Origin of the sequence: Paenibacillus pedocola, assembly GCF_031599675.1 — a bacterium.
GTDB classification, from domain to species: Bacteria; Bacillota; Bacilli; order Paenibacillales; family Paenibacillaceae; genus Paenibacillus_AQ; species Paenibacillus_AQ pedocola.
The window spans coordinates 4,493,471-4,724,156 of record NZ_CP134223.1; the positions used below are offsets into that span (position 1 = coordinate 4,493,471).

Sequence of the window (230,686 nt, forward strand, 5' to 3'; positions counted from 1 at the left end):
GAGGACTTCCGTGTGGCCGGCGCTTATCCCGGCGGAGCCGATTACAACACCCGCCGGGCCACACCTGCCGATCACGCAGCGGCGCTCCCGGAAATCGCCAGGGTGCCGCTGCCGGAAAACGACCCCGTCTACGGCAAGGCGGGACCGCTGCTGAAGGCCTGGGGAGCGGACTGATTAGGCGTGGATATACCAAAAGCGCTTTGCCCGATTTCAGCAAAGCGCTTGCCCTCGCAGACGGCCTTAATGTCTGCTGTACATATTCTGATCCCGCAGCCGGATTAGTACCTTGCCGAAGCGTCCGCCCTGCTGCACTACTACTGTCCCCTCCGGATACGCGGCGTGCACATAGTCAGTGACGATTTGCCGGGTGCCGCTGCCGGCAGCCAGTCTATGATGATTCAGCAGCTCCAGCACCTCTTCGATGGCCGCGTCTGCCGTTAGCTCGGTGCTCTTCATTTCTTTTGTCACAATCGACTCATAAGCATAATCGTTTAAATAGAGCAGATGAAGCAGATAAGCCATATCTGAGGATTCCACCTTAGTCTCCTTGCCGGTCAGCAGCGGCAGCACCTCATTAAGCAGACTATGCTGCCTGGCCCCTGCCGCAAAACTAATATAGCAATATTGGCTGGCACAGCTGAGCACCCGCTGCACACTCTCCCAGTCATAAACCGCCGGACACATCGAGACAAAGACGAGATCGAAGGCCTGCTCCCAGCCTTTATCCGCAAGATCAATATTTTCGAAGGCTTCGCGCACTAGCTTAATTTCCGCTTTTCCCGGGCTGACCCTTGATTTGTTGGCTTCCAATAAACCGGCCAGTAGAGCATTCGGCTCAACAGCTGTAACCTCCGCTCCACGCTCGGCAAACGGCACACTGAATCCGCCGGAAGCTGCGCCGACATCCAGCACAGACAAGCCATCAAAATCGACACCCTGCCCTTCAAGCCAGCCGATAATCCGCTCGGCCCTTTGCCTTCCGCCTTCACTGAATACCTCTGCATTAAAACTCTCTGCCTTGTTATCAAAAGAATGCGTAGGATCAATGCCTGCCCGTTTCATCAGATTGCCGTGGGCTCTCGCGTCCTCCTTCCATGCTTGCTCCCATATTTGAACATTAAATAAATCCTGACTCATGGTTATCATTCCTTTCGCGTGATATACTCCTGTAACTACGGAGACTTAAAAGACTTATAATATCTGTAATAAAGCCATAAAAATAACGGCGATGATCAATCTACCGTTATTTGTGCAGCAAGCTCGGCAATTTTTTTATTCCGTAAATAATCTTCCATCCGGTTCTCGGCTTCCACCATCACCTGCTGGATCAGACATTCGCTGGGATGGTTAAGTGTGCAGTCAAACAGCGAGGCCGTTCCTTCAATCGCATGGATAATATCGAGAAAAGAAATATCGTCCTTCTTCCGCTTGAGCAGATAACCGCCATTCGCCCCGGAGGCCGACTGAATCAGTCCGGCCTTCACCAGCTTGGTCAGAATCTTGGACAGATAAGTAGGTGAAACATCCTGCCGTTCGGCCAGCTGCTGAACCCCCACCGGCTTATCAGGAGAAGCAGCGACCAGAAAAAGCATCGTATGCAGCGCATAATTCGTGGCTTTGGAGTACTTCATCTTCCACCTCAATTAAAGACTTTATTAGTCTATAATAGCCTTTATTCAGATGAAAGGCAAGCTCTTTAATCATACAGGAGCAACCATATGATTAAAGAGCGCCAACCGCAGGTAACTAGGCTTCCATCACACAAACAACTTAACGGGGAAATCTCCATCTAATTTGTCCACTTTCCCCTTGAACATCGAATCAGGTGGAAAAACTCCATCTAATTCCCCTGAAAACGCGGCACCCAGCCCGTATCTGGGAAATTAGATGGAGAAAATCCCTCTAACGTCCGCCCCCAGCACCTCCAGAGAAAATTAGATGGAGAAAATCCAACTTGTATCTGTCTCCGTTTGGGTACCAAGAAACCTGCATGAGCGCACATGCTTCTGCCGGCAAGGCCGCGGTATCGCAGGTTCCGTAGTTTTCAGTAGTTCCAGCAGTTCCAGTAGTTCCCGTAGTTCCCGTAGTTCCCGTAGTTCCCGTAGTTCCCGTAGTTCCTTAGTTCCCGTAGTTTCCGTAGATCTCCATACTTCCCCTAGTTCACGTTGTTCAAGTATTCCCCCGTGCCCCACCCTTACTCTATAGTTGCCGTTAAGATTTCACACAACGCGCCAAATAGCGAATGCTCAAGCTTAAGCGCTGCCAGGGAAGCCAGCGCAGCCGCAGGCGATGCTGACGACTTAACCAAGCCGAAGATCTGCTCCTTGAGCTGAAACTCAATTTGTGCCCGGTTCAGCAGGGTGAAAATGTCCTCTTTCACCCTGTTCCCGGCGAGCACAGCGCCGGCGAATTCAACCTCAATGGCGGTATCCGTCGCCACCTCTGTAATCTCAACCGTTAAGATATGCGATGCATCGTCATACCCGGTTACCGTCCCGGCTTCCTCGCCTCCAACAAGCACCCGCACCTGCGAATCGGACACACCCGTGAAGCAGAGCTTCCAGCTCCGCCACCCCGGAATGGCAGCTGTATTTCCGCGGGCAGCGCCGATCGTAAAGCGGGCTGCTTCTTCCCAGCTCAGCGTCATTTCCGTGCAGCACCAGTTCTCTTCCCGGTCTTCTGCCGTTTCCTCCGTGTCTTCCCACAGCTGAAAGCTGCCGCTACTACCGGCAAATACTCTAACCTCTAGCTGCTGCGGATTCGCCACCGAGGAGGTATACTCGGTCAGGTCGGCCAGCGGAATAATTGCTCCCGCCTTGGCCAGCACCGGAATGCTCTCCAGATTCCGGTAGAGCGCCAAGCTGCGTCCGCCATCGTATACTCTGCCGCTGAAGAAATCAATCCAGCGGCCTTCCGGCAGCCACGCTTTGAATTCAGCAACGCCCGTTCTGCGGTCTACCGGCCGGGTCACCGGACAGGCGATCAGCTCCGTGCCGAAGTAGTACTGGTTCGGCACATCATAAGCCTCGGGCTGCTCCGCATGATGGTAATACATTGGCCGGACCAGCGGAAGCCCGTCCCGGCTGGCATAACGGTTCATCGTATATAAGTACGGAATCAGCCGGTGCCGCAGCCTCAGCGAAGCCTTCATCAACGACTCTGCAACCGGGTTGAACCGCCACGGTTCCTTGCTGTTGAACGGGCTGGCTGAGCTGTGCAGACGCAAGATAGGGGAGAATACGCCAAACTGCACCCAGCGCATCCCCAGCTCATCATCCAAATACCCCTGCATATGTCCGCCGATGTCGTGGCTCCACCAGCCGTACCCTGCATTTGCAGCATTGGCTGTAAAATACGGCTGGAAATCGAGCGATTCCCAGGTGACAATCGTGTCGCCGGAGAAGCCTACCGGATAACGGTGGCTGCCGAGTCCGGCATAGCGTGAGAAGGTTAACGGCCTGCTTCCCCGCCGTCCGCTGTCCAGATAGTGATAGTGGTTCAGCATCCACAGCGGATCGAGGCCCGGAACCCTGGTCACTCCGCCCTGCTGCCAGTCAATCCACCAGAAGTCCACGCCTTCTTCTTCCAGCGGGTGGTGCAGAACCTTGAAATAAGCCTGCAGGAATTTCGGGTCGGTAATATCAAATTCCACTGCATCGCCCCGCTCCGGATCCATGCCCAGCTCCGCGGCAATCGCCAGATAAGGGTCTTCGAAAGCCCGCACTCCATCCGCCGGATGAACGTTAAGCGTGACGTGCAGTCCCCGCTCATGCAGCCAGGAGAGGAATTCTCCCGGGTCCGGGAACAGCTCGCGGTTCCAGGTATAACCCGTCCAGCCGCTGCCGTACTGGGGATCAACATCGACAAGATGCCAGTCCATGTCCATTACGGCAACAGAGAAGGGAATCTGCTCCGACTCGAACCGCTCCATCAGCGCTTTGTATTCATCCGCCGTGTATCGGTAATACCGGCTCCACCAGTTGCCAAGTGCATAGCGCGGCAAGAGCGGCGTAGGCCCGCACAGCTGATAGAAGTCCTTCAGGCAGGCCAGATAATCATGGCCGTAGCCGAAGAAATACAGGTCCTGCCCTTCTGCGGTACGAGGCGTGACCTGACCATCCCCCTCCAGCAGGAGTGAACGGCTGTCGTCAACAAGCGTATACCCGCTGCGGGACAAGAGCCCGGACTCCAGCGGAATCGCCCCGTCCGCATTATCTAGCGTACGCGCCGTACCGCCGAGGTCCTGTGGCATGTCGCCATAATTCCAGACACTCATCAGGTGGCCCGAACCGTTCCGGACGCGCACACTGAGGCCGTGGCGGGAAAACGGCTGCTTGTCATAGCTCACATGCAGGTGCAGCGTAATCACCTCAAGCTTGTTCCCGTGGTCGATCACGCGGAATTCGGGGACAGCAAAATCCCGGTTCACCACAGTCTGTGTAGCCCGGTCCTCAAAGCTTCCCCTGGCGCTGTATTCCAGGCGGATCAGCTGCGGAGTCAGGACCGTAAAGCGATAACCATCTCCCTGAATGATTGCGTCCGTATTAGCGCAGGGCTGCACCCGCAGCTTCATATGTCCCGGCAGGGGACGCTGCTCTTGAATGGCATTATTAGTTTTGTTCATTCTGTCTGCAAACCTCTTTTCCGGCCAGCCGGGTTCGATGAAGACTACTCCTTCACCGCGCCGATCATGACCCCCTGGTTAAAGTATTTTTGGATAAACGGATAGACGCACATGATCGGAACGGTAGCCACGATGATGACCGAATAGCGCATCATATTCGCCAGCCGCAGCGCGAGCTGCGCAGCCTCACCGGACCCTATGCCTGACTGCATTTGGTTCGTAATCAGAATGTTGCGGAGAATCAGCTGCAGCGGGTGCAGATTAGGATTTTTGAGATAGATCAGGGCATTGAAATAAGAATTCCAGTGGCCGACGGCGATCCATAAGCCCAGCACGGCAATAATCGCTTTGGATAACGGCAGAACGACCTGTGTAAAAAAGCGGAGATTTCCGCAGCCGTCAATTTGCGCCGCCTCCCATAAATCTCCGGGGATACTCGTCTGGAAGAAGGTACGTGCGACAATAATGTTATATACGCCTACAGAAAACGGCAGCACCATCACCAGAAAGGTGTCATAAAGATGAAAATCACGGATGGTCAGAAAGGTCGGAATCAGCCCGCCATTAAAGAACATCGTAAAAATAAAGAACAGCGACAGAAACTTGCGCCCCCGAAGATCCTTGCGCGAGAGTGCATAGGCCGCTGAAATGTTCACTACAAGTCCGATGGCTGTCCCGGCAATTGTGTACAGAATCGTATTCCGGTAGCCGATCCAGATATTTTTATGGCGCAGCAGCTCCTGATAGCCGTCCAGGGTGAACCCTTTCGGAAACAGCCAGACCTGCCCGCCGGACACCGCCGAAGGATCACTGAAGGAAGCGATAATTATAAAATACAGCGGGTAGATCAGGAGGATCAGAAAGATCACCGCAACAGCATACATTACAATTTCCATAACCGTGTCCGAGGACCGGTTGTTTTTGATTTTCCCCTTGTTCTCTTTAACTACAGGCGTTAGTACTCCCATCGCTCTGCTCCTCCCTTCTACCACAAGCTGTTTTCGCTGATTTTTTTGGAAATCTGATTGACGATGATAAGCAGAATAAAGTTAATGACGGTGTTGAACAGATTGACCGCCGAAGAAAAGCTGTACTGGCTGCTGAGCAGACCGATTTTGTACACATAAGTAGACAGAATTTCACTGGAGGTGGCATTGAGATCATTCTGCATCAGATAAACCTTCTCAAACCCAACTCCAAGCAGACCCCCGACACGTAAAATCAGCAGGGTAACCGCTGTTGGCATCAGCATTGGAATATCGATAAACCGCACTTTATGCCAGCGGCTTGCGCCGTCAACGGTTGCGGCCTCATACAGACTGGGGTCAACCGCTGATAAAGCGGCAATGAAGATGATGCTGTCCCAGCCGACATGCTGCCACACATCCGACCAGACATACACGCTGCTGAACAGCGCGGAGGAGCCCATCAGGTCAGGAGCTTCTTTTCCGAACAAGCTGTACAGATTCCCAACCAGCCCTGTGCTCGGAGACAGCAGAATGACCATCAGCCCGACCATGACCACTGTGGAGATGAAATGCGGCATGTACGATACGGTCTGAAAAAAACGCCGGAACCGGTTCGGCCGCATCTGATTGACCATCAGCGCCAGGATAATCGGAATCGGAAAGGTAACGAGACTGTACAGGCTAATAATCAGCGTGTTCTTAATCGTGGCCGAAAATTGATAGGAATTAAAAAACTTCTCGAAATATTTGAACCCTGCCCACGGACTTTCGGCAATCCCCATCGCCGGGCTGTAATCCTTAAAGGCAATAAGTATGCCGTACATCGGCTTGTAAGCGAATAACAGTGAAAGCACCACAGCGGGGAGCAGCAGCAAATACAGTCCCCAATTTCTTTTCACAGCTCCGAACGTCCCCCCGGGACTGGCTTGACCGGATCTCATGAAATCCCCTCCTGAATCATTAGTTGTCTGGACTCTATAATGACAGGCCGGGCGGCACAGAACAGCCTGCCTCCGGCTACAGTAACTTCACTGCCGTCAATCAAATTACGGTAGACTCCATCCGGGATTCCTGTCTCCACTTCTGCGGACTTACCTCTCAGACTAAACACGCCTACCAGTTTCTGTTCGCCCCAGGTATAGGTTCCGGTGATAATGTCTTCTTCCTCAAGTGCGTGCAGCTTACAGATGCCCTGGGCCATAATCTCCTTCTGCTTGATGGGATAGAGCGCAGCGAACAGCCAGGACAGGTCGGTGCCAGTATTCCAGCTGACCGTATTCTTGTCGAAAAGGTCAGGGCAGACCCCGTTCGCAGTTTCCTGCCCGCCGTAAATCAGCGGCATCCCCTTCTGGAAATACAGGAAGGCCGTCCAGTTGATCAGGTCCTGTTCATCCGGAATCACCGCCTTGGCCCGGGCCCGGTCATGATTCTCCAGAAACCGCAGCTTGACATAGTTGTCCGGATACAGATATTCCTGGGCGTTGATCTTCTCCACATAGCAGCCCAGTGTATTCTCTCCGGCCAGATAGCCGCTGAAATACGGATAAATATCATAGTCATAGCAGGCATCGAATGCCTGCAGAATTTCCGCATCGCTGAGTCCGGTCAAGCCAAGCGAACGGAGATGCATAATAAAGCCCGGCTCGATGGATTCGGCTAACCACAGGCAGTCCGGATTGACCGCAGCAACCTCCTCACGGGCCCGCTGCCAGAACGCAAGCGGCAGCAGCGGCGCAACGTCGCAGCGGAAGCCGTCCACGAGTCCGGCCCACATCCGCAGCGTCTCAATCTGATACTCCCATAGTTCTGCGCTCGTATAATCCAAATCTACAATATCAGCCCAATCACCCGCTCGGTTTCCAAACTGCCCTTCCGGCGTTTTGTAGAAAAATTCCGGATGCTGCGTCACCAGCACCGAATCCGGCGAGGTGTGATTGTACACCACATCAATGATACATTTCATTCCGTGGTCATGGATCGCGCCGACCAGACGTGTGAAATCCTCCAGCGTTCCAAGCTCCGGGTTAATCTCCCGGTAGTCCTGATTGGCATACGGACTGCCGAGTCCGCCTTTGCGGGCAGTGCGGCCGATCGGATGAACCGGCAGCAGCCAGATGATATCCACACCCAGCCTGCGGATACGCCCGAGATCCCGCTCCACCGCCTGGAAGGTTCCCTCTTTACTGTGATTGCGGACATAAACCGAATATACAACACTGCTACGCAGCGATTTCGCAGTTAACTTCGCCATTACCGTTACACTCCTATAGTTGAAATAGATATACGCCTGTTGTGTTGATTAGCTATACGCTCAGCAGACAAAGTGGAATATCTCCACTTAATTCTTCATCAAACAACGGTATTAGAACGATAGTGGGAAAAACTCCACTTCATCCTTCCGAATTTGTCCCTCAGAGGGCTGAATGGCCGAAATAAATGGAGTTTTTCCATTTAGATATCGTAATTCGTGAAAAGTAATAGACTTAGGTGGAGAAAATCCAACTAAACTCTGGAGCAAATGGAGTATCATTTCAGGATTGATATCGCAGGACGAATTGGGCCGCCTTGATGAAGCGTCCCTCCGGGAGCGGCGTTTTGTCCGCTCTTTGGATGCTTTCAATCAGCATTTGCGAGGCCATGGAGCCCATCCGCGAGATGCTCTCGTCCATCAGCCCGTCAAATAATGGCGCTCCCGGTGAGTTGCCTGTAAAGCCTGCACTTGCCGGATCAACCACCCGAGACATGAATTTGACCTGCTGTGCTTGACTCTGGTTCCTGCCAACACCATCCGCTTGTGCTTGACTCTGGTTCCTGCCAACGCCATCCGCTTGTGCTTGACTCTGGTTCCTGCCAACGCCATCCGCTTGTGCTTGGCTATGTCTTCCGCCACTGCTCCCTGCAGACCGGTCATCCTCGACCAGCACGAACGGATAACCACCCTGCTTCAAGAAGTCGACCACTGCGCTGTTTTTGCGGCCGGACAGCAGGATTGCACCATCGGCGCGTCCGCCCTTCATGAGACGGGAAACGGCTTCCAGCTCTTCCTGTTCCCCTGCGCCTGACCCGATCTGAATGTCATAGCTGAGACGCCCGGCCCCCAGCACAATTCCGCGGATCAATTCCATAAAAAACAGATTGGAGGACCATTTCTCCGCCGTACCCGGCAGCAGCACGCAGATGCAGCGGGTTGACCGCGTGACAAGGTTCTGCGCGATAATATTCGGCGTATACCCCAATTCCTCCATCGTTTGGCGGACTTTGCGGGAAGTCTCCTCCCTGACATTCGAATGGCCCGTCAATACCCGGGAGACCGTGGAAATGGAGACTCCCGCCCGGCGGGCTACTTTTTTCATCGTAACTGTCATCATATCCTCCTCCAGCAGGTCACTCGCCTCTTATTAACATGGGCTTGGCCAGTCATTCCTCATCCCCGGCCGCCGCCAGCTGTCCCGGAGACAATACCGCCCCGCGCAATGGGCTGCGCAGGGCGGATGAACAGAGAGGGAAACGAATTATTTTACACTTACATATCGGCTGTAAGCTTCCGTACGGATCTTCAGCAGCTTTTCCAGACCCATGTCGTTCAGCTTCTTCACATAGTCATCCCAGCCTTCATCAATACCGCCTTTGCTGATAAACTGGGCACGCATGGTGTTCACATAGGTGTCAATGTCCGTAGTCAAGGTAGGCAGCTCCTGGAATTCCTCGGCAGTGTACATAACGTTAGGGAATGGCTCTGTCACATATTCACTGCCCAGCTTATCGAGCTGCAGCTTCAGGCCGTCTCCGCTTTCCGTGCTCAGCACAATGTTCTTCTCAAACGCAGGGCTTACATATTTCGGACCGAAATCGCGGAGCGACTGATCCCAGTACCAGGCATCTGCGCTGGTTCCGGCTGGCGGGTCCATAAGGGTATAAGTGCCGTCATCGTTCTTCTGGATAACGGTTCCGATCGCGCCCCAGAAGTTTTGGATACTTGCTTCATTGGTGTAGAACTGATCAGCCCAGCGGGCAGCGATTTCCGGTGTTTTGCAGGAAGAGGTGATCAGCAGCTCATTGCGTGCCAGGTTCATCCCAATCGGATTACCGATGGTGTAGCGCTTGCCGTCCGGTCCGGCGATCGGCGGAATAGTTTCATACTGGTCGCCCCATTTGCCGAATACGGCATCCGGTGTCCACTGGTAGGAGAAGCCGACAACCGGAGCATCCGGATTCTGGAACTTCGCGGATCTCATCGTATCGTCCTGTGTGAACAGCTCTTTGTCGAGCAGACCTTCGTTATACAATTTATTTTCCCATTTGAGGCCTTCCTTGTATTCTTCTGATGTCGGGTAATAGATCGCTTTACCATCCTTCACCAGCATGTTGTTATTGTTCAGGTCGGCAATTCCGAAGGGGCTGATCAGGTCATTGCTCACTTCGATGTAAGGAATCTCATCCTGCTTGCCGTTGCCGTTCGGGTCCTGCTCTTTGAAGGCTTTCATCACGTTGTAGAGATCGTCGATAGTATCCGGAACCTTCAGGCCCAGCTTGTCGAGCCAGGTTTTGTTGATGACCGGCTGGCGGGAGCTCATCGGACGCGAAGGCAGTCTGGCCGGCATTGAGTAGATTTTTCCGTCAGGGAAGGTGCTGATCTTCTTCATATCCGGCGTTTCTTCCATCGCTGCCTTGAGGTTAGGCATATACTGGTCGATATAATCATCCAGCGGGCGGAAATAGCTCAGGTTGTTCACGATATCGGAGTCGGAGAAGGTCTGGTCACCCAGCACCACATCCGGCAGGGTTCCGCTGGCCAGCATGATCGATTTCTGTTCGGCCCAGTCATTGGAGGACATGACCTGCCAGTCTATTTTCACATTTGTATTGGTTTCGAGATCCTTCAGCCATTGGTTCTGGGTAAACGTATCGCCCATGCTGCCCCAGCGTACGGTCAATACCTTCAGCGTCACCGGCTCGCTTACAATCGGCAGCCCTTCTTTGTTGAAGCCGCCCGTATCGCTGGCAGCGGAGTTATTCTCCTTATTATTGCCGCTGCAGCCGGCGAGTCCCGCTACCATCACTGCTGCCAGAAGGCCGGTAGCCAGCTTCTTGGCCGTAAAATTCCTGCTCTGCTTAACCATTGTGTACATCCCCCGTTTCTGTTGTGTACGTCCTCTTTACATGTCTAATCATAACCGCTCGCATCTCCGTATTCCGGACGCTTTGCCCCCGTTATTCGGACCTCTGCCTCCGTTTATACACTCTTGAGTGACTTAGCACTGCCCGCTTCAAAACCCATATAACAGTTTCCAGACTTTTGTTAGCGCTTTCCGGACTTTGCGGGGGATCGGCTGTCTATTCTTATGTTTTTTTTGCTTAAAGGTTTTATAATGATTTTGTTACCACCGTAAAACGCATTCATAGATGATATTACATAGAAAGGATCCGGTGCCACAGAGCCTATGGCCAAAACAACAGCAGGAGCCCGGCCGCTCCCAATCCGTCATTATGTGAAAGTTATGATTCTGATAGCATTCACTGTCCTTCTTGTAGATCTTGTAATCAGCATCGCTTCCATAATGATCGTTAAGCAGCAGTCCACCCGGTATCTGAAGGATACGGCTGCGCTTTACATTAACCGGATCAATCATGATTTCGCTTACATGAATCACTATATGGGCTGGACGCTGGCGAATGATGAAACACTGAACACCATGAACGCCTACCGCATCAACAGCATCGAGTTCCTCAAGTCCAACGAGAATCTGCACAAACGGTTCACCGAGCTCCAAAGGAACTACGGGCAGGAATATAATTTCTTCTACTATTTAAAGAACCAGTCCTACTTCCTGAACTGTTCGCCGATCAGCATTAGCTATTCGGATTATCAGGAGCTGAAAAAGCAGATCATTTCTTTTATCGACGACAAAGAGGTGTACGAAAAGTATTATTCCAAATGGACCCCTGTGCTCGTAAACGGCAAATATTATGTGATCAACATCGTCCCTTACTACAACCGCTATTTAATCGGACTGATCTCCGCCGACAATCTGATCCGCCCGCTACGGGATATCAATTTGGGAGCTAACGGTTATGCTTCACTCGTCGATGATCAGGGTACAGCCCTTTCCAGTCCCCTTTCGAACAGCGGCAAACCGCTGCAGGAACATAAGGGCCTTGCTTCCCTGATCCAGCCGCGCACTACGATCATCAGTGATTTCCTGGGGACAACGTTCAGCGCGAAGATGGTCATCAAATTCGGGGCTTTTGAAAAAATTATGATTGCCCAGCTCCTGATCGTCCTGCTGTTCTTCATGGTCACCTCATCGCTGTTTGTAATCATGCTCTTCTTCAATAAAAGAGTGCTCGGCCCGATTCAGAGCTTCTCTGAAAATTTGGCGCGTATTAATGAAGAAAGCCAGCCGGCGGATTACAAAGGCAGTAAAATTATCGAGCTGGAGCAGGCGAATGAGCAATTCAAGGATCTGGTGGGCCAGATCAAAACCTTCAAAATCACCATGTACGAGCAGGAACTGGAGAAGCAGCGCATCCAGCTCGATTATATGAAACAGCAGATCAAGCCGCATTTCTTCCTGAACTGCCTGACCAGCATTTATAGCATGGCGCAAATTCAAATGTATCAGGAAATTGAGGATATGGCGATGACTACCTCCAAGTATTTCCGCTACCTGTTCCAGAACGGTGAGAATTTTGTGCCGCTGGCGAATGAAATCGAGCATGTGCAGATGTATCTGGAGATTCAGAAGCAGCGTTACCGGGATGCCTTCAGCTACCACGTGGAGCTGGCCGAGGATGCCCGGGACGTAAGCATTCCGCCGCTCGTGCTGCAGACGTTCATTGAGAACTCCGTCAAATACGCAATCTCCCGCGAAAATGAAGTGCAGATCCGGCTGAGCGTGAAGCGCCACATGCTGGAGTATGACATCGAAGGTACACAAATTATACTCTCGGACACCGGGCCGGGCTTCCCGCAGGATGTGCTGGAGAAGCTTCATTCCGGACTGCCGCTGGATCAGACAAAGGGCACGCATATCGGCATTATGAACACGCTGAAGCGGCTGGAATATCTGTACTATAATCTGGCTACCGTCAGCTTCTCCAATCTTGAAGACGGCGGTGCCTGTGTCACCCTGTTACTGCCGGATCTTCCCGACACCTCACTAGAAATGGAGAGCCGCCTATGAACATCTTGCTTGTAGATGATGACTACTATGTAATCGCTGCATTGCAGAAAAAAATCGATTGGAAGCTGCTGAATATCGAAACGGTCTATACGGCCAACAATGTCGCGCAAGCCCGTGAGATTCTGGAGAAGCATTCCGTTCAGATCCTGATTTCGGATATTGAAATGCCGCAGGGCAGCGGCCTGGAGCTGCTGGCTTGGATCCGAGAGCAGAATTACAGCATCCAGGCGATCCTCCTGACCAACTACGCGGATTTCAATTATGCCCAGAAGGCGATTGAGCTGCAGAGCTTTGAATATTTCCTGAAGCCGATTGAATTCGACAAGCTGATGCTGATCATCCAAAAAGCGGTGGTCCGGGCCAAGGAGCAGCAGAGCAACGAGCAGGCGATCCTGGGGGGCTACTTCTGGCAAAAAAACCAGTCCAAAAACTTAGAACACTTCTGGCGGAGGCTGGTTAGCGGCAGCACCTCATTCCCGCTTAAACAAGCGGACATTACCCATGCAATCAATGAACAAAATCTGTCCTATCAGATGAATGATCTTATCCAGCCTCTATTATTCAATGTATTTCCCCATAACGGCAGCATGGGCAAGGAAGAGAAGGATCTGTTTGATTTTGCGCTGCTGAATGTGCTCTATGAGCTGCTGCAAAACCCCGGCTACACGATTGAAAGTATTCTGGAGGTAAAAGAGTACAACTGGATCGCCATCCTGAAATGGAACGGGCACCCGGAGGATGCCGGAGAGCTGCAGGCATTCGGGGTTACTTTTATCCAAAAGGCCGTCCCTTATCTGAAATGCGATGCCTGCTGCAATATCGGCATATCCGGCGAGCTGCACAATATCGGGAATATTCTAAAGCAGCTGCTGACTATGGATGAAGAGCTGACCAAATGCCGGAACCGGACCTATCTCGTGGCCAATTACCTGCATCAGCCCAAAATAACCTATACCCCGCCGGATCTGGCACAGCTGGAGGAGCTCCTGAACCAGAACAAGCTGGCTGTTTTTCTGGAGGAGGCCATCCGTTATCTAAAAAGCATGCTGAGCCATCATTGCCTGGACACCGCCGTACTCGGCCTGTTCCGGCTGGATATTGTGCAGCTGGTCTATTCTTTTCTCAAGCTCAAAGGCATTCAGGCGCATAAATTGTATGCCGGCCGGGTCAATGATCAGATGCTGCTGCACTCCCTGCATTCGATCGAGGATATGGAGGATTATCTAAGGTATCTTGTCAATACCGCCATGGAATACCGCGACTTCGCCGCCCAGCCCAAATCGATCGCGGAGGAAATTAAGCAGTACATTCATGCGCACTATGGCGATGATCTGACCCGCAACGATCTGGCGGAAATCGTCTACCTTAACCCGGATTATCTGGCCAGACTGTTCAAGCGGGAAACCGGCATTTCCCTCGGCAGCTATGTGATCCAGGTCCGTATCGCCGCCGCTAAACATCTGCTGGAAACGACCAACCTGTCGGTGTACACTATCGCGAGCAAAACTGGATATACGAACTATTCCTATTTCTCGAAGCTGTTCAAGCAGGAGGTCGGCCTGTCGCCGAATGAGTATAAGAAGGAGCAGCATTCGCATGGGGTGGGATAGTTAGAGGGGAAATAAAAGAGCGGCAGTCAGGGATAGGGGTCCTGGGCTGCCGATCTTTTTGGGTTTTCGTTTTCATGAAGGTTATGCTTCAAATTACTGTTTCATTAACAGTGAAAGAAGGAACTTCTAAATCCCGTAAATGTCATCACGAGTGAGTATCATTTATCGATTAATTTTGATTTCTTTAAGATGAAAAGTAGTAAGCACCATAATTATATATATTATTAAATAGGTAGTGAATTCTCTTCTACTAATTCGACTAATTCCGCTCCAGCCTGAAGGAGGTTAGTATACAGTACTGAAATATTATTAGATGACTGAGGCCTATTAACAATTTTCTCATAGTGTTTGATTATTCTTTCATTGCTATAGGTGAATAATACCCTTTGTTTGGCTCGTGAAAAAGCTACGAAAAATGCTCTCTTATCTTCTTCAGAATTATTTACAAAGTTCCAGAACGCCGCATCCTCTAGACCGACAAATATTACTGTATGATACTCAAGACCTTTACTTTTGTGGATTGTCATAATGGGTATGCTGTTGTATCCAAGAACATCATTAAGTGCGAGTTCCCAGTTATTCAGGTTTCTATATGATTTGGCTAGTTTGTTTGAGAACTCTTTAACTTTTTTGTATAGATACTTGCCTCCTTTATACTTGGGAAACATCGCACAATATTTGTCTTCACCAATAAATTCAAAAATACTCTTTAGATAACCCCCCAATTCCCCTCCATTTTTCAAGTTAGGAAGATCCCTCTTCAGTTTAGAAATAAATTTAGTCAGTTCAAAATCATACTTGTAAAAAGCTTCCTGATTATCGGCTATATTAGAGTTCAAGAGTATCAGGATATCAAAAACCACTTGCCACGAATCCGGGGCACGATTCTTTAAAACTAATCTTAGAACATGAATCAGTAATGTAATACATTCCTCTGCGAGCAAATCTTGAAACTCTTTTTCTACTCGTGCAACTATACCTTGTGTTTTCAAAACTGCAATGATCTGCTCGGCATATATGTCCTCTTGTTGTTTTACAATTATGCAGATGTCTCTGGGGGTTAAATCCTTATCATCTAACCATTCTTTTATTTTTACTGATAGATAGTCTGCCTCTTGTAAATGAGTTTTGAATTTCCAGATTTGACATACTCCAAGAGGCTTTTCTTCATTTGTAATCTTACTAGGATATTCAACTATTGATGAAGAAGGATCCAAATCCCTTGCAAGGTAATTTTGAATATCTATCAGTAGTGGAACAGAGCGATGATTTTTTATTAAGTGCTCTTCTTTTGAAGAGAAGTCATTTTTAAAATCTTCAAACGCATTAGTCAAAGCACCAGCCCATCCCATTATTCTTTGCTTATCATCACCAACCGCCGTTATGATTGTCTTTGAATGTTGGAATATCTGTTTTAACATATCATATTGTACATTTGTCGTATCCTGAAATTCATCTAAAAACAAGTGGCTATACGTAACTTTCAGGGCATTTTTAATCATTATATTAGTACGAATCAAATATTCTACTAATCTAGTAATCATAGAAAATGTGAGAGTAGCGGGAAATGCTTCTGAACCTTTTGCCATCAGGCTCCACAAATCATGAGCTAACAAACTGTAGACATCATTCACTTTATAAGTAGACTGCATCGGTATTTGTTCTTTTCCTAGGTACTCCATCAGAGTATCATATTTTAACTTGTGAACTGGGTATTGATCATTATAATGAGACACTACTAACTTCTTTAATTCATTTTTCTCAGTAATAATTTCATAATCCTGAACTGGTCGATACACTTCTGCAATGCTATTTCTAAAGTGATCGAGTAAATGTTTCGCAAAAGAATCATATGTGCGCGATTCGAATCGCTGACATAGTTCATTGCCACATCTTTTTCTCACTCGCTCTGCTAGATTTGCAGCTGCATCAACTTTAAAGCTTATTGCAAGTATTTTCTGTGGGGGCTTGCAAATTCCTGTTTGAAGTAAATAACTTGCACGTTGAGCAAGCAATTCTGTTTTTCCTGCACCCGGACCAGCTGCCACCATCATGTTTTCTATACTTTTTACAACTCTATCTGCGGCGTACTCTAAACAAATATCATCAGCTGGCACCCAATCTCTTGGATTAACAAATATCATATTAGCTCCTCGAGTTGAATCTGTTCCGCTGTACCTCTACCAAGGATATCTTTAGCCGCATTCAATGTGTTCAAAAGTGAAGTTGGACATCTATCTAAAAAATCCTTCGGTTCAATCATTGCTAAAGCCTCTATATGTGTACTAGGTTTACTTCTACCTAAGAATAAACTATTGTACCAAACCATTAATTCTTTCTGTTCAATAGTATAAGTACTCCCGAAACTAGGTTCATTCTTTTTTTTCTTCAATGTTGCTTTCACTCCATTAAATATTGCTGCATCATATCCGTTTGGATCTATATCTTTATTGGGAATCTCCGGACCAGTTTCAGGGATAGATTTATACACATCAGTAAACGACTCCAACATGAGCAAATCAATATCTAATGGAGCTGAAAAGAAAAAATTATAAGATTCTAGCTTTTTTATCCACTTATTCATTTCTTCCACGGAGTTTGGTCCACTTGCATCATCTAGAGTACGTTTATGCATTTCATCTAAAATATTTTCTGGGTATGTCGTGCCGTCAATCGTTAATAATTTAGTTTTATCTACATTTATTTCTATTAATTGTTTAAACGCGTATTTAACTCTACTCCATCCACCTGTACCACGTTCCGTATCAAGATCAAGTAAAGTGACAAAAGGGACATCTAATTGATTTAACAACCTCCAAAAGTGATTCACAAATCTCCCACCTAAAGGAACTATTGAGACTGTCTCATCATCAAGAGCTAAGTTACCGACCTCCATTAATTTGGATATTATCAACTCTTCGCTATCTCCTTCACCAAGTATGACAAGTTGAGCAAAATAAAGTTCAGGATATGCTCTTACTGCTTCTTTCACATATTTAAGAGCTAAATCGCTATCAGTAGGCAAAGTGATTTCACTTACAGTAGTGCTTCCTTTGTATTCACCAGTAGTAGATATTTTTACATGACGAAGCTCTTCTGGATTAATTCTTTTTACAATTGATGGACTATGAGATGTTAGGAGAACTTGGGCATTACTAATCTCTGAAATCTCTCTAAGGTTTTTAATCACTCTACCCAGGAGATGAGGTGAAATATGATTTTCCGGTTCTTCAACTGCTAAAATAGTCAAAGCTGCGGGGATTTTTTTTTGAAGAAATCTGCCTTTATCATCTTCAATTATTTTTTGCTCAATTCCCAATAAAGTAGAAACCAAGGATAAGTAAAAGAGGGAACGAAGACCGTCACCTAGTTTATCAATTGAGTAATTCGTAATATCCTCTGTAGGGGAGAATTGTACATTTATATTTTTAAGCATAGATTCTAATGACGTCTCATTAAATAGTATTTCTGCGTTAGTATATCGTGAATCGCGATGAAACTTACTCCAGGCAGACTTAACTTCATTCCTTATTTCTTGCAATCCACCCACACTACCTAAATACTGCTCTAATGGTAAAAGAGTCTTTTGAATTTCCTTATTGGTGTCATCAGGCCAAGCTATACTTTTTAGCAACCTCCACAAGATTGTTCCAGATGCTAATTTTAATTGATTAGCCGGTTCTCGTATAGCAGGGACATATATCATCTGAATTAATGCTCTCTCATTAGCTGGTAAGGGTTTATAGGAATCATCTTTTTCCTGATCTCCATAAGGCACCACAATATAATAAAGCTTTGGGTCAATCTCTCCATCCGGTGTTACACTTTGGGTCCACTTAGCTTCCAGACGTATTCTTAAGTAGAGTACTTCCTGAGGATTCCCAGTCATCATTTGCTTAAAGAATGACGGTACAACATGTCCTCCTTCACCCTCTGTTTGCAGTTCAGGAAACTCTAATTTCGCTTCTATTCTAAGTAACCGATCTTCAGTGATTTCATCAGGTTTTATATTAGAAGGTACGTGAAAATCACTTTTATGTATTGTTCTTTCCTTAGAAGTTACTCCAAATAATTTTAGTAAAGCCTGAATTAATGCAGTTTTCCCACTACTATTCGAACCAATCATTGTTGTTAAACGATCAAAATTCACAGTTGTTTCTTCAGGTCCAAAACATCTGAAATTTTTAATCCTCAATTCAGTTATATTCATGAGAATTCCCTCCAATTATTGGGATTATTACCTGAGGTTACTTTAATTTATTACATTAAGCAACAAGTTCTATCACATAAAATTAATAAATAGCAAATATTTTGTAGATTCTCATCGAAATAATCATCATCTAATACCAAAACTTTTCGACCTACAAAATCAACAATAACTAGCCAACAGCACGGCAAAGATTTAGGTAAGATCCACGCAATTCCACTGAGCTAGATGGATAATTCCGGTATGTTATACATTAATCATTGTCGATCAGCTTATGAAAACACTCTCAAGATTTATCCATTGTTCGCTTCTGACAAGGTATACGAACTATTCCTATTTCTCGAAGCTGTTCAAGCAGGAGGTCGGCCTGTCACCGAATGAGTATAAGAAGGAGCAGCATTCGCATGGGGTCGGGTAGTTAGAGGGGCATAAAAAGAGCGGCAGTCAGGGATATGGGTCCTGGGCTGCCGCTCTTGTATTGCTGTTATTTATGTTGCAGTATTTTCTAAGGCTTAATGCTTGCTTTAACCGCATACCACTTCCCGGATTTTAAATGTAGCGTTAAATTGACGGGTTCTCTAAATGCCAGATTATCCGTCACATATTCTTGAGTTACATACACTTTTGACACGAAGAAGAAATGCAAAGGAACTACAAACCCGATATCATGCGAGCTTCTTTCATATTTAAAATCATCTACGGTCATGCCGCGTTCGTCCGGATTAATACATTTATAAGCGGAGCTATTCATATATTCAGTATCTGCATTTCCCTGCATTGCTTCTTCCAGAATAATCTTAGTATCATGTGCGATCCATACACCAAACGAGACATAGGCGATGACAAATACAAGAACAAATGAAAGGACTAACTTTCCGGAGATTTTCATTCGTGATATCACCTCATGCTAGCTTCATGCTATATAGATTGAACTTATGATTATTTTATTTAGGGATGATCCGTGACTCCAGAGAATGTTTGGACTTCCAGCCGCTGTTGTCTGCAGATTTCTTGATTTGTAGCGCTATTAGCGGTTGAAATCCGCAGACAAAGGCGGACGCTACCGCTCCTCCAGTTCCAAAATCCCTTCCGCCACTTTTCCCTTAATGTATATTTTCAAGTTCAATCTATATATTTGTCTAAATATTCCGTTCCTTGGCCTCAAAGGGTTCTTCACACGAATAAATCTCATGGAAAAATCCGAAATACAGGATATCATCTTCCATGCATTTTATACGATACGACAGCTCCTCATCACACCTCGGCTCTTCACCGTTGTTTCGCATTACCTCGAACGCATCTATAATATTCTCCAAAAAGTTTGCTTGAATAAACAAGGGCAATGTATTCAACATTGAATGATCTATTCTGGTTTCAGATCTGTATCCCGCGAGGACGGTTTCAAAATAATCCTCCATAAACTTTTTACGTTTACCGGCGTCGGGTTCAAATTGTATCCAGCCCATTCCGTTTCCCCAGAGACTGGCCAAGTCAAACATATACCAGCAGTAACAAGAATTATCGAAATCATAAACGGTTATTTGCCCGTTATCAAAATCTATCGAAAAATTCCCATCGTTGTAATCAAAATGGTTCATGCCAAAAGTCTCCTGATCCCTATCCAACCCTTGTAAGGTGTCAAGGAGCCCTACCATCTTCTCCTTAAGCAGAGATAAGGAATCCGGTATCAGTTGATCGATATATTCAGCTTTGTATTTGTCAAAAAAACTATGCCGGGGATGAACAGGCACATACCCTTTTGCGATTTGATGCATTTTTCCCAGGACTTTACCGCAATTATAATAATATTCGGTAATTGGAGCTCCTTCACGGTACCGGTAATGATTCTCCACAAGCATTTTCCCCTTAGCCTTTTCAAACAGGCAGACCCTAAAGGTGTGATTGTTGTGAGTGATCTCCTCCAGTAGATTCCCCTTCAGCGAGCAGATCACATTGGCGACATTGCCCCCGTGCTCATATAGATACCGGATATATTCCACCTCGCCCAGGATATCTTCCCGGCTCCTGTCAGGTAAGAAGGCAATTCTAAGTATTTTGGAAGGACTCCCCTCTTTCTCACAGGTATATACGACATTCCGCCCTCCGTCATGTGCCGGAATCAGCTGGATAGCATAACCTTCTAATCCGAATAACTCCGATACTACTGTAAGTAAACAAGTATCTCCAATTGAAACAACCTCATTATAATTTATACCTTTCCCCTCACTCTCGGTTTACTGAAATGTTTAACAGCCGGGTTTTTGTAATCATACCTGCACTTTCCAGCGTTGATTTTGACGCCCCGTTATAATACCAGCATCCGCAAACCGGCTTTAATTCGTGATCATAGCACCATTGTTTTAATTTTAGAATAATGTTTCTCCCAATCCCTTGCTTGCGGTAGGCCTCATTCGTAAACATGCCTATACTTGCCAGTCCATTAAGCATTTTACTCTTTTCAAGAACTCCAATTCCAAGCAGGACAGAGCCCCGGTAGTATGAGAACAGCTCTCCGTTCGCAATCCTTCTCTCATAATGATCAACAAAATCCCCGCACATCTGTCGCATAGGTTCAAGATCATCTAATGTTGCTGGAACGAAACAATCGTCTTGTAGTGAAGCATTCTCCGAACTGTTGAAATGACTGTCTTGAAAGAAATAGGCTTGCTTGGTGATTGGATAGTCTTTATCTATGGCTAAGCTTACAAACAGCTCATCACAGGTCGGTACGAATAGAGACTCCACGGCATGATTCTCTATCACTTGACTAAAAAGCTCTTGAGCATGCTTGAGATACAAGGGCTGGATGTAAAATTGAGTTAGCAGCTGATCCTGATGAATCGCATAATAGCCCGCTTCAGTTAATTCGTCGAGGATTACATAGAACGTTGAGTTTAGAATATGTTCCTCCAGGAAGGAATCAAATGGTGAAGACAAGGTATGGATATAATCCTGAATGAGATGCTGCACCTCGTTAATTAGGCATTGTTTAAAAAGCAATCGTATCATCCTTCCGTAATAAGATGAACATTCATTAATCATAGCATCAAAATGGAAGCCTATCCCAGTAGAGTATTATTAAAATTATTCTTTGCTTCCGTTAATCCTTACAGAATCCTTAGAATCTCCCCTTACACTGTGGGGGTAGAAAGGATGATATAATATGCAGGACATTATTTTAGAAACGAAGGATTTATGCAAAAGCTTCAAACATCAGCCAGCTGTCAACAAAGTATCGTTAGCCATACCCCATAATTCGATTTACGGGCTGCTGGGTCCGAACGGCGCAGGCAAATCCACAACACTCAAAATGATCGCCGGCATGCTGCGCCCCGATTCCGGGAGTATCCGCATTCATGGACATGAATGGACCCGTAAGGCTCTAAGCGGGATTGGCGTACTGATTGAATCACCTCCGCTGTATGAGAATCTGACGGCCAGAGAGAATCTCAAGGTGCGTACGCTTTCCCTCGGACTGCCGCACTCCCGGATTGAGGAGGTACTCGCCGTTGTGGATTTGACGCATACCGGCAAGAAACGTGCCGGGCAATTCTCTATGGGCATGAAGCAGCGGCTGGGCATCGCGATTGCGCTGTTAAATCAGCCGGAGCTGCTGATTCTGGACGAACCGATGAACGGGCTGGACCCTATCGGGATTCAGGAGCTGCGCGAGCTGATCCGTTCATTTCCACAGCAAGGGATTACGGTTATTTTGTCGAGTCATATTCTCTCCGAAGTCGAGCAGGTTGCCGATCAGATCGGAATTATCGCCGGCGGAGTTCTCGGGTATCAGGGAGCCGTTCCTCACGGGCAAGAGCTGGAAGCCTTGTTCATGCAGGTGGCAGCAGCAGGCCGGAGAGAAGGTGCGGTACATGCTTAGTCATCTTCGGGCTGAACGCTTAAAATGGCGGGGTACCTTCATTCCCAAGCTTGCCTGGATCGCCCCTGTGTTCACGATTCTCCTCTGCGCTATTTTAATGGGCGGACGTTATTTTCAGAGCGGGGCTTACAACTGGTGGTATACCATACTCTTACCGGGAACGCTGACCCTTGCCTGTTCACTTGCTCTGCAGAAAGATGCGAAGATGAAATACCGCGGCCTGCTGGCTCTGCCCGTTGACCTGAGGACCCTTTGGGCCGGGAAAATAATCGCCTGTGCAGGATGGCTTCTGGCCGCTCTCCTCCTATTCCTGATTGGCATTAAGTCAGGGGGATTGCTGCTTGGCCAAACCATTCCGCTCCTGAACAGCATGGCCGGCAGCTTCCTGATCTTCGTCACATTTTTGTGGCAGATTCCACTGTGTCTGTTCCTGGCTGCACGGTTCGGATTATTCGCCGCTGTACTGCTTAATATGTTCGGTAATGTCATTGGTGTTGTTGCCTTCGATTCCGGAGGTCTGTGGCATTTCCTCCCTTATACGATTACTTTCAGACTCATGTGCCCGGTATTATCTATCCTGCCGAACGGTCTTCCCGTACCGGCGGACAGCCCGCTGAGCAGCACGGACATGATCCTTCCGGATGCCCTGATCTCCCTGGCCTGGTTCGGAGTGCTCTCCCTCCTTACGGCGCTATGGTTCCGTAAACAGGAGGCGAAGTAGCATGGCTTCACTACTGGGCTTGCTGAGGGCGGATCTGCTCAAAACGCGGCACACGCCGTTCATATTCATTCATCTGCTGGCTCCGCTTGCCGGAGCAGGGGTGTTCTTGGCGTACTATTCGTACTCCCCTTGGAGTGCAGCCGATAAAGCTTTGGCCTTCATGCAGTCTGTAGGGTGTGCATTTCCTACTCTGATCGGGCTGGTCTGCTCCATGTCAGCGGAACAAGAGGCGAATGCAGGACAGTTCCAGGGCATGCTTGCCATTCCCGCTACTAAAATCACAGCCTTTACAAGCAAGCTGCTAGTTTTGCTGTTGTTTGGCCTTGGAGCTGTCCTGTTTGCTTACGTGCTTTTTGGACTGGGGTTCGGCAGGGTTCTGCAGCAGGACCGGCTGGGCATCCCCTTTTATATCACCGGGGCAGTTATTCTGTTCGGGAGTAATGTGTTTCTCTACCTGCTTCACCTGACGGTCAGCCTGCGCTTTGGAAGGGGGGCTTCCATTGGGGCGGGGATTGTGGGGAGTCTGATCGCTGCCTTAATGCTCACCGGGCTGGGTGATGCCACCTGGGCGTATATTCCCTTTGCATGGGGCGTCCGCTTTATCTCGATCTGGACAATCCACGCTTCCGGTACCCCGTTATCCCCCGCTCTACCCGAGCTGAACACCGGAATAACCGTCTGTATGCTGGCAACGGTAACCGCGGTTCTCCTAAGCTGCTTATGGTTCCGGCGGTGGGAAGGACGCTCAACTGATCATTAGACCTACAACTTACAATCGAGGGAACGAATATGGCAAAAATACTCGTAGTAGACGATGAACCCGCCATCTTGTCGCTGATCCGTAATGCACTGATCACAGATCAGCATCTGGTGACGGCGATCTCTGATTCTGCACAGGTGCGCCGGGCCGACCTTGGCGCATATGATCTTATATTACTGGATGTGATGATGCCGGGGGTGGACGGGTTTACCCTTTGCCGGGAGATCCGCGGGGCTGTGGATTGCCCGATTCTATTTTTAACGGCCAAAACACTGGAAAGCGATCTGATGTACGGCCTGGGACTGGGCGCAGATGATTATATTGTGAAGCCCTTCGGCATAGGTGCACTGCGGGCACGGATTGGCGCTCACCTCAGACGGGAAACCAGGGAGCGGCGGAATGTTCTGTATCTGGAGAATGTTCACTTTAACCTCTCCGGTAAAGAGCTGTTTATCCAAGAGGACAAGGTGCCTCTAACCAAAAGCGAATATGAAATTTGCGAATTTCTGGCCCGCAGCCGCGGACAGGTCTTCTCTAAAGAGCATATCTATGAAACGATATTCGGGTTGGACGGGGTAAGCGATAGCAGCGCTATTACGGAGCATATCAAGAACATCCGCGCCAAGCTGAGCAAATACGGAATCGACGCCATTGAGACCATCTGGGGGATCGGATATAAATGGAAGCTGTAAAACGAATCAAAACTGTGCGCCTGCGCACCTTTTTTCTGCAATACCTTCTGTTCTTAAGCACGGGAACGATCCTGCTCTTGGTAGTGCTGCTTGGCTTGTTCACGCTGGCTTTTGCCTCAAACACCATCCTGCCTGCCAACTATGCCGAGAAGGAGATTGCGGCCTTCAAGGAACGTCTTGCCTCAAGCGAAGCGGTAACACCCGAAACCGTCCCGGAACTGCTGGATTATACGGTTTTCACCAACCAAGGAGAGCTCGTCGCGGGCAATCTGAGCCGGAGCGAAGCAACAGATGCCTGGGAGATTACACAACAAGGTGATCATCAGGACTCTCATTTCTATGCAACCGCCCGGCGCGGCCAGGAAATCTGGATATTCCGGTATAGCTTAACGCCGCAGTACGCCTCCCCCTTGCTGCGCAGCTATCTGCCGAATCCGCAGCTGCTGGGAATCCTGCTCTTCATCTTCGGCGTTCTGCTCCAGGCAGCCTTGCTCGCCGCCCTGTTCGGCAGAAGACTCTCAGAGAAAATGGCCGGGTTACAGGAAGCGACAGAGAATATCCAGCGTGAGAATCTCGAGTTCACCGTCAAGCCCAGCGGGATCCGTGAAATCGACGATGTGCTGGCCTCACTCGATCAGATGAAGGAAGCCCTGCACAATTCCCTTAAGCAGCAATGGGAGCTGGAGCGTTCCCGCAGAGAGCAAATTTCCGCGCTGGCCCACGATATCAAGACGCCGCTTACCGTAATCCGGGGAAATGCCGAGCTGCTGAAGGAGACCACTCAGAATGAGTCCCAGCAGGAATATAACGGATACATTCTCCGCAGCGCCGGGGATATTGAAGCCTTCGTACAGGAGGTTATTGACCTCTCCAGCCTTCAGGCCAGCCCAGCTCCCCAGCAGTCACTTGTATCTACAGCAGAGTTTATTGAAGAATTAGAGCTGCAGATGAAGGCTCTGTCCTCCGGCAAGAATCTGCATCCTTCTGTCCTGAAGGAGAGCATTCCGGAGTTCCTCTTCATCCATAAGGAGCTGTTTCAGCGGGGAATTGCCAACGTGTTATCCAATGCGGCGGAGCATACTCCCCAGCAGGGAAGCATCACTTTGCAGGTCCGGGGGGATGACGATGCCGTCCATTTCACAGTTACGGACACAGGTAGCGGCTTCTCACCTGCCGACCTCAAAGAAGGCGCCACCCAGTTCTACAGAGGCGACCAGAGCCGGAGCCCGGGCAAGCATCACGGAATGGGACTGTACATTGCCAAGTCTGCCGCCCAGCTGCACGGAGGCAGCTTAACCCTAGACAATGTGTCCCCGTCCGGCGGAGGCAAAGTAACGATTAGTATTGCTGTTCCGAAGGGGCAATTGCTGTGAAGTAGATGAGTCTTCACAATCCACCACTTCCAGCGGTTTGCCCCCTGTTTCTTTTCCTAATTGTGCAGCTCTCCAAAATAGTTGCTATAAGGCTCAAACTCCGCTAACACCTCGTCTACCTTACGCATACGCTCCTCCAGCGTTCCCCTCAGCGTAATAAAGGGAATCCGCCGCTCTTTTAAATCCGCTAGTATCTGCTTGTGAAAAACATGCCGCTTCTGATCCCCGCTGCGGTCCCAAGTATCGTCGTAAGGAATATCGTCGTCGCACAAGAAAAACAAATCATACCGCTGCGCGTTCTCCAGGGCGAGCCGGGTTAGCAGCTCCGGAGCCCGTCCGTGATAATCCAAGGCATACATATATGTGGTAATCGCATTGGTATCGACAAAAAGATACCAGTCTGCCTCCAGGAGTGCCTGCTCTTCCCGCTTCATATGACCCACAGCAATTTCATCAAAAGACTCAAGACTGATCCGCCGGTCCACCTGATGCTCAGTCCAATAATCGCGCCCATACTCACTAGCAAACGTTGTCCGGTACCGCTGGGCCAATGCTTCGGTGATGGTTGACTTCCCTGTTGACATTGCTCCTACAAAAACCACTTTCGTGATCAAATCCCGGTACACAAGCTCACTGACATATTTCCGGTACTTATAAGGATCGGAACGAACAATTGTGGCGGATACAGGTACTTTTATACGCGCTTCATCCACCCGCCGGTCAGCCGCACCTAAAGCAGTACTCATATGCCCGCCATAGAACTCACTCGAATAAAAATGGGTCACCTGCTCACCCTGAAGCAACCCCAGAATATACTGTTCTTCCCGGATCTCATGCTCCCTGTCATCAGAGTACCCGTCCGGGCCATCCCAGGCTTCCATTACCCTAACCTGCGGATAGAGCCTGCGGATCCAGTTCGCCCGGATATGCAGGGGAATACTAGTAACCGTGGTCTCGTAAATCACTACGATTAATTCATCCACCTCCTGCAGCGCCGTTTCGATCATATACTGATGCCCTTTATGCAGCGGGGCGAATTTTCCAAGGGTTAATCCAAGGGTTTTCATAGAAGTGCCTCCTTAGCGGCTTTATTCCAGTTATAGTAGCCGTATGCCGCGTTCATCAGATAGGCGCTCCACATGACGATCATCAGCAGGCCCTCACCGCTGCCTTCCAGTGTCCGGATCACCCATAGCAGCACCGTGAACATATTCAGCACAATATAGACCAGCCATTGCTCCTTGAATCTTCTCACCATCAAAATCGTGGCCACGACAGATAACACGGTAGTTATAGCATCGATGTAAGGCGAGTTCTGTCCAGGAATGAACGACAGGCCAAACCCAAGCAGCAGCGAACCCGCAATACAGACCGTGAATGTGAGGAACATACCTTTATGCTCCATCTGGCGCATGGCCAGCTTGCCGCTCTGATAATTGTTCTTCCACATGTAGAAGCCGGCGACATTCATCGGGACAAAGAACAACAAATTCAGCATGACTTCTCCAAATAACCCGTTGACATTAGCCAAGTAGGCGTAGCCGAAGGTATTATACATGCCAAAAGCATAACTCGTCAGCTTCCCCTTCGCCGTGAGTACTACGCATAGCACCCCGGTGATAAAAACCGTGAACCCGAACAATGAATCCTTGGATAAAAATGTAAAAATGACACCCACCAAAGTAAACAAAACCAGCCAGACGACTTCGAACATTTTCCACCCGCTCAGAACCTTCTTCACCTTGCATCCCCTCCGCTATCTGCATTTTTATTCTTGGTGCAAAACACTTAATAACATATTGATAATTACATATTGTTAATATCAAGTTAGCAGATGAACCGGCAAGATGCAAGTAAAATTTTCCTCTGTCAAAACAAAACGGCCTCAGTCCCGTAGAATTCTGGGACCGAGGCCGCGTATAGATTTCGTCAATGGATGAAATAGAATTAGAACTTGTAAGCAACGCTTGGATTATCCTTCGGAAAATCCGTCGAGAAGGCCAACTCTTTCTGTAACTCCAGATCCTGAAGACGGCCGGAAAGCGCCCGATGAATAGCCTGATAGGAGTCGCTGCCAAGTACAATTCTTTTGGGTGCCGGATGCTGGTCGACACTGTCGATCATGATTTTGACCATTTTTGCCGGGTCACCCAAGGAAACAGCCTTGCTGTCTTCTAGTATACGTCTTGCGGCAGAGGCCGGAGAGTTCTCATATGCGTCCAGCTTGGGTCCGATTTTTGAACCGTGATGTCTGAAATTCGTGCGTGCTCCGCCGGGCTCTACAATGGTAACTCCAATGTTGAACGGGGCCACTTCCTGCATCACCGCTTCGGTGAATCCCTCAATTCCCCATTTTGTCGCATGATACAGCGATCCTCCAGGGAATGCAGCTTGGCCGCCTACTGTGGAGAGCTGTATGATTCGTCCACCTCCCTGAGTGCGTAAATGCGGCAAGGACGCGCGCACCACATGAATGGAACCGGAAAGGTTAGTATTAAGCTGATGGGTAATTTGTTCAATCGTTAATTCCTCTGCCGCACCAAAAAGTCCATAGCCTGCATTACTGACAACGACGTCAATTGTCCCTAGTTCCGTAAAGGCCCGGTCGATGACCGTATAAATTGCCGGAATATCGGTAACATCAAGCTGATCAGTCCATAGAAGATCCCCATATTTCGCCTTCAGATCGTCAACTGAATTCACATTGCGGACAGTTCCTGCTACGCGATCCCCCCGTTCAAGAAGCTGCTCCGTCATATGCCGGCCAAAACCGCTGTTAATGCCTGTGATAAGCCAAGTCCGTTGTGCCATTGTTCAATCCTTCTTTCCTGGAAGTTCCGGTCCAGCTATTTGACTAACCGGTTAGTTAAATATAAGACTTTCTAACCGGTTAGTCAAGTGATATACTATTCAATAATATTGAGCCGCCGTATATCTAACAAAAGGATGATTGAACATGCGAAATGCCGAAGCGACACGTGAACTGATTTTGAACGCCGCGATGGACGAATTCTCCGCATTCGGCATTGCCGGAGCACGGGTTGAACGTATTGCCAAAAATGCCGGCTGCAACAAAAACCTGATCTACGTTTATTTTGAAAATAAAGAGACGCTCTTTAATACAGTTCTCCAGAAACACCGTGACCGCGCGTTTGAAGACATCCCCTTTACCCCCAATGACCTCCCGGGTTACGCGGTCAGCGTATTTAATTTCGCTATGACACATCCACAGCTTATGCGGCTGATGATGTGGTCTAATCTGGAACATCAGGCAGTCAACTCTTCCCAGCGGGAAACACTCCATGAGCAGAAGGTACAAGCAATCAGTAATGCCCAAAGCTCCGGACACGTGGGCTCTACAATGCTTCCAGGCATTCTTTTAACTTACGTTATGACGCTTGCCACCGCCTGGACGGCAACAAATCCGTTCGGCCCTTCGCTTGAGCCGGAAGCGCTTAAGAACGTGGAAGTACTTAAAGAATCTATCATCAGAGCAGTCACCTTAATGACCGAGACGAAACGCGCTAAGGATTGAACAAGACAAAACACTTAAGGACATCCAAGACGGATGTCCTTAAGTGTGCTTGCTCAACCATTCTTTTTTCTAATGATATTGACCCGAGACATGCTCATTCGTATCCTGCAGCATTTTGGCAAGCACTACGATCTGTCCGGCATGATATCCGTAGTGAGCTGATACCTGAACAATCAGACGGCCAATTACTCTTGTATCATAGGTTTCGCCCTCACGGGCAGCCTCCCGGTACATGCGGTTCCAGTCTTCAAGGCCGAAATGAATGACGACCTCCCGGGACAAATCGTCGTTCGACAGAGCCGACAGCACTTCCTCCGCTTGTGACCGCGTGTCCCGGAGAAGGCCGATCAGTTCTTCTTTAGATATGCCTCCGTCCGTTGTGAACTCGCGGGTACGCTCCCGGATGAACGGCCTGTTTCCGATGGCGCTGACAAAATTCTGATATTCATTACCGGCTAAATGCAGACACAGATTGCCGATGCTGTTCATAGATTCCTTCGTTTTTGTCCAAACCAGCTCATTGTTCAATGGATTCATGCTCTTCTCAATCCGGTCAAGCTGCTTGTTCATATCTTCCAGAACGTACTGGATCAGTGCAATCAAACCAATCCCTCCCCTTAAGTGATTAATTACAACATAATGAAATTCGTATAAATTGTTGTTACTCCATCGCTGCTAACCGCTTTAATGCAATGCAAAATCAACGGCAGCCTCGGCATGAAGCCGCGTTGTATCATAAACCGGGATAGCACAGTCCTCCTGAGAGATGAGCATTGTGATTTCCGTACATCCGAGAATAACGGCTTCAGCCCCCTTTCGGATAAGGCTGTCAATGATGTCCAGATATTTCTTCTTTGAATGCTCATTTATAATGCCAAGACAAAGCTCATGATAAATAATATCGTGAACAACCGCTCTGTCTGCTTCATCCGGCACAACAACCTCAAGTCCAAACTGCCCTGTCAGCCGATCCTTATAAAAGGGTTGCTCCATCGTAAAGGCGGTTCCTAACAAGGCTACCTTCTTTATTTTATCGGAAACAATTTTTTCTGCCGTCGGATCAGCGATATGAAGTAAAGGAACCGATACCGCGTTCATCACTTCGGGTGCCATCTTATGCATCGTATTCGTGCATATGACTATGATATCTGCTCCGCCTGCTTCAAGTTTTTGTGCCGCTTCAATCATAACCCTCGTAGCCTCCATCCAGTTCCCCTGATGCTGGAGATCCTTGATCTCTTGAAAATCCACTGAATACAGCAGACTTTTTGCGGAGTGGTGTCCACCCTTCCTTACTTTCACCGTCTCATTGATGATTTGGTAATAAAGCATAGAGGATTCCCAGCTCATACCACCTATAAGTCCTATTGTCTTCATGGTCTTATTCACACTCCATTCTTTTTCATCCTAAATACTACTTCCCTCCGGAACCACATGACACGGCTCTGTAAAGGCAAGCCGCCAATCAATCAACCGGAGCACTTATGATCCTGCGCAGTTGCTTAACATCGCTCATTGGGGGACGTCCAAACATCCGGCTGTACTCCCTGCTGAACTGCGACGGACTCTCATAACCAACCAGAAAGCCCGCATCGGCGGCTTCCAGGCCTTCTGAGAGCAGCATGCGGCGTGCGGTCTGCAGCCGGATCGCCTTCTGATACTGCAGCGGGCTGACCGCCGTTACTTTTCTAAAATGCTTGTGCAAAGAGGAGGGACTCATATTGGCTTCCTTCGCCAGCTCTTCAATGACAAGCGGCTTTGCATAATCACGGTTAATCAAATGGATCACTTTGGAAATGCTGTGCGCATAGCTGCCGGCTACGGCAAATTGTCTGATTAAAGCCCCCTGCTCATCTTTCAGCACACGATAAAGAATCTCACGGATAATAAGTGGCGCAAGAACCTCAATATCCTCAGGGGTATCTAGCAGCCGGACAAGCCGAAGCAGCCCGTCAAGCAGCGGGGGAGCTGATTGGCTGACCAATATCCCCCGCCCCGTTTTTCCTTTCCATTCACTACTGTTCCTATGGATTACGTCCAGAATAACATCTGGACTAATCAATAATTGAAGACTCAGATAAGGAAGCTCAGGTGAGGCCTCTGTTATTTGCCCGACTACAGGCAGATGCACGGAGGAGACCATATAGGTGCTGGGATCATATTTGTAATCTTCTCCAGCCAGCGTTGCTGTCTTTGAACCTTGTGCCACTACATATAGTGAAGGCAGATTTACGGTATGCATCGGCTCCGATACTTGGCTCGCGCGTCTGAAACAAAGCTCTGGCACTGCGGAAGTATGGGTTCCATCCGAAGGTGCATGACGCGCAATAAGCAGAGTAAGTTCTTCCAGCCTGGAAGAGATCTTAAGCGGGGAGATGAGTTCCACCATGCTTCATTCTCCTTTCCAATTATCGTGATGGTTAATTATATCCACCCGGATAGGATTAGGCAAGAATCGGATGCGATCGGTCTACCTGGTGCAACGGATTTTTACTTAGAATGTACTAGCAAGGGAATAGATATAAGAAATGAGGTTTGGGCTATGAACATGGAAGGAAGATTGAAGAACAAGGTTGTTATTATCACGGGTGCAAGCAGCGGAATTGGAGAAGCAACAGCACTCTGGCTAGCGGAGCACGGAGCCAGGGTTGTGCTTGGCGCACGCGGAACGAACCGCCTTGAAGCTCTGGCTGCACGCATTACAGACAGCGGCGGCGAAGCCGTTTATGCAAGCACGGATGTAAGAAAGCGCGAAGATCTGGACAGACTTGTTGCACTGGCTTGTGAACGCTACGGACAGCTCGATGTTCTTGTCAGCAATGCAGGTGTAATGCCTATTTCCCCGCTTGATGATTTGCGCGTAGCGGACTGGGAGGACATGATAGATGTCAACATCAAAGGCGTTCTATATGGTATTGCAGCAGCATTGCCTGTTTTTCGGAAACAGGGCTTCGGGCACTTTGTGAACACGGCTTCTACAGCCGGACATAAGACCGTACCGAACCAGTCTGTGTACTCCGGAACGAAATTCGCTGTGCGCGCCATCTCCGAGGGACTGCGCCAGGAGGCTGGCGATAAACTGCGCGTAACCGTGATTTCACCCGGCATTGTACAGACGAATTTCACGGAGGGCGTGACAGACCCGGGATTGAAAGAACAGCTTACTGTAATCCGGGATAGATTAGCAATGGCACCGGACGCTGTAGCCCGCGCGATTGCTTATGCCATTGAACAGCCGGATGAGATCGATGTGAACGAGATTGTGATCCGTCCTACTGCCCAAGTGTAAGGCAACCATGGAGTTTTGCCGTTGTTGTGGGCAAAACTCCATTTGCTGTAGAAATCTATCCGTTAATCTGATTAGCCAGCCGCCGGATCTCGTCGCTTAGCCTTGGATTAACCGGATACACGCCTTCGATGAAATTTAAAATACGGAGTGCCGATTCGGGAACACGATCGTACCCCTGAATCATGTCTCCGATGATTTCTGCAAAACGGGGATATCTCTTCTCTAACCGCCGCTCATTCCCGAACGGGTCGGGATAGTAATCCACCTCTTGCTCCAATAGATGGAGCACAGACAGGATCCTGTCTATAGCATATACCTCAATAAACCTCATAGCGGATAAGCGTTCTCCCCTTGCATAACGGCCCAGCCCCACGTACAGATTGGTTAAGGCTTCGTTCAAAGGAAAGTCCAGGGAATCACTTTTTTGAGAGGGCAGCGGACTTACAGGCTTGGCGATTTCCGTATTTCCATACATCGGATCCTTCCATATGACCCGTCCTTCTGTATAGGAGATTTCCGCCAGCTCCCGTTCCTCAAATATAGCATATTCCCCGTAAATTCCGTCCTCGAACAGGATCTTGCATCCTGCATCTGAATTCTTAAAGGAATAGGCAAGAGGATGTGCTTCTTCGAGCCAATCCAGCCGGTCAATATATCTATCCTTCTCCCCCGGTCTCACAATCACAAAAAAATCCAAATCCGAATATTCATCCAGCCGTTCTGTCTCGACCCCAACAGAACCCACCCCTAATAATAAAAGAGCTCCCCCTTTACGTTCGAGCGACTTGCCGATCTCGTGAAGCCGCTGAAGAAGCAATTCTGTTCTTAACATGCCCAATCCTCCTCTGTAGTTGAATGCAAAAAGGGTCCAACCCGCACTTCTCAGCGAGGTTGAACCCGAAGGTTACATTGCCTTTATTCTAGTGATAAATTATCATGTCTAAATTGTGGTTGTCAAGCCTATTAACTCGCTTCCCGAAGTAGGCTTAACCATTCCTCTAAAGTGAACCGGCCTACGACCTCAAAGCCTTTTCCTTGCCCGTTTGGTTTTATAATTATGGTACCCAAATTTGCGATTTCCCCGAGTCCAACTCCTTGAGGGAAACTGTGAGCAATGATAACTTTGTTAGTCCCAGGGGAGGGCGAACCTTCTAACGCAGAAGTTAAGTCATTTACAAGCCCTTGCTGCTCGGCAGGAGACAAGGAATTACTTAAATTATATATTCTAGCCCAGAACGCATCTGTTTGGACCATGCCCTCACCAAAAGCTAATTCTGCGGTCTCCTTTGCCCGGCAAAAGGGACTAGCCAGAACCGGAGTCTGGACTGGAATTTGCAATCTGCGCAGCGCCTCGCCAAATTGCACAGCCTGTCTTCTCCCCGCCTCTGAAAGATTTCTTTGGGTAGAACAATCATTGAAATCCATTCCCGGAATGTCCTCTCCTACAGTAGCCTCTCCGTGCCTGACATAGAGAATATATCCACCCTGACGAAGCGAATTTAGCAATGAGGGTTCAACCGGCCTTGATTTCAAAATACCTCCTGACGCTTCAACCGGCTGCGTGTGAAACATGAGGATTATGCAAAGGATACCGGTGATAATATGTCCTTTTATCATTGTTGTAGCTCCCTTCGGGTTCGTAAGCACCATGACATAGTGTCCCTCAAACCCCCAGCAACATTCCACCTGCTGCACCAGCTACCACAACCACCCAAGGCGGCAGCTTCCAGAAGAACAGCATTACAAATAAAATGACGGCTAACGCGAAATCTGATGGCTCCAAAATAGCTGTAGTCCAAAGGGGATCATACCATGCAGCAAGCAGTATACCGACTACAGCAGCGTTGATTCCAACCAATGCCCCTTGGATTTTCGGGCTGTTTCGTAATCCGTTCCAAAAAGGAAGCGCACCGATCACTAGAAGAAAGGCTGGCAGGAAAATGCCGAAAATGGCAACCACTGCCCCAAAAATCCCACCCGCCATAGTCCCAAGGTACCCTGCAAAAGTGAACAACGGGCCTGGAACTGCCTGCGTAGCCCCGTAGCCCGCCAAAAATTCCTCTTGGCTAACCCAACCCGCAGGAACTACTTCGCGTTCCAAGAGGGGGAGGACGACATGTCCCCCGCCGAACACCAGAGAACCGGAACGGTAAAAGCTGTCAAACATGGCTAACCACCCGGCTTCTCCTGCCCCCCTGAGAAGAGGCAGTCCTGCCAGCAGCACAAAAAATAAAACTAAACAGACGGCTCCGAGGGTTCTGCTGATTGGTATTTGCAGGTCTGGTGTTCCCTCCGCAGCTTTTTTACGATAAAGCCATAAACCTGCTATTCCGGCAGCAACGATAATAAGGACCTGACTGAATGCCGTTTGCCAAGACAAGGTAATAGCCGCTCCAATGACAGCGATTGTTACTCTGTTCCTGTCCGGTGTAAGCTTTTGTCCCATCCCAAGAATAGCGTGGGCAACGATAGCTACCGCTACGATCTTTAGTCCATGAATCCACCCCGCACTGCCTATATCATAGCCTTGAAGCAGGAAGGCAAAGGCAACTAACGCAATGACTGACGGCAAAGTGAAGCCTAGCCATGCCACAAGACCCCCAAGCAGACCTGCTCTTACAACACCTATTCCAATTCCAACCTGACTACTCGCTGGACCGGGAAGGAACTGACAAAGAGCTACCAGGTCAGCATAACTACGTTCATCCATCCATTTTCGGCGGCGTATGTATTCATCATGAAAGTAACCCAGGTGGGCAACCGGCCCCCCAAAAGAGGTAAGTCCCAATTTGGCAGACACCCTCAGCACTTCTAAAAGAGCACCCAACCTTCCCATCCGAGCCTCTTTCTGTGCTTCTTGCTGACCCGTTTGCATATCGTCACCGCTCCTTTGCTGCAATAACCACGTTCTCCATCTATAGGGAACAACGTATGGGGACCCAAGTGTTCAAACTATTATGACACTTGTATATGTGGTGTACACATGGATTTGGTTAAACTACGGTTAAGTTATTGTACACAATCCTCACAATCCTCGAAACAGCCTCTCCCCGTTCCGCTTCATATACCTATACAGCCCCATACTCAACACAATCATAATTGCGGCGGCTCCAAGCATGATAATCTTCCCGTCCACACCCGTCAGCAGAATCGTCAGCCCTGCCGGAACAAGCAAACTAATCATCCCGATAAGCATGCCCACCAGTACCGCCGCACTCTGCTTAACCACCTGAACCTCACTTGTCCACTCCAGCTTAGGCAGTTTCAGATTAACCATAACGCCTATCAGTGCAGAGTAGCAGGCATAGATCACAGGGATTACGAGCAGTAAGAGACTATCCATCCATCCTGTCCGCAGCGATAGTATCAGTATTACACAGCTCACAATCGTGATAGGTACTGTAATGGTGAGATTTACAGCAACCTTGGAGAGCAGGATGATGTGCTTAGGTACGGGAGCGCTTTTGAGTATCCAAAGATTATTGCCTTCCAGAGAAATGGAGCTTGACGTTGTGCAGCTTAAAGCTATGAACATGGAGACGAAGACAGGCGCCAGTGTATTCAAGTAATGCTGCAGCTCTGGAATTTCGGCCCGCTCCCCCAGCTGCTCCGGGCTGATGAACAACAGGGAAATTGACGACATCAATAACAGAACCATGCCAATGCTTGTATTCAAAATATAATTGGAAGAACTGAAATAGCGGCGCAGCTCCTTCTGATACAGAGCGTAAAATACCGTGGATGCTTTTAACGGCTTCATTGTATATTTGCCGCCTGCATGGCTGGTCATTAGACCTGTATGAATCGCTTTATAACGCGACCCTAGTACGGCAGCAAAGATTACAAAGGACAGCACCGATAACAGAATAAATAAAACAAATGAATCTATCCGGTAGGAGCAGACAGCATCGACATACATAGCCGCCAGCGGATACAGCTTATAGATCATATCTGCCAGTCCGGTGCCCAGATCAGCAAGTTCCTCCTGCCCGTTACCTTTCAAAGTAAATGAACCTGCCATGAGCGCAATCACGACGGCAAAGGTCAGGACAAGACTGATCATCCGGCTGGCCCGGAACCGGGAAGAAAACCAGCTGATGAACGCGCCAATCACGGTTGCTGCAATAATCGGGACTAATGGAATACACAGCATCGCCGGCAGAAACAGCAGATAATAATAGGCCTCCGGATGTGCTTTTAGCGCATATACCAAACCCGCCGGCAGCATCACCATCAACGTAAAAAACAGATTCAGCACATAGAGCTGGAGAATACGGCTTGCCACCACATGACTCGTCTTTACCGGCAGCGACATCACCAGATCGTAATCCTTATAGCTGAACAGGACACCGCTTGCCTTATAAACCGTCGTGAAGAACCCTACCATCGAAGTAACAGCCATCATAATGGCCAGCAGCAGCTCCACCCGGCCTATCTGTTCAAAAGCCAGTGCCATCGCATAGCTATATCCAAATGAAAAAACCGCGATCATAAGCACACCAAGGACGATAGCGATACTTAACAGCAGCAATTTGCGTCTTTCCTTCACCTCTCGGGTATGCAGGGCTTTATTCAAGCCGAAGGCAGAGAGCAGCTGGATCTTCGTTAATCTCCAGATATTAATCATTATCGATCAGCTCCATGAATACATCCTCCAGGCTGTTCTCGCCCTTAACTTCTTCCGTCTTGCCGTGGGCGATCAGCTGCCCCGCCTTGATGATTGCGATTTTATTGCAGAGCTTCTCTGCGGTATCCAGCACATGTGTGGAGAAAAAAATCGCACTGCCCTCACTACACAGCTCAGCCATGATTGTTTTTAGCATATGGGCAGCCTTGGGATCAAGTCCCACAAAGGGTTCGTCTAATACCAGCAGCTTCGGTTTATGAATGAGCGCCGAGATGATCGCCAGCTTCTGCTTCATCCCATGGGAATACGATGAGATCATATCGCCGAGATGGGCAGTCATCTGAAAAGCATCGCTGTATTTTTGAATGAGCCGCTCACGGTCCGCTTTGGATACACTAAAGAGATCGCCGATAAAATTGAGGTACTGGATCCCGGTAAGATGTTCGTACAGGTCCGGATTGTCAGGAATATACGCGAGACGTGACTTGCAGGCTAACGGGTCTTTTTTCATCGAAATCCCGTCAATTTCAATCTCTCCCTCTTCAAAATCAAGCACACCCACTACCGCCCGGATAGTCGTCGTCTTGCCTGCACCGTTATGTCCAATGAAGCCGTAAATGTCTCCCCGCTCGACCACTAAGTTCAGGTCATTTACTGCTTTTTTCCCGCCTTTATAGCTCTTGGTAAAATGTCTGATGGTAAGCATGTCCCTTCACCTCTTCCTAACTGTTAGCAAATAATCATTATACGTACAGCATAGGGTAAACGTTCATTGATGAATAAATAATCATTCGCGGAAACCTTTTTGTCCGATTGCACGTCTAAGAGCTCAAATAACACACAAACTACATCAGAGGTGAAAGAAAATGAAAAAAACATTCAAGCTTGTTACACTATCCGCCGCCGCCGCTCTGGCGTTAAGTTTTGCCGGACAACAATTCGCTTCCGCCGCAGCCTTCACAGATTTAAATAACGTCCCCGGTAAAGAGAAGATCATCGCCCTGCAAAATAGCGGCCTGATCAAAGGGATCAGCGCCTCCCAGTTCGGTCCGAATATTGCCATCTCGGAAGCTGAAGGGGTTCAAATGATCGTTAATAGCTTAGGACTGAATCTTGATCTGATCCGATTCGCTAAGGAGCCCAAGGCTTCGGACTATTTTGCCAATGCCAATGATTCCGCCTGGTACTCGCAGGCCCTCATTATAGCTGCTGTCCACGGACTGGACTTACCAGCGGATTTGAAGCCTGGCCAAAAGTTAACACGCGAGGAATTCACGCATCAGCTTATTGATGCGATCGAAATCAGCGGCCGTCTGCCGATGATCAAGCCAGTCGTTGTGGAATTCAAAGACCAGGACCAAGTGAAGGCGGACTATTCCGGTTCGATCCAGCGCGCCCTGAACTACGGTGTTGTGCAGCTGGATGCAAACGGGAAGTTTAACCCGCAGCAGAAAATCACCCGGGCTGAAGCAGCCGTAGCCATCAGCAATGCGCTGGCATACCTGAAGGCTCACCCGGCTCCTGAAGCTGCAAGCGAGATCCTTACGGCTGAACAGGCTGTTCAATTGATCAAAGAAGCCGTAGGACCTGAAGCCGGCCTGCAGATCAAAATCGCTCCCGCTTCCAGCATGAGCCGTGAATCATTCACTTACCTGCTGATTCATACGCTTCAAACAAGCGGTCAGCTGCCGATGATCAAGCTGAACCCAGTGGAGATCAAAGACAATAATGAGATCGACATCTTAAACTCCGGGGCCATTCAGACGGCGATTGCCCTCAAGATCGTGAACCTGGACGCAGACGGCAATTTCCATCCAAAAGACGCAATCACCCGTGCAGACGCTGCCGCCATGGTCAGCCAAGTCCATGAAATCCTGAAACCATCCTCAAGCAAATAGGAAGTCCTCAACGACATTAAACCTGACCCTCTTGGTTCCGCCAAAAAAAGCCAGACCGTTATTTCCTGACGGTCTGGCCTTTTTTTGCTATTATCCACTGTAGGCAAACATGATCTCATGCTCTTTTCCCCGATGGATCTAGCATAACGTGGATGGAACCCCTCTCGGCATTCTAGCGGGAAAAGCTCCCACTAATTCAATCATTTTATACCAAAAATGAATATTAGGTGGAAAAAGTCCCTCTAAAATCCTCGAATTAGCTAACTTTGAGCCATGTTGGAGATATTAGCGGGAGAAATTCCCACTAGTAACCTTCACTATCCTTCCCAGAGGAATTTAGTTGGAGAAAATCCCACTACCGCGCCTCCCTCTTGCTATCTTTCCAATAGTTTCATTTATTCAATCATATTCCTGTCATTATATGGTAAAGTAAGTCGTAAATAATTCGTTGAACAGAAAGGTGGAAAAAGATGAACTGGATTCAGGCCGCGGTAATTACCGCATCCATCCTGGCATTTCAGACAATCTGCGGACAAATTCACTTGAACGATACCAGCACCTTAGCGATTTCATCTGTTAGTGCAACCGGAACTGCCGTAAATGACAAAATGAATGAACTCCAATCGAAATTAAAATTGGGACTGACTAAAGAGGAAGTACAGGCACTATTTACTGAGCAATTTGAGATCGCATATAACAGTGATTCAGAAAATGGAAGTGACTCTTATTGGAAATATGAATATTTCAAAGTACCCGGTTATGACCGTACGGATGATCTTCCAGCTCATGCTGATCATGTTATTGATTACGACGCTCTAGTTAACAAACAGATTGGGGCTTATTTATATATGGAGTGGAAAAACAACAAATTAATTCTGTATTCCATAGCGTATGTTAATCCTAAGGATCATGAAGTTCAACTATATGTTATGGGCCATGACGGAACAGCTTCAGATAGACCCGTTAGTCCATGATAAGTTAATCATTCCGTAATACACCAGATCCTCATACCGCTCTTCTTTGCGCACATGCTCTCTTAGTACCCCTTCTTGCTCCATACCTATTTTGCGCATCACACTTCCAGAAGCCGGATTGGAGCCAAAGTAACGCGCGAATACTTTATGGTACTTTTTTTCATCAAAAGCAAATTGCAGTACTGCCCGCGCTGCCTCTGTAGCATAGCCGTTTCCCCAGAATTTCTCACCGATCCAATAAGCCAGTTCACCGTTATGGAAATTCTGGTTACTAGACAGTGCTATCGCACCGTACAATTCACCGCTTACCTTGTCTGTGATTGCAAACTCATAAGATGTGCCGGCATTAAAGTTGGCTGAATGATGCTCAATCCATGATAATGCGTCTTTAAGGGCATATGGATAAGGCAGGTACAAAGTATTCTTATAAATGTTGTAGTTGTTGCAAAGTGCAGTAACTGCTGCCGCATCAGACGGGATGAACAATCTTAGCAGCAGCCGCTCAGTATGAATAGTTCGGTTGACGTTGTTATATGACATTTACATCCTCCCCAATGAGAACTTCCCGCTATACTTCAGCCACTTTCCCGTAAGCCTCGTTCCCGCTCACCTTTTTGAGCTTCCTATTAAACATAACAAACAATATAACACCCGTCACACTCGTAATCACTTCCGTTACGGTCATAGACCAGATAACACCATTCAGTCCAAAGAAATAATGAAGCACGATAATCACCGGAATATAGAGGATGCCTTGAGTAATGGCCATAATTGCTGTAGGTGCGCCTTGTCCGGTAGCCTGAAAAATACTCATGAAAAGTCCCGTGAATCCATTAAACAAAGCCGAGATCAGCATCGCTGCCAGGATCGTTACGCCGCTGCTGATCACAGACGGGTCGTTGGAGAACCAGTGCAGGACCGTGTCTCTAAAAATAAACACCAAACCCACGAACACTACAGAGATGCTCCCGATATATGCAAAAGCATATTTAATACCCGATTTCAAACGGACGATATTGCGGCCGGCATAGGTAAATGCAAACAGCGGGATCAGACCGAGGAATAACCCCATCGACAGAAACTCCGGAACCTGAACGATTCTTAGCGCCACACCAAAGCCGGCGACCACATGGTCTCCATATTGAATGGCATAGTTATTCAGCAGGAGCGTTGTCACAATCAGAAAAGCGGATTGCAGCAGCTCAGAGATTCCGATTTTATAGATTTCCAGTTTATCCTGAACCGAAATTCTAAAATGCTTCAAGAACCCTTTTAAATGTTCACTCTTTGTCTCCAGGAAATAGATGTAATAAACTACGGAGCCCACGTTCGCTAGTATCATTGCCAGCGCCGCGCCCGCCACATGCCAGTTCAGCACCAGAATAAACAGCGGATCAAAAATCAGGCTAAGCGCCGTGCTGATAAACACTCCGTACATCGATTCCTTCGACGCCCCCTCCGAGCGTACCAGCTGCTCCAGCGCAAAATTGAGCACAATCACGAACCCGCCGGCGAACAGGGTCAAGGCATAGGTTTTGGTAAAACCAAACGTAGCATTATCCGCACCAAGCAGCCGTGTAATCGGGTTAATCGCCAAAAAAGCAAGCAGTGCGATTACGATACCGGCGATAATACTCGCGTAGAAAGAATAACCGGCGATTCTCCGGCCCTTCTCCGGATTCTTCTCACCAGCCAGCCGGGTTACAAACGTCCCGCCGCCTACTCCCAGCACATTACCAAAGGCCATTAATACAGTAAAAATAGGCAGGCCCAGCGTAATCGCTGTCAGCATATGCGTATTGTGCAGCAGCCCGATGAAATAGGCGTTGATAACATTGTAAATGGTCCCGACCGACATTCCAATCATCATGGGTATCGACAGATGGGCAATCGCCTTCTTCAGCGGAGCTGATTCCAGATAATATTGATTAGATGTTTCCTGGCTCATATTCATTCCTCCAAGCTTTCACTTCATATTGTTTAGTTAGAATTCTAAGTAACAAGGATATCATAATAGTTAGAGTTCTAACTGTCAATACTCTAACTAAATCAGCATTAAAAAAACCTCTATACCTGCCAGTGCAATAGAACTCTGGCGGGTATAGAGGTTTTTCATTACAATTCAACATATTCACAATCTATTATTCCTCAACAGGAAAGCTAACCGCAAATACTGAGCCTTCCCCCGGCGTGCTCTCAACCGAAATTTCTCCTCCGCACATCTCCACAATACGCCGCACCAGCGGCAGCCCGAGGCCATTGCCTTCTGCCGACCGCGATTTATCTCCCTGATAGAATTTCTCGAAGATATGCTTTATTACTTCCTCTGTCATCCCGATACCGGAATCTGTGATTGTCACAGTAACGGCATGGCCTGTTGTGGAGAGATGGACGGCAATTTCTCCTCCGCTGTCCGTAAATTTAATGGCATTCCCAAGTAAATTCAGCCAGACCTGCATCAGCAGATCTTCGTTGCCATAGAACACGACAGGTTCAAGGTCGAGGTCCAGATTGATATCTTTGTCATTCCACTGGGCTTCCAGCAGCAGCAGAGCCTGGCGGATTTGCTCATCAAGGCCGAACTGGCTTTTGTCCACGATGTATTCCTGATTCTCCAGCTTGGACAGCTTCAGGATGTTACTGGACAGTGAGGACAGCTGCCTCGTGCTCTCAATGATCAGCCGGCTGTATTCCTGGCGTTCCTTAGGTGAAAGATCATGATCCTGCATTAAGGTGGCATAACCTTCAATCGCCGCGATCGGGGTCTTGAATTCATGCGAGACATTAACGATAAAATCATTGCGCAGCGTCTCAATACCGCCCAGCTCCTGCACCATGCGGTTAAAATTGACGGCCATCTCCCCCAGCACATCGACTCTATGCTCCTCATGCGCAACTCTGATGCTGAAATCGCCTTTGGCAACCTGCTTGGCGGCTTCACTGAGATCGATGATCGGGGTCAGAATTTTGCGTCCCGAAATCGCAGTTATAACCGTTCCGATCAGGATACTGGTAATCATTACAACGGAGATCGGCCAAAAGATATTGAACCGGCCCACATCGATAATTCCCGAATGCACGATCAAAAAGCTCAGCAGTGCCATTAACAGCGCCGCGCTCAGCATAATCAAGAACACCATAAGAACCAGCGTTCCCCACAGATTGCGTATTTTCCTCGGCCTGATCAACAGCGCTTCACCGCCTTATACCCCAATCCCCGCACGGTAACAATCTCGAATTCAGGACAGTCCTTGAAGCGATCACGCAGCCTGTTGATATGCACATCCACGGTTCGCGCATCCGTCTCCGAGTCCATCCCCCAGATTTCGTCCATCAGCTGCTGGCGGGTAAAGATTTTGTTCGGGTAGGACAGCAGCTTGTACAGAAGGTAGAACTCCTTTTGGGGCAGCAGCAGGCTTTTATCCCCGCGATAGACCGTAATGGAATCCGAATCCAGTATGACCTCCCCGATAACCAGCCTGCGTTCATTCGCAATCTGTGCCCGCCGCAGCAGTGCCCCCACCCGCAGGATCATCTCGTTCACATCAATCGGCTTCACCATATAATCATCCGTACCGGCCAGATACCCGCGCTGCTTGTCCTTGAAGCTCTCTTTTGCCGTAACCATCAGCACCGGAGTATTATAGCCTGCCTCTCTCAGCCTTTGGATCAGTTCATATCCGTCCACGTTTGGCATCATAATATCCGAGATAATCAAATCAATATAATGTGTATCCAGCAGCTCCAGCGCATGTTGTCCATCCACTGCCGTCACCGGGTTATACCCGTGTTTGGTAAGCACAGTGCCGATCAGCTGCCGCAGCTTGTCGTTGTCCTCTACTACAAGAATGTTGATCATTTCTACACCTGCGTTCCCTCAAGGTTCAGTAATCCTTTTAACATTGTACAACAACTTTATGAACCCATTATTAACGGAGAGCGTAACACTTACTATACATAGGCAGCTCCCCGGCTGCCAGGCTGTACGAGTTGATGTTCAGTTCATAATCGTATGTTACGCTTTGCACACAAGAGAGATGGATGGATTAAGAGAGGATGAGATTACGGTATGCTGCAATTGAAAAACATTTCTAAAAGTTATACCACGGGCAGTTTCACGCAAATTGCCTTAAATGATGTCAGTTTGGATTTCAGAAAAAACGAGTTTGTGGCGATTCTCGGACCCAGCGGTTCAGGCAAAACAACCTGTCTGAATTTGATCGGCGGGCTCGACCAATATGACAGCGGGGACTTGATCATTAACGGAACCTCGACCAAACATTTCAAGGACAGTGACTGGGATGCTTACCGCAATAACAGTGTGGGCTTTATTTTTCAAAGCTATAATCTGATCTCCCACCTGAGCATTACAGACAATGTGGAAATGGGCATGACCTTAAGCGGCGTGAGTGCCGAGGTTAAACACCGCAAGGCTGTAGAAGCGCTGGAGAAGGTCGGACTGAAGGAGCATATCCACAAAAAGCCCGGCCAGCTATCCGGAGGCCAGATGCAGCGTGTTGCCATCGCCAGAGCACTGGCTAATGATCCCGACATTATTCTTGCCGATGAGCCGACCGGTGCACTGGATACGGTAACCAGCGAACAGATTATGGAGCTGATCAAAGAGATTGCCAAGGATAAACTGGTTGTCATGGTCACCCACAATCCGGAGCTGGCCGAAGCTTATGCCGACCGGACCGTACAGTTTAGGGACGGAAAGGTCATTTCGGACAGCAATCCCCCAAGCGACATTCAGGAGAATACCAATTATCAGCTGAAAAAGACGGCAATGAGCTATTTCACCGCCCTCAAACTATCCGGCAAAAATATCTCCACCAAGAAGTGGAGAACGGCGCTCACCGCCTTCGCCTCCAGCATTGGCATTATCGGTATTGCGCTTATCCTGTCGCTCTCAAACGGGTTCGACAAGCAGATCAGCAGCTATGAATCCGGGGCGTTATCCAATTTCCCGGTGACCATCAATGAATCGGCTGCCAGTATTGATCTGTCCAGCAGGCCCTCGGAAGATGCCGGGAAGGCAAACAAAGAGTGGACAGAATTCACCAGTGCGGGTGAAATCTACCCTTATGATCCATCCGCCAACACAGTTATGCATACTAATGTGCTAAGTGAAGAGTATCTGAATTATCTGGACGGTATCGATTCTGCCCTGCTGGACGGTGTGTCTTACAGCCGCAAGGTGAGCATGAATATACTCAGATCCGACGGAGCTACCGCTGTTCCCGTCGATACAGCAAGTCTGAACTTCACCTCGTATCCCGATAAGCCCGCCGGTGCTGAAGGCAGCTATCTTGCAGATTATTATGATCTGCTCGCCGGTAGCCTGCCCGAGAAGTCCACGGATCTCGTTATGGTCGTCGATGAATATAACCGGATGAGCCAAAGCATTCTAGAAGCCCTCGGCCTCGATTATAAAGCAGCTAACATCAGCTTCGATGATATTGTCGGCCGGGAGTTCAAGCTGATCTATAACGATGATTACTATATTGAATCTGACGGCATGTTTAAGCTAAACGGCAATGCTGCCAATCTGAGTACAATGTATAACAACGGCAATGCCGTCACGTTGAAAATTTCCGGAATCATCCGTAAGCAGCAGGATTCCCCAATGTCCACCATGTCGGCGGGAATTGCTTACTCTGACAGTCTGGCGGAACAGTTTATAACCAATGCGAAGAACTCGGCCATTGTCAAAGCTCAGGAACAGCAGGATCAGGTCAACGTCCTTACAGGGAAGGTATTCTCACAGGTCAATGGCATGGGCAGCGGCATGGGTATGGGCATGGGCTTCGGTATGAGCAGCTCCGGCGCAAGTACTGATCCGGGCAGCTCCATGTCCAAGGAAGATACGCTTGCCGCCTTGGGTGCAGTAGCTACGCCATCCTCAATCTCTTTATATCCTAAAGATTTTGAAGCTAAAGAAGGTATTGTGAAGTATCTGGATCAATGGAACGAAGGCCGCAGTGATAAAGAAATGATTGTCTACACCGATTTGGCTGAGATGGTCACCAGTCTCTCCAGCGGCATTATGGACGGAATCACCATGGTGCTGATCGCTTTTGCCTCCATCTCGCTGGTCGTATCCCTGATTATGATCGGGATTATCACCTACATCTCCGTGCTTGAACGGACCAAAGAAATCGGTGTACTCCGCGCCTTGGGTGCACGCAAAAAGGATATTACGCGTGTCTTCAATGCAGAGACCTGCATTATCGGTTCGCTCTCGGGACTGCTGGGCATCGGGATCGCTTATCTGCTGACCATTCCCGTCAACATCATTCTCAAGTCGATTACCGACCTGTCGAATGTCGCTCAATTAAATCCGCTGCATGCCTTCGGACTCGTCGTACTCAGCGTCGGACTGACCATGCTGGGCGGATTCATCCCTGCCAAATTCGCAGCGAAAAAAGATCCGGTAGTTGCACTGCGCAGCGAATAATTTATCTTGTGAACAGCGGAATATGGTTAGAAATGAAGGAGCCGGTCTTGGACCGGCCCCTTTTTTTCATTATAATAAGACATAAAAACTATATTACCTGAACAAAAGGGTTACCCAAGAGCGAAAGTGGCGGAGGGGAATTTTGGAACTGTAGGAGCGGTAGCGTCCGCCTTTAGGTTTGGATTTCTACCGCGAAAAGCTGTTCAAATCAAGAAATCCAAACCTAACAGCGGCCGTAAGTCCAAATATTCACCGTAGACACAGCCTATGCCGAGCCGGTACGTTGAGAGTTCAGTAAATATACATTGGAGCACATAAATGAGAAATTTCCCGGCCGAGACAGCCAAGAAAATATTAGCAAATGAAATCAGCGTCGAAACATTATTGCAGCAGTACCCGGAATACAAAGAAGAAGTGCTGCGGGAACTGGGAACAATGAAGAGCAGTGCCGGATCTAATGTGGTCCAAGCCATCATTGACCGCTATACCGCCAGCGCCAAGATTGCCAACAACAAGATCAGCAAAAGCGGGTTGAACGAAACCACCGTAAATGCCTTTTTGCCCAATATCATCAAAGCCCGGTTTGCCATTCATCTGCTGGAGCAGTTGAACATAGCGGTTTCTTCCAAAACTCCTGCCGCCAATGTACGGTTTAACCTGTGGGACGGGACGATCTTACAGAAGCTTTTATTCAAAAAAGCGTTCGAGCGGAAGCCTGTATCCCTCGGTTTATTTAAGTTTTTCTGGAGATTGATCATCAACAAGAAGATTTTGATGCCGCTGGTCAATAAAAAGGGGATCTACTGCTTCTACTCCAAAGCATTAATCAAGGAACTCGGGGTGTTAATCGGGGACAAAAAATGTCTGGAGATCGCTGCCGGAGACGGCACGTTAACCCGGTTTTTGAACGAAAATCATATTCCGTGCATCGCTACCGATGATTACAGCTGGAAGCACTATATTCAGTACCCTGTTTTTGTGGAGCAGGCGGATGCCAAAACAGCTTTGCAAAAATACAGCCCCGAAGTAGTGCTATGCTCTTGGCCTGTCCCCAAAAATCCGTATGAAAAACATGTGTTCAAAACGGATTCCGTGAATCTATATATCGTCATCGGAACAAGAAGCTCTGCCTATACCGGAGATTTCGAAGCCTACCATAATGCTGACCTGTTTACGATGGAACTCAACGAAAGGTTGTCCGCGCTTATGCTTCCCCCCTCAAATGAGAATGCGGTTTACCTTTTCAGACGGAAAAACCCGGTTATCCTGCGAACCTACTAATCGCCGGTAACCGGGTGATTGTTCCCTAATCCCAATTTCTGAGGTCATTAATCCCTTTCTTCTCGCTAAACGCTTTCTCCAGATCAATGTCCAGCTTATTGGCCAGATCAAAAATATTCCATACGACATCGTACATCTCGTAACCCAGGTTCGCCTTTCGTTCCGCATCGGGATGAAAGGACACGGACAGCACTTCTTTGGCTAATTCGCCGACCTCGGTCATCAAGTATAACATCCGCTGCTCAATGGTACTCGTATCAAAGCCCTTCACTTCACTAAATGCTCTAACATACTGCTGAAATTCTGATGCGTTCATTCCTTCCGCTCCTCATGATCTTATTACCATATCGGTTTATATTTTAAGGAATGGCCGTGACTACAGAGAATATTTGGACTTCCGGCCGCTGTTGTCTGCAGATTTCTCGAATTTGTACCGCTGATCGCGGTGGAAATCCGCAGACAAAGGCGGACGCTACCGCTCCTACAGTTCCAAAATTCCCCTCCGCCACATTTCCTTAAATTTAAATCATTTAATTCAATCTACATTGATATCTCATTATACATCATAGAGTCGCTCTAACGGACAAACCAGACAAGATCAGAATAGCAAAAAAACGCAGAGCCCGGAACTCCAGGCTCTGCGCTAAATAGGAATAACGGAATCAGGCCATCAGCCTAATTCAAAATAGCGGTCAGCATTATGATAACAGATATCCTGCACGATGCGGCCCAGGAAAGGCAGATCCCTTGGCGCTTCGCCGTTTACGACCCAGCCTCCGATCAGGTTGCACAGAATACGGCGGAAATACTCGTGGCGCGTGTAGGACAGGAACGATCTGGAATCCGTCAGCATGCCGACAAAGCAGCTGAGCAGACCAAGATTCGACAGGGATGTCAGCTGCTTGATCATGCCGTCCTTCTGGTCGTTGTACCACCAGCCGGAGCCGAACTGGATTTTGCCCTTGATGCCGTCGCCCTGAAAAGAACCGGTCATCGCTGCCAGCACATCATTCTGTGCCGCATTCAGATTGTAAATGATCGTCTTGGGCAGCTCTCCGGTCCGGTCAAGCCCGTCGAGCAGCTTATATAACCGGTCGGCATAGCTGTTGTCGCCAATGGTATCGAAGCCAGTATCTGGTCCCAGCTCGCGGAATCTGCGCGTATTCGGATTACGGATTGCCCCGATATGCAGCTGCATGGCCCAGCCGTGCGCAGCGTATTGCCGGCCCATGGCCAGCAGCAGCGCAGTCGCGTATTGGTCACACTCCAGCCTGCTGAGGTTGTCACCGCCCAGACGTCTGCTGAAGATGTCTTCGAGGACTGAGGCCGGAGCTTCCTCATACGGCAGATGCGAGAACCCGTGGTCGGAGATCATGCAGCCCTGACGGTGGAAATATTCAATCCGCTCCAGCAGGGCACGTTCCATCAGCGCGAAGCTGGTAATCGGGTACCCTGCCGCCTGCTCCAGGCTGGTCAGATATGCCGGGAAGCTGTCGGCTTCAATCAGCAGTGCTTTATCCGGCCGGAAGGTCGGCGTCACTACGGTTTTGAAGGTGTTTTGACTTTGCCCGGCTATCCGGGCATGGTACTTCAGATCCTCCACAGGATCATCTGTAGTGCAGATCCATTTCACATTGGAGCGTGTGATGAGTCCCTGAGCAGAGAAGCCCTTACCTGCAATCAGCGTATTGCAATGCTCATAGATTTCCCGCCAGTTCTGCGGATTCAGCTGCTCCTCTATGCCAAAATAACTTTTCAATTCTAGGGCCGACCAGTGAAACAGCGGATTGCCGATTGTAAAGGGCAGAACCTCACTCCACTTGGAAAACTTCTCCTCATCGGAAGCATTGCCTGTAATATATTTCTCGTCAATGCCAAAGGTTCTCAGCGCACGCCATTTATAATGGTCCCCGCCCAGCCAGACCTCAGTGATGCTGTTAAACCGTTTATCTTCAGCGATGGCCTGCGGATCAAGATGGCAGTGGTAGTCTATAATCGGCAAGTCCTTGGCATACTCATGGTAGAGTATCCGGGCTTCCTCAGACTGCAGCAGAAAATCCTCATGAATCAGTGCCTTCATTGCGCATGCTCCCTTACCTCTTATTTCAGATATTTCTCCAGTGTGCTTCTTACCGCTCCCGGTCCGGCCAGCAGCTCATAGAACATGCCTTCAATCTTATCGCCCAGGCCGATGTTATACAGCTTCACGCCGAACAGCTGCTCATCTTGCAGAATTGCCCGCACATTCGACGCGGCGTCCCCCAGCTTCACGCCCTGCAGATGCCCCTGCAGTGTTTCGAGCAGCGGGTCAGAACTGAGGGTGAAGGCGTTCCCTTCATCATCCACGCCCAGCAGATAGCGGCACCAGACGGCAATCGCCAGCGGAATCGCTGTCAGCCCAGCCGGATCAAGATCCTCTCTGCGGATATACGATTTAATCGTTTCCCCAAAGCGGATGCCGACCTTCTGCGAGGTATCGGTTGCAATCCGCTGCGGCGTGTCGGGAATAAATGGATTGGCGAAGCGCTCCTTCAGCACCTCATCCAGGAACTGCTTCGGACTAAGGATGCCCGGATCAACAACAACCGGCAGCCCTTCCGTGTAGCCGATGATTTCCACGAATTTGCGCAGCGTATCGTCCTTCATCTCATCGGCAATCAGGGTATAGCCGAGCAGACAGCCCGATACGGCGAGTGCGGTATGCAGCGGATTAAGGCAGGTGGTCACCTTCATCGTCTCCACCTTGTTGACGGTATCCCGGTCGGTGAAAATAATGCCCGCCTGCTCAAGCGGAGGACGGCCGTTCGTGAACTTGTCTTCAATGACCAGATATTCACTGATCTCAGCGTTTACAAACGGGGCAGTATAGGTATTCTTGGAGGTAACAATCACATCCATCTCACCGATGCCCTGCTCAAGCAGTGCTGCCTGCACCGTTTCCGACGGGCGCGGCGTGATTTTGTCGATCATCGACAGCGGGAAGGTGATCAGCTGCTCATTCTCCAGGTAAACCACGAAGCCTGCTTCCACCAACCCCTTGGCGGCCCATTCTCTGGCAATGGTTACGACCCCATTCTTCAGCTTATCGCCGTTATGGGAGCAGTTGTCCATGCTGACGAAGGTCATCGGGTAGGCACCCTTCTGATACCGCTTGTATGCAAGCGAAGCGACAATACTCATGGCATGAACGGGCTGCTCCGGACCGCCCGCAATGTCCTTCTCGACGATGCCGAGATATTGGCCGTTCGGGCCGGTCAGGGAATACCCCTTCTCCGTGATCGTGAAGCTGGCCATCTGCAGGCTCGGGTTCTCGAACACCTCCGTCAGCCTGTTGTAATCATCTTCACGGTTCTTATCGGCGGCGAGGCCTTCTACGATGCTGCTGACGATTTTCTTCTGGAAATCGCCGCGCGCATTCATCAGTACCAGCAGGGTCAGATTATCATACGGCTTGTAGACTTTATCGATCATCTCGAAGTCAAACGTCTCCGCCGCGATGATGCCCGTGTCCGCTGTGCCGCTGTCCAGCAGCTTCTGATGGGCATTCGCCACGAATCCGCGGAAAATATTGCCCGCACCGAAATGAATCCATTCCGGCTTCGCCAGCGTGTTCTCCGCTATTGTGTCATAGTCGAATTTGGGAAGTTCGACTCCAGCAGCCTCCCATGAGGCTGCCTCATCCAGGATACTGGTTCGGCTCAGGCGCAGCATTTATTTCGCCCCCTTCACATTATCCAGGCTGTCCCATACGCCGAGCAGGTACATGATACCCATCGCCCGGTCGTACAAGCCATACCCCGGACGGCAGTTTTTCTCTTCCCCCCACAGATGACGGCCGTGGTCCGGACGCACATAACCCGTGTATCCGTTCTCGTGGTAGGCCTTAACGACTTCCGCCACATCTACGCTGCCATCCCGGCCGCGGTGGGATACTTCGATGAAGTCTCCGTTGTCAAATACCTTCACATTGCGGATATGGGCAAAATAAATCCGGTCATGGAACTCGCGAATCATCGCCGGGAGGTCGTTCTCCGGATTCGTACCAAGCGACCCAGTACAGAAAGTCAGGCCATTGTAAGGGCTGTCTACTAAATCCAGAAAACGGCGGATCGTATCGCGGCTGCGGATAATGCGCGGCAGGCCAAAGATCGGCCAGGCCGGATCATCCGGGTGAATTGCCATTTTGATATCCACTTCTTCACATACCGGAATAATACGCTCCAGGAAATATTGCAGGTTGTCGAACAGTTTGTCTTCCGTCACATCTGCATAAGCTGCAAACAGCTCATCCAGCTTCGCCAGCCGTTCCGGCTCCCAGCCCGGCATGGTGAATTGTCCTGCGCCTTGGAGAATCCGGTCCACCATCTCACGCGGATTATCGGTAATGGCAGCCTTTTCATAAAAGAGGGCATTCGAACCGTCCGGCAGCTCCTTGTACAGCTCTGTGCGCGTCCAGTCGAACACCGGCATGAAGTTATAGCAGATGACTTTAACGCCGACTGTTGCGAGCTTACGGATTGTATCGATATAGATGTCGATATATTTGTCACGGGTCGGCAGGCCGATCTTGATATCATCATGAACGTTGACACTTTCCACCACGGCGGTGCTGAAGCCCTTGGCCGTAATCTGATCCGCCACTTCCTGTATCCGCCCCATCTCCCAGACCTCACCGGCTACCTTATCGTGCAGCGACCAGACGATACCCATTACCCCCGGAATCTGCCGTACATGGTCAAGCGTGATGTTATCGTTCCCTTCGCCATACCATCTCCACGTCATGTTCATTAATAAGCCCTCCTTAGGATGTATAAACGATGATTTCAAATGCCTTGAATCTTGTATACAAGTTTGTGTAGATCATAAAATAAGCAACACAATTTTGTCAATACTTCTTTTGAAAACGTATACTATTATCGATAAATAGCGAAAAAATTGACTTGTTTCGTGAAAGTTTTCTTTTATCACAGCGGACATTGATGTATACTAGAACTTAAAATACGGATGATGGAGCCGAAACACAATGTCGATCAAAGAACAAATCATGAAGACGCTCAAGCATGAAATTCTGACCCTGACGCTGAAGCCCGGCACTATTCTCAGTGAGACTGTTCTATCCGAACGGTTCCAGATTTCGCGGACCCCGCTGCGTGATGTGCTGAAACAGCTCAGTCTGGAATCCTATATTGATATCTATCCGAAGAAGGGCAACCTGGTTTCGTTCATAGATCTGGAGTCGGTTGAACAGATTATTTATTTGCGCAGCGTCCTGGAAAAAGAGATCATGAAATATCTCTCGTCTCATCTGGTGCTGAAGGGTGTTCATGAGCTGAAGGAGATTCTGGACAGGCAGAAGGCTGCGATCCATGAAGAGGATGCCACGGAGCATTTTCTCAACCTGGACGATTCGTTCCACGCTGCCCTTTTCCGGCTGGCCGGAAGGGAATTCCTGTGGAATCTGATCCAGCAGTCCAATGTGCATTATGTCAGATACCGGCGGCTGCACATGCTCCGTCAGGAGAAGCTGGAGGAGATCTGGACGGAGCACCAGCGTATCCTTGAATACATGACCTCTCAGGAAACGGACAAGCTAGACGCGCTGATCCATCACCATTTGCGCGAAGACATTAACTCGCTCTATTTGCAGGAGAACTTCGCAGACTACATCAAAGCTTAGTCATTCGTTAAGCTTCGGTCGCCTACAATTGTACAAGACCACCCTGAAGGGTGAATCTACTCCTCCCTTGACCAGGGGCTGTCGGACAGCCCATTATTGTCCGCTGGGGCGAGCCGTGTTTCTGCGGAATCAGAGGGATTTATACCTCTGATTTCGTGCCACGGCCGTTCCTCAGCAGGAGCTCCACTCCAACTTTAGGCGCTTCCTCGTCACAATAGACGAGACTCACGATATATTTAGCTGCAGCACAAACAGCCCGTCTCCGGAATGCCGGAGACGGGCTGTTCTTATAGTTATATTGTAATGCTATTCTGCTGTACTGCTATTTTTGAACTCCTCCAGCTTCATCCTTTGCAGGCAGAAACTGAAACCACTGAAAGTCGAACCTGCTGCCCGGCAGAAACAGGAAGGTTACGGTCTGTTTGCCGCATACCGGCTCCAGTGTGAATTCCCGCTCCGTGTAAGATTCTGCGCCGGCAAACTCGACAAGCTGTTTGGATTCGCCGCCTTGGCCGCTGAACAGCAGATGCACTGTGTTGTTACGAAGCGCAGAACGCCCGCAGATAACAAGACGTGAGGTCCCCTGCTCCCCGAAATCCATGTCCTCAAAAATCAGCGACACATTGTTGCCGATGCCCTCAACCGCTGTCTCTGTTACAGAGAAAGTATCCCCGTAAATCCGGCTGTTCGCAAGGGCATCCAGGCGGGCGTAAGCTTTGCTCTCCCGGATAAACTGGAAGCCCTTCAAGTGAATCTTCTTCCGCAGGACAAATGACAGAGTCGTGATGCCGCTCAACCGTTTAGGCAGCTTGTAAGTTACTTCCTGGTATACATTCCATTGGGACGGTTTCTGGTAGAGTACCGTGTCCAGCAGCTCTGCGTCATCCTGCCCCGGGATACCTTCCCAAATGTCGATCGGATATTCGTCACTGTCCAGCGCAAAGATCGGCAGAGTGAGCTCATCCGCACCATAGCTGCCAAAGTCGACACGCTCGAAACAGATCAGGCTCTCACCTTCCCGCGCCGTAGCTACACCGCGCTCATTGCCGTTGGTCAGATTATAACTGGCTTTGCTGTGATAAGCGGCGGAGACGAATTCATACGGGTTAAGGTATGCCTGCCCGAAGCCGGTCAACTTGAGCCCCATCTGTGAATAGAGGCGTATACCGTCCGCACCGTTCCCTGTTCCGCAGCGGATAAACACATCGCCATCCCCCAGAGCCGTAATAAGCGCCTCATGCCCGTTCACCGCCAGGGAAGCGAGATTGGAGTCCACACCGGCTGCATTAGTAATGCGCCACTCCACATCCCGGAAGGTCGCATTCTCCGGATGCAGCTTCACGCGGATCGGCAGACCCGCCTTATCCGGCGTAAGAACAAGACCCTCTGGACAGATGATTTCCAATTTCCGTACCGGAATCTCCGCCAGTGAAGGGCCGCTGATGTCCTTAGACTGCCCGTTTGCTTCCAGCGGGTTATCTGCATAGAGAATCAGCTCCTGCTCAGCACCCTTACGCATTGCAGGAAGAATCGAATTCAGCTCAATCTCAGCATCCGCAATACCCGGTGAGGCTGCACGCAGCGTGATCGGACCGGCTTCCAGTGTACCTGCAATAATTGCCAGCAGCTTGCCGCTGAACATCCGGCGGCTTACGCCTTTGTAGGCATCGTAATCGGTGCTGTCCCCGTTATCGAGACCGACTAGCCGTCCTGGTCCTTCAACGCTCAAGTGCACCCGGTTGTTGGCATTCTCCACCGGCAGACCCTGTGAATCGGCAGCAGCAATGGTCACGAAGATCAGATCCTGGCCGTCAGCCGTAAGTTCCAGCTTATCTCCTGAAAGGACCAGTGAAGCGGCATCCCCGAAGGATGAGCGCTGCTCTTCAGCAATCACGTTACCATACTCGTCGTAGGCAACTGCCCGCAGAGTACCCTTCGTATACGGCAGCTGCCAGTTCCCGAGCAGCTGCAGGCCGCGGGCATGGTCGATGTCATAGGTTCCCTGCGAAATGTCATTTAGGAACAATTCAATCCGCGGCGCATTGGAGCACACCCGCACATCAATCAGCTGCCCCCCGGAGAAGTCCCAGTAAGGGAAAATATGAATCATCGGGCGGGTTCTGTAATCTGTCCATTCCGCCTGATAGATATAATAGGCATCCTTCGGAAACCCTGCGGTGTCCAGTTGCCCGAAGTAAGAGTTCTTTGTGAAGTAAGGCGTCGGCTCACCGATATAATCGAAGCCTGTCCACAGGAACTGCCCGAGGGAATATGCGGCATCCCGGTCCCCGGTGATGCAGGCTTCCGTGCTTTTGGCGCCCCAGCTGGTAGAGCTGTTGCCGAGCGAGGAGCACTGCTGATCATCATCGGCAAGAACCGGCTGGTCCAGCGGGAAATGATAGATTCCCCGGCTTTGTACGGTGGAGCAGGTCTCACTGCCGTAGATAATCCAGTCCGGATGCGCTTCATGGTGCCGGTCATAATATTTCTCACCGTAGTTGTACCCCGCGAGCTTGACGATGTCGGCGCATTTCTGGGCATTCTCCCAAGGCATGTAGTTCGATCCGATCGTCACAAAGCCGTTGCCACGCGGATCATGAATCAGCACTTCATCCTGCAGCATCCGGGTGACCTCCTGGCCGCGGGCATCGGCATGGGTATCATAAATCTCGTTGCCGATGCTCCACATGATCAGACTTGGCCGGTTCCGGTCCCGCCGAACCCAGCTGGCGATATCCTTCTTATACCATTCCGGAAAGAAACGGGCATAGTCGTAAGGCGTCTTGCTGCGTTCCCACATGTCAAAGGCTTCCGAGACAATCAGCACGCCCAGCTCATCCGCCAGCTCCATCAGCTCGGCCGCGGGCATATTATGAGCAGTGCGGATGGCGTTCACACCCATCTCCTGCAGCAGCACGAACTGCCGCCGCAGGGCGGCTTTGTTGACGGCTGCCCCCAGCGCGCCCAGATCATGATGCTGGCACACCCCGTTAAGCTTAAGGTGGCGGCCATTCAGGAAAAAGCCCTTTTGCCTATCCAGCTCCACCGTGCGGAGCCCGAAGCTCTGGGTCTGTTCTTGAGTAACTGCGTCTCCACCCAGCAGCTCTGTCTTAAGCGTATACAATCTGGGACTATCAATATCCCAGAGCTGCGGCTGCTCCACTGCCAGCCGGCTATGTGCATGCATAGTCTGCTCTGCGCTCTGCGCATGCACGGCAGCTTCTGCTTGGGCAACCACTACCCCGCCGGGATCCAGGACCGTGTGGCGGAGCTTCAATTCCGCAGAGCTTCCACCTGCTGCGATATGCAGCTCGGAATCTACATCCACTGTCCAGGTTCCACCGTCCGCCGGTCTGGCTGCTATATAGATACCATCAGACACAATATGCGTTTTCGGATACGTATGAAGCCATACGGAGCGGTAGATTCCCGCGCCGGAATACCAGCGGGAATTAGGCGATTCATGAATAACCCGCATCACAATCGTATTGTCTCCGGCTTTGAGGAAGGGGGTAATCTCGAACTCAAAGGTTGAGTACCCATACTTCCATTCACCTGCAGCCTGTCCGTTAACATATAGTGTGGAATTCATGTATACGCCTTCAAAACGCAGAGAAAGACAACTATCCGCCGGCACCTCATCCAGGCTGAGGATTTTACGGTACCAGCCCTCACTGTTCTCATACAGGTCATGAGTGTTGTAGATCAGCCAGTCGTGAGGCAGCGTCACCGGCATCCACTCTCCCTCAGCAGCTACGTACACCAGCTCCGATCCAAGAGGCTGCTTGCTGAATTCCCAGTCGCCGTTCCATATCCTTTTCATGCTCATCGCCATAAATCCCTCCCATTAGTGGTTGCTATGCAATCCATCTTCTTTTTAACGGTTCAAATAACGCTCATATGCAGCCTGCTGAATATCCAGCGCGCGTTCAATGCCCAGGTCCTTCATTTGCTGCACGTACTTGTCGTAGTTATCAGCGGATTCGATACCCAAAATGATTTTCAGCTCGGTTTCTTTTACAAAAGTGTTGATGTCGTTCATTATACTGCTCATTTCATCGGCTTCTTCGGCGGTTGGAGTGACTGGAGGAAGCAGATGCTGCTCATGATTGGTTTTCTTCCAGATGGCAATGGACTCGGCCGTTGCCGGATATTTGGCCGGCAGGTTGTTATCCTGCTGAATCATTGGAAAGTTGGTACTATGGGCGTATTTGGACATGACCTGATCGCTCCCCAGACCTTCCGGGTTGTTGACCACAAGATCGGTGTAGACCGGTTTGCCGTTCACCAGGTTATACGTGACTCCTTCAACGCCGTAAGTGTTCAGCAGGCTGCCCTCCTCCGTGTAGGCATAGTCCAGCCAGCGCATGGCTGCTTCCGCATTTTTGGTACGGGCTGAAATCGCTGCCGAACTTGTACCGGCATAAGCGTTGTCAAGCTGGCCGAATTCCGGGAGCTGTCCCTTCACGGCAGACGGATAAGGAGTTGCAACAAAAGAGGCCTCCTTGCCGGTCCCCTGTACGGCTGAATTGTATTTTTCGATATAGAACTGCCAGCCGATCGTCGCCCCGCTCTCACCCGAGGTCATCTTTTTATCTACCGTTGCAGCATCTATCGAAGCAAAATCCTTATCGATCAGCCCCTCCTTATACCACCGGGCCATCGTTTTCAGGTATTCCTTATAGCCCGGCTCCAGGTAACCGTAGACAACCTTTCCGTCATCAACATAGAAGTTGCCCATCACTCCGAAGGCCCCGGCGAATCCGCCGGTCCGCTCCCCCAGAAATAACGTGCGGAAGGTTACGGGTGCGCTGGCATGTTTCTTTTCTTTAAAAGCGGTCAATACCGTATGCCATTCATCAATGGTCTCCGGAACACTGAGGTTCAGCTCGTCCAGCCAGTCCTGCCGGATAATCGGCCCGCCATATACCCGCCCGATTTCAGAGCGGATGAACGGGAAGGCATAATAGGTACCGTCATCGGTTTTGATCATTTTGTCGATTTCCGGATGCTCCTTCAACGTCTTCTTGAGGTTCGGGGCATACTGGTCGATCAGATCATTGAGCTTCAGAATGTAGCCTTGTTCCACTGCTTTATCAGGCCCGCCCGGATACTGCAGCCAGGTGTTGAGAAAAATATCCGGCAGCTCGCCCGAGGCCAGCAGCAGGCTGAATTTCTGGTCGGTCATCGGCGCTCCGCCCAGCTGCCTGATTCGGATGCCGGTCCGCCCCTCGTACTCCTCATCAATCGGCAGGCGTTCCGGCGTGCCACCCAGCGTTTCATTCATATAGGTCAGTTCGACACCGCCCGGCATCGGGTAGGAGAAGTTTTCTGCATCTGCTGCAATATCATTTCCCGTTGTATTAGAAGCGCTTTCAATTCTTCCATTATTCGAACCGCTGCATCCGGCGGACAGCAGGGTAAGACCCAGCAGAACAGCTGCCAAGGGCTGAAACCTTCTCTTTCGCATAGAAATCATCCAATAACGACCTCCGTTTCTGTTTATCGGGAAACTTGATGCTCCTTCAATGTAAGCTGTATCGGGGGTATACGGCAATGTTCAATATGCAAAATGAATCGCTAAAAACGCAAGTGCACGCTCTAAAACTCAAAACCTCCTTGCCGGCAGGGGGAACCGCAGGGAACCTGGAGGTCCCTCGCCCGCCTGAAGGCAAAGAGGTATGGATTAACTATAGGATTTGAAATACCGGCCTGTCCTGCACAAAGCGGACGGGCAGGCCAGGAAACTGCTGCGACAGCCGCTCGGCCAGCAGCTTCATGCCGGGTGCTTCACTCTCAGCGTGGCCCAGCATGATTAGCGCCCGGTGGCGCCCCTGTGCGGCGGCATCTTTTATATACTCCGGAGTTTCCCATTCCGGCCCTTCTCCGGCAATCATCAGATCCAGGCTGTCCTGTTCGAACAGGGGAATTGTCACTGGACCTCCGCCTCTATAACCAACCAGAATGCCCACCCGGGTGCAGGAAGCAGTTAAATTTCCCGCCACACGCACGTAAGAGATTTCCAGCTGCCGCTTCACCATCTCTGCAGCGTCTTTGACAGACATGGCCGGAATGGTTAATATCGACACTGCGGCCCGATGCTCAGTTACATAATCCTGCCAGCCGAGTGCACGGATCAGCCCTTCTGTTATTCCGTCCGGCGTGTAACGGTGCACATAATCATGAAACCGGTAAATCCCAATGCCCGAAGATGCGATCAGGGCAGATTTCTGCAAAAATACCGGATCCCCGCCCAGCCATTCCCGCTGATCCTGGTGGCTGTAATAAACCCCTTCATGAGTCACGATCAGGTTCGCCCCAAACAAAGCCGCCTGTTCAATTACATATTGTGAGGCTGCAAAGGCCGTAACGATCCCCCGCACCTCTGTCTCCAGGCTCCCCGGGTCCAGCTTGTCCACGGTAGGATCAAGCCAGCCGACGCCGGCCGTCAAGCGATCAATGATATGTCCGAAAGTAATTGTCATGGCCATTCACCTCTCAGTAGATGGTTCGCCGGCTTGCATCCATAATGCCGCTCTTTCTGAAGAAATACGTATTGATCTGGTCGCGCCATTCCTTGGCATGAGCAGCCTGCCCTTTAAGTCGTTCCTCTACCTGCACAAACAGATCTTCTCTGAGGTTCCCCTGCAAGCTGCTCCATAAGGTGACCAGCTCTTCCGCACGGTCCGCACCAGCAAAATGAGTATCATAAATATGCTGGATCACCGTTTTGCCGGAATGGAGCACATGGGTATACGGAACATGATGGAAGAACAGCAGCAATTCATCCGGGCATTCCTCGAGCGAATCATAACGTGCAGCATTGCTGCCGATATACTGGGAACTGTAACCCGTACCACTCTTCACGGTCCGGTCGACTCCAATCCCGCGGTTGTCGGCATAATGGTACGTTCCCCACTGGGAATATTCATAGCCGTCCACATTCGGCCCGTAATGATGCTCCGGATTGATCATCCAGCCCACGCCGAGCGGAGCTGTGTAGGATTCATAAATCTCCCACGAATCCAGCAGAATCCGGCTGATCACAGCTGCCGTTGCCGGATCCTGGCCAAAGGTAAGAGCGATCCATTCCCCGGCAATCTCTTCCGCGCCCAGCTCCGGATTCCAGGCTAAACGGCCGTATCCGTACAGATTAGCCTGGGCCAGCAGATGGCCGGTCCAGTTCCGGTCATTGCCTACATTGGACACCGCCGCGATCCCGCTGTACCGGTTGCCCCATAGCGAGCCGTCTACAATATGCTTGACCGGAGAAGCTTCCCCCTTGGCATTCGTATTGAATTCCAGTACCTCTTTCCACTGGGGGACAAGGTAACAGACATGGCGCTGCTGGCCGGTATATTCCTGGGCAATCTGGAATTCGATCACTTGATTGGTCCGCTCAAGCGCCCCGAACAGCGGGGATACAGGTTCGCGGACCTGGAAATCCATCGGCCCGTTCTTGATCTGCAGAATGACATTGTCTTTGAATTTGCCATCTAGCGGTTTGAAGTGATCATATGCCGCTCTCGCCCGGTCTGTCTTGCGGTCGCGCCAGTCCTGCTTGCAGTTGTACACGAAGCAGCGCCAGATGACGATTCCGCCATGGGGCTCAAGGGCTTCAGCCAGCATATTCGCACCATCGGCATGGTCGCGCCCGTAAGTGAAAGGTCCCGGACGGTTCTCCGAATCCGCCTTGACCACGAAGCCGCCGAAATCAGGGATCGCCTGATAGATATCGGCCGCTTTGCGCTGCCACCAGCTGCGTACGCCCGGATCGAGCGGATCGGCTGTACCTACTTCCCCTTCATGCATCGGTCCGGCAAAATTAACGCTCAGGAACAGCCGGATGCCATACAGCCTGAATATATCAGCAATGCTTGCCACCTCAGGCAAATATTCCGAAATAAACAGCGTCTCCAGGGCATGGACATTCACATTATTGATCGCGATGGCATTGATGCCGGTCGAGGACATCAGCCGCGCGTAGTCGCGGATCCGTCCCATATCCTCTGTAAACCGGTTATTTTCATAGAAAAAGGATCTCCCTGCATACCCCCGCTCCACACTGCCGTCAAAGTTATCCCAATGATTGATCATCCGCAGCCCGTTTACCGGATTCACGGTTACATCGAGTTGCTCAATCTCCTGCAATGTGCCAAGCAGGCGCAGCAGGTGAAACACTCCATAGAGAACGCCTGCCGGCGAAGCGGCTCCTACAGCAATGCAGTTATGATCTGCACTCGTGCGGATGGCAAACCCTTCACGTTCCACCTTGCGGATGTCAGCCTCACTAAACACATTGCGGATCAGCGTATTTCCGCCGCCGAAGGTGCCGATGGCAACCCTTGAAGCACCGGGGCTTAACTCATGATCGGCCTGGACCTGGATAGCAAGCATGCCTTCGATGCCCCTGCCCCATTCGGCCAGCGCAGCCTGAACCGTATCGTCAGCTTCCGTAACGCTCACCGCTCCGCACCATTTCACATATTGCTCCTGCAGCCTGCCCTGCGGCAGTGCCGGATAGCCCAGCCAGGCGCCGTAGCCATGGTCTGCTATAGAATTGTGACGCTCCTTGGATTCTTTCATCATCTGGAAGACTCCTCCTGTGTTTTGCCTGAGTATTGGATATACCTAGCTATTGCACTTTATACAGCAGATTTCTCATAAATTAGCCGTAATACTTAATCTGCTGCACTCAGTACAACCGAATCCGCTAAAAGTGGTGATTTCGACCTAAAAACGGCAAATCTAGTGTACGAATTACAATAGAATGCGATTCAGCGCTGAGGAGTTAGTCTTTCTATTGCACGAAATACAGTAGAATTGATCCAGTGTAAACAAATTAATCTATCTATTGCAGTTACTGCAATCAAATCCCCAGGTCCATCAAGTCTATTAGTCCTTTGCTTTATGCCTTTAATGTATCCGCCAATCCGGTCAGCGATCGGCTGCCTGTACCTTCCAGGAGCCAGAGGATGGCCGTAACTCCGCGGGGGTAATACTTGCTGCCGCCGATAAGGCCGGACAAGATCTGGTCACTCCAGCACCAGTAGGACAGCTCGGGATGCAGCAGCCAGTTCACGTGTGCAGCATCAGCTGCAAGCCCGCTTTCCTCCCAAGGCAGCTGCAGAATCTCCCGGGCGATGAACTGGGACAGATAGATTTTGCTTAGCCAGGAGTTGTTGCTTGTAGAGGACAGCTTCCATCCTCCGTCCTCGAAAAGGCATACCCCCGGAACCAGCACCGTATGGAGGTGTGTATTCAGCGCGCTGAGATACTCGGCAAATCTGCCGCCGGGGTTGAGTGCTTCTCCGCAGCCCGTGAAAAGCGGGAAGACCAGGCCTTCAATCGCCGGAATGATGCAGGATTGGTTGTCTTCATGGATGACAGCGGGAATATAGCCGTCGCTGTTTAATTGAGAAGATAGCGAAGCGGCACACTTCACGGCCTGCCGCCCTGCCTCCGCCGCCAGTTCAGCCAGTCCTTCCTGTCCGAAGAACTTCTCCAGCGCTACATACGCCGCCCAGCATTTCCCTGCCATATAAATGTTATTGCGGGACTGCCCAAGCGAGGTATCCAGGCTGTCATAGGTAGTGATTTCAGCACCGCCTTGCGCCCGGTTGCTGTCCAGACCCATCAGGCCGTTGCGCTGGCTGCTGTCCGGATGATCGCGGTTCAGCATGCTATCAAAGCAGGCATGGAGTGTCGGGAGCATTTTATCGGTGAATTCGCGGTCTTTAGTCTGTTCGATGTAGACGAGCGCGGAGACCAGCCAATTGACCAGCTCCTCATGGCTCATATAAGAGAAGCAGTCATCCAGCCCGGCCAGCTCATAAGCGGAGTACTGCGGCCGCGAGAATACATTGGCTACGCCGACATCATGAGTGAAGCTGATCCCTCCGGGGTATTCCTCATTTCCGCCCGGAAAGACAACCTTGTCCTCATAGCTGTAGCGGTCCACGAACAATTCGAGCTCATTGCGCACCGTCCACGGGTTCATCACCAGTTCAAAGAACAGCTGATCTGCCGTTAAATCCAGCGTATTCATCATCCGGTATTCGCCTTCATTCACGATCCAGATGTACCGGTCCCCGTCGTGCAGAAGCTGTGTGCTGCCATAATAGCTGTGAATCGCATGCGAGAGCATGAAGGTCTGATCTCCGGTAAGCCCGGCAGAGGCAATCCATGTATCCGCTGCTGTGCAGGAACCGGTAAGCTCATCAAAATGCTCCAGCGCATAACCGGCCACGGCATCAATATTGTTAAAGTAACGGGTATATGCGTAGCTGGCATCGATACCTGTAGTCACCAGTCCGCCCCGGTAAAAACAGATGGCAAAACGGTACGTCCGTTTCTCCCCCGCAGGAACCTCCATCAACACGGCGCCCGTGCCGCCCAGTCCAAACGCTAGATTATGCGTAAGCTTAGCCTCAAGAATCTTCTCCATCGTGAACCCGAGCGCAGACTGCACCCCTTCAGCATCACAGGCAATCGCCGTTAACCGGCCTTGTCCGATTCCTTGAAAAGCCCCGCCGCTGGTGTCGCTGAGTCTGCGCATGGAGCTGTAGGGATCGCTGCCCTCATAGCCGAAGAAGCCTTTACGTGTAAAAGTCCCTTTAGTGTTGTCGAGTGTGAGCTCCGCGAAGACTGCCGGCAGCAGGGCTGCCTTGAGCGCCGCTTCATCAGCAGTTGCCGGATCAGGCACCGGACGGACAGGGGAGTACACTTGAAAGGTCAGGTCACCCGCCTGCCAGGTATCCGTCGCCGCCCCGAGTGTTCTGCTGATTTCATGATCTTGAAACGCTTTCAAAAGTACGCCGGACGGCTGATGCGAGCCGTTTGGCTTGGCTTCGTCATTCTCGACCGGCGGAACAGGGAGCCCCTGCTGTAATTCCTTCGCTGTTTCATCCGCTTTTTCTATATCGTATCTGGCGCCGGCATCCTCGACCTGATCGAAAAAAGGCAGCGCCTCGTAGCTTGCACCGTCTGCGGACTGGAATCCGATATACACATTCTGGTCAGCCGGTTTACCCAGCTCCAGTCCAAGTCCCCCATGTTTCCCCTTAAAACCTAAAGTGAAGCTTGCAAAAGCACCTATCGGTGAATGCTGGACATTATAGAACAGATTAGATTTTGTCATAATGACTCCTTCCCGGTTCGTACGTTTAGGATCGATTGCTCTGTTGGTACCTCCTTATCCTACCACGGGGCCGCCCGGCGGGAACATTGTCAAATCAAGCAATAATTTACCCAAATCAAGCTGATGTCAGGTATACTAATAGATATATCAGTGAGCCAGATAAACCAAGGGGGAACTGCACATGGCTTCAGCTTTTATGCCGCCTGAACTTGGACAAAGCATCAGTGAGACGATCATTCCGGACGTAAAAACTACGCTGAACCTGTTCGGTATGCATCTGAGGAAAGTAAGCGGTGCTTGGAATTATCCAATTCATGCCCACCTGCAGTACGAATTCAACTATGTGCTTGAAGGGGAGCAGCGGATGATCGTTAATAACCGCAGCTATACACAGCGGGCCGGGGATCTGGTCCTGCTCAGACCCGGAGACTCCCATTCCAGCCAGAGCGGCAATGGCCGGCCGTTCACCTATTTCTGCATTCATTTTGACATTGATGACAAGCTTCTGATCTCGCTGCTGAGCCGGCTGAATCATATGCTCTTTACCGCGGAAAGCCCCATTGCGCATAAACTCTCGCCTCCCCTAAGCAAATTAGTGGACATTTCAACCACAATCCATGGGGATATTACCATGTCCCAGCGGATGATGCTGCAGTCTGCGGTCTTCGACCTGTTCGGCCAGCTGTGGGAGGCGTTCTCGATTGAGGCGAATCTGCATGCTTCTGCTACTTATGAGAAGGTTGAGCTTGCCCACCAGATCCGCAGCCAGCTCCAGGGACTTGTCTACCAGAAGTTCAAGCATGATGTACAGGAAGACCGGACGCTTGGCGTCGATGATATTGCTGCAGAGCTGGGCATCAGCTCCTCGCACTGCTACCGGGTATTCCGGCAGGTGTTCGGTCTCTCTCCCCGGGAGTTCCTCTCCCAGCAGATGCTTCATGAGGCCAAGGTGCTGTTGGATGATCTGCGGCTGCCGGTCAGCCAGATCTCTGCCCTGCTCGGCTACCGCGATATCGCCCATTTCAGCCGCCAGTTCAAACGCTGGCATGGCAAGTCACCTAGGGAGTACCGGGAATCGGGCCGGGAACACAGATAAGACCCGATGGTGACGGCAAGGAAAAGACCTGTTCGCCTGCCGGCAAACCGCTTGCCGGGTAACCGTACACCGGAGAAGTGATAGCAGCCCAAAAAGACCCTCCGGAACAATATCCGGGCGGGTCTTTTGCAGCTGTCCTTCAATCCGGCAGAATCAGCCGTCCTTACACTAGGGCGTTAGAGTCTGGGCTCGGCCAAGCTTAACGGCCGAGGGTTATCCACCTGAGGCTCGAATGAGGATCGTAGAGAAGCTTCACTCCTGATGAACCATGTCCAGCGGCGTACTCTTCCTGTCTTTATGATCAAAGAAACCATTCCGGAAACCATTGTTTCAGCGATTTAAGCTTGGCTTCGGTCTGTATGGCTCCCCCGCCTTCATGAGCGTTGAACGGATAGATGTTGATTTCTTTCTCCCCGGCAATCCGGTTATAGGTTGCGAAATACATCTCCGGCGGACAGGTTTCATCCTTCAGCGCTACGGAGGCAAGCACCTTACAGGTAATCCGTGCGGCCATATTCATCGTATCGAAATAGCTTAGCTCATCCATCACCAGATCCAGCTCCTCCGGATGCCGGCGCAGATAATCGGCTACACTGGCGAACGCGCCATGCTCACCTTCAATTCTCCGCACCAGATTGCTGTTGCTTGGAACATCCGCGAGTGCTGCAGCAGGCCTGTGATCCAGCGCGGCCATCGCCATCGTCAAAGCCCCGCCCTGGCTGCCGCCTTCAACGACAATCCGATTAGGGTCCACTTCCGGCTGAGCGCAGGCAAAATCGATCGCCTTCATGCAGTCCATATATTGATAGCGGTAATAATATTCATATTTGCTGTGCGCGCCTTTACTCGCCAGGTTCATGGAGTATCCCCCGGATGAGGGAGCCCGGCTGCCAGTGCGCCCGCCTTGTTCCCTGCAGTCAATCGACACCACGGCAAAGCCCATCAATACCCAGTGCATGAACTCGGAGGGCTCTCCCCGGCTGCCGTTGAATCCGTGATAATGGATCAGGCACGGGTACCTCTCCTTTTGCCTGAAGTCAGGAACAATATACCAGCCGTACACCGGGGTTGTATCCATCCCGTCAAAGCTGATCTCATATACACTTACTTGCTCTATGGGATAGGTTATTTTTTGTCTGCTGCTATTCAAGGGCACAGCCCTAGCCTCGGCAATGGTTTCCTCCCAAAACTGGTCAAAATCCTCCCGCCGGGTAAGCTCCGGCTTATAGTTGAACAATTCCTTCGTAACATCCTCCAGGTAACCCATGTTCTCTACTCCTTTAATGCTTATTTCCGGACATTATTCTGTGATGCCAAAATCATGCAGCAGTTCCTGAGTATCGAGCGCAGGCAATCCCAGCGGGGTTCGTAAGTTCTGCAGCTTCTCCACCAGATCCTCTTCGTTTGCATACGCGTATGGACTCTTCCATTCCGATTCCAGGGTGAGCAGTTCACTGGATGCAGGCTTCATGGAGTTATAATTCAGAATCCAGCTCTTCAGCTGATCCTTGGCGATATCGGTACGGATATTATCGCCCAGAATATCGATGATCTCCCCCCACTTGGCAATTCCGCTCACAGAATCCAGCTTATCCAGGATGAGGTTCAGGACCTCCTGCTGCCGTTCATTACGGGAGAAATCGGACGACTCTGCAGTTCCCCGGTTAGACTTACGGTAGCGGACGAAATCCAGCACTTCTTTGCCGCTTAAATGCTGCATCCCTTTTTTCAGGTCAATATTGGTGCCGTCGGCATTATCCACGTACCGCATATCCATCGGCACATTGATATCCAGCCCGCCAAGCTCATCCACAATACTGCTGAATGCGGCAAAATTAATCAGAATCATATGCTCAATATCCATTTGCAGGATGCTACCGTAGAACTCTTTTGTTTTGCTTAAATCCTCGTCCTTGTTATGTGCGTAATAATAGGCGTAGTAGTAATTAGCCTTATGCGAGCCGATCTCACTGCTTGTAATCTTCAGATCACGGGGGATCGACAGAATAGACAGCTTCTTGGTAATAGGCTCATAAACCACCGGCATCAGCACATCCGTATTCAGCGTCCCTCCGCTGCCGCTTCTGTTGTCCACACCGGCGAGCAAAAAGGTAAGCGGCTTGTTCTCATCCTCTTCCTCCACGGCCTCAGCACCTGCCGATGCTCCGGGCTCAGGCGATGCAGGACCAGCGGTTTCAGCGGGAGCCGTTCCCGATGCCGAAATCCGGTCAAGTGCCCGTTCGGCCTTAAAATACAGTGTTCCGGCATAGACAGCCCCGGCGATCAGACATGTGCCAAGTACAGCTGAGACACTAAGCAGTGTCTTGCGGGTACGCTTTTTGCTGCGCTGTGCCTTCCTTCTCTTGCTTCGCTCCTCCATTCCCTTCCTCCTGCTTCCCTCTCAATAATGTTATAAGTTGTAAATGATTATACCATAGGCTAATAAAGTCGCTTACTAAAAAGTGGAAGAGGATGCGGGTGCGTCATACATTGAGGTGTCATCACATGCAGGCCTTTTCAAAAGGTGTATAATAATAGGAACTTACCAAAAAAGGATGTCATGACATGCTTCTTGCTGTGAACCGTGTGCTTAACCGGATGATGCCACTGATCACTCCGCTGAGTGTCCTGACCGGGGTGCTCTGCGGCAGTACGCTTACTCCTTATACCTTTTTGTCACCCTGGCTGTTTGCTTTTATGACGTTTGCCGGCAGCATCAGTCTAGGATTTAAAGATTTTGTGAATGTGCTCAAAAAGCCCCTCCCCCTGTTCGCCTGCCTATTTATCCTTCATCTGGCCATGCCGCTGGTTGCCTTCGGGCTCGGGAATGTGCTCTACCACTCGGATGAATTCACCATCACCGGCCTTGTGCTTGCTGCGGTGATTCCTACGGGGATCAGCAGCTTTATCTGGGTCAGTATTTATAAAGGTAACACCGCTCTTACCCTCTCGATCATTCTGATCGACACGCTGCTGGCTCCCTTTATCGTGCCGGGTGTTCTGTCGGTGCTGATTGGAACCAGTGTGGAGCTGGATACCTGGGCCATGATGAGCAGCCTCTTCTGGATGATTGTTGTGCCGTCTCTGCTGGGCATGGTGCTTAATGAATGGAGCAAGGGTGCGGTCGCTCCGGTATGGAGCCCGAGACTGAACCCGCTGTCCAAACTGTTCATGGCTGTCGTGATTATGATTAACGGCTCGGTCATTTCCCCTTACCTGGCAGACATCGATCTGCATCTGGTAGGCCTGGCCGCTGTTATTGTTCTGCTGGCTTCCACCGGCTATTGTCTTTGCTTCCTCACCGCCAGGCTTCTGCGCTGGAACGAAGCAGATGAAGTCGCCCTGCTCTTCAACGGCGGCATGCGCAATATCAGCGCCGGCGCAGTACTCGCGGTGTCCTATTTCCCCGCTCCGGTAGCCGTCCCCGTCGTACTCGGCATGGTGTTCCAGCAGCTGCTCGCTTCGCTGGTAGGCTTCCTGCTCGGCCGCCGCTCCCGGGTAAATCATGCAGCCGACCGGACTTCGGCGGCTTGAGCGAAGTCTCGGGGATAGGGTGAGTAAGTCCCGGCTTCTAGCCCGGTCCAGCAGAGAGCCTCGCTACCGGCTGCCGATCTGGAGCCGGTAGGGCCGGAGGGCTAATGCCGGTAGGGCTGGAGGGCTGGTGCCCGCCTGCGACGAAATCAAAGGGATTTTTCCCTTTAATTTCCCCATATTGCCCGCCTGCGACGAAATCAAAGGGATTTTTACCTCTATTTCCCCCATACTGCCCGCCTGCGACGAAATCAAAGGGATTTTTACCTTTAATTTCCCCATATCGCCAACCTGCGCCGAAATCAAAGGGATTTTTACCTCTATTTCCCTCCATATTGCCCGCCTGCGGCGAAATCAAAGGGATTTTTACCCGGGCACGCAGATCGCCCCAACAGATTCTCGGGTACACACTTTCACTCCTTGCATCACATACTGCAAAACTAGCAAAGGCAGCGAAATAGCCTCGCCGCCTTTAAAAACCAGGTCTATTGGGACCGCAGCATGGTGATTTGTCTGGCAAGATAAGCGGGTGTATACGGCATGTCCCGGCGAAGCCATTTTACCACTGTGCCAATCAGGGCCGCTGAGCCGTACCAGATGGCGATATCTCTCTGAATCATAGACTCGGGAGTGCCGCTGTTGTTCCCATTCCGCTCCAGCCGCGAGATAATCATTTCTTCAATTAGAGCCACCAGACGGTCGGTAAAAATCGTACTCTGTCTGAAGGTAAGCGTAACTTTATATAATCTTGCGTTTGCCTGGATATGCTTGAGCAGGTTCTCGAGCAGCGGCCAATCCTCTTTCCCCGCCTCCTCCGGATTATCGCTTACGACCTGCTGAATATTCTCAACCATCTCATCGGCCATTTTTTCCAGCATATCCGGCAGATCCTTGTAATGCAGATAAAAGGTCACACGATTGATGCTGGCCCGTTCGGCAATACGGTTGACTGTAATTTTCTCGATATCCATTTCCTCCAGCAGCTCAACAACCGCATTCTTCAGCAATTGGCGCGTACGGAGTACACGGGGATCTATACGCTCTTCCTTAGGTTCCATCCTAATTCTCTCCATTCTTTCAACTTCTCTTAGTAGACTACATTTTGTATGGAATTGTCGTTTTTCAAAAAGTTAAACTACATATCACTTGTAGAACGTTAATTACTTTACACTTTTTCAGAAACCGTTGCTTGCTTACATAAAAATTTCATTTATAATTTGTTTTATGCAATGTCAACTATACAACACGTTGTAAATTAAGTCTATGATCAACGATTTGAAAGGATGGAGTGTAGTGAGTAAAGAAATAGAAGCAGCAGCCAGTTCCATTAAAAAGGGCCCCATCTTGTTCATTATGATTCTAGGTGCATTCCTTGCAACTCTGAATCAGACGGTGATGAGTGTTGCTGTACCTGGCCTTATGAATGACTTCGGCATCACAGCTGCAACGGCACAATGGCTGACCACAGGCTATATGCTGGTTAACGGAGTTCTGATTCCGATTACAGCCTTTCTGATGCAGCGGTTTACTACCCGTGAGCTGTTCCAGACGTCTATGTTTGTATTCCTGGCGGGAACTATAGTCTCTGCGCTTGCAACGAGCTTCCCTGTTCTGCTGACAGGACGTATGATTCAGGCCGCCGGAGCAGGGATTATCATGCCGCTGCTGACCAATGTAATATTAGCCCTTTTCCCCCGCGAGAAACGCGGAGCAGCCATGGGGATGGTCGGGTTAGCGATTATATTCGCACCTGCCATTGGACCAACACTGGCCGGATATATCTTGGAGCATTACACCTGGGAAACCATGTTTTACGGTATGATTCCGTTAACTCTGATTGTCATCATCTGCGGATTTATGTATTTGCGGAATGTGTCGGAGCGTTCTTATCCTAAAATTGATATTATCAGCGTTGTAATGTCTACTGTTGGTTTTGGTGCATTGCTGTACGGTTTCAGCCGTGCGGCCAGCGCAGGCTGGTCAAGTGCGGAAGTCATGCTGTCACTGGCTGCGGGTGTCGTTGCGCTTGGCCTGTTCATTTGGCGCCAGCTGACTTCCCAAAGCCCGCTGCTCGACCTCCGGGCTTTTAAATACAACATGTTTAGCTTAACTACGCTCATCAGTGTCGCAGTTACAATCGTGATGTATGCGGATATGATGCTGCTGCCGCTTTACCTGCAGAATGCCCGCGGATATACTGCTCTGGAGTCAGGATTGCTGCTGCTTCCCGGAGCGCTCATTATGGGGCTATTGATGCCTGTTACCGGCAAGCTGTTCGACCGGTTCGGCGCGAAATGGCTGGCGATCGTCGGCCTGCTCATTATGATCGTTACGACTCTGGGCTTCGTTAACCTGACAGACTCGACCAGCTTCACTTATCTGGTGCTGATGTCTACAGGCCGCCGGATCGGGATGGCGCTGCTGCTGATGCCGATTCAGACACTGGGTCTAAACCAGCTGCCGTCGAAGCTGAATGCTCATGGTACAGCGATTTCAAATACCGTTAGGCAAGTAGCGGGTGCTGTAGGAACGTCCTTGCTGGTAACTGTAATGACGAGCCGTACGACTACTCACATGAAGGAAATGCTTACTTCAGGCGGTACTCCAGGAACGAAAGAACATATGATCATGGAAGCCTCCATCCAGGGTATCAATGACGCCTACCTTGTTATCGTGGGAATCGGTGTCCTGGGTCTGCTGCTCTCCTTCTTCATCAAGAAGGTCGGGCAGGCAACGGAAGAAGAGTCCGGGCAGGCATTGAAGCAGGCTATAGTCAAAAAAGCCTAATTTCAAGTAAATGTCGCGGCCAAAGATAGAGGTCAACGAGATTCCAGTCGTTGATCTCTTTTTTTGCGGGAATTTCTCATCGTTATGTTAGTATTCCTAACACAAAGACCTGTAATCCGCTCTAAAAAAAGCATAAATATGAATAAATAAAAATTTATATGTCATCATTATTGACATTTTCAGTGTGACTATTTATATTGACAATATAAGATTTCAACGACACAGCATTGTGTCAACGAAGGAAACAACAGGTTCTCCCACAATGTTGTGGCTGGATGGCTTGTTGTACCGGCATTCTTACATTTGTTTATAAAGTCAGCTACGATGACGTGGCTGCAATTGGCAACGGGGCCGATTAACACAATCCGCAGGTATGCGGGTTCTGTCAGTCGGCCCTTTTTTGTCGATTTACTTACTTGGGGTTTTATAAAAAGGAGGATGTCAGCAATGGAAGCAAAAAGTTTTCGCAAGGCGGGTCATGCCCCGAGTTTATTCTCAGCTTTTTTGTACTTTGACGTAAGTTTCATGATTTGGGTGCTGTGCGGAGCGCTATCGCTCTACATTACCAAGGATTTCGGATTGTCAGATACCCAAAAAGCAACCATGGTCGCCATCCCAATCCTCGGCGGCTCGATCTTCCGGATTCCAATGGGGATCCTGGCAGACCGCATCGGGAGCAAAAAAGCGGGTCTGACCGGAATGTTCCTCACCATTATTCCCCTCCTGTGGGGCTGGCTTGGCGGAAGCAGCCTGCTGCAGATTCATATGATCGGATTCCTGCTCGGTTTCGCAGGTGCAAGCTTTGCCGTATCGCTGTCCCTTGCAAGCCGCTGGTACCCTCCGCAATATCAGGGGCTGGCGATGGGTATTGCCGGTGCAGGAAACAGCGGAACCGCGCTGGCCACCTTTTTCGGACCGCAAATCGCCCAGGCTTACGGATGGCACAGTGTATTCGGACTCGCACTGATTCCTCTGGCGATCGTGATGATTATTTTTGCCATATTAGCTAAAGATGCCCCAAATGCCCCTGCGCCTAAACCGCTCAAAGATTACCTCAGCGTCTTCAAGCATGCGGATACCTGGTGGTTCTCGATGTTCTATGCCATTACCTTCGGCGGGTTTGTCGGGTTCGCCAACTACGCGAGCATTTTCTTCTACGATGTGTACGGCGACGCCGCACACCCCGGCGGGCTGACCAAAATCCAGGTAGGATACCTGGTTACCATTACAGTTATCGCGGGCAGCTTCTTCCGTCCTTTAGGCGGCTGGATTGCGGACCGGATTGGCGGCATGCGCCTGCTGCTTGTTTTGTACAGTGTAATTTCGGTATGTGCGTTTGCCATTGCCTCGATGCCGGGTTCATTCCTGGTGATGCTGCTCTATACCAGCGTTATGATGGCCTGCCTCGGGATGGGGAACGGTTCGGTCTTTCAGATCATCCCTCAACGCTTCTCCAGGGAGATCGGAGTCATTACCGGCATTGTCGGTGCAGCCGGAGGTCTTGGCGGATATCTGCTGCCGACTTATGTCCTGGGCCCGCTGAAGCAGTCCACTGGCTCACAGGTCACCGGATTTCTCGTGGTCGGTTCCATTGTGCTCCTCACCACCCTTATCTTCTACGCTGTAACAAGATCCTGGAGAAAATCCTGGGCGAAGGCAGAGTCCGGTGTAAATTACTAATCAGCTCGTACAGAAAACTTCGGGGCGGTGAACTCACATGACAACTGACAAAGTTAAAAGCGTCTGTCCTTACTGCGGGGTTGGCTGCGGGATCGTACTCGAAGTATCGGATAACCGCGTAGTCAAAATCACCGGCGATAAGGAGCATCCGGCCAATTTCGGCCGGTTGTGCACCAAAGGCAGCACCGCTGCAGCTGCGATTACGGAATCCGGCCGGATGGAGTATGCCTACAGCCGCCCTTCCCGGGGGACTGAACCTGTGAAAATGGAAATCAGTGCAGCCATCACCGAAACCGCGCAGCGGCTGCGCAGCATTCTGGAGGAACACGGCCCGGATGCACTCTCCGTCTATGTATCGGGCCAAATGTCGCTGGAGGCCCAGTACCTGATTAACAAGCTGGCCAAGGGCTTCATCCGGACGCCGAATATTGAGTCCAATTCACGTCTCTGTATGGCTGGTGCCGGGAACGGCTACAAGCTCTCCCTGGGAGCGGATGGCCCTCCGGGCTCTTATCAGGATATGGATCAAACGGATTTGTTCTTCGTGATCGGCGCCAATATGGCCGATTGTCATCCGATTCTGTTCCTGCGGATGATGGACCGGGTGAAGAACGGCGCCAAGCTAATTGTCGTTGATCCCCGGCGGACGGCAACGGCAGAGAAGGCGGACTTGTTCATGCAGATCAGACCCGGAACGGATCTGGCTTTGCTCAACGGGCTGCTGCATCTGCTGGTAAAGAACGGCCATACGGATCCGGATTTTATCGCCCGGTTCACCTCGGGCTTTGAGAGCATGGAGGAATTCCTGGAGGATTATCCGCCGGATAAAGTCTCCGAAATCACCGGCATCCCGGAGGCGGATATCCGTCAGGCGGCCGAGTGGATTGGTGAGGCTCCGGAGTGGATGTCCTGCTGGACCATGGGTCTCAACCAGAGCATTCACGGCACCTGGCACACCAATGCCATCTGCAATCTGCATCTGGCTACTGGAGCTATCTGCCGTCCGGGGAGCGGCCCCTTCTCCCTCACCGGACAGCCCAATGCCATGGGTGGACGGGAGATGGGCTACATGGGGCCGGGCTTGCCCGGACAGCGTTCTCTGGTGTCCGAGGATGACCGCAGCTTCATAGAGAAGCTGTGGGAAATTCCCCAGGGCACTCTCCGGACGGATGTCAGCGGAGGCACCATATCCATGTTCGAAAACATGACCACAGGCAAGATCAAAGCCTGCTGGATTATCTGCACCAATCCGGTGGCTACCGTTCCGAACCGCAAGAAGGTCATCGCTGCCCTGGAAGCGGCTGAGCTGGTCATTACCCAGGACAGCTTCCTGGATACCGAGACCAACCGTTATGCGGATATCCTGCTGCCCGGAGCTTTATGGGCTGAAGGTGAAGGGGTGATGATTAATTCGGAGCGCAACCTGACCCTGATGCAGCAAGCCGTGAAGCCGCCTGGAGAAGCCATGCCGGACTGGCAGCTTATCGCCAAGGTAGCCGCTGAGATGGGTTATGCTGAGGCATTTTCCTACTCTTCTTCAGCAGAGGTCTACGCGGAAATCCAGCAAGCCTGGAATCCGAAAACAGGATACGACCTGCGCGGAGCCACCTATGCACGGCTAAGAGAAACGCCTGTGCAGTGGCCGAGTGCGCCGGATCAGCCGAACGACCGGAATCCCATCCGGTATCTGAACTCTCAAGGCGGCACAGCTCAGATCGAGCTTTCAGATGGCAGTTCTCCGGATCTCGTGTTCCCGACAGAAAGCGGAAAGGCTGTATTCTGGGCACGTCCGTATATGCCGCCTGCAGAGCTGCCGGACAGCGACTATCCCTTTGTACTGAATTCCGGCCGTTTGCAGCATCAATGGCATACGCTGACCAAAACAGGCAAAGTCCAGAAGCTCAATAAATTGAATCCGGGCCCCTTTGTAGAAATTCATCCGGAAGATGCTGAAGCCCTGGGGATTAAAGACCGGGAGCCGGTGGAGCTCCGTTCTCGGCGGGGGCTGGCTGTTCTTCCGGCGGTCCTCTCAGACCGCGTGCGCCCCGGCAACTGCTTTGCCCCTTTTCACTGGAATGATGTCTTCGGAGCACAGCTGGCTGTCAATGACGTTACCAATGATGCCGTCGACCCAATGTCCTTGCAGCCCGAGTTAAAATTCTGTTCGGTGTCTCTGGTCAAGGCTGCAGTTCAGCCTGGCGGGGAACGGCATACGCCGGCCAAAGACCAGAGTCCGGCTTCACAGCCAGCCAGCACTGAGACCGTCCGCCCGAAGGAGGCCGTAACAATGAAGCAGCTTGACACACTCGCAGGCCTGCTAGGGATTGAAGCCCCCGCAGCCCTGACTCTGGATAGCCGCGAACAGGCTTATCTGTCCGGCTTCCTCACCAGCCTGCGCACCGAGGCCGGCCGGTCCGTTTCCGGCATCCCGGTTCTTCCGCCCACCGCGCCTTTTGAAGCTCCTACCCGTTTCTTTGTAGATGGCCTGCTCGCAGGCATGTTCTCCCGCGTCCCGCTTTCCGGGGCGGCAGCCTCCGCTGGAACTAATAATTTATCGGGCTTAGCCCCTTCGGAGGCTGCCCCGTTCCCGCAGGCTGCTGCTACAACTAAGCTTCCGGTTACCATCTTATGGGCTTCACAGACGGGAAATGCGGAGGGTGCAGCCATTGACTGCGCCAGAAAGTTACAGCAAGACGGTTATGATGTACGGCTCGTAAATATGAACCAATATTCCGTGAGCGATCTGGCCAAGAACAGGTTTGCCCTGTTCATCGCCAGCACCTTCGGAGCCGGCGACCCTCCGGACAATGGCGAAAGCTTCTTCCAGTCCCTTCAGGCAGAGAATGCCCCGCAGCTTCAGGATCTGCGTTATGCCGTGCTCGCTTTCGGGGATTCCAATTATGATCTCTTTTGCGGCTTCGGGCGGAATCTGGATGCCCGCCTCACAGAGCTTGGCGCGCAGCGGCTGCTTGAATGTGCCCATTGCGATACAGACTTCCAGGAGCAGGTGGACGCATGGACGAATGATATCTCAGCACTGTTGAGCGGATTTACAGACAGCCCGAAGCCTAGTGTACCTGCCTCAGCAAGCAGCAATTCGTCCACTCCGTCTACTCCGGCCACCGTATCCGGCCCGGTTCCACCAAGTTCGGAACCGCGCGGATATCACCGGAACCACCCGGTACCGTCCAGGCTGCTGTTCAAGCAGAACCTGAACAAGGCCGGATCTGAAAAAGAAACTCGCCACTACGCCTTCGACCTTTCCACTGCCGGAGTCCAGTTCGAAGCCGGTGATGCTCTGGGCGTGTGGCCTGCCAATTGCCCTGATCTGGCCCGCAGTCTGCTGCATACGCTGGGCATTGAGCCCGCTACCCCGGTGCTGGTCAAAGGCCAGGGACAACTGCCGGTGGCCGAAGCACTGCTCCGTCATTTCGAGATTGCCCGGGTGACACCGGATATGCTCCGGTTCATCCGTGACCGCTCTCGGGATGCCCGGTTAAGCCAGCTGCTAGACCAAGAGAACCCGGCGGAGCTCAAGCAATGGCTGTGGGGCCGTCAGCTGATCGATGTGCTGCAGGAAATCCCGGTTTCACTCAGCGCACAGGAGCTTGTGGAACAGCTCAAGCCTTTGCAGCCCCGTCTCTATTCGATTTCTTCCAGCCCGAAAGCCAATCCGAATGAGGTTCATATTACTGTTTCCACTGTTCGATACGAGAACAACGGCAGCGCCCGCAAGGGAGTATGCTCCACATTTCTCGCGGACCGTGCCACAGAGGATGCGGCCATTCCTATTTTCATTCAAAAGAATGCCCATTTCCGCCCGCCGGCTAATCCCGATGCCCCGATGATTATGGTCGGTCCGGGTACCGGTATTGCACCGTTCCGGGGCTTCCTGCAGGAACGCAAAGCGTCCGGGGCCAAGGGAAGAAACTGGCTGATCTTCGGGGAACAGCGGGAGGAGAGTGATTTCTATTTCCGCGAGGAGCTTGAAGTTCTCCAGAAGGAAGGCTTCCTGCATCGGCTGGATACTGCCTTTTCACGTGATCAGCCTGACAAAGTTTATGTACAGCACCGCATCCTTGAGCATGGAGCCGAGCTCTGGGCTTGGCTTCAGAAAGGCGCGCACTTCTACGTATGCGGGGATGCCCAGCAAATGGCCAAAGAAGTGGATGCCGCATTGAAAATGGTAATTCAGCAGCACGGCGGTATGACTGCCGATGAAGCGAATCAATATGTCAAAGAAATGTCCTTATCCAAGCGGTATGCGCGGGATGTCTATTAAGCAGACTAATGATCATGCATAAAATCAGCCGGCAACGATCAACCTACAGGTTAGCGTCCTTATGGCGCGTTAATCACAGGAGGCGATCTATTAATGGCAAAGCCGGATAACCGTGCAGACAATGTTGAGCATTTACAGCAAAGCATTCAGCACACCATGCAAAACCTGCATGAAGCTGAAGACTATTTAAACGAATTTTCTTCTGAAATCAGCAGCAAAGAACGGGAACAAATCGAAGCAAAGAACGAACGCCGCAAAGAAAGCATTAAAGGCTTCCGCGAGGAAGTTAAGGACGAAGCTGCCCATTCCGAGGAGTAGTTATTGTCAGTGGCTGTTCAAGCGAAACGGCGGGTCACCCGGATCATTCCGGGCTGAACCGCCGTTTGGCTTGGAGTAAAGCAGCATTAGAGTTCCCGCATCTCCGCATAAGCTTCAGGTGTGCCGACATCCTCAATCGTACCCTCCGTAAAATAGGCGCGCATCTCCTGGCGGGAGTGCAGCCACTCGGGAAAATAACTCGGTGCATCCGGGTTACCCCCTTCAGCGAGATAACGGGAGAACAGCGGCAGCGTTGAACGCTTATAGATATAAAGTGCAAATACACCTATGTTCGTCCGGGGTGACTGCGGCTTTTCTTCCAAGGAAAGGACCCGCATCTCATCGTCCAGCTCAGCCACGCCTACACTGCGGAGCTCCCGGATATTGTCTACCGTCCGGACCAGAATACAGTCTTTGTCCACCTGATGAAAATAATTCAGATACCCCTCAAGGCCAAAGCCGAGCACATTGTCGCCTGCCAGAACCAGCAGATCCTCCTTCAGCTGTTCCCGCTCAATGACAAACTGGATATCGCCGACCGCACCTAACCGTGTTTCGGGGGAAGATGTGCCGTCATTCAGAATACGGACAGGCTTCGTCCCGCCATAATCGAGATGCCACTGCTGAAAAGCGCCGAAGAAGCGCTCATTCGTCACAATCAGAATCTCCGTAATTTCCTCCAGAACCTCCAGCCGGTCCATCAACAGATCCAGAATCGTCCGGCTTCCTTGAATCGGCAGCAGCGGCTTTGGCGTATCCTTCGTTAACGGATAAAGACGGGTCGCATACCCCGCAGCCAAGATTAATGCTATCATCCTGTTCGCTCCCCTGCCCTGAATATTTCCCTTAACTATAACCCACAGGGAACATCAAGCCAAGTCTGCTGCTGCACCTTCACAACCTACTTCTTCATATGAAACCGCCGGTATCTCATTACTTTTTTGTACATGGATTTATCCTTGAGCTGATTAAAGATATAGGGATCCGGATTCATATTCACTTCAATAATCCATGGTGTCAGAGTCCGGTCCAATCCGACATCTACACCGATCTGCACAATCTTCGGATAGGTTTTCTGCATATGAGCCGCCATGCGTACGCCAAGCGTACTTAGTTCACCAGTCAGCTGAGTAAGCCTCTGTGCCGGCAGATGGGTACTGAGCAAGGTTTCTATCGAAGTTGGTTTGCCGCCGCTGTGGTAATTCGTAACAATCTTGCGCGGGTGGCCCAGCCGGCCGATAATTCCGGTAGCTTCCCAGACTCCTTTGGGACTTAACTGCACCATTACCCGGATATCGAAACGGCGGCGTTTATGCTTCAGCAGGTGAATTCCTTTTTGAATCAGATACCTTCTGCCGCCTGTCTTCTTCGCCAGACTTTGGTGAAAGGAATCAAAGGTGTCGAAATGGCGGACCGTTTCTTCATATTGATAGGTGAAGCCCCCCCGTCCCCCCCGCTCCGCGCGGATTACGCCGTTCCCATAGGTTCCCCTTTCGGGCTTGACGTAGATCATTCCATAGCTGTAGATCATCTGCTCCAGATTGCGTCTGGTAAATCTCCGGGTATCCGGGATATAGGGTCTGATGGAAGCACTCTGAAGCAGCAGCTTCGTTTTTAGCCATTTGCTCTGCAATGAAACAGCTTTTCTTGCCTTCACACCTGCACTCTCCTGTCCGAAAAGGGTTTCCCTTTTCCTGATTTACAAAGTCAGTGCATCCTATGCAGAAGCAGGCGAGGCGGAATGAACCATTTGTCCCGTCCGGGAATATTAAGTTTCAACTTTCCTTTGCCCGGTCATCCCGTGAGGCACAGGCATACTCTAGTACAGACGCGCAAGTGTCAATTTGTGCACGGAGATGAACCTAATGTCAGCAACCTCAGCAGGCTCACACGTTAGCGGCCCCTCTATAGACGTACTAATCCCAGCCATAGAAAAGGATCTGGCCACCCTTCCCTATGTGATCGACAGTCTTCGCCGCTATGTACGCCACCCCATCAGCCACATCTATATCGTCTCACCCGGCAGCAGCAGAATCAGGGAAATGTGCTCTCGCAAAGGCTGTATTTTCGTCGATGAGACTACCGTTCTGCCATTTACTAAAAAAGACATCCGTTATTCCTCCTCCCGCTGGAACCGTTCCGGTTGGCTGTATCAGCAGCTGCTTAAGCTGAATGGGGATCATATCTGCCGGGAAAATTATTTCCTGGTCATCGATGCCGATACGGTGCTGATTCGCCCCCACCGGTTCCGTTCAGAGGGTAGAACCGTCTTTTACTGCCGCAATTGGAGCCAGCCGGAATATTTCCGCACTTACAGGAAGCTGATGGGGACCGCCGCACCTTCTCCCAAATCCTTTGTGACGCATTATATGCTGTTTGAGAAATCTAAGCTTACCGCTTTAAAAAGAACCATAGAAGCCCGCCATGGTATGCCTTGGCATGCCGCCATTCTCCGCAGTATCGACAGGAAAAAGCAGTTCGGCTTTTCCGAATTTGAAACGTATGCCAATTATGTGTACAGCGGTAACCGCGCCTCGGTTCTGCTCAGAAATGCAAATAATAAATCGCTGAAGACCTCAGCATCCGCCGTAGGAACCAAACAACGCCGGAAGCTGGCGCGTACCTACCGGTCCATTTCTTTCCATCAGCGTAAGGGATACTCCATTCCAGCCAAGCATTAAGAAGGGAGAGCGTCATGCCTGCCACTCTTCTCTGCGGCGGTTCCGGCAAGCGGCTGTGTCCGCTTCCGGACCGAATTCGCTCAACAACGCTTCCTTCAAGTGACGGTGAACCCATAAGGACAGCACATTTACAGCAGCACTGAGGTCATTGACAAAAAATTGTAAATCCCGTAAATTGAAGTAAACTAATAGTGCAATTAATTACACTTAAGTGAATTTCATGGAGGGATTTATTTGGGAAGCGCTGAACGAAGAAGCAGAGAAATGGAGCTTCGCAGGAAGGACATCATTGAAGCGGCAGAGCATGTGTTTTTTGAAAAGGGCTATGAACGCTCTACTATGGATGATGTGGCCAAGCAGGCGGAATTCAGCAAAAGAACCCTGTACGCTTACTTTAACAGCAAGGAGCAGATTTATTTTGAAATTATGATCAGAGGATACCGGCGCTTAATCGGCCTCTTGCAAGACAAGCTTCAGGGGAACAACTCCTTAACCGCAATGGAAACACTCTGGGAGATTACCTCAGTTTACTATGAGTTTTCCTGCGGGGAACCGCATTATTTCCAGGCGATTATTGAATATGAGAACAGCCTGTCTGATTTTCAGAACGGGATACCAGATGATTCCAGGAACGAATGTTATGCGCTCGGGGAAGAAGCCCTGCTATTCGTGAAAAATGCGCTGCAAAGGGGTGTTGAAGACGGCAGCATTCGTTCAGATCTGCGGGTGGATCAAGCCACAATGACCTTATGGGCCAGTATGCTTGGCATATTCAGCACGGTAAGGACCAAGAAACATTACCTTGAGCGCTACTATAAAATCGGACCCGGTGAATTCATCCAAGAATCGTTCCGCCTCCTGCTCCGTTCCCTGGAACCGGCTCAATAATCCCACTTATGGAGGAGAACAGATATGAAGAAAGCGGTGAAGAAATCTGTGAGTCTTGCTCTAATAAGTCTATCCGCCTTAGTGCTTCTTATCGTTGGCATTTTATTCTACATAAGCGGCGTTTTTCAGAAAGAGACGTACCTTGAACCGTGGAGCAAATCCTATGCTGCACAATTCGGCGATCCGCGGGTCCGACTGGCTGCACACGGCCTGCTTGCCGCAAGCGGACATAATATGCAGCCCTGGAGAATCTCCCTTAGCGGGAGTGAGCCGATGAGCTTGTACCTTTACGCAGACAGCAGCCGGATGAGCAAAGAGGCTGATCCGCTTGCACGGCAGATGATGATCTCCCAGGGAACCTTCCTGGACTATATCTATGTAGCTGGTCAAAAGCTGGGATATCAGGTAAGCATAGACCTGTTTCCAATGGGCCCATATGATGAGCAGACACTGGCAGAGAGCATGGATACTTACCCCGTTGCAAAAATAACGCTGCAAAAACGCCCTCCCCAGGACACACCGTTATATGATGACCTGTTTCTTCCCGACACCAACCGGACGGCGTATTCGCCTGCTCCATTAACCCGGGAACAGATTGAACAGCTTGAGGCTGTCAGTGATGACAGCAGCGTGTCAATCCGCATTGTTCAGGACAAATATAACCTGGACAAACTAGGCCATTATGCCATGCAGGGGGCTGCCATCGAGGCAGCGGCAGCCTCTGTAGCCAAAGAATCCGAGGACATCTTCCGCGCGAATGAGCACGAGAAAAATCAATTCCGTTACGGGTTCTCAGTAGAGGGCCAAGGCACTACGGGCTTCATGAAACATATCATGCAGGGACTCGTCACCCTTTTCCCGTCCATGAACAGCGGAAAAGCTGCGGCGGACCGGCTGATCCAGTCTGTTCAGACAGCGGTGGACAACACGCCGGCCTACGCCCTAATTCTAACCAAAGACAACAGCCGTAACAGTCAGGTGTTAAGCGGAATCATATACAGCCGGCTGATTCTGGAGGCGCATCAGCTGGGGCTGGCCATGCAGCCGCTCAGCCAGGTGCTGGAGGAATATCCGCAGATGCAGGCGCCTTATCAAGCCATTCACCGGGAATACGCCCCCGAAGGCGGTACAATCCAGATGCTGGTACGCTTGGGCCAGCCTATTAAAGAGGCTCCGCTCAGCATGCGCCGTGAGGTAACGGAATTGCTTACCGGAGAGTAGTGCCGGGAACTTTTTTTAGGGTGCGTGGCTCCAGCTTCTGGAGAGCGCAGGACGGGGAGCATAAATCAGAGGAAAAAACACCTCTGATTTCGCCTCGCGCGCTCCAGACGCGTGAATCAGAGGGATAAATCCCTCTGTTTCAGTCCCACGCTCTCCAAATGCGTGAATCTGAGGGATAAATCCCTCTGTTTCCGTCCCGCGCGCTCCAAATGCGTGAAACAGAGTGATAAATACCTCTGTTTCCGTCCCGTGCGCTCCAGACGCATGAATCAAAGGGATAAATACCTCTGAATGGGTCTCCCTCTCTTCAAAAAAATCCCGCAGCCACACCAATGGCTCCGGGATTTCCTCTAAACCGCCTCTTCCCGCAGATCATGCTCCATGAAGAGGATATCGCGCTTCATTTCCTTCATGCCCTGTCTGGAGATCCGCCCGGTCTCGAACATGGCCTGAAGGTTGTCCCGCTCCAGCTGAATTCCGGCCCGAGCCAGCTCCTGCAAAGACAGGTCGTAATCCTCGCGGGTGCCTGTACCTGATTGATCCCTGTTCAGACGAAGCAGCATCCGTTCATATTGCAGAATGAACGCGCTGACCGTTTCCATCTCCGGCTTCCCCTCCGCAAGGAGCGCGTTCAACTGTTTAAGCACATAAGCAATGTTTTGGCTTCTGAGTCTGGTCCGTTCGGCCCGTCTTTCGCGGAAGCTTAAGCGGGCCTGCTGCAGAATGCCAACCACATCATCCCATTGCTTAACAGGAAACAGCTCTCTTTTATACCGGGCATCCTTTGTACTCATATATAGCATCTGGTTAATCCTTCTTAGATACCGGTAGCCGGTATAAGGATCGACTTCTTTCCGCTCCAGTGCAAGCAGCGTATTCTCCCGTTCCCATTGCAGGACCGACAGGCCCAGGGCACGCTGCATGTTATCACTTCTGTCGTCCTTCCATAGCGTGCGGATTCTGGAGGTATACGTATTGATGAGCTGAACGGCGGCCAGCCGGTTCTGGTCTGTGGTCAGATCGTTTAAGCCGGCAACCACATTTCTTAGAATCTCAATTTTGGCCTGCACCTCCTCTTCTTCCTGCGCTGTTGCCGGCTCTTTCCCGAGCAGCAGCGGCAGCAGATAATTGGAGGCCAGCAGTGTCCACAAAATCACGCCGGACGCCAGGAAGATGATGAGATCCCTTGACGGAAAGGCAGTTCCATCATTAAGAAAAAACGGCAGTGACAACGTACTCGCCAGTGTGATCGTTCCCCGGACGCCCGACAGGGAGAGGATCAGCGCCTTTTTGAATCTGCCTTTCCCCAAGCTGCGTTCTTCGCCGTCCTCCGGAACATCTATCAGCAGCACCCAGATCAGCCGCAGCCCGAGTACGGCTGCAGTCAACCATAGAGTATACATCACGACTTTGAAATTCCCGATTTCCGGGCTGTTCCAAATGGTCTGAATAATCTCCGGCAGCTGTGTGCCAAGCAGCAGGAAGACCAGGCCGTTCAGCACAAAGATGATAACGGACCAGGTGCTCTTGGAGACAACCCGCAGCTTGGCTACCTCGGGATTCATTTTCTTATAGCTGAAGGAATGGGCAATCCCTGCAGCGACTACGGCAAGAATGCCGTTGACCCCCAGTTCTTCTGCAGCTATAAATATCATAAAGGGTGTCAGAATCTCAATCAGCATATGGAGGGTAACGTTCTCCATGCCGAGTCTGCGCAGCCATTTTACCACTCCATATTTCACCAGTGTGAGCAGAAGACCCAGGGCTACCCCGCCAAGTGAGATGGAAATAAAGCTGAGCCCGGCAGACTTGAAGGAGAACATTCCGGTAACCATAGCGGCTGCGGCAAATTGAAAGGATACCAGACCCGATGCATCATTGATTAAGGATTCGCCTTCGAGGATCTGCATCGTGCGGTGGGGGATTTTGACCTTCTGCTCCAGCGCACCCACAGCTACAGCATCCGTAGGCGCCAGGGCAGCCGCCAGCGCAAAGGACGCCGCCAGCGGGATCACCGGAAGCAGAGCGTGTACGAAATACCCCACAGCACCGACCGTTAGGAACACGAGACCGAGCGCCAGCAAAAGTATGGGTTTCTTCAGCTTCCACAGCGCCTCTTTATCCGCGTGCCTTCCGTCATTGAACAGCAGCGGAGCAATGAACAGCAGCAGAAACAGCTCCGGGTTTAATACCACTTCATAATGCAGGGGCAGCCAGGTGATCGCCATTCCCAGCGCGATTTGGATAATCGGCACAGAGACCGACGGAATAAACCGGTTCACCAGATTGGATACCGCCAGCGCCGCCAGCATGAGTAAAATATATTCAAACAATTCCAAAGGTTACTTACCTCCATCTCTGTAGTCAGGTTAGTGTAGTGTAATTCATGAATTCAAACTGAATGTAAATACGCCGCTTAGGTTATTTATCGGCAATTCCTTATGTGGAAGATGAGGCTATGATTTTTCTATTTAGGGGATTAGCCGTGACTGCAGAGAATATTTGGGCTTCCGACCGCTGCTAGGGTTGGAATTCTTGAATATAGCTGCTTATCGTAGTAGATATCCAATCCAAGCTTGTGCTTTCGAAGCGAGCTTTCCTGCGGACGCTACCGCTCCTCCAGCTCAAAATTCCCCTCCGTCACTTTCCCTTTAATGTATATTTCCAAGTTCGAAGGGACCATTACCAAAGCTGAATCATCCATGCAAAACAAATGCTTCCCTTTACCGGGGAAGCATTTGCTTTGAGATAAACGTTAAGTATTCTGAATTCTCTTAAGCGAAATCTTCATGACTTTTTAATCACCATCGATACTTTGTAGTTCGCATATTCACTCAAACCGTCCAAGAATTCATCTAACTGTTCATTGGATGGAAATCTGCTCTCCAGAAGATAACACCCATCCCCGCCAATTTTATAATGATTCAACACAAAAGGCTCTTTCATTTTAATATAGTCCATCAGCGGTTGGTGATTAAGAGTATTGGTATAAAGCGTGATGAAAGCGTGGATTAAACACCCTAACTTGGATTGATTAACTTTTATCGTATACCCTTCAAGCACTCCAGTATCCTCCAGTTTTGCTACACGACTTGCTGCTGCCTGCCCGGTCATATGCGAAAAGGAGCTAATTTTATGAAAGTTAGATTGATAAGAAATGCAACTTTGGTTGTTGAATATGCAGGCAAGAAATTTTTGATTGATCCATTCCTGGCAGAGAAGGGTACTCTTCCGCCATTTCCTGCTTTCACTAAAAACGAACAATATAACCCTTTAGTTCAGTTACCGATATCGCTTGAAGATTTAATTAAGGGTGTAGATGCGGTCATTGTTACTCATTTACACTATGACCACTTCGATGAAGCGGCCAAGGAAGTGCTGCCCAAAAACGTAAAAATGTTTGTACAAAATGGAGAAGATGCAACAGAAATCAAACAAGCCGGCTTCCAGGACGTTGAAGTTTTATCGGAGAGCACATCCTTCGATGGGATCCAATTAGTGAAAACGAAAGGCGAACATGGAAGAGGAGAGATTTTATCCATGACGGGAGTAGTTTGTGGTGTTGTTTTTAAACATCCGGATGAGAAAACATTATATGTCGCCGGAGACACCGTATGGTACGAAGATGTTCAGGAAGAACTCGAAACCCACCAGCCGGAAGTCATTGTGGTTAATGGTGGAGATGTAAAGCTCGCAGAAGGCGGCTCCTTGATTATGGGGAAAGACGATATTTATGAAGTGCATAAGGCTGCCCCTAACGCGGTGATTGTTTCAGTTCATATGGAAGCAGTAAATCACTGGACCTTGTCTAGAGCAGAGTTAAAAAGCTTCCTACATGAAAAAGGGATTACTTCTAATGTATTGGTGCCGGATGACGGCGAATCTTTTACATTCTAAATATATAAGGATTACTGTTCACCTATAAATTCGAATAACAGCTGCTGGAGGTTCCGGCAGCTGTTATTCGTTTGCACGTCCTTCATAAGAAGCCTCACATCACTTGACCAATTTTCAAATTACAGCATAACTACACCAAAGCCGCTAAAATACGGTCACACAAATCCATCGTCATCACATTATCCCGCCCGTTCGATAGCGGCAGGGTCCCCTGTGTGCAGCATTCCATGAAATGTGCCATCTCACCCACAAATCCGCGCAGGTATAAATCGCGATATGCGCCGGACATCGGTGAAGCGGAAGGCGTAAATACGGAATCCTGCTCCTCCAGCGATTGCCAAGGCAAAGAATCACCGGTCCGCGATTTATGGATAACAAGCTTATCGATCTCTTCAGCAGAGGCGAAGCCATGATCAAATGTAACCAGCAAGCGTTCACTCTCTCTGGACCAGGCCGTCATTCCGGTAAAATACACATTGCCGACAATCCCGTTTTCAAATTTAAGCGCAATGCTCTGTGAGATGAATTCGCCGCTGCTGCCGCTGAATCCCGAGACCTGTGGCGCTTCCCCGAACAGAAACCGCATCAGATCTATGATATGAATGGCTGCCAGCTTGATAAATTGCTCCTCGTCTTTGCAAAAAGGAGTACTGTCCACAGCGAAAGTCGCCTGAAAAGAACGGGCAGCGCCCAGAGTTCCTCCATCTATGAGCTCTTTCAATTTCTTATAGACAGGGGCGTAGCGCTTCATGAACCCTACCATTACAATCACTCCGGCTTGTTTGGCAGCATCCGCGATCTGCTGCGCTTCATCAGCATTCCAGCCGAGCGGCTTGTCCACATAGACATTTCTGCCGGCTCTGATACAATCGAGCACCATAGCGGTCTGATCCCCAGGCTGGGCAACGACCACAACGCCGTCGCACTCCTCCTGCTCCAGCATCAAATGATAGTCGTCATACGCCGTACCACGGCTGCCGAACCGCTGAAGTGCCGCCTTCGACCGCTCCAGATCACGGGTCGATATCGCTGTAATGTCCGCTCCTGCTCCAATTACAGCTGGATAAATGTTAGTCGATGCATGAAAGCCTGCACCGATGAAACAGAGTTTTGCTGCACTCAAGGCTGATCGCTCCTAATGTTATGTCTTAGTTATATCCGGATTATTATTCTACCACGGCAGCCTATTACCGGCATAATCGGTGAGCGTAAGCTCCTGCCCCTCCTCTTTCTGCTTCAGGCGGTTCTCAATCAATTGCAGGATGTGCCGGGCCGATTCATCGGGAGTGAGACTTCCCGTTGTATCCAGCTTGCCTTGCATATAAGTCTGAACATGCCCCGGATGAATGACCATCACCTTACCGCCCTGCTCCGAGATCCCATTGTGGATCAGCTGAGACTGCATATTGAGGGCTGCCTTGGACATACAATAGGCGTACCAGCTGGTTCGCCGGCAGGCTCCGATGCTGCCAGCCTCTGAGGAAATATTGACGATCAGCCTGCTCTCACTGCGGAGAAGCGACTTCATTAAGCCATTCGACATGCGAAGCGCCCCCAGCGTATTCACCTTGAATACCTGCTCCATTTCTGCAAAATCCAGCTCATCCTGCACCGTAGCCTGTATATCCCCCAGAACCGCACCATTGTTAATCAGAATGTCCACCCGGTCCGTAACGGTTGAGACCGTATCCAGCGCAAGCTTCACACTATCTTCACTGCTTATATCCAGCTGCAGCACCTGCAGCCGCTGTTTATAGCTTGCCTTAAGCTGACCCAGTGCATTATCATTCTCTTGTTGATACTGCCCGGCAAACACATGATAGCCCTGATCAAGCAGCTGCTTAACCAGACTGAGTCCGACACCCCGGTCAGCGCCGGTTACCATAACCCATTTCTTTTGCATCCTTCCGCCTCCTGCTGATTCTATAAGTACATTTGCGGGATAATCCTCACTAAGGAGATGATACCACTGAAACCCGTCATACAGCTGCTGCATTTTGGCTATCATCAGGCGATGAGCTGTATTTTTCCTGTAGCGATCTTTGGTACGCTGGCGCTTTCCAGCATGGTTGAGATTCCTTTCATCTACCGCTATGATGCTGTTCTGATTATACTCCTTACTGTACAGTATCTGATGTACCGCAGCGGACTGGAGACCTGGGATGAAATCAAAGTCATCTGTATATTCCACTTGATCGGCCTGCTGCTGGAAATCTATAAAGTCAGCATGGGATCATGGTCCTACCCCGAGCCCGGGCTTACCAAGTTACTTGGTGTACCGCTTTATAGCGGATTTATGTATGCAAGTGTCGCAAGCTTTATGTGCCAGATTTGGCGCAGGCTGAAGATGGATATGACCGGCTGGCCGGGGCTTGCTTCTGCGGGGATACTGGGCGGCGCCATCTATCTCAACTTTTTCACCCATCACTTCATTCCTGATTTCCGCTGGCTGCTGACAGCACTTGTATTCGTTGTCTTTTGGAGAACCTGGATTATATACCGGGTACGCTCCGTTACCTACCGGATGCCCTTATCGCTGGCTTTTATCATCGTCGGATTCTTCATCTGGCTGGCCGAAAATGTGGCTACCTTTTTTAATGCCTGGAAATATCCTGATCAGCAGCAGGCCTGGCACCCTGTCAGTTTCGGTAAAATCAGTTCATGGTTCCTGCTCGTCATCATTAGCGTCATTATTGTAGCCCAGTTAAAACATGTTAAAGCGGGGATGGGGAAAAAAATCATATGAAACCGAAGTTAATATTGATCGAAGGATTACCGGGCTCAGGGAAAACAACGACCGCGGGCCTAATCCATGAGCTGCTCAAGGAAATGAACCTTAGCGCTCAGCTATTCTTAGAGGGAAATGCCGACCATCCTGCTGACTATGAGGGGGTTGCCTGTTTTACGGCAGCTGAACTCGCTGAATTTTGGAATACCCATGCCAAGTATAAAGAGTTAGTGAGTGAGCGGTTGATTACACAAGGTGACCGGCACTTTCTGGAATACCGGAAAATAAGACAGGAATTAGGAACGGATTTCCCGGATGAACTGCTGGCTGCCGTCTCCAGTCATGATATTTATGAATTGCCGCTGGAGCACAACAGGATTCTGATCACAGAGCGTTGGAGAAGATTCGCAGCGGATGCTCAACACAGCCCGGACACCTATATCTTTGATTGCTGTTTCATACAAAATCCTGTAACTGTAGGGATGATTAAGTATGGCGCAGCAAAAGAAGCCGTTATAAGCTATGTCGCAGAGCTGGCCGCAATTGCCAAGCCGCTGAAGCCGCTGCTGATTTACGTAGAGCAGAACGATCTTGATCGTTCATTCAGAAAGGCTGTTCACGAAAGGCCCAAGGAATGGTCGGAGGGATTTATAGATTATTATACAAACCAGGGGTATGGGGCGCAGCAGGGGTATCACGGGTTAGAAGGAACATTGCAGGTGCTGAAGGCCCGAAAGGAACTGGAAGCAGAAATATTCAACAGTCTGCCTATAGCCAAACATAGGGTGGATAACTCCGCTTTAGATATCGACGGGTATAAGCAAGTATTAGCACAGATTCTGGCAGATCATTTCAGCTCGGTTTAGCGGGAACAACATTTTAGTTGTAAAGGTATTAGAGGACAAAAAACATGGGATTTTTAGGGGGATCAAGTGGATGGATCAGAAATACCCAATTGGCACTTTTCAATTTGATGGTGAAATTACTAACAAGGTTACAAGTGTTTGGATAAACGAGATTGAAGATTTACCAGGATTATTACGGGATGCTGTAAAAGACTTAGATAATGAACAGCTGGATACAGTTTATCGTTCCGGAGGATGGACTGTTCGGCAAGTAATACATCATCTTGCAGATAGTCATATGAATGCCTTCATTCGCTTTAAATTGGCTCTTACAGAAGAAAGTCCTATAATTAAACCCTATGATGAAAAGAAATGGGCTGAACTATCAGATTCTAAGTTGCCCGTTGATACTTCACTTTTACTCCTCGAAACATTGCACAAACGCTGGACTAACCTGTTACGTGGTCTAACTCCTGCTGATATGAAAAAGACCTTTATTCATCCAGAATCAGGTGAAGTTTCAATAGGTAAAAATATAGGAATCTATGCTTGGCACGGAAAGCATCATCTTGCACATATTACTTCTTTGTGTAATCGTAAGGGCTGGTAATAAAAATAAAGACAGGGATCATCACAGATCCCTGTCTTTTCAGTTAATCATCTTGCAGGAGCCGCGTTTGAGCAACACCGCATCATAAACAATATGCTGATGGCTTGACCGTCCGGAAATGAGGTCGAACAGGACACCCACACTAGACAGAGCCATTTCCGTACCCGGCTGGCTGATGGTATCGAGCGAGGGGTGATAATATTCAGCCATTTCGATCCCGTCAAAACCAATGATCGAGATATCATCCGGGATCGACAGACCGGCGGTAAGCACCGCTTTGGCTGCACCGATGGCAATTGTATCCGAAGCGGCGAACATTGCTGTAAGTCCCTTATTCTTATTCAGCAGTCTCCGCGCGGCATTGAAGCCCGAGCTGGGGCTGTATTCGCAGTCCTCGACCAGCCCGGCATCGTAGGGCAGGCCATGCTCTTCGAGCGCTTGCTTGTAGCCCAGGAACCGCCTGTTGCCTGTCGTCTCATCCAATAAAGGAGACTTGGCCAGGAATCCGATCCTTGTATGCCCGAGGGAGATCAGATAATTGGTCGCTTTATAGGCTTCCTTCAATTCATTGATAATCACACTGGAAAAGATAGCCGGGTCCACTTCCTGCGTAGAGGTGATGGTCGTCAGCACAAACGGAACCGTCAGCTGCTTGAACTTCTCCTCCGAATGATTGTAGGTTCCGCCCATGAAGATAATCCCGCACAGATTCTTCTCTTTCACCAGCTGGATGGCCGCATTGATCTCATCCGTTCCATCCTCCACCTGCTGGATCAGAAACGGATATCCGCGCAGATTAACCTGCCGTTCAATTTCCTTGATCATATTGGAAAAGAACGGATTGGTGATTCCTTTGACCATCAGTGCAATATTCTTAGACTGTGTTGTTTTCAAATTCCGCGCGTTGGAATTGGGAATGTAATTGTATTCCTTGACCACACTCAGCACTTTTTCCCGCGTGGCTTTGCTCACGAGTCCCTTGTTATTGATTACCCTGGAAACCGTCGAGATGCCCACACCGGAAATCCGCGCGATATCCTTGATATTTACGTCCACTTTACTCCTCCATTTATGGGTAAAGGAGCTATATCGGATCATAGCTCCTTTACACCTTATAACGTTCCTTAGTTGACAGGAACAAATTCAGCCAGTTGCTTCTCTACTTCGGCAATGACCTTGTCAATTCCTGCTTTTTTCAGCTGATCGCGGTATTCTGCAACGGCTTCTTTAGGATCTTTGCTGGTTTTGCCCAGCATCAGCTGGATGCCCAGCTGTGAATTCACGTTCGAGATCGAAGCAATTTCTGTAGTCACATTGGACGGATCGAAGCTGAAGCCATTGTAAGGATCATCGATTGCAACTTTATCCCATTCAGCGAACAGGGAGTTACGGATCGGATTTTCGGTATCGCTAGGAATCACGAACTTGTCATTGCGGAGCGACCAGGCTGCGAAGCCGCCGCCGTCTGTTTTTTCATTGTAGCCTGCAGGGAACTTCTTAATACCGTTTTCAATCACATATTGCTTGCCTTCAATACCGTATTGAATGAGGTTGTAGTAGCTCTCATCTGTCATGAACTTTTCAATGACCATCAGTGCACGTTCCGGATTAGCCGAATTGGTGCTGATTACCGTCGAGTTGTCTACACCCATCTTACGTTTGATTTTCTTATTCGCTTCCGCGAAGGTGAAGAAATAGGGATCCGACTCCGGCTGTGCCTTCATATCTGCACCATATTGGCCGATCCAGTCCTGGGCATGGGTCAGATAACCTGCAGAATTGGCTGCTCTGAAATTATCCTTGCCGCCCAGAGTAGCAGACAGCACGTCCTTGCTCCAGTAGCCTTTATCCGCCCATTCGCGCATCTTCACAGCCCAGTCTTCGAACTCCTGGGTGAACGCCGGATGGAAGACGGTTTTATAGTCCTCGGGACTCTTCGTAACCAGATTCAGCTCATTCAGCGAAATCCCCGGTGCATTCAGCCACATTCCCGTAGTATCAACCAGCATTCTGAACATGTTCGCCGCATCTTCCGCCTTGCCGTTAATCGGCGGGTAGGATTCATTGGCGACCACATTATCCATGTATTTTTCCATATCTGCAATCGAAGTGATTTTGTCCATGCCATATTTCTTTAGCAGGTCTGAACGGTAGGCATAACCGTAAGGTGTGTACTCACTGTACAAGCTCGGAACACCATAAATTTTGCCCTTGTATTTCGTGTTCTGCCAAGCGCTGTCGGGAATTTCCGCCTTCAGCTTCGGTGCGACTTTGTCCAGCATCTCCGTGATATCTACCAGTGCGCCTTCACTAGCTAATGTAAAATAGGAGACCGGTGCTCCCGGAGAAGCGTGCGACATATCAAAGGCTTCGCCGGATGCGAATAACAGCGGGTATTTGGTGGCAATATCCGGCCAGTCAATATACTTCACTTCAATAGTAGCGTTGAGATCCGCCTTGAGCTTTTTGTTAATCTCGCCAAGGATGGCCTTATTCTGAACCCCTTCACTGCCCCACAGGTAGTACGTCAGCTTGGCTTCTTTGGAAGTATCTACTCCGCCTGTATTAGCAGATGTTTCCGGTGCTTTCGTAGCTTCCGCATCGTTAGCGGGCTCATTGTTGTTAGATGAACAGGCTGACAAAACTCCGCTAAGCATGAGGACAGCAATTAAAGAAGACGCAATCTTTTTACCTTTCATTCGGTAAGCCTCCCTTTTCTCTTCTATTTACGAATGTCTTCATTTATAATAAACGCCCCTCGGAAGGCAGACGTCCATTAACCCTTTACAGCCCCGATCGTCAGGCCGGTTACGAAATAACGCTGCACAAACGGGTATAGCAGAATGATCGGTCCGGTAGCCAGCACCGCTGTAGCCATCTTGATCGACTGGGTCGGAAGATCGGCGGTATTGATGACCGCTCCAGAGTTAATAAGTGCTCCAAGATTCGTCTGGCTGACCATCCGCTGTAAAAAGTATTGAAGCGGATATTTGGCCGGAGTGTCGATGTACAGCATCCCGTTATACCACTCATTCCAGAAACCCAGCGCCGAGAAGAGTCCGATTGTAGCCAGCGACGGAACCGCCAAGGGAATAAAAATCCGCCAATAGATGCGGAAGTCACCGGCACCGTCAATCGTCGCAGATTCATACAGGGAGTCCGGGATCGCCTTCATGAAATTACGCATCAGGAAAATGGACCAGGCGCCCACCACCGCCGGCAGAATCATCGCGAACAGGCTGTCCTTCAGGTGGAGGTGTTTGACCATCAGAATATAGGTTGGAATCAGGCCGCCGCTGAAGAGCGTTGTGAAGTAAATCAGGAATGAAAAGAAATTCCGGTATTTGAAATCCTTGCGGTTGAGTACGAACCCGGCCATCGACATCATAAACAGTCCAAGCACAGTACCCACTACGGTAATAAAAATCGTGACCTGGTAAGCATTCACCAGCTGGGTGGAGTTATTGAGCAGCAGGTCGTAGGCTTTAAATGAAATTTCGTTGGGCAGCAGCTTGTAGCCTTCGCGGACAATCTCCTGCTCGTTCATGAATGAGGAGGAAATCATCAGCGCAAAAGGAAACAGGCAGAACAGCGCAAATATTGCGACGCAGAAGTAGCTGATCCCTTTAATAAGGATACTGCCGGAGTCCTGTTTGATCGTATTCTTTTCCATAATCATCACCCCTGTTTCTGTCTAAAATAGTGCGCTGTCCGGTTCGACCTTGCGTACGATAAAGTTAACTACCAATACGAGAATCAGGCCGAATAAGGATTGATAGAAGCCCACCGCTGCTCCCATGGAGAAGTTGAACTGCCCCACCAGTGAACGGAAGACATACGTATCTATGATATCCGTCTGCGGATACAGCACGGAGTTGGTGCCGATCAGATTATAGAACAGGTCGAAGGAGCCTTTGAGAATACCTCCCATCCCGAACAGCAGCAGCAGGATAAAGGTTGGCTTCAGAATCGGCAGGGTCATATAGCGGATCCGCTGCCAGGTTGTGGCTCCATCCATATAGGCCGCCTCATACAGATCATGATTGATTCCGGTGATGGTGGCGAGATAGACAATCATGCCATAGCCGGTACTGGCCCAAATCTTGAAGGCGACGATAATATACTTCCAGATGCCCGGATCAGAATAGAATTCGTAACGGTCGAGTCCGGTGCTGACCAGCAGGGTATTGATAAAACCGGAGTTGAAGTTGAAGATATTGTAGGCAAACACGCCCACGATAACCATGGAAATGAAGTTCGGCAGGAGAATGACAGACTGGGAAACCTTTTTGAACCATTTGCCCGAGATTTCAGACAGCATAATCGCAAATACGATTTGAATGATATTGCCCAGCGCCAGGAAGACGAGATTGTAGAGCAGCGTATTTTTCGTAATATTCCAGAGATCACCGTTCTGCACCAGGAATTCGAAATTCTTCAGGCCGATGAAATGGCTTCCGAAAATACCTTTGTTGAGATTGTAGTCCACAAATGCGACATAAGCGCCGGGCATTACCGCATAGTGGAAAATTACGAAATACAGGATAACAGGCAGCAGCATGAGAAACAGGACTCTGTTTTTAATGATTTCCCTGACAATATTCCCACCCTTATGCATAAGTCTTGCCAATGAGCCCACCTCCAATTTGAACGGTAATAACGTAATTGAACGGTATAGAAACGTTTCCATCATTTCTTTGGAACTCCCCTTGCGAAGAGCATACTCCTGAAATGTATGCGCTGTCAATTGAAATTATTTTTTAATTTTTAAGTACTAATACACTAGTTTTAGGGGTAAATCTTCTGAAACAGCGATAAATCCATAGAGGATTGACATTTTTTGCTTTGGAGACTAATATCGAGGTGTATCTAACATGGAAACGTTTTTATTCCAATTTTCTTGTGAAAAGATCACTCCATATTGTGGCATCTGGTCATGAATTCCCCTTCCATCCAATTTCATGTCATATCCATGCTGCACGAAAGAGAGGGTTGTTATGATCTTCACACAACATACGAACCTGATTACCCTGATCCGGGATGATTTCAGGTACATTTTCCTGCCTGCCGGAGATATCTACGAATTCACCCATTCGCAGTTCCTCATCAATCAGTTCCAGGGTAATCCGCTAGACGGCTCGGCCAATAATATTTATCTGCGTGTGCACACGGCAGAGGGCATTGCCAGCTATCCGCTGCTCGGCATCCGTTCCCGCTCCAGACTGTCTTATAATAACGAACGGCTGATTTTACAAGGCTCTATAGACAAGATCGATTACAAGGTGACCTTTGCTCCTGCAGCCGATGGCATCTGGTTCTGGCATGTTCTGCTCTCAGGAAGCGGAGAAACGGTCGATGTGATCTACGGACAGGATATCGGTGTCGCAGATAAGGGCGGCGTGCTGTCCAATGAACTGTATATGAGTCAATATCTCGGTCACAGCATCCTGGAAGGTCCTCACGGATATGTAGTATGCTCACGCCAAAATCAGCCGCAAGGCACTGCGTTTCCCTACCTGCAGCAAGGTGTGCTGGGGACCCGCGCAGTGGGCTACTCCACGGACGGAATGCAGTTTTTCGGCTTATCCTATAAAGCGGACCCGCTCCCCCAAGTCCTGCAGACCGGACTGCCCAGCCTGAACTATCAATATGAGCTGTCATACACAGGTCTGCAGACGGAGCAAATACAGCTGAATGGACCTACGGAATTCGCCTTCTATGGCCTCTTCCGTCCGGATCATCCCGCTGCAGTATCCTCCCTTGAATTCGGGGCTGAGCTGCAGGCTGCCTATGACCGTATCGATTGGCATAAGCAGGAGCCGCTGCAGGACGGAGAAACCGTCACCCTTTGTAAGGAATACGGCCAGCCTTATGTCTCCGGGCAGTGGTCCTTGGAGGAGGTTACAGCATTTTATCCCGACCGCCGGCTGGAAGAATTCCAAGACGGGCAGCTGCTGTCCTTTTTCACTCCGGACCATGTCCATGTCGTCCTGCAGCCCAAGGAGCTGCTGGTTGAACGCCCGCACGGGCATATCATCACCACTCTGCTGGACGATAAGCAGGTCAATAACAACCTGATTACCTCCACGAACTATATGTACGGTATTTTTAACGGTCAGACGGTTGTCGGCAATACCTCCTTCCATAAGCTGCTCTCCACACCGCGTGGCCTGCTGAATATTCTCAAGAATACAGGACAGCGCATGTACATCCGTATGGGGGCTGTCTACCGGATGCTCACGCTTCCGGCCGCTTATGAAATGGGTGTCAACTTTGCCAAATGGCATTACCAGCTGGAAGAGGATACGCTGACGGTCACTGCTTTTGCCGCGGCCAGGCAAGCGGATATTGTGCTGGAGGTGCACTCCAGGCTCGGCAGAGTCTATGATTTCCTCGTTACGAATCAGCTGGTGATGGGTGAGCATGAATTCCGGCATCCGGTGAGCGTCAGCTTCGCTAATGAAATTCTGCACATCCTCCCTGCTGAAGAGGTGCGGCAGAACCATCCTTATCCAGGACTGCACTATGACATACAGCTTCCCGGTACCGCTTACACGGTCAGCGATGACCGGATCTTCTATGAAGATTGCCAGCCGCGCAACGGGACATTGCTCACGATCTCAGTCGCACAGTCCGCAGGCTTCCAGCTGGTGATGCAGGGAAGGCTTACGGATGAGCAGAGTCTGCCGCTCACTGCCTATTGCTTCGGGACCGAAGCAGCACAATACAGTGATTTCTATGAAGCCTTCAGCTCCCGCTTCCGGCTGCAGATTGCAGGCGTCCGGCAGCAGCAGATGGATATCCTCAACGAAACCGCATGGTGGTATACCCATAATGCCATGACCCATTTCATCGTGCCGCACGGTCTGGAGCAGCCTGGCGGAGCGGCTTGGGGAACACGGGATGTATGCCAGGGGCCGATGGAGTACTTCCTGATGACCCAGCATTATGAACTGGCCCGGAACGTCCTGCTGGAGATCTTCGCTCATCAGCTGTGGGAGACCCGGGAGTGGCCGCAGTGGTTCATGTTCGACAGGCATCCGGTCCAGTCACCGGAATGGCATGGCGATGTGGTGCTCTGGCCGCTGAAATGCATCGGTGACTACGTGATGGCGACCGGGGATTGTACTATTTTTCAAGAACAGGTAATCTACCACCAGCTGGCGGATGCGCTGCCAAGCCGGCAGTCGGAGTCTCTTCTGGAGCATGTCAAGGCAGCAGTTGAAACGATCCGTAAGCGTTTCCTGAACGGGACTGCCCTTCTTTCTTATGCAGGGGGCGACTGGGATGATACCCTGCAGCCTGCCGACGAAGCGCTGAAGACACGGCTGGTCAGTGCGTGGACGGTAGCCCTGGCGTTCCAGGTCATCCGCAACCTGTCGCAGGTGACCGCATTCGATCCGGAATTCTCATCCAGTCTTGCCGGAATGGCTCAGGAGATGAAGTCCTCCTTCCACTCCCTGCTGATTAAGGATGAGGTTATTGCCGGCTTCGCTTACTTCAAGGATGCTGAGACCATCGAATATATGCTCCATCCCGAAGACAAAGAGACGGGAATCCATTACCGCCTGCTGCCGATGACCCGCAGTATTATTGCAGAGCTGGTGGATCCGGTACAGGCCGCAGCCAATCTGCGGCTGATCGACAAGCATCTTAAATGTCCGGATGGCATACGCCTGATGGACCGCCCGGCCCGGTACGAAGGCGGTGTCAGCACGATTTTCCGCCGTGCAGAGCAGGCGGCCAATGTCGGCCGTGAGATCAGCCTGCAGTATGTGCATGCCCATATCCGTTATCTGGAGGCGGCGGCCAAGCTCGGCGAAGGAGACCGCGCCTGGGAAGGGCTGTTCCAGATCAATCCGATTCTGATTCAGAACAGCGTTCCTAACGCGAAGCTGCGCCAGAGCAATATGTATTTCAGCAGCTCGGACGGGGATTTCCCTGACCGCTACAGCTATCACGAGCATTTTGACCAGCTGCGCACCGGCAGCGTGGAAGTGAAGGGCGGCTGGCGGCTGTATTCCAGCGGTCCGGGCATTTATCTGAATCAGCTGGTTTCAGGCATTCTGGGCATCCGTTTCATGAGGGATAACCTTATTATTGATCCGGTTCTGCCTTCCGGCCTGGATGGCCTGCGCTTCACTTATCAGTGTTTCGGGCGCACGATCACCTTTGTTTATCACATCCGCTCCGGCCCGGCCCGCACTCTGGAGGTACGTGCAGACGGGCAACCCGTTCCGGGGCAGGTTTTAGACAATCCGTACCGTCCTGGTGCTGCGGGCATTTCCAAAGATATCCTGCTTGCATTAAAGGACGGAGAACTGCACATCTATTTAACCCAATAAATTTCCGTGCGCTGTGGAAGAAGGAGTTAACCATGACGAAACCGTTTATCCAAGATCTTGTGAATGATATGACGCTGGACGAAAAACTGGCCCAGCTCACCCAGCTGGGTCCTCACTATTGGGGTCTGGACGATACAGTGGATTTAACGGGTCCGTTCAAGGAGCTGAACATAAAGCAGCATGTAATTCATAGCATCGGCAGCGTCCTTAATGGCATCGGGGCGAGGAATGTAATTGAGCTGCAGACCCGGCATCTGCAGAATAGCCGCCAGCGGATCCCCCTGCTCTTCATGGCGGATGTGATCCACGGCTACCGGACCATCCTGCCGATCCCGCTGGCGATGGGCGCAAGCTTTGATCTGGCGGCCTGTGAACGGTTTGCTGCTATTGCGGCCAAGGAAAGTGCTGCTGCCGGGATTCACGTTACGTTCTCCCCGATGACCGATCTTGTGCGCGATCCGCGCTGGGGGCGCGTGATGGAAACCTCCGGCGAAGATCCTTACCTGAACGCCCTGGTTACTGCAAGCATGGTCCGCGGCTACCAGGGCAATGATCTGAGGGAAAAAGGCCGCATCGCTGCCTGCGTGAAGCATTTCGCCGCCTATGGTGCGCCCGAGGGCGGGCGCGAATACAATACGGTCGATCTGTCCTCCGGCGTATTGCGCGATTTCTATCTGCCTGCTTATAAAGCGGCCGTTGATGCCGGGGTTGCGATGGTGATGGCTGCCTTCAATACCATAGACCGCATCCCGGCAAGCGGGAATAAACAGCTGCTCCGCGGTATTCTGCGGGAGGAATGGGGCTTCGGCGGGGTGACGATCGCCGATTTCAATTCCGTCAACGAGCTGATCCCCCATGGCGCAGCGCAGGATGGCCGGGAAGCCGCAGAGCTAAGTCTGGCTGCCGGACTTGATATAGAGATGATGTCCACCCACTATCTTGCCCATGGTGCGGAGCTTGTGGAGCAAGGCCGGCTGGACGCCGCCCTGATCGATGAAGCGGTCATCCGGGTGCTGGAGCTTAAGGATGCGCTGGGCCTATTCGACAATCCGTTCAAGGATGCCGATCCGCAGGCAGATGAGGCGGCTGAACCCAGCGGGGAGCACCGTCAGGCTGCCCGGGAGCTGGCTGCTGGATGTGTTGTGCTGCTGAAAAATGACGATGAGGTACTGCCGCTTAAACGGGGGATGAAGATCGGCCTGGCCGGTCCCTTCGCGGCCTCCGTTCATGTGCTGGGCGGCTGGTCCGGGACCGGCCAGGATTCCGCCGTATCGTTATATTCAGGCCTTGCGCAAAAAACCTCTGCCGGAGATATTCTCACGGCCATGACCGGTGAGCTGGGCAGCATGCTGGAGGGAATCTTTGATGTCGCGGATGAAACAGAGGAAGCGTATACCCGGCTGAAAGATTGCGATGTCATTCTGGTTGCCGTAGGCGAGAACCAGCAGGATACCGGAGAAGGCGGCAGCAAGTCCTGCCTCCGGCTGTCCCCCAATCAGGAGAAGCTGATCTGGCGGCTGAAGGATACCGGCAAGCCGGTGGTTACTATTGTATTCAGCGGCCGTCCGCTGGAGCTGAAGCCTGTTCTTGAAGCCAGTGACGCCCTGGTGCAGGCCTGGTTCCTCGGGACAGAATCCGGAAATGCGCTCGCAGATGTAATGTTCGGGGACTATAACCCGTCCGGACGCCTGTCGATGAGCTTTCCCTATACGGTGGGACAGATCCCGGTGTATTATAACGCCTATCAGACCGGGCGCCCCTATGATCCCGAGTATCCGCAGGTCCGTTATGTCACCCGCTATCTGGACTGTCCCAATGACCCGCTGTTCTGCTTCGGCTATGGGCTAAGCTATTCGCATTTTGCTTACAGCAGCTTTGCGGTTAAACGGTCTGAGTCGGATGATGTAATCATAGCTTCAATTGAGGTAGAGAATTCTTCGGATATTGCCGGTAAAGAGACCGTCCAGCTCTATATCCGCGATGTCAGCGCAAGTGTCGTGCGTCCGGTCAAAGAGCTGAAGGGCTTCCGCCAGCTGCTGCTTGCCCCGCATGAGAAACAGGCGGTCTCCTTCGAAATCACCAGGGACATGCTGATGTTCTACGGCAAGGACGATCAGCTGATCTTTGAGCCCGGAGAATTTGACATTATGATCGGCCGGAATTCCGGAGACTGCAGCACAGAACGGATCTGGATCGGCTGATCTCACTATAGCTGTATAACTGAAAGCGCCACACCCTTACACCTGTTTGGTGAAATAGGCGGTTGGCGCTTTTCAGTGAACCTGAGAGGAGAATGTAAGGATGAGCGGCAATTTATCGTTCCGGCAAGACGGAACCTTTACCATTGTGCAATTTACCGATCTTCACTGGATGGACGGAAGAGCCGAGGACCAGCGTACCCGCGATCTGATGGAACGCGTGCTTGAAGCTGAGCAGCCGGATCTGGTCGTATTCACAGGGGATCTTATTTATACCGGACCTGTATCTCCGGGAGAACAGGAATGTACCCAGCCTGAACAAGCCTTCCGGGAGGCTGTAGCCGCGGTGGAGACCGCCGGCATTCCCTGGGCCTTTGTATTCGGCAACCATGATACCGAGAGGCTGATCACCCGCCGGGAGCTGATGCAGATTGCCCTGGAGCATCCCCACACCCTGGCGGAACCGGGTCCCGAAGAAATTGCCGGAACCGGCAATTACAGTCTTGAAATCGCAGGTCCGGACGGCCGGGCCGCCGCCCTGCTATATTTCCTGGATACCGGCAGCTATTCCGAAGTGGAGCATGTTCCGGGCTATAACTGGGTTCAGCGGGATCAGATCAGCTGGCTGACCGGAGAATCTGCGCGGCTGAATCCGCAGGCAGGCGCGGCTAAGCTGCCGGCGCTGGCCTTCTTTCACATCCCGCTTCCTGAATACCAGGAAATGTGGGATACACAAATCTGCCGCGGACATAAATTCGAGCGTGTCTGTTCACCGGTGATCAATTCCGGATTATTCGCGGCCTTGCTGGAAATGGAGGATGTGCGGGGCACCTTTTGCGGACATGATCACGTCAACGACTATACCGGCAGCCTGCATGGCATCCGCCTCTGCTACGGGCGGGCCACCGGCTACAACACCTACGGCAGAGAAGACTTCATGCGCGGCGCCCGCGTCATCCGGATGACGCTCGGCAGCAAGGATTTTGACACCTGGCTTCGGTTGGAGGACGGTTCTGCTATGATGGAGCAGCCTGTTCATGAGCCAGAATAATTGATGAGTATTAAAGGGCTGTCCCAAAAGCCATGAAATGGCAGGGATGCCCCTTTTTTTGGAGCTGGATATACGGTTGCTCTCTGTGAGGACGCTCCGCGAACGGACCGTTGTTCCAATCGCTGTGGTCTCCAGATTTTTTACATTCCCCTTAGCGGTGAAAATCCGGAGACCAAGGCGACCGCTGCCGCTTTTCCACAATCAGTCCGTTCTCTCCGCTGTTTAAGCGGGAATTGTACTGAAATATTAATAAAAACGCAAAAAAGAAACAACTCCTTTGTTAAAACGGAAGTGCAACCAACCATTTTAAAGGAGAGGTTTCTTTTGTACATTTCAATATACCATGGACCATGGACCAACTTTGCCTGCCATGGATGTAAAGGAAGTCATTCCAGAACATCATCTTGTTCGTGTCGTTAACCAAGCCGTCAACCGGCTTGACGACGTTATCTTTGACGCTGCCTACCCGGGCGGTGGCCGCAACAGTTTTTTAAAACACTGTCCCATTCGCAGAAAATTCTACTTATGGGACAGCCCCTTTGGGCTTCTTGTATATAATTGCCCGGGCAATTATTTCATTGATGATCCCCGGCTATATCAGAATGTAATACTATATAGATTGTACTTGAAATAATTAATTTGGGAAAAAGTGACGGAGGGGAATTTTGGAACTGTAGGAGCGATAGCGTCCGCCTTTGTCTGCTGATTTCCACCGCGAAGAGCGGTTTATAATCAAGAAATCTGCAGACAACAGCGGCCGGAAGTCCAAATATTCTCTGGAGTCACGGCCAATCCAAAATAGTAAAATCACAAGTTCAACTTATATAGTCCATGGCGATGATGATTTCCCTGCCTCCAGACGTAAGCACCGTGATTGTATCCCGCTCAAACCTCACGTTCAGCAAGGCTTCAGGTGATTGTTCCAGGACATCTTTAGTCATGAAAAAACGGTTGTCCTTAGCATAAGCCCCGGCCGGGTCCCCATATACAGCGGAAGCCAGCCAGTGGATTCCCGGTGCAAGGGATGCCGTCAGTGTCGGCAGCACCGTCCGCGGACGAAGCAGATTGGTGTTGGCATTGGGCCAGATCAGCTCTGCCTTCCTGTAGCCGAGCAGTCCCTGAACCCCGCTGGTTCCCCAGGCAGTAGATACAACGGCACCTTCCTTGCCGATTCTCTCTTCGCGTTCTGTTTCCTGGCCGAGTGCAAAGCCTCCTTCCGCAGCATCCAGTTCCCGGCCGGTCCTGATCCGGTGAATCCGGATATGCCACGGCAGGCCGGCGATAACCCAGGACTGGACCTCGACGTCAGCCCATGGTTTCCAGACCGAACGGAGCACATTGTCCGTGATCTCCGACTCCAGGTTCCGGCGTCTGACCCGGTACAGATTGTCTCCGCCCTCGCTCAGGGCGAGCATCGAATCAAAGGCTCCCTGAGATAAGCCCCATTCGGCGCGGGGCACGCTGAAGCCGAAGCCTGTCGAGTAGACGAATTTCTCGTACTTCGCTGAGGTGTGGGTATGTTCATTACTGTACAGGTGTCCGCTGTTGAAGGCAGCCACATGGCCGGCGCCGGCATCCCGGACGATAACCAGATGCGCCGGCTGCTGGACCGTAACAGCCGGGATTTCCGGCAGCGGCAGCTCGGCCTCCTTCCAGAACGGATGCTCCTCGCTGAAGGCCAGCGGCAGGAAGGTCTTCAAGGCCCAGTACGGAGAGCCGGGAGCGTTATAGTTCTCTGCCATCACCAGATTCGGATAGGCATAGCCGATGGTCAGCACGCCATTCCCGTCAAAGATGGGCTGAGCGAACCACCAGCGCAGGTTGCGCAGCACCAGTCCTTTAATGACGCCTGCAGGGAGCCCCTCTACTTCAGCGTAAGCATAAGCGCTCCAGAAGGCAGACTGGGCAAAGCGGTAAGCAAGGCTTCGGCCGTACGGCAGCGCGGAGCCGTCAGCCGCGAACCAGGTAATGAACTCAGCCGCGAACAGTCTAGCTCTTTCTTTGAACAGACGGGAACGCTCCGGGTCTTCCTGCTCCATCAGCTTCGCATACAGCAGTCCGTAATAGTGGATGGCGAAGGGCACGTAATAATCGCTATGGCCGTTAATCCCATCGCTGTACCAGCCTTCACCCAAATAGAAATCATCCATGCGCCGCAAATTGTGCTCCAGCTGCTCAGCATCATAAGGAAGACCCAGCTTCTTGAACCCGGCATTCACCAGCACGTTGAAGAATAGCCAGTTGCAGTCATAGCAGGGGTGGGCGTTGATCTGATTCAGCCAGAGGTACAAATGATCCTGTTCCTGCGGAGTAAGCGGTGCCCAGATCCGTTCCGGGATGGCCGCCAGGGCGAAGCCGAAGACCGCCATCTCCACCAGCCTCTGGTCGTAATCCCCTACTTCCCCCCAATATTCTTCATGGGAAGGATCGGTTCCATGCCGGATGCCGTCCAGTATCAGCTCCCAGAGTCCGCTGTCTCCGCCGCCCATCAGCAGCGGCACCAGCCCCCACAGCACCCGGGAGAAGCCTTCCATTTCCGCAATCTTGGCAGGATAACCGGCTCCGGTTGTTCCGGCTATCAGCCGCGCACCGCCCGGACTATACAGCGGCCGGAGCGGAGCCGTAAGCTGCTCAAGTGCCCGCACCAGATCCTGCCGGGTCTCCAGCGGGTTCTCTTGAATCCGTGAAGCTGCTGTTGTTTTCTCGCTATTCATCCTGTATCCCCCCCTATTCCCAGTAGAAGGGTCCGGCTTCCTTCACCCGGGCCAAGGCTTCCACGTAGAAAAAGTCTCCGTAAATCAGCGGAACATCAATATTCCGGTTTTCCGGATAGTTACTAGTGCCGTGAAGCAGCAGTCCTTCCTCGTCGGCATTCCCCCACGTTCCGTAATTCCGGTAGAGGGACTCCAGGATCTTCATCGCCCCATTCCGGTATACATGAGACTCTGAACCGTTCACCTGACCGGCCAGCAGCAGCAGTCCGCTCGCTGCGCAGGCTCCGGCCGAGGTATCGCGGAGATCACCGGTTGCCCCGGATGTGCGGAAGTCCCAATGCGGGACATGATCCTCCGGAAGGCGGGTCAGGAAGAAATTCGCTACCTGCTGTGCTGCATGCAGATATTCCTGTTTGCCGGAATGATGATAGGCCAGCGCCAATCCGTAGACAGCCCAGGCTGTGCCGCGCGACCAGGCCGACTCCGGCGCATAGCCCTGCCCGCCGAGCTTCTCCGCCACTTCACCCGTTTCCGGGTTGAAGCTGACGATATGATAGACTGAGCCATCCGGCCGGATGAAATGCTCCAGCACTGTATCCATATGCGCCTCCGCAATATGGCGGTAGCGCGGATCACCGGTCACCCCGGAAGCCCAGTAGAGCAGGCTTGTATTCATGCAGCAGTCGATAATCGCGATTCCGCTGTTATCCTCGCCTTCCCGCCACGGATTCCAGGCGCGGATATAGCGGCCCTTCAGATTGAAGCGGGCTGCCAGATAATTCGCGGCCTTCAATGCCCTGATCCGCGAGGCTTCTGCACCCGTTAGCTTGAAATTCGCTACACTGGTCAGCAGCCACATGAAGCCCAAATCATGATCCAGCTTAACGTAGCCGTCAAGCACCTCATCGAGCCGCTGCTCACACTCTTCGGCAATTGCCTTCAGACTCTCGTCCCCGCTCTCTGCGTAGAACTGCCAGAGCATGCCCGGCCAGAAGCCGGCCGTCCACCAGTTCGGAGCCTCAAGCACATATTTGCCGCCCTGGCTGGCGTGAGGAAACCCGGCGCCGATTCTCCGGCTGTTACTTTTGGTCTTCTCCAGCGCTTTGCCCCAGGCCTCATCGATCCACGTTTGCTTTGCCGTCATCTTCATCTTCGAACTCCCGCCTTTATTTTGAATTTGCACGCATCCTTTATAGAAACTGAAAAGTGAAGGCAAATCTGCCCTCGCTGCCCGGCCGGACCGCATGAAAGTCCAAGCTGTGCCAGATCTGCTCCCGGCCAAAATGATCGCGGTACCTATGCGCTGCGATCTCCGGCTCTACTGCCCCGGGATCATAGGACACTTCGACTCCGCCGCCTTCCCCCGGCAGCAGGAGAGCACCGGATCGTAGCAGCTCCGGCTTGCGCCATGTGACAAACCGCTCGGTCCAGCTTCCCGGAACACCTTCGTACCGGTATTCATCCAGCAGCTCGAGGCGGGGCAGCGTTTCTTTGTGCCAGACGAAGGAGCGGGTGAGTGACAGCAGGCCTTCAGCCTCGTAGGCCCGCGTCAGGTCCAGCGTCAGTTCATCCGTATCCCCCGCGGATGCATGGAGCACCACGGAGCTGAACTGCTTCCCCGGAGATTGATACCGGCCGTCAATGACCGGGACCGAATGGCCCTGCGATCCGTTGCAGTCATACTGATACCGCCCGGCGCCGAAATAATCCGCCGTATATTCCCCGCTGCCAAGATCGGCTGCATAGACCTCGCCCCGCCCGGTCAAGATGAACTGTCCGAGGTCATTATGGTTATGCGGCTCAGCATTGTGGCCGCCCTTGGCAGCGAATCCGAACGAGCCTGCTTCCGGCACATGCCGCGAAATCAGCCATGCGGCATCGGGAAGATAGCAGCTCGAGGCTTCCCAGGCGCTCTTCCCGCTGTCCGGCCTAGTCCAGAGCAGATTGCGGAGCGCCGGAGCAAACCGGCTGCAGTGATCTTCGGTGTACGGCGCACGGAGTACTGACGGTGGGGTCTCGACCTCCCCGGGATAGACCTCCGCCAGATAATGGGACAAGCCCATATGCACAGACATCTGCGGCAGAGAATCCGAGAAATTGGCGACAAGGGCGCCATCGATGAAGCATTGCTGCTGGAACCGGGCGATCCTGCGCACCTTCTCATTGTGGAACCCATCCAGCTTCCCCCCGCTGCGGGAGCGGAGCAGATCACTATAATAGGTGAAATAGCCAAAGCCGTAATTCCAGTAGCCAAGCCCCTCAAGGCACGCCCCGTCCTCCCCGAAGCCTTCCAGATAATAACGCATACTGCTCTCTGTCTTTATAAGAATATCAGTCAGGATCATGGGATCGTCCAGGGACAGCAAGGCAGCTGCACCGATCGAGCCTGCACAGACAGCCGACCAGTTATGCCGGGCAGTCTCCCATTCATAAGGCCCCTGAGTCAGAAAAGGCCGGAACAGTCTGCGCTCCACTTCTTGCCGTATCCGTAAGCGGAGCACCGGCGTGAGTCGTCCCCCCAGCAGCAGCGATATCTCGCTCAGCGTAAAGCCGGTCTCGGATGAAAACAGATCAATATAGCGGCCGATATCAGCAGCCTGATGCTCCGGGGGGAGATGCGCCGGCAGGCACCAGGTATATTCATCGCATACTGCCAGGAGAATTTCCTCCAGCCGCTGCATAGGCTGCGGATTCTCCGGCTCCAGCAAGGCAAGAAACACATAGGTGTTGAGCCGTCTTCTCCGCTCGAAGTAGACCCGCTCATACGGAAGTCTAGAACCTGTCCGTGCGAACATGGACAACAGCTCTGCCGTCAGCTCTGGAATAGCCTGCCCGTCCAGTCTCTGCCCCTCCGCACGCATTTCTGCAATCTCCTGTTCTAAGTGTGGGGACGCTGCTGCCTGTTTCCACCAAGCATCCATATCTCCTTCCGGATAATACAGGTTTAAGGATACCGGCTTCAGCTCCAGCACCGTTTCGAAAAGCCTATGCTTATTCATGCCTTCTTCCTCCTGTCACGGCCGGGTTTTTGGTTCGCTTTTCACTTGCCCAAGGCCGAATCCCGCATCACATTCTCACCCGCAGCAACTCTTTGCGAGGTCCATCTCATGTTCTCCCCCGCCCAGAAGGGGTCGGAAGGAAGCAGGCCAAGCGGCAGAAATACGGAAGCGCATAGATAGAGGCTGCCCGTATTGATATAACTCTCGGCAAGCTCCGGCTGGTAGCCGTATACCCCCGGGCGCAGCCATCCGTCCTCATCGAAATTGCCGGGAAACTCCATAATCCGGGCGATCACTGCTGTCAGGGCGCAGCGCACCTGCTGCGGCGGAAGCGCTTCCTCAAGAAAATGCTGAAGTGCCGCCTGCGACAGCAGCTGAAACGCTCCAAAACGGTAGACAATGGAGCGGCCAGTGAACGGATACGTTCCATCCGGCGCGATCATCCGCTCCAGTACGGTTGCGTATCTCTGCGCCCGCTTCACGATTAGCGGCTTCCATTCAGCATATTGCCCCGATTCCTTTTCGAAGAGGCTCACCACATCGACCAGCATCGGCTGAATGACAAAGCTGTTGTAATAGTCCCAGTGAAACTCCTTGCCGTCCCCGTATACGCCATCCCCCTTATACCAGTCCATAAACATATGGATGGCATACCCGACGCGCATCCGGTCATAGTCGGAATCACCGAGAATGTACAGGGCGGCTTCGACCATGGCGCTGAACAGCAGCCAGTTGCTGCCGCTCGGCGCGGTGCGGCGCGTCTGCTTTAGTGCGTCGATTACATTGCCTCTAACCCGCTCACTCAGCCGCCCGGCGAGCTGCTTCGGTGCGCGCACCAGTGCGTGGGCCAGGAAGGCCGCATCGACCAGCGGCTGGCCTTCGGTCCGGAAATCCATGTAATCCGGTGAAAGCGGATCGGTAGCCGCATCGATAGCCTCCAGCATCAGCCCGGCATAGCGGGCTCTAAGCTGCTCCTCTTCCCCCTCCAGCCCTCCCAGCTCCAGCCATGGGGCCATTCCGCAGGCCAGTCTGGCGAAGGCTTCGAGCTGGGCAAAGCTGCTCCGGTCATTGTGAAACGCTGTAGGAAGCTGTTTTTTCAGTTCCCTCCGGCTAAGTGCCACCAGGACCGGATGTCCAATCTGCAGCAACGTATCCAGCCAGTATTTACGCTGTTCCGTATCATTCATCTATCGTTTCGCCCCTTTAATTGCGCAATCTTCTTCTATAGTTTACTGTTGTGTTAATGCAATGTCTTTGCGATTAATGATGATTTATTGCGTTTCTTGCGATGAATCTGAAGGGTGGCTGTCTGCATGAAACATGCTGGGTATTATCAGGTGTTCGATGGCGATATTCTGGCGGGAATCGGCAATTCGCCAATCTCCCCTACCCGGGATTTCCATATCCATGACCATTACGAAATCTTCCTGTTCCTGGGCGGCAAGGTGAACGGATTCGTGGATCAATACAGCTATCCCCTGCAGCGGGGCGATGTGCTCCTATTCAACAATCACGAGATTCATAAAATCATCAATTTGTCTCCGGAGCCCTATGAACGGTTAACGATTCATTTTAAGTCCCCGCTCGTGTATCCCTTCTGTACCGCAGACACGAATCTGCTGGCCTGCTTCCAGAACCGCCAGCCTGGAGAGCATAATCTCGCACATATGGATGAGCCGAAGCTTACAGAATATATGGACCTGTCCTTACGACTCATCGGCCTGCTGGAACACCCGAAATACGGCAGCGAGGTGCTGGCACTGACTTATCTGATCCAGCTCCTGGTACTCGTTAATGAGTTGTACAGCCATACCCGTTCCGCCATTCCGAGCATGATTTCATCACATATCCAATCCGCCATGAGCTATATTGACAACCATCTGCAGCTGAATCTGTCACTGGAGCAGATCGCCGCGGAACTGGGTGTCGATAAATATTATCTCAGCCATATGTTCAAGCAGCAGACAGGCGGAACGATCTACCGTTACGTCCTGCTCAAAAAGATCGCGTTAGCCAAGCAGCTCTTATCCGCCGGAACCTCCGTGTCTGATACTTGCTACCAGACCGGCTTCAATGATTATGCCAATTTCATCCGCACCTTCAAGAACATCACGGGCGTCCCGCCCGGTAAATACGGTAAGCAAACGGAGAAGAAAGACGGACTATAACGCCCTTGATAGAAAAACCCGGCAGCCTGCTAACATCGCAGTCTGCCAGGTTCAATACAGCCGGTCACAATCCTCCTAGCCTTTAATCCCCGAAGCCGCAACCCCCTGCACAAAATACTTCTGCAGCGCCAGGAACACAATGACTACCGGAATAATCGAAACTACACTGGCGGCCATAATCAGCCCGTATTCGGCTGAATATTGCGAAATAAACATGCGCAGCCCGATCTGGATCGTCTTTAAATCGGTTTTGGTCAAATAAATCATCGGTCCCAGGAAGTCATTCCAGGTAGAGACGAAGGTAAAGATCGTCAGAGTGGACAAGGCCGGCTTCGACAGCGGCAGCATAATTCTCGCCCAGATCCCGTATTCGCTTAGACCGTCGATCCGTGCCGCCTCACACAATTCATCCGGCACGCCCTGATAGAACTGGCGCATCAGGAACACTCCGAATGCCGAGAAGGCCTGGAGCAGAATAATCGCCATATGCGTGTTGTTCAGTCCCAAAGAACGCATCATGATAAACTGCGGCACCATATAAGCCTGCCAAGGGATCGCAATGGTGGCAATATAGCCGAGGAACAGCACGTTTTTCCCTTTAAAATGCAGCTTGGAGAACGCATAGGCCGCAAAGCTCGACGTCAGCAGCTGCAGGATGGTCACGATTACGGATAATTTGGCCGTATTGTAAATGAAGCGTCCGAGCGGAATCTTGGTCCAGATGTCCACGAAATTCTCCCAGCGCGGATTCGCCGGTATCCACTGCATCGGGAAGGAGAAGACGTCCTTATTCAGCTTGAGTGATGAGGACAGCATCCAGAGATACGGAACAAGCATACAGAGTACTGTCACTGCCAGCAGAGCATATACAAGCACCATTGTGCCAATTCTAATTGTTTTATTGGAACCTACCATATCGTTCATATCCTCCTATTGTCCGTACTTCTTCTCGCCGCGGAACTGGACGATGGTAATCCCGAGTACCAGCAGAAACAATACAATGGCCATGGCGCTGGCATACCCGTAATCGAGCGAACGGAACGCCGTATTATAAATTTGATAAACCATTACTCTTGTAGAGTCGTTCAGCTGGTTATCGGCACCGGCAAACAGGTTGATAAAGATATCGTAGACCTTGAACGAATTGATCACCAGAATCATCAGGACAAAAAACGTCGTCGGTGCCAGCTGCGGAACCGTCACATTGCGGAATCTTCGCCAGGCACCTGCTCCATCCAGCTCAGCCGCTTCATACAGCTCAGAGTTGATGCCTTGAAGCCCTGCCAGATAGATCACCATGTAATACCCCATGTTCTTCCACACGGTAAACAGGATAACGGTAAACATCGCCCAGTGCTTGTCTGCCGCCCAGCGGGGAAGATCCTCAATTGGAACGCCGGAAATCAGGTGCAGAATATTGTTGACGGGCCCCATGGTAGGACTGAAGATAAAGTTCCAAACCGCCGCTACCGCTACCAGCGAAGCGACATAGGGGAAGAAGAACACCGTCCGCATGAAATTACGGGCAATAATCCTCTGATTGAGCAGGATCGCCAGCGCCAGCGCCACTGCCATGGTGAAGGGAACAACGCCGATTGTGTAGACAATGGTATTCCAGAGCGCTTTATGAAAGGTCGTATCCTTGATCAGGCGGGCAAAATTATCGAACCCGATGAACTCCATCGGATTGGACCCGTCCCATTTCACAAACGCCAGCACAAAGGCAAAGAACATGGGTACCAGGGTAAAGATCGCAAAGCCGATAAAGTTCGGCGCAATAAAGCTGTAAGCTACCAGGTGATCCCGGACGCCTTTGGACAGTAAGCTTTTAGGGGCTTTTTTGGGTCGCAATACGGTTTCATTCTGCATTCGTTCTCCTCCAAACTTTCTATAAAAGGGCGGGTCTCCGCCCGCCCCCTGAGAATCACGTTATCCTTCCGCTTAATTGTTCAAGAGCTCCTGCACACGGGTATTCATATCCTTAAGCCCTTCGTCAATCGTCGCGTTTTTCGTCATAATGTTGTCGTGTGCTTCGTTCAGGATCACTTCAATATCGGCACTCTTTTCATGCATCGGCATTTCCAGGTAAGTCTGCACAGTGGTCAGGGCTGCCTTGCTGTTATCATCTGCAGGGAAACCGTCAATGGACGTAATGGAACTGATAACCTCATCATTCTTGATCGCCGGGATTGTACCGGTGGAAGCGATCACGGTTGCCCCTGTTTCGCCAGTCACGAATTTCATGAAATCAAGTGCAGCTTCCTTGTGTTCGGACTTCTGGTTCACGGCCAGGGAAGTAATTGTACCCAGTGTTGTTCCGGCTTCCACGCCTTCCGGATGCGGATATTTCACGATGCCCCAGTTGGTGGCCTGGGATTCGCCGCTTTTGACCTTCTCAATCTGAGTGGCGATAAACCAGCTGCCCATGTTCATCATGGCAACGGAATTGTTGTAGAATACGCCGGAATAATGCGTGCTGGAGGTTTTCAGGGTAGCGTAATCCATCACGATGCCGTCCTCCTGCTCCTTCAGAATCCGCTCATAGGTCGGCTTCAGGAAGTCATAGTTTCCATCAACCACAGTGTTCTTGCCGTCCAGAATGCCGAACAGCTGAACCGCACTGCGCCACGTATGATAATGGGCTCCATACACCTTTTCCGCTCCGCTGCCGGAGGTCATTTTTCTCGCAAGCTCATCATATTGGTCGAATGTCATATCATTGGTCGGATACTCTACTCCGGCTTTGTCGAATAAATCCTTGTTATAGTAGACAATCCAGAAATCACTGCGGAACGGAAGCGCATACACTTCATCGTTCACTTCAATCTGTTCAACCGTACCGCCGTACAGTGAAGGGTCAATGCTGTTTGCGCTCATGAATCCCTTAAGCGGCTCCAGGTGATTCTGCTTCACCAGATTGGAGTATCCGGGGATATCCTTAATGGTAAGAATGTCGAGATCCGCACCGCCGGACAGCTGTGTGCTGAGCATGGTCATATAGTCGGTAGAACCAAGATCGACGTATTCGATCGTGACGTTCGGATGCTCTTTTTGATAGGCTTCGATCAAAGGCTTGTAGTAAGCGGTGGCTTCCCAGTCCCAAAGCGCCCATTTCAAAGTAACAGGATCCTGGCCCGGCTCGGCGGAAGCGCTTGCATTATTTCCAGTAGAAGGAGCCGTTGTGGCAGCAGCATTATTAGCTTCATTGTTGTTGCCGGAGCACCCGGCCAGTACGCTCAGCGAGAGCACAGTAGCGAAGGTCATACCGTATAATTTTTTGTGATTCATTTAAATATCCCCTTTTCCGCTTGTTTGGTTGACGATGAATCATCTTCAGTTGCTAAGTCACATTCTAACGGGTTCCCGGCCCGGATGGGATGCACTTTCAACCGCAGATCCTTCACTTTTATGTTCTTTTTAGTCTTCCTCCGCGTTAGACCTGTAATATTCTATCTAAAACCTGTAAAATTCTTCGTTCCTGCCTCCCCCTCTATTTTGCGTTACAGGAATATGCTATGGTGTTTATGTAACCGCTTCATTATAAGTGAAGGAGGATTCACAACGAGAAGACAGTCTACCATAAAAAGCCGCATTATTCTGATTATGATTATTTTTGCGCTGCTGATTGCCGCGCTCCTGTCATTCTTCAGCTATGAGCTAATTTCCTACTATCAGCGGAAAACGACCATTCAGGCGACGGAGTTTAATCTCCAGCTCGTCTCCCATATTATAGAACAGGATTTGCTGAATCTGTCCGCACTCGCTATGACCAGCAGCACCAATTCGGCGACGAATACCCTGCTTACCGACTATTTCGGCTCACCGCAGGCCAAAGCCAGGGATGCACTTAATGTCTTCAACTCGATGCAGGAGGATTTCCGGATCAACCGCTCCAACAGCTATGTCCGCCGCCTGATAGTTACAGACCATAAGGGAAAGTTCCTGCAGGTGGACAATTCCGTCAGCACGTCCGTTCCGCTCACTATCCATAATATCGGACAGATTACCGGACTGAACAATAATGAGGCTGTAAAAGAATACGACCAGGTCATTAAGGACCCGCTCTCCACCTCGGTTGGAATTCCATATATTTTACCGGTTTACGGAGAGCGGGCAGCCCGGATCGGAACGGTCTATCTGCTCGTCAATACGTCCGTAATTACCGACAAGCTGAAAGGGTACTCCCTCCCTGAGGATTCGCGGCTGCTGCTGACGCTGGGAGACAACCATTATCAGCTCATCGGCGACAAGGTGCAGGACATCGGAGCGCCTTATGAACCGGTTCCTTACACGGATGATGAGCCTGTCGGCCCGCAAACCAAGCTGTCCACCCTCCGGCTGGATGACGGGGAGCAGACCATCGCCGTTTCTTATCCGGTACGCAGCGGAGTGGTGCTGTCGCAGACCCTGTCCGGCAGCCAGTTCGCCCCCAAGGCAAGCATCTGGATTCCGATTATGCTGGGCGTGAGTTTCATGGTTCTTGTCCTCAGCGGCATTATTACCGTATATTTGACCCGGACAATCAGTCTCCCGGTGGAGAAATTAAAGAAGCGGATCGACAAAATCGCCCAGGGCAACTTCCTGCTCGACCGGAATATCGAATGGAACAGTGAACTCGGAGATGTGGGCAGAGGGATCAACCGCCTGTCCCAGGACATCACCGCATTAATGGACAGCCGGCTGGCTGACGAGAAGCAGAAGCAGGAGCTGGAATACCGGATGCTGCAAAACCAGATCAATCCCCATTTCCTCTACAATACGCTGAATTCAATCAAATGGATGGCGACGATTCAGAATGCGACCGGCATTGCTGAAATGACCACTGCCCTGTCCAGACTGCTCCGCAGTATTGCCAAGGATAACCGGCGGCTGCTGCCGCTGAAGGACGAATTGAAGCTGCTGGAGGATTATTTTCTGATCCAGAAATACCGTTATGGCGGTACTGTCTCTATGGATCTGACGATTTCTGACGAGGACCTGCTGTCAGGGCTAATTCCCCGCTTCACCCTCCAGCCGCTTGTAGAGAACGCCATTTTCCATGGGATCGAGCCCAAAGGCAGAGGAGATATCATGATTACGGTGCAAAAAAGCGGCTTCGCCGATATTCTGGTCACCATCGAAGATAACGGTGTCGGAATGCCGGAGGAGCAGATCGCGAAGATCCTGTCCGAGCGGGAGGAAGGCTCCAAGGGGCTGTTCGAGAATGTCGGGCTCCGCAGTGTCAATGAACGCCTGCACCTCGCATTTGGGGAACCTTACGGCCTTTCAATCGAGAGTGAACCGGGGCAGTATACACAGATGAAGATTCTGCTGCCGTTCCTGCTGAAGGAATAACCCGGAATCTTAGAGTGAGGAAGTGATGAGCTTGATCAAATTGCTGATTGCCGATGACGAAGCGCTCGTCTGTATCGGCTTGCAGTCCATGCTGAAATGGGAGCAGTATAACATAGAGATCGTCGGAATCGCTCATAACGGGGCTCAGGAGGAAGAAATGATCGACAGCCTCCGCCCGGATATAGTCATCAGCGATATTAAAATGCCGGTTAAGAGCGGCCTTGCGGTTGCAGATTCGGTACGCCAAAAGTACGGCCGGCTTCCGCTGTTCATCATCCTGACCAGCTACGAAGAATTTGAATACGCACGCGCAGCCATCGGAGTCCAGGCCACCGATTATCTGGTGAAGCTGGAACTGACGCCGGACACACTGGCCGCATCTATTCAGCGGGCCATTACGCTGCTGGAGGCTTATCAGACGCTGGAGAGCTACCCGAAGCTTGTCCACCGCGGCAATCTGCAGGCCCAGCGTGATAAGTTCTTCATCCGGCTGTTCAATAACCTGTTCGAGAATAAAAACCAGTATTCTCTGCAAAAAGAGGATTTGGACCTTGACCTCAGCGGCCCTGCCTATCTGGTCTGTACCTGCCGTATTCTGGGCCCGGACAGTGTTCCTCCACGCGGGGATAAGCTGGTGGCCCTCTGTTCAAGCACCGTGCAGATGGCCAAGGATACCCTTACATCCATCAGGACCTGCTATGTTACAAGTCTGGACCTGCGCAACTTTGCCGTCGCTCTGCCCGTCTGCGGGACCGATCCGCGGACGTGGATGCCGGACACCCGGAAGCTTTTGGCCGATATGGCCTCCGTCCTCCACAACTACTTCAATGTAACGATTATCGGTGCGATTGGCTTTGCGGTCGAGGACCCGTATCTGCTGCGGGAGAGCTATCTCGCGGCCCGCAAAGCACTGCCGGCTGCGGTGAAAGCACAGTCGTTCGTATTCTTCGCAGAAGGGGAGCCACAGGAGCAGGACTATCCCCTGTTCGATTTCTCCGAATCACGCAGCGAGATCCGCCGTGCATTTGAAGAGATGGACACTCAGGCGCTCTATGCCATTATCTCGAAAATGATCGAGATCTTCGACGGCCGCTCCGACTTGCTCGTTCCCGCCACCGACGCCGCCTGCAATATTCTTTATATGGCTACCTCCCTGCTTGCGGACGGGGAAGAGATCGTTGAGCATATTTTTGAGCATGAACCGGAGGGCTACCGCGCTATCTACCAGATGCATACCATTGAAGAGATCGCGGGCTGGCTGATCACGTTCCGTGACGGCTGCTCCGCCATCCTCTCCACCAGAAGACAAAGCTACAAGGAGCAGATCGTCAAAAATGTCCAGGAGTACATCAAACGAAACCTCGGCACCAAGCTGTCGCTCAATCAGGTAGCCGATGTCTTCAATTTCAGCCCCAACTACTTGAGCCATCTTTTCTCCAAGATCGCAAAGGTAAATTATGTGGAATATATCACCGAGACCAAAATCACGGCAGCCAAAGAAATGATGCTGCGCGGCGAGGGCCGCATTTACGAAATCTCGCAAAAGCTGGGCTACGAGAGCGCCTTCTATTTCAGCAAGGTGTTCAAGAAGGTCACCGGCATGTCCCCCCGGGAATATATGCAGCAGATGGAGGCGGGTACGCAGGCTGACGGCAGTCTCCGGGAGAGAAGCCGCTCCTGAGCTCAGGCAACACCCCCAGCATTGTGCTTCAAATCACCTAGGCCCTTCCGGAAAATGCCGTATAGTTAGGGAGATAAGTTCCTGTTCTGCCCTATAATTTTTCGGTAGGAGGTCAAGTTTAGATGAGGAAGTATATCCCTAACCAGCATGGTGCCTGGGCCATGCTCATCCTTCCCTTTCTGTTCGGAGTAGCAGCATCTGGGGGGCAATGGATACATATTCCGCTGTTTGCCTGCTGGCTTCTGATTTATTTGTTCAGCTTCCCTGTGCTGCAGGGGGTCAAGAGCGGAAAATTTAAGCGTTATGAAAAGCCTTTGAAGGTATATGGAATTCTGCTGGTGCCATTAATCATTTATCTGGTAATCGCTGAACCGGTACTGTTATGGTTTGTTCTGCCGCTCCTGCCTTTGTTCGCTGTAAATCTCTATTATGCCAAAACCAAAAATGAACGTGCCTTACTCAATGACATCTCGGCCATAGCGGCATTTTGCCTGATCATTTATCCGGTCTTCTATGTCGGTCAGGGTGAAAGCTGGCGGACAGCAACAGAGCTGTTCCTGCTGGCCGTGCTGTATTTCGTCGGAACCGCCTTCTATGTCAAAACGGTCATTCGTGAACGCAACAACATCACCTTCTATTACGGTTCTGTGGGGTATCATCTGCTGTTTGCGGCAGCCGGGCTGTTCCTCTTTCCGTCACTGGTGGTTCCGCTCTTAATTCTGCTGATACGGGCAGCCATTGTGCCCAAGACCGGGATCTCAGCCAAGCACACCGGAATGATTGAAATCGGCTTTTCCCTTATGTTATATGTATCTGTGCTTGGGTTGTACTTCTAATATATAGCTGTAACAAAGAAGCTCATCTGCCGGTAATCCGGGTAGATGAGCTTCCTTGTTGTTGGGTTAATCTATTCTACGATCATATCCTGATTGCTGGCCCCGGGGGGGACGATAGGATATACATTTTTCTCCTCGGTAATATCAAATTCCATTACGACAAGGCCGTCCGTGTGCAGCGCAAGCTCGATAATCTGCTCCGCTTCAGCAAGCGTACTTGCCCGGAACCCGTTGGCGCCAAAGGACTTGGCCAGGGCGACAAAATCCGGCGAGCTGATCCTCACCGAGGAATACCGCCGGCCCAGGAACAGCTGCTGCCACTGTCTTACCATACCCAGATACCCGTTCTTAAATATTGCGACCTTAACATTGAGCCCATGATCCACAGCCGTCATGATCTCCTGCATATTCATCTGGAAGCTGCCGTCACCCGTGATACAAATGACATGGCGGTCAGGAAAAGCAACGGCAGCGCCGATCGCAGCAGGCAAACCGTATCCCATGGTGCCAAGCCCCCCGGAGGTCAGAAAGGACCGGGCTTCCGAGAATTCATAATGCGTTGCGGTCCAAATCTGATGCTGGCCGACATCCGTAGCTATAATGGCATCGCCTGCTGTAGCCTTTTGAAGGCACCGGATAACTTCCTGGGGGGTCAGCTTAACCTCCAGTTCCCGTCTTGATTTTGCAGAGCGGCGGGTCCAGGTTCCGATCTGCTGTTCCCAAGCGGAGTGATCCGCTGCTGTATGTACGTTTTCCAGGAGTCCTGCGAGCAGTTCAGCGCATGAGCCTGTGATCGCTAAGTCTATGGGGATGTTCTTGTTCAGTTCCGATGTATCCAGATCCACCTGGATTTTATAAGATCCCGGAGAGAATGCTTTGCGGTTGCCGGTCACACGGTCACTGAAACGGACGCCGAGACAGAGCACAACATCAGCATTCTGCAGCGCACGGTTGGCAGCCACTGTTCCATGCATTCCCACCATGCCTAGATGAAGATGATGTCCGGACGGGAGCGCCCCCAGCCCCATGAGTGTACTGGCAACGGGAAGGTTAAAGCGCCCGGAGAACTCTTTTAATAGCGCTGGTGTACCATCTGTCATACAGCCTCCGCCAATCAGAATAAGCGGCCGCTGCGCCAAGCTCAGCCGCTCTGCCGCCACCTGAATATCCGCCGGATCAATGGCATGATCGGGCTGGTATCCCCGGATGAATGGCGGCGAACTCTGCATAGCAGTCTGGTTCTCCGCTGTGAACTCCGCATTCATCACATTCTTCGGCAGGTCAATCAGGACCGGCCCCGGCCGCCCTGTTGTCGCCACATGGAACGCTTCATTAACGATCCTCGGCAGATCGGCTATGTCCCTGACAATATAATTGTGCTTGGTAACCGGCATGGTCATCCCGTAAATATCTACTTCCTGAAAGCTGTCCAGGCCAATAAGGTCGGTGGATACCTGTCCGGTAAGAACGATTAGCGGAACAGAATCCATAAATGCTGTAGCGATTCCTGTGACAGCGTTGGTTGCTCCGGGACCGCTGGTGACCAGTGCCACACCCGGCCGTCCGGTTGCTCTTGCGTATCCGTCTGCAGCATGAACCGCAGCCTGCTCATGCCTGACCAGCACATGCTGTATCCTGTCACAATCATACAAGGCATCATACAAAGGCAATACGGCACCGCCGGGGTATCCGAATAGGATTTCAATATTCTTCCCGATCAGCATCTCTATCAGCAGCTGTGCTCCGTTCATAAGTACAGTTCGTCTCCAGTCGTATACAAAGTGTTTTCAGGTTACAAAATATGGGTATTACCTTATGATTACTACCTTAAGAGGAGAGTGAAAGTAATGGCCAACGAATCCAATCAATCGTCAAAGCTAAGCCGGGAGGAACGTGAGCAAATCGGCCGCCGGACGGGTGCAGGCTTCGCCCGGGTGGAGCGCACGGAAGCCACCGAAGGTTCGACCAATATTCCAACCGGATCGATCGGCGCAGAGCTGACAGAAGATGAAATCCGCCGCCTGGTAGGCTCGGGCAATTTTGAATCGGCCAAAAATGATCGGCAATCCGGCTCGATCAACAGCTGAAGCAGCGTTCCGCCGCCTAACCTCCAATATAGGACATGCCGATCTTGGTTCTGTTCTTCACGGTCTGTTCCGTCCGCTCATCGGAATAACGGTCACTCCGCTGCTCCCATACGTTTTTGATGGCTGCGAGCAAGCTTTGGTCACTCGCCCCGCTGCGGATCATCGCCTTGAGATCTGAGCCGCCGGAAGCGAACAGACAGGTAAACAGTTTGCCGTCAGAAGACAGCCTGGCCCGCGTACAGGAGGAGCAGAAGGATTCAGATACGGACGTAATAAAGCCAACCTCCGTGCTGCTTCCCTTGTACCGGTACCTTTTGGCCACCTCACCGAAATAATTATGGTCCTGCGCTTCCAGCTCAAAGCTGCTGTGGAGGCGCTCCAGTATTTCCCGCTTGGTGACGACTTTATCATAGCTCCAGCCGTTGTCGTTGCCGGCGTCCATAAATTCAATGAAGCGCAGCGTGATGTTCTTTTCTTTGAAGTAAGAGGCCATCGGCACAATCTCCGATTCGTTCACACCCCTCTGCACTACCATGTTCACTTTCACCTCAAAACCGGCTTGAACGGCATGATCAATATGCTGCAAAATCGTATCAGGCTTATATCCCCGTCCGTTCATTCTGCCGAACAGTTCAGGCTCCAGCGCGTCCAGACTGACATTAAGCCTGCGGAGTCCTGCCTCATACAGCGGCACAGCGTACCTTCCAAGCAATACCCCGTTCGTTGTCAGTCCGATATCCTCCACTCCGCAGATCGAACGAATTCCCGCTACAAGTGCGGGAAGGTTCTGCCGCATCAGCGGCTCTCCTCCGGTCAGGCGGATTTTGCTTACGCCAAGGGAGACAAACAGCCCCGTCAGGCGCTGGATTTCTTCGAAAGTAAGCTGCTGACTTGCCGGAAGGAAGGCGAAATCATCACCGAACACTTCCTTTGGCATGCAATAAGAACAGCGGAAATTACACCGGTCAGTTACTGAAATCCGCAAATCGTGAATTGGCCGCTGCAGCTGGTCTTGTAGCGGATGAGTACTCATCTGTCTGTCTCCTTTCCGGTAAGCTTACCGGTTCATCCGGTTATTTCTGCGTAATATCGCTGAAGGTACCCACATACCGGACATCTTCGCCGGTCTCATCCTTCACAGCGCTGATATTCAGCCACTGCAAATACTCTTCGCCGTTCTTGCGCTTGTTCCAGATTTCTCCCTGCCACATGCCCTTTTCCCTGATCTCCCTCCACATGCCGAGGTAGAAATCCTTGGATTGGCGGCCTGACTTCAGAATGCTGGGCTGTCTGCCGAGCACTTCCTCTTCGGTGTAGCCTGTGAGCTTCGTAAATGCCGGATTCACTGACTTAATCAGGCCCGAGATATCCGTTACAAGAATACCCTGCCCGGTGGAGTTGAACACTTCAGCGGTAAGCGCAAGCCGGTCCTGAAAATAGAGCCATACTACCAGCACCAGACTGGCCAGCGCCACCTGTGAGAGCAGCATGAACCCTATCGAATATTGCCCGGTCGCCGAATAAATCACCGACAGCATAATCGGAGGGAAAAATCCGCCCAGACCGCCCATCATCGACACGATCCCGTTGGCAATCCCCGCCTGCTTATTGAAGTACAGGGGGACTAATTTGAAAATAACCCCGTTACCGATCCCCGCACTTACGGCAATCGCAAGGCATCCCGCGGTATACAGGCCCATATCCGGCATAAAGGCCAGGATGATTGCTGCTACCGTATAGATACTGAAGGTGCCGATCAGCAGGAACAGCGGCTGAAATTTATCACCGAGCCAGCCGCCTATGGGCCGGAAGAACGTTGCCACAGCAATGAAGCCGGCGGTTCGCATGCCTGCATCCACCTTTTCCAGACCGAAATTCGAGACCAGAAAGTTCGGCAGATAAATGGTAAAGGCAACGAAGGAGCCGAATGTTATGAAATAGAAAAGCGAGAACAGCCAGAGCTTTTCATTCCTGGATACACCCTTGATCTGTTCGATAATCGGTGTTTTGAGCTTGGGCTCATGACGGTCGCCGAAGAAGAAATTCAATGCGATAAACACCAGTAACAGAATCAGATATAGCTTAATCGCAGACGCCCAGCCAATCTGCGCAGCCACCATCGGAGCCGAGAAGGTAGTGACCGCCGTTCCGATATTCCCGATTCCATAGATCCCGTTGACCAGACCATGCTTCTCTTTGGGGAAATACTTGGGCAGGGAGGTCACGCCTACAGAAAATACGGCTCCGCCGATGCCAAGGAACACTCCGCCGATCATTAAATGGGTTACCGAAGAAGCTTCACTGATAAAATAGACCGGAAATAAAAGCAGAATAAAGCTGGACATAAAGATAATGCGGGCACCCAGAATGTTGGCATAATACCCAAGAGGAATTCTTAGTATAGAACCGAGTACAACCGGAATGGCCGTAACCATCGCCAATTTTCCCTGCGGGATGCTGATATCCTCCGAAATAAAGGGCATCAGGGAAGAGATGATCACCCACACCATGAATCCGGTAATCAAGTTTAATGTTTGTAGCGGCAACTGCAATTTTTTTATCATTCGCCCCACCTTTTCGCCATGTATTCTCTGATCGTCTGTACAAATACTTCCTGTATTCATTGTATCTGCCCATCCCCGGCTCAGATATAGGGGAGTCCCCTTTCCCTGACAGGGGAAACCCTGAAAATAAGAAGAAACGGCATAGCCGCCCTTTTTGGGGCGGTATCCGTTTCTGCGAGAAATAGAAGGATAATTTATAACATGAAGGTGATAAATTTTTATATTTTAAAATAACCCCACAAAGTGGGGCTTAGCTTCGGAGCTTAATCAGGTACTTTGCGGGGACCCCGGAAACTTCAATGCTAAAACAAGCCGCTCCTTTTAGGAGCAGCCCGTTCATTTCATGTAATAAGCGTGTTCAGCTTCTGGCATAACCGCTCTTTGTCCTTCGCACTCAGCTGATGTTCGGCCATCGGAAAAATGACCGTTTCTTCTTTTACAAAGTGTACCGTCAGTACCTCAAAAGCCTCCCCTGCATCTCTGACAGCAGCACGGATATCTTCCAGAGACAGCAGGTCTGGCCCGCCTTCTGTGTGATGCAGGAAATGCCCGATATACCCGTCAATTTCGCGGTGTTCCTCCTGAATTCCAACCAGCGGTCCTTGTTCAAACCCGATATAAGTGCCCAGCAGCGGGAAAAAATGCGTCTCTTCCTTCATAGTATGCTTCTTCAGCGGACCGGTAAACTCCAGGATCGCCTGCCGCAGCTCTTGAAGCCGTATCCTGCCCTCATCCAGACGGATATGTTCCTGTTCAAACCAAAGTACGATGGCATGCCATTCTTCCATTAAAAAAGATAAATAGCGGTGCTCATTCTCAAGAATGCGCATGGCGGGCGTTGTGAACTGCAACTCTGTATATTCCGGCATGCAGCGGTACCTCCATTCGCCGGTTAGAAATCCAGCATTTTTTTCTTCAAAGCATATTCGACCAGCTCAGGCCGGCTTTTAAGATTCAATTTCTCCATAATTTTCGCTTTGTGGGCTTCTACCGTTTTCACAGAAATGAATAGCCTTTCTGCTATTTCTTTATTTCCGTAACCTTTGGCAATAAGCGGCAAAATCTCCAGCTCCCGCTTAGACAACAGCTCAAACAGGTCTTCTGTCCCGGCGGTTTTCTCCTGCTTGATGAACTCACGGACAAGAGAGGTGGCCATCTTGGGATGGATATAGGTACCCCCTTCATAGATGGTCCGGATGGCCAGCAGAAGTTCCTCGTCCGGCGCACTTTTGAGCACATAACCGGAGGCTCCGTTCTTCAATACATGAAAGAGGTATTCATCATCATCATGCATCGTCAGGATCAGGATTTTGGTATCGGGGTAATCCTCTTTAATCTTGCCAGTCGCAACCAGCCCGCTTTCTCCCGGGGGCATGCTTAGATCCATAATAAGAATATCCGGACGGAATTTGGCGACCAGTGCATAAGCTTCCCTGCCGTCTGCCGCCGCTCCGATCACTTCAATGTCATCCTGAAAATTGAGAATCATGGAGAACCCGCTGCGCACGATCGCATGGTCGTCTGCGATGACAATCTTCATCAGAAGCTCATTCCTTTCCTCGGGCAAATCCTACTGGAACCTGCAAAAGAATTCTCGTTCCCCTGCCTATCCCTGAATCTACATTAAAGGTGCCGCCCACCAGTTCCGCCCGTTCCTGCATGCCAAAGAGGCCAAGTCCGGTACCACTGGGCTCGTCACCCTGATTGAAGCCAATCCCCTCATCCTCAATGAGGAGGCGCAGCACACCGTCCTTTTCGGTAAGGGATACTTTGACTGTGTCTACCTGTGCATACTTCAGGGCGTTCAAGACAGCCTCCTGGCACACACGGTACATAACGGTTTCGATCTCACTCTCATACCGTTTGTCAGCAAGCCTGGATTCATATTCGATGACAAGCCCATAGCTTTGCTCCATCCGTTTGAAGTGTGAACGGAATGCAGCCTCAAGTCCGAAGTCATCAAGTGCAGCTGGCCTGAGCTCCACCGAGAGGTTGCGGATATCCTGCAGAAGCCTTGTCATAGAGACTTCAGTCTGCTTCACTTTCTTCAGCAGCTGCTCATCGGCTGTCATATATTTCAGTACCCGCAGATCAATCACGGCGCTCATCAGCTCTTGGGCAACGCTGTCATGGAGCTCACGGGAAATCCGCTTGCGTTCATTCTCCTGCGCCTCAATGATATGCTTCATCATTTTGTTCTGATAGAACTTCTCTTGGGTTTTGAACTGTCTGGTTAAATCCCTAAGCATAAACACTCTAATATCATTCTCATAGTCTATCGTGTGAAAGGTCGCGGCATAGGGAACGATCCCCTTATCTTTCGTCTCCAGATAGACTTGATAGGAAGTGAACTCCTCGGAGTCCGGAGTACTTAAATAACAATCCAGACAAGTACGAAGCTCCGTTTCACTGGTGTATCCCCGGCAGGTCCCGCAAAGCGCCTTCGGATTTCCCTGATACAGCTGCTTCAGAATATCCTTGTCAACGATATTCTCAGCAGCAGGATTCATCGCCAGCGCTTTCCCTTCCCGGTCAAAAAAGAACATCGCTTCCGTGCTGTTCTCGAACAGCTTCGTCATGAGCAGGCTCGGCAGATCCTTTCCGGGTATGATCAACTCAGCAACAATTCCTTCCCGTTCAAGTCTCCAATACCTTTACGCGCTGTCGCTTCCAGGGCCAGCAGCATTTCACCGGTTACCTCACGCTCTCCCCTGAATCCGCCAAGTAGCACACCAGCGACGCGGGCATCATTCCACATGGGTACAGCACCAATGCTGTTCAGATTCTCCATCTTGGTAATGGGATAATTAAACAATGAATCAGGCTTCACATCTTTCTGCACAGAAGGGAGTAGAAACGGTTTTCCGGTCTTGAACACGATTCCCGCAATCCCTCTTCCGGATTGAAGAACGATCCGCTTGTAACGTTCATTCGTGTTCCCGGAGGCGTATTTCCATCGGATAACGTAGTCATATTCTGCGGGTTCAGCCAGTGCCAGTGACATGAAATCATAACCTAAATCCATGCGGATCCGGTCAAGCTCCAGTTGGTAATCCACCTTATTGGTCATCGTATTCTCTCCTAATTGAACAGGGAAAGAAGTTCGCACTGCTCTCTCCTTTAATTCGATTTATTTCTTCTGTATAGAATATAACTTCTGCCTACATAATTCAACGGAACACTCCACACATGGACCAGCCGGGTAAACGGCCAAAAGGCAAAGATAGCAAACCCGGAGAGAATGTGCAGCTTAAAGGAAAATGGTACATCCGCCATCAGCGACGGGTTCGGACGGAACATGAACAGGCCGCGGAACCAGACGGAAATCGTATCGCGGTAATCAAATTCAGGCTGTACGGCATTCGTTACGATCGTGGAGTACATCCCCATAAACACGATAAACAGAAGGAGTGAGTTGACGATCAGGTCCGAGGCGCTGCTGAGCCGGCGGACATTCTTAATCGAAAAGCGCCGCGAGGTCAGAATCAGCATCCCGAGCAGTGTGGCAGCACCGAAAATCCCCCCGATGTATACCGCGCCGATGTGGTAGAGATGATCACTGACGCCGATGGCCTCCAGCCACGATTTTGGAACCGCCAGGCCGCCGATATGGCCCAGAATAACCGGCATAATGCCCAGATGGAACAGGATGCTGCCGTATTTCAGCTGTTTCTTTTCCACAAATTCACTGGATTTGGCCGTCCAGTTGAACTGGTCTTTCCGGTAACGGAAGATATGGCCTCCGATAAAAATCACCAAACAAACATAAGGGAAAATGACCCATAAAAACTGACCGGACATATTCATTGATGGAGGGCCTCCTGTTCAGCACAAGCTTTAAATGTTTCGCGAAGTCCCTTCACCAGATGGAAATAAGGGCTGTTAACCCGTTCAAGCGCCTTGAGCAGATGGTAGGTTCCATCCTCAAGAATCGCGATCAGCATCCGGAAATTCTCCGGTGCTCCCGGGTCTTCCAGCCATTCTGCGGCATATAGAAATTCACACATGAGCGGAAGAAAATCGGGTAATTCGCCTTCAGGCATCAGAAGCCCGGACATTTCGTACAGAAGCTTCAGTTTGGCGAGCATCTGCCCCCGTTCTTTGGCATCCTCAAACTTAAAATAGGTCATATACAAAGCGCAGTCCTTCTGGAAATCAAAGGTGGCTGCGTAGCTCTCCTGGATCTCATCCAGACTGAAATGTTGCATTAGTGTCCAATAGGTATGAACATGGGCGTAACCCGGGTGACCGCTGTCAAACGCCTCTTCCAGAAAAGCCGGATGAAAATCCAGCTTTTCCGGGTACATGAGCTGCAGGGCGAAATATCCGAAGGATTGCTTGTAATCATGCAGTTTCATCAGATCAATCACGCCAAATCCCCCCGTAGAAATTCTCTTCGTACATCTCCTTGCCGGTTTTCCTTGTGCTCTCGGCAGGGCTGGCCGGTCCGCAGCCGTCACAGCCGGATCCGGAACCCATATCGCCCATAGTGTTGCCGAAGCCGGCTGAGCCTTGGGCACGGTAAGGATTCATATGCTGCTCCTTATGCGAGGTCGGGATGACGAACCGGTCCTCATATTTGGCAATGGCAAGCAGCCGGTACATTTGCTCTGTCTGATGTGCGGTCATTCCGACACGTTCAAGACGGCTAAGGTCAAATTCCTGGCCTACGGACTTAGCCCGCATATAGGAACGCATCATAGCCATCCGCTGCAGGGCTTCCTTAACGGTCTGCGTATCGCCTGCAGTCAGCATGTTCGCCAGATACTGGATCGGTGTACGCATCTCTTCGATGGCCGGGAAGATCATATCGGGATTCTTCAGCGAATCCTTGCCTTCAAAATAATTCATGATCGGGCTAAGCGGCGGCACATACCATACCATCGGCAGCGTCCGGTATTCCGGGTGAAGCGGGAAGGCCAGCTTGTGCTCGATGGCGAGCTTATAGACCGGAGAGTTCTGGGCGGCTTCCAGCCAATCCTCGGAAATGCCGTCTTTTCTGGCCTGGGCAATGACTTCCGGATCATGCGGATTCATGAACAGATCGCATTGCGCTTTGTACAGGTCCTTCTCATCCGGTGTTGAGGCAGCATCCAGAACCTTGTCTGCGTCATACAGCAGGACACCGAGGTAGCGGATCCGGCCCGTGCAGGTCTCGGAGCATACTGTAGGCAGCCCTGCTTCCACGCGCGGGAAACAGAAGGTGCATTTCTCCGCTTTGTTGGTCTGCCAGTTGAAGTACACTTTTTTGTAAGGACAGCCTGTCATGCAATATCTCCAGCCGCGGCAGGCTTCCTGGTCAACCAGGACAATCCCGTCTTCATCCCGTTTGTACATAGCTCCTGAAGGACAGGAAGCGACACAGCTCGGATTCAGGCAGTGTTCACATAATCGCGGCAGATAGATCATGAAGGATTTCTCGAAGTTGAATTTGATCTCTTCCTCGATCTTCTGGATATTCGGATCAAGCGGTCCGGTGACATGCGCTCCCGCCAGATCATCCTCCCAATTCGGCCCCCATTCAAGATCCATCTTTTCACCTGTCACCGCAGAATGGGCACGCGCAACCGGAGAATGCTTCTGCTCGCCTGCATTTGTCAGGTGCTCGTAGTTGTATGTCCACGGCTCATAGTAGTCTTTCATTTCAGGCATATCAGGGTTGTAGAAGATTTTGCCGAGCGCGATCTTGGACAGCTTGTTGCCTGACTTCAGTTCCAGCTTCCCTTTGCGCAGCTGCCAGCCGCCCTTGTAGAGCTCCTGGTCCTCCCAGCGTTTCGGGTAGCCGATTCCGGGCTTCGTCTCTACGTTATTGAACCACATATATTCCGCACCCTTGCGGTTCGTCCAGGTCGTCTTGCAGGTCACGCTGCAGGTGTGGCAGCCGATACATTTATCCAGATTCATCACCATTGCAACTTGCGCTTTAATTTTCAAGCCAATTTACCTCCTTCATTTTACGTACGGCTACGTAGACATCCCGCTGGTTGCCGATTGGACCATAGTAGTTAAAACCGTAGCTGAGCTGAGCGTATCCGCCGACCATCTGGGTAGGCTTCAGATGAATTCGGGTAGGCGCATTGTGGCTTCCGCCGCGGGTATCCGTGATTTCGGAACCCGGTACTTGAATGTGCTTGTCCTGAGCGTGGTACATAAACATAGTGCCTCTCGGCATCCGGTGACTGACAACAGCACGTGCAGTTACGACACCGTTCCGGTTATAAACTTCGAGCCAGTCATTATCTGCAATATCATGGGCCGCAGCATCCTCATTGTTGATCCATACGGTCGGACCGCCGCGGAACAACGTCAGCATGTGCTGGTTATCCTGGTAGGTCGAGTGGATATTCCACTTGCCATGCGGCGTTAAATATCTCAGGACCAGTGCATCCTGTCCGCCCTTCACTTCCTTGTCGCGCGGCCCGAAGACCATCGGCGGCAGGGTGGGCTTGTAGACCGGCAGGGATTCGCCAAACTGCTGGAAGATCTCATGGTCTATATAGAAATGCTGTCTTCCCGTCAGGGTACGGAACGGAACGAGCCGTTCGATATTGGTGGTGAATGGTGAATAACGCCGCCCCTGCTTGTTCGAACCGCTGAATACCGGTGTCGGAATGACTTCCCTCGGCTGGGCGGTGATGCTCTGGAACGTAATCTTCTCTGCCGCCCGGTCTGCCGAGATATCCCGTAGCTCTACGCCGGAATCCTTCTCCGCCGAAGCGTAAGCCTTCTGGGATACACGGCCGTTGGTAGCCGAAGACAGGTGAAGAATTGTATCTGCGGCCTGGCGGGCGGTTTGCAGCTTCGGCAGGCCGTTTTTGATCGTTTCGTCGAAATAAACGCCGCTGAGCCGTTTCAGCTCCTCATATTCTTCGGCGACAGAGAAGCTGATTCCGTGTGCACCTGCCTTACCGGTTATGAGGTTTGGCCCGAGTGAGATGTACTTATCATGGATTTTGGTATAATCACGTTCGACAATGCTGAGATTCGGCATGGTTTTGCCAGGGATCGCGTCCACTTCGCCTTTGGCCCAGTCTTTGACCAGACCCATCGGCTGGGAAATCTCACTTATGGAATCGTGGCCCAGCGGTGTAGCGACAAGGTCTTTATAGACGCCGGGCAGATGGGATTTTGCCATTTCGGAGAATACCTCTGCCAGCTGGCGGTAAATATCCCAGTCTGAACGGGATTCCCACAGCGGATTGACAGCCGGATTAAACGGATGCACGAACGGATGCATGTCGGTTGACGACAGGTCAGTTTTCTCATACCAGGTTGCGGCCGGCAGCACGATATCTGCATAGAGTGGTGTTGTGGTCATCCGGAAATCCAGCGCAACCATGAGATCGAGCTTGCCTTCGACATCCTCCCGCCAGATGATCTCCTCCGGTTTCTGTTCTTCATTCGGCTCAGCCAGCAGCCCGTCGGAGGCTCCGAGCAGATGCTTCATGAAGTATTCCTGCCCTTTGGCGGAGCTTGAAATCAGATTCGAGCGCCAGATGAACAGAGAACGCGGGAAGTTCTCCGGAGCGCCGGGGTCTTCCACAGCAAAGCGGGTTTTCCGTGATTTAATCTCTTCCAGAGTGTGGCTGACAATCTCGGCATTGGTCTTTTTGCCCTGCTGTGCAGCCTCTTCAGCGAACAGAAGACTGTTCTTGTTGAATTGCGGGAAGGACGGCAGCCAGCCGAGCCGTGCAGCCAGCACATTATAGTCAGCCGGATGCTGGTAAGCGACATCTCCGCCCGTCGGGGATTTCAGCGAATCCGTTCCGCTCTCCTCATATCGCCACTGCTCAGTTGCAAAGTAGAAGAATGAGGTCGCATTCTGCTGACGCGCCGGACCCTGCCAGTCCTTGGCAAAAGCCACCGTTGACCAGCCCTCAATCGGACGGCATTTCTCCTGGCCGACATAATGCGCCCAGCCGCCGCCGTTGACGCCTTGGGAAGCGGTCAAGACCACCAGATTCAGAATCGAACGATAGATGGTATCGCTGTTGAACCAGTGGTTGATGCCTGCACCCATGATGATCATGGACCGTCCGCCTGTATCAATCGCATTCTGGGCAAATTCGCGGGCGATTTGCACCACGACACTCGCTTTTACAGTCGTAATCTTCTCCTGCCATGCAGGAGTGTAATGAGAGGACTCATCCTCATAACCCTTGGCATTCAGCGGACTTTCTGTACGCACGACACCATACTGGCTCATCATCAGATCATAGACTGTAGCGACATAACGCTCTGTTCCGTCAGCCAGCCGCATTTTGCGGACCGGAATCATCCGCCGGAACGTGCCGTTGCCGGCATTGTCGAAGTACGGGAACACAATTTCCGTCCACTCTTCCCCGTGGCCTTCGATGCTCAGTGCCGGTTCCACTGTGCTGCCGTCTTCATTTTCAAGGATCAGGTTCCACTTCTTGCCCTCTTCCCAGCGCTGCCCCATGGTTCCATTAGGAACGATCACCTGGCCGGTGGCCTCATCGAAGATTACCGGCTTCCAGTCAGAGTGCGGCGAAGCCTCTCCAATATCACTAGCCCGTAGGAAACGTCCGCCCTTGAGTGCATCCTCATGGGGGTCAAGCAGAATCAGAAACGGCATGTCTGTATATTGCTTCGCATAATTCAGGAACATCGGCTCCTGACGTTCCTGGTAGAACTCATTCAGGATGACATGCGTCATGGCCTGGGCAAGCGCAGCATCCGTACCGGGATTCGGCGCCAGCCAGTTATCGGCGAATTTGACGTTCTCTGCGAGATCCGGCGCCACCGACACGACTTTGGTTCCCTTATAGCGCACTTCTGTCATAAAGTGGGCATCCGGTGTCCGGGTAAGCGGCACATTCGAGCCCCACATCATCAGGTAACCGGCATTGTACCAGTCCGAGGATTCCGGTACATCCGTCTGCTCGCCCCAAATTTGCGGCGAAGCCGGCGGAAGATCGGCATACCAGTCATAGAAGCTCAGCATTTGACCGCCCAGGAGCGAGATGAACCGTGCACCCGATGCGTAGCTGACCATCGACATGGCCGGAATCGGCGTGAAGCCGGCGATGCGGTCAGGGCCGTATTTCCGGATCGTATAGATCAGCTGTGCCGAAATGAGGCGAAGTGCGTCGTCCCAGGCCACACGAATATGGCCGCCTTTGCCGCGTGCCTGCTTGTAGAGGGTAGCCTTCTCGGGATTCTCCACAATACTGGCCCAGGCGTCGACGTAATTGTCATGCTCCTTCAGGGCCGTCTGCCACAAGCGCCACAGCTTTCCTCTGATGTAGGGATATTTCACCCGTAAAGGGCTGTATTCGTACCATGAAAATGTAGCTCCGCGGGGACAGCCGCGCGGTTCGAATTCCGGCATATCCGGCCCGCAGGAAGGATAATCGATCTGCTGGTTCTCCCAGGTAATGATTCCGTTCTTCACAAACACCTTCCAGCTGCATGAGCCTGTACAGTTGACTCCGTGTGTGGTGCGGACTACTTTATCGTGAGACCAGCGCTGGCGGTACATATTCTCCCAATCTCTGTTTTTCTCCTCAAGAATGGACCAGTTCCCGGAATAGCTTTCAACCGGTTTAAAAAAGTTAAGGCCGTATTTTTTCTTCATCGATTACGAACACTCCTTTGCAGAATGAAGGACATGGAAGCGTAAGAGCATACAATCATTCAATTAATACCATTATGGATCTACCAGGCTGCGCTTCCCATTAGGGAAACACCTATTGTGCCTCGGGAATTCCCTTGATCTGAATAAAAAGCAAAAAAGCTTTCCTCACGGGGAGAAAAGCTCTGTTCTGGGGAAGCAAATTTCAAGACGGCAGCTCTATTAGGGACTTCCCTCTTTGTTGGCCGGGGAACTCCTTACCGGGAATTTCACTACTAATCTGTGTGCTATACTGACAAGTGGAATGGCTTTACCGTCCTCTTTTGAAGACGGTACCGTTTCCGCGAGAAATAGAAGGATCATTTATCAGGTGAAACAAATAAATTCTTATATTTTCAAAAAACGAGAGGATGAAGCCTCATGCCAGGACCATCACTACGCCAGCTGCACGCCCATCATGCCATTCATCAGGGCGGGCTGTCCGGTGCTGTAGCCAAGACCGAAGAAGTGGAGGAGCTGCTGGAAGCGAGGGAATTCGAAGTGGCGCGGCAGGCCGCCGATCATTTGATCGAGTACTGGGAGACGCGGATTCTCAGCCATGCCGACGCGGAAGAAGACGGATTCTATCAGGAAATGGCCGAGAAAAATCCTAATCTGCAGGACGCTGTTATACTGCTTACACGTGATCATGAATTATTGCGGATCATCGTAAAAGATGTGAAAGCACGGCTCGCGGAAGAAGGCCTCACACCTGAGGTTCTTCAACAGTTCCATGCGATGCTGGTGGTGAACGCCATTCATAGCCGGGAGGAAGAACGTCTTCTGTTTGAGGAAGCGTGACCTCGTTCTGCGGCTGCAGAATGGCACGCAAGTCATCTTTGTTGACCAGCAGATCCTGCAGTGTATATTCATCCAGCACCTGCAGATAGGCTTGAAGGGCTCTGCCCAGCACACCTTTAAGTCCACATACCGGGGAGATCGGACAGCTGCCGCCTGCGGGATTGAAGCATTCGACTAGATAAAAGTCGTCTTCCATCCGCCGGACGACCTCCCCGACGTTTATATCCCGGGGTTCAAGAGCAAGACGTATTCCTCCCTTTCTTCCTCTCACAGTTTCTATGTATCCCGCCTTTCCCAACTCGTGCGAGACCTTCATTAAATGATTTTTGGATATCTGATAAGCATTTGAAATTTCCTGTATCGTTGACAGCTCATCCCGCTTTTTCGCTCCAAGATAGATAAGAATCCGCAATGAAAAATCAGTGTACAACGTCAGTCTCATATTTATCTCCGATCGCTAGGTATAGTAAGTGATATTTATTACAGATACTATCATAAATATTGTCCATTTTGTTAAAGTGGTATTTTAAATATATCTTTTAATTTAAAATGAGTATATATTAATTTTGTAATAATTGAGAGGGGATGAACATTATTTTATCACAACAAACCCGTGACATTGTCAAATCAACAGCGCCAGTCCTGGCAGAACATGGAACAACCATTACCACCGTCTTTTACCGGAATTTGTTCGAAGCCCACCCTGAATTGCTAAATGTATTTAACCATGCCAACCAGGCGCAAGGCCGCCAGCAGGCGGCACTCGCTAATGCGGTGTACGCAGCGGCTGTCCACATCGATAACCTTGAGAATATTCTGCCGGCCGTAGTCCAGATTGCACACAAGCATGTCAGTCTCGGTATCAAGCCGGAGCATTACCCAATCGTAGGTGAATTTCTGCTGAAGGCGATCAAGGAAGTGCTGGGCGATGCAGCTACGGATGAGATTCTTACTGCTTGGGAAGAAGCCTACGGTGTCATCGCTGATGCCTTTATCGGTGTCGAAGACAGCATGTATAAAGAAGCACGCGAGCAGGAAAACGGCTGGAACTTCTTCAAACCGTTCACCGTTGCACGTAAAGTACAGGAGAGCGGAAACATTACATCGTTTTATCTGAAGCCTGCGGACGGCTCTAATGTACCGGATTATAAAGCAGGCCAGTATATCTCAGTACGTGTGCTGATTCCAGGCGAAAAATATACAATGATCCGCCAATACAGCCTGTCCCAGGCTCCAAAACCGGATGAATTCCGTATCTCCGTAAAACGTGAAGAGGCAAATGATCCGAATGGTGTCGTCTCCGTATATCTTCACAATCAGGTCAATGAAGGAGACACCCTTGAGGTCAGTGCCCCTGCCGGTGAATTCTTGCTGGATGCCACCAAAACTACACCCGTTGCGTTCATCTCCGGCGGCGTAGGCATTACACCGATGATAAGTATGTTTGAGACCGTTGCCACTGTAACGCCGGACCGGCCGACGGTATTCCTGCACTCTGCACGGAACGAAGCGCTCGCCGCTTTCACCCAGGATGTGGAGAAGCATGCAGCAGCCATGAGCAATGTCAAGACCAGAACCTTCTTCTCCGGCGGCCCGGACGGCGTCATTACAGGAGAAACCCTGAAGAATTATGTGGACGTTACCGGTGATGCGTATGTTTGCGGTCCGGTGCCCTTTATGGAAGCCATGATCCGTGAGCTGCATGCACTTGGAATGAAGGAAGAACAAATTCATTATGAGTTTTTCGGCCCGGCCCTGCAATTGGACAATCACTAGTTCTGTGAGTCTGGTCACCCAGGCTCCTTTCCCGCTTGCGTTATGCTTTCTGTAAAGATGCCGTTTATGGCAAGTAAGGTTTACAGGGGGATGCAAAATGGAAAAGGTAGCTGTCAATTATGAGAAAATGTATTATGGATTTCCGGTTATTCTGGTGAGCTTTTACGATGTCAATGGACTCCCGAATGTGACAACAATTTCTTCCTCTTACACGTTGAAGGACATGGTTGTCCTTGGATTCAGCAGCAAGGGTTATGCCATCAGTCAGATTAAAGAGGTCCGTGATTTTGTAATCAATGTGCCTGACCGTTCGATGATGGACGCCATCAGCTATTGCGGAACGAATACTGGTTATGACCTCAATAAATTCGATAATGTAAATCTGACGCATGTCAAATCACAATCCGTTAACGCCCCGATGATCCAGGAGTGTCCAATCGCCATTGAATGTACACTGTCTGATATTATCGAACGGGAGCAGTTCAAAGGCATAACCAATATCCTGGCCCAAATCAAAGGCAGATTTGTCGCAAAGGAATATCTGAACGATGATGGCGGGCTGCAGTCCTCGGAATTCGATAATGTTCTTTATATCGGGGATGGACGTCAGAAGGGATTCAGATATATGCAGTAGATTGAACAATTTTAGATAGTTGAAAAAGCACACGGGCCGCTTCCCGGATCTAAGGTGATCCTGGGGCGGCCCGTGTGCTTTTAACGGGAAAGAAGCCATTTATACAGTACAGCTGCATGATTGTGCATGGAGTCTTTAGCGGCATACACCAACGTAACTTGTTGTTCCAGCGCCCGCTTATTGATCTTTGCAGCAAGGCTTTCGCGCTCCGGCTCCTCCTCCAGTTCCCTGATATAGCGGTCACTGAATGCCGCAAACCGCTCCGGCATTTGGCCGAACCATTTGTGCAGCTCCGGGCTGGGGGCAATATCCTTGATCCACTCGTCGATTGCGGCCTCCTGTTTCGAATCCGGCACGACAGCGCAGAATCAAAGGGAAAAATCCCGTTAATCTCGCCCATCCGGCACGTCATCGCAAAATCAAAGGGAAAAATCCCGTTGATTTCGCTAATCCGGCACGACAGCGCAGAATCAAAGGGAAAAATCCCGTTGATTTCGCTAATCCGGCACGTCATCGCAGAATCAAAGGGAAAAATCCCATTAATCTCACCAATACGGCACGTCATCGCAGAATCAAAGGGAAAAATCCCGTTAATCTCGCCCATCCGGCACGTCATCGCAGAATCAAAGGGAAAAATCCCGTTAATCTCGCCCATCCGGCACGACAGCGCAGAATCAAAGGGAAAAATCCCGTTGATCTCGCCCATCCGGCACGATATCTCAGAATCAAAGGGAAAAATCCCGTTGATCTCGCCCATCCGGCACGATATCTCAGAATCAAAGGGAAAAATCCCGTTGATCTCGCCCATCCGGATGGCGACGGAATCAAAGGTACTTTTACCGTTCAATCCATCGAATAATTCCGCGCGGCCACAGCCTGTCTACAAGTATCCGGTACCCGTCCTCCGGTGCAGCCGGCTCATACATCCGCATCAGGCATATCCGGTAAGGATGGGCAGCCGATGGCCTAGTCCATGTACTTCTCCAAGGACGGCCGGTTCTTGACAATCAGCTGCTTATTTCCAACCAGCTCAATGAGGCCCAAGTCCTCGAAGATGGCAAATTTACGGCTGATCGTTTCCCGCGTAACGCCTACATAACTGGCCAGCTCCTCACGGGAGAGAGGCAGCTTAATATGAATGCCGCTGCTGCGCGGTTTGCCATACTTGTCACTCAGCTCCAGAATCATATAGGCGATGCGGATTTCCGGGTCCTTGGTTGCGAGGCTCTGGGCAAGATTCTCGGTATGGGCCAGTCTTTTGGAGACGGTCTTCAGCAGCTTGATCGTAATATCCGGATTCTCCGAGATAAGCTGCTCCATATCATTTTTGGTCAGCATGCAAATACTTGTATCGGTCAGCGCGTACGCACTGAAATTGCTCAGCTCTTCGCTGTTGAATATATTCAGTTCACCAAAAAATTCTCCGCTTGTCAGCACATGCAGGATTTGTTCTTTTCCCTGAGGCGTCATTTTTGACAGCTTTACCTGTCCCTGCTGAATGATATACAAGGTATCTGTTGGCTGCTCTTCAAGCACTAGCGCCTGGCCTTTGCCTACTTTCCGGTGTCTGATCATGGCGCTGATCCGCGAGAGCTCTCCATCGCTTAACGATGCGAAGATAGGCACTTTACGGGTACAGGGCTCCGCAGCGTTCTGGCAGGAATGTTCCAACATTCTTATCCCTCCTGGTATCTCTACTGATCTTGAATCGGGCGCTGCTTCTTAATGAGCTGCCTTTTTGTCTGGAACAGGTGCAAAATGGGTCGTATCTTCGCCGCAGACCGGACAAACCCAATCCTCCGGCAGATCTTCAAAGGCTGTACCCGGTGCAACATCCTCATCCGGATCACCTAACGCCGGATCGTAAATATAACCACAAGGCAGACAAATGTATTTTTTCATAGAAGTCATCTCCTTCAATTTGTTCAATTAGTTCTGTAATCGGGCCTCTACTTCAGACATAATGCCCCCGGGAGTGCTATTCGCCAAGTCTATGCCTGTGAGGCTGATATTCTGCTCAATTGCGGATTTATAGGTTAATGAAGCTGCAGCACCTTCCCAGGAGATGGCCCCGGTTAACACGCTGTCCTTCACAAAAATTCTGGTGTACACGCCGTTAACTACTGCCGAAGCAGAATGGTCGCATTGACTCTCATCGGTGTTGCCGATGGAGAACAGCGAAATGCCAAAAGCATTGAACAACGTGACCGGCGTCGACTTGCGGTAAGTAGCGGGCTCCGGGGCAGCCATGTTGCCTCCGGCAACCTTCCCCTGCTCCATGGCCCCGCCCCATAAACCTTCGACCTGACCGTCCAATTCGGCAAGATCTCCGGCAGCGTATATATGAGGGGCACTTGTCTCCAAATGGGTGTTCACAACCACGCCGGAGCGAGTGCGGATCCCAGTTTCTTTTACAAGAGCAGTATTTGGAACGATACCTATGGAGTACACCACATGCTCGCAGGATATTTCCGCCATGTCATCAAGGGTCACGCCGGTAACAGCCTCTGTTCCATTAATTGAGGTTACTCCGCGATGAAGTTCAACCTGCACTCCGGCCTGCTCCAGGGTCAAACGCAGCTGCTCTGAGGAAGCTTCATCCAGCTGTCTGGCCATGAGCCGCGGGGCTGCTTCTACAATGATCACTTGATAGCCGGCTTCATGCAGTGCCCAGGCTGTCTCCAGCCCCTGAACCCCTCCGCCGATAACAACGATTCGTTGTCCGCTTGTGAGACTTGCTTTTAGCGCGTCGGCATCTCCTAATTCACGGATCGTGTGGACATTCTTCAGCCCGGCCCCATCCACCGTCAGCGCCCGGTTTCTCGCGCCCATGCAGAGCAGCAGCTTATGATATGAGGTCAGCTTACCGTCTGCGGTCTCCACCTGCTGCCGCTCCGGATGGATAGACAGGACACGGCTCGAGGTCTGAAGGGAGATCCGGTTGTCCCGGTACCACTTCTCCTTCTTGATCAGCACCTTCTCGCTGTGCAGGTCACTGAACAAACCTTTGGTCAGCTTGATCCGGTTGTAGGGCAGATGGCCCTCCTCGCCAAAGATAGTGATTTCCGACTCCGCATCCTGATCACGGATCGCCTTGGCGGCATGAACTGCCGCGACTCCGCTTCCGACAATGACGTAATGTTTAGACATATCAGTACCCCCTTAGAATGAGCTCAGCAGCAGATCGGAAACAAAATCAGCGGCATTTTTGATTTGCTGCGTCTTATCGGCATCTTTGGGTGAGAAGCGGACCCGGATAGGGAATTCCACATGCGTCATACCGGTTGATTTGATTACCTCGGAAGTACTTTGTACCGTCATATTGGTTCCGTTCAAATAATCCTGAATCACCTCAATGGCTTCACCGCTCCAGCCGTAAGAGCCAAATGCTGCTGCAAGCTTCCCTTCCAGATTCATTTGCTGCAGCTCTTTCAGCAGGGGCTCCAGGTTGCCGATCATGTCTGCATAACGTGTTGAGCTGCCGATAAAGACGGCATCCGCTGCGGTGATACTGTCCAGAATCTCTGACATACCGCTTTTATCCGCATCCCAGACTGCTGTTTCAATCCCGTTTGCCTGCAGGGTATTCTGCAGGATGCCGGCCATTTTTTTGGTGTTGTTTTTGAGTGTTGTGTACACGATGGCTGCTTTTTTACCCTGTGTCGTCTCACGGCTCAGCTCTGCGTACAAATCAATATATTTACGGACCTCTTCCCGGATAATAAATCCGTGCGAAGGGGCAATCATTTCGATATCCAGATCCTTCACGGCTTCAATCAGCGTTCTTACATATCTTCTGTGCGGATGGATAATGGCATTGTAGTAACCCTTGAAGTCCTCTGTAATGTCGAACCCGGCCTCATCGCTGAACAGCTTCCCGACAGCAACATGTGTGCTGAAGATATCGCAAGGGAACAGGATTTTGTCTTCCACACAATAAGTAATCATCGTCTCTGCGGTATGAAGGTACGGCGTTTCTTTGAACAGCAGCGTCTTGCCGCCAATGTCCAGCGTATCTCCATCCTTCACAACCAGGAAGTTACGGGCATGAAGCTTGTACATTTCCTGGAGCTCCGGCACAGCAATTTCTGTGCAGACAATCGTGGCGTTAGCCGCCCGGGAAGCCAGTGCAGCAAGTCCGCCGGAATGATCGGGTTCGGTATGGTTAATCACAATGTATGAAATGTCCAAAGGATCGATCAGCTTTTCCATCTGGTCCGCATATTCCCGGCCAAATTCCATATCCACGGTGTCGATAACGGTCGGCTTGCCGGTTTTCAGCAGGTATGAATTATAGGTGGTTCCTTTACTCAGTACAAGACGGTGGAAGGGAACCTCCCGGTTGTCGATTTTGCCTACCCAATACGTATCTTTTGCAATCTTAATTTCATTGTTGTTCATCTGTTTGCCCTCCTGATTGATAATGTTTATCAGCAACCTCATTCTATAATGGCCGCCAATTCAAAAGGAGGATTTGAATCAAATTTTGAAAGTTTCAAAAGCAGATGTTCATAACCTGAATATACACTATTCCTGAAATAGCGTTATGCGTCTGGTCACCTTATGCGCCTGAACATAAAAAGGGAGCAGCCTCATAAGTAGTTTTTCTACAAATGAGGCCGCTCCTGTTACTTGCAGACTTCTATATCCTTTAAACCTACTCGATCTTCCCGCCTTCTACCACCAGCTCATCAGTATAACCTTCACCATAAACTTCGTTCAAGGTTTCCTTGTAAGCCTGATGAATAAACTGCTCTTTGCCCAGCGTATCAAGCTCCGTATTGATCCAGTTCAGCAGTTCGGTGTTTCCCTTGGCCACCGCCGGTGCGATCGTATCCTGACCGCCAAAAGCAGGAATGCTCACCGTAAAGCCGGGATTCGATTTGGCCCAGGCGATCAGTTCGGTATTATCGTTCGCAATCGCTGCGCCGCGGCCGTCTTTAAGGGCGGAGAAGATTTCCGTGTATTGATCAAACTTCAGCAATTCAATATCCGGATACTCTTTGGTGAAATAAGTTTCAGCCGTTGTTCCTTTAGCTACGATCAGCTTCTGGCCTTTCGCTTTTAACTGGTCGATGGAAGTGATCGGCGCACTGTCAGGGGATACGATACCGAAGGACAGCTTCATGTAGGGACTGGCAAAATCCACTTTTTCCTTCCGCTCATCCGTAACCGTAAAGTTAGCCATAATGATATCCACTTTATTGGATTCGAGATAGGCTACACGGCTTGCCGCATCTACCAGCACAAATTCAGCCTTCGATTCGTCACCAAGCAGATCCTTAGCAAATCTTTTGGCAATATACACGTCAAATCCCTGATTCTTCCCTTCGGCATCCACATAGCCAAATGGCGGTTTATCGGCAAATACACCGATTCTGATCTTATCGTTTTTCTTCAGCTGTTCAATGGAAGCAAACTTGGAAGAACCCGAATTCGCTTCTCCGTTGTTACCTGAATTACCGCATGCTGTTAGTCCCACTAGTAACATGCTGGCCGCTAATAAACCCGTCAATATTTTTCTGCCTTTTCTCATCCTCTTCATCCCCAGTTTCTATAGTTTATTGTACTGAAATATATTGAGAAAGTGCTGTGCACGTTCTGTCGCAGGTTTAATGAAGAACTGCTCCGGCGGAGCAATTTCACAGATTTTGCCTTGATCCATAAACACGATGCGGTCACCCACCGATTTGGCGAACCCCATTTCATGCGTCACAATAATCATGGTCATGCCCTGTTTGGCCAGACCAAGAATCACATCCAGTACCTCCCGCACCATTTCGGGATCAAGCGAAGCTGTTACTTCATCAAATAAAATGATATCCGGATTCATGCATAGCGCTCTGACAATAGCGATCCGCTGCTTCTGGCCTCCCGACAGCTGGCGCGGATAATCTTTGGCACGGTCCAGCAAGCCGACCCGCTCAAGCAGCTGTTCCGCCTGCCGGAGTGCTTCTCCCCGCTCTCTCTTTTGTACCTTCAGGGGGCCAAGCAGAATATTCTCAATCACCGTCATGTGCGGGAACAGCTCGTAATTTTGAAATACCATTCCGATATGCTGGCGAACTTCCCGCCATTTTACATCCGCTTCAGCAAGATTCTGTTCCCGGTATAGTATATTTCCGCCCTGAACCGGCTCAAGACCGTTAAGACACCGCAGTAACGTGCTTTTCCCGCAGCCTGAGGGACCCAGAACTACAATCACCTCTCCTCTCTCCACCAGCAGATCAATGCCGCTTAGAACCTGCCTGTCTCCAAAAAATTTAGTAACCCCTTTTACTTCCAGCAAGGTTTCACCCGACTTTACCATTTGTGCTGTTCCTTCCTTATCTAATTTTGCCATTTGTGCTCGAATCTCTTGGACAGCCTGGACAATGGATAACATACGAGAAAATACAATATAAAGATAAAACCGTACACCCAAAACGAGGCATTAGGCGCTTTAATGACGCCAAGCTCAATAATCTGCTGTCCAATCTTCACGACTTCAATAACACCGATCAGGACAACGAGTGAGGTTGTCTTTACCATTCGGGTAGCCAGGTTAATAGAGCCTGGAAGCATCCGGCGTACAGCCTGCGGAATAAGAATATGCCGGTACAACTGTCCGCTGCTTAGTCCGAGCGCCTGTCCTGACTCCACTTGATGCTTAGGCATGGATTCCAGCGCCCCGCGTACAATATCCCCAATCTCTGCAGCCCCCCAAAGACTGAATACCAGAATCGCAGTGGCTTCCCCGCTGATGTCAATTTGAAGCAGAGGCGAGAAACTGAAATGCACCACATACAGCCAAACCAGGATCGGAATAATCCGGAAAGCTTCTAGGTACAGTCTTAATACCAACCTTAAGGGTTTGGAATCCAGGGTTCTGAGTAAGCCCATAATGATTCCTAATAGAGTACCGATCACGATAGAAATGAAAGATATCTCTATAGTAACCAGCAGCCCTCCCAGCAGACGTTCAAAATTCGATCCTTCAAACAAAACCTCAATTCCCAAATTCGGCATGCCGCACCTTCCTTTCCACCCAGCTCAGCAGCAGCGATAAAGGCAGGACCAGGACCAGATAAGCCAGTACCAGCAGCAGAAGCGATTCCGCTGTTTTGTAATGCATGCCGATCAAATCTTTGGCTACATTCATCAAATCCATCAAAGCGATGGCTCCGACAATGGAGGTTTCCTTCAGAAGAAAGATGGCGTTTGCTCCCAGCGACGGGATGCTGATGGCAAGCGCCTGCGGAAGAATAACGTATCTCGCCAGCTGTACCTTGCTAAGTCCAATGCTTAGACCCGACTCCAGCTGTGATTTGCCTACTGCCTCAATTCCGCTTCTGAAGGCTTCTGTCATATAGCTGCCGCCCAGAAAGGTCATGCCGACAATGGCACAGGTGAATTCGCTCAGCTGGATCCCTACTTTAGGCAACCCGTAGTACAGGAAGAACAGCTGAACCAGCAAGGGTGTATTTCTGGACAATTCGACATAGGCCCTAATGATGGCGCTAATACCTTTGACCTTATAGAACAGCACCAAACTGAATAAGAGCCCCAGAATGAGCGACAATAAAATTGCGATAACCGCTAATTTCACCGTCAGCCACATGGCATCACCATATAAGGGCAGACTTTCCATGATAAAATCCCAGTCTAAGTTCATTTGCACAACCTTCCATTTGCTTAAAATACCTAATTAAGAAACCATTTGATTGGTTTATTAGGCTGATTTTAGCCTAAAGCTCACATGGTATGATATGATTTAATTCACATTATTCCAACTAGTTAACTATACATTAAATCTATTCCTTAACTGGACGACAAATTGAATAGCAAAAAGGAGGGGCTTCTAAGCCCCTCCTTAATAATGCTGGCGCTGCCAGACACCTTTAGCCTGCAGTCCCCTGCACCAGCTGATTCTGATACATCTCGAAGTAAAATCCCTTGCGGGTCATTAGCTCTTCATGTGTTCCCCGCTCGGTAATCTCCCCGTTCTGGACAACGAGAATTGCATCCGCCTCGCGGATCGTACTGAGCCGGTGGGCAATAACGAAGCTGGTCCGCCCCTTCATCAGCGTCTTCATCGCTTCCTGGATATGCAGCTCTGTTCTCGTATCCACGTTGCTCGTTGCCTCATCCAGAATCAGAATGGCGGGACTGGCCAGCACAGCCCGGGCAATCGTCAGCAGCTGCCGTTGTCCCTGGCTTAAGTTCCCGCCTTCGGCGTTCAAGTACGTATCATAGCCGTCCGGCAGCTTCCGGATGAACACGTCGGCATTCGCGAGCCGTGCTGCTTCCTCGACTTCCCGGTCAGTAGCACCGAGGCGCCCGTAGCGGATGTTATCACGGATCGTCCCGGAGAATACATAAGCATCCTGCAGCACGAGACCGATCTGCTCTCTTAGTACCCTTTTGTCAAAATCATTAATATCTTCCCCGTCTATGAGAATCCGGCCCGACTGGATGTCATAGAACCGGGTCAACAGATTAATAATCGTGGTTTTCCCTGCACCTGTCGGACCTACGAGCGCCAGCACCTGGCCGGGCTGTGCATGCAGCGAGAGATTGTTCAGCACAGGCACATCCGGTTTATAGCCAAAGCCGACCTGCTCGAACACGACCTCGCCCCTGATACGCCGGTCCTCTCCGGTCTCTGACTCCTGCCCCATCTCGGGCTCCAGATCCATCACTTCAAATACGCGCTCTGCTCCGGCAATGGCGGATTGAAGCAGATTGTATTGATTGGCCAGCTGATTAATCGGCTGGCTGAACTGGGTGGAGTAATTCAAAAAGCTGACAATGATCCCGATAGTGATGAGTTCATGGTAGGCAAAAATGCCGCCGAATACCGCAATAACCACAAAAGTTAAATTGCGCATCGAGTTCATCAAAGGCCCGACGGAACCGGAAAGGCTCTGTGCCTTCACCCCGACTGCCCGCAATCGTTCATTGATTGCCCGGAATTGTTCAACCGACTCTGCTTCTCTACCGAACACTTTAATGACCTTCAGGCCTGAGATGTTCTCCTGCACGAATCCGTTCACTTCTCCAAGAAGATGCTGCTGCTCCGAGAAGAAGCGGCGGGTATGCTTAGTTATTTTTTTAATAGTGAACGTAATAACCGGAACGGTAAGAATCGTAATGAGCGTCATCCAGACACTTAGGCTGAGCATCATGACAAGGCTGCCCACCAGCATAAGAACGCTGGCAATCAGCTGGACAACGGTTTGATTCAGCGTATTCGAGACGTTGGAGATATCGTTGACCGCTCTGCTCATCAGCTCACCGTGCGTCCGTTGATCAAAGAACGACACCGGCAGCCGCTGATATTGCCCGAACAGATCCTGCCGCATATTCTGCACAGTATTCTGGGCCAGGCTTGAGGCCATGTACTGCTGGACCCAGGTGAAGAACGCGCCCAGCGCGTACACTCCGAACAGAATCAGCCCCATACGCACCATCCCGTCCCAGTGACCCGGAACAATATAGTCGTCGAACAGCTTGCCGATCATAAAGGGTCCGATGAGTGCAAGTCCGGTCGTTAAAACCGTACAAACAATAACCCAGAAGAGCGCCCACCGCTCCAGCCGCAGATAGCCGCCGATTCTCCGCAGCGTTCCGGCTGCATTCTTCGATCTTACCTTGGGTCCGCCCCCATGCATATGGCCCGATCCCGGACGGAAGCCCATCTGGTCGATTTTTTGCGGCATTGTACTCTGGCTGGAAGAATTGGAAGACGGATTACTAGCCGACATATGGCACCTCCTGCTTGCCAAATTGAGAGCGGTAGATCTCTTGATAAACCCCGCAGCTCTTCATTAATTCTTCATGAGTTCCTCTGCCTGCGACCGCGCCTTCATCAATGACAAGGATCTCCTGTGCGTCGACCACGGACGAAATCCGCTGGGCAATCAGGAACGTGATGGTGTCTTTCATGACATGGCTCAAGGCCGAGCGGAGCTGTCTCTCCGTCTTCGAATCGAGCGCACTCATGCTGTCATCCATAATTAGAATGGGCGGCTTAACGAGCAGCGCCCGGGCAATAGAGATCCGCTGCTTCTGTCCCCCTGACAGATTAACACCCTTCTGGCCCAGCATCGTATCATATCCTCCGGGCAGCCTGCTGATAAAATCATGTGCTTGTGCGGTCTTGGCCGCATCTTCAACTTCCGCTTGCGTAGCCTCCGGTTTGCCAAAAGCAATATTGTCGCGGATCGTTCCGGTGAACAGGAAGGATTCCTGAAGAATCATCCCGATCCGGCGTCTAAGTTCCAAGAGCGGAAGCCCGCGGATGTCCTGCCCGTCCATCTGTATGGAACCTGACGTTACATCATACAGCCGGGGAAGGAGCTGGACGAGCGATGTTTTGCCGGAGCCCGTAGCCCCGATAATAGCCACAGTCTCTCCGCGGCCCGCTTCAATGTTAATATTCTGCAGCACCAGATCCTTGGGATCAGACGATCCGTTATAGGAAAAACACACCTGCGAAAGCTTAACCTGCCGCCCAGGCAGGGAGAGGCCCTTCTGCGGTGCCGCATCTTCAATATGGGGCCGCGTTGCCAACACTTCCTGAATACGCTTCGCTGATACGCCCGCCTGCGAAACATTCATCAGCAGCGCGCTTACCATAATCAGGGAGGACAATACCTGAACAACGTAATTCACGAAGGCTACCAGATCCCCCGCCTGAACGGAACCTATAGACACCTGATTTCCGCCATACAACAGGACGGTAACCAGACAGGCATTCATGATAAGCGTCACGACCGGCGAGTTCAGCGCGATAAACCGCGCTGCCCGTATGGACACCTGCGTATATTCCAAGTTGACCTCGCGGAACCGCCGGGTTTCATAACCGGTCCGGACGAACGCTTTTACCACCCGGATGCCGGCCAGGTTTTCCTGAATTCTCGTATTCACAGCATCCAGCTTACTCTGCACCGTCGAGAAAATCGGCGTTGAGAAGCGGATCAATACGACTAGGACTGCAATCAGGACAATAAGTGTACCTAGCAGTATAAGCCCCAGTCTTAGATTAATGATCAGCGCCATGACCACACTGCCGATCAGCAGGCTCGGTGCCCGGACAAGACCTTGAAGCCCCAGCTGCAGCAGATTCTGTACTTGAACAACATCGCTGGTCATACGGGTCATAATCGATCCCGACTTGAAAGTATCCACATTCTCGAACGAGAAGGTCTGTACCTTCGTAAAAAGCGCCTCACGGATATCTGCACCGAAGTTCTGCGAGGCACGGCTGGCAAAAACATTGCACAAGACGCCTGTCACCAGGCCGAGCCCGGCCACCGCAAGCATCGTAAAGCCCGTCCGCTCAATCACACTGAAACTACGGTCCACGATCCCGAAATCGACGATATGTGCAGCCAAAGTAGGCTGAAGCAGATCAAAGAAGACCTCCATCATCATGAATATCGGGGCGAGAATCATAAATTTTAAATACGGCTTCAGATAGCTTCTTAATCCCCACATATTCAGTCCCCTTCTGTGTTCTCCGGCCTAGGCTCCTCAGCTTCTCTCCCGCGGAGTTCAAAGTGCCGGGTATATTCGTCAATGATCATTTCAACCGCCTTTAGCTCTCCGAGTAAAACAGGTTTAATCTCCTGATACTCCGGTGCCTCCACCTGCTGTCTCAACGTCGTCCGTTTGACCTCAAGCACGCTCAGGAATTCAAGCGCCCGCCCGCGGCGGAAGGTCTTCGCGCCAGGATGATGATGTGGCCCTTTAGGTCTGCCGTCACAGTTCCGTTCCCCTTTTTCAAATGGTTCCCTCATTATCCATCACTCCTTATGTATACAAATGTATACATAGTGATGCGGAATGTCAATGCTGTCTACCTGCAAACAATAAACGGCCGTTCCCGGTGAAAATACCGGAAACGGCCGCACTTCGTTTTATTTCATTTTATTGTGTATCAATATCCTGTGTTTCAAGGAAGTAAGCTTTAAGCCGCCGGGCCAGCTCGTCGTCCGGTAAAGGATTGCGGTGCGTATTTTCCAGATAAATATACTTTTCGGTCTCCGGCATCAGGTATTCTTTGTACCACAGGAAGAAATCGGGACTGTCACCGTTCATCCGCAGCACCCGTCTTAACGTATCCATATTCTGAACCGTGCTCTCGATGTTCGTCAGCCAGTCCGCCCGGTAGAAGCGGTCCCATTTCCCGTACTCGGAAGCTCTCAGCACATCAAGCCCCTCCCGGTACCTCCACATAGATTCTGAGGCATAGACAAAAGCCTGCGGATAGCGCTGACGGCTATATTCCCCGTAAGAACGGCACAGCCAGTAGAAGCCTTCACAGCCGGACAAATGAAGCGCACCGTGGAACCGGAGCTGGTCGGCGGCTCTGCGGCTGTCTTCCCCTTCAAGTCTCATGATGACTTCATCGCAGCGTTCAAGCCAGGCCCGCCACTTCCCGATGCCTGCTTCAAGCCGCTTCTCGAACCCCTTCACCTGCTCTGTAAAAGGTACGTCCCCCACCGCCCAAATCAGACCCGGGTCCGGCTCAGCTTCTTTATGCTGCAGCCAGTGGCTGATAATTCTCCTCGCCGGATGATGATGATACTCGTCTCCGGCCAGATCGTCGGCATTCGGCCCATAAGGAAGAGCGGCGGCAGAATAGCTGCGGTACAGCTCCTCCAGCTCTTCACGGCCGGATGAGTAATAACTGCCCACGAAATCACTCAAATGCTTATCTGTATCGATTTCACCTGCGGTCCACAGCTCCCGCAGAATATCAAGCGGATAGACATGAGGCCGGATATTCCCGCAATTGACCAGCACATATTCGTCAGTTCCCGCAGCAAAGGCTGTTTCCAGCTCCTGCTTCAGGAATGCGGCCGAACCCGGGAACATAGTCAAATGGTTAGATGCCTGCAAATCATGGAAGGTCACATGATAGTACAAGCCATGCTTACCCCCGTCGCCGTCAGCCGGCAAGGCAGGAATCCGCAGGTTCAGGTTATTATGTCTGCGTGAAACCATCCGGCCATAGCCGTTATCGGCCCATACCTGAATCACATCGTCCGGCAGATCTATGTACCCGCCTTTATACAGCTCTGAGATTTCGCCATACAGCGCTACACAGCAGACCGGGTTTTGAACCGCCGCACTGATCATGTCATACTGTCTGCGGATGACCTTGCTGATCATGGCCCCGCGCTTCTCAGACGTGTCGAAGGAAGGATCCTCGATCCAGAACGGCTTGTCTCCCTGGCCGCGGAACGACAGCACCCACAGCACGTTCATGTCCTTCTGCATCTCGATCGCTTCGAGCCACAGATTTTCGAACAGCTCCGGCTCACTTTGATAGCTGGCATGCTTGCCCGGGAAGGCACGCAGGAACATCTCGGCTCCGAGCGGCTCGGCATGATGATGCGTCACCCATAAGCCCATCTCAGATGCCAGCTTGTAGTGAATGCCGTCTCTGGGCAAATCAGTACCGGGAATAACCATGTTTCCGCCGCAGCGCAGTAGCGCTTCAAACACCGGTTCCCACACTTCTCCCGAAGGCGGATAAGACTCCTTCCAGCCGATCAGGCACACTTCATCATTGACGAACCAGCCCCGGTAACGGACCTTCGGCTGCGGAGCGTCATAATCTTCGCACCGGATACCGATTTCCTCCTGCCTTACAATCGTCTGGTCCATCCAGAACCAGAACGGCTGAATGCCCAAGTATCGTCGGCTGAACTCAAGTATGCCATAGACGATGCCCAGCTCATCACTGCCGATAATGTTCAGTTTTCTTCCGGCAACGCCTGCTTCAAAACGAAAACAGAACGCCTCCGGACGCGCTTCTAAGCGGTCCTGTTCTTCAGCCAGGCGGATATGCAGCTGCGCGGTTTCGGGTCCGTCTGTTACCCGTTCGGGCTCCGCGCCAAGAACGGCCTCCATATCTCTTGCGAGTATCCGGAGCGCATGCTTCACCGGTGAAGTTAGTACTGGCGGTACTTGTATAAGTACCCGTCCCCGAAGCCTCAATTGTTCATTGCCTTTATCACTCACTTGCCCATCATCCTTTCATCTTCATCATAGAATATCGAAACGTCACTCGCCTTAGACTCCCGGTATTGTCCGGGCGATAGGCCGACAATCTTCTTGAATACCCGGATAAAGGAGGTCGGATTGGCATAACCCAGCCTCTGCGAAATATTCTGTACCGTGTCATCCGTTTCCCGTAACATTTTCTTTGCATGCTCAATCCGCAGACCGATCAGAAAATCGCTGAAGTTCTGGCCGATGCTGTCTTTAAACAACTGGCTTAAGTATTTAGGTGGAATCTGAAACTTGTCGCTGAGCAGCGTAAGCGACAGATTAGGGTCCAGGAAGTGCTCAGCGACGAAATCACGGATTTCTCTCATGAGCGAATTGTACCGCCGGTTTTGCGAGAGTTCCCCCATCCGGCAGGACAGCCGGGTGATAACCGCAACAAAGTCCTGTTCCAGCCGGGCCAGTGTGTCCGATTGTTCCACAGAGCCCAGCAGATCCGGCTTAGCGTCCTGCAGCCAAGGGCCGGTGATTTCGGGAAGCGTCCGCTCCAGCTCATATTCCAGATGAAAAATGAGATAGTGCAGCAAACGGTCAACATCTTCTTTGCGCAGCCGGTGCACCGCCATTTCGCCAAACAGCCGTTTAAGCTCGTTCAGCCATTCGGGTTCTGACATCCGAAGCTGGCGGACAAGCGAGCGGATCATTTCCAGGTATACGAACCACTCGCCCTCCTTGTTCTCCTTCACCTCCACGGAGTCGATGACCCGGTTTAAGCCAAGCGATACTTTACGGCTTACCGCAGCCGCTGCCTCCTCGAACGAAAGGGCAATCGCGGGCTCATCGTTCACCGCTGTGCCGATGCCGATCGTAACGGTGAAATTGAGATGGCTTTCCACCCAGGAACGGATTTGCTCCGCGATTTGCAGCATCGCCTGCTCCAGTGCTCCGCCTGTCTCCTCCGCAAGCAGCAGCACCAGCTGGTTTTTCGTAATCCATTCGGCGACGATCCGCATGCCGCTCTGCTGAGACACCTCAATTGCAACGCTGCTGGTAATAAACTTGAACAAAGATTGATCGCTTTGACTATATTTCAGACAGAAATCCACATATTGATCCAGCTCAAGCAGGCCCACAATATAATGACCTCCGTTTAGTCCGAAGTGCTGCCTTTCCTGCTCCCACGCTTCACGGTCATCCTCATATTCACCCTTCAGCAGCGACTGCAAAAACTGCTGTCTCCGGATCACCAGGTGTTCCTGCTGCTGCTCCTGAAAGGCCATATTATTCGTGATCAGACGTTCGATCGCCTGATCGATAAAGGCAAATTCCTTCTGCTTAATTTTGGAATCCAGGGGTTTGACTGCCGCGGAGAAACGTTCAATCCGGTGGAGGATGGATTCAATCGGTTTATAGTTCCGGCGGGTCACGTAGAACATAGAGCCGATCGCGAAGGCGATCGCCCCCAGACCCAGCATGATCCAGGCGGTGCTGCCGTGAAACAGCACATCCAGCAGCTGGCCGCCTCTGATGCCGACCCGGTACGTCCAGCCCGTATAATCCGACACGATATCCACACTCAGCCTGTTCTTTGAAGACGTGGATTCACTCTCCGCGAAAAAGGCCTGTCCCTTTGCGTCATATAGCTGGGCCTCGGTAATTGTATAGTCAATCGCCTGGCCGATATACGAATACAGTGAAGAAGTTTTGACGTTAATAATCAGATATCCGAGACTGCCGGAATTGCGGGGGATTTTGAAGCCCAGCGAGGTAACATTCACCTTCGCATCGCCAGGTTTCCCCTCGCTCTCCTTCAGCCGTGGTGAAGACCAGACTCCCGTATACGCCTGCTGCAGCGCGCTGCGAATATAGCTCTGGTCGGGGAATTGATCCAAGGAGCGGATGGTGCTCTGGTCGAGCACCATCCCATCCCTGGCCCGGTACAGGTAGACCGAATCGATCAGCCCGGAGCGGATCATAAGCGTGCTGAGGATGTTGGAGGCGTCGAAATCGAGGGCACGGTCAGATGACGTGTCCAGAAATTGCTGCAGCGTACCTCCGGTTTCAATCGCCTGCTGCGCCTCAAAGGAGATACTCTTGAGGGAAGTGTCGGTCATATTAACTACATATTTCGCCGTCAGGCGGTTAGCCTGAATAGCATTGTTAACATTGAACTGATTCATGATGGAGAAGAAGATGAAAGTCAGAATGCTGATCGTGACGAACAGAATAGGCAGGTATGATAGGAGCATCCTCATAATATAGTTGTTGTTGACTTTCATTCTTCTTCGCATCCTTTGTACATCGAAATATCGGCAAACCCCATATAGAACTATGGGGTTTGCCGGTCTGCCGGTTTATTATTTTTTCATTTCCCCATAGGCGGCCTTACGCTCATCCAGCACCTGCTGGCCTCCGATCTTCAGGTATTCCTTAACGTAGGAATCGTAGGTATCACTGAATTTATCCGGCTTCGCCACGATGCTTTTCACGATAGCCTCAGTTGCCTTGGACTTGAGTGTATCGCCGTATTTGATCTCGGATTCAATCGGGCGCTCAAAGTGAGGCAGCGTATAGCCATCCTTAAGTGCGTACAGAATGGTCTGCTTCGACAATTCCTTGTAATCCGGCGTCTGGAGGGATGCAGCTTCGATATTCTTCTCTTCGGAACCGAAATCTTTACCGTTTGAGATGATAGCTATGTCAACGTTGTTATAAAATGTTTTCTTGGCCTCATCTGTCGTGATGGCCACCGGATACCCGTCCTGCAGCGTATAATGCTCGCCTTCATTACCGTTCTGGAGGGTAAAGAGAACCTCCGGCTGAGACATCCAGTCCAGATATTTAACCGCTTCTGCCGCATGCTTGCTTGTCTTCGGAATCAGGATATGCATGCCGACCGGGTCGTATAACGACTTCGGTGTCTTGCCTTCCTCATCCGTGAACGGGTCCATGGCTACATACTCAGCGCCGGGAACATTCTGCTTCAGGGTGTCGAACACCTTGCCCGGTCCCATTAAGTTGGCATGGGCGGCCAGAGCGGTGAATGCACCGACATAACCATTGGCCGTGTCGCTCTCGAATTGCTTGCCGTCCTTATCCAGCGCGAAGTCTGAATTGATCAGGCCTTCCGTGTTCATTTTATTCAGGAACTGAACACCTTCCTTGTAGCCCGGCTTCGTAATTTCCGGAATGTAGCTTGTAGATGTATAAGTATACGTCTCTTCTTCCGTCAGTTTCTTCACAAAGCTGTTGACCAGAACCAAAGGAGTTGTAATCGTTGTGCCGTCAATAGCGGTGAAATCGTATGGAATCAGCTTGCTGCCGACCTGTCCGGGATCCTTCTCTTTAAACGCTTTCATAGTTTCGTAGAATTGTTCAGTCGTCGTTGGAACCGGCAATCCCAGCTTATCAAGCCAGTCTTTACGGATATAAGAGGATTGGGTAAATTGCAGCGTCCGCTTGGCGGGAATGGTATACTGCTTGCCATCGAATACACCGTAATTCAGTACTTCATCTCCCAGGAACTTCTTCAGATTTGGTCCGTACTCATCGAGCAGCGGGCCCACCTCCGTTATTCCTCCGTCCTTCACATAGTTATAAATTGTATTCATATCATAGGTAAAGACAAGATCCGGAGCGTCGCCGGTGGCCATAAGCACATTGAGCTTATCGACTTCCTGATTACGCGGAACAGGCACAAATTCCATCTTGATATTGTTCGGATCGCCGAAGTTCTTCTGGATCCATTGTGTCCAATAGTTATTAGTAACCGGCCCAGCACCTGCTGGTGCATTGCCACGGTCAAACACTTCCACTCTCAGCGTAACAGCATCCTTGCTCTTTGTAGTCGGTTCTCCCCCGGAGGCCGGCGCTGAACCGGACGAGGAAGCGCCTTCATTCGAATTCGAATTGCCGGAACAGCCAGACAGCATGCCTGCCAGCAACAATGCCGATGCCGATGCCGCGAACCATTTCTTGTGCTTTGTTTTCACGATTATACTCCCCTTTATCTTGATATTGTGCTATATGTCTTTCAACTTCGCAAGTGCGAAGTGATCAACCGCTGCTCAGTACTGTTACCGCTTTCAACCCTTTCCAAAGCTTAAAGTGCATGGCAGTGTGCCTTACTCCTTAACAGCTCCGACCATGGTGCCCGATACAAAGTACCGCTGCAGCCAAGGATAAACAATCAGAATCGGCACGGTTGCGAACATAATACTGGCCGCCTTGATGCCTTCGGCAACAACTTCAGTCTGAATGGCTCCTTCTTGTGCCGTCAGATCCGTCACCATACTGTTCATCACCACCTGATACAGCTTTAGCTGAATGGGGTACAGATCCGAATTCGTAATATAAAAGAGGGCGTCCATGTAGGTGTTCCATCTGGAAACCGCATAGAACAAGCTGAGCGTCGCCAATACCGGCAGAGACAAGGGCAGAACAATCCGCAGCAGGGTACCGATATGTGAGCTTCCGTCGAGATAGGCCGACTCCTCCAGACTAGGCGGGATAGAAGAAAAGAAGGTCCGCAGGATAATCAGGTTAAATGCGCTGATCATTCCCGGAACGATGAGCGATGTCAGACTGTCCAGCATGCCGAGCTCCTTCACCAGCAGATACTCGGGAATCATCCCTCCGCTGAAGAACATGGTGAATATGATCAGCATCGAAAAGAAGGATCTGCCCTTCAAAGATTCCTTTGTCAGCGGGTATGCCGCGCAAATACTCATCACCATACTGAGTATCGTATACACGAGCGTCAGTACAATGGTTATTCCCATCGACTTCAGCATTCTGGCGTCCTCGAAAACAAGCTTGTAGGATTCCATGTTGAAGCCCCGCGGAAAAATCGTTACTTTATCGGAAATAATCGCTTCCTTGGAACTTAGTGAAACCGCGATAATGTTCAGAAACGGCAGGATACTCAGAAGAACGGTCAGTCCGATAAAAACCATAATCAGTACGTCCGATGCTCTGGTAGTCCTTTGAATTTTATTAGTTACTGCTCCACCTTCTACCATAGCCCCTGCTCTCCCATCTTCTTAGCAATTGCATTCGATCCAACGACGAAGACCAGTCCGACCAAGGCCTGGAAGAGCCCCATCGCTGTTGCCAAAGAGAATTGCGCCGATTGCAGACCTACCTTGTAGACAAAGGTACTGATTACTTCTGCATAATCCATAACGAGTGCATTCCCCATAACAAACGGGCGCTCGAAACCGATCGTCATGATCTTGCCAAGGGCCATAATCAGCATTACAACAATCGTTGGGCGGATTCCCGGCAAGGTAATATTCCACATTTTTCTCCATCTTCCGGCGCCGTCCACTTCGGATGCTTCATACAGCTCTTTATTGATCCCAGTGAGTGCTGCCAGATAAATAATCGTTCCCCAGCCGGCGCTCTGCCAGATCCCGGTTCCCAAGTACACGAGCAGCCAGTGATTCTTTTCTGTCAGAAAAGGTACGGATTCGAACCCGAGCGCAGTGATCATATTGTTCACAAGACCGCCGTTGTTCGAGAAAATTTGGTACACGAGACCGCCGATAATAATCCAGGAGATAAAGTGCGGCAGATACAGAATGGTCTGGGCCACTTTTTTAAACCAGAGGGTTCTGAGCTCATGCAGCAGCAGGGCCAGAATAATCGGCGCCGGAAAAGAAACAATCAAATCCAGCAGATTCAGCAGCAGCGTGTTGCGGACGACCGTATAGAATTGGCTCATCGCGAACAGCTCTTTGAAATTATCCAATCCGATCCACTCGCTGCCGCCTACCCCTTTAAAAATGCTATAATCCTGGAACGCAATCGCCGCACCGTACATTGGCACATACTTAAAAATAATGAAATAGGCAATAGGAAGAAGAAGCAGCAAATATAACTGATAATCCTTCCAAAACCCCTTAGCCTGCCGCTTACGCTTGACGGACTGTGGCAACACTTGTGTCTTGCTGTGCGCAAAACTCCGATCCATGTACATCCCTTCCCTTACAGTTTGCTTGACAGTTCTGTCTGCGGACCGTCCCGGCCATGCTCGGCCGGTTCGAATACCCACACTATACTCAGGCAGTACAGCACTCCACAATAGACTCATTTCCGGAGCATTAACCGAATTCCAAACCCTTGTACAGCGGGCATTTCCCCGCCTCTGCATGCATAAAAAAAATAACGCAGCTCCGCTTGGAGACTACGTTCAAAACCGGGAAAGCTATGATTTCGGTGCCGTTTGGAATCCGGCTCACTGTCCGGAATAGAGTCAATTCCTTGAATCCACTTCTGCATTCTGAAATTGATAGTGCTCATCAAGCCGTGACGTGACGGATACATTCTTCATGACCAGCACTTCGATATTGTAAGCTCTATATGGCTATAAAACTGATCGATATGAACCGCACCTCTGAACCAGTCGCAATCCTCACGCTCCAGACTATAATTAATCAGCGTACAATTCTCGCTTTAACCGACCCAACTATACGGTGGGGGGAGAAATCGCACAATAGACTCATTTCCGGCTGTATACCGGATTCCAAAAAGAAAGCAGCTAATTGCACATTGTGCAATTTTGCGCTTTGGGCAAGATTATGTTTTAATGGAGAATAGCATTAGGGTATTGTGAACATTAACTTCAGGGAAGGAGGGCGCATGAAACTTGAACCCCAAGCTCACACTGCGCGACAAAAAAAAGGAAGCTACCGCCTATGCTTTGGCCGAGGCTGCCTTTGAACTGGCCCTTGTGCAGGGGATGGACGGCTTCATCGTTGACGATATTGTCCAGCAGGCAGGCGTTTCCCGGCGGACCTTTGCCAATTACTTCTCGTGCAAAGAGGAAGCGGTAGCGGCGTATTTTATGAGCAGTGCTTCGAAAGAGGATCAGAACATGCTGTTGGCGGGCTTGCCTCCGGATGCAACGCCGCTGGACGCCTTATACTGCCTGCTTAAGCTGCAGTTCACTTCTGCATTTCTGCATAAACTGCGGCAGTTTGTGTCGCTGGCGAATCAGTATCCCACGCTTGAGCCATATATCCTCAGCGTATTCCACCGCTTACAGATTGCCGCACAGGAGGTACTGGAACGGTTCACCCACGGGCGTTATACCGACGGATATACCCACCTGCTTGCCGGAGCCGTCTATGGGGCCTTCATTCCGATTCTGGACGGACGGCTCAATGTACTACTGCCGGGAGAAGCACAGGATGAACGCTCCAGTGCCATATCGTTCGATCATTATTTGAATTCGATGTTTGGTTATTTAAGAAAAGGCTTCTAAACCAGAGATAAAAAGGAGAAACCATCACATGTCCACATTTCTATACCGATTGGGAAAATCGGCGTATTCCAAACCATGGGTTTTCCTCGCGGCCTGGATTATCATTCTCGGCGTTGTAGGCGCCCTGCTCGGCTTTAATGGCATCCAGTCCAGCTCCGAAATGAAGATTGAAGGCACTGAATCGCAAAAAGTGCTGGATATGCTGGCCGATGAACTCCCTGCTGCCGCCGGCGGCCAGGCGAGCGTCGCCTTTACTGCTCCGGACGGAGAACGTCTGGACACGCCGGAACGGGTAGCCCTGCTCCAGAAGGCTATCAATGAGGTCTACAGCATGGATTATATTATCAATCCTGCTAAGCTTGCCGCCGAGGCCGCCGCTGCTGCGGGTCAGGCTGCCGGTGCTGCGGGTCAGGCTGCCGGTGCTGATCCTTCAGCTGCTGCCGGTCAAGCTGCTGCTGCTGATCCTTCAGCTGCTGCCGGGCAAGCTGCTGCTGCTGATCCTTCGGCTGCTGCCGGGCAAGCTGCTGCAGCTCCTTACGGCCCGCTGCTGGCTGACGGTGCTCCGGTTCCCGGCGTCATGCTGTCCGCAGACGGCAGCATCGCCCTGTTCCAGTTCCAGTTCACCGTTCAGCAGACTTCACTGCCTTCTGACGTACCGGATAACGTCATCAAAGCCGTGACCGAAGTCGAACAGGCAGGCTCAGGCATCACCGCCATTCCGAGTGATTCGCTAAAGAGCACGCCATCGATCGGATCGACGGAAGCAGTCGGCGTAGTCGTCGCTGCTGTGGTCCTGTTCATTACGCTGGGCTCGGTTGTTGCTGCCGGCCTACCGCTGATCACTGCGCTCCTCGGCGTTGCAATCAGCGTCGGAGGCGCCTTTGCCCTCTCGAGCGTGATCCAGATGAATGACATTACGCCGATTCTCGCTGTCATGATCGGTCTGGCGGTCGGCATCGACTACTCGCTGTTTATCGTGAACCGGCAGCGCAGGCTGATTCTTGATGAGAATTTAAGCGCCCGCGAAGCGGCTAGCCGGGCAGTCGGTACCGCCGGCAGCGCCGTATTTTTCGCCGGGCTGACCGTTATTATCGCCCTGTGCGGCATGCTGGTCATCGGCATCGGCTTCCTGTCAACTATGGCGCTTGTTGCCGCAGTCACCGTGCTGATCACCGTCCTGCTGTCGTTAACCCTGCTGCCTGCACTGCTGGGTCTGGTCGGTGAGCGGATCTGCTCTGCCAAGGCCCGCACGAAGAAATCCGCCTCCGGAAACAAAGGCAATCACGGATTCTCACACCGCTGGGCGAACTTCACAGTGAAATACCGCTGGATCATCATTGTTTTGGTAGTTCTGGTGCTTGGAACAGCCGCAATTCCGGTAACGAAAATGGAGCTCGGCATTCCGTCCGGCGCCTCGGCCAACCTGGATACCCCGGCACGCCAAAGCTATGACATCATCTCCAAGGGCTTTGGCGAAGGATTCAACGGACCGCTGCTGCTGGTCGCCCAGCCGAACAACCCGTCCGATAAAATCTCCATGCAGACACTGGGCAAGCTGGTTCAGGAGCTGCAGATGCATGATAATGTCACGCTGGTGTCCCCAATGGGCGTCAACGCAACAGGTGATATCGCCATTATCAGCCTGATTCCAAAAACAGGCCCAACCGATACAGAAACAAGAGATCTGGTGCAGGAGCTGCGCGATCCCGCCTACAGCCTCGCATCAGAGAACAATATTACCCTTGGAGTGACCGGCTTTACCGCCATTAATATCGATATGTCCTCCAAGCTGTCAGATGCATTCCCTGTGTATATCGGCATCATTGTCATCCTGTCATTGATTATCCTGCTGCTCGTATTCCGTTCGGTCATTGTACCGGTCAAAGCGACAGTCGGATTTATTCTCAGCATTCTAGCTACCTTCGGTGTGACCACCGCCGTATATCAGTGGGGCTGGCTGCACTCCCTGTTCGGTTTTGATACCGGCGGACCGCTGCTCAGCTTCATGCCGATTCTGGTCACTGGCATTCTGTACGGTCTGGCGATGGATTACCAGGTGTTCCTGGTCAGCTCCATGCGTGAGGCTTACGTCCACGGGCGCCACGGCAACGAGAGCGTGGTACACGGCTACGATCTTGCCAGCCGTGTTGTGCTTGCCGCAGGCATCATCATGGTCTCCGTATTCGCCGGCTTTATCTTCGCCCCTGATGCGATGATCAAGCAGATCGGCTTCGCGCTGGCCTTCGGGATCCTGATCGATGCCTTCATCATCCGCATGACGCTTGTGCCGGCCGTCATGGCCGTGTTCGGCGACAAAGCCTGGTGGCTGCCGAAAGGGCTGGACCGTCTGCTGCCGAACCTCGATGTCGAGGGAGATAAGCTGATCGCCAAGCTTCATGCCGAGAGCGGAGACAAGAAATAACAACAAGGACGGCATAATGCCGTCCTCCCGAATTGTATAAAGAGCAGATCCTGCAGATGAAGTCCGCAGGATCTGCTCTTTTCATTTATTAAAAGCATATTTATGCACTGCGAACACAATTCCTGATGAGATTCCAAGCGACACTAACCACACTATCATATTTTGTATGGAGAACATGGACGGGTGAACACCAAAATCAACTCTTGATTGGGCAGGTTCTGTTGCAGTAATTTCATATGCATTTGTCATATCAGGTACATATTCTTTGGTCATTAACATCCCTAACCCAACCTGGATTCCGGTTGTAATCAGAAGAAAACTGAACGCATAGATCAAGCCGAGAACAAGGTACTTTATCATTTTCACCGCCTTCCTCCAAAAAGCTTGTTCTTATTATACACATTTTTACATTTCCTCGGCAGCAAGAACTGTTAGTCGGGGTAAAATGAGCCTTTCAGCAAATCTCCGTGAAGGACTGGGAGCGCTACTATCTGAAGGGTGAGATCAACGGCCAGGGCATCCTGTTCTATGCCTCTCCGGACGGGGAAGCATGGACAGCTATGTGCACACCGCTTGATTTCGGGACGCTATCGGATGAATACGGCGGTAGCACGGCTTCACAGGCTCCTACGCCGCATTATGTGCGCAGGATTTGGACCAGCAAGCTAAGAAGGCGTATTTTGATTATTTCGAGTATAAGGCAGCGGGAGAAGAAGACGGTTTGTGGATTGGTAAATAGAAAAATAAACGGCAGCCTGGGAACATTCATCATGTTCCCAGGCTGCCGTTTTTGGCTTAAGCTCTCCCCTTATGAAGATGCGCCTTCCAGCTCCGGGTGCATTTTCTTCACGGCCCGGAAGGCATCATCGGCCACTTTCAGCATAAAGGCGATGTCTTCCTCTGTCAGCGCCGCATTAATAAAGTGGTTCCACCGTCCACTCTTCTGGCAAAATCCACGAACTGGAATTTATCCCTGCAGTATCTGGGCTCCTTTTATTAAAACAGCAACTTATCCTCCAGTTACGATCGTTCACATTACAACGATATACCATGTACTTCTTCAAATAGAGGTTACGTATGATCCTCTTTAAGTCTCCACTCCCCCGTTGCCAATCACTGATTTATACCAGTAAAAGCTGTCTTTGGGCGTCCGCTTAAGTGTATTGAAATCCACATGGATCAGCCCGAAGCGTCTGCTGTAGCCGTCCGCCCACTCGAAATTATCAAGCAGGGACCAGGCGATATAGCCTTTGACCGGAACCCCGTCCGCCATGGCCCGCTTCAGCTGAATGAGATGCTGTCTCAGATAATGAATACGCTTCACGTCCTGAATCCTCCCCTCCACCGGATCACCGTCATAGCAGGCTCCGTTTTCCGTAATATAAATGGGAACAGGACCATAACGCTCCTTAATATGGACAAGCACTTTGTAAAGACCGCCAGGATAAATCGGCCAGTTGAAATCCGTCCGTTCATAGCCTTCGTCGATATCCTCCAGCTCAAACAGGCCGTTCCCCTGCTTATAGCGCCCCAGTGACCCCGTGTAATAGTTGATGCCCAGAAAATCGACCGGCTGCTGGATATCCTCCATATCTCCTGGTTCCACCCGGACTGCTGCCCCCATTGCCGCGAAGGCTGCTGCCATAAACGCAGGATATTCCCCCTTGAAAAGAGGATCCAGAAACCATTCCACCATCCAGCCTATTCTGCGGCGGCAAGCATTAATATCCTCCTCCCGGGAGCTGAACGGTTCCCGCCAGCTGACATTCGGAGCATAGCCGATCTGCCCGGGGACCCACGACTCCCGGAACAGCTTCACGGTTCTGCCGTGGGCAAGCATCAGGTGATGGGCTACATCAAGCGCGCTCTGCAGATTCTGTTCACCGGGAGCCAGATCGCCGATATAGTGGGCCTTAAAAGACACACACCACGGCTCATTGAAGGTGGTCCAGAACTTGATTTTCCCCTTGAAGGCCTTGAACATCGTCTCTGCGTACCTGACAAAGGCCTCGATGGTATTACGGTTCTTCCAGCCGCCCGTGTCCTGAAGCGCCTGCGGAAGATCCCAATGATACAGGGTACAGAATGGTTCGATTCCGTTCTCCAGCAGCTCATCGATCAGACGGTGATAATAATCCAGGCCCTCTTCATTGACCGCTCCCGTCCCGTCCGGGAAAATTCTGGACCAGGCTATAGAGAACCGGTAGGTGCGCAGACCCAGCTCTTTCATATAAGCGATATCTTCTTCGTAGCGGTGGTAGCTATCACAGGCAGTATCCCCGTTGTCACCGTTACGGATCTTGCCTGGTGTATGAGCATACGTATCCCAGATTGAAAGGCCGCGCCCCCCCTCATTCCAGGCTCCTTCAATCTGATAGGCTGCCGTAGCCGCCCCCCAAAGAAAATCCTCCGGAAACTGTATTGTTGACAATCCTATCACTCCATTTCCTTATAGATAAAATAATCAAAGTCGGCATATCTGCGCGTCCCTCCCAGATCCTGCACACACATGCCTATAAATGTCCCGGTGAATCTCAGCGGCTCCTTGGCTTCATCGGAGAGATGGGCAATATTGATCTCCCCGCCGACGGGAGACCAGCGGCCGGCTTCAAAGGCATAATAGAACTGCAGGACTTCACGGTTGACTACAGCCTTCAAAAAGACCGGACCATCTGTCGGCAGCAGAAGATCCTCCTCAAGCAGCTCATCATACATTCCCCGGTCAGACTGAATAATCCCGATTACTCTGCCGTGCTGCTCAAGATGCGTGATCCGCAGGTACACATAATCTTCCGTGTTGTAGTAGAGAATGAGGCCGGCCATCTGCTGGAAGCTCTCCGGTTCGAACTCGATTACTGTCTCCGCTTCAAAGCGGAACGCCTGCTGCCGGCGGGCAACCAGGCTCTGCCTGTGACAGGAGCTCAAGGATTCCCTACCTGCCAGCCGCAGGAAGCCAAGCCGCTCACTCAGTGAGAGCCAGTCCGGGTCCGGCGGAAGCCGCAGCGTATTCCACTGATTGCCCAGCAGCGGTTCCTCGAAATCATCCCTCTCCGGCTCCGGCTCAAACGGATGAAGCGGCAGTTGCGGAGCCTGCACCTGAGCAGACGGAGTATTCCCGCCCCCTTCCAGCCGGAGCCAGCCCTCTTCGTCCCAGTAACACTTTTGCAGTGCGGTCTCCCGGCCCAGCATACAGTGGAATCCGTCCACAGGTCTTGCGCATAGATGAGCCATATACCATTCACCGGACTCCGTTTCAACAAGTGACCCGTGACCAGCCTTTTGGAGCTGCAGCTCCGGACTACCGCTGCTGGTCAGCATCGGATGATGAGGATCAACCTCATAAGGACCCAGTAAGGAAGCAGAGCGGGCCACGGTAACAGCATGCTTGTACCTCGTTCCGCCTTCCGCTGTAAGCAGGTAATAATAACCGTTCCGCTTGTAGACATGCGGGCCTTCTGTAAAGCCGATTTCAGTGCCTTCAAAAATTGTTATGACCGGACCAATCAACCGTCCTTCCTCCTGCGAATATTCCTGAATGACGATACCCCCGAATTTGTTCTTCCCCTTGCGGAAGTCCCACCGCATATTGAGCAGCCATTTTCGACCGTCTTCATCATGGAACAGAGACGGGTCGAACCCGCTGCTGTTCAGATAGACCGGCTCCGACCACGGTCCTTTTATGTTCTCTGCGGTCACCAGATAATTATGGGTATCCTTGAATGCACCCTTATGGGACTTCACGTCGGTATAAATTAAATAAAACAGGCCGTTGTCATAGGTCAGGCAGGGCGCCCATACCCCGTCGGAGTCTCCGTTGCCCCGCATATCCAGCTGGGATACCCGGTCCAGCGGCCTCTTCAGCAGCCTCCAGTGAAGCAGATCCCTGGAATGGTGAATCTGCACGCCCGGAAACCATTCAAAGGTGGAAGTGGCGATATAATAATCATCCTCTACACGGACAATCGAAGGGTCGGGGTTAAATCCGCGCAGTACAGGATTAATAATGGTGTTCAAATTACATTCTCCTCCTTCTTTTCTTCAGACGAAATGGCAGTCAGCAGTCCGTGAGCGGCATAAGGGTGACAGGACCGATAAGCCCGCTTGGCTCCTGCTGGGCGAAGGAGGACAGGAAATCCTGCTGGTCTTTTGCGAGCGTATTGGTAACTTCTATTACGAGGCGGTTCGTTCCTTTCCGGACTAAACCCGTGACTTCCATCCGGTACGGTGGGCAGAGGCTAAGGCCAGCGTGATTGCCATTGATCCACACCTCCCCCGTTTCATAGACTTCTCCCAGTTTAAGCAGCACCCTGTCACAGGAACGGTCCCACTCGAATTCCGTCTCATAACGGAAGGTTCCGGAAAAGCCGGGCAGCACATTCCGCCCGCTCCTATTTGTCAAAGCGTTTAATTGTACCGGAGCTTCAAAGTTAGGGTAGGACTCCGCAGCTGCAGTGGCCACAGTCCACTCCCCTTGCAGTTCAAGTTCCGGCCCGTCCGCCGTCCACTGCCGCTCCGCAGGATAATCTGTAAGCGCAGTACTCTGGAGCAGCACGATGGATTCATACGGATGAAGTACAAGCTCTATTGTTCTATAACCGGGTATAACTGCCGCCTCCAATATGGCAATCTTATTCAGGAACGCATCATAAGCGTAGATTCCGCCCTCCCCCTCAAACGGAAGCGTAAGCTTGGTCGAGATAACCTGATGAGGGCTTTCGTTAAAGAACATAAATACATCTGCATCTTCATGGATATAGTGATAATTGCGGAGATACGGCTCGTTCCCGTTCACTTTGACCTCATAATAGCCATCTGCAATAAGATCCTCTGCTAGCGTGCTTAATCCGGAAAGCTTCACATTCGGATTGTCGGAAAGCGATTTCAGCGTATCCGAGATCTCAGTACCTTCACTGGAACGTATCGGCAGTCCGTCTACAAAATACAGAGGTAGTCCCTGCCCGGCAAAATCGGCCAGACGCCGCATCATCTCTTCCGGGAGTGCTTCTGCATACGGGATAATGAAACAGCTGTAATCCTCAAGGTTAACATGCAGTTTATTATCCTTGACTACGGCTGCATCCAGCAGAACATCAATGGGAAGCACTTCGCAGTCGATTTGACGCTGCATTAATTCCTTTACTGGTTTGTGAAAATACATCGCTTCCCCTGACCACTCGGCTTCCGCATGGTACAGCACGGCTGCAGTCGCCACATGCCTTCCGCCGGAAATCAAATGGCTGATCCGGTTGATGTACTTGTTCAGATAGCCATAGTAACGGTACTGCGGGTTTTTCCCGCCAGCATACATATGCGGTCCGCAGTCCGGGTCCGGAAAATCCTTCTGTGTAAAGGCATGCGGAACAAATTGGTTCACGCCGCGGACCAGCATATGGTCAGTAAGCCACTTCATCAGCTTAAGTCCTTCGGTCCAGCCATAAGCTCCGTACACCTCGCACATCGTCCGTCCCTGTTTTTTCGGATCGATGTGGCCGAGTGATACACCAAGCTTAGCCAGGCCGTAGTGGAAGAACTCACTGTCCGTTACTCCTGAAGCAGAGCGGAAGGACAGCTCATCAAACCCGGGAACAATCTGCCACAGTACTACATCCAGGCCAGACATGTCCTGCCCCCAGAGTGAACGGAAGAAGTGCCCTGCTCCCGGGCCGAGTCTGGCGTGGACGTTGTTGTCTTCAAGCACATGTCCGATGTACTCGACCCCTCGGGCTCTGCACCACTCACCGAGCTGGCTGCAGAAGTTCTCTGCGTACAGCTTGCTGACAATATTCATATAGACGTATCGGATACGGCCCGACTGCTCTCCTGCATCATGCCAGAGCAGATACAGGTGCTTACGATAGTCTTCACCTAAAGCCTGCTCAAGCAAGGCAGGCATTTCACTGCTCCAGGGGAGCGACAATCCTGCTTTGCCGGGCCTGGAATTGAAGTCAAACGTCGTCTTGTCGTTATAAAAGCCCGGTTCATCCGAGAAGAAGCCGACAAAGGTATGGCCGAAATCTGCCTTATAACGATCATAGACCGCCTCGTAAACCGTATCGAGCAGAATCCGGACGGAATCACGGTCAAGCGGGTTCAGATAATCCTCCTGCTTCTCACTGCCGCCCTGCTTATCCTCCGAAATCACAAATACCCGCCAATACCCTTCCGGGATGTCCCAGTACAGGACACCTTCATGTACGAGTCCAGTGAGGTCAACGGATTCACCAATCAGTGCTCCACCGGATGGATCGCGGCGGACCGCAGTAACGGAGATCAGCTTGTTTTTGCCGCTTGCATTGTCTCTCAGGGAGATGGTCGGCCGGAGTCCGGTCATCAGCAGCGTATCTACCAGCAGCGATGCCTCCGGGGCAGGTCCGAGCGTATCAATGTAGCGTTCGCCCAAAAACCTGCGGTGAAGCTCTTCCGGTGCTTCCTTCACCTTTCCCGCCGCATGGCCTGTCGGAAAGTGGTCATCATCCAGCAGCCATACCTTCATCCCGCGCTTGCGGGCCTCATCCATAATAATATCCATATCCAGCCACCACTTCGGTCCGAGAAAATCAGGATGGGGCCGGGCTTCTATACATACCGCTCCGATTCCGGATTCATGGACACGGGCCATCTCTTCGCGGATTACCGCTTCTTCCTCCCCATGCTGCCAGAGGAAAGGAAGAATATAATTATCCTCCCGGCCTTGCAGCACTTCCGTTACACGACTGCTCATAAATACCTCCTGCATGATCTGATTCTTTTATTGTACTTCTGCTCCCGGTTAGCCCGGATTACAATATCCGCCCGGCCTGCAATCGGACCGGGCGGATAACCGTACTATTGCTTCACTTTGCTGTACCATTCTCTGGCGCGCTTCGTAACCTCATCGCCGCCCGATTTATTCCATTTCTCTACAAACTCATCAAATTTCTCGATTGGATACTGTCCGATGATGATCTTGGAGGCATATTCGGCGTAAAGTGTCCGGTTATTAATGTCCGGGTACCCGTCATATACACTGGCCGGCATCCCGTCACCGGCAATGACCTTGGCATACTGCTGTGCGTCCTGCATATTCCGGGTAACCTGGTCAATTGCCCACTTACTGTCTTCCGATACCGTGCTGTTAAAAAGATCGATGGTAAAATCCAGGGTGGATACGCTTGTAGCCGGATTAAGAATCTGGTTCTCCTGTGTGCTCTTGTCATCCGGAAGCTTAACAGCTTTGCCCTCCTTCATGGTGTAGTGCATGCCCTCTACACCCAGGAACAGGTCTTTCCAGTTGTTTTTATCGTACATATTGTTAAGCAGCTTGAGCGTGGCCATCAGCTTCTCTTCATCCTTATTATTTTTAAGGACCCAAAGAGGAGAGGCAATTTTTTTCATTGTGTAGAAGCCCTTATAACCCTCAACTTCAGGTATAGGAAGGACGGAGAATTTAGCCTTAACGCCGGTGTTCTTATACATATTCTCGAAAATCAGATTACCCTGCTCTACCCAGTGGAAGTAATTCCCGACTTTGTCCGCCTGAATTTTCCCGTCCCACTTGTCCTTGCTGTTCAGCAGCGACTCTTTGTCAATTAGCCCCTGCTTGTACAGCTTAGCAATAAACTCCAAGGCCGCTCTCATATTTGGGGTTACCGCAGAATAAGTCAGCTCGCCATCGTACATATCCCACTCCGGATAGCCCTCAAACATCGCTACGCCATACATCGCAAACAGATGATCCATCCAGCGCGCCTGCTCCCGGCCGCCGGTCGGTATTTCGTCCTTCTGGCCATTGCCGTTTGGATCCTGGTCCCGGAAAGCCTCCAGCACCTTCACATATTCATCCTGGGTCTTGGGCATTTTCAGCCCCAGCTTATCGAGCCAGTCCTGGCGGATCAGGCCGGCATATCTGCCGTATTCGACCACATTAGGAATATAATAAATTCGTCCCTGACCCGTAGGGTCGTTCGCCTTCACCACGTTCCAGATCTCCTCCGGAATGGCCTTCCATACGTTCGGCGCATGTTCAGGCAGCAGCTCGGTCAGATCGGCAATCGCTCCGTTCTTCGCCAGGCTGTCTTCCAGTCCCTGCTGGGGCACGAACAGATCCGGCATCTCATTCGCGGCAATCTTCAGGTTCAGCTGATTGAGATAATTGGTTCCTCCGTTCCATTCCACATACGGGTTGATGACACCAACACCCAGCTTTTCCTTATAGAGCTCATACAGCTTGCTGCCCTTGGTGACCGGCTGATAGCCGATGTTGGTACCCCACACTTCAATATCCGTAATTCCCGCTTCACCGGGGCTTTGATTCCGGGAAGCATTTGTGGAGCCCTGGGAATCGCTGTTGCTGCCTCCGCAGCCTGTCAACGCAGTAACTGCAAGTACACCGGCAGCAAGCAACAGGCCGCTTTTTCTGAAATTCATATATGTCCCCCTATAATTTATAATTTCAACCTTTAACCGAGCCTATCATTGCTCCCTTGACAAAATACTTCTGCAGGAAAGGATATACCACAATAATCGGAACTATTGCAAAGATTACTGTTGCCGCTCTTAACGTGCGCTCATTGTAGTTCAACTGAGCTGTTGATGCGGCACCTGACATAATAACGCTGTCGTCGGTGATGAACTGGCGGATCTTGATCTGCAGCGGGAACCAGTTGGTATCCTGCAGGAAGAACAGCGGATGTTGGAACTGATTCCACAGCACTACCCCGTAGAACAGGGCAAGCGTCGCAAGCACAGCCTTGGACAGCGGAAGCACGAACTGGAAGAGCATCCGGAAGTATCCACAGCCCTCCAGAAAGGCAGCTTCCTCAAGCTCCTTGGAGAATTGCTTGAAGAAGGTTCTCATAATGATCAGATTGAACGGATTCAGGATATGCGGCACGATCAGCACCAGCGGATTATCATACAGGCCGATCCCGCGTACCGTCAGGAAGTAGGGGACAATCGGCGCTTTGAAAATCATGGCGACAACGACAGCCATCATGATGACCGAGCCCCAGCGGAACTCCGGCTTCGACAGCGGGTAAGCGAACAAGGCTGTCATCAGAAGCGCTAGTATGGTTCCGATCAGCGTGGTGCTGAGTGTCAGAAAGAATGATTTCCACAGATCCGGGCGGTCAACAATGTACTTCCAGGAATCAAATGTAAATTGCTTCGGCCACAGCGTGACCAGGTTCATATCTACGGCGCTCTTAGAGCTTAAGGAAGTTGAAATAACCGACAAAAGCGGTATGAGCGCTATAATAGAGAACAGGATAAGCAGGCCGGTAATGACTGCTCCGAATGTTTTTTCGCTTTTTGATGCAAGCATACTACCAGAGCCCCCCATCGGAAATCTTATTGGACAACTTGTTGAATGTATAGACCATAATAAAACCAATTACGGATTGGAACAGTCCGACTGCCGTTGCGAAGCTGTACTGGCCCTGCTGTATCCCTGTCCGGAATACATACGTATCCAGGATATCCCCTACATTGTAGGTCATCGGCGTCAAGAGGTTATAGACCTGATCAAAGCCGAGATCGAGAAAATTCCCGATATCGAGCAGGAACAGAACAAGCACGGTGGGCAGCAGGATCGGGAAGGTAATATGCCGGATCTGCCGGAATCTTGAGGCACCGTCGATCATCGCCGATTCATAGAGCTGCGGGTCAATCGCACTGATAGCCGCCATGTAGACCACGGTTCCCCAGCCCGCATCCTTCCAGATGGAAGCCAGTACGTAAATCGGTCTGAAGTATGCGCTTTCCTGCATCGCCAGGACAGGTTCGGTACCGAACCATCCAAGGATAATGTTGAACATTCCGCTTAAAGAGAAGAAATCGAACAGAATGCCGCCTACGATAACCCAGGATAAAAAGTGCGGAATATACAGGGCAGTCTGAATGCCTTTCTTCAGCGCCGATTTCCGGATTTCATTGATCATCAGTGCTAGCAGCACGGGAACCGGAAAAACAATCGTAAGTTTGAATAATCCCAGCAGCAGCGTGTTGCTGAATACTCTCAGGAAGTCTGGATGCTGCAGCAGAGTCTCAAAATGCTTGAACCCTACCCAGGGACTGTCGATAAATCCCCTGAACACGGAATAGTCTTTGAAGGCGATTACAGCGCCGGCCAGCGGAATAAATTTGAATACGATGAGAAATATCATTCCCGGAATCGCCATCACATACAGCGGCCAGTATACCTTCATTTGATGAGATGCAATAGATTTCAAAGTGTCCCCCCCAATATCTTGTTGTTGAATTCGTTTACAATGTAACTATATGCTCAGTCCGGCGGGGTCTCAATCGGGCGTTTTTAAGTTCCTACCGGGTCATTTTCAATACAATCACCGGCTTTGTATTCCATATTCATTGGATTGCTTATATACGTCATTCACTCCACGTTCCTTTCCGGACAAATAAATCCGCCCGGCAGAAGACTATGCCGGGCGGATCATAGCGTTAATACATCTATTTCTTAACCTTGGCGTACCATTCTCTGGCCCGCTTCGTTACCTCTTCGCCTCCTGACTTATTCCATTTCTCTACGAACTCGTCAAACTTGCTGATCGGATATTGCCCCAGGATAATCTTGCTGGCATATTCCACATAGAGCGTACGGTTGTTGATGTCCGGGTAGCCTTCATACACACTGGCCGGCATACCGTCACCGGCAATGACTTTGGCATATTTCTGGGCTTCCTCCATATTGCGGTTAACCTGATCAATTGCCCACATGCGGTCTTCCGAGGCAGTACTCTTATTGAGATCCATCATGAAATCAAGCGTGGATATTTTGGAATACGGATCAAGAATCAGATTTTCCTGTGTACTCTTGTCATCCGGCAGCTTCGTCGCCTTCCCGTCTTTCATCGTATAGTGCATGCCTTCTACGCCCAGGTACAGGTCTTTCCAGACCTTCTTGTCATACATATTGTTAAGCAGCTTCAGGGTAGCCATCAGCTTTTTCTCGTCCTTGTTGTTTTTCACTACCCAGGCAGGAGGCGTGAATCTTTTCCACGTGTAGAAGCCTTCATAGCCATCAACCTTTTGCACAGGCAATACGGTGAAATTAGCTTTTACACCGGTATTCTTGAATAAGTTCTCCAGAGGCAGATAACCCGACTCCACCCAGTGGAAGTAATTCCCCACCTTATCGGACGTAATCTTGCCTTCCCATTTGTCCTTCGTGTTCAGCAGTGATTCCTTGTCGATCAGACCTTCCTTATAGAGCTTGGACATAAACTCCAGAGAGGCTTTCATATTCGGAGTAACCGCAGAGTAGGTCAGCTCACCGTCATAAATATCCCAGTCCGGGTAGCCCTCAAACATCGCTACTCCATACATCGCGAACAGATGGTCCATCCAGCGAGCTTGCTCGCGCCCGCCTGTGGCAAGCTCATCCTTCTGTCCGTTGCCGTTCGGATCTTCATCCCGGAAGGCTTCCAGCACTTTTACATACTCTTCCTGTGTCGTAGGCATTTGCAGGCCCAGCTTGTCGAGCCAATCCTGGCGGATCATGGCGGAATACCTTCCGTAGTCCACCATTCCCGGGATGTAATAAATCCGCCCTTGGCCGGTAGGATCATTGGCCTTGACGATATCCCACATATCCTGCGGAATGGCGTTCCACAGGTTCGGCGCATATTCAGGCAGCAGATCGGTCAGATCGGCAAGCGCACCGTTTTTCGCCAGGCTGTCCTCCAGACCCTGCTGGGGCAGGAACAGGTCCGGCATCTCGTTGGCGGCAATCTTCAGGTTCAGCTGGTTAAGATAATTTGTGCCCCCGTTCCACTCCACATACGGATGAATGACGCCGACGCCAAGCTTATCTTTGTAGAATTCGTACAGCTTGCTTCCCTTCTCTATCGGCTTGTAGCCGATATTGGTGCCCCAGACTTCGATGTCAACAATCTCATCCCCGCTGGCGGTCTGGTTCTGGTTCTGGTTCCCGTCCTGGCTCTGGCTCTGGTTAGCCGCGGCATTTCCGGAATTGTTGTTATTACCGCCGCAGCCGGTTACCGTTGTAATGGCAAGGGCACTCACTGCAAGCATCAAGCCGATCTTTTTAAATTTCATGTTCTTCCCCCTTAACAGACTATTTCGTGAATCCGCTTACAATAAAATGATATATTCAGCCCTACCTCTCTACAATTGGGCATTTTTAAGTTTAAACATGCTATTTTTAACATAAAAACCACTCCTGAAAGGAGTGGTTTGCCCGAAATTACCCACTGGGCAGATTCCGGCGGAATTCTCTGGGCTTGCAGCCTGTCAGCTTCTCGAACATTCTGGCAAAATGCTGGGTATCTGAATACCCGACCATCTGGCATACTTCATAGACCTTCAGGTCGGTATTCTCCAGCAGCTCCTTCGCCTTATCGATCCGTATCTGGGTCAGGAAATTGAGATAATTATCCCCCGTCTTCCGTTTGAACAGCTGGCTTAAATAATAGGGGCTGATAAAGAACCTCGCTGCCAGATCAGCCAGACTGATCTGCTCATTATAATGCTTGGAAACGTACGTCTTAATTTCAGAGATGATGTCTTTTTTCTGAGACAGATTATGCTCCTGCTTGAAATGAATAATCCCCCGGATGACCTGGATCATCCACTCCTCCAAATAATCCAGTGTCTGAAACCGCGAGATGCCCTCCAGCGACAGAATATGCCTGCCTACCCGCTCGTTCTGCTGCAGCTGCTGAAAGGAAAGCTTGCGGATGCTGGACAGCAGAATGCTCAGGCACCACTGCTGCAGCTCCGCCGGATTCATCCCCGGTTCAGCTGTCATCCCCCTGAACATTTCCCGGATAATGGCCACACATTCCTCTTCATTCATATTGTCCAGCGCCTCTTCCAGCCGGATGATCTGCTCTTCGGGAACCGGCTGGCTGCGGCGGGTTAGCTGCATAATTTCACTGTAGGAGATGACCGGGTCCCCTCCCTTGATCACCTTATAGCTCAGTGCATTCCGCGCCTCTTCGAAGGACTGGCTGATTCCCGAAGCCCGCTTATATACAGTACCGATACCAATACTGACAGGTAGCTCCAATTCACGGGCTAAAGCCTGCTTCAGGCCCTGCACCGCATGGAGCAGCCGCACGTAAGGAAGGGTACTGTTATGGGCAATTACTATGGCTATCTGCGGCCCGAAGTAGCGGAAGCGGTATACTTTGTGGTAATGCCTTAAGGTCAGGTCGATCTGCCGGAAGAGCGGCTGGAAGCCAATCTCCTTAAGCTTCTCGGTGCTGCCGCCGATATCAAGCAGAACCGAATTGAACCAGATGCCTGAGGTGGGGATTTGCGCTTCCCGCAGCAGCTCCTCCACCAGCTCTGTGTGTTCAGGTCCGATATCAATAATGTCACGCAGCGTCTCCTCCTGAATACGGCTGCTCACTTCGTGCTTCAATTCATCCAGCTTCTGCAGTCTCATCCTGTCAGCACGGATCGTCTCCATGACTTGGATCACGCTGCTGCGCAGCTCCTCCTCCTCAACCGGCTTGTTGATGTAGAATTGCACACCCAGCTTCATTCCTCTTCTAGCATACTCAAAATCAGCATACCCGCTTAACAGGATAAACTTTGTGTTAACACCGGCTTCATTTACCATTTTAATCATATCCAGACCATCCGCTATAGGCATCCGGATATCCGTAATCACAATATCAGGCTGCAGCCTCTGAATCAGGTCGACCCCTTCCAGCCCGTTGTATGCTGACCCGACAACCCTGCATTCCGGAAGATAGCGGCCGATAATCTTTTTAATGCCCTCCACAATGCCTTTCTCATCATCAATCAAAGCAATTCTCATTCCTGGTCCCTCCCGCTTCTTGGAATCAGGATTTCAATGGACGTTCCATCCTGTATTCCGGCAATAATCGTCAGATAATATCTGTCTCCGTAATGCAGCTTGATGCGTTCTGCGATATTTTGCAGGCCGAGCCCCTTCTCCGGCTGTTCATTCACATCCTCCAGCTTATACTTATGCAATTCTGCTCCGTCCAGGGCGGCAAGAAGCTGGGATCGCTTGTCCAGACTCATCCCGGCACCATCATCTGTTATCCGGAATAACATCTCTCCTTGCTCCGTCCAGCGGCCCTCAATGGTAATGGTCATGATCCGGCTATAGTCTTCAAATCCATGGTTGATGCTATTCTCAACGATCGGCTGGAAGACCAGAGGAATGATGCTGCAGTCCAGCATTTCATCAGGTAGGTTAAGCTCCAGCCGGAAGGAGTTATCGAACCGGATATTCTGCAGCTGCAGATAATTTGCTGTGTATTCCAGCTCATGCCTTACCGAATGGAGCCTGCCTTCTTTATTTAAGGTCAGCCGGAACATGCGTGCCAGAATTTTAATCATGTCTGCCGTCTCGTCATCATCTTTAACCAGTGCCTTCATCCGGATGGATTCCAGGGTATTGTAGAGCATATGGGGATTGATCTGATTCTGCAGCGCAATAAATTTGGCCTGCCGCTGTTTGATTTCCCCGATATATACGTCCTCGATCAACGTGCGGATAGTTATAATCATTTTGTTATAGCTGTGTACGAGGCTTCCGATCTCGTCACCCGTCTGCTCTTTCTCGATAGCGAGATATTGCCCGACCTCTGCCTGCTTCATGCTTCTGCGGAGTGCCTTGATCGGTCTCGTAATCGTATAGCTTAGACCGAAGGAGAAGAGAGTAATAATCAGACAGCTCATCAGAATGACGATGACAGTCATGCCCTTGATCTGATTAATTTTCTTCAGCAGCTTTGAGCGGGGAATTTCGGTCTTGATAAAGAGCTCTCCCTGCGATGTGCTGCTAAGCAGTACAATATGGTCCTTATCTTCCTTATCCTCGATATACTCCTGGCCAGAATCAAGAACCTGCTTCCAGGAGATTTTACCGCTGGCAGCATCAGAGTGGTACACAATCTGCTGCTGTAGATTCGTTATCACTACACTTATACCGTACTTGTCCCGGGCCAGAATGAATTCATGATCGAGCTGCAGCAATGTAAAAGGATCCAGATCTATCAGCAGCATCCCCGCATAGGCACCGTCAGAGCTGAACAGCACTCTGCCTGCAGTTACTACCGCTCCCTCCCCTTTATCCTCATAATAGGAACGGTCATGCAGTCCGGTAATAAAGAAGGTCTCACTGGAATTACGAAGCCTGGTGTACCACTTCTGGGCAAGCAGGGCATTCTCATTGATCTTATTGGTAGAATTACTGAACTGATATACGCTGTTATCCCTGCTGACCAGCATCACACTGCTCATTTCTGATTTGAGCAGGGCCACCCGCATCAGCAGCCGCTGCACCGCCAACCTTTGATCAATCAGTTCGTCAAAGGGCAAATTCCTGGCCTCACCGAGACTGTAAATTATATCGTTATCAACGAGAACGGATTTCGTAACTTCTTCATATTCTTTCAGAAATTCATTCAGAGTCGTGCGAATCTGCGACGTATACAGCGAGGCGAACTCCTCAGAGGAGTCCTCCAGCCCCCTGGCAGACTGCTGAAATATGAACGCGCTTACAAATAACAAGGGAATAACGCACACCAATACATAGCCCAGCATTAACTTATTTTGCAGTTTCATACTTCTTATTCTGACAACGAACTTTTGCATCCCGTGTTTGAGCATCATAGGTGACCTGCCTTCGTTATTGTTCCATCTATATCATAGGATGTAAGCATCCTTGAATTCCTCTACATGAACTATACTATTATCAGTATATAATTACATAGGGATTTTTAATTGTTTTCAAGGGTATTTACTGGAATTTCCCCGCCGTTTATAAAATACCTGAAGCCGGGCCCCTTTCGGACCCGGCTCATTTAGGCTTCTCCTATAATCCTTCAGACAGGGTGAACACTTCAAACAGATTCAGCGGCCTATCTTCCAATGGAACGTAGTCAAAATAATCAAAATGCGCTGGCGTTTCCGCATTCTTTCCGCTGCCGGCCGCATACATCGCAAAGAACGTGCCAGCAAAGCCGCCTGCGACCTCCTTAGTAAGGAATGCAACCTCGCCTTTTCCAATAACCTCAGCTGTTGTCCTGTCCGGATGCGCATAAGTAAACGTATACATAACTTCATTCGCCTGAATACCCAGGATAACTTCGGAGCCGTCATAATCCACTTCCGCTGCAATCTGCATAAAGCTGCCCATCCGGCGTCTGAATATTAATTTGGGTACTCCGTCCTTCAGTGTCTTGGCAATCTCATAATGGAATTTTTCATTCATGAATACGGTAAGCCCGGCTTCCTCGCCATCTTCGGGCAAGAACTCCAGCTTAGTACGGATTTCACAGTTTTTATGCTGCTGCCTGCGGCCAACGAATGCGGGTGAGCCCTTTTCACTAAGGCTGCAAACCCGCCCCTTCAACGTCAGATAACCCGTACGTTCCTTCAAGGACCACGAATCCGGCTCCGGATTACGGTAAAAGTTCCATACCGGACCGAGCATTTCGGTATCAAAATCCTCTCTGTGTTCCCAGGCCGCTGGTTCCCCGAGCGGCAGAGTGCCGGCATCATACTCCAACTCGGCCAACCCATGATTCCCTGCGACTGGCCAGCCTTCTTCGTTCCAGGAGACCGGTGCCAGATTCGTCTCACGGCCCAGGATATGGCGTTTAGCATTGCCGACCGGCCTAATGCCCAGAAAGACGCACCACCAGCTGCCATCCTTTGCCTGCACCAGATCAGCATGTCCCGTTGCCTGAATAGGTTTGGACGTACTCCGGTTCGAGAGGATTGGATTAGCCGGATTGGATTCGAACGGCCCATACGGATTACGGCTCCTGGAAATTGTCTCCATATGCCCGTATTCAGTACCGCCCTCTGCTGCCATTAAATAATACCAGCCGTTAATCCGGTATAAGTGCGGACCTTCAGGATGGCTCCCGCCCGTCCCTTCCCAGATCATTCTTCTGGCACTCAATAGCTTCCCGTCTGCTATATCCAGCTCCGCCTGATAGATCCCCGTCTTCTCACCCATAAAGTCAGATGTACCTGTTATATACACCTTCCCGTCTTCATCGAAGAATAAGGAGGGATCAACACCTCCCCAGCCGTCAAGGAAGATCGGTTCAGACCAGGGTCCTTGCGGATTTTCCGCCCAGACATAGAGGCTCTTCTGTATGGAAATATTTGTAGTGATCACATAAAACAAGCCTTCATGATACCGGATCGTGGGTGCATATATTCCCTGAGACCATCCCGGAGGGAGTGAGCCCTGAAGCTGAAGCTGGCTGTCACGGGTTAACACATGCCCGAGCTGCCGCCAGTTCACCAAATCCTTGCTGTGAAAGACAGGGATGCCCGGAAAATAATCGAATGAGCTCGTAACCAGATAATAATCGTCTTCTACTCTGCAGACACTCGGGTCAGGATGGAAGCCGGGAATAACCGGATTGCTAAACGTCGTCTTCATGATCACACTCACCTCTGGATTATTGTAGAATTTCCGGATGCTCCCACTTGGTAGGTGTAAGCTTTCCAGCACCAGCACCTGCGTCAACAGGAATCGCCGCACCACTTATATAACGTGCCAGGTCAGAGGCCAGGAATAGGGCCAAATGGGCAATTTCCCGCGGATCTCCAAGCTTCCCGTTTGGAGAGATAATTGTGGCAAATTCCTGTATCACTTCTTCAGGCGCCTGCCCCCAGATCGAGGTTCGGAAGGTTCCCGGGCAGATGGCATTTACAGTGATGTTATAAGGCGCATAGTCGAGAGCTGCGCTCTTGGTCAAGCCCACTACGCCATGCTTGGATGAAGTATAGAGCCCCATGGAGCTGTTGCCCAATATTCCGGCCAGTGAGGCAATGTTCACGATAAAGCCGCCGGATGATTTCGACCGCAGAATAGCCTCCACCCCATACTTCATGCCCAGGAAGACACCCTTCAGATCCACAGAGGTTATCCGGTCAAATTCCTCAGCCGAATATTCATGAAGCGGACGGTTAGGAGCCGCAATGCCGGCATTATTAACCAGGCCATCCAAGCGGCCATAGGTTGCAACCGCATAATCGATCATTCCCGTAATCTCCTGTTCGCTGCTGACATCGGCCTGGAAGAAAGAAGCCTCCCCGCCCCGTGCCTTGATCTGTTCTACAGCTTGCTGCCCTTTCCCGCTATTGATGTCTGTGACGACAACCCTTATTCCATTCTCTGCATAGCATTGGGCAATAGCCTCACCCAATCCGTCGGCGGCGCCTGTTACGATAACCACCTTTCCCTTAACACTTGAGAAATCCGTCATCTTTTCTTCCCCTTTCATATTAAATCTGGGCAGCTTGGCGCCTCGCCTCAAGCTCTTCCTGAATTTCGGCCATACGGTCCTTATCCAGCTCATAGAACTTCATTGCAATCAGGGAGATGATCCACGCGAGCAGCATCACTCCGCTGGCGAGGAACATTGTCATCCAGAAAATTTTACCTGAGTATGGTGTATCCACATCAGGAAATGCCGTTCTGAAGCCGATAAACGCAAGCATGATGCCGACAAAGGTCTGCTGCAGGGAAGACACCCCTTTATCAATGAATGCGTATACAGAAGAAATCAGCCCAGGGGCATAATGATTGGATTTGTACGCGCTGTAATCAATGACATCGGCCAGCATCGGCATCATCAGGCCTGAACCTACATACCGTACAGCTCCGCCAACCAGATACAGTACCATGAAGCTGATGGTCATAAAGCCCATATTATCTAGCCGGATCTGAGTGGGATCACCCAGCCACAGCAGCAGCAATAGAAGGCTGTAGCTGATGACGCAGGCCCAGGTGGCAATCACGAACCCTTTTTTCGAGCCGAATCTCATGGAGTAGCGGATTCCGAACACCAGCACTAATATATTCGGAATCATACCTATGGCGTTTGTCGTTCCCATCAGGCTGTAGTTTCCGATAACAATGCCGAACAACATGACATTCACAATCTGATTTCCGGCGATTTGTAGGCTGAGCTTGTCGATCGAGGCAGCGATGACATACATCTGCAGCGGCCGGTTGCTTTTGAACAGGGGCCAAATTTCTTTTAATTTGATGGCTTCCGTTTTTTGGCCTGTGCCGTAGTTTTCACTGCGGTCCTTGGAGGCAATTCCGATAATGGCGAGAGTATAGGCAATACCCGCAATGATTACTGTTGAGATCGTCATTTCCTGAAAAAGCTCGACATTCGTATAACCGCCATATTTGCCGGTCAAATATAATGACAGGTACACGGAGGCGCCTGTGTAGAAAATCATCGTGTAGATCATGGTCAGCCCGCCGAACAGAGGCCGTTGCTCCGGATCGTTCGTAATAACGGCATTCCCGATATTGAGTGAAATCTGGGACAGCGCATAGCCGATAATAAATACAAAATACAGGACTATAAAATAAACAAGCTTCAAAGCCTCAGGAACAAGATGGTTTGTAAAAAACAACAGAAGAGTCGAAGCAGCCATCAGAACATACGCGATAGCCAGAGCAGGTCTGACCTTTCCGAATCTCCCGTTGGTTTTGTCCAGCAGAATCCCCATAACCGGGTCCGTAACAGCATCCATAACCCTTGAACCGGTAATAATCAGTGAAGCAACCACCGTGCCCAATCCGACAATACCAGCAGCATAATAGGATACAAGGCCCATCAGGAACATAAAGGCATTATGGCCGAAGCCGCCGACCGGATAGATAGCCATCTGCCAAGACTTTGCACGGCGGTATTTTCTGTCTCTCTCCGCTTTACTGGCAGCCTTTTGTTCTTTGATTACATTTCTGTTTGCAATCTGCCCCACACTTTACACACCCTTTCAAAATTCCGAATCATTTGCGCGGTAATCCAAGCCAGTAATCACTCCCGGGTATTTCACGTCCTGGTTACGAAGTTAATGATAACGCTTTCTTTTTATAGTTTATGGTACTTTAGTCGTTTTTTTGGTGTTGTTATGATTAAATTTTACTACATTTATAATCACGACATAAAACAGCCGGCCCCTATACACCATAGAGGCCGGCTGTTCCTTTTAAAGTCCTATAAACGGATTAATATTGTCCCCTTATTTTTACCTCTCCCATAATTCCGGTAGGCTGCAGAAACGGAGCTTTGATAAAAGCAGCAAAGACACTTCCCTGATTCAGCGGCGAGAAATACTGCTCACGCTCCAGCGTGGTGGCTACCTCAATCCGGACTGTATTTTCCCCTAAATTTAACAACTTGCTGATATCAAATCTAAATGGCGGAGCAACCTGAATTCCCGCTGACTGATCATTTATGAATACTTCTACGCCTTCAAAAGCATCCTCAATAACCAGTACTGCCCGGTTCCATGCCGGAACGGATACCTCATTCTCATAGCGGATAAAACCGGAGAACTCAGGATATTTCAATCCTATACTGGTGAACCCGGATATGGCCTGTTCATCATGGAAATGGGGATACTCCACAGAAGACGCCAGGCTCATGGTCCAGCCCTCCTTCAGAACCAGCTCCTCATCCGAAGACATTGGTGCGGTGATCCCTGTAGCCCCGGCATGGTCAAATACAATAACTACACTTTGATACGGCGGTATTTCTAATTGAAGTGCAGTTCCCCCGTCTACCGGATCCGCCTGCACTTCATGCAGGGTATTGTTCCAGACATCATAACCGTACACAGCGCCTTGGGTTGGGACGGTTACCGTTCCGCGGAACGTCTCAGCCATATTCTCGTTAGTGAACAGATAGAGATCGCTCTGTTCCCGGTAATGCAGATAACGCAGCATCGGAAAAGCCGGCTCCACTGCCAGCTCTGCAGCAGCGTGTGTCTGCAGCTCTCCAGTAAGCGCCTCTAACGCAACCACCTTACATCCTGACAGCCCAGCAAGCAATTCCTGCTCTCCATCAAGAATCCCGCTTGGCAGGCCATCAATGAAGAGAACAAGGCAGCCTGCCTGCTGAAGCTCCAGAATTGCCTTGGCTGTACTTGCTGTAATGTACTCCGAATATGGAATAATCACTGCTTTGTATTCCTGATTATTGACCTGAAGAATATCCGCAAGCCGGGTGTTGAACCTGTCCTGTTCCACAAATACATCGGATGGGATAATGTCAAAATCAATCTGATGGTCCATCAGGACATGGGCTGGCTTCTGGCTCAGCATATAATTCCCCGCCCACTCTGCCTCCGCATGATACAGAATAGCTGCCGGAGTCACACGTTTACCGTCACTGATCAGGGCACACATCCGGTTCAAGTATCTCATCAGGGCACCGAAATGGCGAAACTGCGGATCATGGCCGTTCGCATAGAAATGCGGGGGACAATCAGGGTCCGGATAAGGCTTGGCAGAAAAGGCATGCGGCACATAATGATTCACGCCCCTGACCAGGAAATGATCCACAAGATATTTCATCATGCGGACACCTTCGCCCCAGCCGTATGCGCCGAAAATCTCGCACATGGTACGCCCCTTTTTGACCGGATCAATAGCCGCAAAAGAGCTGCCCAGCTTCCCGAGAAGATAATGGAAGAATTCCCCGTCCCGCTCCCCGATGACCGTTCTTTTCGGGTAAAGCTCGCCGCCTGGCATCACCTGACCGCCGATATCATCAATACCGGACATATGCTGGCCGGACAGCCCGCGGAAGAAATGACCCAGACTGGAGCCGGGTCTTGCATGCATGTTATTATCTTCAATTAAATGGCCGATGTACTCTACATTCCGCTTCGTACACCATTCCCCGATCTGCCTGGAGAAATTCTCTTCCACGAGCCGTGTGATGATATCCATGTACACATAACGGACCTCTGCAGTCAGATCCGGACGATTGCCTGACTCCCAGAGCAGCGGCAATCGGGATCTCCAGTTCTCTCCAAGCCGGGCAAGCAGCTGTACCTCCACCTCAACGCTCCACGGAAGATCCTGCTCTGCGCCAATCGGCTTATTATCATTCATCTTCCCGTTACCAAGCTCCGGTTCATCGGAGAAGAAGCCGGCTATGGTATTTCCGAACTCTGCCTGATAACGCGCGTAATGCGGCTCGTATACAGCTTCAATCAGTTTGCCTGCGCTGATCTTATCCAGCATGTTGATATAGCCGTCCCGGCTCCCTGCATTCCGGGTCAGATAATTCACATATACGGTCCATTTGCCTTCCGGAACATCCCATACCAGCTCCCCGTCTTTTACCATGTGTGTAATATCGGTTAATGTTGCCGTATCGAAGCCCTGATCCACACGTGCTGCACATACACTTAACAGTGTGTCATCCTCAAATTTCCTTTTTTCCTTCTTCGCCCGCATCGAAAACATGCTGACTTCAAACGGGTTTTTGACGTATTTAGCATGCTTGGCCACGTTCAGCTGGGCTGACTTTACAGGTCCCGTTACTTCAATAGACGAGTAATAAAGAAATTGCCGGCACAATTCAGCAGGAGCCTGCTCCAGCGTGCCATTGGCATATCCCGTAGGAAAATGGCTATCATCCAGTATCCAGACCTTCATCCCCCGCTGTTTCGCTTCATCGATAATAATGTCCAGATCCTGCCACCACCGGGGTCCGCAAAAGTCTGGGTGAGGCCTGCTCTCTATACAAACCGCGCCGATGCCGGCTGAATGAATCGCCTCCATATATTCTCTGAGGATTTCCTCCTCTTCCCCGTGCAGCCATAGAAAAGGGAAGATGTAGTTTTCTCCTTCCGCCTGAAGCAGACGCTCAATTTTTGTATTCATAGGAAGCTACCTGACCTTTCCTGCCTGCTTTTTAATTTTGATCAACTCTTGATTCAATTTGTTTATCGCCCGTTTGTTGAACAATAGACTATCGTTATCCATCGCGGCCAGTGCATCGACTTTGAAATTCTCCATCATGCCATACATGGGAATCTGGGTCAGATCACCCAGTACACGGATTACTACCGATTTCGCTGCTTCATCGGCCATTAGATCCTGCAGCGTATCGCCAGAGGAATAGACCCCCTCCGGTATCTCCACCTCAACCCATGGCTCATTGTCATCATGCTCAGGCAGGGTGAACCAGTTAGCAACCATTTCCCCTTTATCCTCGGCAGGCGCGGAGTAGCAAGGGTTCACTGCCGCAACTTTTTTAAACACGGTCTGATCGGTAAAAGAGCCTGTTTCATCTTCTGCTACAACCTCAATTTGAGTATACCCTTCCCCCAAAGCGACACTTTTGAACACCAGAACTCGATCAGATCCGGACAATGTTACGGTCTTCACACCATTAACGAAAAGCGATACTGACTTGCAGTTGGTGTATACCTTCAAATCGATGCTGTTGCCTGCACGCTCCAAATGCCGTTTCCCGGCAATATGAACGAAGGGAGTCGTGGACCAGTGTGCTTTATACATATAGAAAGCATCCTTCTTCACTTTGCGGTCATAGGTAACCAGCCCTTTGTTGTTACGCCCTTTCACTCCACCCTCATCCCGGACATTGGCCCCGAAATCGAACATATTCCACACATACGTAGCCCACAGGAACGGACGCTGCTCAAAAATCTTCCATACCTGCTCGTGGTAAAGCGCATGGTATTCCTCGGTGTAATCCTTCACTACTGGCTGATCGGTGTGATATTCGATGATCCCTTCAGCACCGTACTCGGAGATACACAGGCTGGTATCAGGGTTGATCTCATGAAACCGATCAATCCACGGGCCGAATTCCTCTGCTTTCCCGTTATACCAGCCATAATATTTGTTATAGCCGATTACATCCGTAATATAGTTGTACTCATCCTTGTCGTCGACAATAAACATGTTGGCCATCGTAGTCAGGCGGGTCGGATCCTCTTGCCTGGTCAATTCATGAAGCTCACGGACGACCTTACGGACCTGTTCAACATTCTTGCTGCCGATCTGGATTTCATTCTGGATGCCCCAGAACAGCACCGAAGGATGGTTGTAATTCTGACGGATCAGCTCGGTCATCTGGGACTTGGCATTTTCACCGGACAGATCGCTTTCCGACATCCGGGTAATAAATGGAATCTCCGCCCAAACGACCATTCCCGCACGGTCACATAAATCATAGAAATACTGGTCGTGCTGGTAGTGCGCCAGACGAATGGAGTTGGCTCCGATTTCTTGTATCAGCGCCATATCTTCATCATGCTCGCAGGCTGTAATGGCCCAGCCCCTATCCTTACGGTCCTGATGCCGTGCCACACCGTGCAGCCGTACCGCTCTGCCGTTCAGGTACAGCCCCCGGTCTGGATCAACGTGGAAATAGCGTACGCCGAAGGGGATAACGGCCTCGTCCACTGTATCGTTATAGCGCTGCAGGGTTACTCTCGCCTTGTAAAGATGTGCATCAGGAGCGGCCTCCCACAGCAGCGGATTCTTAATGGTTAACGCCAAATCCACAGCCGCCGTGTCTCCGGCAGCCAGATTCACCTCGGCACCTGAAATGCCGGCAATCTTCCCTGTCTGATCCAACAGCTCGATCCACAGTCTAACCTTGCTCTCTTCTGCGTAAGCATTGGTGATCCGGGTACGGACCTTCAACCTGGCTGAATCACCAGTCACTTCTTCCTGAATAATATAGACTCCCGGTGAACCCTGATCCATTAAATCGATATGCACCGGATTTACGACGATAAGATTCACATCCCGGTAAATCCCCCCAAAGAAGGTGAAATCGGCGCGCAGCGGATACACATCCTCAATTGCTGAATTGTCCACCTTAACAGCCAGCACATTGGGGCCGCCGAACTGGAAATGCTCCGTCAGATCAAACCGGAAGGTGGAATAGCCGCCGCGGTGCTGGCCAATATACCGGCCGTTCAAGTAAATATCGGCCACACTGTTGGCTCCCTGGAATTCGATATACACCCGGTTGTTCCGGTCTGCTTCGGACAAGGTCAGAGCCTTACGGTACCAGCAAGCCCTCCGGTCATATTCATTTCCGTTTGCTCCATCAATCGCATTCCAGGTATGCGGCAGTGTGACCGTTTCCCAGTCGAGATCGCTGTAAGCAGGCTCTTTGGCTTCTATAACATCCTGTTTTGAGAATTTCCACACCGCATTCAAATTCAACACTTTCCGCATCGAAGCATCTCCTTTATCTAGAGCAAATCTTTCATCTTATCGGCAATCAGTCCGGCGGCCCGCTTAGGATTCAGACGGTACAGCTTATCCATCAGCCGGGAATCCTTGCCTGCGAGCACCCGGACCCGGTCCTGTTCGATGCCGTTAACAATAATTTCTGCAGCTTTTTTGGGCGTTAACAACTGGGCAACCTGCTTCTGGTTCATTTCTTTGTTCTCCGTCTGGTCCAGCCCGGAATTCTTCATAATATTGGTACTGACACCGCCGGGAAATACAACCGTAACCTTTACACGGGTATTCTTAAGCTCTGAATGCAGTCCCTCTGTCAGCAGCTTCACTGCCGCCTTCGATGCGCCATAGATGGTCTGACCCGGAACCGGGAGGAATCCTCCCATACTCGATATGTTGGTAATATGGGCCGCAGGTCTTGTTAACAGATGCGGCAGAAATGCCTTGACCATGAAAAGCGTCCCGTAGAAATTGATATCCATCACTTGCTTGATTTTGTGATATCCCAACTCATTCACAGGTACAAATGGATGGATGATACCTGCGTTATTAATGATTCCATCTACTGTTCCATGATGATTGATCACTTGCTCTGGAAGGGACTCCACAGCCTCACAATCTGTCAGATTTACGATATGTGCTGATAGTCTGCCGCCTGCGTCTCCAGACTGATTCCTTGTTTCTTCTAATGCTTCTTTGCTTATGTCAACGGCAGCAACTCGGGCACCTTTGGAGAGCAGATTAAGCACTAGTTCCCTGCCAATTCCGCCTCCGGCTCCGGTAACAACAATTACTTTGTCTGCAACCTTCATCCTTCTAATCCGCCTACGCTGATCGTTCCCAATACGGACAGACTCTCCTTCGGATGCCGCGTCTGGGTAGACCGGTCCACCGCAATTAATCCAAACGTCTGGTCATAACCTAATTGCCATTCAAAATTATCCAGCAGTGACCAATAAGTATATCCAATGACCGGGATGCCTTTCTCAATGCGCCGGTACACTCCATTTAGAGCTTGCTTAATAAACTCAACTCTCTCTTCATCGTTGTCCGTAGACAGGCCGTTCTCGGTAATGAAGATGGGCTTGCTCCAGTGCAAGGCAACGAAATCCAGCACATTGCCCAGCGCCGCAGGATAATTTTCGTAGCCCATTTTCGTCAACCTTGCTGTATCATCCGGGGGAACAACGCCCTCTGGACCGTGAATTTTACGCGAGTAATTTTGCACCCCGAGGAAATCATCCTCCTGCAGGAACGGCAGATAATCCAGCAGATCCTCCTGCTGCTCCTTGCGTACAGACACCTCTCCTCCCGGCAATGCCTGATGGTCATAGAGTGAGAAGGTGATACCCACCTGAATTGCCGGATGAAGCTCCTTGATAATGCTTCGCGCGGTCTCATGGCATTTCATAATAATGAGTTCCCCCTGCTTAGACCTTGGAGCGAGGAAAGGCTGCACTTTACTTGGATCGATTCCGAAGGTTTCACCAAGCTCCCGGTAATAATGTTCCATCCGGGTTCCCATATCCACATTCAGACCCACCTGAACGTCGGCAGTATCCTTCTTCTTGTGTGTGCCTGCACTCATCATCCGCTTCATAATCTTGGTAATCTGCTTGCCCATATTGGCTTCGTTAATGGTACAAATATAGGGAATAAGCTGGCCCAGCCGAGAAACAACATACCTGCAGTACTTGCCAAAGGATTCGATTGTTGCCTCGCTCTCCCAGCCCCCTTCGGAAATGAGCCATTTAGGCGAGGAAAAATGATGAAGTGTCACAACCGGTGTTATGCTGTGCCGGTGACAGAAATTCAGAACGTTTCTGTAGTGCTCAATTTCTTGTTCATTAAATTCACCTTTCACCGGCTCGATTCTGGCCCATTCGATAGAAAAACGGTAGGTGTTACAGCCTGCATTCCGGAGCAGCAGAATATCTTCTTCGTACCGGTGATAATGATCCACTGCATCCAATGAAGGCTCCTTATATACGGAGTTAGGTACATGCTCCATCGCCCAAAAATCACTATAGATATTGTGTCCTTCCACTTGATGGGCAGCTGTTGCCGCTCCTATCATAAAATCTGCCGGAAATTTACTCATGTTTTCTGTCCACCCTTTCTGATCAGCATCCAATGAAACCGTTATCATAAATACAAATCACCTTACTGCTAAAAGGATACCACTGCCTAAAAAAACATTATGGTATTTTAGTACTTTTTTTTGTAGCATATAAGCAAGAAGTTTGCTCCTGATGAAAGGGGATCAGCATGAACTCTAACCTGGAGAAGAACCTGAAATTATGTGACCTTGTTGCCGGTACATTTGATTTGCATGTGTTCTACATTGATCCGGCCGGTAAAATTATCTATGAATCGCCCAATAACCAATTATTGAACCCGCTGTATGAGAACCAGAAGCAGAGCTTATTTACTCGGTTGAATTTCTACGCAAGCAAGCCTTATGATTTTCCGCTTATCCAGAAGTCGGCCTTCTCCGAAAAGTTTATCTTAATCAGTGTCTTCAACAATCAGGCCTTTGAAGGCACCGTGTTAATTGGCCCGACGGTTGCTTATTCTTTATCGAGTGACCGGGTAAACGGCATCATCCATGATTCGCTTGGATTCTTTTTCCGGGATAAGGTGATCCAGTATTACAACTCCATCCCCGTCGTTCCCCATGAGAGGTTAATACAGTTGAGTTCGCTGGTCTTCCACCTGTTTAATCAGGTCTATATTGCTCCAGAAACGGTATGGGAGAGAAACGGTGAACTGGCGGAGCCCTATGAAAGGATGGAGAAAAGTGATTTAATCGTCTCCCAAAACCTGCAGGCGAACACCTATCATGAACGGTTATTTGAGAAGAAAATGCTCGAAATAATCAAAGAAGGACGCGTTGAGGAATTAACCCAGCTCCCCACTTTAAAAGAAGAGGAGGTAGCCAGCGTTTTGTCGAAAACCAGCTATTTCCGTTCAAATAAAAACCACATCATCACCCTCATCACCTTAGTCTCCAGAGCTGCCATTGACGGCGGCCTGCATGAAGAAGTCGCTTTCAGTTTGCATGACCGCTTTATCCAGCAGTTAGAAGAAGCGAATACACTTGAGGGCATCCGGGAGCTGGCCAAAGAAGTGCTCTATACTTATGCGGAGAAGGTTCAGCAGGTCAAAAATGAACGCTATTCCAAAACGGTCACGACCTGTAAAGATTATATTTACAAACATATCTATGAGAACATCAGCCACGATGATATTGCCCGCAAAGTTGACCTCAGCCCAAAATATCTTTCCTCCTTATTTAAAAAGGAGGTCGGGATCACCGTGAGCGAATACATTCAGAACACTAAAATTAATGAAGCAAAAAAATTGCTTGCCCTAAGCAAAACGCCCATTTCTGAAATTTGTACGCTGCTGAACTTCAACGACCAGAGCTATTTCACCAAAGTATTTAAAAAGGTAAGCGGAGTCACGCCCATGTATTACAGGGAACGGCATCATCTTCTAGACAGGAAGTAAGGCGGGACAATGGGGCCGGAACTCAATTCACTTGAGATCCTGGCCTATCGCAGATTCGGGCTTACCATGAAGGAACAGCGACTCAGCCCCTCGTAGCAGTATGCTTGTTTGCTTCCATAAAAAGAGCTGTTAACTCTAAATTCAGTCAGCAGCTCTCTTTCTTATATGGTGTTGTGCGTGACATGTTTTGTCATAGCTGCTAGATAAACAGCAGGAGCGCCACACAGCCGGCCCCGAGTGTTGTAATAATTAAGACCACGGTTCTGCCGCTTGAATCAAACAAACGTCCAATGAGCAGCACTGCGAATCCGGGATCAAGGCCAGCGACCAACGTACCCAGCTGATTTAGGTTCATGCTCCTCATGTAATGCTCCTCCTCGAGCCATTTATGACACGCCCTCCAACTCCGGGTGCATCTTCTTCACGGCACGGAAAGCATCATCGGCCACTTCCAGCGTAAAGGCGATGTCCTCCTCTGTCAGCGCCGCATTAATAAAGTGGTTATGGTGGTTGGTAAAGAAGACACCACGCTGAACGCAGGCGGCGATCCACTCCTGATGCAGTACCTGACTCGGATCATTGGCAATCCGCATGTACCACATCGGCAGCTCGCCGCTGATCCGCAGATCGATACCGTGCCCGGCGGCGACACCAGCCAGGCCGCTGGTCAGTTTGCTGCCGAGTTCCTGAAGCCGCTGAGGCGCCTGAATCGCCTTCAGCTTATTCAGCGTAGCGATCCCGGCGGCAAAGGGAACAGCCGAGAACCAGTAGCTACCCGTATAGAATACCGATGAAGCGGCACTTTTCAGCTCATCCTTGCCGCATAGGGCAGAGACGTTGTAGCCATTGGCCAGTGCCTTGCAGAAGCAGATCAGATCCGCCTCGAAGCCGTAATGATGATCCGAGCCGGCAAGATCCAGCCGGAAGCCGCAGCGCACATCGTCAATGATCAGCACAATGCCGTGTCTCGTGCAGAGTGAGCGCACCTTTTGCCAATATTCCTGCTCCGGAAGCTGGTTATCGACAAAATTTCCCTGGAAATACGGGCTGGCGATAAAGCAGGCAATTTGTCCCGGATAAGCGCTGATCAGCGCTTCCAGCTGTCCGATATTGTTCCAGTCCACATAGAGGTTATTCGCAATCTCCTCGGGCGCGATGCCGGAATTCCCCGCAAGCTTCGTCCATGCAGCTACACCGTGATACCCCTTATTTACGAGCACCGCTTTGTTCCTTCCTGTGGCGGCACGCGCAATCATGAGCGCAAAGCTTGTAACATCCCCGCCATTTTTAGCGAAAAACGCCCAGTCGGCACTATGTACGGTATCCACCAGCAGCTCGGCGAATTCAACCATTTTCACCGAAGGTAAGGTCACACAATCCCCCAGTTCCCCCTGCGCTCTCGCTGCCTGGTCCACATCGTCGTCACGGTAGCCGAGGATGTTGGGACCGTAAGCACACATATAATCAATGAACCGGTTGCCGTCCACATCCCAGAAATAAGCCCCCTTGGCTTCCCTGGCGAAGAACGGAAATGCGCTCGGCGGAATCATGCTGCCCTCAACAGGCCCAAGATGTCCATAGACCCCGGCCGGAATGACCTTCATCGCACGTTCGAATAGCAATCTGCTGTTAGTATATTTATTAGGTTCCATCTATCGATTCCTCATTTCCTCCGGGTCTGAATTACACGAACTGCGGGACTTTAGCCAAAATATCATTCATATGCTGAATCATTGGCAGCATTCCTTTAAGCTTCAGCCTCTCGGTAACAATCAGCTCATGAACATCCGCCTTCTCGCTAAGGACATCATTCGCAGACTGGACGGTATCAAATACCATGTAGGCACTTGGAACCGCCGGAGCGCTCTTCATCGCCTGAAGCCGACCCTTCATGGCGTGCAGGAATACCTGCTGTCCGCTCTCCTCAATAGAGATCGATATGACACCGTCCGGTATTCTCGCCGCAATCCGCCGCCCGATCTCATCATAGTTCCCGATACAGGCCACGGCATAAGCTGCCGTATTCAGCAGCAGCCGGGTATGGATGGCGAAATAGTCAGCGTCTTTCAGCAGCCCTCCGTCCGGCTTCAAATAATATTCCAGCCTTTGGGTCAGCTTCGTGAAGTCAGTGGTCAGGAATCCCAGCCTGGACAATCCGCGCAGCGGTATAGGATTCGACTTCCCTTCAATCATCTTGTTGAAATGCTCCGGAGAACGGAAATACAGCACAATGGATGAAGCACCGGCCGGTTCTTGCATAGTAACGTCCCCGCCCGCAATAATCAGGTCCGCCGCAGGTCCACCCCGTATTTTGAACCGGATGGTATTCCGCTTCCCTTGTATCAGGGCAATTGAAGCAGGGTCCAGACGGCATAATTCCTCCAGATTCCTGAGAACGGCATACAGATTCACTGCCGCTTTGGTCCCATGGACCGACGCTTTTGCAGATTCAATCACAGGCATCGTTGAACTCCCTTCCTCTCTTGAAATGAAAACTTCTCCTCCTATAAAGAGGTATCGAACAGGCCCCAATCAGGGATTTGGGTGAATACTTTGGTCCTTACTGTCAGATACAGCAGCCCGGCGGCAAACCAGATTCCTCCCACCAGAAAAGCCTGAGGGCTCAGACTGGTAAGCAGCCAGATATTGCTCCCAATTCCGATGACGGGCAGAAGCAGATAGAGCAGCACTGCCTTGGGCGTACGAAGCCTTCTTTTGACAAAGTAATGAAGAATCACGCACAGGTTCACAAACGCAAAAGCCACAAAAGCCCCTAAATTAATCAGCGAGGCCAGGGTAACCAGATCAAAGATCATACAGGCTGCTACCGTCAGCACACCGATAAAGACAATGCCGCCCACCGGTGTGCCATACCGCGGATGCGTGTAACAGAACAGCTTCTCCGGAAACACACGGTCCCTGCCCATGACAAACAGCAGACGGGAAATTCCGGCCTGCTGTGACACAATAAGCGTAAAAACCGAAGCAGCTGTCACCAGCATGAACAAGGTTTCGAAGAGCGGACCGCCCAGGTATTCCACCAGCTCCACAGCTGCGGTATCACTGCTGATGAAGCTTCGCCCCTGGTAGGCAAGCACGCCGAAATAGGCGATCAGGATAAACACAATTCCGTTCAGTATCGTCACAAAGATCAGGGTCCGGGGAATCGTCCGCTCCGGTTCAACCGATTCCTCGGCAATCGTCGTAACAGCATCAAAGCCGAGAAAGGATTGGCAGACCAGCGCGGTACCGGCAATGACGCTGAGCATGGAGAAGTCTGGATTCCAGAATGGGGCTGAGGAGAGTAAGGAATGGCCCGGAGAGGGGGACACGAGGGCATAAATACATGTTCCGAAGAAAATAGCGATGAGTACAAACTGCAGCCCCACCATGATCCGGTTAACCTTAATGGCCATTTGCAGGCCCCGGATATTAATGAAGGTGCTTAATGCGATGAACAGCGCAACCCATACCACCACAGGAATTACCGGCAGCATCTCATGCAGGGCCAGACCCAGGAACAGCACGGACAGCATCGGGACAAAAGCATAGTCCAGCAGCAGCATCCAGCCCACCAGAAATCCCGCTAGCGGATGGACGGACTTCTGGACATAGCCGTATGCGGAACCGGAGGTCGGATACACCTTGACCATTCTGCCATAGCTGTAAGCCGTAATGAGCATCACCAGAAAAGCAAGCAAGTAAGCTGCGGGCAGCAGCCCTTTGGAGAGCTCATTAGCCACACCATAGGTCCCAAAGATAGCGATGGGCGCCATCAGGGAAATCCCGAAAATCACTTGCCTGCCTTGCGTCATCACTCTGGCAGGAACATGTAAGACTCCCTCCGTTTTTTGCAATTAGCATTCCTCCCATTCTTAGAAATTGATTTTATTATGTAATATTACATTACACAATATCTATATTCTAGGGCGATTCATGCTGTAACCCTACTTTAAATGCAAAACAGTAAAATGTAAATGTTAATTAACATCCCACAATGTATCGGGGCACTACACAGAAAAAGCCTCAATATCCACCTGTACATGGATAATGAGGCAGCCTGAAATCCTGCTCAACTCAGATGAGGATCCTTGAATAGACTCTTGTTTTACTCGGCCCATTCCTGTGATATCCGGTTCATCCGCTCCGCAACCGACTGGGCATATGTGTGTAAGTCAAAGGATTTCAGCATATTTACATAAGCCTGAACATTTTTGTGATTGAACGGGTCCTTCGCACAGAGCTTTTCATAGTACTCCATACTCCGGTAATGATCCCCTTGCCCGGCGAAATATTCGGCGAGCGTGCTCAGGATATGCAGATATTTGATCCGCAGCCGTTCACGTTCCGTTTCAATGAAGGCTTCGTATCTGTATTCCTCCAGCAAATCGCCCTTATATAGCTGTTCCGCACGGATGAGCTCCTGAATATCGCTGGTTTCACGGCTTACTTCCAAAAAAGCGGCAAGGTCCAAATCCACAAGTGTGGTGTTCAGCGAGTAAAGTCCGTCGATATTTTTAATATACCGGGAATTGCGCCCCGGGTTGCCGCCCGGCTCCAGGGTGCTTCTAAGGACGGATAAGGCAACATACAGCTGATTCTGCGCCGGGCCGAGCAGCTGATCCTTGAAAAGCTCCTCAATAATCATATCCTGCGGCGTTCTTGCCTTATGATTCACTATCAGGAACAGCAGCAGCCTTAAGCTGGCTTTCCTGCGTACCACAACAGGCTGATGATTGAAGCTGATGGTGAGCGGACCCAGCACCCCGATTTGCAGCAGCGGCGCGGCTTCTTCTTCAATAACTATGGCCGCCTTAGCCTGCTGTTCCTGTTGATAGCGGCTCACAATGAAGGGATATCCGTTCTTCTCACATACCTCGCTGAGCTCCAGCCACTTCAGCCTGGCTGCCTCAGATGCCTGCTTCCGCAGTAGCAGAGAATATTGTGCGGATACAACATGTGCAAACAGGAATTTGAACGGATGCAGCACCTGATAAGCGGTATCAAGGCAAGGTCCCGCTTCCTGCAGACGGCCGGCGCTCACATAGGCCCGGGCGAGATAGATATTGGACAGACCGATGTCCCGGTCAAAGCCGAAGTCCTCGGCAAGCTGGACTGTTCTCTGTGCCCATTCTACCGCCAGTGGAACATCATGAAGCAGATTATAGAGCTTGCATCTGCTGCAATACAGGAAGAACAGAAGCGCATCATCATTTCCCTGGCTGCATTCCAGGGCTTTCTCCAAATACTCCACAGCTTCAGGAGCCCCGTCCTCAATCAGGGTATCCGCTATCCCGCTTAAGGCATAAGGAAGGAAATGCAGATCGCCCTCCGATTCTGCCAGGAACAGGCAGCGCTGTGCGCAAGCCTTGGCCTCCGCGGTCTGTCCCAGATTAAGCAGCAAATCGGCCTGGAAGTTAAGGCTAAGCATCACCATCGGCTGATCCTGTACCCGCTCGAACGTAAGCAGCGCGGCTTCCGAGAGCGCCTTAGCCCGTCCAAGATCTCCTGTCAGCTTATATATACCCGCTAATTGCTGGCGGATCAGGGCAACCCCCATCTGCTGCTGCCGGTTCTCCAGACCGGACAGCTTCTGCTCCAGCAGCTCGATGAGATTATGCAGGATGTACAAAGGGATGCAGCGGTATAGAAAGATGGAGGATTCAATATAGTGGTGGTCAAAAAATTCCTCCAGCCAGCTTTGCAGCAGCACAATAAATTCCTGCGGCGGATAGCGGACCTGCAGTACACGCATCAGCCTGCCCGCATTCACGAAATCCCTGCCCAGAATGGAATGGGCAAAAGCCGGAAAAAACTGATGATTGCCTTCATAGATACCGCTCAGCCTCAAGTGGTCCTGATTGATCCCACTACGGCTCGTTTCTTTGCGGTACTGTTCCAGCAGGAACGAACGGAATAACTTATGATACCGGAAGGTCTGTTCATTGGCATTGACGGTAAAGGTAAACCGCTTGAGCAGCAGCTCCGGGACCTCTTCATCCGCCGGGTCCAGATACTGCCGGATGACGGACAGGTCCAGCTCCCGCATGATGCTGGTCTTCAGCAGAAAAGAACGGAACGCAGGCGTCTGCAGCTTGAGTACTTCTTTGTCCATATAATCGTATAGATGCGGAATATCCGCGAACTTGGGCAGAATACGGCCGCGTTCCTCTGTGGATTTGCCTTCCACCGCATCACGGATCAGCTCCAGGCTAGCCGGCCAGCCTTCGGTCGTATGCAGGATATATTCAATTTCGTGGTCTGCCAGGGGTGCAGCCGGCAGATCATGAAAGAAGTCGGCGATCTCTTCCTTCGTAAAGGCAAGCTCCGCCTTGCTGATATTGAAATAACTCCGGCGTAATTTATAGGAAGCGTAAGGTAAGGAGGGCAGCAGCTGGCCGACCAGAACAAACCGGATGCCCGGCGGAGTTTCATACAGCAGTCTTTCCAGCAGCTCGAGAATATCCTGAGTCCTCTGGATGACATGCGCATGGTCGAGAATAATATACAGCTCTTCCGGCCAGTTGGAGAGCATGTGCAGCAGCTCTTCCACCCCCGCATGAATATACTTCGGCAGGCGGAGGCTGTCAGGCCGCTGCTTCTGCTGTTTGCCCAAGGCTGCCAGTAAATGAGAAATGAAGATGCCGGCGGAACTGTCGCTTTCATGCAGCTGATACCACACCACCGGTAATCCCCGGTCCAGCATATAGCTGGAGAGCAGTGCTGTTTTGCCGTAACCGGGCTCCGCAACTACCGTCATCATCTTCACCCGGCGGTGACGGTCCAGAAGCTCATACAGCCGGGGCCGGGGCAAATAATACGGACTGTCCGGAATAGTGATCCTATTATTGTTTTCATGTATATTCAATCCGTTTTCACCTCGCTGTACAGCATGATTTGAAAACTTCCCCCAGCCATCCATTCACCAAATAACGTTAGAAACACTAACATCATTATACTCTACTCCATATTTATTTTTTAAAAAATTATGATATTTTTCTCTTCAAAAGCATTTAATGGCGCTTACATCAGCCTTCCGGGATATTTTTGTAAGATTACAGTAAGGTCAGCCCGGTATCATATATCACATGTCATATATGTTGACTTTTGCTTAGCCGGATTTGAGTTAGGCGGCGGTGTTCCACTATGGAGGTGAACGTTTCATTATTTCTACATCCGCTGAAATACCGGATACAGGTATGAGGGTCAGAACCAATAGGAATGAATTCTTCGTTCAATCAGGAGGGTAAAAACTTGAGAAAAGAATGGTTTAGCAAGTCTATGATGATCATGGCCTTCACTTCGCTCTTGATTGGCTCGGCCGGCAGCGCCTTAGCTGCCCAGACAACTGCCGCCACTCCGCGGAAAAGCGGGTGGACTGCAGAAACCGCACCGAAAGAAAAGGTCGTTCAGGTAACTTCTGCAGCCAGTAACGGGAACGATAGCAGTGAGCCTAAGCTGATCCCTTCCGGTGAAGCAGCCTATGACAGCAGCCGGATTATCGTAAAGTACAAGCCCGGTTTCAGCTCACCTTCCAGTTCTATTCTGGATTCCGGCATCCTTAAGAACAGTATCAAGCTCTCCTCCATTCATGCAGAGGCACTGACGCTCCCTGAATCTGCCGATATTGAGCCGCTGCTCGCCAAACTGAATAAAGACCCCAATGTCCTCTATGCCGAGCCTAACTATAAGCTGTATCCGGCTGCAAGCGGCACACTCCCGGACGATACCCATTTCAAGGACCAGTGGGCGCTGCTGAACACGGGGCAGGATCCCGCAGGGTTCAATTCCCCCGGATTACCGGGACTTGACATGAAGGCTACGGAAGCCTGGAAGATTACCCAAGGCAGCAGTGATCTCATTGTTGCAGTCATTGATACCGGTGTGGTCATCGACCATCCTGATCTGGCGGACAATATCTGGACCAACCAGAAGGATTATGCCGGCAACGGCAAGGATGACGACAACAACGGGTACATTGACGATGTTCACGGCTGGAACTTCATGGATCAAACGAATCAGCTATATGACGCTGTGGACGGAGACTGGCATGGTACAGCCGTAGCCGGGATTATCGCAGCTGAATCGAATAACGGCATCGGTGTAGCGGGCATCGCTCCGAATGTGAAGCTTATGCCGCTCAAATTCATCAAGGGCGAATATGGCACAGAGCTGGCGCTGATCGAAGCGATTCAATATGCCGAGAAGAACGGGGCCAGGATCGCCAATATCAGTGCAGAAATGTACACCTACAGCCAGGCGCTGAAAGATGTGATCGATGCCTCAAAAATGCTCTTTGTAGTGTCATCCGGCAACTCTGGCGTGAACACGGATGCTACGCCCGCTTACCCGGCCGCCTATGACAGTCCGGGCATTCTCTCCGTAACGGCAGTGGATAATACAGGGAATCTGGTGCTAGGCTCAAATATCGGGATGGAAACCGTTGACGTTGCCGCACCCGGCCTGGAAGTCTGGACCACTGCACCGGTGAACAATCCGGGGCTGTCCGCTCAAATTGAGGAAGGCAATTCCAAAATCATTTTTAACGGAATCGCCTTCGAGAATATGCTCGATGAGGAGGATGCCGACCAGGATTACCGTCAGGATGCCTTTGACAGGGCGATGGATTATCTCGGTGCCTCCAAATACGACCCATCCGCCAGAATCCTCCTCGTACAGGATGACGGATCCAACATCGCCCCTTATCCAGCCAGTCCCAAGCTGTCCAAGTACAAGGAATTGCTTGAAGATTATGAAGGCTTTGATGAAGACAGAGATATTGTGACCTCCGCACCTGACGGCGGTGATGGACCTTCTGCAGCGAAGATGAAGGAATATGACGTGGTGATCTGGTTCACAGGCAGTGCCTCCTTTGAGAAATACCAGAATATCACTGAGAACGACCAGGTTCAGCTTAAAGATTATCTGAAGGACGGAGGAAGCCTGCTGCTGACCGGATCTTATCCGCTGCACAAAATTGAAGACTCTGCCTTCGTCAGTGATGTCCTGCATCTGTACTTCAAAGAGGAGTTCATGTGGGAATACGTAGTCGGGATTCCCGGCACCATCTACGAAGGTGTCCGTTATCCGCTGAATGAAGACAAGGATAACTATAACTGGGTAATCTCCAGGGACCCTTCCATTGCCAAGATCAACCTGGAATTCATTATGCCGGAGCCGAAAAGCTTGTACTCCTATGCATGGGGGACCTCTATCGCTGCCGCCAATGCCTCGGGTGCAGCGGCGTTAGTGCTCAGTCAGGATCCGTCACTCAGTCCGCTCGCCGTTAAGAACCGTCTCATGAGCAGCGGCACACGGCTCAGTTCACTGACCGGCCGCGTGGCCAGCGGAGCCATGGTCAACGCCTATCAGGCACTGGTAGATGATGACATTCCCGGCACCCCTTACTCTGGCCGCAGCATTACTAACCGCCTGGATCAGACTACGGACATGAATGATGTCTACTCCATCGAGCTCCACGCCGGTGAGAACATCAGCGTAGCACTGACCGGGGATAAAACGACCGACTTCGATCTGTACCTGTACTCCCCCGAAGCGGAAACCGTTCAAGGGAACAAGGATCTCCTGGCTTACTCGGAAAACGAAGGGACTTCTTCCGAATCCATAGATTACACAGTTACTGAGAGCGGAACCTACTATCTTGACGTATTCGCCTTCAAAGGCAGCGGTAATTATACGCTTAGTGTCACCACCGACAACCTGACAGGCAGCTATGAAGATACCAGCAGTTCACTGGCCTTCACCGGCCCTTGGGCACAGATCACCAGCAGTGCCTTCTCCGGAACCACCGCCAAGCAGATTAACGAGAAGGGCAAGCTTGAATTTGCCTTTGTAGGCAGCTATATCGGCTGGACCGGTGCCAAGAATGACAAGCAGGGCATTGCCAATGTCTATATTGACGGGATCAAGGTCGCCTCGCCTTCACTGTTCAGCAAAAACTCTCTCGACAAGCAGCTCATCTATGAAAAAATCGTCCCTTACGGTCAGCACACCTTCACCATTGAATGGACCGGCAAGACGGATCCCAACGGTAAAAAAACCGGCACTGCGTTCATCAATGTCGATGCCCTTACCGTGTCCCGCCTGATCCAGGAGAATGATCCCACTACCTCCTTCAGCGGAGCCTGGCAGAACAACTACAGCCTGAGCAATTTCGGCGGGGTTGCCAAATATACGAATAGTCCGGGAGCTTATGCCGAGTTCAAATTTGAAGGAAGCCAGGTCCAGCTGTTGGCAACTACCGGGCCGAACCGCGGCCAGGCCGACATCTATATTGATAATATGCTAGTGACTTCAGTGGATATGTACAGCTCATCTCCGGGCTTCCGGAAGGTCATCTTCGAATCAGGCGTCTTGCCGGCCGGCAAGCACACGCTGAGAGTGGAACAAACCGGGGAGAAAAATGCAGCTTCCAGCGGCACCTATATTTCGGTGGATGCCCTCTCCATCCTGCAATAACAGGTGATCATCTTCTCAAGAAATGGGGAACCAGAAATTGGCTAAATTAATGAGTAAACCATCTGTCGCGCTGTTCACTTCCATCCTTCTGCTGGCTGCTCCTCTGGGCAGTCCGGCATCGGCTGCCGGAACTGCGCCGGTACCTGTAACACTTGCCGATCTGCTTAATCCGGCACAGCCGCTTATTCCAGCCTCTCAGTCTGCCGCCCTGGAAGCGGCCAGCCGGGCGCAATCTCTGGCGCAAGCCGCAGTTCCGGCCGTCGTGGACAAGAACATCGACACGTCTTCTTCCGATAAAATCAGTGTCATCATCCAGCTCAGCGGCCAGGCTGTATCCGAAGCCAGACATTCGGCCAGCCAGTCCAGACGTTCCTTCTCAGTGCAATCGGCTGAACAGTCCGTGATGTCGGAGCAGGCTGCATTCAAGAGCACTGCCAGCTCCAAGGGCATCGCGATGAAGGTCAACTACCAGTACAATACGGTGCTGAATGGTATGGAGGTTACCGTCAGTGCCAATCAGATTCCGAAGCTGGCCCAGCTCACCGGGGTTAAGGCCATCAGCTTGAACAGCACTTATTATCCGATTCCCCTGATCGAAGCTCCGGCTGCGGAGGGCGGCACCAGTGCCAACTTCGAAATCGATCCGCTTGCACAGATCGGTGCAGACACTGCCTGGCAGAGCGGATTCACAGGCAAAGGCGTAAAGGTCGGTGTTATCGATACCGGCGTTGACTACAAGCACCCCGATTTGAAGAATGCCTACAAAGGCGGCTATGATTCCTTCTACCAGGATAATGATCCCTATGAAGAGATTCCTGCGATCTTCGGCTTCGAGGGCACCAGCCATGGCACCCATGTGGCCGGAACCATTGTCGGACGCGGAGAGAATACCAACTCCGAGGTCGTCCAGAAAGGGGTCGCTTACGAGGCCGACCTCTATGCTTATAAGGTCCTGGGAGCTACCTATAATGAGGAGAGCGGACTCTACAAAACCTCCGGCACCTCGGCACAGGTCATCGACGGCATTGAGCATGCTGTTAAGGATGGCATGGATGTCATCAACCTGTCGCTCGGCTCGGATCTAGAGAAAGGCCCGGATTCGCCGGACTCCATCGCCGTGAATAATGCCGTGCTCTCCGGTGTCGTTGCAGTTGTAGCGAACGGAAATGCCGGAGCCGACGGCAAATATTATTATTCCATGGGCTCGCCGGCCAGCTCCCAGCTGGCGATTTCCGTAGCTGCGGCCACAAGCACCAGCATCCATTACAGTGCCAATTTCAGCGCACAGCTGACAGACACAGTAACCGAAGAAGTGTACTCCGTGACAGACACAGTCTACTCCGATCTTCTCGGCTGGAGTTATAAAGGCGATAATTTCGGGGAGCTGCTGGGAACCGAACCGCTGGATGCAGTATATGCGGGACTAGGTGATTACAGTGACTATAACGAAGTTGGCGACGTTACAGGTAAGGTGGTTGTGGTCTCGCGCGGCAACCTGACGTTTGTAGACAAGGTCGCTATTGCCAAGAGCTACGGAGCAAAGGCTCTGATCATCTTCAACGGTAATTCGGTGAACGGATCGGAAGCGGTCGATCTCTCGGTGAGCATCCCCGGACGCGATGGCCCGATTGGTGAAGTAGGTTTCCTGGGAGATGATTATGCCCATATTCCTACCTTTGACATGGCCGGTTCTGCAGGCCGGGCCCTGGCCCGGGAGATTCTCGCGAATCCGGATAAACCGCTGCATATTACCTTTGGCAAGGACTTTCCGATGACTATAAAGCCTGGCGACACGATTGCCAGCTTCAGCTCGCGCGGGCCGAATTCGGATGATAATTACGGCATTAAGCCGGACATCAGTGCACCTGGCGTGAACATTTTGTCCACGCTGCCGGAATACGCCGCCTATTACGGAGATCCTGAATATTCTTATTATTTCGACGGCGAGCCAAGCTATGACCTGGCCTATCACCGTTCCAGCGGGACCAGCATGGCCTCTCCGCACATCGCAGGTCTTGCGGTACTAATGACGCAGGCCCATCCTGACTGGACGCCGCTCGATATTCGGGCTGCGCTGGCCAACACTGCAGATGTCATTTCCGATGAGAGCGGCATCCGGTACGATGTGTACTCCCAAGGCTCCGGACGGGCCGATGTGGCCAGCGCTCTAATCACACCGGCTGTAGTGGAGGCTCTTGATCCAATTACCATTTATGATGAGCAAATGAATGCTTCAATCATCGAGAGCGAAGCCAGCAATTTGAGCTTCGGAGCCATTGAACCGGGTTCCGCTCCGCTGTCTAAACCGCTACGGCTCAAAAACTTCTCCGGTGAGAAAGTGACCTATACCGCTTCCGTAGTGATGCACGCAAGTGTGACATCCGATCCTTCCGATCCGATCGCCACTCCGGATGTGAGCAATATTGAGATGACGCTTGGCGGCCTTGATGCCAATTCCACCATCACTGCCGCCGCAGACTCCAGTACCCCCTTCACCTTATCTGCCCAAGCTGCGGACAGTGCAGCCCACGGTGTGTATGAAGGTGAAATCCTGCTGGAGAGTCCAGGGCTTCCTCCGCTGCATCTGCCATTTGTGATCCATGTCGGCAGCGATGTGGCGGATAACGACTTTGGCCTGACGAATGGCAATCTGACGAACAAAAGAATCTCTCCGGCTGCTCCAGCCGATTTGTCGGTCACGCTTGCGAATGATCACACCAACTTCATGGTGGTTGAGGTGAACGGTCTCAGCGAGGGCTATATCGGCCGGATTTCCGACTGGTATGATTTGAACGAAGAGACTCAGACGCTGGCTACACTTCCTGAGGGCAGAGTGAACTTCGAAAATATTGACGGAAGCTACTCGGACGGAACCATCGATGAGTACGGTAATTATGTAATCAAGCATCTGGAGCCGGGACAATATAAGCTCGGTATATACGCGGTACAGTATGACGAGAACTTCGACGTCGCAGATGTCCAGCTTATAAATATGACGTTCTATATGATGGGAGAAGACGAAGACACTACTGTACCTACTGAGCCTACACCGGATCCGGGCGGCGGCGGTGCAATACCTTCACCTACGCCAACACCTTCACCTACGCCTACTCAAGCGCCCGATAATGGCGGCGGCGGCGGTGCTGCTGCTACACCGGCACCAACCTCAAGCAGTCCGGTGTCCCCTTACGAACCGCTGTCGGCTGTAGTTGAACCGGGCCAAACCATTGCCGCCCTTACAGGAACCTCTGCTCCGGACGGAGATCAGACCGTGATCACCATCACCAGTGCCGAGCTTCAGAAGGTGCTGGATACAGCAACAGCCCGGGCCGTCTACAGTGTCACTGCCACTGCTGCGGATAACAGCAGCGCCAAGGCCAGCCTGAAGCTGACGGCTGAGCAAGTGAAGCTGCTGAAGTCCGCACCAGCGGACAGCGCCCTTGCCTTCACCTGGAACGGTGCAGCTGTATCCTTGCCGCTGTCCGCGCTATCAGGACTTGCAGCCAATGCCGAGCTGACCGTCTCAATTACGCCGGATGCTAATAGCAAGGCAGCCTTTGCCACAGGCTACGCTGGTGCCTCGATACTCGGAACGCCTTATACCTTCGAAGCTGTCTCAGCAGTGGCCGGTGTCTCCACCAAAGTAACCTTCGCACCGGATCAGATTGTCCACCGGGCCTTCCCGTTGGATAAAGGCATCGGCGCCGCGAATGCAGGCGCACTGTATACAGAGGGCGGCCAGGTATATCCTGTGCCTGCCAAGTTCAAGACCATGGCGGATGGATCCACCTTAGTCACAGTCAGCCGTCCGGGCTTGTCAACTTATGCAGCTGCAGCTAGAACTATCTCCTTCACGGACATCGGGTCCTCCTGGGCGAAGAGCCAAATCCAGACCCTGGCTGACAAGTTTATACTGAACGGAACTTCAGCCGGCACCTTCTCGCCGAAGAATCCGGTCACCCGGGCAGAATTTGCCTCCATGCTCGTGACCACTATCGGACTGGATAGAGCAACGGCAGCGAATGCGTTCACGGATATCAGGGGAAGTGAATGGTATGCACAGGATGTGAATGCCGCCTATCAAGCCGGTCTGATTACCGGCTATGACGGAAGCTTCAGACCGAACGACAAGATCACACGCCAGGATCTGACCGTCATGCTGGCCAGAGCCATTAAACTGCTGGACCTCAAGTTCACCAGCGGTACCGCAAGTGTGCCTTACGGCGATGCTGCAGCTTTCAGCAGCTACGCCAAGGACAGTATCCAGGTAGTCAGCGATGCCGGCCTGATGCAGGGCGAAAGCCAGCAGGGGCAGTTCATCTTCCATCCTGCCCTGCCAACCACCCGCGAAGCCGCAGCCAAGGTGCTGTACCAGCTGCTTAGCCTGGGCGGATTGATTTAGGAAAGCTGTAATGAAGAAGCCCCCTGCCATCCAATAACGATGGCAGGGGGCTTTTTCGCTAGCTTTTAATAAACCATTGTACAATTACAATAGCTGCTCCCAGCTCAATGGGGTTCCCGCCTTCAGATCTCTTGTTATTTGCTTTCCTAAAAGCAGATCATAATATTTCGGATCCAAACCGAAGCCTGGACGGATCACCCTTAGATTCGCTGTCGTCAATACTTCACCAGCCTTGATATCCTTAGAAATGTAAATGGACCGTCGAAATTGGAGTGAATGCTCTTCCTCCTTTGTTGGACCGATCGCAACCCCGCCCAGCGACTTCCAGGCGGTATCCGTCTCTGTCACGAGGGCAGCGAATTCTTCAGGCTCCAGGGAAAAAGCAGAATCAACGCCGCCTTCCTCCCGGTTAAGGGTGAAGTGCTTTTCAATTACCGTGCTTCCCAGGGCTACACTTGCCACAGCCGCTCCAATTCCCAGGGTATGGTCGGATAGACCCACCTGACAATGAAATACATCCCTTAAATAGGGGATCGTATTCAGATTCGAGTGTTCGGCTGAAGCCGGATAACTGCTTGTGCATTTTAATAAAATGAAATCATTGCAGCCTGCAGCGGTAATGGTGTTGACTGCATTTTCAATTTCGCCAAGTGAAGCCATACCGGTTGAAATAATCATCGGCTTTCCTTTGGAGGCGACCTTTTTTAATAAAGGGATATCATTATTTTCGAAGGAGGCAATTTTATAGCAGGGAACACCAAGGGATTCTAAAAATTCGAGCGAAGTTTCATCAAACGGTGTACTAAACGGAATCATTCCTAATTCCTTACAGGATTCAAAAATCGGCTGATGCCATTCCCAGGGGGTATATGCCTCTTTGTAAAGATCGAATAAAGATTTTCCTGTCCAGAGTCCACCCGATTCGATCTTAAAATCTCCCTCCTGGATCTGAAGAGTCATCGTATCCGGAGTATATGTTTGAATTTTGAACGCGTGCGCTCCTGCTTTTGCCGCTGCCTTGACTATTTCGAGCGCCCGGTCAAGGGACTGATTATGATTCCCTGACATTTCCGCTATGATAAACGGAGGGTGGCTGCTACCTATCCGTCTGTTACCGATCGTTATTTCCTTCATTTGCTTTCTCAACCTCCTCTTTCAGAAATTCACTTTGCTTCTCCCACTGTTCCTTGAATAGCCCCATTAACACCACATCAATATATTGATTATTTTTCAGAAGCTGCTTTACCAGCCTGCCTTCTTCGGCAAAACCTAATTTGTGGTGATAGGATAGGCTCCTCCGGTTAAAGTCCAGGATTTGAGCACAAACCTTTCTCACAGGTCTTTCTCTAAAAATGTAATCCAAAGCTAAGATCCCCATGGCCTTCCCGGACCCGCGGGGACAGGACGTATCTCCAATATAAAAGCCCCAGTCACAGGTTTGGTTCTTGGGATCAAGGTGTGAGAAGTTCACGAAACCAACTGGCTTTTCCTGATAAAAACATAGTTTAACTAGCTTCCCTGCATCCTTTTGCACAGCCTCTAACCAGCGGTAATGCGCCTCTAACGGGATCAAATCATCATGGTTCATAAAAGGACGGATATGATCGGCATTTCGCCATTCCCATACAAGGTTTATTTCGTTCCGGCCTAAATCCCCCAGTCTATAATCATGAATGGATGTCATTGTCCCCTCCCATAATCTGATCTATGACTTCATTGAATTTATCCTCTCCCATTAGCTGAAGGGCTTGTTCTGACATCTCTTTCACCAGTGACGGGCTTGCAAGCATCGAGTTAATTCCATGCTCAATCCTTTGCGCTGTAACTTCGGCACTATCACCTAAGCAGCAAGTAGCTCCTTTTTCGTGGACCCGTTTGGTTATTTCTCTCTGGTTATCTGCCGTCACAATGGAAAGAGAGGGTAATCCTAAATAACACCGCTCCCAGGTGGAGCTTCCGCCCGCTCCGATGGCAAGGTCGGCCTTCCGCATTAATTCGGCCATATAATCAATCTGACAATGAAAGAAAGCGTTCGGCATAGGATTACATATGTGTTCAATGACATCCTTATTTGTATTCTTTTCACCTACTACGACATCGAGGTGTAAATTAGAATATTGGCGTTTAGTTAATACTTGTAACGTTTTTAAGGTTTCATGGGTAGGGTCAGTACCTCCAAAAAACACAAGAATTCTGTTGATGCTTCCATCCCGCTCAGCTAACTGCTTCTTCACTGACCGAAATTCAGGCCGAAGGATGGCATAGCTGGTCCCCACTAACTTCACGCAGCTATCCGGGACTAAGCCATGATAACGGTCCCCGGCAGATGAACTATTCTGGTCCAGTACCATGCTGCATTGATGCGGGCGGTCGGCTAAGTCATCAATCACAACAATCTTCGCCACATTTGCTTCTATTAAATTCTCCCAGCGTTGATCGATTCCATAATGGTCAATGATCAGGCAATCCACAGGGGAAGAGGCAATAAGAATTTGCAAGGTTTCCATCGCATCCGTCTTGAAGTCCACCCGCAACCAGGATGCATCAGCCCGTTCACTCCGGAAAGGCAGCAAAAATACAGGATAGCCTTGTTCCCTAATATAGCTTGCCAGATTCCCGGGCAAATCACGGCAAATGAATGAAACCTTCGCCTTCCTGTCTTTAAGCTCATTAGCAAGGGTTAGACAGCGCATCACATGACCCGTACCCATTTCATAGGAAGAATCGACCCGAAAAATAATGTTCATTGTTAAGATCCCCTGTTAACGTCTGTGTTCTTTTGTTCGATATGAGCGTTGATTAAGATCCATTCCGGATGCTCCTGCAAAATAGAGACAACATCCCCCAGCGTGAACCATTCTATGCTCTTCCCGCACAGGGCTGTTATCACTCTTGCCATTAATTCAAAATCCTCTTCCGTGTCCACTGTGAGGCGATATGCGCTTAAATCTGGTGTCTGCTTCACTTGTCCTACTCTAAAAACTTCAGGATGTCCGTACAAATATGAGGTTACATGCTCCCGCTCTGCAGCAGAACCTGCTTCCTTAAACGCTTGTTCCAGCACCTTCATGGAGAAAACTTCAACATCATATCCACGCGGATAGGTTCTCTCCATAGTGTTCGATACATAATCATATCCTGCTGAATGGGACAGAAATGCAGTGATTACCTCGTCTATTACAGCCGGGTCCACTAACGGACAGTCTGAAGTAAGGCGGACAACCGTGTCAGCTCCATAACAACAAGCAGCCTGATAATATCTCGACAGGACATCTTCCTCCGGCCCCCGGTAGTAATCCACAGACATTCGTTTACACAAATCGATGATGGGCTGTTCTGCATCCTTAGTTGTTGTAGCAATGACAATTTGGTCTATGGTCCTGGATCGTCTTACTTGCTCTATCTGATATTCCAGTAGCGGTTTATTTACGACCTCTTTCATAATTTTCCCCGGCAATCGGGTCGAACCCATCCTTGCCTGTATGATGGCTACTATTCTCATAGGATCTCCTTCATATCATTTGGAGTAATGGTTTAAGACTTTATTAACAGCACGGATAACGTCATGAACATCCTGTTCTGACATCCCCTGAAACAGCGGCAGCGTAATAATTCTGTTATACAGTTGTTCCGCGTTCGGGCAAAGCCCTTGTTTGTAGCCGAGCTCTTGATAATAAGGTAAGAGGTGTACCGGGATGTAATGGACATTAACACCAATGTTCTCCTTAAGCAGTGCTTCAAAGATATTTTTCCTGCTGCCTTTTAGCTGCTCCAGGTTCAGAGCGATGATATACAGATGCCAGCTCGAGACCCCACTACTACTTTGGTATGGAATTTGAATCGTTTTGGTGTGCCGGAATGCCTCATTATACATAGCCGCATATTTCTTCCGTAAATCAACAAACTGCTCTAATTTCTTGAGCTGGCTTATGCCAAGTGCGGCCTGGATATCCGTCAACCGGTAGTTATACCCCAGGAATTGCATTTCATAGTACCAGGGGCCATGATTCTGAATCATATGATCAGGGTTACGGGTGATGCCGTGCGACCGGAATTGCAGCAGCTTCTCATAATACAGCGGGTTGTTCGTTGTGATCATTCCGCCTTCTCCCGTTGTTATATGCTTTACAGGGTGAAAGCTGAACATCGTCATATCGCCAATGGAGCCAATGCTTTTATTCTTATACTGTGCACCAAGCGCATGTGCCGCATCTTCAATCACGACTAGGTTATTTTCCCTGGCAATGGTATGGATCTCATCAAGCTCAGCCGGCTGGCCTGTAAAGTGAACTGGAATAATTGCTTTTGTGTGTTTGGTTAGCTTTTCCCTGATCCGTTTGGGATCCAGGTTATACGTTTGCGGATCGATGTCGGCGAATACCGGTGTTGCTCCTTGATATAATACACAGTTCGCTGAAGCGGCAAAGGTCATGGGAGTTGTAATAACCTCATCCCCCTCGCCAATCCCGGCAGCAAAGCATGCGCCATGTAAGGCTGCTGTTCCGCTTGTGAAGGCCACCGCATACTTCGCTCCTGTGATCCTTGCGATTTCAGCTTCAAATTGCTCAATGGCCGGACCGGTCGTTATGAAATCACTTTGTAACACCTGAACAACCGACGCAATATCTGCTTCATCGATGAATTGTCTTCCATAAGGCAAATAGTGACTGCGTACGGGAGTTCCGCCATGGATTGCTAATGTGCTGCCGCTCATGATTTGGACACGTCCTTTCGATGAAAGGTTGATTGTATCCAGTTTTCCGTCCGCTGTATCCCCTCTTCAATCGTTACCTTTGGAGTCCAGGACAGGATCTTTTCAGCTTTTTGATAATTACACAGCAGCTTTTGGATCTCACTTTGGGGATGAATATGAGGAATATGATGAATAGGCGCTTGTCCCCCTGAAATAAGCTCTGCTAATAGATTGATGGAAATATCTTTCCCTGTACCTGCATTTACAATTTCTCCATTCAACTGATCGCTGTAACCCGCTTCAACCACAAAATCAGCACAATCCTCTACAAATAACAGATCCCGTGATTGGGTGCCGTCTCCATAGATATTTAGGGGTTCGCCTTTTAATTTACTATGAATGAAGATGGCCACCACTCCGCCCTCACCGCCGGTTTTCTGATAAGGCCCATACGTATTAAACGGTCTCACGACCACAACGGGTAAACCGTAGGCGAAGAAATAGGATAACACCATATTTTCAGCAGCAATTTTTGCTCCGGCATAAGGGGAAGCGGGTTTGATAGGAGATTGCTCGTGAATTCCGCGTTCGTCGCTTGCTCTGGCGTAAACCATGCATGTACTCATAAAGACTATTTTCACATGCTGCTTTCTGCATTCTTCCAGTAAATAAAAGGTAGCAATAGTGTCGTTGTTAAACGTAGTTTCGGGATCATCGATACTGTCTTGAACATTAATGCTGGCTGCGAGGTGGTAACACAGATCAAATGTGGTATCCCGGAAAAGCTCTATTAATGATTCTCGGTCTTTCAGGTCCATAATTTTGACCATTTGCAGATGTTCATTGCCACTATACTCTTTCAAGTTATCAAGGGATGAATTTGCTAAATTATCGATTACCCAGACCTTCTGTCCATCCTTTAACAAACGTCCTACGACCCATCGGCCAATAAAGCCAGTCCCACCGGTTACGAGTATGTTCATAATAAACCTCCGCTAGATTAGATTTTGTTCAATGGTTAACTTCCGCACTTCTTCCTTAGTCAGAGGGATCTCACCTTCAGAACTATAGGTACCGGGTTTCGGTCGGCTTGCCTTCTTATAGGTTTTACTAGGGGCAAACGGAGAAGGAACAATATATACATCCGGTAATTCATAAGCACTTAATGATTCGTCATAGGTCATCAGTTCTTCATATCTTTTTTCACCGGGCTTTAAGCCGATTTCAACGATATCCACCGGTGCCGGGTCAAGCCCGTATTTCTTCGGCGTTTCTTCTGCAACAATCTCTGCCAGGTCCTTAAGCTTAATCACAGGCATTTTCAGAATAAAGGTTTCTCCGCCTTTCGATAATTGCAGGGATTGGATGGTAAGTTTCGTCGCCTGCTCCAGTGTCATCATAAATCTTGTAATGGATAGATCTGTTACGGTGATAGCCTTGCCTTCTCTGACTTGCTTAACGAATAACGGTATGACCGAACCTCTGGAGCCGAGTACATTCCCAAAGCGCACCGTACAGAACACCGTTTTTCCCCTGCCCTTTGAGAATTCTGCAGAGGAAATCAGCTTCTCAGCGGATAATTTTGTGGCTCCATAATTGTTTGTCGGGGAAATGGCTTTATCTGTGCTTGTAAACACTACTTTTTTTATGTTTTGCTGTTTCGCTGCTTTAATCACGTTATACGTGCCGATAATATTCGTAAGTACAGCCTCAAAAGGGTTGTATTCACAAAAAGAAACATGCTTCATTGCTGCTGTATGGAACACGTAATCCATATCCTCCATCGCACTTAACACACGGTCATAATCACGGATATCGCCAATCCAGTAACTTAACTTCGAATTTCGGTTCACTTCATTTTGCAGCTCGAATTGTTTATATTCATCTCTGCTAAATATCCGGATCACTTCAGGATCCTCTTGCAAGATATGCTTCACAATGTTTTTTCCAATGGTGCCGGTTCCGCCAATAACCAGAACTTTTTTATTCTTGAAGAACATACCTCTCCTCCCCCCTCTTTATTTATTCAGGATTTACACGGGTCAAATCGCTGATCAAAGCTGTAAGCTCCTTGCCGGAGTGTTCTGTTGTATAGGATTGTTGTAAAAACTTACGCTTCACGTCTTCGTAATTGAATCTCTCTGTTTCGCTGGAAAAATATAATGAGATCGTTTGTATTAATTCTGCGGGATCGTGCTGAATATAATTATCAAGGGTATTGTAATAATCGTATTCACGGTTCGCTTGAATGAAATGATAGACAAAAACCGGTTTATTCATTAATAAGCCTTCCAGAGCAACAGTGGATAGTGAAGATATGACGCCCTCTGAATTCAAAATCAGATCACGTATATCAGTTTTCCTATCTTTAATCACATGTACAGAGTTCGTTTTGCTTTCCAAATTCGTATAGAGTGAAATCAATTTTTTGGATAGTTCCCAGGGATGAGGCTTAATGAGTAATTGAAATTCCCCACCCGCAACCAGCTCCGTGATTAGCGCAGCTATCTTTTGTGCATCTAATTTTGGCCCCGTAGCCAGCAGTAATGTAGTTTTATTGGGGTCAAGCCCATATTCCTCGTAAAATGAATCATTGGACAGCCGTTCAGAAGTGAAAATTTCATCATACCGGGGGTGACCGGTTACAGCGATACGATTTTCCTCCAGACCTCTTGCCATGAACCATCTTTTCTCATATTCGCCATAGACCCCCACATGACTGGAGAAAACAGGGATAAAGGCTTCCTCCCCCATCAATATCCCGTGCTGCAAACAAATACTGGGAATCCCCCTCATCGCTCCAACGACCGCAAGAGACCGGCTCCCTACATCTTCTGATGTGCCTATCAATACAGTGGTTACGGGAATCTGATCATAGAGATTACTAACCGTTTCTATGGCATCTACAATACCGGGAATCCGCTTCATGAACGTATCGGTAAAAAAAGCATTCCCAAACGCCGGATGTCCTTCTTGTTCTGCAAAAATGGAAGCTGCCCTTCGGGTTAACTCCTCAGATGCAAGACTTGTGTCACTCTTAAAGCCGCCAATCCATACATTAGGAATCCCGAAGTATTCAGGTGCTCTGGAACGCGACAGAATGAGGGTGCGGTCCCTGCTGAAATACTCACTTAATCGTTTCTCCGGAATTCTTGTGTAATCTAAATTAATTAATATCTTTCCATCTGCATTCGCCTGGAGCGGCTGCTTAAACGGAGCTGCCAGCTTCTCAAAAAAAGGTTGAATCTCCTCTGGTTGCTTAATCCGGGAATCGTTCAGTTTCATCTCAAACCCCGTCTGCTCCATATCGCTACGAAGTTCATCATTAATTTGCTGATAGAAATTCGTCATAAGCGCCACCGGTATGTTTTTGTATTTCAAATCCTTAAACACGTTGATGAATTCACTATAAAGAGACCAGTAATGGGCTAGATAGATAGACACTCCGTTTGATCCCTCCTTAGGTGATGATTTTGGGCAGTTCACTTGCTTTCTTTTTCATGGCTCTCAGATCTTCTCTAAGCTCTTTGCATGTTCTTTGAGGCGGCAGCATTTGTATAAATTGACTCTTTTCCTGCTGCTGCAGCTGATGATGGATGGATAGCTCTGTTATATAGTTATCATCCAAAACCTCCTCTATCGGATAGAAATCCCAGAAATGATTGAGCCGCCAAAAAAACCGGGCATCCCCAATGCGGTAAAATTCCGGATTCTCATCCCAATAAGATCCGAACTTTTCTTGGATGACCGGAAGAATGGAGCTTCGATGCATGACCGAGCAATGATCGATCTGGCAAGGGGCTACCGGGACCACTCGCTTTGCCGGTCTTAATTGTTGTTTGGTGACCTCATTCTTCTCATTCAAATAATTGACTAAGGACGCGGAATAGACAATCATGACACTCGGGCTCCGCTCTAAATAATCTACCATTTGTTCCAGTCTAGTATTTCTATAACAGTTATCATCTGTTGCATAGGAAATATACTCCCCCGAAGCGTGTAGTAAGGCTTCATTGATTAGAGCAGCATACCTGACCTTCTCCACCCTTTGGCCCATGGTTTGAATATTGCTCTGATAGAATTTGATTCTCTTATCCTTTAGAAATGGCTCAATGACGGTAAGGGTTTCTGAATTCGAGTTATCATCCATCAGGAAGAGTTCAAAGTCGGTAAACGTCTGATTTAGAATCGATTGAATGGATTTCGCGATATATCCAGGCTTATTGTAACTGGTCATGATTATGGATACCTTTGCCAATATAAGACCTCCCTTGGTGCTGCTTACTTGCTATACTATGTTTCAATCATCAAAAGGTAATAGGTTAGAAAACTATATTTACTAATAACTGGTAACCAGCACAACAATAAAACGCTTAACAGTTATCCTGCTAAGCGTTTTATAGGTACCCGGATTTATTGTTTGGATTGAACCTTCATTAACAAATGACCGATTCGATGCTGAAAGGTGTGTGAAGTCAACACGCGTTGTCTTGCTTGTCTGGCTATTTGTTTGCGTTCTTCGTCGTGTGCAATATAATAATGAACCTTCTCCAGTAAATCATTCTTATCTATGAAAGAAACCATTTCCTTCCCGTCCTCAAAATGATTTCCCAGCTCTTCTTTAGCATCTATAAGTTGAAAGGCTTCACAGCTGGCTGCATCAAAGGTGCGGTTGTTGATACTCTTGGCCATAATCCCCATACGGTTCTTATTGTATTTCTCATCAGAGGGGCGGTGAATATTTAGAACGATCGTCGAACCATTATAATATTTCACTACGGTTTCGGGCTTTACCCAGGCATTCACTAAATGAATATGCCCATTTATATGTCTGTTCCATTCCATATGATGTTTTCCCCACCCCCGCCCAACAATCTGGATCGGATAGTCTGTACTCTTTAATAACCATTCAATAAGCTCAATCCGATTACTGTAGGGTACTCCTACTAAACCAATATCACTTGTAAACTCCTCAGAGACTAGTGTGGGGTGAAATATTTCCGGATCTGTCCCCAGCGGAAGATGATACACACAGGGATGTCCAAGGCTTGTATATTGTTCCGCAGCAGCCTGATCGATGGTAAAGATGTAGTCAAAATAAGCGGTGAGCGGAAGGGTCCAATCCATATAATAAGGATCTTCCGTCATCCAGACGGCTGACTTCACATTTGTTTGTCTTAAGAACTCTAGTATAGGTTTGGGGATTTTCAGACCGGCCATAGCCAAAATTAGATCGGGCTGTAAAGATTGTTCCATTTGTTGTAATGCATGCAGATCATTTCTCAATCTGAAAGATTCACAATAGTGACCTGCATTCTGAAATGCTTCCATTATACTCCGTTCAAAGAAGTTATAAACGGCCCGAAAACCTGAGGTTATAAAAAGAATTCTCATGTTCTCCCTCCCTCATAAACCGGACAAATTCCAGTTAACAGGACATTGCCACAAGCATAAAATAAAATAATCCATATGATATTTTATTAATTAGTGGAGGTGTAATATGGCACATACCTTAGTTGAATTCGTAAGAAGTGTCCAGACGAACCTGGACAATGGAGTAATTGTTCCAATTAATGCAACACCAACGTTAATATTAGAATTTGGTATGAATGTTCCGACTGCAACCAACTTCATAGAACTCACTACTACAGTAGGCTGGCAGGCGATGAACGTTTTCGTTACACCACCAGAAAAGCCAAAGCTCTTACTTCAAGTCTTTATGGATGGAGTCGTTGTAGGCAGCGCTGAGCAAGAGTCCATTTCCTACGATGAAGATGAAATCCTTGAAATGACCACAGCGTTCCATTCCATTCTTACGAATGTATCTGTAGGCTTTCATGTAATTCAAGTGTTTGCCTCAAACCCGGAGGATCTCCAGGGAGACATCACCATAACCGGTCCAGTTAATATCTCGGGAAGAGTTTACGCGCCTGCATAAACTTTTTAAGCTTAACCGTTCTAATACTCAAAGTAAAAACTCCTTTATAGAAGTCTGGTTTGTTTTAGGACAAACTAGACTTCTACCGTAGGAGTTTTTTTTCGAATCGTGAGATAAAGGATATGAGACCTTAAATATACTATTCATGCGAGTGGCTGAATATGTTGGGCAGTGGATGATTTAAAATGGTTAGTTAATTATTCCGCACCCGCTCAACCCGTTCAATAAGCTCCTGAATCACCTCATCCGGTGACCGTTCGTTCATCCAGGTCTGGCCGAACATCTGGAATACTTTCACCATCGGGAAGTCCTCCCAGAAGCCCACGAACTCCTCGTTAAGATATACCTTATCTATGACGTGCTCATTCATTTCATTCAGGCACTGCTCCAATACGGCTTTTGCGGCGGGATCACTCACCCATTCACTGAGAAGGCTGAATTTATGGAACGTGATTTCTTCTTTTCCGAAGTCACAGTGCAATCTTCCCGTAATCCGGATGTCCTTGGACGAGCTGCCCAGCAGAATCTGAAAGTATCCTGTGTCTGCAGCCCAACGGTTGTACTTGGTATTGAAGTATGAAAAATCTCTTTCCTCCAGCTCAAAGACGATCGTCTGTTGTTCGCCCGGATCAAGCTCCACCTTGGCAAAGGCCTTCAGCTCCTTCTCCGGCCGGGTCCACTTGCATTCTTCATCGTGTACGTACAGCTGAACGACTTCTTTCCCTCTGCGCTTGCCTGTATTGGTGAGCTGAAAAGATACTGTGACGCCAGTCCCGTGCTGCACCAGATCCAGGTCTGTATAAGCAAATGAAGTGTAGGACAGGCCGTGTCCGAACGGGAATTGCGGGGCCAGCTCTTTACGATCGTAGTAACGGTAACCCACGAACAGGCCTTCGCGGTAATACAGCTTGCCGTTCTCTCCGCGGATGCGCATGTGCGACGGGTTATCCGCCAGCTTCACAGGGAAGGTCTCCGACAGTTTGCCTGAAGGATTGGTATAGCCGAACAATACCTCTGCTATGGATCTGCCCATGCCTTGACCCGACAGCCAGGAATGGATGACGGCTGGAACATGCTGCACCCATGGACGCATGACCAGTGCCGAGCCGCTGCTGGTTATCACGATACATTTTGGCTGAACAGCGGCAACCGCTTGAATCAGCTTGACCTGGTGCTCCGGAAGCTCGATGCCCTTCAAATCATGCATTTCCGATTCGGCATATTCCGGCTGGCCTACGAACAGTACAGCCACATCGGCGTTCTTGGCCAGCGATACACTTTCCTTAATAAGCTCTTCATTCACAGAATCATCTTCCGGATATCCGGCTGTATAATTCACAGTAGCCAGAGTACCTGCCAGCTCTTTGATTTCCTCCAAAGGGATATCCACTCTTGTAGGGGTTACCTTGGCACTGCCGGCCCCCTGGATTCTCGGCTTCTTCGCAAAACGTCCGATTACCGCAATCGCCGAAGCTGTTTCCGGCCGCAGCGGGAGAATCGCGTTATCGTTCTTCAGCAGCACGATGCTTTCGGCCGCCGCTTTACGGGCCAGCGCATGGTAATCGGCATCCACTTTTTCCACAGCTTTGTTTCCGGTAACCCGTTCAACCAGCTTCAGGATACGGCCCACACTCTTGTCCAGCTGCTCTTCGGATAGCTTTCCGTCCTGAACCGCCTCTACTATTGCTTTGGCATTGTAGTGGGCAGGGCCCGGCATTTCAAGGTCCAGTCCGGCATTTAGCCCGCGTATCCGGTCATTAACGGCTGTCCAGTCGGACAGGACAACGCCGTCGTAACCCCACTCTTCTCTGAGAATATCGTTTAACAGATGCTCATTCTCGCTGGTATAGGTTCCATTCAGCAGGTTATAGGAGCACATAACCGTCCAGGGATCGGATTTCTTGATGATCCGTTCAAAAGCACTCAGGTAAATTTCGCGCAGCGTCCGCTCATCGATTTCCGAGCTGGTCACCATTTTCTCGAACTCCTGGTTGTTGCCTGCAAAGTGCTTAACCGAGGCTCCCACACCTTCGCTTTGGATACCATTAATGAAGGCCGCCCCAAGCTCGCCCGTCAGGCAGGGATCCTCCGAATAGTATTCGAAATTTCTTCCGCCAAGCGGTGTTCTTTTCATATTGACGCCCGGTCCGAGCAGCAGCTCTACCTCCATCGCCTTGGACTCCCGTCCAAGCGCCACACCTACCTCATGCAGCAATGCTGGATTCCAGGAAGAGCCGATCGCAGACCCTGTCGGGTAACAGGTCGCCGGAACATTCTCCGTTGTAATTCCCATCTCTTCATTACTGTTTGTCTTGCGTATACCGTTGGTTCCGTCATACATATGAACAGGCGGGATATTTAGCCGCTCGATCCCTTTGGTCATCCACATATTCAGTCCCGCACAAAGCGAGGCTTTTTCGGTAAGGGTCAATTCCTTCAACAATTCATCAGGTGATTTATTCATGCTGCTCCATCCTTTATTATCAGATTAATTTTCCTGTTCCTTTTTCAGCTCCTGGGCATCATACAGCTTGAAAAACGGGAACCATACAGCAAACACAATCAGCAGAACCACCGCCAGCAGAATTAGTCCGTTAAATCCGCTCATCAGATAGGTAGACAGCCCGATCGGGGTATACCACAGCTGGAAGATTTGGCTCGGAATCCGGACCAGCCCCATATCGAGGACGATATACACGAGAATCGGCGTAACCAGTCCATTAATCCACATTGGAACCATAAGGAGCGGATTGAACGCAATCGGCGCCCCGTACACAACTGGCTCATTAATATTGAACAAGGACGGAAGGATGGTCGCTTTGCCGACAGACTTCAATTTTTTGGACCGGGCCAGCAGGAACCAGACGACCAGAGGCAGAGTGGCTCCCATTCCGCCGATACCCAGCCAGCCGGAGAAAAAGGTTTCGAACGTATTGATGTTGACCGGATCCTGTCCGGCTGCGACGAGGGCTGCATTCTGTTCAATGGCAGGGATCCATATGGCGTACCAGATCGGAGTCATCACCCATGGGCTTACGCCGAAGGAATACAGCACCACGCCGATAAAGTTGAACAATACAAAGCCGGTCAGACTTTGACCCATGGCATTGATGGGCTCGAACACATTTACAATCAGTGCAAAAATATCGAAGTGAAGCGGATATACCAAAACCCATCCTGTAGTTAAGATCAAGGCAATCGGCACGAGAAAATCGAACCAGTCCATAATAAATTCCGGAAGGGAAGAGCCTTTTTTGAAGAACGAAAATTTCTGGCAAAGATTCATAACAAGAGCAACAAACACACCGACCAGGAGTGCCGTAATCATCCCCGAAGGCCCAAACCGTTCCAGAATGAACTGGATGGTTCCGTCTTCATTTAGGGTCGGGTTAAGCAGCATCACGAAGAGCGATACCCCGCTCATTCCCGCCAGCAGCTTGATTTTGTGGCGCTCTCTTTTTTCCATGACTGTATACGGCGTTAAAAAAGCAATAAACATCCCCAATAACCCGAAGCTAAAGGTCGTGATGGGTGTAAGATCCGGCATCCCCGGAATGAAATCCTTCAAGATTGAAATGAGTGTGATAATCGAGCCGATAAAAATCATCGGAATCGCCACCATAATGGCTTCCTGAATGGAAGCAACCCAGAGATTATTCGTAAACGCCTCCAATCTAGGTGCAAACGATTCTGTCATCCACTTCATGAAACGCTTCATCTAAATTCCCCCTGTCTTTCTCTTAACTGCTACAACCCTAGTATAGAGATTAATGATACCGTTTTCTTGTTGTAACTTGCCGCATCCGGGTTCGTATTTTGCCTACTTCCTGCCTCTTGTACTAGCTTGTCTGCTTCGACCCAAAATAAACAACAAAAAACACCCCTTCATCAGAAAAGGGATGTTTGCGCGGTGTATTTTCCAATTAAAACTGCCTTTCGAGCTGGAGCAGCAGCACCCCATGAGGCGGGAGTACAATTTCTTTGCACCAGCTTTCCTGCCCTACAAGCTCTGTCCGGATGACCGGACCGCTTCTGCTGTTTAAATACTGAATTTCGTCCTGTGTTAAAAAATCAGGCGCGCCCATAGTCATCCACTCATCGAATACCGACCCATGCTCCCGGTCCAGCCGATAGCTGGTGCATTTATAGGGTCCTGTGAGCCGGGTAAGATTGATCTCAAAGGCTTTGCTGCCTTTTTCCTCAAATACATCATAGCGGGTTGAACCGGATAGCTCCGACCAGTCTCCATTCGCAAACAGCTGATCCACATGCACGTAGTGATAGAACAGAAACTGCAGGCTTCCGTCGCTTTTCCGGGTAAAGGTGTAACCATCCCCCTGCATCAGCAGCTCGTCACCCAGCTTCTGCATTAGCTCAAACGCATAATACCCTGGCTTCTTCAGCCCATCGCGGTTGATCAGGCCAAAGCCTCCATAGAACGGGGAAGCCGGAACGACGCTTTCTTCAAAAACATCGGTAAAAGACCAGTAGGCCATCGCCTCCACGTCCCCGAGCGTATTCATCGTCTGGTAGATGACAAACGGGGCCATAAACATCGTATCGTGAAGCAGGTTCCGGTCATACAGCGAAAAGTTCCACTCGGTAATGTGAAGCTCAACGTCACTGTAACGTGCCTCATTCATTTTTTGCCGCACACGGTCAATGCTTTCTTTGAAAAATGCCGGGGGCATGATCCGGGTCAAACGGCCTTCATCCGTTTTTAGCTTGGGGTATTCCGAATAAATATGGAACGAAAAGAAATCGAGCGGCACTTCCCGCGAGCTGCAGTAAGCTAAAAAGTCTTCTGCCCAGGTATCGTTCCAGATGGAACCGTATCCCATGGCGGGACCGCCTGCTCTCAGCTCCGGCAGCACCGATTTAATCGCATGAACGGTAGATTCGTAAAAAGCGAAGTACTCTTCCTTGCTGCCCGCCCAGCAGACCCCTGCCAGATCAGGCTCGTTCCACACTTCGAAATACCACTGCTTCACCTCATCCGCCCCGTAACGGTTCAGACAATGACGGATGAAGGCCCGGACCAGCGCTTCCCACTTGGCGGGATCTGACGGCGGACTGATATTGCCTCTCCACCAGAACAACGTTTCTTTGGACCTCGCCAGCTGGCCCGGCATAAAGCTCAATTCAACGAATGGCCGGACTCCCTGCTCCAGAAGGAAATCATACAGCTTGTCCACATAAGACCAGTTATAGACCGGTGTGCCATCTTCATTCTCACTGTATACCATCATCTCATCATTAAAGATGCCGTGAAACCGGATATACCGGAACGGGATTGTCCCCTTCAAGGCAGACAGCTGCTTCCGCCAATCCTCGCGCAGTCCTTCTACAGCTCTTCCGGCTGTCGTGGTGATATTCCAGTGCTTTTTATAAAAAGCCGGCGGCTGATCTGTGCGAACCTCAATCCGCTCGGGGGCAGCCGCAAGAGCAGCCGGCAGCGGAACGCTGGACTGATCCGCATCCGTTTTGACGTCCAGGTAGCGGTACAGTGCTCCTATGGCGTTCATCGTGTCCATCTCATAATAATCTCCGCTTGAGGATTCCTCATACGTTTTGGGCTTGCGGTTCAGATTCAGCCGGTGCGGTTCCGGTGCGAGCGAGGCTTCCCGGTATGAGCCCGGCGTACAGCCGTATTTTTCCTTGAAATATTTGTTGAACAGCTTTACATTGGCAAATCCGCAATCCAGGGCAATTTCAGAGATGGTCTTATCGCTTTCTGCCAGCTGGAGCTGGGCCTTTTCCAGGCGGATAAGCGTCAAATACTTTTGAAAGGGAATCCCAATTTTGTCCGTGAAGAAGTGGGAAAAATAATGCAGGCTTAAATGCTCGGAATCCGCCATAGCCTGCAGCGTAATCTTCTCATTGTAGTGGCGGTCGATGTATGTGAGGACACTGTTCAGTCTTTTATAATCGTTATCCTTGCTTCCTTCTGCCACCGCCGGATTCGTCCCGTCTGCAAAATATCTCAGCAGGCATCCGCATAACAGCTGTAATCTGCCTATCGTGTAGCTGTGATAACCCGGCGATTTCTTGTTAATCTCCCAGACCATTTGCGCAAGATTGTGCTTGATGCTGTGCAGCCGCGACTGGTCCTGCCCGGAATCCCCGGCAGAGTTGCAGGAGATGAACGCATTATTATTCAGCAGCTCCGGGCCGAACTGCAGGGTTAACAACACATTATCCTGATGGGTCCGCTCAATTTTGTGAACCGACATACTGTTTATCACGAGAATATCATCTTCCTGGAGCGTATATTGCTTCTGGTCCAGATACATGTTAATCGAGCCATGGAGAACATACAGGATCTCAACTTCCTTATGCCAATGAAAATCAATATGCTGTACGGAATTCACGAAGAGCTTCATCGGCAGATCGTCCTGATGCTGAATAAATTCGTATAAATAGCGAATCGTCTGCTCCCCCCTTCATACCGCTTATTATAGACAGATCGATTTTAAGTTATCAATATGAGGAGGGCTTATGCGCGTAACACCAAAGGTTGACGAAAAAAGAGCAGCACCCTCGGATATCATCTCTCCGCAAGGACTGCACCTATATTACGTTACTCTTCTGCCAACAGAGCATACTGCCCCAGAGAACAGTCGTAATGACTTCCCCTTCAAAAAAAGCTCGGCCCTCATGATACTCCCAAATTAATTGTTTGGAGTAAGTAATCAGATCTTTTTTAAATTCCAATTTTTAAAAGAAAACACAAAAAAACCTTGATTTCTCAAGGTTTTCACTGTACTGCCGAGGACGGGGGTCGAACCCGTACGGTACTCACGTACCGCAGGATTTTAAGTCCTGTGCGTCTGCCTGTTCCGCCACCCCGGCATAATATGTGCGTTGTAACGCGACAAGAAATATAATATCACGTATCCTTCAAACACGCAATCTAAATTCCGATGTTTTTTTATTTATAGCAAAAGCCCGTTCCGGATTAGCCGGACGGGCTTTGCTCTGTAAGGCTTAGGATGAGCTAGCGGCGGTCACGATCAGTGCTTCTGCTGCGCATGCCGGCCAGCCCCAGGAGGCCGACTAAGCCGAGCCAGCCCCAGTTCGAGTCGTTGTCATCATTGTTGTTGGCATTGGTGGTTGTACTGGTGGCCCGGTATCTGCCGGTCTGCGTTGTGTTGTTCAGCGGAGAGACCCTATTGTTATCGCCCGGAGTGACCGCGTCCCTCACCATGTTCTCGCCTTTACGCATGGTTCCTGTGGTCTGATTCATCATGGTATTGCCCTGATTCATCAGATGGGTACCAGTACCGTTCATCTCACGTACTCCTTGTGTTCTTGTGCCGGTTGTTCCGGTATCGGGAACCGCTGTGCCCATTCCTCCGCCAGTACCAGCTGCATTGGCTGCATAACCGGATCCCAGCAGGCTAATGGATAACACGGTACCGCATGCCAGGCTTGTGATCAGCTTCTTCAAGATGTATGCCCCCTTTGAGGATAGTGTGGTATCTCGCTGATAATTTCCCCACATCGTGCAACATCTATGCAAGCAATCCTTATTCCCTGACGAGGTTTACTGTCCTGTTCACCGGATCATAAGATACTTTGGCTCCAAGCGCCTCGGCCACTGCCCGTACAGGCGCGAAGGTTGTTCCGTTCTCGAGAAAACCGCTGGTAATCTTGACTCCATTCAATGTGACACTGATGGCCGGATCCGTCTCGCTGCCGGTTCCATTAATCAGGGCTAAGGCATCCTTCACCTGCTGTACCGTCGGCTGTTTACCGGCCCGGAGCTGCTCAGTGGTAAGCCCGAAGGTCATCTCCAGATGAGAATAGTCTTTAAAAGAAGTCCAGTCCCCGCCCCATGCGAAGCCGAGCTTCTTCGCCTCCTGCGCCACCTGCTGCCAGTCCGCAATCCTATCGTTATTCCCGTCACGGGAGGTATCCCAGGAAATGCTTTTCCCGTCCGGCAGAAGCAAGGCAAAATCAATCGCCAGACCATAATTGTGGTAGCTGCTGCCTCCTCTGGCATTAGTTACAATGTTTCCTTTCGTTGTCCGGCCTTGCGCATAAAGCGCATTCTGCTCAGCAATCGTCCGCATCCCCTGGGTAATGACGATCGGAATTCCTTTGGCGTAGCACCTTTGGATTAGCGCACTCGCACCAGCCAGCAGCACGGGATGAAGCTTGCCCAGCCAGCCTGCTGATTTACTCTTCACCTGATCTAAAGTCAGCATGTACTCACCCCCTGGTATAGTAAATGCCCCCTCTTCCCGCTTTGCTTGTACGGTTTCCCCGGGGTCAACGCATAGATGTCCAATTGAATGATTATCCGCAAAAAAGGCCACACTACCCGCGAAAGGTGGGATGAGTCTATGGACATTCACAGCGACAGCTACAAGGTAGCCGCACTAAGCGACCAGGAGAATGCGGTAGAGATTATCCGGCAAGCCGAAGCGGCTATTGCCCAAATCACCGGCAACAACGCCGTTACGCTAATTGCTTATGAGAAAACGGAAGCCTCCGCCGCAAAATAAGCCTCTAGACTATGTATACCTCTACGATGTCGTCTACGTTAATCCATTTCCATTCCTCTGCCCACTGCAGCTTAATTTCCCGCGAGTGGGTATGAATGGAGGTAACAAATCCGTTCAGCAGCTTGTTCCCAGAGGGATCATACAGAATCACTGTTACTCGGACATGCGTCCGCAGCGACAGCGCCAGCGTACACTCGATTTCCTCCACCTTCTGCGCATCCAGAATTAGCTGGCCGCGGCGCAGTGTCTCCAGTTCCTCATTGCTAATCCGGCGCTTATGCTCAGGCAGCATCATCCGGCTGTGCTCAAGCAGACCACGATCCTCCAGCTTTTTGCTCATTTTCCGTTCTCCTTCCGATTGGGTAAGGTCACTTGCGCTCCATAAAACACGAACGTATGTTTGTATTATATCCGTAGAGCTATCTTTTAATCAAGCAGAAAAAGCTGCCAACAGGTAAATAACTGTAGTGCTGCCAGGCTTCAGATTACATGCAAAAGGCGCGCACATGATGGTGTGCAGCGCCTTAATGGGGACTATCTTTTCACCAAAAAAATCTCTAATTCGCCGTATTGCCTGACTCTGAGCCTGTAACCGTAGAGGTACCGGCATTTGCCCCGCTCTTCTGGGCAGTATCTGCCGACCCGTCTGTCTCCGCCGCAGTTCCGGCAGCTGTTCCCAGCTCAGCCTCAGCAGCGCTGTCCTCCTCAAGCAGTCCTACAGCTACTCTCGCTTCATTCAGCTTGGAGATGCCGTACAGCATCGCCACATCCGCCTGCTGATTCAAAGCGTTGAACTCATCCGCAGTAACCTCAGGGGAAACTGCACCTTGCGAAGCCTGTTCTTTAATGGAATAGGCGCTTTGGAACGCAATTGCAGCATCCATAAGCAAGGTCTGGACATTCTTCGGCAGATTCTTGGAGATCTTCACATCCTTGACTTGATCGGCAATATCCGATGCTGTGTCCTGGAATTCATCGACCGCTTTCTCCAGTTCTTTGTCGGTGGCTTTTCCTGTCGAATAAGAAGTCAGTGTTGTATTGAAGCTCTCCAGAGAAGATTTGCCCATCTCATCGAATTTCGACATTTCATTGTAAAAGTTCTGTACAGTTTCCTGCACTTCTTCCTCAGAAGCAGGCGCAGAACTATCATTGCTGCAGGCGCTGAGGACAACGACCATAATAAGCAAAACTGTCAGTAAGGTTTTTCTCATTTCTAATCCCTCCACTTAACAGAATAATGGCGGGTTTTGTAAAGTGCAAATGAAATTTTATGTAAAAAAGACTCGAAATCCACATCCCCTATAAATAAAGCGCATTCATAGCAAAGAGACCTCCATAGTGACTGGAAATCCCTGCTATAATAAATATAATCTCATCCTGTAGTAAGAAAGGAAGATATCTATGCCTTATTGCACCAGCTGTGGCGCTGAATATAAGGAAGGCGCCAAATTCTGCGGAGAATGCGGAGCGGGTACGGACACCGCTGCTTCAGCGGCCCCGCGCCGTCCTGCGGGCGGCTCCGCCTCCGGGGGAGGCCCGGAAACCGAGCTCTGGCAGGGCAAGCCTGCCGGCCTCTCTGACCGGATCAAGGGCCTGATTGGTCTTAACACGACCAGATATACGATTACCAGCCAGCGGATTATGGTGAAGTCGGGACTGATCGGCAAAGATCTGGAAGAAATCGAGCTGCTGCGGGTTAATGACTTCTCGGTAGATCAGACCCTTTCGGACCGACTGCTCGGCATTGGGACTCTGACTGTATTCTCCGATGACGCCTCGTCCCCGCAGCTGCTTTTCCGCAAAATCCGCAAGGTGCTCACGGTTAAAGATGTGCTGCGCAAAGCGGTGCGTGACGAAAAAACTGCCAACAATATCAGCTACCGCGAACAGATTTGATTGCCGTTCAATCAGCAAGAATATAGGCCCCGGCTGGAATAATGACTTTTGGCTGGCTGGGGCTTTCCCACATCAGAACTGCTTTGGCATCGCCCTGGTTTTCGTAGTACTCTACTCTCAGCTCATGCAGCCTGCCGGCGGTCAGATTCACGCTGCCTTTTCGCTCCTGCCCGCTCTGCTTAATCCAGCTGTCAATCACCAATCCCCCGTCAATCCACACCCGGATGCCGTCATCCGAAGAAGAATAAATCGTATAGCTCTCGCTGAAGTCCGCTTTCAGCCAGCTGCTCCAGCGCACAGAGAAGTTGTCGGAGGCTACCACCGGATCAGGACTAGACTGTCTCCAGACGAAGTTGACCGCCGGATCTGTGCGAACCAGTACCGGAGCTCCGCTTAGTGTAATATTGTTAAAATACTCCCCTTTAACTCCCGCAGCAGTTGTTATTTCCGTTCCCGCAGCCTGGACCCTATATTCATCCCGTGTGATCACAAAACTGTTCTTCATATAAGCCCTGATCACAGCGTCCGTATTCTTTTCATACAACAGCTTGCCCCAGGTCATCTGGTAGGACCATTTGCTCTGGGATCTCGCAAGGACTGCCGGAGAAGGCAGCTCTCCGTTCTCCCCTATGGCGATCAGCTTGCCGCGTCCAAGGTCCCACAGTCCGTCATGGTGGCTTGCCTTGAAATCTCCATCGTAAATATCAAGGGCCAGTACATCTACCCTGCCGGCACCGGGATAGTAGTCCGCAGGCTCGCCCGACCACTGATTTTTGGCATTCGGACTCCATACCCACAGCAGATTGTGCAGTCCGTGAACCTCTGTGTACCGTTCGAACATAAGGTTCCACAGCTCGGAGAAGCGGCTTTTCTGCCCCCACCAGAACCATCCCCCGTTCATCTCGTGATACGGTCTCCACAGGACAGGAACACCTGCATTGCTCAGTTGTTGTAAAGACAGCGCCGTCTTGTCGAGATCTGCAAGCAGCGCAGTATACTGGACAGTTCCCGGAGTGATATATCTGGCAAAGTCAGCCTCGCTGAGACTCATGGAGACATTGGACCAGGCCGGAGCCGTCCCCGGCAGATTGGCATGATAGCTCATCGTTACGATTCCCCCGGCCTTATGCCAGCGAACGGCACTGTCCACCACCGCCTGCCGCTGGCCGGCAATAACCGCCTCTGTCTGGTTGCTGATGGCCCCCAGCTCATAGCCGTGAAGTCCGGGATAGAATCCTCCTGTATTCTTCAGCTTATTGCTGTACTCATCCGGACTCTCCAGATAATCATGCTGTCCGCTGATGATGCCTTTGCCCTGCAGCGAATACAGCTTCTTCAGCAAGCTCTTCGCCGGGGGCGCAAGAGCCGTATCGGCAGGTTCCATCACCAAGCTGCGGAAGGACGCCTGCCAGCGGATATCGTTCACCAGCCGTGACGCCGAGTCGAGCAGATCCCGGAGGATGCGTTGTTCCATTCTTCCCACCAACCTTTTATACCATTGTATGGGGACAACCGTGACAAGGACGCGGCGAATGTTGAGCATTCGGCAAAATATTCATGTTTTCAATATGTATAATTACCATTACGGCTATTGCTGTCACATACTGTCACTTACCTCGCATACCGAAGCGGCAAAAGCTCAAGAATATCCACTTTGGCCAGGGTCCCTTCCGCAGGTACAATCACCTTGCAATCCTTGGCGTAATCCGCGATCAGCTCCCGGCACATCCCGCATGGCGATACAACCTTGATCTCTCTATCCTCACTGTCCGGATCCGGGTGCCTTACGGCAACAATGGTGTCGAACTCCTGGTACCCCTCGGAAATCGCTTTACCGATAACCATTGCCTCGGCACATACGCTAACCCGCGGCAGATTTGCCTCCAGATGAACAGCTGTAAAAATCTCCCCCGTCTTCGTGCGCAACGCCGCACTGACATGATGCCGCTCCCATGCGTATCGTTTTCTGATAATCTCTTTAGCAGAAGCTATCAGGGTCTGGTCCTCAATCGAAATCTCAACTTCCATGTGCTTGTCCTCCTAAACGTTGTGCAATCCTTGTGCCTCATCGCAGGGTTCCGCCAAAACTCACTTCGTGGTAACCTTGTCCTAATTTAGTATACTAAAAGCCGTTTGTTTTAAGATATAATACTTAATAGACAGAGACTTTATGACCCCCACACCTTAGGAGGACCATGTGAAAAAACAGAAATTCATCTCCACTCTGATCATCATTCTACTGCTGGTCCTGGTGGCTTACTGGTTTGAGGAAAATAACCCGCCCGTCACGCCACCTTCTACAGATGACTCTGAAATTGTACAGCTGGAGTTCCCGGCAGACCGTTATCCCGAAACCGCCGAGCATATCCAGGAAGCGATTGAGAGCGGTGAATCAGCCGTCTGCACTATCAGCCGGGAAGATGCCGAAGAGAACCGCAAGGAATCCTTGTCCGGTGTGCCAACCAAGAAGGGCTACGACCGCGATGAATGGCCGATGGCGATGTGTGCCGAAGGCGGCAGCGGTGCCGACATTGAATACATAACACCCAGTGACAACCGCGGGGCCGGAAGCTGGGTTGGTAATCAGCTGGAAGATTATGCCGACGGAACCCGGGTAGAGTTCATGTTCAAGTAAACAAGAACCGCATACGTATGGAGTAGCCCCCTGCCGTCAGTATCGGCAGGGGGTTTTTGCAGATTCAAGGCTATCCACTCTCTGCAGGTGCTTCAATCGGTCCAGTGACCGCTGCCGGTGCCGGTCACTTTTGCCCCTGGCTCCGGACTTTCCCAGGCAATGAGAATTACCGCTGCCTCTACGGGCTGGGGCGGCTGCCATTGGATAAACCCCTGCAGTGCCAGCTCACGAAGGCCGGACATCACTTGAGCCTCCCTCCGCCCGCTAAGCCTAGCAAGCTCCTTAAGCTGCGGCATCCGCCCGAAGTGGCTTCTGAAGTGACACATAATCCGCAGCAGCTTGCGGGCAGTATCATCCAGCATGACGCGCCTTGGCCCGCCGCCAGGCCAGGATACTGCCGGTTCTGAATACCCTGGGACCGCCTGTAGTTAAGCAAGTGGCCCGCAGCAGGTCCCCTTTAATCCCGTGCACCTCCACGCTGCGCTGGGTGATTTTGCCCGATTTGTCCTCATAGATGATTTCAATTACTTGTCCGATCAGCTTTTCCAGGTCTCTTACCTTCACTTCAAGTCCCCCTTATCACACTTTTCCGAAATAATTATATGTATTATATGCGAACAAATGTTCTTTATGCAACATGATCGTGATAACACATAATACCAAGTGAAAGCCCCGCTTAGGCACTCTGCCTGACGGGGCTGCACTTACCATAAAATCCTTTAGAATATACAGGCTTTGGTGATAATTACCAGCAGAATGAACAGCACCAGAATGGCACTCGTTGAGGTCCATGGGCTTACAACCGGCATAACCGCCGGAGGTCCCTGGTTCACCCCGCCAACGTTATTTCCGCAACCGCAACCATACTCTGCACCCATAATTCATTCCTCCTCTGAGATATGAAATACATGAAACGTGATGCTCAAGTTCATCTCTTACACAGCACAGAATATGTTGCAGGCAGATCGGCAGTCTGGGCCAACCGGCAAACAATATCCGCTTCGCCTAAATAAACCGCTCGATTCAGACGATATACATTACAGGAAGGCTGGTAAACCAGGGATTTTAATAGGTCAGCATTCTCAAAAAAACGGGTTATAACCCATTCAGGAGGTACGAAATGGACATTGCCGCTCTATCCATTGCAATGAGCCAGGCGTCCTTACAGCAGGCTGTCGGGCTGCAGGTCATGAGTATTGCCAAGAATACCGCTGAGCTTCAAGGGCAGAATATAGCCCAAATGCTCCAGCAGAGTCCGCATCCGGCCCTTGGAAAAACACTTGATATTCAGGTTTAATTGCATTATGCTTAGATACATAAGAACATCAGTTCCGGTATGAATCCGGCAACTACTAGCCCCTTCGGGCTTTTCTTTTACCCCTAAATACGAACATACGATCTTATATTGAGGTGATTACATGCAGTCTTATTACCAAATGACCGCCCTGGAGAATTGGACCGAGGATTTATATCAGCGTTTGCAAGTGCGGCAGCCGTCGGACATATCGGTTAATTACATCGCCGAACGGCTGAATATCTGGGTTCATTATCTGGATGTACGCAGCAAGAGCATTGAGGCCTCTGCCGGGATGTACACCATGTTTTTAGACAACCGGCTCCCCCCCGAGCTGCAGCGCCTGGAATTTCTCCATGAGCTTTGCCATCTGCTCCGTCATGCCGGAAGCCGCAGTCTGATGCCCGGACACTTTACACAGGCTCAGCAGGACGAATCGGAGCGTTTTATTCTTTATGCGGCTATGCCCTACTCCATGATCTCTGCCAGACCGTTGCCGGAGCTGCGCGAGGATGCCATTCACTACATTGCCACAACGTTTCAGGTTCCGGAGGAACTGGCCATACAGCGGATTGACCAGATTCAGAGACGGGTGTTTCAGGGGCAATTGATGGCTGTGCTGGAAAGAAACGAAGACAGAAATCTCATCCATCACCGGCATATCCGGTAACTGCTTGTTTCCTATCCGCAAGTATTTCCCCAAAAAAATGACCCCGCCGGCGTCCGGCAAGGTCTATATCTATTACTAGGGGGTATGTGCTTACTATACAGCCTCCGGCTTAAGCCATTATGAAACCCAGCTGAATATGAGCTAAAATCTGTCCTGCTTAAACGGGATCGCCGGCATTTACAAACCTGTTTTCTTGCAGCATTGGTACCGCATAGCTGATATCTGCTTGGCAGCAGTACGTGACATCATCTTCATATCCGCGTTCCCGCAGTTCACGGCCGCTGGCAGATTCCCAGATCAAATCCCTGATCCGATGACCGGAGGACTTCACAGCGCCAATGCACACCTCAGCCTCCGGAGATTTCGTTCCGGCTAACCGGGAGAGAATCAGACCTGCACCCAGGTAATCCTCGATGCCCGGGCGCAGTTCATCCTCCCCCTCCATAACATCCGACCACTTCTCGCCGCAGGGGATTACCGTAATATTCACGTCCATTTCAAGCTTCAGCCGGTTCGCGGTATCTGCAACAGCAGAAGCATTTAACAGACAGCCGATAAGCAGAGCCGGCACTTGTGCTGCAATCCATGTACAGGCTGCTCCGTTCAAGGAACATAATACAAAGTCACGGGCATAGTCGGCTGAGCTGAAGGACAACGGCGATAAGGAGTGGCCCCCCACTCTTATAGCTTCTGATCTCCCCCAGACCATTTCGGCACCAAGCTCCTTGGCATAAGCTTTAGCGGTTTCATTAATCGGCGGAGGATACGGATAAATATTGGCTTTATGCTGAACCGCCGTTACTACCGTAGACGAGAAGCTAAGCACGTCAACAATAATCACAATGTCCCCGCGCTCTGCTGCTGCCCTGGCCCCTCTCCGTCCCCAGTCCAGCTTAATTTCATAAGGTGACTGATCAAAATACACAGGATTCCCTCCTTCCGGTTCTAAGAATTCTTCTCAATCCTTCAAAGAGGGAGTTACCCATAGATTGCTACTCCCAAACCGTCAATCGCCGGCTTTCTTTAATTATTTTTGAAACAGACGGATCTTGCAATACCTCAAGTTCACGTTCTATAACGGCAAAAAAAGTGACCCTACCGAACGTCCGGCAGGGTCAAGGTCTATTAACTGGGGGTCATGTAATTAATATATATCCCGAAGCTTAAACGAATCTGAAGCAGTGCTAAATGTTTGCTTAAGTTGCACTCCCAGGCTCTATACCCAGAAAGATTTAGTAATAATTACGAGCAGAATGAACAATACCAGAATTGCAGCACTAGAAGTGAAGGGGCTAGCATATGCTCCGCAGTTAGCTCCACCAACCGGACTTACATTTTCACCGTAACAACCCATTCTAAATTCCTCCTTCATAATTGAGTACACCATAGACTATGTAAATTAGCCGCTGCCTGACTGGGTGAATAGGAAATCATTAGCCTTCATCCGGACCGATCCGTAAGCTCTTCAGCGGAACCTCACATTTATCCGCAATCAGCGTATAAAATTCCGGAAAGCTCGGGTCCTGGGCATTAGGTATTTCTTCAAAGGTACGGATATATAACCCGTTAGCGGCCACTGCCGTTATAATATCGCCAACCGTCCATCCCCGCGTCAAAACCTTACCCAGTCCAGAACGCTCTTTTTCAGGAAGCAGTTTGGCAAAA

185 protein-coding genes, 1 tRNA gene and 2 pseudogenes (2 of these 188 cut by a window edge) are annotated in these 230,686 nt (G+C 50.6%); 53 read left to right on the forward strand and 135 right to left on the reverse strand.

Annotated elements, in window-relative coordinates:
* Positions 1 to 174, forward strand: partial view of a cupin domain-containing protein gene (locus QU597_RS20080; protein ID WP_310829532.1) — the final stretch only. It extends 360 nt beyond the left edge of the window; the window shows 174 of its 534 coding nt (coding positions 361-534); its start codon lies off the left edge, out of view; the stop codon is at positions 172 to 174.
* 66 nt (positions 175 to 240) lie between these two features.
* On the opposite strand, the gene QU597_RS20085 is transcribed toward QU597_RS20080, so the two are convergent.
* The 8 genes from QU597_RS20085 to QU597_RS20120 form a co-directional block, all read right to left on the reverse strand.
* On the reverse strand, positions 241 to 1,137 hold the full coding sequence (locus QU597_RS20085; RefSeq protein WP_310829533.1) for a class I SAM-dependent methyltransferase: 897 nt from the start codon (positions 1,135 to 1,137) through the stop codon (positions 241 to 243).
* Between the two features lie 95 nt (positions 1,138 to 1,232).
* Positions 1,233 to 1,631, reverse strand: a complete 399-nt coding sequence (locus QU597_RS20090) for an Rrf2 family transcriptional regulator (protein WP_310829534.1) — start codon at positions 1,629 to 1,631, stop codon at positions 1,233 to 1,235.
* A gap of 563 nt (positions 1,632 to 2,194) precedes the next feature.
* Positions 2,195 to 4,624 carry a glycoside hydrolase family 31 protein gene (locus tag QU597_RS20095; protein ID WP_310829535.1) on the reverse strand — a complete coding sequence of 810 codons (2,430 nt, stop codon included), beginning with the start codon at positions 4,622 to 4,624 and terminating at the stop codon, positions 2,195 to 2,197.
* Positions 4,625 to 4,668: 44 nt separating this feature from the next.
* On the reverse strand, positions 4,669 to 5,592 hold the full coding sequence (locus QU597_RS20100; RefSeq protein ID WP_310829536.1) for a carbohydrate ABC transporter permease: 924 nt from the start codon (positions 5,590 to 5,592) through the stop codon (positions 4,669 to 4,671).
* 17 nt (positions 5,593 to 5,609) lie between these two features.
* The gene (locus tag QU597_RS20105) at positions 5,610 to 6,533 is read right to left on the reverse strand and encodes an ABC transporter permease (protein ID WP_310829537.1); all 924 of its coding nucleotides are present in this window, start codon (positions 6,531 to 6,533) and stop codon (positions 5,610 to 5,612) included.
* On the reverse strand, positions 6,530 to 7,843 hold the full coding sequence (locus QU597_RS20110; protein ID WP_310829538.1) for an alpha-amylase family glycosyl hydrolase: 1,314 nt from the start codon (positions 7,841 to 7,843) through the stop codon (positions 6,530 to 6,532). Before QU597_RS20110 ends, QU597_RS20105 begins: the two co-directional genes overlap by 4 nt.
* A gap of 280 nt (positions 7,844 to 8,123) precedes the next feature.
* Positions 8,124 to 8,960: a LacI family DNA-binding transcriptional regulator gene (locus QU597_RS20115; protein WP_310829539.1), complete on the reverse strand. Its 837-nt coding sequence runs from the start codon at positions 8,958 to 8,960 to the stop codon at positions 8,124 to 8,126.
* 144 nt (positions 8,961 to 9,104) lie between these two features.
* Positions 9,105 to 10,712, reverse strand: a complete 1,608-nt coding sequence (locus tag QU597_RS20120; protein WP_310829540.1) for an extracellular solute-binding protein — start codon at positions 10,710 to 10,712, stop codon at positions 9,105 to 9,107.
* A 321-nt stretch (positions 10,713 to 11,033) separates the two neighbouring features.
* Between QU597_RS20120 and QU597_RS20125 the strand changes: the two genes are divergently transcribed.
* Together QU597_RS20125 and QU597_RS20130 are read left to right on the forward strand one after the other, a co-directional pair.
* Entirely contained in the window at positions 11,034 to 12,776 is a 1,743-nt protein-coding gene (locus tag QU597_RS20125; RefSeq protein WP_310829541.1) for a sensor histidine kinase, read from the forward strand.
* Positions 12,773 to 14,386, forward strand: coding sequence for a response regulator (locus tag QU597_RS20130; protein ID WP_310829542.1), 1,614 nt, complete (start codon positions 12,773 to 12,775; stop codon positions 14,384 to 14,386). The genes QU597_RS20125 and QU597_RS20130 overlap by 4 nt, the downstream gene beginning before the upstream one ends.
* A gap of 224 nt (positions 14,387 to 14,610) precedes the next feature.
* Here QU597_RS20130 and QU597_RS20135 read toward each other — a convergent pair whose 3' ends face one another.
* On the reverse strand, positions 14,611 to 16,530 hold the full coding sequence (locus tag QU597_RS20135; RefSeq protein WP_310829543.1) for a UvrD-helicase domain-containing protein: 1,920 nt from the start codon (positions 16,528 to 16,530) through the stop codon (positions 14,611 to 14,613).
* Positions 16,527 to 18,596: an ATP-dependent nuclease gene (locus QU597_RS20140; protein WP_310829544.1), complete on the reverse strand. Its 2,070-nt coding sequence runs from the start codon at positions 18,594 to 18,596 to the stop codon at positions 16,527 to 16,529. The genes QU597_RS20135 and QU597_RS20140 overlap by 4 nt, the downstream gene beginning before the upstream one ends.
* A gap of 271 nt (positions 18,597 to 18,867) precedes the next feature.
* On the opposite strand from QU597_RS20140, the gene QU597_RS28795 reads away from it, so the two are divergent.
* Positions 18,868 to 19,011 (forward strand): AraC family transcriptional regulator, encoded by a 144-nt coding sequence (locus QU597_RS28795; protein WP_369698828.1) that lies wholly within the window; start codon positions 18,868 to 18,870, stop codon positions 19,009 to 19,011.
* A gap of 87 nt (positions 19,012 to 19,098) precedes the next feature.
* Here the strand turns inward: QU597_RS28795 and QU597_RS20145 are convergent, their stop codons facing one another.
* The 3 genes from QU597_RS20145 to QU597_RS20155 all read right to left on the reverse strand — a co-directional run bounded on the left by QU597_RS20145 (position 19,099) and on the right by QU597_RS20155 (position 21,593).
* A complete protein-coding gene (locus QU597_RS20145; protein ID WP_310829545.1) occupies positions 19,099 to 19,482 on the reverse strand; it encodes a hypothetical protein in 384 nt (127 codons plus the stop codon).
* 250 nt (positions 19,483 to 19,732) lie between these two features.
* A complete protein-coding gene (locus QU597_RS20150; RefSeq protein WP_310833362.1) occupies positions 19,733 to 20,806 on the reverse strand; it encodes a phosphotransferase enzyme family protein in 1,074 nt (357 codons plus the stop codon).
* Between the two features lie 10 nt (positions 20,807 to 20,816).
* Positions 20,817 to 21,593, reverse strand: a complete 777-nt coding sequence (locus QU597_RS20155; RefSeq protein WP_370656200.1) for a GNAT family N-acetyltransferase — start codon at positions 21,591 to 21,593, stop codon at positions 20,817 to 20,819.
* Positions 21,594 to 21,756: 163 nt separating this feature from the next.
* On the opposite strand from QU597_RS20155, the gene QU597_RS20160 reads away from it, so the two are divergent.
* The 5 genes from QU597_RS20160 to QU597_RS20180 are packed head-to-tail and all read left to right on the forward strand — an operon-like array spanning position 21,757 to position 26,019.
* Entirely contained in the window at positions 21,757 to 22,473 is a 717-nt protein-coding gene (locus tag QU597_RS20160; RefSeq protein WP_310829547.1) for a lantibiotic protection ABC transporter ATP-binding protein, read from the forward strand.
* Complete coding sequence (locus QU597_RS20165; RefSeq protein WP_310829548.1) at positions 22,466 to 23,194, forward strand: lantibiotic immunity ABC transporter MutE/EpiE family permease subunit; 729 nt, start codon at positions 22,466 to 22,468, stop codon at positions 23,192 to 23,194. The genes QU597_RS20160 and QU597_RS20165 overlap by 8 nt, the downstream gene beginning before the upstream one ends.
* A 1-nt stretch (position 23,195) precedes the next feature.
* On the forward strand, positions 23,196 to 23,954 hold the full coding sequence (locus tag QU597_RS20170) for a lantibiotic immunity ABC transporter MutG family permease subunit (RefSeq protein WP_310829549.1): 759 nt from the start codon (positions 23,196 to 23,198) through the stop codon (positions 23,952 to 23,954).
* A gap of 29 nt (positions 23,955 to 23,983) precedes the next feature.
* The gene (locus QU597_RS20175) at positions 23,984 to 24,646 is read left to right on the forward strand and encodes a response regulator transcription factor (protein ID WP_310829550.1); all 663 of its coding nucleotides are present in this window, start codon (positions 23,984 to 23,986) and stop codon (positions 24,644 to 24,646) included.
* Positions 24,634 to 26,019 (forward strand): HAMP domain-containing sensor histidine kinase, encoded by a 1,386-nt coding sequence (locus QU597_RS20180; protein ID WP_310829551.1) that lies wholly within the window; start codon positions 24,634 to 24,636, stop codon positions 26,017 to 26,019. The genes QU597_RS20175 and QU597_RS20180 overlap by 13 nt, the downstream gene beginning before the upstream one ends.
* 56 nt (positions 26,020 to 26,075) lie before the next feature.
* Here the strand turns inward: QU597_RS20180 and QU597_RS20185 are convergent, their stop codons facing one another.
* The 3 genes from QU597_RS20185 to QU597_RS20195 form a co-directional block, all read right to left on the reverse strand.
* The gene (locus QU597_RS20185; RefSeq protein ID WP_310829552.1) at positions 26,076 to 27,086 is read right to left on the reverse strand and encodes an AAA family ATPase; all 1,011 of its coding nucleotides are present in this window, start codon (positions 27,084 to 27,086) and stop codon (positions 26,076 to 26,078) included.
* Positions 27,083 to 27,760, reverse strand: coding sequence for a nicotinamide riboside transporter PnuC (gene pnuC / locus QU597_RS20190; protein WP_310829553.1), 678 nt, complete (start codon positions 27,758 to 27,760; stop codon positions 27,083 to 27,085). Before pnuC ends, QU597_RS20185 begins: the two co-directional genes overlap by 4 nt.
* Before the next feature lie 206 nt (positions 27,761 to 27,966).
* Positions 27,967 to 28,830 carry an SDR family oxidoreductase gene (locus QU597_RS20195; protein WP_310829554.1) on the reverse strand — a complete coding sequence of 288 codons (864 nt, stop codon included), beginning with the start codon at positions 28,828 to 28,830 and terminating at the stop codon, positions 27,967 to 27,969.
* Positions 28,831 to 28,975: 145 nt separating this feature from the next.
* Between QU597_RS20195 and QU597_RS20200 the strand changes: the two genes are divergently transcribed.
* Positions 28,976 to 29,554 carry a TetR/AcrR family transcriptional regulator gene (locus tag QU597_RS20200; RefSeq protein WP_310829555.1) on the forward strand — a complete coding sequence of 193 codons (579 nt, stop codon included), beginning with the start codon at positions 28,976 to 28,978 and terminating at the stop codon, positions 29,552 to 29,554.
* Positions 29,555 to 29,623: 69 nt separating this feature from the next.
* Here QU597_RS20200 and QU597_RS20205 read toward each other — a convergent pair whose 3' ends face one another.
* From QU597_RS20205 to QU597_RS20215, 3 genes are all read right to left on the reverse strand, one after another.
* On the reverse strand, positions 29,624 to 30,157 hold the full coding sequence (locus tag QU597_RS20205) for a DinB family protein (RefSeq protein WP_310829556.1): 534 nt from the start codon (positions 30,155 to 30,157) through the stop codon (positions 29,624 to 29,626).
* 81 nt (positions 30,158 to 30,238) lie between these two features.
* Entirely contained in the window at positions 30,239 to 30,931 is a 693-nt protein-coding gene (locus tag QU597_RS20210; RefSeq protein ID WP_310829557.1) for an aspartate/glutamate racemase family protein, read from the reverse strand.
* An 88-nt stretch (positions 30,932 to 31,019) separates the two neighbouring features.
* Complete coding sequence (locus QU597_RS20215) at positions 31,020 to 31,943, reverse strand: AraC family transcriptional regulator N-terminal domain-containing protein (protein WP_310829558.1); 924 nt, start codon at positions 31,941 to 31,943, stop codon at positions 31,020 to 31,022.
* A gap of 159 nt (positions 31,944 to 32,102) precedes the next feature.
* On the opposite strand from QU597_RS20215, the gene QU597_RS20220 reads away from it, so the two are divergent.
* Entirely contained in the window at positions 32,103 to 32,843 is a 741-nt protein-coding gene (locus QU597_RS20220) for an SDR family oxidoreductase (RefSeq protein WP_310833363.1), read from the forward strand.
* Between the two features lie 55 nt (positions 32,844 to 32,898).
* Here the strand turns inward: QU597_RS20220 and QU597_RS20225 are convergent, their stop codons facing one another.
* From QU597_RS20225 to QU597_RS20245, 5 genes are all read right to left on the reverse strand, one after another.
* Positions 32,899 to 33,675 carry a hypothetical protein gene (locus QU597_RS20225; protein WP_310829559.1) on the reverse strand — a complete coding sequence of 259 codons (777 nt, stop codon included), beginning with the start codon at positions 33,673 to 33,675 and terminating at the stop codon, positions 32,899 to 32,901.
* A gap of 131 nt (positions 33,676 to 33,806) precedes the next feature.
* Complete coding sequence (locus QU597_RS20230) at positions 33,807 to 34,460, reverse strand: histidine phosphatase family protein (RefSeq protein ID WP_310829560.1); 654 nt, start codon at positions 34,458 to 34,460, stop codon at positions 33,807 to 33,809.
* Positions 34,461 to 34,506: 46 nt separating this feature from the next.
* Positions 34,507 to 35,718: a chromate transporter gene (locus QU597_RS20235; RefSeq protein WP_206101350.1), complete on the reverse strand. Its 1,212-nt coding sequence runs from the start codon at positions 35,716 to 35,718 to the stop codon at positions 34,507 to 34,509.
* Between the two features lie 150 nt (positions 35,719 to 35,868).
* Positions 35,869 to 37,470: a permease-like membrane multi-spanning protein gene (locus QU597_RS20240; RefSeq protein ID WP_310829561.1), complete on the reverse strand. Its 1,602-nt coding sequence runs from the start codon at positions 37,468 to 37,470 to the stop codon at positions 35,869 to 35,871.
* Entirely contained in the window at positions 37,463 to 38,176 is a 714-nt protein-coding gene (locus QU597_RS20245) for an ABC transporter ATP-binding protein (protein WP_310829562.1), read from the reverse strand. The genes QU597_RS20240 and QU597_RS20245 overlap by 8 nt, the downstream gene beginning before the upstream one ends.
* Positions 38,177 to 38,336: 160 nt before the next feature.
* On the opposite strand from QU597_RS20245, the gene QU597_RS20250 reads away from it, so the two are divergent.
* Both QU597_RS20250 and QU597_RS20255 read left to right on the forward strand, forming a co-directional pair.
* Positions 38,337 to 39,368 carry an S-layer homology domain-containing protein gene (locus QU597_RS20250; RefSeq protein WP_310829563.1) on the forward strand — a complete coding sequence of 344 codons (1,032 nt, stop codon included), beginning with the start codon at positions 38,337 to 38,339 and terminating at the stop codon, positions 39,366 to 39,368.
* A 470-nt stretch (positions 39,369 to 39,838) separates the two neighbouring features.
* A complete protein-coding gene (locus QU597_RS20255; protein WP_310829564.1) occupies positions 39,839 to 40,342 on the forward strand; it encodes a hypothetical protein in 504 nt (167 codons plus the stop codon).
* On the opposite strand, the gene QU597_RS20260 is transcribed toward QU597_RS20255, so the two are convergent.
* From QU597_RS20260 to QU597_RS20275, 4 genes are all read right to left on the reverse strand, one after another.
* The gene (locus QU597_RS20260) at positions 40,319 to 40,882 is read right to left on the reverse strand and encodes a GNAT family N-acetyltransferase (RefSeq protein ID WP_310829565.1); all 564 of its coding nucleotides are present in this window, start codon (positions 40,880 to 40,882) and stop codon (positions 40,319 to 40,321) included. The two genes, QU597_RS20255 and QU597_RS20260, sit on opposite strands and share 24 nt — an antisense overlap.
* 28 nt (positions 40,883 to 40,910) lie before the next feature.
* Positions 40,911 to 42,290 carry an MATE family efflux transporter gene (locus QU597_RS20265; protein ID WP_310829566.1) on the reverse strand — a complete coding sequence of 460 codons (1,380 nt, stop codon included), beginning with the start codon at positions 42,288 to 42,290 and terminating at the stop codon, positions 40,911 to 40,913.
* A gap of 193 nt (positions 42,291 to 42,483) precedes the next feature.
* A complete protein-coding gene (locus QU597_RS20270) occupies positions 42,484 to 43,530 on the reverse strand; it encodes a HAMP domain-containing sensor histidine kinase (RefSeq protein ID WP_310829567.1) in 1,047 nt (348 codons plus the stop codon).
* Positions 43,527 to 44,201, reverse strand: coding sequence for a response regulator transcription factor (locus QU597_RS20275; RefSeq protein WP_310829568.1), 675 nt, complete (start codon positions 44,199 to 44,201; stop codon positions 43,527 to 43,529). Before QU597_RS20275 ends, QU597_RS20270 begins: the two co-directional genes overlap by 4 nt.
* A 210-nt stretch (positions 44,202 to 44,411) precedes the next feature.
* On the opposite strand from QU597_RS20275, the gene QU597_RS20280 reads away from it, so the two are divergent.
* Entirely contained in the window at positions 44,412 to 46,802 is a 2,391-nt protein-coding gene (locus QU597_RS20280) for an ABC transporter ATP-binding protein/permease (protein WP_310829569.1), read from the forward strand.
* Positions 46,803 to 47,120: 318 nt separating this feature from the next.
* A complete protein-coding gene (locus QU597_RS20285; RefSeq protein WP_310829570.1) occupies positions 47,121 to 48,083 on the forward strand; it encodes a hypothetical protein in 963 nt (320 codons plus the stop codon).
* A gap of 25 nt (positions 48,084 to 48,108) precedes the next feature.
* On the opposite strand, the gene QU597_RS20290 is transcribed toward QU597_RS20285, so the two are convergent.
* The 4 genes from QU597_RS20290 to uxuA all read right to left on the reverse strand — a co-directional run bounded on the left by QU597_RS20290 (position 48,109) and on the right by uxuA (position 52,871).
* The gene (locus QU597_RS20290; RefSeq protein ID WP_236332309.1) at positions 48,109 to 48,399 is read right to left on the reverse strand and encodes a MazG nucleotide pyrophosphohydrolase domain-containing protein; all 291 of its coding nucleotides are present in this window, start codon (positions 48,397 to 48,399) and stop codon (positions 48,109 to 48,111) included.
* Positions 48,400 to 48,753: 354 nt separating this feature from the next.
* Positions 48,754 to 50,163: a glucuronate isomerase gene (gene uxaC / locus QU597_RS20295; RefSeq protein ID WP_310829571.1), complete on the reverse strand. Its 1,410-nt coding sequence runs from the start codon at positions 50,161 to 50,163 to the stop codon at positions 48,754 to 48,756.
* Positions 50,164 to 50,183: 20 nt separating this feature from the next.
* The gene (locus QU597_RS20300; protein ID WP_310829572.1) at positions 50,184 to 51,794 is read right to left on the reverse strand and encodes a mannitol dehydrogenase family protein; all 1,611 of its coding nucleotides are present in this window, start codon (positions 51,792 to 51,794) and stop codon (positions 50,184 to 50,186) included.
* Positions 51,795 to 52,871, reverse strand: coding sequence for a mannonate dehydratase (gene uxuA, locus QU597_RS20305; RefSeq protein WP_310829573.1), 1,077 nt, complete (start codon positions 52,869 to 52,871; stop codon positions 51,795 to 51,797).
* A 235-nt stretch (positions 52,872 to 53,106) separates the two neighbouring features.
* On the opposite strand from uxuA, the gene QU597_RS20310 reads away from it, so the two are divergent.
* Complete coding sequence (locus QU597_RS20310; RefSeq protein ID WP_310829574.1) at positions 53,107 to 53,760, forward strand: GntR family transcriptional regulator; 654 nt, start codon at positions 53,107 to 53,109, stop codon at positions 53,758 to 53,760.
* Positions 53,761 to 54,082: 322 nt separating this feature from the next.
* Here QU597_RS20310 and QU597_RS20315 read toward each other — a convergent pair whose 3' ends face one another.
* The 5 genes from QU597_RS20315 to QU597_RS20335 form a co-directional block, all read right to left on the reverse strand.
* A complete protein-coding gene (locus QU597_RS20315) occupies positions 54,083 to 57,589 on the reverse strand; it encodes a glycoside hydrolase family 2 TIM barrel-domain containing protein (protein ID WP_310829575.1) in 3,507 nt (1,168 codons plus the stop codon).
* Positions 57,590 to 57,637: 48 nt separating this feature from the next.
* Positions 57,638 to 59,239 (reverse strand): extracellular solute-binding protein, encoded by a 1,602-nt coding sequence (locus tag QU597_RS20320; RefSeq protein WP_310829576.1) that lies wholly within the window; start codon positions 59,237 to 59,239, stop codon positions 57,638 to 57,640.
* A 211-nt stretch (positions 59,240 to 59,450) separates the two neighbouring features.
* Positions 59,451 to 60,245, reverse strand: coding sequence for a Nif3-like dinuclear metal center hexameric protein (locus tag QU597_RS20325; protein ID WP_310829577.1), 795 nt, complete (start codon positions 60,243 to 60,245; stop codon positions 59,451 to 59,453).
* A 13-nt stretch (positions 60,246 to 60,258) separates the two neighbouring features.
* Positions 60,259 to 62,349, reverse strand: coding sequence for an alpha-glucuronidase family glycosyl hydrolase (locus tag QU597_RS20330; protein WP_370656201.1), 2,091 nt, complete (start codon positions 62,347 to 62,349; stop codon positions 60,259 to 60,261).
* Positions 62,350 to 62,668: 319 nt separating this feature from the next.
* A complete protein-coding gene (locus QU597_RS20335; protein ID WP_310829578.1) occupies positions 62,669 to 64,900 on the reverse strand; it encodes a glycoside hydrolase family 52 protein in 2,232 nt (743 codons plus the stop codon).
* 181 nt (positions 64,901 to 65,081) lie between these two features.
* Between QU597_RS20335 and QU597_RS20340 the strand changes: the two genes are divergently transcribed.
* Positions 65,082 to 65,996, forward strand: coding sequence for an AraC family transcriptional regulator (locus tag QU597_RS20340; protein WP_310829579.1), 915 nt, complete (start codon positions 65,082 to 65,084; stop codon positions 65,994 to 65,996).
* Positions 65,997 to 66,297: 301 nt separating this feature from the next.
* On the opposite strand, the gene QU597_RS20345 is transcribed toward QU597_RS20340, so the two are convergent.
* The gene (locus QU597_RS20345) at positions 66,298 to 67,263 is read right to left on the reverse strand and encodes an acetylxylan esterase (RefSeq protein WP_310829580.1); all 966 of its coding nucleotides are present in this window, start codon (positions 67,261 to 67,263) and stop codon (positions 66,298 to 66,300) included.
* Positions 67,264 to 67,296: 33 nt separating this feature from the next.
* Positions 67,297 to 68,376 carry an LCP family protein gene (locus QU597_RS20350; protein ID WP_310829581.1) on the reverse strand — a complete coding sequence of 360 codons (1,080 nt, stop codon included), beginning with the start codon at positions 68,374 to 68,376 and terminating at the stop codon, positions 67,297 to 67,299.
* A 185-nt stretch (positions 68,377 to 68,561) separates the two neighbouring features.
* Between QU597_RS20350 and QU597_RS20355 the strand changes: the two genes are divergently transcribed.
* Complete coding sequence (locus QU597_RS20355; RefSeq protein WP_310829582.1) at positions 68,562 to 69,530, forward strand: bile acid:sodium symporter family protein; 969 nt, start codon at positions 68,562 to 68,564, stop codon at positions 69,528 to 69,530.
* 37 nt (positions 69,531 to 69,567) lie between these two features.
* On the opposite strand, the gene QU597_RS20360 is transcribed toward QU597_RS20355, so the two are convergent.
* Complete coding sequence (locus QU597_RS20360) at positions 69,568 to 69,936, reverse strand: hypothetical protein (protein ID WP_310829583.1); 369 nt, start codon at positions 69,934 to 69,936, stop codon at positions 69,568 to 69,570.
* Between the two features lie 76 nt (positions 69,937 to 70,012).
* Positions 70,013 to 70,585, reverse strand: coding sequence for a TetR/AcrR family transcriptional regulator (locus tag QU597_RS20365; RefSeq protein ID WP_310829584.1), 573 nt, complete (start codon positions 70,583 to 70,585; stop codon positions 70,013 to 70,015).
* A gap of 205 nt (positions 70,586 to 70,790) precedes the next feature.
* Here QU597_RS20365 and QU597_RS20370 point away from each other — a divergent pair, with 205 nt between their 5' ends.
* From QU597_RS20370 to tlp, 4 genes are all read left to right on the forward strand, one after another.
* Positions 70,791 to 72,314, forward strand: coding sequence for a DHA2 family efflux MFS transporter permease subunit (locus QU597_RS20370; RefSeq protein ID WP_310829585.1), 1,524 nt, complete (start codon positions 70,791 to 70,793; stop codon positions 72,312 to 72,314).
* 447 nt (positions 72,315 to 72,761) lie between these two features.
* Positions 72,762 to 73,994 carry an MFS transporter gene (locus QU597_RS20375; protein ID WP_310829586.1) on the forward strand — a complete coding sequence of 411 codons (1,233 nt, stop codon included), beginning with the start codon at positions 72,762 to 72,764 and terminating at the stop codon, positions 73,992 to 73,994.
* Between the two features lie 37 nt (positions 73,995 to 74,031).
* Positions 74,032 to 78,276: a sulfite reductase subunit alpha gene (locus QU597_RS20380; protein WP_310829587.1), complete on the forward strand. Its 4,245-nt coding sequence runs from the start codon at positions 74,032 to 74,034 to the stop codon at positions 78,274 to 78,276.
* 93 nt (positions 78,277 to 78,369) lie between these two features.
* The gene (gene tlp / locus QU597_RS20385; protein ID WP_074088328.1) at positions 78,370 to 78,594 is read left to right on the forward strand and encodes a small acid-soluble spore protein Tlp; all 225 of its coding nucleotides are present in this window, start codon (positions 78,370 to 78,372) and stop codon (positions 78,592 to 78,594) included.
* Between the two features lie 86 nt (positions 78,595 to 78,680).
* On the opposite strand, the gene QU597_RS20390 is transcribed toward tlp, so the two are convergent.
* A complete protein-coding gene (locus tag QU597_RS20390) occupies positions 78,681 to 79,409 on the reverse strand; it encodes a nucleotidyltransferase family protein (RefSeq protein ID WP_310829588.1) in 729 nt (242 codons plus the stop codon).
* Between the two features lie 86 nt (positions 79,410 to 79,495).
* Entirely contained in the window at positions 79,496 to 80,251 is a 756-nt protein-coding gene (locus tag QU597_RS20395; protein WP_310829589.1) for a YheC/YheD family protein, read from the reverse strand.
* Between the two features lie 208 nt (positions 80,252 to 80,459).
* Here QU597_RS20395 and QU597_RS20400 point away from each other — a divergent pair, with 208 nt between their 5' ends.
* From QU597_RS20400 to QU597_RS20410, 3 genes are all read left to right on the forward strand, one after another.
* Positions 80,460 to 81,275: a DUF6492 family protein gene (locus QU597_RS20400; protein ID WP_310829590.1), complete on the forward strand. Its 816-nt coding sequence runs from the start codon at positions 80,460 to 80,462 to the stop codon at positions 81,273 to 81,275.
* 234 nt (positions 81,276 to 81,509) lie between these two features.
* Positions 81,510 to 82,163, forward strand: a complete 654-nt coding sequence (locus tag QU597_RS20405) for a TetR/AcrR family transcriptional regulator (RefSeq protein ID WP_310829591.1) — start codon at positions 81,510 to 81,512, stop codon at positions 82,161 to 82,163.
* Positions 82,164 to 82,187: 24 nt separating this feature from the next.
* Positions 82,188 to 83,384 carry an Acg family FMN-binding oxidoreductase gene (locus tag QU597_RS20410; RefSeq protein ID WP_310829592.1) on the forward strand — a complete coding sequence of 399 codons (1,197 nt, stop codon included), beginning with the start codon at positions 82,188 to 82,190 and terminating at the stop codon, positions 83,382 to 83,384.
* 350 nt (positions 83,385 to 83,734) lie between these two features.
* Here QU597_RS20410 and QU597_RS20415 read toward each other — a convergent pair whose 3' ends face one another.
* Both QU597_RS20415 and QU597_RS20420 read right to left on the reverse strand, forming a co-directional pair.
* The gene (locus QU597_RS20415) at positions 83,735 to 85,723 is read right to left on the reverse strand and encodes a Na+/H+ antiporter (RefSeq protein ID WP_310829593.1); all 1,989 of its coding nucleotides are present in this window, start codon (positions 85,721 to 85,723) and stop codon (positions 83,735 to 83,737) included.
* 448 nt (positions 85,724 to 86,171) lie between these two features.
* A pseudogene (locus tag QU597_RS20420) lies at positions 86,172 to 86,501 on the reverse strand (Lrp/AsnC family transcriptional regulator); the annotation flags it as partial.
* Between the two features lie 18 nt (positions 86,502 to 86,519).
* Between QU597_RS20420 and QU597_RS20425 the strand changes: the two are divergent.
* Positions 86,520 to 87,281, forward strand: a complete 762-nt coding sequence (locus QU597_RS20425) for an MBL fold metallo-hydrolase (RefSeq protein ID WP_310829594.1) — start codon at positions 86,520 to 86,522, stop codon at positions 87,279 to 87,281.
* Between the two features lie 130 nt (positions 87,282 to 87,411).
* Here the strand turns inward: QU597_RS20425 and QU597_RS20430 are convergent, their stop codons facing one another.
* Together QU597_RS20430 and QU597_RS20435 are read right to left on the reverse strand one after the other, a co-directional pair.
* Positions 87,412 to 88,404: a Gfo/Idh/MocA family oxidoreductase gene (locus QU597_RS20430; RefSeq protein ID WP_310829595.1), complete on the reverse strand. Its 993-nt coding sequence runs from the start codon at positions 88,402 to 88,404 to the stop codon at positions 87,412 to 87,414.
* Positions 88,405 to 88,452: 48 nt separating this feature from the next.
* Positions 88,453 to 89,184 carry an SDR family oxidoreductase gene (locus QU597_RS20435; protein ID WP_310829596.1) on the reverse strand — a complete coding sequence of 244 codons (732 nt, stop codon included), beginning with the start codon at positions 89,182 to 89,184 and terminating at the stop codon, positions 88,453 to 88,455.
* A 57-nt stretch (positions 89,185 to 89,241) separates the two neighbouring features.
* Between QU597_RS20435 and QU597_RS20440 the strand changes: the two genes are divergently transcribed.
* The 3 genes from QU597_RS20440 to QU597_RS20450 all read left to right on the forward strand — a co-directional run bounded on the left by QU597_RS20440 (position 89,242) and on the right by QU597_RS20450 (position 91,464).
* Positions 89,242 to 90,027, forward strand: coding sequence for a DUF817 domain-containing protein (locus QU597_RS20440; protein ID WP_370656202.1), 786 nt, complete (start codon positions 89,242 to 89,244; stop codon positions 90,025 to 90,027).
* The gene (locus tag QU597_RS20445; protein WP_310829597.1) at positions 90,024 to 90,875 is read left to right on the forward strand and encodes a P-loop NTPase family protein; all 852 of its coding nucleotides are present in this window, start codon (positions 90,024 to 90,026) and stop codon (positions 90,873 to 90,875) included. The genes QU597_RS20440 and QU597_RS20445 overlap by 4 nt, the downstream gene beginning before the upstream one ends.
* 70 nt (positions 90,876 to 90,945) lie before the next feature.
* Positions 90,946 to 91,464 carry a YfiT family bacillithiol transferase gene (locus QU597_RS20450; protein ID WP_310829598.1) on the forward strand — a complete coding sequence of 173 codons (519 nt, stop codon included), beginning with the start codon at positions 90,946 to 90,948 and terminating at the stop codon, positions 91,462 to 91,464.
* A 39-nt stretch (positions 91,465 to 91,503) separates the two neighbouring features.
* Here QU597_RS20450 and QU597_RS20455 read toward each other — a convergent pair whose 3' ends face one another.
* The 4 genes from QU597_RS20455 to QU597_RS20470 all read right to left on the reverse strand — a co-directional run bounded on the left by QU597_RS20455 (position 91,504) and on the right by QU597_RS20470 (position 96,094).
* Entirely contained in the window at positions 91,504 to 92,520 is a 1,017-nt protein-coding gene (locus QU597_RS20455; protein ID WP_232380916.1) for a LacI family DNA-binding transcriptional regulator, read from the reverse strand.
* 68 nt (positions 92,521 to 92,588) lie between these two features.
* A complete protein-coding gene (locus tag QU597_RS20460; RefSeq protein ID WP_310829599.1) occupies positions 92,589 to 94,163 on the reverse strand; it encodes a DUF3502 domain-containing protein in 1,575 nt (524 codons plus the stop codon).
* Positions 94,164 to 94,240: 77 nt separating this feature from the next.
* On the reverse strand, positions 94,241 to 95,137 hold the full coding sequence (locus tag QU597_RS20465; protein WP_310829600.1) for a carbohydrate ABC transporter permease: 897 nt from the start codon (positions 95,135 to 95,137) through the stop codon (positions 94,241 to 94,243).
* A gap of 21 nt (positions 95,138 to 95,158) precedes the next feature.
* Positions 95,159 to 96,094 carry an ABC transporter permease gene (locus tag QU597_RS20470; RefSeq protein ID WP_310829601.1) on the reverse strand — a complete coding sequence of 312 codons (936 nt, stop codon included), beginning with the start codon at positions 96,092 to 96,094 and terminating at the stop codon, positions 95,159 to 95,161.
* Positions 96,095 to 96,461: 367 nt separating this feature from the next.
* Here QU597_RS20470 and QU597_RS20475 point away from each other — a divergent pair, with 367 nt between their 5' ends.
* The 3 genes from QU597_RS20475 to QU597_RS20485 all read left to right on the forward strand — a co-directional run bounded on the left by QU597_RS20475 (position 96,462) and on the right by QU597_RS20485 (position 103,058).
* On the forward strand, positions 96,462 to 99,809 hold the full coding sequence (locus QU597_RS20475; RefSeq protein ID WP_310829602.1) for a GH36-type glycosyl hydrolase domain-containing protein: 3,348 nt from the start codon (positions 96,462 to 96,464) through the stop codon (positions 99,807 to 99,809).
* Positions 99,810 to 99,841: 32 nt separating this feature from the next.
* Complete coding sequence (bglX, locus tag QU597_RS20480) at positions 99,842 to 102,010, forward strand: beta-glucosidase BglX (protein ID WP_310829603.1); 2,169 nt, start codon at positions 99,842 to 99,844, stop codon at positions 102,008 to 102,010.
* A 100-nt stretch (positions 102,011 to 102,110) separates the two neighbouring features.
* Positions 102,111 to 103,058, forward strand: coding sequence for a metallophosphoesterase family protein (locus tag QU597_RS20485; protein WP_310829604.1), 948 nt, complete (start codon positions 102,111 to 102,113; stop codon positions 103,056 to 103,058).
* A gap of 815 nt (positions 103,059 to 103,873) precedes the next feature.
* Here QU597_RS20485 and QU597_RS20490 read toward each other — a convergent pair.
* Genes QU597_RS20490 through QU597_RS20505 form a run of 4 tightly spaced genes read right to left on the reverse strand, consistent with a single transcriptional unit; the run spans position 103,874 to position 109,958 of the window.
* Entirely contained in the window at positions 103,874 to 105,772 is a 1,899-nt protein-coding gene (locus tag QU597_RS20490; protein WP_310829605.1) for a DUF2264 domain-containing protein, read from the reverse strand.
* 13 nt (positions 105,773 to 105,785) lie between these two features.
* The gene (locus QU597_RS20495) at positions 105,786 to 106,922 is read right to left on the reverse strand and encodes a glycoside hydrolase family 88 protein (RefSeq protein ID WP_310829606.1); all 1,137 of its coding nucleotides are present in this window, start codon (positions 106,920 to 106,922) and stop codon (positions 105,786 to 105,788) included.
* 40 nt (positions 106,923 to 106,962) lie between these two features.
* Positions 106,963 to 108,771 (reverse strand): heparinase II/III family protein, encoded by a 1,809-nt coding sequence (locus tag QU597_RS20500; RefSeq protein WP_310829607.1) that lies wholly within the window; start codon positions 108,769 to 108,771, stop codon positions 106,963 to 106,965.
* 41 nt (positions 108,772 to 108,812) lie between these two features.
* Complete coding sequence (locus QU597_RS20505; protein ID WP_310829608.1) at positions 108,813 to 109,958, reverse strand: DUF2264 domain-containing protein; 1,146 nt, start codon at positions 109,956 to 109,958, stop codon at positions 108,813 to 108,815.
* Positions 109,959 to 110,084: 126 nt separating this feature from the next.
* On the opposite strand from QU597_RS20505, the gene QU597_RS20510 reads away from it, so the two are divergent.
* The gene (locus QU597_RS20510) at positions 110,085 to 110,939 is read left to right on the forward strand and encodes a helix-turn-helix domain-containing protein (RefSeq protein WP_310829609.1); all 855 of its coding nucleotides are present in this window, start codon (positions 110,085 to 110,087) and stop codon (positions 110,937 to 110,939) included.
* Between the two features lie 75 nt (positions 110,940 to 111,014).
* On the opposite strand, the gene QU597_RS20515 is transcribed toward QU597_RS20510, so the two are convergent.
* From QU597_RS20515 to QU597_RS20525, 3 genes are all read right to left on the reverse strand, one after another.
* Positions 111,015 to 111,863 (reverse strand): carbohydrate ABC transporter permease, encoded by an 849-nt coding sequence (locus QU597_RS20515; RefSeq protein WP_310829610.1) that lies wholly within the window; start codon positions 111,861 to 111,863, stop codon positions 111,015 to 111,017.
* 6 nt (positions 111,864 to 111,869) lie between these two features.
* The gene (locus QU597_RS20520) at positions 111,870 to 112,808 is read right to left on the reverse strand and encodes a carbohydrate ABC transporter permease (protein WP_310829611.1); all 939 of its coding nucleotides are present in this window, start codon (positions 112,806 to 112,808) and stop codon (positions 111,870 to 111,872) included.
* Between the two features lie 72 nt (positions 112,809 to 112,880).
* The gene (locus tag QU597_RS20525; RefSeq protein ID WP_310829612.1) at positions 112,881 to 114,227 is read right to left on the reverse strand and encodes an ABC transporter substrate-binding protein; all 1,347 of its coding nucleotides are present in this window, start codon (positions 114,225 to 114,227) and stop codon (positions 112,881 to 112,883) included.
* Between the two features lie 315 nt (positions 114,228 to 114,542).
* Here QU597_RS20525 and QU597_RS20530 point away from each other — a divergent pair, with 315 nt between their 5' ends.
* From QU597_RS20530 to QU597_RS20540, 3 genes are all read left to right on the forward strand, one after another.
* A complete protein-coding gene (locus tag QU597_RS20530; RefSeq protein ID WP_310829613.1) occupies positions 114,543 to 116,273 on the forward strand; it encodes a cache domain-containing sensor histidine kinase in 1,731 nt (576 codons plus the stop codon).
* 31 nt (positions 116,274 to 116,304) lie between these two features.
* Complete coding sequence (locus tag QU597_RS20535) at positions 116,305 to 117,954, forward strand: AraC family transcriptional regulator (protein WP_310829614.1); 1,650 nt, start codon at positions 116,305 to 116,307, stop codon at positions 117,952 to 117,954.
* Between the two features lie 122 nt (positions 117,955 to 118,076).
* Complete coding sequence (locus QU597_RS20540; RefSeq protein WP_310829615.1) at positions 118,077 to 118,790, forward strand: YwiC-like family protein; 714 nt, start codon at positions 118,077 to 118,079, stop codon at positions 118,788 to 118,790.
* Positions 118,791 to 118,861: 71 nt separating this feature from the next.
* On the opposite strand, the gene ilvB is transcribed toward QU597_RS20540, so the two are convergent.
* Entirely contained in the window at positions 118,862 to 120,541 is a 1,680-nt protein-coding gene (ilvB, locus tag QU597_RS20545; RefSeq protein ID WP_310829616.1) for a biosynthetic-type acetolactate synthase large subunit, read from the reverse strand.
* Positions 120,542 to 120,637: 96 nt separating this feature from the next.
* On the opposite strand from ilvB, the gene QU597_RS20550 reads away from it, so the two are divergent.
* Positions 120,638 to 120,877 (forward strand): hypothetical protein, encoded by a 240-nt coding sequence (locus QU597_RS20550; protein WP_206101393.1) that lies wholly within the window; start codon positions 120,638 to 120,640, stop codon positions 120,875 to 120,877.
* A gap of 16 nt (positions 120,878 to 120,893) precedes the next feature.
* Here the strand turns inward: QU597_RS20550 and moaA are convergent, their stop codons facing one another.
* From moaA to QU597_RS20600, 10 genes are all read right to left on the reverse strand, one after another.
* Positions 120,894 to 121,910 (reverse strand): GTP 3',8-cyclase MoaA, encoded by a 1,017-nt coding sequence (gene moaA, locus QU597_RS20555; protein ID WP_310829617.1) that lies wholly within the window; start codon positions 121,908 to 121,910, stop codon positions 120,894 to 120,896.
* A 40-nt stretch (positions 121,911 to 121,950) separates the two neighbouring features.
* Complete coding sequence (locus QU597_RS20560) at positions 121,951 to 123,441, reverse strand: nitrate/nitrite transporter (protein ID WP_206101395.1); 1,491 nt, start codon at positions 123,439 to 123,441, stop codon at positions 121,951 to 121,953.
* Positions 123,442 to 123,782: 341 nt separating this feature from the next.
* A complete protein-coding gene (locus tag QU597_RS20565; RefSeq protein ID WP_310829618.1) occupies positions 123,783 to 124,310 on the reverse strand; it encodes a hemerythrin domain-containing protein in 528 nt (175 codons plus the stop codon).
* Positions 124,311 to 124,333: 23 nt separating this feature from the next.
* Positions 124,334 to 124,981: a response regulator transcription factor gene (locus QU597_RS20570; protein ID WP_236332425.1), complete on the reverse strand. Its 648-nt coding sequence runs from the start codon at positions 124,979 to 124,981 to the stop codon at positions 124,334 to 124,336.
* Positions 124,982 to 124,988: 7 nt separating this feature from the next.
* The gene (locus QU597_RS20575; RefSeq protein ID WP_310833366.1) at positions 124,989 to 126,020 is read right to left on the reverse strand and encodes a sensor histidine kinase; all 1,032 of its coding nucleotides are present in this window, start codon (positions 126,018 to 126,020) and stop codon (positions 124,989 to 124,991) included.
* 32 nt (positions 126,021 to 126,052) lie between these two features.
* Positions 126,053 to 126,511: a GAF domain-containing protein gene (locus QU597_RS20580; protein WP_206101398.1), complete on the reverse strand. Its 459-nt coding sequence runs from the start codon at positions 126,509 to 126,511 to the stop codon at positions 126,053 to 126,055.
* Between the two features lie 50 nt (positions 126,512 to 126,561).
* A complete protein-coding gene (narI, locus tag QU597_RS20585; RefSeq protein WP_310829619.1) occupies positions 126,562 to 127,248 on the reverse strand; it encodes a respiratory nitrate reductase subunit gamma in 687 nt (228 codons plus the stop codon).
* Entirely contained in the window at positions 127,245 to 127,811 is a 567-nt protein-coding gene (narJ, locus tag QU597_RS20590; RefSeq protein WP_236332435.1) for a nitrate reductase molybdenum cofactor assembly chaperone, read from the reverse strand. Before narJ ends, narI begins: the two co-directional genes overlap by 4 nt.
* Positions 127,804 to 129,375, reverse strand: coding sequence for a nitrate reductase subunit beta (gene narH, locus QU597_RS20595; RefSeq protein WP_310829620.1), 1,572 nt, complete (start codon positions 129,373 to 129,375; stop codon positions 127,804 to 127,806). Before narH ends, narJ begins: the two co-directional genes overlap by 8 nt.
* Entirely contained in the window at positions 129,365 to 133,039 is a 3,675-nt protein-coding gene (locus QU597_RS20600) for a nitrate reductase subunit alpha (RefSeq protein WP_310829621.1), read from the reverse strand. The genes narH and QU597_RS20600 overlap by 11 nt, the downstream gene beginning before the upstream one ends.
* A 417-nt stretch (positions 133,040 to 133,456) precedes the next feature.
* On the opposite strand from QU597_RS20600, the gene QU597_RS20605 reads away from it, so the two are divergent.
* Positions 133,457 to 133,876, forward strand: coding sequence for a hypothetical protein (locus QU597_RS20605; protein WP_310829622.1), 420 nt, complete (start codon positions 133,457 to 133,459; stop codon positions 133,874 to 133,876).
* A 16-nt stretch (positions 133,877 to 133,892) separates the two neighbouring features.
* Here the strand turns inward: QU597_RS20605 and QU597_RS20610 are convergent.
* Positions 133,893 to 134,318, reverse strand: a pseudogene (locus QU597_RS20610) (RrF2 family transcriptional regulator); the annotation flags it as partial.
* A 152-nt stretch (positions 134,319 to 134,470) separates the two neighbouring features.
* Between QU597_RS20610 and hmpA the strand changes: the two are divergent.
* Positions 134,471 to 135,652 (forward strand): NO-inducible flavohemoprotein, encoded by a 1,182-nt coding sequence (hmpA, locus tag QU597_RS20615; protein WP_310833367.1) that lies wholly within the window; start codon positions 134,471 to 134,473, stop codon positions 135,650 to 135,652.
* Positions 135,653 to 135,749: 97 nt separating this feature from the next.
* Complete coding sequence (locus tag QU597_RS20620) at positions 135,750 to 136,286, forward strand: flavin reductase family protein (RefSeq protein WP_310829623.1); 537 nt, start codon at positions 135,750 to 135,752, stop codon at positions 136,284 to 136,286.
* A gap of 80 nt (positions 136,287 to 136,366) precedes the next feature.
* Here the strand turns inward: QU597_RS20620 and QU597_RS20625 are convergent, their stop codons facing one another.
* Positions 136,367 to 136,642 (reverse strand): DUF488 domain-containing protein, encoded by a 276-nt coding sequence (locus QU597_RS20625; protein ID WP_310829624.1) that lies wholly within the window; start codon positions 136,640 to 136,642, stop codon positions 136,367 to 136,369.
* On the opposite strand from QU597_RS20625, the gene QU597_RS20630 reads away from it, so the two are divergent.
* Positions 136,615 to 137,145, forward strand: coding sequence for a hypothetical protein (locus QU597_RS20630; RefSeq protein ID WP_310829625.1), 531 nt, complete (start codon positions 136,615 to 136,617; stop codon positions 137,143 to 137,145). The two genes, QU597_RS20625 and QU597_RS20630, sit on opposite strands and share 28 nt — an antisense overlap.
* On the opposite strand, the gene QU597_RS28800 is transcribed toward QU597_RS20630, so the two are convergent.
* The 17 genes from QU597_RS28800 to QU597_RS20710 form a co-directional block, all read right to left on the reverse strand.
* The gene (locus QU597_RS28800) at positions 137,123 to 137,218 is read right to left on the reverse strand and encodes a DUF488 family protein, N3 subclade (RefSeq protein ID WP_369698829.1); all 96 of its coding nucleotides are present in this window, start codon (positions 137,216 to 137,218) and stop codon (positions 137,123 to 137,125) included. The two genes, QU597_RS20630 and QU597_RS28800, sit on opposite strands and share 23 nt — an antisense overlap.
* Before the next feature lie 34 nt (positions 137,219 to 137,252).
* Positions 137,253 to 137,960 carry a Crp/Fnr family transcriptional regulator gene (locus QU597_RS20635; protein WP_310829626.1) on the reverse strand — a complete coding sequence of 236 codons (708 nt, stop codon included), beginning with the start codon at positions 137,958 to 137,960 and terminating at the stop codon, positions 137,253 to 137,255.
* A gap of 48 nt (positions 137,961 to 138,008) precedes the next feature.
* A complete protein-coding gene (gene rd, locus QU597_RS20640) occupies positions 138,009 to 138,188 on the reverse strand; it encodes a rubredoxin (protein WP_310829627.1) in 180 nt (59 codons plus the stop codon).
* Positions 138,189 to 138,215: 27 nt separating this feature from the next.
* Positions 138,216 to 139,436 (reverse strand): NAD(P)/FAD-dependent oxidoreductase, encoded by a 1,221-nt coding sequence (locus tag QU597_RS20645; protein WP_310829628.1) that lies wholly within the window; start codon positions 139,434 to 139,436, stop codon positions 138,216 to 138,218.
* Between the two features lie 12 nt (positions 139,437 to 139,448).
* The gene (locus QU597_RS20650; RefSeq protein ID WP_310829629.1) at positions 139,449 to 140,687 is read right to left on the reverse strand and encodes an FprA family A-type flavoprotein; all 1,239 of its coding nucleotides are present in this window, start codon (positions 140,685 to 140,687) and stop codon (positions 139,449 to 139,451) included.
* 256 nt (positions 140,688 to 140,943) lie between these two features.
* Positions 140,944 to 141,822, reverse strand: a complete 879-nt coding sequence (locus tag QU597_RS20655) for a cysteine ABC transporter substrate-binding protein (protein ID WP_310829630.1) — start codon at positions 141,820 to 141,822, stop codon at positions 140,944 to 140,946.
* 18 nt (positions 141,823 to 141,840) lie between these two features.
* Positions 141,841 to 142,629, reverse strand: coding sequence for an amino acid ABC transporter ATP-binding protein (locus QU597_RS20660; protein ID WP_370656203.1), 789 nt, complete (start codon positions 142,627 to 142,629; stop codon positions 141,841 to 141,843).
* On the reverse strand, positions 142,617 to 143,294 hold the full coding sequence (locus QU597_RS20665) for an amino acid ABC transporter permease (protein ID WP_310829631.1): 678 nt from the start codon (positions 143,292 to 143,294) through the stop codon (positions 142,617 to 142,619). The genes QU597_RS20660 and QU597_RS20665 overlap by 13 nt, the downstream gene beginning before the upstream one ends.
* Complete coding sequence (locus QU597_RS20670; RefSeq protein ID WP_310829632.1) at positions 143,275 to 143,940, reverse strand: amino acid ABC transporter permease; 666 nt, start codon at positions 143,938 to 143,940, stop codon at positions 143,275 to 143,277. Before QU597_RS20670 ends, QU597_RS20665 begins: the two co-directional genes overlap by 20 nt.
* 226 nt (positions 143,941 to 144,166) lie before the next feature.
* Complete coding sequence (locus QU597_RS20675) at positions 144,167 to 146,032, reverse strand: ABC transporter ATP-binding protein (RefSeq protein ID WP_310829633.1); 1,866 nt, start codon at positions 146,030 to 146,032, stop codon at positions 144,167 to 144,169.
* Positions 146,022 to 147,767, reverse strand: coding sequence for an ABC transporter ATP-binding protein (locus QU597_RS20680; protein ID WP_310829634.1), 1,746 nt, complete (start codon positions 147,765 to 147,767; stop codon positions 146,022 to 146,024). The genes QU597_RS20675 and QU597_RS20680 overlap by 11 nt, the downstream gene beginning before the upstream one ends.
* Positions 147,768 to 147,769: 2 nt before the next feature.
* Positions 147,770 to 148,069 (reverse strand): hypothetical protein, encoded by a 300-nt coding sequence (locus QU597_RS20685; protein ID WP_310829635.1) that lies wholly within the window; start codon positions 148,067 to 148,069, stop codon positions 147,770 to 147,772.
* Positions 148,070 to 148,199: 130 nt separating this feature from the next.
* Positions 148,200 to 150,302 carry a glycosyl hydrolase 115 family protein gene (locus QU597_RS20690; RefSeq protein WP_310829636.1) on the reverse strand — a complete coding sequence of 701 codons (2,103 nt, stop codon included), beginning with the start codon at positions 150,300 to 150,302 and terminating at the stop codon, positions 148,200 to 148,202.
* Positions 150,299 to 152,566: a helix-turn-helix domain-containing protein gene (locus QU597_RS20695; RefSeq protein ID WP_310829637.1), complete on the reverse strand. Its 2,268-nt coding sequence runs from the start codon at positions 152,564 to 152,566 to the stop codon at positions 150,299 to 150,301. Before QU597_RS20695 ends, QU597_RS20690 begins: the two co-directional genes overlap by 4 nt.
* Positions 152,567 to 152,644: 78 nt before the next feature.
* A complete protein-coding gene (locus QU597_RS20700) occupies positions 152,645 to 154,279 on the reverse strand; it encodes an extracellular solute-binding protein (RefSeq protein ID WP_310829638.1) in 1,635 nt (544 codons plus the stop codon).
* A 132-nt stretch (positions 154,280 to 154,411) separates the two neighbouring features.
* Entirely contained in the window at positions 154,412 to 155,308 is an 897-nt protein-coding gene (locus QU597_RS20705; protein WP_370656204.1) for a carbohydrate ABC transporter permease, read from the reverse strand.
* Positions 155,302 to 156,261, reverse strand: a complete 960-nt coding sequence (locus QU597_RS20710; RefSeq protein ID WP_310829639.1) for an ABC transporter permease — start codon at positions 156,259 to 156,261, stop codon at positions 155,302 to 155,304. Before QU597_RS20710 ends, QU597_RS20705 begins: the two co-directional genes overlap by 7 nt.
* 675 nt (positions 156,262 to 156,936) lie before the next feature.
* Here QU597_RS20710 and QU597_RS20715 point away from each other — a divergent pair.
* Complete coding sequence (locus tag QU597_RS20715; RefSeq protein WP_310829640.1) at positions 156,937 to 157,554, forward strand: TetR/AcrR family transcriptional regulator; 618 nt, start codon at positions 156,937 to 156,939, stop codon at positions 157,552 to 157,554.
* A gap of 28 nt (positions 157,555 to 157,582) precedes the next feature.
* Entirely contained in the window at positions 157,583 to 159,976 is a 2,394-nt protein-coding gene (locus QU597_RS20720) for an MMPL family transporter (RefSeq protein ID WP_310829641.1), read from the forward strand.
* A gap of 81 nt (positions 159,977 to 160,057) precedes the next feature.
* Here the strand turns inward: QU597_RS20720 and QU597_RS20725 are convergent, their stop codons facing one another.
* Positions 160,058 to 160,342, reverse strand: a complete 285-nt coding sequence (locus tag QU597_RS20725) for a hypothetical protein (protein ID WP_310829642.1) — start codon at positions 160,340 to 160,342, stop codon at positions 160,058 to 160,060.
* A 286-nt stretch (positions 160,343 to 160,628) separates the two neighbouring features.
* Between QU597_RS20725 and QU597_RS20730 the strand changes: the two genes are divergently transcribed.
* Complete coding sequence (locus QU597_RS20730; protein ID WP_310833370.1) at positions 160,629 to 160,715, forward strand: hypothetical protein; 87 nt, start codon at positions 160,629 to 160,631, stop codon at positions 160,713 to 160,715.
* 348 nt (positions 160,716 to 161,063) lie between these two features.
* Here QU597_RS20730 and QU597_RS20735 read toward each other — a convergent pair whose 3' ends face one another.
* From QU597_RS20735 to QU597_RS20810, 16 genes are all read right to left on the reverse strand, one after another.
* Positions 161,064 to 162,407, reverse strand: coding sequence for a GH1 family beta-glucosidase (locus tag QU597_RS20735; protein ID WP_310829643.1), 1,344 nt, complete (start codon positions 162,405 to 162,407; stop codon positions 161,064 to 161,066).
* 5 nt (positions 162,408 to 162,412) lie between these two features.
* On the reverse strand, positions 162,413 to 163,990 hold the full coding sequence (locus QU597_RS20740; protein ID WP_310829644.1) for a glycoside hydrolase family 43 protein: 1,578 nt from the start codon (positions 163,988 to 163,990) through the stop codon (positions 162,413 to 162,415).
* Positions 163,991 to 164,030: 40 nt separating this feature from the next.
* Positions 164,031 to 166,697: a glycosylhydrolase-like jelly roll fold domain-containing protein gene (locus tag QU597_RS20745; RefSeq protein WP_310829645.1), complete on the reverse strand. Its 2,667-nt coding sequence runs from the start codon at positions 166,695 to 166,697 to the stop codon at positions 164,031 to 164,033.
* A 104-nt stretch (positions 166,698 to 166,801) separates the two neighbouring features.
* The gene (locus tag QU597_RS20750; RefSeq protein WP_310829646.1) at positions 166,802 to 168,382 is read right to left on the reverse strand and encodes a type 2 periplasmic-binding domain-containing protein; all 1,581 of its coding nucleotides are present in this window, start codon (positions 168,380 to 168,382) and stop codon (positions 166,802 to 166,804) included.
* 25 nt (positions 168,383 to 168,407) lie between these two features.
* Positions 168,408 to 169,277 (reverse strand): carbohydrate ABC transporter permease, encoded by an 870-nt coding sequence (locus tag QU597_RS20755; protein WP_310829647.1) that lies wholly within the window; start codon positions 169,275 to 169,277, stop codon positions 168,408 to 168,410.
* Between the two features lies 1 nt (position 169,278).
* Positions 169,279 to 170,184, reverse strand: a complete 906-nt coding sequence (locus QU597_RS20760) for an ABC transporter permease (RefSeq protein ID WP_310829648.1) — start codon at positions 170,182 to 170,184, stop codon at positions 169,279 to 169,281.
* Between the two features lie 238 nt (positions 170,185 to 170,422).
* Positions 170,423 to 172,030: a type 2 periplasmic-binding domain-containing protein gene (locus QU597_RS20765; protein ID WP_310829649.1), complete on the reverse strand. Its 1,608-nt coding sequence runs from the start codon at positions 172,028 to 172,030 to the stop codon at positions 170,423 to 170,425.
* A 148-nt stretch (positions 172,031 to 172,178) separates the two neighbouring features.
* Positions 172,179 to 173,762: a helix-turn-helix domain-containing protein gene (locus tag QU597_RS20770; RefSeq protein ID WP_310829650.1), complete on the reverse strand. Its 1,584-nt coding sequence runs from the start codon at positions 173,760 to 173,762 to the stop codon at positions 172,179 to 172,181.
* Complete coding sequence (locus tag QU597_RS20775) at positions 173,759 to 175,543, reverse strand: cache domain-containing sensor histidine kinase (RefSeq protein ID WP_310829651.1); 1,785 nt, start codon at positions 175,541 to 175,543, stop codon at positions 173,759 to 173,761. The genes QU597_RS20770 and QU597_RS20775 overlap by 4 nt, the downstream gene beginning before the upstream one ends.
* A gap of 250 nt (positions 175,544 to 175,793) precedes the next feature.
* Positions 175,794 to 177,380 (reverse strand): glycoside hydrolase family 43 protein, encoded by a 1,587-nt coding sequence (locus QU597_RS20780; RefSeq protein WP_310829652.1) that lies wholly within the window; start codon positions 177,378 to 177,380, stop codon positions 175,794 to 175,796.
* A gap of 19 nt (positions 177,381 to 177,399) precedes the next feature.
* Positions 177,400 to 178,209 (reverse strand): SDR family NAD(P)-dependent oxidoreductase, encoded by an 810-nt coding sequence (locus QU597_RS20785; RefSeq protein WP_310829653.1) that lies wholly within the window; start codon positions 178,207 to 178,209, stop codon positions 177,400 to 177,402.
* 19 nt (positions 178,210 to 178,228) lie between these two features.
* Positions 178,229 to 179,728 (reverse strand): MFS transporter, encoded by a 1,500-nt coding sequence (locus QU597_RS20790; protein WP_310829654.1) that lies wholly within the window; start codon positions 179,726 to 179,728, stop codon positions 178,229 to 178,231.
* A 247-nt stretch (positions 179,729 to 179,975) separates the two neighbouring features.
* On the reverse strand, positions 179,976 to 182,645 hold the full coding sequence (locus QU597_RS20795) for a glycosyl hydrolase (protein WP_310829655.1): 2,670 nt from the start codon (positions 182,643 to 182,645) through the stop codon (positions 179,976 to 179,978).
* A 6-nt stretch (positions 182,646 to 182,651) separates the two neighbouring features.
* Positions 182,652 to 184,982 carry a glycoside hydrolase family 2 protein gene (locus QU597_RS20800; protein ID WP_310829656.1) on the reverse strand — a complete coding sequence of 777 codons (2,331 nt, stop codon included), beginning with the start codon at positions 184,980 to 184,982 and terminating at the stop codon, positions 182,652 to 182,654.
* A 17-nt stretch (positions 184,983 to 184,999) separates the two neighbouring features.
* Positions 185,000 to 185,803: an SDR family NAD(P)-dependent oxidoreductase gene (locus tag QU597_RS20805; RefSeq protein ID WP_310829657.1), complete on the reverse strand. Its 804-nt coding sequence runs from the start codon at positions 185,801 to 185,803 to the stop codon at positions 185,000 to 185,002.
* Complete coding sequence (locus tag QU597_RS20810) at positions 185,800 to 187,092, reverse strand: glycoside hydrolase family 1 protein (protein ID WP_310829658.1); 1,293 nt, start codon at positions 187,090 to 187,092, stop codon at positions 185,800 to 185,802. The genes QU597_RS20805 and QU597_RS20810 overlap by 4 nt, the downstream gene beginning before the upstream one ends.
* A 167-nt stretch (positions 187,093 to 187,259) precedes the next feature.
* Between QU597_RS20810 and QU597_RS20815 the strand changes: the two genes are divergently transcribed.
* Positions 187,260 to 188,504, forward strand: a complete 1,245-nt coding sequence (locus QU597_RS20815; protein ID WP_310829659.1) for a helix-turn-helix domain-containing protein — start codon at positions 187,260 to 187,262, stop codon at positions 188,502 to 188,504.
* 199 nt (positions 188,505 to 188,703) lie between these two features.
* Here the strand turns inward: QU597_RS20815 and QU597_RS20820 are convergent, their stop codons facing one another.
* The 5 genes from QU597_RS20820 to QU597_RS20840 all read right to left on the reverse strand — a co-directional run bounded on the left by QU597_RS20820 (position 188,704) and on the right by QU597_RS20840 (position 195,372).
* Positions 188,704 to 188,868 carry a hypothetical protein gene (locus QU597_RS20820; RefSeq protein WP_310829660.1) on the reverse strand — a complete coding sequence of 55 codons (165 nt, stop codon included), beginning with the start codon at positions 188,866 to 188,868 and terminating at the stop codon, positions 188,704 to 188,706.
* A 22-nt stretch (positions 188,869 to 188,890) separates the two neighbouring features.
* Positions 188,891 to 190,156, reverse strand: a complete 1,266-nt coding sequence (locus QU597_RS20825) for an aminotransferase class III-fold pyridoxal phosphate-dependent enzyme (protein ID WP_310829661.1) — start codon at positions 190,154 to 190,156, stop codon at positions 188,891 to 188,893.
* A 31-nt stretch (positions 190,157 to 190,187) separates the two neighbouring features.
* Entirely contained in the window at positions 190,188 to 190,967 is a 780-nt protein-coding gene (locus QU597_RS20830; RefSeq protein WP_310829662.1) for a hypothetical protein, read from the reverse strand.
* Positions 190,968 to 191,008: 41 nt separating this feature from the next.
* Complete coding sequence (locus tag QU597_RS20835) at positions 191,009 to 192,361, reverse strand: APC family permease (protein WP_310829663.1); 1,353 nt, start codon at positions 192,359 to 192,361, stop codon at positions 191,009 to 191,011.
* Between the two features lie 251 nt (positions 192,362 to 192,612).
* The gene (locus QU597_RS20840) at positions 192,613 to 195,372 is read right to left on the reverse strand and encodes an AfsR/SARP family transcriptional regulator (RefSeq protein WP_310829664.1); all 2,760 of its coding nucleotides are present in this window, start codon (positions 195,370 to 195,372) and stop codon (positions 192,613 to 192,615) included.
* Between the two features lie 386 nt (positions 195,373 to 195,758).
* On the opposite strand from QU597_RS20840, the gene QU597_RS20845 reads away from it, so the two are divergent.
* Positions 195,759 to 198,983, forward strand: a complete 3,225-nt coding sequence (locus tag QU597_RS20845; RefSeq protein WP_310829665.1) for a S8 family serine peptidase — start codon at positions 195,759 to 195,761, stop codon at positions 198,981 to 198,983.
* Between the two features lie 37 nt (positions 198,984 to 199,020).
* The gene (locus tag QU597_RS20850; RefSeq protein ID WP_310829666.1) at positions 199,021 to 203,385 is read left to right on the forward strand and encodes a S8 family serine peptidase; all 4,365 of its coding nucleotides are present in this window, start codon (positions 199,021 to 199,023) and stop codon (positions 203,383 to 203,385) included.
* Between the two features lie 84 nt (positions 203,386 to 203,469).
* Here QU597_RS20850 and pseI read toward each other — a convergent pair whose 3' ends face one another.
* The 10 genes from pseI to QU597_RS20900 form a co-directional block, all read right to left on the reverse strand.
* Positions 203,470 to 204,519 carry a pseudaminic acid synthase gene (gene pseI / locus QU597_RS20855; RefSeq protein ID WP_310829667.1) on the reverse strand — a complete coding sequence of 350 codons (1,050 nt, stop codon included), beginning with the start codon at positions 204,517 to 204,519 and terminating at the stop codon, positions 203,470 to 203,472.
* Positions 204,497 to 205,069: a UDP-4-amino-4,6-dideoxy-N-acetyl-beta-L-altrosamine N-acetyltransferase gene (pseH, locus tag QU597_RS20860; RefSeq protein WP_310829668.1), complete on the reverse strand. Its 573-nt coding sequence runs from the start codon at positions 205,067 to 205,069 to the stop codon at positions 204,497 to 204,499. Before pseH ends, pseI begins: the two co-directional genes overlap by 23 nt.
* Positions 205,053 to 206,132, reverse strand: a complete 1,080-nt coding sequence (gene pseG / locus QU597_RS20865; protein WP_310829669.1) for a UDP-2,4-diacetamido-2,4,6-trideoxy-beta-L-altropyranose hydrolase — start codon at positions 206,130 to 206,132, stop codon at positions 205,053 to 205,055. The genes pseH and pseG overlap by 17 nt, the downstream gene beginning before the upstream one ends.
* A 2-nt stretch (positions 206,133 to 206,134) precedes the next feature.
* Positions 206,135 to 206,887, reverse strand: a complete 753-nt coding sequence (locus QU597_RS20870; protein WP_310829670.1) for a cytidylyltransferase domain-containing protein — start codon at positions 206,885 to 206,887, stop codon at positions 206,135 to 206,137.
* A gap of 15 nt (positions 206,888 to 206,902) precedes the next feature.
* Positions 206,903 to 208,099, reverse strand: a complete 1,197-nt coding sequence (gene pseC, locus QU597_RS20875) for a UDP-4-amino-4,6-dideoxy-N-acetyl-beta-L-altrosamine transaminase (RefSeq protein WP_310829671.1) — start codon at positions 208,097 to 208,099, stop codon at positions 206,903 to 206,905.
* Entirely contained in the window at positions 208,096 to 209,061 is a 966-nt protein-coding gene (locus QU597_RS20880) for an NAD-dependent epimerase/dehydratase family protein (RefSeq protein WP_310829672.1), read from the reverse strand. Before QU597_RS20880 ends, pseC begins: the two co-directional genes overlap by 4 nt.
* A gap of 12 nt (positions 209,062 to 209,073) precedes the next feature.
* Positions 209,074 to 210,078 (reverse strand): SDR family NAD(P)-dependent oxidoreductase, encoded by a 1,005-nt coding sequence (locus QU597_RS20885; RefSeq protein WP_310829673.1) that lies wholly within the window; start codon positions 210,076 to 210,078, stop codon positions 209,074 to 209,076.
* Between the two features lie 22 nt (positions 210,079 to 210,100).
* Positions 210,101 to 211,522: a CDP-glycerol glycerophosphotransferase family protein gene (locus QU597_RS20890; protein WP_310829674.1), complete on the reverse strand. Its 1,422-nt coding sequence runs from the start codon at positions 211,520 to 211,522 to the stop codon at positions 210,101 to 210,103.
* 16 nt (positions 211,523 to 211,538) lie between these two features.
* A complete protein-coding gene (locus tag QU597_RS20895; RefSeq protein ID WP_310829675.1) occupies positions 211,539 to 212,336 on the reverse strand; it encodes a glycosyltransferase family 2 protein in 798 nt (265 codons plus the stop codon).
* A 155-nt stretch (positions 212,337 to 212,491) separates the two neighbouring features.
* Positions 212,492 to 213,472: a CgeB family protein gene (locus tag QU597_RS20900; RefSeq protein WP_310829676.1), complete on the reverse strand. Its 981-nt coding sequence runs from the start codon at positions 213,470 to 213,472 to the stop codon at positions 212,492 to 212,494.
* Between the two features lie 106 nt (positions 213,473 to 213,578).
* Here QU597_RS20900 and QU597_RS20905 point away from each other — a divergent pair, with 106 nt between their 5' ends.
* Entirely contained in the window at positions 213,579 to 214,016 is a 438-nt protein-coding gene (locus QU597_RS20905) for a hypothetical protein (protein ID WP_310829677.1), read from the forward strand.
* A 193-nt stretch (positions 214,017 to 214,209) separates the two neighbouring features.
* On the opposite strand, the gene QU597_RS20910 is transcribed toward QU597_RS20905, so the two are convergent.
* The 6 genes from QU597_RS20910 to QU597_RS20935 form a co-directional block, all read right to left on the reverse strand.
* On the reverse strand, positions 214,210 to 216,480 hold the full coding sequence (locus QU597_RS20910) for a beta-glucosidase family protein (RefSeq protein WP_310829678.1): 2,271 nt from the start codon (positions 216,478 to 216,480) through the stop codon (positions 214,210 to 214,212).
* 24 nt (positions 216,481 to 216,504) lie between these two features.
* The gene (locus QU597_RS20915) at positions 216,505 to 217,734 is read right to left on the reverse strand and encodes a PTS sugar transporter subunit IIC (RefSeq protein ID WP_310829679.1); all 1,230 of its coding nucleotides are present in this window, start codon (positions 217,732 to 217,734) and stop codon (positions 216,505 to 216,507) included.
* A gap of 205 nt (positions 217,735 to 217,939) precedes the next feature.
* A complete protein-coding gene (locus QU597_RS20920; RefSeq protein WP_310829680.1) occupies positions 217,940 to 220,399 on the reverse strand; it encodes a GH39 family glycosyl hydrolase in 2,460 nt (819 codons plus the stop codon).
* 383 nt (positions 220,400 to 220,782) lie between these two features.
* Positions 220,783 to 220,868 (reverse strand) — tRNA-Leu (locus tag QU597_RS20925).
* A 145-nt stretch (positions 220,869 to 221,013) separates the two neighbouring features.
* A complete protein-coding gene (locus QU597_RS20930) occupies positions 221,014 to 221,466 on the reverse strand; it encodes a WGxxGxxG family protein (protein WP_310829681.1) in 453 nt (150 codons plus the stop codon).
* A 79-nt stretch (positions 221,467 to 221,545) separates the two neighbouring features.
* Entirely contained in the window at positions 221,546 to 222,226 is a 681-nt protein-coding gene (locus tag QU597_RS20935) for a M15 family metallopeptidase (RefSeq protein WP_206101427.1), read from the reverse strand.
* Positions 222,227 to 222,364: 138 nt separating this feature from the next.
* Between QU597_RS20935 and QU597_RS20940 the strand changes: the two genes are divergently transcribed.
* Positions 222,365 to 222,526, forward strand: a complete 162-nt coding sequence (locus tag QU597_RS20940; RefSeq protein WP_206101428.1) for a hypothetical protein — start codon at positions 222,365 to 222,367, stop codon at positions 222,524 to 222,526.
* Between the two features lie 4 nt (positions 222,527 to 222,530).
* On the opposite strand, the gene QU597_RS20945 is transcribed toward QU597_RS20940, so the two are convergent.
* Both QU597_RS20945 and QU597_RS20950 read right to left on the reverse strand, forming a co-directional pair.
* Positions 222,531 to 222,866 carry a YolD-like family protein gene (locus QU597_RS20945; RefSeq protein ID WP_310829682.1) on the reverse strand — a complete coding sequence of 112 codons (336 nt, stop codon included), beginning with the start codon at positions 222,864 to 222,866 and terminating at the stop codon, positions 222,531 to 222,533.
* Positions 222,867 to 223,083: 217 nt separating this feature from the next.
* Complete coding sequence (locus QU597_RS20950; protein ID WP_310829683.1) at positions 223,084 to 223,737, reverse strand: hypothetical protein; 654 nt, start codon at positions 223,735 to 223,737, stop codon at positions 223,084 to 223,086.
* 190 nt (positions 223,738 to 223,927) lie between these two features.
* Between QU597_RS20950 and QU597_RS20955 the strand changes: the two genes are divergently transcribed.
* On the forward strand, positions 223,928 to 224,422 hold the full coding sequence (locus tag QU597_RS20955) for a PH domain-containing protein (protein WP_310829684.1): 495 nt from the start codon (positions 223,928 to 223,930) through the stop codon (positions 224,420 to 224,422).
* A 7-nt stretch (positions 224,423 to 224,429) separates the two neighbouring features.
* Here the strand turns inward: QU597_RS20955 and QU597_RS20960 are convergent, their stop codons facing one another.
* Together QU597_RS20960 and QU597_RS20965 are read right to left on the reverse strand one after the other, a co-directional pair.
* Entirely contained in the window at positions 224,430 to 225,896 is a 1,467-nt protein-coding gene (locus tag QU597_RS20960) for a glycosyl hydrolase (RefSeq protein WP_310829685.1), read from the reverse strand.
* A 137-nt stretch (positions 225,897 to 226,033) separates the two neighbouring features.
* Positions 226,034 to 226,450 (reverse strand): cytidine deaminase, encoded by a 417-nt coding sequence (locus QU597_RS20965; protein WP_310829686.1) that lies wholly within the window; start codon positions 226,448 to 226,450, stop codon positions 226,034 to 226,036.
* A gap of 169 nt (positions 226,451 to 226,619) precedes the next feature.
* On the opposite strand from QU597_RS20965, the gene QU597_RS20970 reads away from it, so the two are divergent.
* Positions 226,620 to 227,057, forward strand: a complete 438-nt coding sequence (locus tag QU597_RS20970) for a NucA/NucB deoxyribonuclease domain-containing protein (RefSeq protein WP_310829687.1) — start codon at positions 226,620 to 226,622, stop codon at positions 227,055 to 227,057.
* A gap of 92 nt (positions 227,058 to 227,149) precedes the next feature.
* Here the strand turns inward: QU597_RS20970 and QU597_RS20975 are convergent, their stop codons facing one another.
* The 3 genes from QU597_RS20975 to QU597_RS20985 form a co-directional block, all read right to left on the reverse strand.
* Positions 227,150 to 227,419: a LexA family transcriptional regulator gene (locus QU597_RS20975; protein ID WP_310829688.1), complete on the reverse strand. Its 270-nt coding sequence runs from the start codon at positions 227,417 to 227,419 to the stop codon at positions 227,150 to 227,152.
* Complete coding sequence (locus QU597_RS20980; protein WP_310829689.1) at positions 227,409 to 227,621, reverse strand: hypothetical protein; 213 nt, start codon at positions 227,619 to 227,621, stop codon at positions 227,409 to 227,411. The genes QU597_RS20975 and QU597_RS20980 overlap by 11 nt, the downstream gene beginning before the upstream one ends.
* 155 nt (positions 227,622 to 227,776) lie before the next feature.
* A complete protein-coding gene (locus QU597_RS20985) occupies positions 227,777 to 227,935 on the reverse strand; it encodes a YjcZ family sporulation protein (RefSeq protein WP_206105362.1) in 159 nt (52 codons plus the stop codon).
* Between the two features lie 242 nt (positions 227,936 to 228,177).
* Between QU597_RS20985 and QU597_RS20990 the strand changes: the two genes are divergently transcribed.
* Both QU597_RS20990 and QU597_RS20995 read left to right on the forward strand, forming a co-directional pair.
* Complete coding sequence (locus QU597_RS20990) at positions 228,178 to 228,354, forward strand: YjfB family protein (protein ID WP_310829690.1); 177 nt, start codon at positions 228,178 to 228,180, stop codon at positions 228,352 to 228,354.
* 121 nt (positions 228,355 to 228,475) lie between these two features.
* A complete protein-coding gene (locus QU597_RS20995; RefSeq protein WP_310829691.1) occupies positions 228,476 to 229,021 on the forward strand; it encodes an ImmA/IrrE family metallo-endopeptidase in 546 nt (181 codons plus the stop codon).
* A gap of 157 nt (positions 229,022 to 229,178) precedes the next feature.
* On the opposite strand, the gene QU597_RS21000 is transcribed toward QU597_RS20995, so the two are convergent.
* Positions 229,179 to 229,946, reverse strand: coding sequence for a 2-phosphosulfolactate phosphatase (locus QU597_RS21000; protein WP_310829692.1), 768 nt, complete (start codon positions 229,944 to 229,946; stop codon positions 229,179 to 229,181).
* 508 nt (positions 229,947 to 230,454) lie between these two features.
* Positions 230,455 to 230,686, reverse strand: the 3' portion of a protein-coding gene (locus QU597_RS21005; RefSeq protein WP_310833371.1) for a class I SAM-dependent methyltransferase. It continues 641 nt past the right edge of the window; only the last 232 of its 873 coding nucleotides appear in the window; its start codon lies off the right edge, out of view; it ends in the stop codon at positions 230,455 to 230,457.

Coding starts and splice junctions, on each gene's coding strand:
- pseC (WP_310829671.1), bottom strand. CDS start 208,099: ATGAGCGGCAGCACATTAGCAATCCATGGCGGAACTCCCGTACGCAGT.
- QU597_RS20485 (WP_310829604.1), top strand. CDS start 102,111: ATGAGCGGCAATTTATCGTTCCGGCAAGACGGAACCTTTACCATTGTG.
- QU597_RS20230 (WP_310829560.1), bottom strand. CDS start 34,460: ATGATAAAAGGACATATTATCACCGGTATCCTTTGCATAATCCTCATG.
- QU597_RS20490 (WP_310829605.1), bottom strand. CDS start 105,772: ATGAATAGCGAGAAAACAACAGCAGCTTCACGGATTCAAGAGAACCCG.
- QU597_RS20655 (WP_310829630.1), bottom strand. CDS start 141,822: ATGAGAAAAGGCAGAAAAATATTGACGGGTTTATTAGCGGCCAGCATG.
- QU597_RS20195 (WP_310829554.1), bottom strand. CDS start 28,830: ATGGCACAACGGACTTGGCTTATCACAGGCATTAACAGCGGTTTTGGC.
- QU597_RS20425 (WP_310829594.1), top strand. CDS start 86,520: ATGAAAGTTAGATTGATAAGAAATGCAACTTTGGTTGTTGAATATGCA.
- QU597_RS20355 (WP_310829582.1), top strand. CDS start 68,562: ATGCTTCTTGCTGTGAACCGTGTGCTTAACCGGATGATGCCACTGATC.
- QU597_RS20330 (WP_370656201.1), bottom strand. CDS start 62,349: ATGATGAAAGAATCCAAGGAGCGTCACAATTCTATAGCAGACCATGGC.
- QU597_RS20960 (WP_310829685.1), bottom strand. CDS start 225,896: ATGGAACAACGCATCCTCCGGGATCTGCTCGACTCGGCGTCACGGCTG.
- QU597_RS20575 (WP_310833366.1), bottom strand. CDS start 126,020: ATGACGAAGCTGTTCGAGAACAGCACGGAAGCGATGTTCTTTTTTGAC.
- QU597_RS20475 (WP_310829602.1), top strand. CDS start 96,462: ATGATCTTCACACAACATACGAACCTGATTACCCTGATCCGGGATGAT.
- QU597_RS20885 (WP_310829673.1), bottom strand. CDS start 210,078: ATGTTCTTCAAGAATAAAAAAGTTCTGGTTATTGGCGGAACCGGCACC.
- QU597_RS20285 (WP_310829570.1), top strand. CDS start 47,121: ATGAGAAATTTCCCGGCCGAGACAGCCAAGAAAATATTAGCAAATGAA.
- uxaC (WP_310829571.1), bottom strand. CDS start 50,163: ATGAAGGCACTGATTCATGAGGATTTTCTGCTGCAGTCTGAGGAAGCC.
- QU597_RS20800 (WP_310829656.1), bottom strand. CDS start 184,982: ATGCGGAAAGTGTTGAATTTGAATGCGGTGTGGAAATTCTCAAAACAG.
- QU597_RS20915 (WP_310829679.1), bottom strand. CDS start 217,734: ATGAAGCGTTTCATGAAGTGGATGACAGAATCGTTTGCACCTAGATTG.
- QU597_RS20370 (WP_310829585.1), top strand. CDS start 70,791: ATGATCAACGATTTGAAAGGATGGAGTGTAGTGAGTAAAGAAATAGAA.
- QU597_RS20650 (WP_310829629.1), bottom strand. CDS start 140,687: ATGAACAACAATGAAATTAAGATTGCAAAAGATACGTATTGGGTAGGC.
- QU597_RS20940 (WP_206101428.1), top strand. CDS start 222,365: ATGGACATTCACAGCGACAGCTACAAGGTAGCCGCACTAAGCGACCAG.
- QU597_RS20365 (WP_310829584.1), bottom strand. CDS start 70,585: ATGGAACCTAAGGAAGAGCGTATAGATCCCCGTGTACTCCGTACGCGC.
- QU597_RS20945 (WP_310829682.1), bottom strand. CDS start 222,866: ATGAGCAAAAAGCTGGAGGATCGTGGTCTGCTTGAGCACAGCCGGATG.
- QU597_RS20870 (WP_310829670.1), bottom strand. CDS start 206,887: ATGAGAATAGTAGCCATCATACAGGCAAGGATGGGTTCGACCCGATTG.
- bglX (WP_310829603.1), top strand. CDS start 99,842: ATGACGAAACCGTTTATCCAAGATCTTGTGAATGATATGACGCTGGAC.
- QU597_RS20435 (WP_310829596.1), bottom strand. CDS start 89,184: ATGCAAAAGAAATGGGTTATGGTAACCGGCGCTGACCGGGGTGTCGGA.
- QU597_RS20605 (WP_310829622.1), top strand. CDS start 133,457: ATGCCAGGACCATCACTACGCCAGCTGCACGCCCATCATGCCATTCAT.
- QU597_RS20995 (WP_310829691.1), top strand. CDS start 228,476: ATGCAGTCTTATTACCAAATGACCGCCCTGGAGAATTGGACCGAGGAT.
- QU597_RS20345 (WP_310829580.1), bottom strand. CDS start 67,263: ATGGGTTACCTGGAGGATGTTACGAAGGAATTGTTCAACTATAAGCCG.
- QU597_RS20935 (WP_206101427.1), bottom strand. CDS start 222,226: ATGCTGACTTTAGATCAGGTGAAGAGTAAATCAGCAGGCTGGCTGGGC.
- QU597_RS20115 (WP_310829539.1), bottom strand. CDS start 8,960: ATGATGACAGTTACGATGAAAAAAGTAGCCCGCCGGGCGGGAGTCTCC.
- QU597_RS28795 (WP_369698828.1), top strand. CDS start 18,868: ATGAAAACACTCTCAAGATTTATCCATTGTTCGCTTCTGACAAGGTAT.
- tlp (WP_074088328.1), top strand. CDS start 78,370: ATGGCAAAGCCGGATAACCGTGCAGACAATGTTGAGCATTTACAGCAA.
- QU597_RS20320 (WP_310829576.1), bottom strand. CDS start 59,239: ATGATTTCTATGCGAAAGAGAAGGTTTCAGCCCTTGGCAGCTGTTCTG.
- QU597_RS20215 (WP_310829558.1), bottom strand. CDS start 31,943: ATGGTGGAACTCATCTCCCCGCTTAAGATCTCTTCCAGGCTGGAAGAA.
- QU597_RS20210 (WP_310829557.1), bottom strand. CDS start 30,931: ATGAAGACAATAGGACTTATAGGTGGTATGAGCTGGGAATCCTCTATG.
- QU597_RS20785 (WP_310829653.1), bottom strand. CDS start 178,209: ATGACGGATTTCTCAAGTGTTAAGGGAAAGGTGGTTATCGTAACAGGC.
- QU597_RS20235 (WP_206101350.1), bottom strand. CDS start 35,718: ATGCAAACGGGTCAGCAAGAAGCACAGAAAGAGGCTCGGATGGGAAGG.
- QU597_RS20755 (WP_310829647.1), bottom strand. CDS start 169,277: ATGCTTGCATCAAAAAGCGAAAAAACATTCGGAGCAGTCATTACCGGC.
- QU597_RS20335 (WP_310829578.1), bottom strand. CDS start 64,900: ATGACAAAATCTAATCTGTTCTATAATGTCCAGCATTCACCGATAGGT.
- QU597_RS20465 (WP_310829600.1), bottom strand. CDS start 95,137: ATGGAAAAGAATACGATCAAACAGGACTCCGGCAGTATCCTTATTAAA.
- QU597_RS20410 (WP_310829592.1), top strand. CDS start 82,188: ATGAAGAAAGCGGTGAAGAAATCTGTGAGTCTTGCTCTAATAAGTCTA.
- QU597_RS20140 (WP_310829544.1), bottom strand. CDS start 18,596: ATGAATATAACTGAATTGAGGATTAAAAATTTCAGATGTTTTGGACCT.
- QU597_RS20185 (WP_310829552.1), bottom strand. CDS start 27,086: ATGAAAACCCTTGGATTAACCCTTGGAAAATTCGCCCCGCTGCATAAA.
- QU597_RS20795 (WP_310829655.1), bottom strand. CDS start 182,645: ATGAATACAAAAATTGAGCGTCTGCTTCAGGCGGAAGGAGAAAACTAC.
- QU597_RS20165 (WP_310829548.1), top strand. CDS start 22,466: ATGCTTAGTCATCTTCGGGCTGAACGCTTAAAATGGCGGGGTACCTTC.
- QU597_RS20300 (WP_310829572.1), bottom strand. CDS start 51,794: ATGCTGCGCCTGAGCCGAACCAGTATCCTGGATGAGGCAGCCTCATGG.
- QU597_RS20765 (WP_310829649.1), bottom strand. CDS start 172,030: ATGAAATTTAAAAAGATCGGCTTGATGCTTGCAGTGAGTGCCCTTGCC.
- QU597_RS20580 (WP_206101398.1), bottom strand. CDS start 126,511: ATGACCAATAAGGTGGATTACCAACTGGAGCTTGACCGGATCCGCATG.
- QU597_RS20900 (WP_310829676.1), bottom strand. CDS start 213,472: ATGAGAATTCTTTTTATAACCTCAGGTTTTCGGGCCGTTTATAACTTC.
- QU597_RS20710 (WP_310829639.1), bottom strand. CDS start 156,261: ATGGATCGGAGTTTTGCGCACAGCAAGACACAAGTGTTGCCACAGTCC.
- QU597_RS20560 (WP_206101395.1), bottom strand. CDS start 123,441: ATGATAAAAAAATTGCAGTTGCCGCTACAAACATTAAACTTGATTACC.
- QU597_RS20805 (WP_310829657.1), bottom strand. CDS start 185,803: ATGAAGGTTGCAGACAAAGTAATTGTTGTTACCGGAGCCGGAGGCGGA.
- QU597_RS20680 (WP_310829634.1), bottom strand. CDS start 147,767: ATGTGGGGATTAAGAAGCTATCTGAAGCCGTATTTAAAATTTATGATT.
- QU597_RS20160 (WP_310829547.1), top strand. CDS start 21,757: ATGCAGGACATTATTTTAGAAACGAAGGATTTATGCAAAAGCTTCAAA.
- QU597_RS20830 (WP_310829662.1), bottom strand. CDS start 190,967: ATGCCTGTGATTGAATCTGCAAAAGCGTCGGTCCATGGGACCAAAGCG.
- QU597_RS20880 (WP_310829672.1), bottom strand. CDS start 209,061: ATGAACATACTCGTAACCGGTGGGACTGGCTTTATTGGCCGATGGGTC.
- QU597_RS20530 (WP_310829613.1), top strand. CDS start 114,543: ATGATTATTTTTGCGCTGCTGATTGCCGCGCTCCTGTCATTCTTCAGC.
- QU597_RS20250 (WP_310829563.1), top strand. CDS start 38,337: ATGAAAAAAACATTCAAGCTTGTTACACTATCCGCCGCCGCCGCTCTG.
- QU597_RS20105 (WP_310829537.1), bottom strand. CDS start 6,533: ATGAGATCCGGTCAAGCCAGTCCCGGGGGGACGTTCGGAGCTGTGAAA.
- QU597_RS20645 (WP_310829628.1), bottom strand. CDS start 139,436: ATGTCTAAACATTACGTCATTGTCGGAAGCGGAGTCGCGGCAGTTCAT.
- QU597_RS28800 (WP_369698829.1), bottom strand. CDS start 137,218: ATGCGGATGTATGAGCCGGCTGCACCGGAGGACGGGTACCGGATACTT.
- QU597_RS20780 (WP_310829652.1), bottom strand. CDS start 177,380: ATGAAGACGACGTTTAGCAATCCGGTTATTCCCGGCTTCCATCCTGAC.
- QU597_RS20175 (WP_310829550.1), top strand. CDS start 23,984: ATGGCAAAAATACTCGTAGTAGACGATGAACCCGCCATCTTGTCGCTG.
- QU597_RS20770 (WP_310829650.1), bottom strand. CDS start 173,762: ATGAGAATTGCTTTGATTGATGATGAGAAAGGCATTGTGGAGGGCATT.
- QU597_RS20135 (WP_310829543.1), bottom strand. CDS start 16,530: ATGATATTTGTTAATCCAAGAGATTGGGTGCCAGCTGATGATATTTGT.
- QU597_RS20245 (WP_310829562.1), bottom strand. CDS start 38,176: ATGCTTACCATCAGACATTTTACCAAGAGCTATAAAGGCGGGAAAAAA.
- QU597_RS20910 (WP_310829678.1), bottom strand. CDS start 216,480: ATGAATAAATCACCTGATGAATTGTTGAAGGAATTGACCCTTACCGAA.
- QU597_RS20220 (WP_310833363.1), top strand. CDS start 32,103: ATGGAAGGAAGATTGAAGAACAAGGTTGTTATTATCACGGGTGCAAGC.
- QU597_RS20375 (WP_310829586.1), top strand. CDS start 72,762: ATGGAAGCAAAAAGTTTTCGCAAGGCGGGTCATGCCCCGAGTTTATTC.
- QU597_RS20540 (WP_310829615.1), top strand. CDS start 118,077: ATGAGGAAGTATATCCCTAACCAGCATGGTGCCTGGGCCATGCTCATC.
- QU597_RS20565 (WP_310829618.1), bottom strand. CDS start 124,310: ATGCCGGAATATACAGAGTTGCAGTTCACAACGCCCGCCATGCGCATT.
- QU597_RS20290 (WP_236332309.1), bottom strand. CDS start 48,399: ATGAACGCATCAGAATTTCAGCAGTATGTTAGAGCATTTAGTGAAGTG.
- QU597_RS20720 (WP_310829641.1), top strand. CDS start 157,583: ATGTCCACATTTCTATACCGATTGGGAAAATCGGCGTATTCCAAACCA.
- QU597_RS20505 (WP_310829608.1), bottom strand. CDS start 109,958: ATGAATGATACGGAACAGCGTAAATACTGGCTGGATACGTTGCTGCAG.
- QU597_RS20695 (WP_310829637.1), bottom strand. CDS start 152,566: ATGAAAGTCAACAACAACTATATTATGAGGATGCTCCTATCATACCTG.
- QU597_RS20390 (WP_310829588.1), bottom strand. CDS start 79,409: ATGATAGCATTAATCTTGGCTGCGGGGTATGCGACCCGTCTTTATCCG.
- QU597_RS20450 (WP_310829598.1), top strand. CDS start 90,946: ATGGATCAGAAATACCCAATTGGCACTTTTCAATTTGATGGTGAAATT.
- QU597_RS20705 (WP_370656204.1), bottom strand. CDS start 155,308: ATGGTAGAAGGTGGAGCAGTAACTAATAAAATTCAAAGGACTACCAGA.
- QU597_RS20685 (WP_310829635.1), bottom strand. CDS start 148,069: ATGAGGGAACCATTTGAAAAAGGGGAACGGAACTGTGACGGCAGACCT.
- QU597_RS20750 (WP_310829646.1), bottom strand. CDS start 168,382: ATGAATTTCAGAAAAAGCGGCCTGTTGCTTGCTGCCGGTGTACTTGCA.
- QU597_RS20110 (WP_310829538.1), bottom strand. CDS start 7,843: ATGGCGAAGTTAACTGCGAAATCGCTGCGTAGCAGTGTTGTATATTCG.
- QU597_RS20675 (WP_310829633.1), bottom strand. CDS start 146,032: ATGTCGGCTAGTAATCCGTCTTCCAATTCTTCCAGCCAGAGTACAATG.
- QU597_RS20665 (WP_310829631.1), bottom strand. CDS start 143,294: ATGCCGAATTTGGGAATTGAGGTTTTGTTTGAAGGATCGAATTTTGAA.
- pseH (WP_310829668.1), bottom strand. CDS start 205,069: ATGACATCCATTCATGATTATAGACTGGGGGATTTAGGCCGGAACGAA.
- QU597_RS20950 (WP_310829683.1), bottom strand. CDS start 223,737: ATGAGAAAAACCTTACTGACAGTTTTGCTTATTATGGTCGTTGTCCTC.
- QU597_RS20310 (WP_310829574.1), top strand. CDS start 53,107: ATGTCGATCAAAGAACAAATCATGAAGACGCTCAAGCATGAAATTCTG.
- QU597_RS20670 (WP_310829632.1), bottom strand. CDS start 143,940: ATGAACTTAGACTGGGATTTTATCATGGAAAGTCTGCCCTTATATGGT.
- QU597_RS20510 (WP_310829609.1), top strand. CDS start 110,085: ATGAAACATGCTGGGTATTATCAGGTGTTCGATGGCGATATTCTGGCG.
- QU597_RS20775 (WP_310829651.1), bottom strand. CDS start 175,543: ATGAAACTGCAAAATAAGTTAATGCTGGGCTATGTATTGGTGTGCGTT.
- QU597_RS20820 (WP_310829660.1), bottom strand. CDS start 188,868: ATGAGGAGCATGAACCTAAATCAGCTGGGTACGTTGGTCGCTGGCCTT.
- QU597_RS20905 (WP_310829677.1), top strand. CDS start 213,579: ATGGCACATACCTTAGTTGAATTCGTAAGAAGTGTCCAGACGAACCTG.
- QU597_RS20170 (WP_310829549.1), top strand. CDS start 23,196: ATGGCTTCACTACTGGGCTTGCTGAGGGCGGATCTGCTCAAAACGCGG.
- QU597_RS20620 (WP_310829623.1), top strand. CDS start 135,750: ATGGAAAAGGTAGCTGTCAATTATGAGAAAATGTATTATGGATTTCCG.
- uxuA (WP_310829573.1), bottom strand. CDS start 52,871: ATGAACATGACGTGGAGATGGTATGGCGAAGGGAACGATAACATCACG.
- QU597_RS20635 (WP_310829626.1), bottom strand. CDS start 137,960: ATGTTGGAACATTCCTGCCAGAACGCTGCGGAGCCCTGTACCCGTAAA.
- pseI (WP_310829667.1), bottom strand. CDS start 204,519: ATGAAGGAAATAACGATCGGTAACAGACGGATAGGTAGCAGCCACCCT.
- QU597_RS20325 (WP_310829577.1), bottom strand. CDS start 60,245: ATGACAATTACTTTCGGACATATCATTGATCGCTTGACGGCCGGCGTC.
- QU597_RS20275 (WP_310829568.1), bottom strand. CDS start 44,201: ATGATCAACATTCTTGTAGTAGAGGACAACGACAAGCTGCGGCAGCTG.
- moaA (WP_310829617.1), bottom strand. CDS start 121,910: ATGAGTACTCATCCGCTACAAGACCAGCTGCAGCGGCCAATTCACGAT.
- QU597_RS20400 (WP_310829590.1), top strand. CDS start 80,460: ATGTCAGCAACCTCAGCAGGCTCACACGTTAGCGGCCCCTCTATAGAC.
- QU597_RS20125 (WP_310829541.1), top strand. CDS start 11,034: ATGGCCAAAACAACAGCAGGAGCCCGGCCGCTCCCAATCCGTCATTAT.
- QU597_RS20460 (WP_310829599.1), bottom strand. CDS start 94,163: ATGAAAGGTAAAAAGATTGCGTCTTCTTTAATTGCTGTCCTCATGCTT.
- QU597_RS20225 (WP_310829559.1), bottom strand. CDS start 33,675: ATGTTAAGAACAGAATTGCTTCTTCAGCGGCTTCACGAGATCGGCAAG.
- ilvB (WP_310829616.1), bottom strand. CDS start 120,541: ATGAACGGAGCACAGCTGCTGATAGAGATGCTGATCGGGAAGAATATT.
- QU597_RS20200 (WP_310829555.1), top strand. CDS start 28,976: ATGCGAAATGCCGAAGCGACACGTGAACTGATTTTGAACGCCGCGATG.
- QU597_RS20810 (WP_310829658.1), bottom strand. CDS start 187,092: ATGAGTAAATTTCCGGCAGATTTTATGATAGGAGCGGCAACAGCTGCC.
- QU597_RS20745 (WP_310829645.1), bottom strand. CDS start 166,697: ATGAGCAGTCGTGTAACGGAAGTGCTGCAAGGCCGGGAGGATAATTAT.
- QU597_RS20990 (WP_310829690.1), top strand. CDS start 228,178: ATGGACATTGCCGCTCTATCCATTGCAATGAGCCAGGCGTCCTTACAG.
- pseG (WP_310829669.1), bottom strand. CDS start 206,132: ATGAACATTATTTTTCGGGTCGATTCTTCCTATGAAATGGGTACGGGT.
- QU597_RS20920 (WP_310829680.1), bottom strand. CDS start 220,399: ATGAAGCTCTTCGTGAATTCCGTACAGCATATTGATTTTCATTGGCAT.
- QU597_RS20120 (WP_310829540.1), bottom strand. CDS start 10,712: ATGGTTAAGCAGAGCAGGAATTTTACGGCCAAGAAGCTGGCTACCGGC.
- narI (WP_310829619.1), bottom strand. CDS start 127,248: ATGAATATGTCCGGTCAGTTTTTATGGGTCATTTTCCCTTATGTTTGT.
- QU597_RS20975 (WP_310829688.1), bottom strand. CDS start 227,419: ATGCTGGATGATACTGCCCGCAAGCTGCTGCGGATTATGTGTCACTTC.
- QU597_RS20445 (WP_310829597.1), top strand. CDS start 90,024: ATGAAACCGAAGTTAATATTGATCGAAGGATTACCGGGCTCAGGGAAA.
- QU597_RS20495 (WP_310829606.1), bottom strand. CDS start 106,922: ATGAAGATGACGGCAAAGCAAACGTGGATCGATGAGGCCTGGGGCAAA.
- QU597_RS20520 (WP_310829611.1), bottom strand. CDS start 112,808: ATGCAGAATGAAACCGTATTGCGACCCAAAAAAGCCCCTAAAAGCTTA.
- QU597_RS20825 (WP_310829661.1), bottom strand. CDS start 190,156: ATGGAACCTAATAAATATACTAACAGCAGATTGCTATTCGAACGTGCG.
- QU597_RS20985 (WP_206105362.1), bottom strand. CDS start 227,935: ATGGGTGCAGAGTATGGTTGCGGTTGCGGAAATAACGTTGGCGGGGTG.
- QU597_RS20180 (WP_310829551.1), top strand. CDS start 24,634: ATGGAAGCTGTAAAACGAATCAAAACTGTGCGCCTGCGCACCTTTTTT.
- QU597_RS20570 (WP_236332425.1), bottom strand. CDS start 124,981: ATGAAGATTGTCATCGCAGACGACCATGCGATCGTGCGCAGCGGGTTC.
- QU597_RS20440 (WP_370656202.1), top strand. CDS start 89,242: ATGATACCACTGAAACCCGTCATACAGCTGCTGCATTTTGGCTATCAT.
- QU597_RS20255 (WP_310829564.1), top strand. CDS start 39,839: ATGAACTGGATTCAGGCCGCGGTAATTACCGCATCCATCCTGGCATTT.
- QU597_RS20130 (WP_310829542.1), top strand. CDS start 12,773: ATGAACATCTTGCTTGTAGATGATGACTACTATGTAATCGCTGCATTG.
- QU597_RS20340 (WP_310829579.1), top strand. CDS start 65,082: ATGGCTTCAGCTTTTATGCCGCCTGAACTTGGACAAAGCATCAGTGAG.
- QU597_RS20660 (WP_370656203.1), bottom strand. CDS start 142,629: ATGGCAAAATTAGATAAGGAAGGAACAGCACAAATGGTAAAGTCGGGT.
- QU597_RS20095 (WP_310829535.1), bottom strand. CDS start 4,624: ATGAACAAAACTAATAATGCCATTCAAGAGCAGCGTCCCCTGCCGGGA.
- rd (WP_310829627.1), bottom strand. CDS start 138,188: ATGAAAAAATACATTTGTCTGCCTTGTGGTTATATTTACGATCCGGCG.
- QU597_RS20600 (WP_310829621.1), bottom strand. CDS start 133,039: ATGAAGAAAAAATACGGCCTTAACTTTTTTAAACCGGTTGAAAGCTAT.
- QU597_RS20350 (WP_310829581.1), bottom strand. CDS start 68,376: ATGGAGGAGCGAAGCAAGAGAAGGAAGGCACAGCGCAGCAAAAAGCGT.
- QU597_RS20815 (WP_310829659.1), top strand. CDS start 187,260: ATGAACTCTAACCTGGAGAAGAACCTGAAATTATGTGACCTTGTTGCC.
- QU597_RS20100 (WP_310829536.1), bottom strand. CDS start 5,592: ATGGGAGTACTAACGCCTGTAGTTAAAGAGAACAAGGGGAAAATCAAA.
- QU597_RS20085 (WP_310829533.1), bottom strand. CDS start 1,137: ATGAGTCAGGATTTATTTAATGTTCAAATATGGGAGCAAGCATGGAAG.
- QU597_RS20280 (WP_310829569.1), top strand. CDS start 44,412: ATGCTGCAATTGAAAAACATTTCTAAAAGTTATACCACGGGCAGTTTC.
- QU597_RS20260 (WP_310829565.1), bottom strand. CDS start 40,882: ATGTCATATAACAACGTCAACCGAACTATTCATACTGAGCGGCTGCTG.
- QU597_RS20265 (WP_310829566.1), bottom strand. CDS start 42,290: ATGAGCCAGGAAACATCTAATCAATATTATCTGGAATCAGCTCCGCTG.
- QU597_RS20550 (WP_206101393.1), top strand. CDS start 120,638: ATGGCCAACGAATCCAATCAATCGTCAAAGCTAAGCCGGGAGGAACGT.
- QU597_RS20315 (WP_310829575.1), bottom strand. CDS start 57,589: ATGAGCATGAAAAGGATATGGAACGGCGACTGGGAATTCAGCAAGCAG.
- QU597_RS20955 (WP_310829684.1), top strand. CDS start 223,928: ATGCCTTATTGCACCAGCTGTGGCGCTGAATATAAGGAAGGCGCCAAA.
- QU597_RS20240 (WP_310829561.1), bottom strand. CDS start 37,470: ATGATTAATATCTGGAGATTAACGAAGATCCAGCTGCTCTCTGCCTTC.
- QU597_RS20965 (WP_310829686.1), bottom strand. CDS start 226,450: ATGGAAGTTGAGATTTCGATTGAGGACCAGACCCTGATAGCTTCTGCT.
- QU597_RS20380 (WP_310829587.1), top strand. CDS start 74,032: ATGACAACTGACAAAGTTAAAAGCGTCTGTCCTTACTGCGGGGTTGGC.
- QU597_RS20145 (WP_310829545.1), bottom strand. CDS start 19,482: ATGAAAATCTCCGGAAAGTTAGTCCTTTCATTTGTTCTTGTATTTGTC.
- QU597_RS20525 (WP_310829612.1), bottom strand. CDS start 114,227: ATGAATCACAAAAAATTATACGGTATGACCTTCGCTACTGTGCTCTCG.
- QU597_RS20515 (WP_310829610.1), bottom strand. CDS start 111,863: ATGAACGATATGGTAGGTTCCAATAAAACAATTAGAATTGGCACAATG.
- QU597_RS20090 (WP_310829534.1), bottom strand. CDS start 1,631: ATGAAGTACTCCAAAGCCACGAATTATGCGCTGCATACGATGCTTTTT.
- QU597_RS20500 (WP_310829607.1), bottom strand. CDS start 108,771: ATGAATAAGCATAGGCTTTTCGAAACGGTGCTGGAGCTGAAGCCGGTA.